Origin of the sequence: Kribbella soli, from assembly GCF_004331345.1 — a bacterium.
Classification (GTDB): domain Bacteria; phylum Actinomycetota; class Actinomycetes; order Propionibacteriales; family Kribbellaceae; genus Kribbella; species Kribbella soli.
Window position 1 is genome coordinate 1,251,861 of record NZ_SJJZ01000002.1, and the last position, 230,686, is coordinate 1,482,546.

Sequence of the window (230,686 nt, forward strand, 5' to 3'; positions counted from 1 at the left end):
GGGGCCAGCTCGAACTCGCCGTTCAACCCGCGCTCGTCGGCCAGCGCCCGGTCCAGCAGGAGCGCGATGTCGTCGTCGGTCAGCGACTCGAGCGTCAGCAGCAGACTGCGGGACAGCAAGGGCGAGATGACCGAGAAGAACGGATTCTCGGTGGTCGCGGCGACCAGGGTCACCCAACGGTTCTCGACGCCCGGCAAGAGCGCGTCCTGCTGGGCTTTCGTGAAGCGGTGGACCTCGTCGATGAACAGTACGGTCTCGACCGTTCCGGTCGCGCGGGACAGGTCCCGGCGCGCGCCGTCGATCACTTGCCGTACGTCCTTCACACCGGCGGTGACCGCCGACAGCTCGACGAACTTCCGGTTGGTCTGGTGCGAGACGACGGCCGCGATCGTCGTCTTGCCCGTCCCTGGAGGGCCCCAGAGCAGCAGCGACATCGGCTGGTCGCCCTCCACAAGCCGGCGCAACGGCGAGCCGGGCGCCAGCAGATGCTGCTGGCCTACCAGCTCGTCCAAACTGCGCGGCCGCATCCGCACCGCCAGCGGAGCCGCGGTGTGGTCCGCGTCCGCCAGACTCCCACCACCACGGGCCGGCGCCAGCGCACCCGGAAGATCGAACAACCCATCACTCACCCCAGAAGCCTATCCACCCCCACCGACAGCCCGCCGAACACCGGACCGCTCGCACCACCGGGGAGCCACGCCACCGCCCAGCTCCCGTCTTTGAGCACCCACCAACCATTTCAGCGCTCGTCGAACGGTTGGTGGGTGCTCAAAGACGATGTGAGTAGGTCAGCGGCCGTGGTCGGGGCGGCGGGTGGTGGCATTTCGGATGGCGCGGGTGTCGCGGCGAGTGGCTGGGGTGGGGGTGTCGAGGGTGTTGGTGAGGTCGGTGCGGACGGAGCGGAGCTGGGCCTGGGCGGGGTCGAGGCCTGGCTCGGGAGGATTCTGCCTGGCATTCCAGCTCTTGACGGTTTGCGTTATGGCCACCGCGGCGGCGGGTGCCAGCATCGCCGCCTGAGCCAGGTCTGGCGCACCGCTCGCGGTCACGCCGGCGGCGTACACCAGGCTCCCCACGACGAGCCTGACCTGGTGCCGGTACGACGCGTCCTCGGCGGCGGACATCTGCTGCCGTACGGCGAGCTCATCCTGGCCGTCCATAAGCTTCTGCCCCTGCTGGACCAGCTCATCGGCCGCGTCGCGCAGCGGCCGACTCAACTCCGCCTTGGCGCCTCGTGTCACCACGTCCCGCAGCAAGGAAGCCCGGGCGAGTCGGGTCAGGGACTGCGCGAGCCACTCGTCGCCGCTGGCCGGTACGTCGGCTGTCCCGCCGTACGCCGTGCCGAACTCGCGACGGAAGTCGGCGATGTCCTTCATCGCCGTGGGGCGCCCGCGGAAGTCAGCCATCATCTTCGCCTGCGCGGCCGCGTCTTCGACGCGCAACCCCTCGTGATTGTGGGGATCGAGCGCCAGGTCGGCCGCCTTCGCCAGGATCTGCTCCGCGTCCGTCCCGCCGCCACCGCGCAACGCATCGTCCATCTTCAGCTGCTTCCACCAGTGCGCGAGCCGGTCGGCCGTCTGCTGGCCCCGGTCCGTCGCATCGGCCGGCAACGACCGCTCGTACTTGTCGAGCGCGAGCAACGCCTCGGTGGCGAACATCTCCACGACCTGCCGTGTCGCCGCGATGGGCCGACCGCGGTCTTCCCCGGCAGTCACCGGCGACCGTCCAGCTCGGCCTGTACGTCCTCGATCGCCTGCGCCCGGACGCGCAACCGATCGAACTCCTCGGACAGTTCCGGACCCGCCGGCTGGTAGTCGGCATCGTCCGCGGCCTCGTCCGGGATGTACCACCAGCGGTCGGCGTACCAGGTCGGACCGACCTCCATCCCGGCGAGCAAGGGCGTCGCCTCTCCGGAGTCCAGCAACTCACGCACGCGCTCTTGTGACAGCTTGTCGTCCGTCATTCACCTGACTGTAGGCCGCCGAGGGGCGAACACGAGGTGCCATGTGCCGCTGCGCCGGAGCAGCACGATCGTCGGGACCTGCAGTACGACGATCGTGGCGACAGTGATCACCGGGTCGGTAGCCGGTACGACGGAGATCGGCAAGGTGTACGCCACAACGATCCGCACGATCCCGTCGATGATCGTCGCGATCCCCCAGAACACCGTGATCCACTTCCACGCGTCCCGGAACCGCGCGTTCGTCTCCCACAGCTGCTCCATCGCGCGCGCCCGCCGCGGCATCAACGCGAGCGTGACGATGTAGGTCAGCGGCTGCGGATGCCGCAGCGACCACAACGTGATGCCGGCGAACGGCAGACTGATCCACGCGTTGCGGACGAGCAGCAGCCGAGCGTCCCCACCCAGCACGGCGACCACCGAACTCGCCACCATACTCAGCACGACAGCCATCCCGACCAGGTCGGTACGGCGGGTGCGCACGAGCGACACCGCCGAACTGATCAGCCCCGGGACCACACCGACGAGCAGCGCGGTCAGGTCACTCGCACCGAGCGCCCGCAGACCGTAGAAGAGTCCGAGCGGGAGTGCGATGTCGACGACGAGGAGCCAGGGACCTCTGTGCGTGCTGGGCATGCCGAGAGCGTCGCCCACCGAGCCGCCGGCCGGCATCGAGCCGACGGCTGTCCGCACCTAGACCAAAGTCTCAGTCCTTCTTCTTCTCGACCCCGTCGTCAGCTTCGTCTTCGTCGTCGGCGTCGGCGTCGCGGAGCTCTTCGGGCAGGTCGTCCTCGTCGAACTCCTCCGGGAGGATTTCCTCGGACTCGGCGGACGACTCGGGCTTGATCGCGTTCCGGAGGCGGCCGAGGATCCGGTCCGCCTCGGTGCCGAACGGGTTGTCGTTGACCAGGTACGTCCAGGTCGCGGTCGGCCGCGGGATGCCGCTGGTCTCCTCGTTCAGGCCCTCGGAGGTGATCTCCGCGTCCGTGAACGTCTCGGCCGTGTCCTTCCAGGCGTCCTCGATCAGCGTGTCGAACGACGCGATCGCCGACTTGTTGAACTCGTCGATCGGCTTCATGTGCACGATCCCGCCGGCCAGCGAGCGCAGGTGGATGCCCTCGCGCAGATCCGCCAGATACGCCAGGTGGTCGGTCCAGCGCCGGTCCAGATGCCGCAGCGCGATCCGCCGCGCCGCAGCCTTCACCACGTCCTCGCCGACCTCGTCGACCAGTTCGTCGTACCGCTCCTTGGCGCGCTCGGCGAGCTCGTCCGCGGCCAGATCCTCGGTCAGCACCTTCTCGCGGGTCTCGAGCAGGATCGCCCGCTGCTGCCCCGTGAGTCGGTTGTACTGCCACGTCGTACGGTGCAGTTCCGCGTTCGCGCCGTCCGCGACCCGCTGGGCGTGCTCGAGCATGCCGACCGACTTGCGGTCCGTGAGACGGCCGGTGTCGTCCGGGTGCGGGCGGAGGCCCGACGAAACGGAGTACCGCGTGACGAGCTCGTCGGCGAGGCTGGCGAAGAACAGCGACCCGCCCGGGTCACCCTGCCGCCCCGCGCGACCGCGCAGCTGGTCGTCCAGCCGGCGCGACGCGTGCAGACCGGTGCCGACGACGTAGAGGCCGCCGAGCTCGAGGGCCTTGTCCTTGTCGTGCGTCTCGTCCTTGCCGCCCAGCCGGATGTCGGTACCGCGGCCGGCCATCTGCGTCGACACGGTGACCGTCCCCGGCACACCGGCCTCCGCGATGATCGCCGCTTCCTCGGCATCGTTCTTCGCGTTCAGGACGACGTGCTCGATCTCGGCCGCCTCGAGCTTGTCGCTGAGCTGCTCGGACTCCTCGACGCTGTGCGTCCCGATCAGGATCGGCCGCCCGGTCTCGTGCACCTCACCGATGTGCTTGACCAGTGCCTCGTTCTTCTGGTCGACGGTCAGGTACAGCCGGTCCTGGTCGTCCTTGCGGACGTTCGGCTTGTTCGGCGGTACGACGGCGACCTCGACGTCGTAGAACTCCTGGAGCGACTCCCCCACGACGACCGCCGTACCGGTCATGCCACACAGCGACTTGTACCGCTTGATCAGCGCCTGCACGGTGATGCTGTCGAGCACCTCACCGGAGTCGCTGACCGGCACGGCCTCCTTCGCCTCGACCGCCGCCTGCAGACCGTCCGGCCAGCGCTGCAGCTTGGCGATCCGGCCGCGGTTGTTGTTGATCAGGCTGACCTTGCCGTCGCGGACCAGGTAGTCGACGTCCTTGCGCAGCAGCACCTCGGCGTGCAGCGCGACGTTGATCTGGGTCAAGCGGTCCAGGTTTTCGTCGTCGTACAGGTTGAACCCCGGACGCTCAGGCTCGGCCGCGGCCCCGTCGTCAGCGTCAGCGTCAGCGTCTGAAGTGGCGTCGGAATCGGTCCCGACGCTGTCGTCGGCGCCCGTCTCGGAGTCGACCTCGCCGACGTCACCTGCGTCGCCGTCAGCCGCGTCGCCGACCTCGGCCGCTGCCTCCTCGGCCGCGCGTTCGCCGAGCGCCTTCTCGACCTTGTCGGTGCCTCGGTCCGTCAGCGCGACCGTCCGGCCGTCGCCGTCGATCTCGTAGTCGACCCCCGCGCGCAGCGTCCGGACGAGCTGTACGACGTCGTCGTCGAGCGCCTCGTTCCGGGTCGCGCCGGCCAGCACCATCGGGACCCGGGCCTCGTCGATCAGCACCGAGTCGGCCTCGTCCACCAGCGCCACGTCGGCCTCGACGGTGACCCGGTCCGCGACGTCGGTGACGAGGCGGTCCCGGAGTACGTCGAAGCCGATCTCGCTGACCGGGACGTAGCAGACCTCCGCCTGGTACGCCTCGCGGCGCTCCTCCGGCGTGGACGCCTGGCCGACATGCGACACGGTGACGCCGAGCAGCTCGTACACCGGGCCCATCCACTCGGCGTCGCGCTTGGCGAGGTAGTCGTTGACCGCCAGCACGTGCACCTTGCGGCCACCCACGGCGTACCCGGCGGCGGCGATCGCGCCGGCCAGCGTCTTGCCCTCACCGGTCGCCATCTCGACGACCCGGCCCTGCAGCATCGCCAGCGCGCCGACGACCTGGCCGTCGAACGCGCGCTCGCCGATCGCCCGGTTCCCCGCGTCCCGGGCCAGCGCGAGGAACTCGATCTGCTCGTCCTCGTGCAGCCCGCCGGTGGTGCGCAGTTCCGCGACCGCCTCGGTGAGCTCTTCGTCGGTCAGGGAGAGGACCGATTCCTCCGCCTCGCCGACCAGCTGGGTGAGCCGTTCGTACGGGCCGAGATCGATCGAGCCGGGGCGCTGCAGCAGCCGGCGGAAGCGAGAAGCGATTTTCAGGGCCATGATGCAGGCAACGTACAGCCTCGGTGTGTCGTTCCGCAGGTCAGGTCAGGGTGTCCATTCGTACGGCGTTGTCACAGTTACGCCGTACAGGCCGAGTTTCTGCAGGATGGGGCGGGAGTCCTCGGACGCGTCGACGCGGAGGAACTCGTAGCCGCGCTCCTTCGCGAGGCGGGCGCGATGAGCGAGCAGTGCGCTGTAGATGCCCTGCCTGCGCCACTCCGGTAGCGTGCCGCCGCCCCAAAGGCTGGCGAACCCGGTGCCCGGATGGAACCGGATCCAGGCGGCCGACACGGCGGGTCCGTCCGGGCCCTTCAGCGCGTCCTCGACCAGGAACACCGACAACCGGTCCGGGAACATCCGCGCCTCCCCCGCGAGCCGCTCGACGATCCGTTCAAGACCGCTGTTCCACAGGGTGTCGGTGAGTACGCCGATCCGGTGGAAGTCGTCCGGCCCGTCGGCCTCCCGCAGCCGTACCTTCGACGGCAGCGCGGACGGCCGCTCCAGGATCCGGTCCACCTCGCCGAGGATCAGCGTCTCCGGCTCTTCCTGCGTGAACCCGGCCCGGACCAGCCGCTCACCAAGGTCGGCCGGTTCGTCGTACGCGTATGTCTTCCACTCGAACGGCAGGCCGCGCTCCCGGAAGAACGCCACCTCCTGGGCGATCACCGCGTCCGGGTCGTCGCCCAGCCCGCGCGGTGTCTCGACGAACCCGGCTCCCTCGGCGCCCTCGACGTACGAACGGTGCACGAGACCGTCGTGCTCCTGCTTCCAGCCGGGGATCGCGTCGGCGTCCGGCAACCGGATCCGCCGGTGGAAAACGTCGAGCAGCTCTTCAGGGGTCATCTGCACATCGTGCCCGATCGACTACCTGAAATCACCGGGCTCGAAAGTAAACCAGTTGGCCACTGGTGTCGTCCAAGTAAGTGTCCATACAAGGGGGAAAAGCATCATGAAGATCCAGCACAAAATACCCAAGACGATCGTCGCCGCACTCGCGGTGCTCGCCGTCCCCGCGGCCGCGTTCGCCGCGCCGGCACTGACCGGATCGTCCACCGCCCCCCGCACCGCATCGACAGTCTCGACCGCGTCCTGCCCGCGCGGCTGGGGATCGTTGCCCGAGGCAAACAGCAACGTTCGTGCTTCGACGCCCGCGACGACCTCTGTCACCAACGTGCGCACCGGACGGCACGCCTGCTACGACCGGTTCGTCGTCGACCTGACCGGCGGACCGACAGGGTACGACGTCCGCTACGTCCGCAACGTCTACCAGGACGGCTCGGGCTTCCTCGTCCCGCTGCGGGGCGGCGCGAAACTGCAGATCGTCGTGCGCGCGCCGTCGTACAACATCGACACCGGTAAGGCGACGTACAGCCCGAAGAACCCGAAGGCGCTGACCAACGTGGCCGGGTACAGCACGTTCCGGCAGCTCGCGTTCGCCGGGAGCTTCGAGGGTCAGACGACGATCGGTCTGGGCGTCCGCGCCCGGCTCCCGTTCCGCGTCTTCACGCTCGCGGGACCGGGCTCGAACTCCCGACTGGTGATCGACGTCGCTCACCACTGGTAAGCCCCCCACAAAAGCGGCCGCCCGTTCCCCGCGGGCGGCCGCGCCTTGTGTTCGCTACAGCACTCTGTTGAGCAGGTCGTAGAAGCTGTTCGCCAGGATCAGCTCGTACGGGTCGCCGAGTAGTGCTCCGAGTTCGGCCATGTCGGACGGCGTCCAGGACCAGGCACCGATCCCACCGGAGATGAACAGCGGGCTCGCACCGTCCCAGTTGGCGATCCGCTGGTCGAGCGCGGCCTTGAACTCGGCAGCCTTACCGGGTGCACCCCACTGTCCGGTGATCGGCAGACCGCCTTGGCGGACGGTGAGCGGGTCTCCGTCCCAGGTCTGCATGATGCCCTTCGTCGGCGTGTACTCGGCGTACCCTCCGGCGATCTCCGGCGACAGCAGGATCCACTTGTCGTCCTGGCGGCTGCTGTACGCGTACACGACGTCGAGCCCGGTACGGCGCATGAAGCCGCCGGTCATCTTCAGGTACTCGGTCAGCTCGGCGGGCTTCCACGAACCCGGGTACGTGTAACCGCCGCCGGACGGGCCGCAGACCAGGAGGTCGTTGGAGCTCGCGGTGCGCTGGAAGTAGCTGTAGATACCGGGGCCGGTTTCGGCGAGCAGCGGGCTGATGGTCCAGTTGGTCGGCACCTGCCCGCGTTTCGGGTCGTCCCAGATCTCGCGCAGCCGGCGCTGGCAGTACTGGATGTTGTCGCCTTCACCGAAGGTCAGGGTCAGGTAGACCTTGTTCTTCGGCTTGTCGATCCGGCGTACCGGCCGGGGCTTGTCGGAGATCGGTGCGGTGAAGCCGGCGTGCACGGTGCCGTTCATGTAGAAGTCGGCCGCGACCACGGGCGAACCGCCCTTGCTCGCGAGATCGACGCCGTCCCACTCACCGGAGACGTCGTTCGCGAACCAGCCCATGTACGGCGCCAGCGTCGGGTACTTCGCGTAGTGCTCGATGAGCAGGTCGCCCGTCGCGCCACCCGGTGGTAGCCAGCTCACCAGGGCCTTGGTGGCCACCACGTAGTCGCGGAAGTACGCGAACGGTTCGATGCGGGTCGGCGACGTGTCGGTCGCGGAGACCAGGTACTGGTTCCACATCTCCACGGTCACGACGAGGGACGTCGTACCGGCTGGTGGTTCGAAGCGGTAGATCCAGTAGTTGCCGCCGTCGGCGAAGCGGTTGTTCTCACCGCCGATCGAGGAGTGCGAGCCGTCGAACAGGTACGGCGCTTCCTCCGGTGTGTTGGGGAGGAAGTGGGCGATCTCGGTGCCGTTGGCCTTGACGGAGACCGACAGCACCGAAGCACCCCAGCCGTCGTCGGTGAACGAGTCCGCGAACCGGACGTACACGGCCTCCTTGCCGAGCTTCGGCGAGACGTCCAGGTCGTACGTACCGCGGTTCGACGAGTCGCGGATCTGCTGTGTTTCGCGGGCGATCTCCTGCCACTGGACGCCCTCGACGTCGACCACGCGGGTCGGCGGCAGGCCGGCGAGCAGCTTGTGGGTGACCTTGGGGAACAGGTTGTCCAGCTGCCACCGATACGTCTTCACGCGGTCGTCGTCGAACATCCCGCGCAGGTCCTTCACGATCTTCAGACCGTGTGCCTTGGCCTGATCCGCGTCGGCGACGACCGCGTTCTCGAGTCCGGCGAGCGTCGTCGCCACGTTCAGCGAGTCCGGTACGGCGGGGTCGTGCACGATCGCGCCGCGGATCCGGCCGCGGTACTTCGCGACCAGGTCCAGCGGGTTCTTGTACAGCTTGGTCGGCAGGTGCATGTCGGCCAGCCATTTGGCGTCCGGCACGCTCACCGTGCCGGTGTCGTACAGGAAGTACAACTCGGGCTCAGTACGGTTGACGATGCCTTGCAACGTTGTCAGCAGGGTCTGGTCTCCCCCGCTGAGCTTGCTCACATCGCCGTAATCCAGGTGTCTCGGGCGGTTGAACACCGGCAGCAGCCGAGCGGGGCTGCCGGACGTCGATGAAACCGCAGCCTGCGCTGTCGACAAGAAGCCCGGAACTACTCCGAGCCCACCCACCGTCACCGCACCGCTGCCCGCCAGGAACGCACGTCTCGAAACCATCGCGACCACTCCCTGAGGTTGACATCGATGTCAAATCAGCCCGGAATCTAGCAACGCCAAGAGAGCGTGTACATAGCTCGTTACAACGTTGGCCCGATTTCTTGGAATCGTTTCCGCAGGACGCGCTCGAGGACTCGAGACAGGCGACCGGGTCTGTGAACAGGCAATAGCGGCTCTTCTGTCCGATGTGTGGGTGAACTGCGAGGCCGTGAGACAGGTTCTGGTGGGCTCGTACCTGGTATTCCCTGTCCGCAGCACCCGAAAGGTGTCTCTTCCCCCGGCAACCGGCTGACCGCGCTCACGAGTAACCGCAGTCCGCCGGAGACGGCAAGTTGACCCAGGAGACCGACCGTCGGTCAGGGCGTGGGTGGCTTGGGACGGCGGAATCGTAAGCGGAAGTTGGCGTCGTACTCGAGTTTTGTGTAGCCGGCGGAGTGGACGCCGACGGCGAAGAAACCGACCAGGAGGAACGTGATGCCGGCGATCGTCGAGATGTGCCAGAAGGCCGCGGTGAGGCCGACGAACGCGGACCCTTCCGCGGCCGCCTTGGCCACGCTGACAAGGCGGGACCTGGTCGCCTGGCGGCGGAACGTCTCCTGCCGGTTCAGCACCAGGAGCGCCGCCAGCAGCGGGATCGAGACCGCGAACGCGACCACGCAGATCGTCGCGGTCAGATCCAGCGGCGACGTGGTCAGGAACGGTTGGACGACCACCAGTCCGGCGGCGGACAGTCCGCCGTAGATCAGGTTCGACTGCCGGATCTCCTCCTCCTGAACCGCCGGGTCAGCCTTCGCGTCCTCCGCCTCCGACTCGATCAGCTCAGCTTGCGCCACGGCTGCCTCGCGAGCCGCCTGCTCGACCAGGAGGTCCTCGTCCTCGTTCATGCGCACATCTTCCCGGAGCCGCGGGCCGTCACGACACCAAGGCTCTTTGGTAGCGGCGGCGATACCAGCGTTGGGCAACCAGAACTGCCGGAAAAGCCAACCGCCACGCACCCCGGCCCGGCCGTGTCATGGACCGTATCGTCAGCCACACCGCCCCGTCGGGTGAACGGTGCACGACGAACGCTTCCTCACCCGAGACGGGGTGACCTTGGCGCGTGCCGTAAGCAAAGCCACGTCGGTCAGGACGAGCGACCACAGCGACAACCCGAACCGGCTCTCTCAGCGTGCACGGTCCGAGCGCTGCGAGCAGCGTGTAGTCCTGGTCCTCCCGAACTGCCGGTTCGCCACCGATAGAGGGCTGGACGGAGAATCCGCTGCGAGTCTTGATGGTCCACCGCCCCATCGCGGCCGCCGCGACGTCCCAGCACTCCACGCCCTGTCCGATGCAGGTCGTCCGCTCAAAGCGTCGATACCCGACCGGCGCAGCTGTCCACACGCGGTCAGAAACGCACGTCGCCCCCACGGCCGAGTACGTCATGTCCGTCGTCACAACCCCATTGTGTGCAAATTCAGTGGTTGGCCGGAGTACGGCGGGACATAGTAAGCGGGTGCGGTACTACTACGCCGAGCACCAGGCGGCCTACGAGCGGCTCGAGCGGGAAGGGCTGACGCAGTGGAACGACCTGTTCGAGGACGATCGCACCGATGACTTCGACGCTTTCCCGAACCGATCTTTCCTCGAGCACGCACTCCCCCAACTCCCGGAGTCGGCCGACGTACTGGAATACGGCTGCGGCACCGGCGCCGCGGCGTGCTTCCTGGCCGCACGAGGGTTCCGCGTCGACGCGATCGACCTGATCCCGGAAGCGATCACCCTCGCCCGCCGGTTCGCGCGACAACGAGGCGTGACCGTCAACTTCAGCGTGCAGGACGTGTGCGCAATGCCTGCCGGGAGCAAGCAGTACGACGTGATTGTCGACAGCTACTGCCTCCAGTCGATCGTCACGGACCCGACCGCGCCAACGTCCTCGCCGCCGTACGCGACCGCCTGAAACCCAACGGCCACTACATCCTCTCGACAGCCATGTACGACCCGGACCGCGTCTACGACGACCACTTCCGGTACGACGCCACCACCGGCATCTGCTACGAGAGATCCACCGAAACAGCTCCCGACGCAGTCGAACTCGACAACACCTGGTACCTCCCCCACCGCCGCCACCTGCGTCCGGACGCGCTCCGTGCCGAGCTGGAGCGGGCCGGGCTGCGCGTCATCTCACAGGACGGCGGCAACGTCATCTCAGTCGGAGCGTTCCGACCAGGAGCGCACCAAGAGACCACGCGGTGAGTACAGGAAGACCTGCCGTCATCGGAGCAAGCTCTTCGACCACGTGGGGGTTTGCCACCAGTGGAGCGAGGATCGGCGGAAGATAGAGCAGGCCGAGCACGCTGCCGATGGCGACCGCGGAGTCGTGGACGACGGCGGACACTCCGACGCTGAGGACCGCGATGAGGACCAGGTACGCGACGGCGTGGCCCGCGGCACGTAGCTCGCTGCCCTCGGCAAGCGCCACCAGAGACATCGCAGTCCCGGTCACGGCAACCGCCACGGCGACTACCACTGCCTTTGCTGCCATCACGGTCGCCCGGCTGGGCACTGCAGCAAGCGTTGTGTGGATGAGGCCGGTGCTGTACTCGCCACTGACCACGAGCACGCCCAGTACTGCTACCGGCGCCTGTCCCGCGTACACACCGCTGAGCAGGACCTTGGTGCCACAGGTAGTGGCAGCCGCACACACCGCAGCGCCCAGGGCAAGAGTGACAATCACCGTGACCAGCAGCAGCCACGCGGCGTCAGGCGTCGTACGCAACTTGGTCCACTCGGCCCTCACACATCCCTCCGGCGCAGTAATACGGCGGCAACCGTCAGAGCGACCGCGGTGTATCCACACAGCACCGCCAGACCAGCCCACGGTGCTAGCGGGTAATAGCCATTCGCCGGCGTGTAGACGCTGTCGACCTGCGGGTAGCGAGTCAACGTCTGCTGTACGGCGAATGCAGCGGCCGGAGTCACCCGTGTCATCCACTGCGCCAGCGACGGCGGCAGGAACGGCGTGAGCGCCAGGAGGTACGGCAGAACGGTCACAACGACCACGGTGGTGACGGCTGTCGCACTGCGCCGCAGAATGACGCCAACGCTCAACGCCAGAACAGCCGTGCTGGCTAGTACTGCCGCCGTACCCACCTCAGCCCGGAGCAGTACCAGCGGACCAGCTGGAAACACGTAAGCACCGAGGCTGCGAACTACCCGCAACCACAGCGGTACTGCGAGCGCAGTGGCTATGAGAGCAGCTGCGAACGTCGCACCGGCAAGCACCACGGCCTTCGCCAGCAGCATGCGGACCCGGCCGGTGCCGGCGCTCAAGCTGAGCCTTATCACCCCGTACCGGTACTCCGTGGTGACCATCAGGGTGCCCACGACAACGATCACGATCAGCGCCGGGAAGGTACCGAAGAGCAGGTCGCCGGCGGCAGCTCCCACTGGTACGTCGCTGCGGGTCGCCGGCCCGAGATCGCCGCGACCCGTCATGGTGAAGCCTGCACCTGAAGAGACCACGCTCCCGGCCCACTCAGCGACCGGCCAAGCGCCAGCCAGCTCCGGGCTGCTGAACACCGCGGTCGCAGTGTCGTCGGCGATGCCGATCCCCCTGATCCGAGACGGGCAGGCAACGAACAGCCCTGCCTGCACGGGGCCGCTCAATTGCACCTTGTCGACCACGGTCCACCGAGCGCCGTCCGCCGACGCCTCACCGGTCACTGTGTCTCCGGAGCGCGTAAGCCGCAACCAACGCGCCGCCGGACCAGCCTTGTCGTACAGGTAGTCGTGCTGCATCCGTACGCCGTGCCCGCCGGTGACCATGATCGCCGCGTACCGCGACCCTGCCCTCATCAGCAGCCCGGCCTTCGCCCACGGCCCGCCCTGCTCGGAGGACAGCTTGCTGACGGCAACGGTGATCTGACCGTCCCCTGCCAACGGCCGGTGCACGAAGGAGTAGGAGTTGTTGACCGGCTGGCCGTCCGGCCCTGTCACAGAAGACGTCTTGTCACCCGGCCCGCCGCCGAGACCAGTCAGAGGGAACAGCAGGATCAGCAGCGCCGCCCCGACAACGCCCCGCACCCAGCCAGGCACGGACCGGAACTTGGTGAACTCCGCCCGCAACAGGTTCACGCCGGCGCTCCCCGGTACTCGACTGCCTCGCCGGTCAGGTCCAGGTACGCCTCTTCCAGCGTCGCCCGGTGTGGCGTGAGCTCGGAGAAGGGTAGGCCGTTGGCCGTCAGCACAGCCACGATCTGCTCGGCCGCAAGACGCCGTACGACGAGTCCGTCGGCCTCCACCACTTGGCCGCCTGCAGCTGTGAGTGCTGCGGCGACCGGCTCAGGTGTGCTGGTACGCAGCCGCACCCGATCACCCGAGACCGCCGCGATCAGCTCGGCGACACTGCTGTCAGCAATCACCCGGCCGCGACCTACAACAACCACGTGCTGGGCCATGTCCTGTAGCTCGCTCATCAGGTGGCTGGACACCAGTACGGCCCGCCCCTGCTCGGCCAGAGAGCGCAGGAAGCGACGCAGCCACACGATGCCTTCGGGGTCCATGCCGTTGAACGGCTCGTCCAGCATGATCGTGGGTGGATCACCCAGCAACGCAGCCGCGATACCGAGCCGTTGCCGCATGCCCAGCGAGTAGCCGCCGGCGGTACGGCGACTTGCGGACGCCAGCCCCACCTGCTCGATCACCTCGTCGACGCGACGCGTGCCAAGGCCCTGTGTCTGTGCCAGCCACAGGAGGTGGTTGCGGCCGCTTCGGGCCGGGTGCAGAGCCGATGCATCCAGCAACGAGCCAAGCGAACGCAGTGGGTGCCTCAGCGACCGGTATGGCCGGCCACAGACCAGTGCGTGTCCCGCATCGGCAGTCTGCAGCCCCAGGATGATCCGCATGGTCGTGGACTTCCCGGCGCCGTTCGGCCCGACGAACCCGGTCACCCGCCCGGGCCGTGCCGTGAACGTCATCCCGTCCAGCGCCGTCGTCCCGCCGTACAACTTCCGCAACTCCGCGACCTCGATCGATGTCATGGCATGGTTTGTACGCGGACCGCGGTGACGCCTCGGTGCGCTCGGCTGTCACCTGGTTGTCACCAGCCGCCTGGCATCGTGGACCGCCGTACCTCGAGAGGAGCTGGGCAGATGAGAGTGCTGGTGGTTGAGGATCACCAGACGCTGAACCGGCTGATCGCCACCGGCCTGCGCCGCGAGGCGATGGCTGTCGACACGGCTCTCGACGGCCGGGACGCGCTGGAGCGGCTGGCCGTCACGCGGTACGACGTCGTAGTCCTGGATCGCGATCTGCCCGAGGTGCACGGCGACGAGGTCTGCCGGCGGATCGTGGCAGGCGGAGCGGCCGAGCGGGTGCTGATGCTGACCGCGGCCGGGACGGTGCGCGATCGGGTCGAGGGGCTCGGCCTGGGCGCCGACGACTACCTGCCGAAGCCGTTCGATCTCGCGGAGCTGGTGGCCCGCGTACGGGCTCTGGGACGGCGGTCCGCGCCGGCACTGCCGCCCGTCCTGGACAACGGCGATCTGAGTCTGGATCCGAACCGCCGGGTCGCGTTCCGGGCCGGACGGCGGCTGGAGCTCAGCCCGAAGGAGTTCGCGGTCCTCGAACACCTGCTCGCCGCCGGCGGTCGCGCCGTACCGGCCGAAGAGCTGCTCGAACGCGTCTGGGACGAGGCGGCCGATCCGTTCACGACAACGGTGAAGACCACGATCGGGCGGCTGCGCAGCAAACTCGGCGACCCGCCGGCCATCCACACCGTCCGCGAGGGCGGCTACCGGATCGACGCCCCATGACAGCCCTCCCCCGACTCCGCACCCGACTCGCGCTGCTCCACACCGCGCTCGCCTTCGTCTGCAGCGTGGTGGTGCTGGGAGTCGTGGCGCTGGGGATGTTCAACGGCAGCCTCACGACGAGCGGGTCGACGAACAACCTCACCGCCGTACTGCGCTATGCCGCCGTCGCGCTCGTACCACTGGCAGTAGCCTCGATCGCCCTCGGCTGGATGATCGCCGGCCGGGCGCTTCGTCCGCTCGACACGATCACCCGCGCCGCGCGCAGTATGTCCGCTCAGGACCTGGAGACCCGGCTCCGCGTACCGCCGGGGTACAGCGAGTTCACCGAGCTTGCCGGCACGTTGGACGGGCTGCTGCGACGGCTGCACGAATCGTTCGCCGCACAACGGCAATTCGTCGCCAACGCGTCGCACGAGCTGCGTACGCCGCTCACCGTGCAGCGGACGCTCCTCCAACTCACGCTGGCCGACCCTGATGCGTCTGCCGACACTCTCCGATCGGCGTGCGAAGAACTGCTGGATCTCGGCCGGCAGCAAGAGCAGCTGATCGACGCGCTCCTCACCTTGGCGACCGGCTACGACGGAATCGACCAGCGGGAACGCTTCGACCTCGCCGACCTGACGTCGCAGATCGTCCTGGAACACCAGCCGGAAGCCGAGGCCCGCGGCATCCAGCTCTGCACCGCGTTGACCCCGGCCACGATCACAGGCGACGTACCGCTGACGGCCAGCCTGGTCACGAACCTGCTCGCCAACGCCATCCGCCACAACGTCCCCGGTGGCACCGTCGACATAGCCACCGCGGACGGCCGACTCACCGTAACCAACACCGGCCGCACGATCCCACCCGACGAGATCAGCCGGCTGACCGAGCCGTTCCAGCGGGCACAGTCTCAAGGGCACGGCCTCGGCCTGGCCATCATCACCGCCGTCGCGCGAGCCCACGGGGCCCAGCTGACCATCGAGCCCAACCCGGCCGGCGGCCTCCACGTCACCTACCAAGCGCGCTGAAGGATCTCCGTGGCTTCCGCGAACGACATACCGGCCTCACGAGCAGCCTGGGCGAGCTTCACGGCCGCGGTGTGGGTTGCTGCGTCGTCGATCTGGCTGCGGGAAGCCAGGACGAAGGTGCCGTTGCGGCCGCGGGTCTCGACGAGGTGGTCGGCTTCCAGTTCCTTGTAGGCACGCGCGACGGTGTTCACGGCCAGCCCGAGGTCCAGCGACAGCTGGCGCACCGTCGGAAGCCGGGTACCGCGCGCCAGCTCGCCGCCCCGGATCAACGCCTCGATCTGCGAGCGGACCTGCTCGTACGGCGGCGTCAGCCCGACCGGATCGACTGTGATGTCCATTCGGTCAGCATCTCAGGTGAAGTCCTCCGCGGTGTACGGCCGCTGCTCTACCAGGACCAGCCAGTTGCCCGAGTTGTCGCGCAGTACCGCTTCCACGCCGTACGGGCGGTTCGATGGTTCCTGGATGTACTCGACGCCTTTGGCGGTGAGTTCGGCGAAGGTCTTGCGGCAGTCGTCGGTGGCGAGGCCGACGCCGTGCATCGAGCCCTTCGCCATGATGCGCTGGATCCAGCCGGCCGATTCCTCGTCCATCGGCGGCCCCGGCAGCATCAGCGCCAGCTCCAGCTCCGGGTGGTCCGCCTGGTGCACGGTGCACCACCGGAAGTCCTCGCTGAGCGTGATGTCGTCGCCCAGCTCGAATCCGAGCTTCTCGGTGTAGAACGCCTTTGACTCGTCGATGTCGTTCACGTAGACCGTCACCAGGCTGACGTTGGTGATCACAAGTTCCTCCTCAAATCCGACGTGGGTACGACGCTAGGCCCCGGACTCCCCTGCCGGCTTCTCCGGAATTGCTGAGTTCAGTCCCAGCATGAACACGAAACACCCCGGGATCCGCGCCCCGGTCTGCGTCCGCTGGTACTGCGTCGGCGTCATTCCGACCAGCTCGGTGAACCGCTGCGAGAACGACCCGAGGCTGCTGTACCCGACCAGCCCGCAGACCTCGGTGACGGTCAGGTTCGTCGCCCGCAGCAGATCCGTCGCGCGCTCGATCCGCCGGCGGGTCACGTACTGCATCGGCGTCTCGCCGTACGCCGCCGCGAAACACCGCAGGAAGTGGTACTTCGACACACCCGCCGCGGCCGCCAGCGCGGCCAGGTCGAGCGGCTCGGCATAGTTGCGATCGGCAACGTCCCGCGCCCGCCGCAGATGCGGCAACAGCTCCACCGGTACGACGCTCACCTCAACGAGCCTAGGTACTTTCGGCCGGTGCCGAAAGAGTGGCGGCCGGACCCCCAGGGCGCGGGGTCCGGCCGCAGGGGTCAGCCGAGGCCGGAGCCCTGCTTGGCGAGGGTCTCGAACTGGGTGCGGGTCAGCTTGCTCGTGTCGCCGTTCAGGGCGGACGGGCGGGTGCAGATGACGCCGGACGGGACGGAACCGGTCAGGTAGTTCACCGCGGCCTTGAAGGAGTCGCAGCGGCGCTGGTCCTCGGTGCCGGCCGGGTAGCCGATCGCTGCGTTGACGCGGCCCATATCGAGGTTGTCGGCGTACGGATTGATGTCGCGGGCAACGGTCCAGTACCAGCGGGCGATCGGCGCGCTCCACTGCAGCGACATCGCCAGGTCCGGGTTGCCGAGCAGGTCGATGCCGAAGTACTGGCCGGCCGGGCCGTAGTTGAAGTCACCGGTGAGCTGGATGTACCCGCGCCCGCCGTACGGGCGGGTGTCGCCGATCTCGCGGATGTTGTACTCCAGCCGCGACTCGTGCACCAGCGTCGCAAGGAACGCCGCCTTCCGGTACGGCGTGTTGATCTGAGCGTCCCGCATCGCCTGGTTCAGCGACGGCAGACCGGTCTCGACAAGCGACGGGTTGGCGATCCGGCTCCCGAACATCGCCTGTACGTCGGCCAGCGTGATGTCACCGGCAGGCGGCTCGGAGCCGCATTCGGGTACGCCGGGCAGCTTGTCCTCGGGAACCGCGACGTACACGACGGTCACGTAGCCGCCGAGCGCGGGCACATAGGCCCACCACGAGCTGGTCCCGTCCGAGTTGCTGACCAGATCGCCGCTCTTCTGGCAGTCCACGTCGATCGACGTGGGACCGCTCAACGTGCCGACGACGGCGGACGAGAGATAGGCGTCGGCGCGGACGTTGACGCCGCTGCCGTACGTCTGGAAAACGGCCGCGTACGCCGGTGAGGCGGCGACCAATGCGCCTGCCGTCAGACCGAGGCAGGCAAGAACAGCTAGGAGAAAACGACGCATTGAACAACTCCTGGGGCGGTAGGAGGGGGCGGTCGTTGTGAAAACCTAACCAAGCATTCTCACAACGCCGCCAGTTTCCTCCAGATCCCGGTCGCGCTCAAGCCTTTCGACCCCGGCGCAAGCTAATCCGCGTCAAGAACGTTGGGCTCGTCATGGCCACGGACACGGACTGCGCATACCGATTCAAGCTGTCCTGCTGTTTCCGTGGTCGGCCCGATCCGATTCCGTCTCGGCGTCTACCAGCCGCTTATCGCCGACCTTGTGCACCGCGTCCGTAGAGCTCGCGCGACGCCGTACGGATCTGATGCACAAAGTCAGCCGTCGTCGTTTCGCCGCCACCCAATTGGGCCGCGGACGACTCGACCTCACGGGGTGGGCCGGACCTGTAGCTCTGGCCAAGGGGGAGCCGGCACCCACCTCGGCGACCACCTTGTGCGCCGAACAACCGTCGGAGAACCCGGTTGGCGGTTGAACCGTGCACAAGGTCTCCCGGCAACCGCGAGAGTCACCACCACGCCGCGCACGGGCAGCGCAGCTCACAGGAACGGGAGCTGGTGGGTGAGCCCACCAGCTCCCGCGGCGCCCGGCTGTGCACTCCTGACGGAGGCCGCCGTTGGCGTTGGGATCAGCCGATCCGAAGATCTACCCCGCCGTTGCTCGACGCGGCACTAGTCGGCCTTCTTCTCCGGCTTGGCGTCCACGCCGGCTTCCTTGCGCTGCTCGGGCGTGATCGGCGCCGGCGCCGCGGTCAGCGGGTCGAACCCGCCGCCGGACTTCGGGAACGCGATCACGTCGCGGATCGACTCGGTGCCGGCCAGCAGCGCCGTGATCCGGTCCCAGCCGAACGCGATCCCGCCGTGCGGCGGCGCGCCGAACTTGAACGCCTCGAGCAGGAACCCGAACTTCTCCGAGGCCTCCTCGTCGGTCAGGCCCATCACCTTGAAGACCCGCTTCTGCACGTCCTCGCGGTGGATACGGATCGAGCCACCACCGATCTCGTTGCCGTTGCAGACGATGTCGTACGCGTACGCCAGCGCCGATCCCGGGTCGGTGTCGAACGTCTCCAGCGAGTCCGGCTTCGGCGACGTGAAGGCATGGTGTACGGCGGTCCACGCGCCGGACCCGACCGCGACATCGCCCGCGGCGGTCGCGTCGTCGGCCGGCTCGAACAGCGGCGCGTCGACGACCCACACGAACGACCACGCCGACTCGTCGATCAGACCGCCGCGACGGCCGATCTCCAACCGGGCCGCACCGAGCAGCGCCCGCGACGTCTTGATCGGACCCGCGGCGAAGAAGATGCAGTCACCCGGCTTCGCGCCGACGTGGTCGGCGATGCCCGCGCGCTCCTCCTCGGACAGGTTCTTCGCGACCGGCCCGGCGAGCTCGCCGTCCTGACCGACCAGCACGTAGGCCAGTCCGCGAGCGCCGCGCTGCTTGGCCCACTCCTGCCACGCGTCCAGCTGCTTGCGCGGCTGGTCCGCACCACCCGGCATCACGACGGCACCGACGTACGGCGCCTGGAACACCCGGAACGGCGTGTTCTTGAAGTACTCCGTGCACTCGACGAGCTCGAGACCCATCCGCAGATCCGGCTTGTCGGAGCCGAACCGCGCCATCGCCTCGCCGTACGTCATCCGCGGGATCGGCGTCTGCACGTCGTACCCGACGAGCTTCCAGAGCGCGGTGAGGACCTCCTCGGACAGCGCGATGATGTCGTCCTGGTCGACGAAGCTCATCTCGATGTCCAGCTGGGTGAACTCCGGCTGCCGGTCGGCGCGGAAGTCCTCGTCGCGGTAGCAGCGGGCGATCTGGTAGTACCGCTCCATACCGGCCACCATCAGCAGCTGCTTGAACAGCTGCGGCGACTGCGGCAGCGCGTACCAGCTGCCCGGCTGCAGGCGGGCCGGGACCAGGAAGTCGCGGGCGCCTTCCGGCGTGGACCGGGTCAGCGTCGGCGTCTCGAGCTCGACGAAGTCGTGCTTCGACAGCACCTCGCGGGCGGCCTTGTTCACCTCGCTGCGCAGACGCAGCGCCGACCCCGGGCCCTGGCGGCGCAGGTCGAGGTACCGGTACTTGAGCCGGATCTCCTCGTTCACCGGCGTCGCGTGGTGCTCCTCGACCGGGAACGGCAGCGGAGCCGCCTCGTTCAGCACCTCGACCTCTTGTGCGATCACCTCGATCTCGCCGGTCGGCAGGTTCGGGTTCGCATTGCCCTCCGGACGCGGCGAGACCTCGCCGACGATCTTCAGGCAGTACTCCGAACGCAGGCCGTGCGCGGCCTCCTCGTCGCGGATCACGACCTGGACGGTGCCGGTCGAGTCGCGCAGGTCGATGAACGCCACGCCGCCGTGATCGCGTCGCCGCGCCACCCAGCCCGCCAGAATCACCGTCTGCCCGGCGTGCTCGGCACGCAACGAGCCTGCGGAATGGGTACGGATCACGAGTTCTCCTCTTGCGTGTTGATGCTTGGACGTAGGTCTTGAGCCGGCGGGGTCCAGGTAGCTGCATCCGCGGGCAGCTGCTCACCGCTGCGGATGTCCTTCACCTCGGGCCCGTTCTCGGTGCTGAACCAGACGAACGGAATCCCGCGGCGATCGGCGAACTTGATCTGCTTCCCGAACTTGGCGGCAGCCGGCGCCACCTCTACCGCAATCCCCCGGCCGCGCAACTGGATCGCCGTCCGCATCGCCTCGGCCCGGTCGTCTTCGGAGTTCAGCGCGATCAGCACAGCCGTCGGCGTACGGCGGCTCGCGGTCAGCAACCCTTTGCTGATCAAGCGGTGCACCAGCCGCGACACACCGATCGAGATCCCCACACCGGGGTACGTCGTCTTGCCGTCGGACGCCAGCGAGTCGTACCGCCCACCGGAGCAGATCGACCCGTAGCCCTCGTCGCCGACCAGCTGGGTCTCGTAGACCGTGCCGGTGTAGTAGTCGAGACCGCGGGCGATCTTCAGGTCGGCGACCAGCAGACCGGGCGCGTGCTCGTTCGCCGCCGTCATGATCTGCGACAGCCGCTCCAAGCCTTCGTCGAGGATCTCGTGCTGCACGCCGAGCGCCCGGACCTGATCCGCGAACGACGCGTCCGTCGACGAGATCTCCGCCAGCCGCAGCACCTGCTTCGCGGTCTCCGCGGACAGACCGGCCGCGGTCAGCAGGTCGGTCACCTTGTCCGGGCCGATCTTGTCCAGCTTGTCGACGATCCGGAGCGTTCCGGTGATGTCCTCGATGCCGAGGCCGCGATAGAAGCCCTCCGGGATCTGCCGGGTGTTCACCTGGATCCGGAACGGCGGGATCGGCAGCTTCCGGAACGCGTCCGCGATCACCAGCGGCAGCTCGACCTCGTAGTGGAACGGCAGCTCGCCGCTGTCGATGATGTCGATGTCCGCCTGGGTGAACTCGCGGTACCGGCCCTCCTGCGGGCGCTCACCGCGCCACACCTTCTGGATCTGGTAGCGCCGGAACGGGAACACCAGCTTGCCGCTGTGCTCCAGCACGTAGCGGGCGAACGGCACGGTCAGGTCGAAGTGCAGTCCGAGGGCCGCGTCCTCGTCCGCGCCGGCCGCGAGCCGACGTACGCCGTAGATCTCCTTGTCGGCGTCCTCGCCCTGGTTGGACAGCCGCTCGACCGGCTCGACCGCACGGGTCTCGATCGACGCGAAACCGTGCAGCTCGAACGTCTCCCGGATCACGTCGAGGAACTGCAGCTCGACGATCCGGTCATTGGGCAGAAACTCCGGGAACCCGCTGAGCGGGGTCACCTTACTCATTTCGGTTGAATCTCCAGGTCCTGCAAGTAGGGGTTGGTCGCCTTCTCCCGGCCGATCGTGGTCTGGCCACCATGACCCGGCAGGACGACGATCTCGTCGCGCATCGGCAGGATCTTGGTGGCCAACGTATGCAGCATCGCCGGATGGTCGCCGCCAGGCAGATCCGTCCGGCCGATCGACCCGGCGAACAACACGTCACCGGAGAACAGCACCGCGGGCACCTCTTCCGGCCCGTCGTACGGCGTGGTGAAGGTGACCGACCCGCGGGTGTGGCCCGGGGTGTGGTCGACCGTGAACTGCAGCCCCGCGAGCTCCAGGGACTGCCCGTCCTTCAGCTCGGCGACGTCGTCCGGCTCGGCGAAGGTGTGATCGCCGCCGAGCAGCATCCGCGCCGTCTCCGGGCTGATCCCGGCCATCGGGTCGGCGAGCAGGTGCCGGTCGTCCGGGTGGATCCAGGCGGTCGCGTCGTACGTCCCGCAGACCGGGAGCACCGAGAACATGTGGTCGATGTGACCGTGCGTGAGCAGCACCGCGACGGGCTTCAGCTTGTTCTCCCGGACCACCTGCTCCACGCCGTCGGTCGCGTCCTGACCGGGGTCGACGACGATGCACTCCGCGCCCTGGCCGGTGGCGACGACGTAGCAGTTCGTACCCCACGACCCCGCGGGGAACCCGGCGATGAGCACGGCAGACCTTCCTGGAACGGGGTTCGGGACCCACCAAGGTTACCCGGGTCGTTCGCCGTACTTCGAACCGGATTGTGATGCAACCCCGTTGCGCCTGAGCTGGGAGTTTGTGATTGTTCAGGGATAAGCCTTCGCTTGTCGAGGACTTGAGCGTCGGGAAGGCAGCTCGACGCGCCCAGGCGGGCCCTGTCCGCGCGGTTGGACCGGGGACTGACCAGAATGGGCACGAGCGCAGTGCATACCGCCGGAAGGGGCGAGTTGTGGCCGGAGAGAACTGGGGCCGGGTAGCCGAGGACGGAACGGTCTTCGTACGGACGAAGGACGGTGAACGGGCGGTCGGCCAGTGGCCGGACGCGAACCCCGAGGAAGCGCTCGCCTTCTACACCCGCCGGTACGACGCGCTCGCCTTCGAGGTCGAGCTGCTGGAACAGCGGGTCCAGGCCGGCACGGTGTCCCCGGACGACGCCCGCGCCGCGGTCAAGAAGGTCACCGGCTCGATCGAGGACGCCCAGGCCGTCGGCGACCTGGACGGCCTGCTGACCCGCCTCGAGGCCCTCACACCCCTGGTCGCGCAGCAGCGTGAACGGCGCAAGGCCGAGCGGGCCGCCAAGGTCGAGGAGGCGCGCTCGGCCAAGACCAAGATCGCCACCGAGGCCGAGACCATCGCGGCCGGCACCGACTGGCGGCACGGCGTGACCCGGCTGCGTGAACTGCTCGACGAATGGAAGGCACTCCCCCGGCTCGACAAGTCCAGCGACGACGAGCTCTGGCACCGGTTCTCCTCCGCGCGTACGACGTACACGCGGCATCGCAAGCAGCACTTCGCGGAGCTCTCCTCCAAGCGTGAAGAGGCCGCCGTGGTGAAGGAGCGACTCGCGGCCGAGGCGGAGACGCTCGCCTCGTCGAACGAATGGGGCCCGACATCCGGGCGCTTCCGGGACCTGATGCGGCAGTGGAAGGCCGCCGGGCCGGCACCGCGCGAGGTGGACGACAAGCTGTGGGCGCGGTTCCGGGCCGCGCAGGACCTGTTCTTCGGCGCGCGAGACGCCGTACAGGCCGAGGAGAACGCCGAGCAGGTGGAGAACCTGCAGGCCAAGGAAGCGCTGCTGACCGAGATCGAGACCATCCTGCCGGTCGAGGACGCCCGTACCGCCCGCGAGCAGCTCCGGGTCTACCTGGACCGCTGGGACCAGATCGGCAAGGTCCCGCGCGACTCGATGCGCACCATCGACGGGAGGCTGCGCGCCGTCGAGCAGGCCGTGAAGGCGGCCGAGGACGAGGTCTGGAACCGCAGCAACCCCGAGGCCCGCGCCCGCGCCGAAGCGACCGTCAAGCAGCTCCAGTCCCTGATCTCGGACCTGGAGAAGCAGGCCGCCAAGTTCGAGGCCCAGGGCAACACCCGCAAGGCCACCGAAGCCCGCGAAGCCATCGCCGCCCGCCGCGAATGGCTGACCCAAGCCCAAAACGCCCTCACCGACTTCAGCTAATTCCCTCACGCGGTGCTCCACCCTGCCGCCCGGTGGTGCGAGTTCGTGGTGGGTCAGACTGACTGCGGTGGGTCGACCCCAACGCGGTGCTACGCGCGGCTCCTTCGTCGCCGTGCTACGCGCCGCTCCCACCCACCCATGCGACCGCCACGTAGTCCTGCAGACCCCGTAGTGAGTAGAGCTGATTGCGGTGGGTCATCGCCACGCGAGGCTGCGCGCTCCCTGTCCAAACGGGCGACCGCCTCGTGGCGCAACCCACCTGCTGTCAGTGAGCGGACTTGTAGTGCAGGCTCATGCGGTGTTGCTCGCGGCAACCATCCCGAAGCGACTGGCCTCCTGGTGCGATTGACAGGATCGCTCGACAGGAACTACCAGTTCAACCAACTGCCCGTGAGGATGTTGAGTGTCAGACTCTCGATGAAGACCACAGTCTCCTCGCGCCCTGGGGTGTAACCCGTCGGATGCCCGCATCTGTTACGCAGATTCAACCGCTCCGCAAGTACTTGCCGAGCATTTCGGTTGAACATGCCGGCGTCCTCGCCCAGCTGCAAGAACTCTGACTCGCTCAAGTAGAGGAGATCGTCGACTTTCTTGACCTCACGGTACTTCCTGGAGGTGCCGTACCGTGCCCGGTTGGCAGCCTCTACAGCCTGGACACCGCCACCCCGCCGTTTTACAACTCCGTACAAGTGTTCGACTGTCGCTGCCCAGACCATAAGGATTGCCGCTCGGTACAACCCTGCTTCATACGCTGCTACCGCTTCACGCAGGTAGTCAGCGTATTCGACCGGCGCCGTAGCCCGCGCATCGACCAGCGATTGCAGAGCCTGTGCCGGTGACTCAATCGCTGCGTCAGTGACCGGGATCGGGTGAGCAGCCTGAAACAACGCCAGGCTTGCGATCCACCGCGCCTCACCAGGATCAGGCGTCGCGGTCATGGGGGTCATTCAGCACGTACTTGCGCATGTTCTTGAATATCTCGGCGACCGTCTCCGCTGTCGCGTTAGCCGCGATGTGAATCTCGATGTTTACGTGCACCGCAGGGCTGGCAGAGACGTCTATCGAAGGGCGAGGCGGATCAGAAGCCGTCGCCGGCACGGCGTTCTGCGGCGTTGGTGTTTCTGTGCCCGCTTCCGACTTCGTGTGCTGGGCAGTAGCCGTTCCGGGACTGGTGTTGACGAAGTCCGCGATCGCTGCCGCGTCTGTCTTCAGATAAGAGTCAGGACTCCCCTTGGTTCCTCGCGTGAACTTGCCCAAACCGGCCTCGCCTGCGATGCGCATAAAGAAGATGACCGCGTCAGTAAGCGCCGCGCCTTGCGCTCCCTCCAACTGGTCTTGATGCTTATCGTGCCAGTAGTTACCCACCTCCGCCTTGGTCGGATTCGCGACCTTGCTGTGGTGCATCCATTCGATGGTCTCGGCATAAAGTGAAACGGAACGAATCGCTTTGCGCATGATCGCTGCGCGCTGCGCCGCGTCGCCAGTCGCAAACGACCTTCCATCCTCTGTCAGACGGACGTTGACGCCATCACGATCGAGGAGGCCGATGCGCCGGGTGGCTTCCAGCTTCCGGTTATCGACCAGCTTGTTATCGATCGCCTTCTTAGCTTTGTCGAGCGGCACCCACCCCACCTGCCCCTTGAGGTAGGTGGCGAGCCCGTCGATATCCTCGATCACGGTCTTCAGTGGCAGCACTTGATGTCTCCGTTTCATGAAGCTCTTGGACGGCGCCCAATCAAGGGAGAGCGACACCTTTTGAAAGGTGCGCCTTCCTGGCTTACCAACATCAATAGCGATCAGGCTTGTGCGTTGCCTCCCCCGCCGATGAGAGTGTGTCCGCCAACTCCGCGGCCGCAGACACGACTGACGCCAGCAGTTCAAAGGCCGACGCGGGCAGAGGGGCGCTCGAATGAACCGAGAACACAACTTCTCCAGCATCGGTCGGCCAGACCTGATGGATGACGGCCGGCGGAGAGCCAGCTGCGCTATAGCTGCTCGGAGCCGGTGATATCCGTTGCGCCGGATCGGCCTGCGCGACGGACTCGACGAGGTTCTCATCCAGAGTCCGCGCGGGTTCCATAGCCTGCTGCCCAATCTCCACGGACGCCATGAATGTCACCGCGCCATCTCCGTCTTCCTTGAGCAAGCCCGCAGCAGCGCCGCTCTGCACGAAGGACGCGACGAAGCGGTCACGCGCCTTCGCTGAGACGCCGAACTCGAACAGGGCACGCTTTCCAAGCTGGTCGAGCTTTATCGGCACACCCTTCGCGCTGTCGTCGTACACGCGCTGGAAGATCGCGCAGCTCCGAAACGCCTTTCGTAGAAGTTCCTGATCCTCTGTCGGCCTGTCCGCGAGGGCGATCTCCTGACCGAGCGGCGTCAGGCTCGCGCGCCCGCCCTTCGAGTCGACCATCGCCCAGTCCTTGAACGACGCCATCTTGGATCGGAACGGACCACTCTTATCCGTGGTGTGACCGCAGTACGTCGCGAAGGCGGGGAGGGAGAAGTCCTTGCCGTGCTGACCGGCGGCATGAATGATCCGCACCGCCTCGGTCAGGGCCAGCGACGGGAAACTCACCGAGCGCCGCTCCCGGTCATCGCTGTCCTCGCGGTTCGCACTCAGCGACGGGAGATCCACTGACCGACTCATTCCTGCGCTCCTCTACTCAATGAACTCCACCGTAACCCCCAACCTCGAATCTTGGCAATAGCACTCAGGATTACAGTTTTTGCCTGATCCATGCCATCCCCCAACTCTCTGCAGTACTTGGTCGATCATTCTTGCAGGTCAGAGACATCTGAAACTGGTCTCATTTCGGGTCCTAGATGGCAATTTGTCAGTTCAACTGAACTCTTCAGAGTCCTAGCGACTGCTGGACAGCTACCTGAGGCATGTCTAGAGCATCTCAGAGACCTCAGCTGCGCACCTGATGAACTGCAGATGACAGCATAAAACTCACCATACGGCTTCTGTCTTCGATAGACAGGACATGAACGGATCGAGCCACGCACGGAGCAGCCCATCAACACGGATCCCGGCCCAATAATCGGAGGCCGTCAGCGTGCGGTCACCGCAGACCATGATGCGCCGAGCCTCGATGAGGCTGGTACGGAACGAATTGAACTCGAGACTTCTCCGCTCTGCCCATCTGATCGCAAGGTGAGCCTCGCGGGATCAGCCTGGGTACTCCTGAGGCTCTCAACCAAGTCGAAGGACGGGTCACGAACGGACCGAGCCAGGCACGGAGCAGCCCATCAACACGGAGGCTCCCCGGCATGCCCGGGGGTGCTCCGCTGCCCTCAGGGTGTGATCCCGCAGGTCGATCAGTCCCTCGAAGCGGTACGCGCTTCCGTGACTCGTAGTCTGGTGCGGCGCTGGTTGCGCCGGCGATCTGGTTCTCCCTGGGGGTAGGGAGGGGATGACGACGAGGCGGTGTCAGTGAACGATCCCAACTGTGTTCCCGACATAGTCCGGGAGCCTGACGTGGACGGCATCGGTCTGATCGAACACCAGGTACAGCGTCGCTTCATCCGGCTCCAGCATCGTCGGACACACGGCCACCGATGGGATATCTGGCGGGCGCGACACCGGCGGCCGGACACCAGGGCCGATCTGCCCGATGCACCCCGCCCTCCCAGCACGCCAACCCTCAGCTCCCGCGCTCCTGGTCCAAGACTTCGCTGCAACCCGTCCGGTCTGCGTGGCGCTGTCAGTGGTCGAGCACTGGCTCGTCGGTGAATACGCGGGTTAGGCGGGCTCGGTCTGGGCCTGTGGACAACTTTCCGCAGGAATCGCCGAATTCAGCGATGCTGTGCGGATGTTTCCTGCTGACCTGCCGCTGTACTTCTGCGGCATCCCGTTTCGCGCGCATCAGGTCGGGCGCAAGCTCCAGTGGCTACTCGAACGGGGTGAGATCAAGCAGTTGATCGGCGGCGTGTACGTCGACGTGCGGGTGCCGGAGACCATCTCGCTGAGGGCCGACGCGCTGCATCTCGTCGTACCGCCTGGGGCGACGGTGTGCGGTCGGGCGGCCGCCTGGTTGCACGGCATCGACTCCACCGCGCTTGCCCCGGAGCCCTTTCGTCCCGAATGGACGTTCGCCGAGCGCCCGTCCGCGGAGATCCAAGGGCTGAGGGTCACCACGCCGGCTGCTACGGCGATCGAGCTGGCCACACACCTTCCACGACCCTTCGCGTTGTCGGCCGTGGACGGGCTGCTCCACGCCGGCATGCCGATGACCGACCTCATGACCGCAGCAGCCGCCTACTTCGCGGAACACAGCACCTCACAAGCCGCCCAACTCCTGCGGATCGCCGACGGACGTGCTGAGTCACCAGGCGAATCCTGGCTCCGGCTGCGCCTCTTCGACGCCCGCTTCCCCCGCCCCGAACTCCAGGTCCCCATCGAAGGCAACGGCCGGATGTATCGGTTGGACCTGGGATATCCGAATCTGCCGGTCGACGGCCGGCGGCTCGGCTTGGAGTACGACAGCGACCAATGGCACTCCTCAACCAAACAACAACTAAAAGACGAAACGCGCCGCACCGAACTGGACGCCCTCGGCTGGCACATCATCTCCATACGCCGAACAGACCTCTGGGGCTCCTACCCAGCCCGAGAGCTGGCGGTAGGCGGCTTCCTATGCCAGGAACCGCGCTTGCCGCGGCGGTGGTGATTGGCATGAACTGGCGACCGGCAACTGCAGAGGACGCGGTCCTGCTGGCTGAGCTGGCTAGTCGGACGTCTGACTCGGAGTTCAGCGCGGAGCAGGTGTTGGCCTTCCTCGACTCCTGGTATGTCGAGATTGCTGACCACGGGCTTGCCACCGAAGCCGCAGTAGCTGTTCTTCCGCCTGCGAAGGGCCGGAGCAGAGGGTACGGCGCCTGGTGGACCCGCCGCGACGCGGACTCCGACCGGTTCGGCACGATCGGCGGTCGCGTCGTACAACTGGCCGAATCGACGCCCGGCCTGCGCGTGCTGCAGATCTCCGTACCTGCCGAGCGCACCATCGACGCGGATCAGCTCCGCGCTCTCCGGTTCGAGCCCGCCTACCCGCTGTGGACCATGGTCCACGACAACAAGACCTGGCCGGACCGGCAGCTGGACCTACCGGTGCCTCTGCGTTTCGCCCGTTGGCTCGACGTCACGCCCGACGAGTTTCAGGCAGCCTATGAACACGCCTACATCGATCAGCGCCCTGTCGAGCCACATACCCCCGAAACGTGGGATCTCCTGGCCGGCAGCGACAACTTCGCGACCGATCTCGCCACCTTGGCAGTAACCCCCGACGGCCAAGTCGCGGGATTCGTTCTCGGCTTCCACCAGAGCGCTGGCGGAATCGAGCTAGGGCCGATCGGCACCCTCCCGTCGTGGCGTCGGCGCGGCGTCTGCTCTGCGCTGTTGTCAGCGGTGTTGCTGCGCTGTCGAGAGTCCCGATCACACCCGATCAGCCTCACGGTCGACGGCGAGAGTCCTACCCGGGCCGAGCACCTCTATCTGCGACACGGTTTCCAGGTGACCCAGCGCCTCGTCACGTACCAAGTCCAGTTGTAGGTATCAGGCGACCGTCCAGGCGGTTTGGGTTGCCCAGCGTTTGGCGGCGGTCATGAGGAGGTTGGTGGCGGGGGCTTTGATTTGGCCGTAGTCGGCCAGGTCGGGGACTGACTGGGCCAGGCGTTGTTTGAAGGCGCCCCAGGCCTGGCGGGCGTCTCGGTCGGCGCGGAGGTAGTCGCGGAACAGGAGGGCGTAGCGCGTGTTCGGGCCGGTGGTGACGCGGACGTGGACGTTGGTGGCGCGTTCTCCGACGGGTGGGGCGAAGACGAGTTTCTCGCACGGCTGTCCGTACGACGTCTCGGTGCGATTCCACGGTTCGGGGCGGCAGCGGAAACCGGCGGACTCCAAGAGGATGACCAGGTCCGGGGCGAGAGCGGGTACGCGGATCTGGGCGTCGATACAGTTCTTCGCAGCGAGACCGGGGACCGACGTGGAGCCGATGTGGTCGATCGCGACGGCCCGATCGCCTACCGCGGCACGCAATCGGCCGGCGAGATGCTTGAACTCGGACGGCCAGTCCGGGTCGTAGTCGACGACAGCTACCGCGGGACCGAGCTCATCCGGGAATGGCATTCGCCCATGCTCCCAACCACCCGGTCCGCCGCACCAATGGATTAGTACGGCGAACCGGGCGGAACGGACCCCGCACGCCCCGGCGGGGACATGGCGCCCGGGTGGCAACCAGTCCGGTACGGCGGGATCATCCCCGGCGCCGACGACCGACGGCCGGAGGGGCCATTCGTTGCTGCTCAGTCGTTGTAGCGGACCTTGTAGCGGCGAGCGAGCACCAGAAGTGCCAGCACGAGCAGGCCACCGGAAGCCGTGATCAGCAGGAGGTGGGAGTTGGCAGGCGCGACCTCAGCGGCGGCCGTAGCCGAGCTGCTGGGGCCGTAGCCGCCGGCCATGCCGACGTCGTTGTACTGCGTGCCAGGGAGTTTGTCGGAGTACCGGTCGAAGACGAGGTCCTGGTAGGCGGTGACGGTGATCGGTCGGGCGCCGATCGACTTGACGGCCGACTGGTTGAGCGGTCGCACCTGCGTGCCGGACAGGGCGTACCAGGCACCGACCTGAGGCTCGGTGAAGACAACTGCTCCCGCAGCAGCCGACACCATCCGCGCCTCGGTGTTACCGGAGGCCACGTTGACGGCATGCCAAGCGCCCTTCGCGTCCGGGGTGGTGAAGACGGTCAAGGTCCGGCCGCCTTGCGCTGCAGTGGTTGCGGCGTACCAGAAGGTCGCGACCGGCGCCGACGCATCACGGACGAACGCAGGGTTGAGCGCGTAGATCGGCTGCGTGTCCTGCGCGACGCTCGCCGCGGCCTTCGCCGTACCTCCGGCCTTGCCCAGCAGGCTCAGCGCCTCGGACGAACGCGCGGCATTCGTTGCCTTGGACAACTCCGCCGGTGCGACCGGCTGCGGACCCGCGGCACCGGCCAGACCGGCGGCAGCGAAGGTGAAACCCAGACCGGCAGCGAGTACGGCGGCGCAGCGCAACAGGACGTTCTTCGGGCGGCGCATGTCAGGCTCCGATCCGGTACAGGGAATGCGTCCAGGTGAACTGCGAGTTGGACCGGTACCAGTTGTAGGTCGAGTAGTTGTAGCGCGGGTCGTCCGGCCACGGGTTGTAGTACTCGATGGTCGAGTCGGACGCGTCGTACCCGATGATGTCCATCATGTGACCGCCGCCCGAGGTCCAGCCGATCCGCGTCATCACCGGGCGGCCGGCGGCGATCTCGGTGACGAGCGTGCTGAAGCTGAGCGTGGACGAGACGTAACTGCCGGCGCTGATCCCGATCGCCCGGAAGGCGTTCTGGTCGTTGCCGAGCGTGGCCTGGTTGTTCGGGCAGGTGCCGTTCATCGAGTAGCCGAAGGCAAGGTTGCAGAACTGGTTCTGCGAGTACGAGCGGCCGTAGAACGCGGCGATGCTGTTGCCGCTCGCGGCCCAGCACCAGTTCGACTTCTGCTGGGCCTGGCCGGTGACGTTCAGGTAGTAACTGCTGGGTGCGGCCGCGGCCTGCGGGGCGAGCGGTGCCAGCGTCACCAGACCGAGGATCGTGGCCAGGAGCAACGACCAGCTACGACGAGGCCGAGAGCGGAGCCTGCGCATGAGTCCTCCTTCAAGAGGTACTGCGGGGTGGGCGGAGTCCATCGTCGGGACGGGACCACGGCGCGGCAAGAACCCGGATCCGGGGTGTGAACGGCAACGGCGCGTGAACGATGCGTGACAAGGCAGTGTCAGCGGGTGCTGTGAATGTTTACACTGCTGCCCTGAAGGAGCGTGGGCCCCATGATCAAGCCGGTCGAACTCCGTGCGGTGACCCCGGAAGCGTCGTTCGCGGACGCGCTGCGGCAGGCGATCGCGCGCCGCGGGCTGGCCCTCAACCGGATCCGGACCCATCTGGCCGACCGCGGGCTGCACGTCGGGGTCGCGACGCTCAGCACCTGGCAGAGCGGACGCCGGGTGCCCTGCGAGGATTCGCTGGCGATCGTTGCGGCGCTCGAGGAACTCCTGCAGGTGCCGCCCGGCTGGCTGACCGGACGGATCCCTCCGGCGCGCACCGAGCCGGAGACATCACCGCAGCCGTACGCCGTTGTCGACTACGCCGAGGCGCTCACCCGGCTGCTCGACCGGCTCCGCCGCGACGCCCACGGCCGGCTGCGCAACGTGACCGTTCTCGAAGAGGTCCGAATGGGCGCGGATCGGAGCGCGCACTGCCGGCGGGTGATCCAGAGCGTGGTCGCCGTACAGCCTGTGGATCGGCTGATCATCGCGCACCAGGGCGAGCCGGGCTGCGACGCCGAGAAGCTCGCCTTGCGGGCACTGAGTGGTTGCCGGACCGGCCGGATCGCCCGCTCCCCCGAGGCCGGCGCGATGCTCGGCGAACTGCTGCTCGACCGGGTCCTCGCGGTCGGCGAGACGGCCGTCGTGCGCTACGAGATCGAGGACCGCACCGGGCTGCCGGCGACGGAGTACCAGCGGTTCAGCGAGTGGGGCGGGATGCACTGCGTGCTGGAGGTTCAGTTCGACCGGGCCGCGCTCCCGGTCCGCGTCCACGAGATCCGCCGCCGCCACACCTCCGGCCCGAACCTGGTACACCGCGAACTGATGCTCACCCCCGACGGCCGCGTCCACGTCATCGAAGCATCCGCAGACCCCGGCACAGTAGGAATCACCTGGGAATGGGACTAGCCCGCTCCCCCTCCCGCTCCCGGCCGTCCGCAATTTCGTGGGCTGACCCACCAATTTGGTGGGTAGACCCATGACCTGCTGGGTTCGTGACCGTGGTTCAGGGTGCAGAACCCCCGACCTGATGGGTCTACCCACCAAATTCGCACTCAGCGGCGGGCGCCGGGCGCGTGGATGAGCGGGCACGGCGGACGGGCGCGCGGCGGGTGCGGCGCGGGCGGGTGCGGTGCGGGTGAGTGCGGTGCGGGTGAGTGCGGTGCGGGTCAGCGGGTCGACGCGGGTCCGGTGCGGGCGAGTGCGGTGGGGGTGAGTGCGGTGGGGGTGAGTGCGGTGGGGTTAGGTGCGGAAGCCGGCGTGGATGTGGTCGTGGTGGGTTTGGTCGGAGAAGTACGCCGTACCGGAGAGTTGGTAGGGGCCGCCTACGTTGTAGGAACCCAGGGACTCGGTGGCGCGCATGTACGACGTGATGAGCGCGCGGGACGTTGACGGCGATACGACCGGGTGGCCGTCGATCTGCCAGGTGTCGAACGCCCGGCCGCGGGGGTGGTCGCTCGGGCGGTCGGTGCCGAAGACGTTGGTCGGGTGGCCGGAGCGGATCACGCTGACCCCGATCCGATACGTCTTTGCGAGCTCGAGCATCGTGGTGAGCACGTTGTTATGCACCTGCCCCGAGCGGATGTCCGCGGCGGATGCGGGCGGCAACAGGATCTGCTCGCTGGCCAGCACCTGCCGCGCGGCGGCCGACAGGCTCGCAACCGGCGCTCCGGGTTGAGCGGGGTGCGTCGCGGTCACCCGCCAGGTCCCCTGCGACGACTTGCTCAGTCGTACGTCGACCGTCGTACCGCCGCTGATCAAGCGGTTCTGTCTGATCGAGTACACGCGGCATGGCACCAGAACGCTTGCCGAGTCGCTCAAAATACCGCCGTACTGCGCGTCAATCACCTCGATCACAGCCGGCGTTTCCGTCGGCTGCAGCAGCTTGACGACCGCCGCCACCGCGAGCCGCTTCACCTGCGGCTGAATCTCACCCGGCCCCGGCACCCAGCTCTGCACTGACGGCAACACAACCGTGGGCTTCGTCGTAGCCGGCGGAGCAGAAGTCGACGGAGGTGCAGTCGTCGGAGTCGGAGTCGGAGTCGGTGTCGGAGTCGGTGTCGGAGTCGGTGGGGTCGAGCTCGGCTGATTCTGAGCTGACGAATCACTGCACCCAGCCAGCAACCCAACACCCGCGACCAGAAACGCGCGACGCCCGACACGGCTCATATCTGCAGTGTCCCCACCCTCACAAACAGAGCCTGCAGTCCGTGTAGTCGCCGAGATACAACCCATGCTTCGGGCAACGGACGAACGCAGCCTCCACCGGCTCCAGATCCCAGAGCCGCGGCAACTCAACCGCCTCGGCCGACGGCCTGAAGTCCAGGACCAGCCGCTCGTACTCCGCCAGATATCCCTCGGCGTACGGCGGCTCATAGCTCAGCAACTCCCACCGGTACCGCGTCGCCGCCAGCCGAACCACGCGCAGCAGGTAGTCCCGCTCGGCCTCCCACTCGGCAGCCGGCCAGGGCAGCTCGTCCAGGTCGAACCCGTCGTTCCCCAGCCCGATCCGGGAGTTGCACAGCAGCAACGCAAACCCACGCTCGAACGCCGTCTCCGCCAGCTCACACGCAGGCAGCGCAAGCACGTCCAAGAAGACCGCGGTCGCTCCGTTGGACAGCTTCAGGCCCGGACCGTCGGCCGAACCGCGGAACCAGTCGCCCACCGGAGCTACTGCGTGACGCGGTAGACGTCGAAGACGCCCTCGACCGAGCGGACCGCCTTCAGCACGTGCCCAAGGTGCGTGGGATCGCCCATTTCGAAGGTGAAGCGGGACTTCGCGATCCGGTCGCGGGTCGTGGTGAGGGCCGCGGACAGGATGTTCACGTGGTAGTCCGACAGCACCCGGGTGATGTCCGACAGCAGGCGAGCCCGGTCCAGCGCCTCGACCTGGATCGCGACCAGGAAGACGGACTGCGCCGTCGGCGCCCACTCGACCTCGACGATGCGCTCGGGCTGGGTCTTCAGGTTCTCCACGTTCGCGCAGTCGGCCCGGTGCACCGAGACCCCCGCGCCGCGGGTGATCCAGCCGATGATCTCGTCACCCGGCACCGGCGTGCAACACCGGGCCAGCTTCGACAGCACGTCGGTCGCGCCCTTGACGATGACACCGGCGTCGCCGCGGGCGGTCCGCTTCCGCCGCTCCTTGGTGGCCGGCAACCGCATGCCCTCGGCGAGATCCTCGGCCGCGCCCTCCTCGCCACCGTACGTCTCGATGAGTCGCCGTACGACGGCCTGCGCGCTCACGTGCTGCTCGCCGACCGCGGCGTACAGACCGGTGACGTCCGGATAGCGCAGGGAATTCGCGACTGCGGTCAGGGTCTCGTGCGACAGCAGGCGCTGCAGCGGCAGGCCCTCCTTGCGGAGCTGCTTCGCGATCGCGTCCTTGCCGTGCTCGATCGCCTCGTCGCGGCGCTCCTTGGAGAACCAGTGCTTGATCTTGTTCCGCGCACGCGGGCTCTTGACGAACGTGAGCCAGTCCCGCGACGGACCCGCGCCCTGCGCCTTCGAGGTGAAGACCTCGACGACGTCACCGTTCTCGAGGGTGCTCTCCAGCGGCACCAACCGCCCGTTGACGCGGGCACCGATACAGCGGTGGCCGACCTCGGTGTGCACGGCGTACGCGAAGTCGACCGGCGACGACCCGGTCGGCAGCGACATCACGTCGCCGCGCGGGGTGAAGACGTAGACCTCGGCGTTGTTGATCTCGAACCGCAGCGAGTCGAGGAACTCCGACGGGTCGGAGGTCTCCCGCTGCCAGTCGACGAGCTGCCGGACCCAGGGCATGTCGTTCGGCCCGCCGATTTCGGTGCTCGGCGCGGCCGGCGCGACCGACGACGGGTCCTCCTTGTACTTCCAGTGCGCGGCGATGCCGTACTCCGCACGGCGGTGCATGGAGAACGACCGGATCTGCAGCTCCACCGGCTTGCCCTGCGGCCCGATCACCGTGGTGTGCAGCGACTGGTACATGTTGAACTTCGGCATCGCGATGTAGTCCTTGAACCGGCCAGGGACCGGGTTCCACCGCGCGTGCATGATGCCGAGCGCCGCGTAGCAGTCGCGGACCGACTCGACCAGGACCCGGATGCCGACCAGGTCGTAGATGTCGCCGAACTCGCGGCCGCGGACGATCATCTTCTGGTAGATCGAGTAGTAGTGCTTCGGCCGGCCGGTGACCGTCGCCTTCACCTTGGCGAGACGTAGGTCCTCGTGCACCTGGTCGATCACGGTCGCCAGGTACTCGTCGCGGGACGGTGCGCGCTCGGCGACCAGCCGGACGATCTCGTCGTACACCTTCGGGTGCAGGGTCGAGAACGCCAGGTCCTCGAGCTCCCACTTGATCGTGTTCATACCCAGCCGGTGCGCCAGCGGGGCGTAGATCTCCAGCGTCTCGCGGGCGATCCGCTCCTGCTTCTCCTGGCGCAGCGAGCCGAGTGTGCGCATGTTGTGCAGCCGGTCGGACAGCTTGATGACCAGCACCCGGATGTCCTTCGACATCGCGACGACCATCTTGCGGATCGTCTCGGCCTGCGCTGACTCGCCGTACCGCACCTTGTCGAGCTTGGTGACGCCATCGACCAGCATGGCGATCTCTTCGCCGAAGTCGCGGGTCAGATCGTCCACCGTGTACGGCGTGTCCTCGACGGTGTCGTGGAGCAACGCAGCGCAGAGCGTGGTCGCGGTCATACCGAGCTCGGCGAGGATGGTGGCGACCGCGAGCGGATGCGTGATGTACGCGTCGCCGCTCTTGCGCATCTGGCCGGTGTGGTACTTCTCCGCGGTCCGGTAGGCGCGCTCGATCATGCCGAGATCGGCCTTCGGGTGGGTCGCGCGGACCACTCGGAACAGCGGTTCGAGCATCGGCGCCCGGTTCGGGTGCCGGGTGCCGCCGAGGCGGGCCAGCCGGGCACGGACCCGGGCCGGCGCGATCCGCGGCGGTTGGGTCGCAGGCGGCGGCGACACGGGAGCCGGGCGCACCGGTGACGGCGCGCGCGGCGGCTCCTGCGGTACGGCATCCGGCACCGCAGATGTCATCGCCGGGTCTTCGCCCACGTTGTGTCCCTCCGCCGACAGGGCACCAGTCTAGAGGCCAGCGTCCAACGAGGCAGAACCGCCTGTGGACAACACGCCGGGTAAGCCGGCGGCGACGGAGAGTTTGCCCGAATTCAGACGCGATTTCAGACTGTGAGGAGGGCGGTGACTGCTTCGCCCTCGAGGCGCTTCCGACCCGGGAGGAACGACAGTTCCAGCAGCACCGCCGTACCCAGGACCTCGGCGCCGCAGCGGCGGATGAGCCGCAGACAGGCCTCGACCGTGCCGCCGGTGGCCAGGACGTCGTCGATGACGAGGACGCGGTCACCAGGAGCGAACGCGTCCTGGTGCACCTCGATCGTCGCCTCGCCGTACTCCAGCGCGTACGACTCCTCGTACGTCGCCGCCGGCAACTTCCCCTTCTTACGCACCGGCACGAACCCGGCGCCGAGCGCGAGCGCGACCGGGGCCGCCAGGATGAACCCGCGCGCCTCGATCCCGACCACCTTGTCGACGACCGGCCTGCCGTCGTCGTCCTTCCCGACCGCCGCCAGCGCCTCCACGACCTGGCCGAAGCCGGTGTGATCGGCCAGCAGCGGGGTGATGTCCTTGAACACCACCCCCGCCTGCGGGTAGTCCGGAATGTCGCGGATACCGTCCGCGAGGACCTGCTCGAGCGACCGCATCACTTACCGCGCTTCGACCGCGGCTTGCGCGTCGGCTGCGGACGCCCTGCGGCCGCCGCCTTCATCGGCCGCGACGACGGCGCCGGAGCCGCCCCGGTCGCCCGGTCGGCCTTCCGCGGCGTGTCCTGTACGTCGGAACGCGCCGCGGCACCCGCCGGGGCACCGACCGTCGCGACGCCCACCGGAGCGGCCGCAGCGGCAGCGAGCTGCGCCTTCTTCGCGGTCACGCGCTTGTTCAGCGCCTGCATGCCCGGCTCGCGCTCCTTGAAGACCGCGAGCAGCGACGGCGCGATGAAGATCGACGAGTACGCACCGACGGCGATACCGACGAACAGCGCCAGCGACAGGTCCTTGAGCGGGCCGGTGCCGAGGACGACCGTGCCGACGACCAGGATCGCGCCCACCGGCAGCAGCGCGGTGACCGTGGTGTTGATCGACCGGACCACGGTCTGGTTGACGGCGAGGTTGGTCGCGTCCGAGTAGGTGTAGCGGTTCGACCCGGTGATGCCGCGGGTGTTCTCCCGGACCTTGTCGAACACGACCACGGTGTCGTACAGCGAGTAACCGAGGATCGTCAGTACGCCGATCACCGTCGCCGGCGTGACGTCGAAGCCGATCAGCGCGTACACACCGACCGTGATCGTGACGTCGTGGACCAGTGCGATGATCGCGGCCATCGAGGCCTTGGCTTCTCGGAAGTAGACCCAGATCACCCCGAACACCAGGACCAGGAACACGATCAGCGCCAGGATCGCCTTGTCGGCGATCTGCTGGCCCCAGGACGCGCCGATCTGCTGCGAGGTGACCTGCTCGGCCGGAATACCGGCCTCCTTGGCGATCGCCGCGCGCACCGTGCCGATGTCGGCCTGGGCCAGCGGCTTGGTCTGCACGCGGACCTTCTCGTCGTTGATCGTCGTGACGACCGGGTCGCCGAGGTCCTTGGCGTTGGTCGCCTTCACGGCGTCGCCGAAGTCCTGCACGGTGCTGTCAGTGACCTTGACCTTGGCCTCGTACTCGACGCCGCCCTTGAACTCGATACCGAGCGCCAGGCCGCGCGCGAACAGTCCGCCCAGCGAAATCACGACCAGGGCGATCGAGATGCCGAACCAGAGCTTGCGGTGGCCGATGAAGTCGTAGGAGACCTCACCGCGGTGCAGCTTGGCACCGATCTGTCCGAGCTTCGACATCAGACCTCCCCTCCGACCGGCTTGCGCGTCGACGGCGTCTTCCGCGGCCGGGCCGACGGTTTCGTCTGTCCGGGCAGTCGTTCGACGCCCAGATGCTCCGGATCCAGTCCGGACAGCTTGTGCCCGTGGCCGAAGAAGTCGGTCCGGGCCAGCAGCGTGACCAACGGCTTGGTGAACAGGAACACCACGACCAGGTCGATCAGCGTGGTCAGGCCGAGCGTGAACGCGAAGCCCTTGACGCTGCCGATCGCCAGCACGTACAGCACCAGCGCGGCGAGCAGCGAGATCGAGTCGGCGGCGATGATCGTGTGCTTGGCGCGGGCCCAGCCGGTCTCCACCGAGGAGCGCAGGCTGCGGCCCTCACGGACCTCGTCGCGCAGTCGTTCGAAGTAGATGATGAACGAGTCCGCGGTGATACCGACGGCCACGATCAGACCGGCGATACCGGCCAGCGACAGCGTGAACCCGATCGCCTTGCCGAGCAGGATCACCAGCGATCCGGTGAGGATGCCGGCGACCGCGAGCGACAGCACCACGACCACGCCGAGACCGCGGTAGTACAGGAAGCAGAACACGACGACCAGCGCCAGACCGGCGAGACCGGCCCAGATACCGGCGGAGAGCTGGTCGCCACCGAGCTGCGGCGACACGGTCTCGACCGACGAGATGTCGAACTTGACCGGCAGCGCGCCGTACTTCAGCACGTTCGCCAGGTCGCGGGCCTCGGCCTCGGTGAAGGTACCGGTGATCTGCGCCTGGCCGCCCGGGATCGGGCTGTCCACACTCGGCGTCGAGATGGTCTCGCCGTCGAGCACGATCGCGAACAGGTTCTGGCCCTGGCCGCGCTTCGAGATCGCCGTCGTCGCCTTGAAGAACTTGTCGCCGCCCTCGCCGGTGAACTTCAGGTTCACCTGCCACTGCAGGCCGTTCTGCGGGATGCCCGCGGAGGCGTCCGAGAGGTCGGTGCCGTTCAGGATCGCCGGGCCGAGCAGGTACTTGTAGGTGCCTTGGCGGTCACAGGAGAAGATCGGCCGGTCCGGGTAGTCGAGCTGCTTGTCGCCGCACTTGAACGCCGCGAACGCCGCCTGCGTGGCCGCGTCCGGCGTGTAGTTCAACGGGTCGCCCCCGGTGGCCGGCGTCGACGGCGTGGCGCTCGGCGTCGTACTGGCCTTCGGGGTCGTGCTGGCCTTCGGGGTCGGCGTCGGCGTCGCGCCACCGAGCGCGCTCGACCAGGCCCGGCCCTTCGGCGTGGTGCTCGGCTTGATCGTGGCGCTCGGTGTCACCTTCGTGCTCGGCGTCGGCGTCGCGCTGGGCTTCGGCGTGGTGCCCGGCTTCGGCGTCGTCGTCGGCGTCGGAGTGGGCTGCGGTGCGGCGGCGTCCGAGCTGTACACCACCCGGAAGTAGAGCAGCGCGGTCTGACCGACCTGCGACACCAGGGATTCCTTCGTGGCACCCGGGACGGCCACGTTGATGTGGTTCGCCCCGGAGGTGGTGATGTCGGACTCGGCGACACCCGCGCCGTTGACCCGCTGGCCGATGATGTTCTTGGCCTCGTTCAGCTGGTCGGCGGTGACCTTGCCGCTGCCGTCGATCGTGCTGGCGGTCAGCGTGATGGTCGTGCCGCCCCGCAGGTCCAGCCCGAGCTTGGGCTTCCAGGTCTGGGTCAGCGCCATGATCCCGAACAGCAGAACCACGACCACCAGCAAGCCGATCAGGCTCCGCCCGGGGCGGGATGTCGAAGTCGTTGCCACGTCAGTTTCAACCTTTGTACTTCTGGGCGCGCCGCACCGTCAGGTGGACGCCGAACGCCGCGCCGCAGGCCGTTGGGACGGAAAAATCAGTTCTCGGTGTGCGTCGGCGGCAGCTTCGGCGTGTCCTGCACCTTGCCGTCGGCCTTGTCACCGGCCTTACCCGCATCCGGTACGTCGACCTTGGCCGCGTCGTCGTCCGCCGCTTCATCGGTGTCGGCGTCGGCGGTTTCCTCAGCGGCGGTGGCCTCGGTGGAGGTCTCGGCCTCGTCGGCGGAGGTGTCTTCTTCCGGGACCACCCGGCCGACCGCGGCCTTGACGACCTGGACCAGTACGCCCTCGGAGATCTCCAGCGTCACGTACTCGTCGTCGGTCTCTTCGACGATGCCGACCAGTCCGCTGGTGGTGATCACCTTCGTGCCCGGCATCAGCGAGGCTACGGTCTGTGCCTGCCGCTCGCGCTGCTTACGCTGGGAGCGGCTCATGAACCAGATCATTCCGACGATCAGGATCAGCGGCAGCAGCAGCGTGATGCCGCCACCCCCGGAGGAGGCCATCGGTACGGCGAGGAGTTGCATCGGGTCTCAGAATCCTTCGTCGGCTCGGTTATAAGGCGTGCACCGCGCGAATGCGCAGGTCGCGGCGGAAGACCTGGAGGTCAGGCCACCGGGGAGTCTAACGCCGTGCGTCAACAACTACCGCATGACGCCGGGTCACGTTTGCGTTACTCACACTGGTCGCTACGCAGTGTCTACGTTCCGGCACCGGCGGAGGTTCCCCGGCGATCGTCGTGTTCAGTTGAGGTTGAACTCCTTCAGTCCTCATCGGCGTCGAAGAGCGTGTCCGCGAACGTCGCGCCCTTCGGGACCTTGAGCCCGATGTGCCGCCAGGCCGCGGGCGTGGCGACACGACCACGCGGCGTACGGGCCAGGTAGCCCGACCGGACCAGGAACGGTTCGGCCACTTCCTCCACAGTCTCACGTTCCTCGCCGACCGCAACCGCCAACGTGGAAAGACCGACCGGTCCGCCCCCGAATCGGCGGCACAGCGCGTCCAGCACCGACCGGTCCAGCCGGTCGAGGCCCATCTTGTCCACCTCGTACAGGTCCAGGGCCGCCTTCGACAGCGCGAGCGTGATGATGCCGTCGGCGCGTACCTCTGCGTAGTCGCGGACCCGGCGGAGCAGCCGGTTCGCGATCCGCGGCGTACCGCGGGACCGGGACGCGATCTCGATGGCGGCCTCGGGGGTGATGTCGACCTCGAGCAGCGCGGCCGACCGGTTCACGATCTTCTCGAGTTCGGCGGCTTCGTAGAACTCCAGGTGACCGGTGAACCCGAACCGGTCCCGCAGCGGCCCGGGCAGCAGACCGGCCCGCGTGGTCGCGCCGACCAGGGTGAACGGCGGGATCTCGAGCGGGATCGCGGTGGCGCCCGGTCCCTTGCCGACGATCACGTCGACCCGGAAGTCCTCCATCGCCATGTAGAGCAGCTCTTCCGCGGGCCGCGACATCCGGTGGATCTCGTCCAGGAACAGGACTTCGCCCTCGCTCAGCCCGGACAGGATCGCGGCCAGGTCGCCGGCGTGCTGGATCGCCGGCCCGCTGGTCACCCGCAGCGGAGTGGCCATCTCGCTGGCGATGATCATCGCCAGCGTGGTCTTGCCGAGCCCCGGCGGTCCGGACAGCAGCACGTGATCAGGCGTGCGGTTGCGGCCACGAGCCGCGTGCAGCACCAGCTCGAGCTGCTCGCTGACCCGGCGCTGACCGCCGAACTCGGCCAGGGTGCGCGGCCGGAGCGCGGACTCGATCTTGCGTTCCTCGAGGTCCACCGCGTCGGCGGAGACCAGTGGGCGCACGTTGTCTTCCATCGCTTACGCCCCCTTTACGCCTTGGAGAGCACGCGCAGCGCGGCCCGCAGCAGGTCGGGAACCGACGGATTCGGGTTGTCGGCGGCGAGCGGCGACACGGCGGTGACCGCGTCCTCGGCGTCGCGGGCCGACCAGCCCAGACCGACCAGACCGGCCTGCACCTGGTCGCGCCACGCCTCCTGCGCCTGCAGCGGCCGGCCAGTCACCGTCCTCGACGGCGCACCGATCTTGTCCTTCAGCTCGAGCACGATCCGCTGCGCACCCTTCTTACCGATGCCCGGAACCTTCACCAGTACGGCGAGATCCTCGGTCGCGACCGCCTGGCGCAACTGGTCCGGGCTCAGCACCGCGAGCGCGGCCTGGGCGAGCTTCGGCCCGACACCGGAGGCGGTCTGCAACAGCTCGAACAGGTTCTTCGCGTCGTCGTCGGCGAACCCGTACAGCGTCAGCGAGTCCTCACGGACCACCATCGACGTGGCGATCCGCGCCTCCTGCCCCGGGCGCAAACCGGCCAGCGTGCCCGGGTCGCAGTACACCTGCAGACCGATCCCGCCGACCTCGACCACGGCACTGTCCAGCCCGATGGCCGCCACCGGTCCACGTACAAAGGCGATCATCGCCACCCTCCAAGCCCGCTCGTTTCCGTGCTCACCGCTTGCCCTGCTGCGCCGCCACCGCGGCCCGCAGCCTCGCCACCTGCAGCCGTGACTGCGCTTGCGCCGCCGCCTCGAGATTGGCCCGGCTGCTGGCCGCTTCCTGCAGCTTGCTCGCCACCCCACCGCGCCAGACCTGACAGATCGCCAGCGCCAGCGCGTCCGCGGCGTCCGCGGGCGTCGGACGCTCGCTCAGCTTGAGGATCCGGGTGACCATCGTGGTCACCTGTTCCTTGTCCGCGCGGCCTGATCCGGTGACCGCGGCCTTCACCTCACTGGGCGTGTGCAGGGCGACCGGCAGTCCGCGACGGGCAGCGACCACCATCGCGACCCCCGAGGCCTGCGCCGTACCCATCACCGTCCGGACGTTGTGCTGCGCGAACACCCGCTCGACGGCGACCGCGTCCGGCTGGTGCCGGGCGATCCACGCGTCGAGTTCCTCCTCGATCAGCACGAGCCGCTTGGAGACGTCCAGGTCGGCAGGCGTCCGGATCACCCCGACGGCGACCAGCGCCGGCGGCTTCCCCGGTGTCCCCTCGACGACGCCGAGGCCGCACCGGGTCAGTCCCGGGTCGACGCCGAGCACCCGCATGAATACCTCCGAACGTTTGTTCGACAACCCTAGTCGGAGGCGTCGGGAGTTCAGAAATCGACGCGCCGACTCAGAAGTCGTCGAGCATGTACGCCGCAGGTCCGCCGAATACCGCGTTGAGCGCCGAGTCAGCGGTGGCCGCTCCCCCGGTGGCCAGTCCGGCCCCACGGAGGGTGGCCAGCGGCATACCGGCGTACAGCGCCGCCAGCCCACGCGGGCCGAGGCGGAGAGCGTCGGCCGACGGCTCGGCCGTGGTGAGGGTGGCGGATCCGTTGCTGACCGAGAGGTGCCAGTCGCCGGTGTTCGCCGGCAGTTCGGGGTCGTCGATCCGCAGGTCCGCCTCGAGTACGACGCCGTCCGGGAAACCACGTCCCGCAAAGGCTGCCGGAACGTCGACGAGCCGGAGCATCCACCGGTTCTGCCACGACTGGCCACGCGCCTCGTGCTCCACCATCAGGTGGATCGGATCGAAGGGCGCGCAGCATGCCTCCACGGTCTTCGCGATCGACGCACCCGAGCCGACGGTCGCCCACAGCGCGCGGGCCGTCTCCTCCGAACCGGCGATGAGCTCCTCGACCGCGAGGTTGCGGTCGTCCCACTTGTAGACGACGAAGCCGTCGTCGGCGACGTACGCGAAGTTGTCCTCGTCCTCGAGCCAGGACTCGACCTCGGTGCGCGGCCAGATCAACGGGCCGTTCGAGCGTCGCGCCTCGTGCGCCTTCGCCGCCAACTCGAGGAACAGGTCCGCGTCGTCGCGGCCCGCCTTGCGCACCGCCGTACCGCTGCCGCCCAGGGTCCGCAGATCGGCGGCCTCGAACGTGTACAGGTGCCTGCTTCCGGCGAACTCGTACCCGAGGTGCCGGTAGAGCACGGTCGTCGCCGGATAGAGCGCCGTCAGCGGATAGCCCTTCGCCGCACACAGATTGAGTACGGCGCGCATCAACAGGCTGCCGACCCCCCGACCGCGGTACTCCGGTGCGACGACAACGCCGGCCACACCACCCATGGGCACGCGGCGCCCGCCCCACCACTGCTCGTGCGGCCAGATCCGCGCCGCCGCGACCAGTTCGTCACCGTCGAGGACACCGAGGTACCGCCCGTCGACCATGAACGACCGCGCGGTCTTCTTCCACTCGTCGCGGTCACCACCCATCCCGAACGACCGCGTCCGCACCTGCCACACCGAGTCCAAGTGCTCCTCGGTAACCTCCACCACCCGCAGTTCAGTCACGCCGAGACAATACGTCGTACGGCGTGTTCACTTCTTGTCAGTTACCCACAGGTGAATCGTCCCCTCGACGACCACCGTGCCGTCGTCGCGGGTCGCCTTCACCCGCACCGGGACGTCGGGGCCCGTGGTCCAGGTGTCCGGATCGGTCTCCGCCGAACACGTCAGGTCCGTCGTCGACTTGGCGAGGTACGCGACCTCCATCCCCTTCGGCAGCCACCGCTTCCCGGCCGGCACCGTCGCCTCCGCCAACGCCCCCATCGCCGCCTCGAGACCGTTGCACACGGCAATCGCATGCACGGTCCCGATGTGGTTCAGCACCGCCCGCCGCTTGGGCAACGTCAGCGCCGCGTAGTTGGGGCTCACCTGCACGAACCGCGGCCGCACCGACCGAAAGTACGGCGCCTTCCAGGTGAACCCCCACGAGAACACCCGCTCCCCACCCGGCACCGCACGCAACCGCTCCCACAACCCCAGCACCTGACTCATGCCGACATGTTACTCACGAGTCACATCCGGTGTGAAGGTCACGGCAGTGGTGCCCGTTGAATTCAGGAGGGACGGCCGGGCGGTCAGTACGACGCGGGTGACCTGGTTGCCCCAGATGTCGGAGAGTTTGGGGTCCGTGAGTGGGAGTGGCTCGAGTACGGCGGCCAGGTTGTCGGCGTCGTACGAGATGGCCAGCCCTTCGACCCGGATCGTGCCGTTCTCCTGGCTTGCCGGGCCGTTGAGGATCAGGTGCCAGACGAGTTCGGTTGGTGCGTCCTCCAGGTCCCAGGTGTCGGTCAGTTCGACCGCTTGGTCCAGAGTGATGGTGCGGCGCCAGGAGTGGATGCCGGCTTCGGCCGGATAGGCCTGAGCGAGGTCGAGCTCGCAGGTGGTGCGGTCGCCGAGCTCCGCGGACATGCCGGTCGCGTGGAACTCGCGGCCCGGCTGCTGCGAGAAGCCGTTGATCCGCGGCAGGTTGTGGTAGTCGCTCTGCATCGTGAAGATCTGGTAGCGATCGGCCGAGAACGTCTGCCGGGTGTACGTGCCGACACCGAGATCGATCACCCGCGGTACGCCGTCGACGGCGACGATCAGCGAGCCGACGTCGTTGTGGTTGTGCGACTCATCGTTGTGCCCGCCCTTCAACGCGACGAGCAGATTCTTCGAGCGAGCCACGAGTACTTCGGTGTCCGGCAGGTAGACGTCCTGGCTGCCGACCATCTCCTCCTCGGTGCGCAGTCCGGGCTCCAGCAGCGTTCCGACGACCCGGAGCATGGACGGAATCCGCGATACGAGCGGATCGTCGCGATGCCGGATCACGTGCGCGTGCTGCCGTGCGGCCGGCTCGTCGGTGTGCACGCTGAGCCGGTACAGCGGGTACGCCACCGACAGATCCGTGAGCTGCGCCGGACAGTCCGCGAAGTTCACGTACCACCGGTCGTCGATGTACATGGCCGGCAGGTACGACGTGATCGGCCGCAGCTTGGGATGACCGAACCCGTCCAGTTGCCCCGCCGTTGCGTCGTACAACAGAACCAGACTGTCCGCGACGGAGCCGCCCGCTCGTGTCCAGTACGACGCTCCTTCGTCACAGCCGCCGTCGTCCGGGTACGAATCGAGGAAGACGTCGAGCCCGTCCACCACGAGCTCCACGATCTTCGCGCGACGTCCCGGGTCGGGTTCGAGCAGCAGAGCGCACGCGGTCAGATTCGAGTGGATCCACGGGTTCCAGTTGTTCGTGAACTCCTTCAGCCACCGCCAGTCGCGGATCTCGAGGAACGGCGCCAGCACCCGCTGGTCGACCTCGGTCGCGATCCGCAGCCGAGTCGCCGCGTCCAGCACGGGCCCCAGCAAGTGATCCACCCAGGCCAGCAGGCCGCCGGTCTCGGCACAGAACAGGTCCAGATCCCGATCCCCCGGCCGCGGCAACGGCTCGTCACGCGCGGCCGCCGAGCTCGCATGTGCCGGAAGAGTCCACGTCGCCTCGTCGCACACCAGCCAGACGCCGTCCACGACGTCCGCGACCCACCGCTCCGCACCGGTCAGCAGAGCCGCCAGTGTGCTCGTGACGATCCGTCGGCGCCGCTCGAAGTACGGCGTCTCGTACCGGTCGCGATCGCCCTCACGCTGGAACCGCGCGAAGTCACTCGCCAGCAGTACCGGCCACTCCCCCGCAGCCTGCTCCTCGGCGTCCGTCAGCAGCGCCGCACGATCTCCCGCCGGCACACCGTTCCACACGTCTCGCGCATCGAATCCCGGCGCCAGCCGCACCAACCCGGCACCACCCAGGACCCGGTTCAGCAGTTCCCCGGGCAACAGTCCACGCATTGTCTGAGCCACCACGCGACCCTATCGGCCCGCAGACCGATCGAGTCAGGCGATTTAGACGATTCAACTGGGGTCTGGATAGACTGCGGGTGACCGAAATGGCTGCTGGACGGGGGACGATGGCGACGCCCAGCATCAAGGAGGTTGCGCAGCGGGCCGGCGTTTCGGTGGGGACTGTGAGCAACTTCCTCAATCGGCCGGGGATCGTGGCGCCGGAGACCCGCCAGCGGGTGCAGGACAGCATCAAGGCGCTCGGGTTCGTGCGCAACGAGGCGGCGCGACATCTGCGGGCGGGGCGTAGCAGGACCGTCGGGCTCGTAGTGCTCGACGTGACCAACCCGTTCTTCACCGATCTGGCCGAAGGCGCCGAGGCGCTGGCGTACGAGCACGACACCGTGGTGATGCTGTGCAACAGCAAGACCGACCCGGTGCGCGAGGGACATCACCTCGACCAGCTCGAGCAGCAGCGCGTGATGGGCATCCTGATCACGCCGTTCGACAGCACCGATCCGCGGCTCACCGCGCTGGTCGATCGCGGCACGCCGGTGGTGCTCGTCGACCGTACGGCGGACCGCGGACTGTGCTCGGTGTCGGTCGACGACCAGCTCGGCGGACGCCTCGCCGGGAAGCACCTGATCGAGTCCGGCCATCGCCGGATCGCCTTTATCGGCGGGCCGTTCACGATGCAGCAGGTCGCAGATCGCAAGGCGGGCATCACCGCGATCGTCGAGGAGACAGGCGACGTCGACCTGCAGCACTACGAGGTCGACGTGATGGGTGTGGTCGAAGGTCGCGCGATCGGCGAACAGCTCGCCGCGCTGCCGGCGCGCTCGCGTCCGACCGCGGCCTTCCTCGCCAACGACCTGCTCGCGCTCGGATTCCTGCAGGGTATGGCGGTTGCCGGCCTGCGGGTCCCGCGGGACATGGCGATCGTCGGGTACGACGACATAGATTTCGCCCGCGCCGCCGCCGTACCGCTGTCGTCGGTGCGGCAGCCGGCCGAGTTGCTCGGGCGGTCCGCGATGGAGCTGCTGCAGGAAGAGGTCGAGTCGGCCGAGCGGCACCGGCATCGCCAGGTGATCTTCCAGCCGGACCTGATCGTCCGCGACTCCAGTGACTTCAAGCGCCGGCGTTGATGACCGTCCTGTACGAGAACCCGCTCGCGTCGCCGGCCGATCTCGACGGCTTCCGGCTCGAGGGCGACGGCGCGACGTCGTTCCCGCTCGGCCGGCTGCGCCTGGAGAGTGTGCGACCGGCGGCGGACGGGCAGGACGCGAACGTCGTGCTGTGGTGCCCGGAGGACTTCCCGCCGGACGTGACTGTCGAGTGGGACTTCTGGCCGATCCGTGAACCCGGCCTGTGCATCCTGTTCTTCCACGCCAAGGGCCGCCGCGGCGAGGATCTGTTCGACCTGCAGCCGCGCACCGGGCCGTACGAGCAGTACCACCACGGCGACCTCGACACCTACCACGTCTCGTACTTCCGCAGACGCTGGCCGGCCGAGCGTGCCTTCCACACCTGCAACCTGCGCAAGAGCTACGGGTTCCACCTGGTCGCGCAGGGCGCCGATCCGATCCCGGACGTCGCCGACGCCGACGGACCGTACCGCCTGCGGCTCACCGTCCGGCACGGCGAGATCACCTTCGCGGTCAACGACCTGGTCAGCTTCGGCTGGCACGACCAGCAACCTCTGACCGGCGGCCGGATCGGCTTGCGGCAGATGGCGCCGTTGATCGGCGAGTACGCGAACCTGCGCGTCTCCCAAGCCTGACCCGCGCGTTCGCGCACCCCTGTGACCACTCCCTGACAAACGCTTTCCCAAGCCTTGACATTGAGACGATTCAACCATACGGTCACATCACTTTTCGCCCCGAAACAAGGCAGGAACCGGCATGAACACAGGCTGGGCCATCAAGCTGTACGACGCTGCAGACGAGGTCCTTTGGGTGATCAAGCTGAACGCCCTGTGGTTCCTGTTCACGCTGCTCGGCGGTATTGCTCTGGGTATCGGCCCGGCCACACTCGCGGCATATTCGCTGGCCAGACGCAGGTCATCCGATGAATCGTTTCACGCCTTCCCTGCTTTCCTTACTGCGTTCCGCCAGGAGTTCCGCCGCGGCTCGCTCGTCGTTCTCCCCCTGGTCGCGGTCGCCGTCGTTCTCGTCGGCAACTACCTGTACTTCGCCGCGCTCGGGGCCGCACTCCCCCGCCTGGCCAGCCTCACGGCGCTCGTCGCGCTCGGGCTGATCGCGGCGTACGCGCTTCCGATGGCCGTGCACTACGACCTCGGGATCCGCCTGTTGTTGCCCAAGGCATCGCTGGTCGCGCTCGCGCGGCCCGCGTCGTCCCTGGTCCTGCTGTTCGTCGCGGTGTCCATCGCCTTCGGGTCAGTGAAGTTCCCGGTGTTCGGGTTCGTCCTGGCCGGCGGCGCCTGGATCCAGCTCGACACCTGGCTCTGCTTGCGCTTCTTCGCCGAGAACGACGCGCGCCTGCATCTGAAAGGGAACCAATGACCATCTTCTCCACACGGCGCCTCGCCGTAGCTGCCGCCCTGTCGACAGCGCTGCTCGCCGCATCCGCCTGTTCGGGCGGCGGCGAGAACAAGGGCGGCGAGACCGCCAGCAACGAACTGACGGTGATGGCGCCGCTGTTCGGCACCGCACCGGATCCGAACGGCGAACTGCAGCAGGCGGTCGAGAAACTGATCGGCAAGAAGCTCCAGATCACCTGGGTGCCGAACGCGCAGTACGGCGACAAGTCGAACGTCACGCTCGCGTCGGACAAGATCCCGGACCTGATGGTCGCGAACGAGAAGAGCCCGTCGTTCGTGAAGGCGGCCGAGGCCGGCGCGTTCTGGGACCTGACCGGCAAGCTCGACAAGTACCAGAACCTGAAGCCGGCCAACGAGCAGACCGCGAAGAACACGCAGACCAACGGCAAGACGTACGGCATCTACCGGGTCCGGCCGCTGCTGCGCTCCGGCATCGTGATCCGCAAGGACTGGCTGGCCAAGCTCGGCCTGAAGGAACCGCAGAGCGTCGAGGACCTCTACACGATCGCGAAGGCGTTCGCCGAGAAGGACCCGGACGGCAACGGCAAGAAGGACACCTACGGCCTGATCATCCCGAAGTGGCCGGGGAACTACGCCAGCGCCAGCCCGTACGACGTGATCGAGACCTGGTTCGGCGCGCCGAACGGCTGGGGTGAGCGGGACGGCAAGCTGGTTCCGGGCTTCGACACCCCGGAGTTCCTGGCCGCGAACCAGTGGCTGCGCAAGTGGGTCTCCGAGGGCCTGGTGAACCCGGACTTCGCCACGCTGGACAGCGCGAACTGGAACGACCCGTTCGTGCAGGGCAAGGGCGGCATGATCATCGACGTGAACGTGCGGGCGACCCAGTTGCTCGACCTGTTCAAGGAGAAGAACCCGAAGGACTTCGACAAGGTCACGCTGGTCGGCAACCTGAAGGGGCCTGACGGCGAGAAGCACTCGTACCCGTTCACCGGCTACAACATGGTGATCGCGATCTCCAAGCAGCACGTGCGCACCGAGGAGCAGCTCGACCAGGTGCTGCAGACGCTGGACAAGCTCGAGTCCAAGGAGGGCTCGATCCTGCTCACCAACGGCATCGAGGGCCGCAACTTCAAGGCCGACGGCAAGTACGCCGTACCGATCAACCAGGACGACGCCAAGGTGAAGGCGATCCAGAACGACGTGGACAAGGCGTTCATCCAGCTCGGCACCCGGGCGTCGGTCGGGCTGGGTACGTACGCGCTGCGGCCGAACGACGAGGCCAGCCGGAAGATGCGGGAGAAGTTCGACGTCCTGATGAACGAGGACCTGAAGACCGCGGTGTTCAACCCGGCGCTCAGCATCATCGCGCCGACCTCGGTGGCGAAGGGCCAGACGCTCGACACGATCATCCCGGACGCGCGGATCAAGTACCTGTCCGGCGCGATCACCGAGGACCAGCTGAAGGCGCAGATCAAGCGCTGGTACGACAGCGGCGGCACGGACATCGCCAAGGAGGTCAACGACCTGGCTGCCAAGGCCGGCGGCTGATCGATGGCCACCGACCTCGTGCCCGAGGTGGTGCAGCCGGCTGCGGATTCCTCGCAGCCGGCATCCGCCCCGCGGCGCAAACGCCGTACGAAAACCCTGGGCCGCGATCTGTGGCGCTACCGCTGGCTGTACCTCTTGCTGCTGCCCGGCCTGGTGTACTTCGCGCTGTTCAAGTATCTGCCGATGTACGGCCTGACCATCGCGTTCAAGGACTACGTGCCGTTCCTCGGCTACTCGGGGAGCGAATGGGTCGGACTGAAGCACTTCCAGGAACTGTTCACCGGACCGGACTTCGGCCGGCTGATGTTCAACACACTGCTGCTCGCTGTGCTGACGGTCGTCTTCGTGTTCCCGGCACCGATCGTGGTCGCGCTGCTGCTGAACGAGCTGCGGGTCAACGTGCTGAAGCGGTCTGTGCAGTCGCTGGTCTACATTCCGCACTTCCTGTCCTGGACAATCGTCGCCTCGCTGACTTACCTGCTGTTCTCGGTGGACTTCGGCGTGATCGCGAACTGGATCCACGGCCTGGTCGGCGGGCAGAAGACTGACTACGTCGCGCAGGCCGACTGGTTCCGGCCGCTGATCGTGCTGCAGTTGCTGTGGAAACAGACCGGCTGGGGCACGATCATCTACCTGGCGGCGCTGGCGGGGGTGGACTCGCAGCTGTACGAGGCCGCTCGAGTGGACGGCGCCGGGCGGTGGCGGCAGTTCTGGCACATCACGTTGCCGGCGATCCGGCCGACGATCGTGGTGATGGCGATCCTGACGTCCGGGCACCTGATGGACTCCGGGTTCGAGCAGATCTGGCTGATGACGACGTCGCTGAACCGTGACGTCGCGGACGTGTTCGACACGTTCGTGTACTACATCGGCATCACCCAGGGCTCGTTCAGCTACGCGACCGCCGTCGGCCTGTTCAAGGGCGTGATCGGCGTCGTGCTGATCTTCGGCTCCAACCTGCTGGCCAAGCGCATGGGCCAGCGCGGTCTGTTCTGAGAGGAGGACCACGATGAAACAACGAGTCCGGTACTACGACTCGGTCGGCAGTCGCGTGTTCGACGTACTGAATGTCGTGGTGCTGACCGCACTGGCCGTGGTGACGGTGCTTCCGCTGCTCTACGTGCTCGCCGGATCGTTCGCGACCGAGTCCGAGATCAGCTCGCGGCCGTTCTTCCTGTGGCCACACAAGTTCGTCACCGACACGTACCACTACATCTTCTCCACCGACACGTTCGTGCGCGCGTTGCTGACCACGGTCGGGGTGACCGCGGTCGGCACGGTGATCCAGCTACTGCTGACGCTGACGATGGCCTATCCCCTGGCGAAGAAGTTCCTGCCGGGGCGGGCGCTGGTGCTGAACCTGGTGATCTTCACGCTCGTGTTCAGCGGCGGGATGATCCCGACGTACCTCGTCGTACGGGATCTGGGGTTGCTGGACAGCTACTGGGCGCTGATGCTGCCGCTGGCGATCAACCCGTTCTACCTGATCGTGGTGAAGAGCTTCTTCCAGGAGTTGCCGGAGGCGCTCGAGGAAGCGGCCCGGATCGACGGCTGCAACGAGCTGAACGTGTTCCTGCGGATCGTGCTGCCGTTGTCGAAGCCGATCATCGCGACGTTCTCGCTGTTCTACGCGGTCGGGATCTGGAACGACTACATGTCGCCTTTGCTCTACATCGACGACAGCAAGAAGTGGACGCTGCAGATGATCGTCCGCCAGCTGACCGCGGCGAACGCGGACTCGGCGAACGTGCTGCAGCAACTGGAGACGGTGACGTTCCCCGAGCAGGGCCTGAAGTTCGCGGTCGTCGTGGTCGCGACGCTGCCGATCCTGTTCTTCTACCCCTTCCTGCAGAAACACTTCGCGAAGGGCGTGCTGATCGGGTCGGTGAAAGAATGACGACATTGCAATGGCTGGAAACACCATGTCGACAAGGCGTTTCCTGGGGCGTTCCGTGGGCCCGAGGCACGGTTGCCGAGGGCACCGAGTTCGCGTTGACCGACGGTACGCCGGTGCAGAGCTGGACGACTGCGACGTGGCCGGACGGCTCGGTGAAGTGGTCCGCGCACGCGATCGGGCCGTCCGAGCAGCCCGAGCCGTCGTACGAGGTGGTCGTCGGTGAACCCGCGACGCCGGCTCAGCCGGTTCAGGTGGAACGGGACGACGGCGAGGTGCGGGTTACGACTGGGCCTGTCGCGTGGGTGCTCCGGCAACCGGGGCTGATTTCGTCGATCAGCTACGACGGTCAGGAAGTCGTGCGGGACGTTCGGCTGGTGAGCCTGCGGCAGAACGCTCCCGACGACGACCTGGGCGGATCACGGGAGCAGACGACGGCAACGGTGGATCGCATCACCGTCGAGCAGGACGGTCCGGTGCGGGCCGTTGTCAGGCTCGAGGGCAAGCACGGCAACTGGCTGCCGTTCTCGGTGCGGCTGTACTTCTACGCGGGCGCTGCCGACGTACGGATCGTGCACAGCTTCGTCTGGGACGGCGATCCGGATCGGGACTTCCTGGCCGGTCTGGGGCTCAGTGCGGACGTGGTGATGCGCGACGAGCCGCACAACCGCCACATCCGGCTCGCCGGTCCATCCGGGTTCCTGACCGAGGCAGTGCGCGGTCTGACCGGTCTGCGCCGCGATCCGGGCGAGGAGGTACGACGTACCCAGGTCGCCGGCGGTGCTGTCGAGGCGATCCCGAACCCGGAGGTGGCCGACCGCCTGCACCTCATCCCGCAGTGGAACGACTACACGCTCGACCAGACCAGCGCGGACGGCTTCACGCTGCGCAAACGAACCGGCGCGGGACAGGGGTGGATCACCATTCCCTCCGGCACCAGAGCACCCGGCTACGGGTACGTCGGCGGTGTCAGCGGCGGACTGGGCTTCGGGCTCCGCGACTTCTGGAAACTGCACCCGACCCGGCTGGACATCCGCAACGCGGCCACCGACGTCGCCACGGCCACAGTGTGGATGTGGTCGCCGAGCGCACCGGCCATGGACGTGCGCTACTGGCACGACGGCATGGACCAGGACACGTACGCCGAACAGCTCGAAGGACTCGAGATCACCTACGAGGACTACGAACCGGGCTTCGGCAACGCACACGGTGTCGCCCGTACCCACGAGCTGAGCCTGCGGGTCCACAACACCACACCGTCAGCTGAGGAGCTGTCGGAACACGTAGCACTGCTCAACTCACCTGGGCTGCTCACGGTCTCTCCTGCGCGTTTGCTGGAGTCAGGTGTGTTCGGCACCTGGAGTCTGCCCACTGCAGACCACCAGGACATCGAGGCCCGGCTGAACTTCCTCTTCCAGTACTACGTCGGTCAGCGCGAGCAACGCCGCTGGTACGGGTTCTGGGACTACGGCGACGTCATGCACACCTACGACCGCGACCGGCACACGTGGCGGTACGACGTGGGCGGGTTCGCGTGGGACAACTCAGAGCTCTCCCCCGACCTGTGGCTCTGGTACCAGTACCTGCGGACCGGGCGGGCCGACGTGTTCCGCTTCGCCGAGTCGATGACACGGCACACCGGTGAGGTCGACGTACATCACCTAGGGCGCTGGAAGGGCCTGGGGTCGCGGCACAACGTGCAGCACTGGGGCTGCAGCTGCAAGCAGGTGCGGATCTCCAGTGCGATCTACCGGCGCTTCTACTACTACCTGACCGCGGACGAGCGGACAGGTGACCTGATGGACGAGCTGGCGACCATCGAGGAGGCATTCCTCGTCGTCGACCCGCAGCGCAAGGTACGACCGGACGTCTACTCCCCCGACCCGCGCGCGCTGTCCATCGAGCTTGGCGTGGACTGGGGCGCACTGGCCGCTGCGTGGCTCACGCGATGGGAACGACACGGCGACGAGCGTGCCCGTGCACGGCTCGTGGGAACGATGTCCGACATCGCTGCGCTGCACTACGGCTTCCTGACCGGTAGTGCGCGGCTGGACCTGTCCACCGGGCGCTTCGACACCAGCCGGGACACCATCGCGGTGTCCCACCTGTCCTCGCTCTTCGGGCTGCCCGAGATCTGTTCCGAGCTCATCGACCTGGACCTCGACGTACCGGGGTTCGAGAAGGCATGGCTCGACTACTGCCGGCTGTACCTGCTCTCGCCCGAGGAGCAGGCCGCAGAGCTCGGTCAACCCTTGCAAGGCATCTCGCAGGAGCAGGCCCACAGCCGACTGGCTGCGTACGCCGCTGCGCGCACCGGTGACCCGGAGCTGGCGCGGCTGGCCTGGCGCAAGTTCTCAGTGGACACAGCCGAGTGGAAGACCACTCCCGTCGACGGCGCCCTGATGCCGGTCGACGAGGCCGCGTTCATCAGCACCAACGGCGCGTCGCAGTACGCGCTGGCAGCGATCCAGAACCTGTCCCTGATCCCCGAACACCGGAATGACAGAGGTGGAACGGCATGGAGGTCTCCCGACGTACCGTCCTAGCAGGTATGGCCGCCGTACCTGCGGTGTCCCTGCTCGACAACATCCAACCGGCCGCGGCTGCTGAAGCTCCTGACGTCAAACTCAGCTGGCTCGAAGGCAGGCCCACCACAGCGGCTGTCACCACCTGGGGTACGCCCTGGCCGAAGGGCGCCGTACCAGCGAACCAGTCGTTCGCACTCAAGTCCGCTGACGGCGTCGACGTACCGGTGCAGAGCTGGCCGACCGCGTACTGGCCGGACGGTTCCCTCAAGTGGAGTGCGCACGCGATCGCAGTGGACGCACCTGCTGAGTCGTACACGCTCGGCCCGGGTACGGCGACCGCGCCGGCGCATCCCGTCACGGTCAAGAACGAGAAGCTGTACGTCGACGTCGACACCGGCGTGATCAAGGCGCGGATCCGGAAGAGCGGGACCGAACTGATCAGCCACATCTGGCGTGGTGATGTGCTGATCGCGCGCAAGGGTCAGCTGATCAACCTGAAGCAGGACAAGATCGCCGACGACGAGGACGGCGGTGCTGTCCGGGACCGGTACGACAGCGACATCACCCGGGTCACCGTGGAGCAGTCCGGCCCGGTGCGCGCCGTCGTACGGATCGAAGGCCGGCACAAGTCGCGCAAGGGCCTGACCTGGTTGCCGTTCTCGGTCCGGCTGTACTTCGTGGCCGGCGCGGAGAACGTGCGGATGGTGCACACGTTCGTCTACGACCGCGACGGGCAGAAGGACTACATCGCCGGGCTCGGTGTGCGCTTCTCGGTGCCGCTGCGCGACGCGGCGTACGACCGGCATGTGCGGTTCGTCGGCGAGGGGCACGGGATGGTGTCCGAGGCGGTGAAGGGCATCACCGGTCTGCGGCGGGATCCGGGGGCCGTCGTACGGGCCGCGCAGATCGCCGGGACCAAGCTGCCGGATCCGGCGACGTGGGACCAGCGAGTGACGACGCGGCTGCAGTACATCCCCGAGTGGGGTGACTACTCGCTGAGCCAGTTGACCGCGGACGGGTTCACGGTGAAGAAGCGGACCGCGAAGGGGTACGGCTGGGTCTCGGTCGACCAGGGCAAACGCGCCTCCGGACTCGGGTACGTCGGCGGCGTGAGCGGCGGATTCGCCTTCGGGCTCAGGGATTTCTGGCAGCGGCACCCGACGCAGCTGGACATCCGGAAGGCGGCGACCGAGGAAGCCGAGGTGACCGTGTGGCTGTGGTCGCCGGCGGCCGGTGCGATGGACACGCGGTTCTACCACGACGGCATGGGCCAGGACACCTACCCGGAGCAGCTCGAGGGCCTCAACATCACCTATGAGGACTACGAGCCCGCGTTCGGTACGCCGTACGGGATCGCCCGGACGTCTGAGCTGACGTTCTGGGCGCTGGAGGCGACGCCGTCGGCTGCACGGCTGGGTGACCTGGCCGACCAGGTGCGGACGCCACCGCAGCTCATCAACCCGGTGGACCAGCTGGTGAGCTCCCGGGTGTTCGGTGGGCTGTTCAGTCCGGTGGACCGGTCCGTGCCGGCGAAGAAGGCGATCGAGGACCACCTGGACTTCCTGTTCGACTACTACCGCGGACAGGTCGAGTCGCGGCACTGGTACGGGTTCTGGGACTACGGCGACATCATGCACACGTTCGACGAGGACCGGCTGGTGTGGCGGTACGACGTGGGCGGGTACGCGTGGGACAACTCGGAGCTGTCACCGGACCTATGGCTCTGGTACGCGTTCCTGCGGTCTGGGCGCGCGGACATCTTCCGGTTCGCGGAGGCGATGACGCGACACACTGGTGAGGTCGACGTCTACCACCTGGGTCAGTGGGCCGGCCTGGGTACGCGGCACGGCGTACAGCACTGGGCGGACAGCGCGAAGCAGCAGCGGATCAGTACGGCGGCGTACAGGCGGTTCTACTACTACCTGACGGCTGACGAGCGCACTGGCGACCTGCTGTCGGAGCTGGTGGAGTCGGAGACGACGTTCCTGGTGCTGGACCCGCTGCGGAAGATCAGGACCGAGCCGTACACACCTGACCCGCATGCACTGTCCATCGGTCTCGGCACGGACTGGAGCGGTCTGGCTGCTGCCTGGCTGACCGAGTGGGAGCGGCAAGGCCCCAAGGCCGCTGCGGCGAAGGCCAAGCTGCTCGGGACGATGGAGACGATCGGGGCGATGCCGAACGGGTTCGTCACCGGCAGCGGGCTCTACGACCTCGACACGGGTCGCTTCGCACCTGTGGCCGAGAAGATCGTCAGCGTGTCTCATCTGAGCGCCATGTTCGGCCAGGTGGAGATCTGCGCCGAGCTGATCGACCTGGTGGAGATGCCCGCGTTCGAGGCCGCGTGGCTGCAGTACTGCCGGCTCTTCAACGCCACCCGGGCCGAGCAGACGGAAGAGTGCGGTGCGTACTTCGGCAACCTCATCCTCCGCCAGGGCCATGCGCGACTCACGGCGTACGCCTCGGTCCGGCTGAACCGCGACGACCTGGCCGCCCGCGCCTGGTCGGAGTTCTACACGGGTGACGGCTACGCGCCGACACTCCCCTGGACCGCTGAAGATGTCACCACCACCCTCAACCCCACCCAGGCCGCCAAGTGGGTCTCCACCAACACCACAGCCCTGTACGGCCTCGCCGCCATCCAAACCCTCGCCCTGGCCGGCGACCAGATCGTGAACCCGTGAGGTGGCCGCCATGCTGCGTTTGCTCACCGCTGGGGTCGTGCTGGCCCTCGGCGCCCAACCAATGACGGCCACGGCAGGAGTTCCGTCGGAGTGCACCGGCGAGGCACCGGTCACCTGCACGTACGACGTCCCGCCGGGCGACTACAACGTGACGGTGGTCCTGGGACGTGAGCGGGAACCTGTGGAGGTACTCGCGGAGGCGCGGCGGTTGATGGTGTCAGGGAGCTCGTCGCCCGTACTGCACGTCACGGTCAATGTGCGGGATCCGGAGGGGCAGCAGAACGGGTTCGGTGGACCAGGTACGCCGGGCCTCACGCTGCGGTTCTCCGGGGCGGCTCCGTTGAACGTCGTCGTGACCCGGGCGCCGGTGAGCACGCGGCGGCTGTTCCTGGCCGGCGACTCGACGGTCACCGACCAGGAGACAGCGCCGTACACGGGCTGGGGCCAACGACTGCCCAGCCGGTTCGGTCAGGGGTTGTCGGTGACGAACCATTCGGGATCTGGTGAGAGCACGGTGTCGTTCCTGGCCGAGCCGGCGATGTGGGCGGCGCTGCGACCGCAACTCCGGCCGCGCGACGTCGTACTCGTACAGTTCGGCCACAACGACAAGCAGACGACGGCTACGCAGTACCGGGCCAATCTCACCGAGATCGTCGCCGGCATCCGCTCCACCGGTGCGACACCGGTCCTGGTCACGCCGATCGTGCGGAGATGGTTCACCGGGACGAAGCTCAACTCGACCGGTCTGATCGTCAACGGCCTGGGGGTCGACCTCCCCGCAGAGATGCGCTCGGTCGCCGCGGCCGAGCACGTCGCCCTCATCGATCTCACGGCCCGTACGCAGGCGGTTGTCGAGGCCCTCGGACCGGAGGCCGCGAAGGCGCTGTACCTGACCCGGGAGAAGCGCGACGACACCCACACCTCCGAGTACGGCGCGACCGTCTACGCCGATCTGGTCGCGACCGACCTCGCCGCGCTGAACCTGATCGACGAGCGCTACTGGAACTGATCGCAACTTTTCGGGTGCTTCCTGCATCTCTCAGATATCTGCACTGGGGAGTGCGGGAGGGGGAGCAAGATGCTGAAACGTCGTACGGCGGCCGGCGCGATGGTGGGTGTGCTGGCTGTACTCGTCGCTGGTTGCGGGGGATCCGACCCCGCAACCAGCGACTCGTTGGGGACCACGCCGACACCCACCCCGACGGCAACGTCCGTCACGCCGTCTCCGGTGGTAACGGTGCCGAAACCGCCGGCCAGTACGCCGGCGAGCAGTATCGCCGGGCTGTCCGCGACGAAGATCCTGGCCAAGACCCAGGCCGCCGCGAAGGCCGCGACCAGTGTCCGGATGAAGGGCTCGATGTCCGACGACGGCGACCGGATCGTGCTGGACATCCGGCTCGGCAAGGCCGGCGGTCAGGGCACGATGAGCATCAACGGCGCCGCGTTCTCGCTGATCGTCCTGGACCGGACCGCGTACCTGAAGATCAGTGACAAGTTCTGGCGGGCCCAGATCAAGGACAAGGCCGACGCGGACGCCGTGATCGCGCTGGTCGGGGGCCGCTGGATCAAGACGCCGCTGACCGACAAGGACCTCGGCGAGCTCGCGGCGTTCGCCAGCAAGCCAAAGTTCTTCGACACGCTGTTCGAGCCGACCGGCACGCTCCGCAAGACCGCGCCGCGGACCGTCGACGGTGTCAGCGCGATCGGTCTCCGGGACAGCGACGGCACCCTATGGGTCGACACCGCCACCGCGCGCCCGGTCCGCCTCGAGTCGTCCGGCACCGACGCGCTGACCTTCACCGAGTACAACCAGGTCACCGCGCCGAAGGCCCCGCCAGCTGCCCAGGTGATCGACGGGAAAGCCCTCGGAATGTAGCTAGATCTTCAGGAGGGCTTCGGCCAGTTCGACCGGACGGGTGAAGCAGGCTTCGTGGCTGCCGGGGGTCGGGACGGGAGCGACACCGAGCCGCTCGGCGAATCGGTTCCAACCGTATTCGCCGGGCGGTAGGGCGACGTCGTCCTCGCCGAGCAGGTAGCCGACCGGTACGCCGAGGGTGTCGAGATCCAGCGGTGCGACGGTCTCGGTGAAGTACTGCATGGGCTGCGGCACGAGCAGGCTGTGGACGACGCGCTGCACGTCCTCGGACGCGTCCGGCATGAACGCCATCTGCCACACCTCGAACGGCATCGCGACCGAGTTGTTCCCGGACGCCTGCGCCTGTCCGTCGAACAAGGCCTGATAGTTCGGCGGCACCTCGTCGTACAGGCTGCGGCCCTCGGCCGGGACGAACGCGCTCCAGAACACGAGCTTGCGCAACCGCGGTGCCAGCCTGGGGGCCGCGCCCGCGATCACGTAACCGCCCCAGCTGTGCCCGACCAGCGTGACGTCCCGCAGGTCCTCGCTCTCGACCAACTCGACGACCGAGTCGACGACATCAGTCAGCGTGTGCGGCGTCGGGTCCGCACCGTCCTGCAGTCCGGGCAGGGTCGGAGTCAGCACCTGATGACCCGCGGACCGCAGCTGCTCGGCGACCGGCCGCCAGGCCCACCCGCCATGCCAGGCACCAGTGATCAACACGAACGTTCCAGCCATGGCGCACTCCTTCAAGGCTCAAGGTGCCTCGAATCGTGCCATTCCACCTGACGCCCGTCAATAATCTGACACACTTCAGTCCGAGCGAAGGGGCCGCGGTCACCGCGGCCCCCAGCTTCAGCCGACCTCGGCCATGATTTCGTCGCTGACGTCGAAGTTGGCGTAGACGTTCTGGACGTCGTCGCTGTCCTCGAGGGCGTCGATCAGGCGGAAGATCTTGCCGGCGCCGTCGGCGTCCAGCTCGACCGTCATCGACGGGACGAACTGGACATCCGCGGAGTCGTAGTCGATGCCGGCGTCCTGCAGGGCGGTGCGGGCCGCGACCATGTCGGTGGCCTCGGTGACGACCTCCCAGGACTCGCCGAGGTCGTTGACCTCGTCGGCGCCGGCCTCGAGCACGGCCTCCATCACGTCGTCCTCGGACAGCGACTTGCCGTCCTGGTCCTTGGCGACGACGATCACGCCCTTGCGGTTGAACATGTACGCGACCGAGTTCGGGTCGGCGAGCGATCCGCCGTTCCGCGTCATCGCCGTACGGACGTCCGCGGCGGCCCGGTTCCGGTTGTCGGTGAGGCACTCGACCAGCATCGCCACGCCGTTCGGGCCGTAGCCCTCGTACATGATCGTCTGGTACTCCGCGCCGCCCGCCTCGGCACCGGACCCGCGCTTGACCGCGCGGTCGATGTTGTCGTTCGGGACCGAGGACTTCTTCGCCTTCTGGATGGCGTCGTACAGGGTCGGGTTCCCGCCAGGGTCGCCACCGCCCATCCGGGCGGCCACCTCGATGTTCTTGATCAGCTTCGCGAAGAGCTTGCCGCGCTTCGCGTCGATGACGGCCTTCTTGTGCTTCGTGGTGGCCCATTTGGAGTGGCCTGACATGGCGAACCCAACCCTTCTACCGCTTGCAACGTCTCAGAGGCCGCGGACCAACTCGGCGAAGTAGCCGTGCAGCCTGGCGTCCCCGGTCATCTCCGGATGGAACGACGTGGCCAGCAGCCGATCGTGGCGAACCGCGACGATCCTACCCGCGGCGGGGCCCGACCTCACCGTCGACAGTACCTCGACGTCCCTCCCGACGCGCTCCACCCACGGTGCCCTGATGAACACGGCGTGGTACGGCGTGTCGAAGGCGGCGAACTCCAGGTCCGCCTCGAACGAGTCGACCTGCCGCCCGAACGCGTTCCGCCGGACCGTCACGTCGAGCCCGCCGAGCGTCTCCTGGTCCGCGGTCCCGCCGGTGATCTCGTTCGCCAGCATGATCATCCCGGCGCAGGTGCCGAACGCCGGCATCCCGTCCGCGATCCGCTTCTGCAGCGGCTCGAACAGGTCGAAGGCCCGGGCCAGCTTGTCCATCGTGGTCGACTCACCACCCGGCAGCACCATCGCGTCGACCTCCGCCAGCTCGGACGGACGCCGTACGGCGCGACCCTCGACACCCACCTCGGCCAGCATGGCGAGGTGCTCGCGCACGTTCCCCTGCAACGCGAAAACGCCGATGACGGTCATAAAGTCACCCTCCGTTGCCAGTCGAGGGTGACCTCGATGCGGCCTTCGTCGAACACCGCGGGCAGGTCGTTCTGGCGCAGCAGCGCGAGCACGTCCTCCAGCAGCGGCTCGCCGGGAGCCACGTTGGCGGTGTCGGGGTGCCAGAGCTTGAGCTCCAGCATCCCGAAGTCGACCGCGTGCCAGACGTCGGTGTCGGTGAAGAACACCAGCCCCTGCGGACTCTCCGCGGCCTCCAGCGCCTGCCGAGCCGCGTGGTGATCCGATGTGTAGCGGACCACCACCAGCCCGAGACGCTCGAACTCCGCGAGTACGGCGTCCAACCGGTCTGGATCCGTCGACTCGGGCCAGGCGGAGGCGTCCTCGTTGAGGTCCATGACCGCCTCGCCGATCAGCAGCGGTACCAGAGCGGCCGCGTCCATCGACGGCGCGTCCTCCGAGACGGCCTCGGTCAGCGCAGCAGTGATCGCCGCGTGGTCGGCGTACCCGGACCGCACCAGGACGCGGGCCAGGCCCCGCAGCTCCCGGGCGGTCCGCTCGTCCACCGACGGCAGGCTGTTCGAGGAGGTCACCAGCCGCGCTCGGCAAGCCGGTGCGGCTGCGGGATCTCGTCGACGTTGATCCCGACCATCGCCTCGCCCAGACCGCGGGAGACCTTGGCGATCACGTCGGGGTCGTCGTGGAACGTGGTGGCCTTGACGATCGCCTCCGCGCGCTGCGCCGGGTTGCCCGACTTGAAGATGCCGGAGCCGACGAACACGCCCTCGGCGCCGAGCTGCATCATCATCGCGGCGTCGGCCGGGGTGGCGATCCCGCCGGCGGTGAACAGCACCACCGGCAGCTTGCCGAGCGCGGCGACCTCCTTGACCAGCTCGTACGGCGCCTGCAGCTCCTTCGCCGCGACGTACAGCTCGTCCTCCGGGAGGTTCTGCAGCTTGCGGAGCTCCTGGCGGATCTGGCGCATGTGGGTGGTCGCGTTGGACACGTCACCGGTGCCGGCCTCGCCCTTGGAGCGGATCATCGCCGCGCCCTCGGTGATCCGGCGCAGCGCCTCGCCCAGGTTGGTCGCGCCGCAGACGAACGGCACGGTGAACTGCCACTTGTCGATGTGGTTCGCGTAGTCGGCCGGGGTGAGCACCTCGGACTCGTCGATGTAGTCCACACCGAGGCTCTGCAGCACCTGTGCCTCGACGAAGTGACCGATCCGGGCCTTGGCCATCACCGGGATCGACACCGCGTTGATGATCGAGTCGATCATGTCCGGGTCGCTCATCCGGGAGACGCCGCCCTGGGCGCGGATGTCGGCCGGGACCCGCTCCAGCGCCATCACCGCGACCGCGCCGGCGTCCTCGGCGATCTTGGCCTGCTCGGCGGTGACGACGTCCATGATCACGCCGCCCTTGAGCATCTCCGCCATGCCGCGCTTCACCTTGGCGGTGCCGGTCTGGGGGGTCTGGTTCTCCGTCACTGCTTCCTCCTGGTCGTGGGGCCTCACTGTCCAGATTAGGAGGTGGCGAGCATCTAACCTCAGTCCACCCTGAATCAAGTGGACTGAAGGACCTCGTCCAGCCGCGCCACCACGAGCCGCAGCGTGGCCGGCGGGGCCGTGAACGGGATCCGGATGTGGCGGCGGTCGGTCGCGTCCGGAGTGAACAGGTCACCGGCGCCCAGCAGCAGGCCCTGCTCCCGGGCCGCCTCCAGGACGCGGCGGGCCCTGGTCTCGGTCAGCTCGAGCCAGAGCGTCATACCGCCGGTCGGCGTGGGCCACGCCACACCGTCGAGCGTCCGGAGTCCGGCCTCCAGAGCGTTCAGGTTGGCGCGCAGCCGGGTCCTGCGGCGGCCGATCACCTTGTCGAGCTTCGGCACGATCGCCCGGGCCAGGAGGTCGTCCAGCGCACTCGGCGACGCCACACTGAGCTGTGCCGCGGTGTTGATCCGCCTGCGGAGCTGCTTGCCGGTACGCACCCAGCCGACGCGCAGCCCGCCCCACACGGTCTTCGACAGCGAACCAACGCTCACTGTGCGCGGGTAGCGGCTCAGTGGTTCGGCCTGGTCCCCACTCGCCAACCACAGTGGTCGCATCGTCTCGTCACTGATCAGAGCAGCGCCGTACCTGCGTGCTATCTCGACGACTGCCTGACGCCGGTCAGCGGGCAGGCTGAGGCCGGTCGGGTTGTGGTTGTCGGCCTGCAGGTAGATGACCTTCGGGCGGTGGCGCCGGCAGAGGTGAGCGAGCTGGTCGGTGTCCCAGACGCCGGCGGGCCAGCCTGCTACGTCCAGACGGTGTTTGCGGAGTAGGTCGAAGGCAGCCGGGTACGTCGGGGTCTCGGTGATCGCTACGCCCGGTCCGAGGTCCAGACCGGCCAGTGCGGCGTTCAGACCGGCTGCTGCGCCGACAGTGAGCGTCAGCTGCTCCGGCTCGGTCGGCACGCCCTCTGCGGTGAGGCGCTCGGCCAGCGCCGCTCTGAGCTCCTGTGATCCACCAGGTGGCGGTCCGTCACCTCCCATGGCCTGTGGCAGCCCGTCCTGCACGATCTGCGCCGCCGCCTCAGCCACGTCATGCGGCGCGGCCGTCGTGGCGAACCGCAGGTCGAGCACCGGCCGGTCCCCCGCCGTCACCGTCGACGCCGGCGCCACTGGGTCCAGCAGCCGGTCCAGCGGCCGCACCACGGTCCCGGAGCCACGCTTGGTCTCCAGTACGCCGTCACGCCGCAGGTTCTCCAGGGCGCGTACGACGGTCACGCGGCTCACCTCGAGCCGCTCCGCCAGCACCCGCTCCGACGGCAACCGCGACCCGATCGACAGGTCGCCCCGCTCGATCCGCCGCAGCACGAGTCCCTCGACCTGCTCGGTCTTGGTCCCGTCCGCCGCCTCCAGATCCCCCGCCCGCCACATAAGTCCAGTCTCCCACAACTGGCCTGATCCCCGGTCTTTGAGCACCCACCAACCATTTTCGGGCCGGCGAAACGGTTGGTGGGTGCTCAAAGTGGGGGTGATCAGAGTGTCGGCGGCGGATGTGAAGATCTGTGCATGGACGAACGGTGGCTGATCGCTGCGGAGGAGGGCGGCGGGGCGATGCTCGTTGCCCTGCATCCGGACGGGCAGCCGGCCGGGGAGATTCTGCGCGAGCCGGATCTGGTCACCTCCGTCGCGTCACGGCCGCAGGTCACGCGGTGGGTGTGGCGTTCGTCGAGCGAGATCTATCCGCGGTTGCTGGCCGCCGGCGTACGGGTCGAGCGGTGCTACGACATCGAGAACACCGAGGGGCTGCTCCTCGGTCATGAGGGCCGCCTCGGCGAGCCACGGTCCGCGGCCGCCGCGTGGGCGCGTTTGAGCGGTCGTCCGGTCCCACCCGATCCGCCCCTGCGCGCCGTCGTACCGGGTGAGCAGTCGTCGTTGTTCGAGATCTCCGTCGAGCCGGTCCCGTTCGAGGCGTTGCTCCGGGTGTACGCCGACCAGATCCGACGGCACGATCTGGCCGAGTACCCGGACCGGATGCGGTTGCTCACGGCATCGGAATCGTCCGCGATGCTCGTCGCTGCGGAGATGGATCTGGCTGGGTTGCCGTGGAGCGCGGACGCGCATCGGCAGTTGTTGAGCGAGCTGCTCGGTGAAAGGTTCCCCGGTTCGGGCGAGCCGCGCCGGCTGACCGAGCTCGCGGACGAGATCTCCGCGGCGTTCGGGCATCGCGTGCGGCCCGAGCTGCCGGCCGACGTACTGAAGGCGTTCAAGCAGGCCGGGCACCAGGTGAAGTCGACCCGGAAGTGGGAGCTCGAGCACGTCGATCATCCGGCGGTTGCACCGCTGCTCGAGTACAAGAAGCTCTACCGGATCTACACCGCGAACGGCTGGAGCTGGCTGAACGACTGGGTCCACGACGGGCGTTTCCGGCCCGGTTTCGTTCCTGGCGGCACCGTGTCCGGGCGCTGGATCACCAACGGTGGCGGCGGTCTGCAGATCCCGAAGGTGATCCGACGCGCGGTGGTCGCGGACCCCGGCTGGCGGCTCGTCGTCGCCGACGCATCGCAGCTCGAGCCGCGGGTGCTCGCCGCGATCTCCCGCGACCGCGCGCTGATGGAGGTCGCCAGCGATCCCGGTGATCTCTACAAAGCCGTTTCAGACCAAGCGTTCTCCGGCGACCGGGCGCAGGCGAAGATCGCCGTACTGGGTGCGATCTACGGGCAGACGTCCGGTGACGGCCTGAAGAACCTCGCCATGCTGCGCAAACGATTCCCGCAAGCCGTCGCGTACGTCGACGACGCGGCCCGAGCCGGCGAGGAAGGCCGACTGGTCCGCACGTACCTCGGCCGCACCTGCCCACCCAGCGGCCACCCCCTCGACGAAGCCCTCCTCGAAGGCCCGCCCGCCGACATCCCCACCACAGACCCCCGCCACGCCCGGGCCCGCGGCCGCTTCACCAGAAACTTCGTAGTACAAGGCAGCGCCGCCGACTGGGCCTTACTGCTCCTGGCCGCCCTCCGTCAGTCCCTGACGCCCCTCAAGGCCGAACTCGTCTTCCACCAGCACGACGAGGTCATAGTCCACTGCCCCACCGAAGAAGCCGACCAGGTAACCGAAGCCATCCAACAAGCCAGCAACCTCGCCGGCACCCTGACCTTCGGCCCCACCCCCACCAACTTCACCTTCACCACCGCCACAGTCGAGGTCTACGCGGACGCGAAGTAGCTCAGACCGTCTCGGGCAGGTTGTACAGCTGGTGGTTTGTGGTTTCGTAGGCGGTTATTTCGGAGATGCGGTTTTGTTCTATGCGGAAGATGTCTAGAGCGAAGAGGTGGTGGGTGGGGGCCGCTGGGGGTTTGAGGTAGGCGGCCAGGGTGGGTTGGCGGTTGATGGTGGTGGGGATGAACTGCCAGTGGCCGCGGTAGGTCGGGCTGAGGTTGGGGGTTAGCGAGCGAATTGCGTCTTCGATGCCGGAGAACCAGAACGGGTACGGCGGCATGGTGATGCGGATGTCTTCGTGCATGAGGGCGGCCAGGGCGGTGGGGTCGGCGTTGTCCCAGGCGGTGAGGTAGCGCTGGAGGAGTTTGCGTTCGTCATCGGAGGTGTCGCGCGCCGACCACTCGGAACGGTGTGGTGGCAGGTGCTCGCGGAGGACCGGACGCGCGCGTTGGAGGGCGGAGTTGACGGCCGCCACCGACAGATCGACCGCGGCTGCGGTCTCGCGGGCGGACCAGCCGAGGACGTCGCGGAAGATCAGTACGGCGCGCTGCCGCGCGGGCAGGTGCTGAATGGCGATCAGGAACGCCAACTCGATCGTCTCGCGCCGGATCGCGGCCGCGTCCGGCTCCTCGGCCCGATCCAGCAGTACATCAGGAAACGGCTGCAACCACGGCACATCCTCCCGCGCCGGCAAGGCCGTAGCGGGAAACGAGGCCGGCTCCAGGTGGTACGGCAGCACCCGACGAGGACGCCGTACGTCGATGCACGCGTTCGTCGCGATCCGGTACAACCAGGCCCGCACCGACGACCGCCCCTCGAACTCCCCGATCGCCCGCCACGCACGAAGAAACGTCTCCTGCACGAGATCCTCAGCCTCGTCGTACGACCCGAGCATCCGGTAACAATGCACCCGCAACTCATGCCGATACCGCTCAACATCCTCCTCGAAGGTGCTCATCGTCCGTCCTCGAGTTCGATGGTGGTGGGCATGGGAGCGCGGCCGGCCAGGCGGAACCAGGTGACCAGGCGGCGGTGGCGGAGGTCGCGGGTGGAGACCACTACGTCGTTGTGGAAGCGGCGGGCCAGTTGGACGCGGCGCATCGCGAGGCCGAGCTCGCCGGCCCACGGTTCGATGTCGGTGCCGGTGGCATGGATTGCGCGGGTGAGGGCGGACTCGGCCTGTTCGCGGAGTTCGAGCGCGTCGAGTGAGGCCGCGCGGGCGCGATGGGCCGCGTCGAGGAGCAGGAGCGCGGAGGCCGGGTCGAGAATGTCGCTGCCGGCCAGTTCCGCGACCAGGGCGGAACGTCGCGCCAGCTCGGTCTCCAGGGACGCGCGGGCGAGCTCCACACGATGGTGCAGCCGGTCGAGCCGGCCGGCGGTCCAGCTCGCGTAGGCGCCGAACAGCAGCAGCACCGCGCCCACCGCGAGCAGCACCCAGGAGATCTCCACACCCCCATTCGATCACCCGCCAAACCCCAGGCCGCATCCACCAACCCATCGCTGCAGCCCCACTTTGAGCACCCACCAACCATTTCAAGCCCCGGAAGATGGTTGGTGGGTGCTCAAAGAGCGCTCAGTGGTTGGTGGGTGCTCAAAGAGCGGTGAGTGGAGGGTGGGCGCTTACGGAGCGGTGACGGTGGGGCGGATGGGGTGATCCAGGTGTCGGGGCGGCATTAGCGTCGGGCGTATGGCGGATATTGGTGTGATCGGCGGGTCCGGGTTCTACTCGTTTCTGTCCGGTGCGGAGACCATCGAGATCGACACCCCGTTCGGCGCGCCCAGCGAGGCTCCGGTCGTTGGTGACCTCGACGGGCGGGAGGTCGCGTTCATTCCGCGGCACGGTGCCGACCATCGGTTCCCGCCGCACCGGGTGAACTATCGCGCGAACCTGTGGGCGCTGCGCGAGCTCGGCGTCCGCCAGGTCCTCGGCCCCTGCGCGGTCGGATCGCTCAAGCCCGAGCTGACGCCCGGCACGTTCGTGGTTCCCGACCAGTACGTCGATCGCACGTGGGGCCGGCCGCACACGGTGTACGACGAGGCGCCGGTGGTCCACACCTCCGCCGCGGACCCGTACTGCCCCGTCGGCCGCGCAACGGTGATTGCCACCGGCAACGTCGTACCCGAGGGCACGATGGTGGTGATCAACGGACCGAGGTTCTCGACCCGCGCCGAGTCGCGGTGGCACGCGGCCCAGGGCTGGTCGGTCGTCGGCATGACCGGCGCACCGGAGGCAGCCATCGCCCGCGAACTCGCGCTCTGCTACACGTCGATCGCCGTCGTCACCGACCACGATGCGGGCGTCGAGAGCGGCGCCGGGGTCACCCAGGCCGAGGTGTTCGAGGCCTTCAAGCACAGCATCGAACGCCTGCAGGACCTTCTCAAGAACGTGATCGCGCAACTCCCGAAGCCCGACACCGACTGCAGCTGCCACCACTCCCTCGACGGAACGGAGGCGGCGCGATGAGAGTCCTGCTGACGGGCGGGGCCGGCTTCATCGGTACCCACGTCCACGACCAATTACTTGCCGAGGGCCACGAAGTCACCGTTCTCGACTCGTTCCGCCCGGACGTGCACGCCGCACGCCCCGCGCGCAGCCCCGGCCTGGTCGTCGGCGACATTCGCAGGGCGGACGCGGTGACCAGGGCGCTGGACGGCGTCGACACCGTCATTCACCTGGCCGCGAAGGTCGGCCTCGGGGTCCATCTCGACGACATCGACGACTACGTCTCCTCGAACAGCCTCGGTACGGCGGTCCTCCTGAAGTCCCTCGGCAACATCCGCAACCTCGTCTACGCCAGCTCGATGGTCGTGTACGGCGAGGGGCGCTACGACTGCGACGACCACGGACAGGTCGCCCCTGGCCCCCGCCGTACCGAAGACCTCGAACAAGGCCGCTTCGAGCCGCCCTGCCCGCACTGCGGCGCCCCACTGAGGCCCGGCCTCGTCACCGAGGACGCCGCACTGGATCCACGGAACGCCTACGCGGCCAGCAAGCTCAACGGTGAGCATCTCGCCGCCGCGTGGGCCCGCGAGACGGGCGGCCGCGTCACCGCACTCCGCTTCCACAACGTGTACGGCCCCGGCATGCCGCGCAATACGCCGTACGCCGGAGTCGCCGCGATCTTCCGGTCCGCCCTCGAACGTGGCGAGATACCGCGCGTCTTCGAGGACGGTCGCCAACGCCGCGACTTCGTGCATGTCCGCGACGTCGCAGCCGCGGTCACACTGTCGGCAGCCGCGCTCCCCCGCCAGCCACCGTTCACGGCGTACAACGTCGGCAGCGGCACGGTCACCACGATCGGTGAGGTCGCCGCCGAGTTGGCCCGCGCGTACGGCGGCCCGCGGCCCGTCGTCACCGGCGAGTACCGCCTCGGCGACGTCCGGCACATCACGGCCGCGTCCGATCGCCTGAAGAACGAGCTGGGCTGGAAACCGGCGTACGACCTGCAAACCGGTCTCGAGGACCTACTCCACTCGGCTGGCTAGTACGGGCGGGAGGTCGATCTCGAACGCGCAGCCGCCGTCGACGTTGCTGACGGCAATCTTCCCGTCGTGGGACTCGACCACACCGCGCGCGATCGCCAGCCCCAGACCGCCGCCGCCCGCATCGGGCGTGCGCTGCTCGTCGCCGCGCCAGCCGACATCGAAGACCCGTTCGAGATCGTCCGCCGGAATGCCGCCGCACCCGTCGGTCACCGCGAGCCGGACCCGCCCGTCGGTCTCGCGATCGACCGTCAGCGTCACCGTCCCACCCGCCGACGTGTGGCGGATCGCGTTCCCGACCAGGTTGGTGACCGCACGCGTCAACTCGTCCGGATCCCCTTGTACGGCGAGCCGATCGTCGTCACCCGGCGTCGAAACGGCCAGCTGAACGCCTTCCGCCCGCGCATGCTCGTTGTTCTCCCCCGCGACGTCCTCGGCCAGCTCCCGCAGGCTCACCGCCGACCGTCGGCGCGGCGGCGGCGCCGTCGACAAGCGCGACAGCTCGAACAGGTCGTCCACCAGCCCCGTCATCCGGTCGACCGTCGACCGCATCTGCCGCAAAGCGCCCGGTACGTCGTCGATCACGCCGTCCTCGAGCCCTTCGGACACCGCCCGCAATCCGGCCAGCGGCGTCCGCAGATCATGTGACATGAACGCGACCAGCTCCCGCCGGCTAGTCTCCAGAGCCCGCTCCCGCTGATGCGACGCGGCGAGCTTCTTCCGCGTCATCTCCAACTCGTTCGTCAACGCGGCCAGCTCCGCGGGAACCACTACGCCCGCAGCCTCTGTCGGCTCGTACGACGTACCGAGGTGACGTAGCCGCCGTCCGACATCGCGCGACCCGACGCTGATCCAGTGCCCGAGCAGCACCGACATCGCCAGCCCGAGCAGCGCCGCGAACGCCAGCGTCCACAGCACCACCCACGAGTCGTGTTCGGAGATGAACATCGCTCGGACGCTCTGCAGCACCGCCGCCAGCGCACCGGCCATCGGCGCCAGCGCCGCCACGATCATCGTGATCCGCAACGACCGCCGCCGGAACCGCCACAGCACGACCGCCCCGACCGCCGCCACCACGAGCGTCCACAGCGTGGTGAGCGCCAGGATCGTCGCCATGTCTCTGTTCATCAGGCGTCACCGGCGAACAGGTACCCGGTCCGCGGAACGGTCAGCACGAGCTTCGGATCGGACGGATCCGCCTCGATCTTCTCCCGCAACCGCCGTACGTGCACGGTGACGGTCGACGAGTCGCCGAAGTCCCAGCCCCACACGCGGCGGAGCAACTCGGCCTTCGTGTACGCCTTGCCGGCATGCGACACCAGGTACGCCAGCAGGTCGAACTCGCGATGCGTCAGCGACAGCTCATCCTCGCCGAGGTACGCGCGCCGCGCCGCCGTGTCGACGACGACCGGCCCGGCGCTCAGCTTGCTCGGCGTCAGATCGAGCCCGGCCAGACGCTCCTCCCGCCGGACCATCGCCTGCACCCGCAGCGTCAGCTCCCGCGGGCTGAACGGCTTGACCACGTAGTCGTCCGCGCCGACCTCGAGCCCGACGAGCCGGTCCTCCTCCTCGCCGCGCGCGGACAGCATGATCACCGCGGCACCGTCGTCGGCCGCGCGCATCCGGCGCAGCACCTCGAGTCCGGACAGTCCGGGCAGCATCACGTCCAGTACGACGACCGACGGCTTCCACTGCTGCCACACCTCGACCGCGGAGGCACCGTCCGCGACCACGCGGGCGTCGTACCCGGCCTTGGTCAGGTACGCCGAGACGACGTTCGACACGGTCGGGTCGTCGTCCACCACAAGAACACGAGTAGCCACGCTCTGAGCGTAGATCCTCAGTCCGTCCCGCAGCCGCACCAGCGCCGGAACGCAGTACGCCGTAAGCGACCCGTAGTCGTGTTCGGGCCCTGGCGACGCGGGTTCGTCCTTACCGTCGAAGAATGTCCGTCGATCTCGTCCTGCCGTGCCTGAACGAGGCGGCCGCCCTGCCCTGGATCCTCGAACGGCTCCCGCCCGGCGTCCGCGCCATCGTCGTCGACAACGGCTCCACCGACGACTCGGCCGCCGTCGCCGCACGACTGGGCGCGACGGTCGTGCAGTGCGAGATCAAGGGGTACGGCGCCGCGTGTCACGCCGGTCTGGAGGCCGCCGACGCCGAAATCGTGGCAGTGATGGACGCGGACGCCTCGCTCGATCCGCGGCAACTGGTCCGGGTGACCGCGCCGGTCGTTGCCGGCCGCGCGGATCTGATCGTCGGCCGCCGGCGTCCGGTGTCACGGCAGGTCTGGCCGTGGCATCTCCGGCTCGCCAACGCGGAGCTCTCTCGGCGGATCAGGCGCCGTACGGGCGTCGCCTTGCACGATCTCGGTCCGCTGCGTGCTGCCCGGCGTACCGCCTTGCTCGGACTCGGGCTGACGGATCGACGGTCCGGATACCCGTTGGAGACGGTGGTCCGCGCCGCCGACGCCGGCTGGCGGATCGCGGAGGTCGACGTCGACTACCTCCCGCGCTCGGGGCGCTCGAAGGTCACCGGTACGCCGCTCGGTGCCGCGCGCGCCGTACTCGACATGTCCAAAGTTTTGGCCAGATGAAGCGCGGCACGGTGATCGTGATCGCGAAGGCGCCGGTGCCGGGGCGGGTGAAGACGCGGCTGCAGAGCGAGTTCACGGCACGCGAGGCGGCGGCACTGGCACGGGCGTCGCTCGTCGACACGCTCAGCGCGGTCCAGTTCGCGCCCGCGACGCGGCGGGTGATCGTGCTCGAGGGTGAACCGGGGCCTTGGCTGCCGCCCGGTTTCGAGGTCGTGGCGCAGCGCGGGGGCGGGCTCGACGAGCGGCTCGTGGCGGCGTTCGAGGACGCGTACGACGGTACGCCGATGCTCCTCGTCGGAATGGACACGCCACAGTTGCGGCCGGAACAGCTCGGGTTCGAATGGGCAGCGCACGATTTTGGTGGGTACGACGCGGTGCTCGGGCTGACCGAGGACGGCGGGTACTGGTGCCTCGGGCTCCGTACGCCGGATCCGCGCGCGCTGGTCGGCGTACCGATGTCGACAGACCACACCGGGCGGGATCAGCTCCGTCGGCTGCTGGCCTTGGGGTTGCGGGTGCGGATCCTGCCGACGCTGCGGGACATGGACACGCCGCGAGATGCGGCGTACCTCGCTGACGAGTTCCCGTCGCTGCGGGTGTCGCGGCTGTACCGGCGGCTGCAGCACGCGGCGCATCCGGGACTGCTGTTCGAGCAGGCGCTCGGCGGTACGGCGCGAGTTGTTGCCACCGGCATCGATGGACGGACGGTGCCGTCGCTGTCCGACGTGGATCGCTGGACGGCGCCGGCGGACGACGTGGATCGGCTCGCGCTGAGTCGATGCGAGGGGCCCGTGCTGGACATCGGGTGCGGTCCGGGGCGGATCGTGACTGCGCTCGCCGAACGTGGCATCCCCGCGCTCGGGGTCGATGTGTCGCCGCGGGCGGTCTCACTCACCACGTCGCGGGGCGCGTCCGCGCTGCATCGTCCGGTGCAGGACCGGCTGCCGGGCGAGGGGCGCTGGGGCAGCGTGCTGCTGATGGACGGGAACATCGGGATCGGTGGTGATCCGGCCGATCTGCTGCGTCGCTGCGCCGAGCTCGTCCGCCCCGACGGTCTCGTGCTGGTCGAGGTCGACCCGGACGACGATCTCGACGAGAGATCGCCGATCGTCCTCCGCAGCTCCACCGGCCGCCACTCGACCCCGTTGCCGTGGGCAAGAGTAGGCACCCGCGCCCTGATCCGCCACGCCCGCGCAACCCACCTCCACCCCACCGAAGACTGGCGCACACCGCACCGAGCCTTCCTGACCCTCCGCCGAACCGCATGACGCGCGACGACCAGGCCGACCCGACCCCGCCCCCCGCCTCGAGCCGCCTCCCCTCCCCCCACCTCCCGCTCCCGCGCGGCTCCGGCCCACTCCGCCACTTTGTGCACCGGATCCGCACGACTTCGCGGTCCGAAGACGGATCCGGTGCACAAAGTCGCCAGCGCATCCGGGTCGGGGGTGCCGCGGTGGCTCTGGCGGCGGTGGCTTCGGCGGCGGTGGTGGTTGGGGCGGCGGCGCGGCAGTGGTGGCCGGATGTGGTGTTGGTTGTGGGGTCCGTCGTGGTCGGGCTCTTGGTGTGGCGGTTCGGGCGCGGGTTGGGTGTTGGGATTGTGGTGGTCGTGGCGGGGTTGTGTCAGGTGCCGGGGCTGACGCAGGCGCCGATCACCAGTACGGACGCCTACCGGTACGTGTGGGACGGGCGCGTGCAGTTGTCCGGGCATTCGCCGTACGGATATGTGCCGCTGGACGACTCGTTGGCGCGACTGCGGGATCCGGTGCTGTTCCCGGGGTTGGCGCCGGATCAGCGCTCCGGGGTGACAGGCATTCCCGACGACCCGGCGCAGCTCCCGGTCGACGACGTCAGGACGCGGATCAACCGCCCCGGCGTGCCGACCATCTATCCGCCGGTCGCCGAGGCCTACTTCACCGTGGTCGCCCTGTTCACGCCGTGGTCGGCAGGCACCCTCGGACTGCAGATAGCGGCCGGACTGATCGCGATCGCACTCACCTGGCTACTCGCCGTACAGAACCCGCGCTGGGCCGCGCTGTGGGGTTGGTCACCGATCGTCGCTCTCGAGGCGAGCAACGCCGCCCACGTCGACGTCCTCGCCGCGCTCTTCATCACGGCCGCCGTCGTCACCACCGCCCGCCGACCGAAACTCGCCGCCGTCCTCCTCGGAGCGGCCGGCGGCGTCAAGCTCCTCCCGCTCCTGTTGCTCCCCGCGTTCCGCCACCGGCGCCCAGTCGTTGCCCTGGGCACCTTCATCGCCTCGTACCTCCCGCACGTCCTTGCCGTCGGCACCTTGGTGCTCGGCTTCCTCCCCGGCTATCTCAACCAGGAAGGCTTCGAGGACGGCAGCTCCCGATCGGCGATTCTCGCGCTCCTACTGCCTCCTGAGGCCCGCCAGCTCGTCGCCGCGATCCTCGCGCTCGCCCTCGCCGCCCTAGCCTTCCACCGGGCCCGACGCGACCCGATCGCCCTGACCTGCTGCTGGCTGTACGGCGCGGCGCTCCTGATCGCCACCCCGACATACCCGTGGTACGGCCTCCCGCTGATCGCCCTCGCCGCGCTGGCGAGCCGCCCCGAGTGGATCGCCGTACCGCTCGCGTCGTACCTCGCCTACGCGAGCTTCGGCCACGACACCCGCCAGGGCCTCATCCACCTGACCGCCGCGCTCACCGTCGCCGGCGCCCTCACGATCCGTCACCAACTCGTTGCGAAATCAGGTTTGACCGCACCGCCCCTCCCCGCCAACACTGGCGAGCGTGACGAAACGCATCGCCCTAGCAACCTCGGCCGACTACGCTGAGTTGCACCCTGACGAACGCCCGCTCCTGGACGCACTCCGCGCCGCAGGTCTCGACCCGGTGGTCGAGGTCTGGACCGACCCGTCGGTCGACTGGTCCGCGTACGACGCCGTCCTGCTGCGGACCGTCTGGGACTACTTCTGGCTGTACGCCGAATTCACCGAGTGGCTCGCCCAGCTCGACAAGGCCGGCGTACCGGTCCTGAACTCCACGGACCAGGTCCGCTGGAACAGCGACAAGCAGTACCTGCTCGAACTGCGCGAGCGCGGCGTCGCGATCGTTCCGTCCCAGGTCGCGGCGGGCGCGTGCCTGCGCGAGGTCGTGGCCGGACTGGCCGGTCAGCAGATCGTCGTGAAGCCGACCGTGGGCGGCAACGCTCTGCACACGGTGCGCGGCGTCGCGGGCTCCCCCGAGCTCGAGCAGGCGCTGAGCGATCTGCCCGACGTGGTGTACCTCGTGCAGCCGTTCGTGCCTGAGATCCAGTCCGACGGCGAGTGGTCGCTACTTTTCTTCAACGGCGAGTTCAGCCACGCGGTGGTCAAGCGTCCCGCGTCCGGCGATTACCGGGTCCAGGAGTCGTACGGCGGCCAGACGACGCCGACGGACCCGCCGCCCGCCGTACTCGAAAGCGCCCAGGCCGCCATGGCTGCCTCCGGCCCGACACCCACCTACGCCCGGGTCGACGGCGTCGTCGTCAACGACCGGTTCCTGCTGATGGAGATCGAGCTCATCGAGCCGTACCTCTTCCTGCCGCAGTCCCCCGACGCCGCCGGCAAGCTCGCAGCCGCGGTCGCCGCGCGCGTCTAACTGGCGGCCGACTCCGGGTGGCCCCGGCGACGCCCGTACAGCAGGGTCTCGCCGGCGGCCGTCCCGGTGTACTTGGTCCGCCGCGCCCACTCCCGGCACTCGGCGAGCACCGGGCACGAGGTCAGGCACAGCTCACGGGCCTTGCGCTGCTCCCAGCGGGACGCGTCCTCGTCGTACGTCGGCGCCTGGCCGATACACGCGGCCCGGCTCATCCAGCGGTCGGCGGGATCCACGATCACGGTCAACGTCGGCCTCATGACACCGACGGTAGATCGCCGGCGACCCCTCGCAGTCTTTGTCTCGAAATATGATCAACCTACTAGACTTTTATCCTCGCCTGTATGCCGACGCTCGAAGACATCCGCCAGGCCGCCACGGAGCTTGAGGGACGGATCCAACGCACCCCGATGCTGACCTCGTCCGCCCTGAACGAACGGTTCGCGGCCGACCTCGTGCTCAAGGCCGAGTTGTTCCAGAAGACCGGGAGCTTCAAGGTCCGCGGACTGCTGACGAAGCTCTTGCGGTTGACGACCGAGGAGCGCGAGCGCGGTGTCATCACGGTGTCGGCGGGCAACGCGGCGGGCGCGCTGGCCTGGGCGGCACGAAACGCCGGGGTGCCGGCGACGGTGGTGATGGCGGCGACCGCCGTACCGGCGAAGATCGACGCGGCCCGCGGCTACGGCGCGACCGTCGAGCTCGTCGGGGGTGACCTGATGGCGCAGTACGAGCGGATCCGGGACGAGCGGCAGCTGGCCGGCGTGCACCCGTTCGACGACGAGGACGTCATCCTGGGGCACGCCGGCCTCGGCCTGGAGCTGTTGGCGGACCGCCCGGACATCGACACCGTCCTGGTTCCGGTGGGCGGCGGCGGACTGATCTCGGGGGTCGCGACGGCGGTGAAACTGATGAAGCCGGCGATCCGCGTGATCGGGATCGAGCCGGAGCAGGCCGACGTGGTCAGCCGCAGCCTCGCGGCCGGCGTACCGCAGAAGCTCCTGACCGCTCGATCGATCGCCGACGGCCTCGCCGCACCCGTCTGCGGCACCCGCAACCTCCCGCTCATCCAGCAGTACGTCGATGACGTCGTCCGCGTGTCCGAAGACGCACTGCTCGAGGCGACGCGCCTGGTCATGTCACGGACCAAGCTCGCCCTCGAACCGGCTGCCGCGGCACCCTTCGCGGCGCTGCTCGAAGGCCTCCGACCCGAAGGAGTCACGGCCGCCGTGGTGAGCGGCGGCAACCTGGACGTCGCGAAGCTGAGGTTCTAGGCGGTTGCGAGGTCGGCTCTGGCGCGGGATCTGACGCCGTCGCTGGGATCGTCGACCACGTCACCGTGGCGTACCGGATCGTTCTCCGGGAGGAGGATGTCGCGGGCGACCACCAGCATCAGCCAGAGGGTGCCGGCCATCCGCAGGATCACCGAGAGCCAGTAGATCCGGTCCGGGACCTGCGGATCACCAGGCGCCAGGAACTGCGCCAGATGCATCCACACCAGCATCCAGTAGAAGCATTCGCAGGCCTGCCAGATCAGCCAATCACGCAGCCGCGGCCGAGCCAGTGCCACGAGCGGCAGCAGCCACAGCACGTACTGCGGTGAGTAGACCTTGTTGATCAGCAGGAACGCCGCCACGACCAGGAACGCGAGCTGCGCGAATCTGGGCGGCCGGGGCGCCATCAGGCCGAGGATCGCGATCGACAGGCACAACCCGGCGAAGATCACGATGTTCAGCTGATTGACGTCCGCGACCTCGTGCTTGGCCAGCTTGAGGACGTACCAGATCGAGCCGTAGTCGCTCTCCCGCTCGTCGTTGAACTGCCAGAACGACAACCACTCGTTCTTCGCGAGCAGGTAGATCGGCGCGTTCACGAGGCCCCACGCGACCGCTGCCGCCACCGTCGCCTGGATCCACGGCCACAGCTTCCGGCCACGGATGCAGACGATCAGCAACGGGCCGAGCAGCAGGAACGGGTAGAACTTCGCCGCCGTCCCCAGCCCGAGCAGTACGCCGAACCAGATGGGTTTCCCGCGCGACCACGCGAACATCGCCCCGGCGGTCAACGCGACCGCGAACAGGTCCCAGTTGATCGTCGAAGTCAGTGCGAGCGCCGGGGCCGCGGCGACGTACAGGGCGTCCAAAGGCTGCCCACGAGCCGCGCCCGGGCGTTTTTCGACTCCGCGCGCGGTCGCGACCGTGAGGCCGACGATCAGCAGCGCACAGAGGAACAGCAGCACGGTGTTGACCAGGAAGAACACCCCGGCCGTGTCGCGCTTCTGCTCGACGGTCAGGTCCTTCTTCGGGTCGCCGGTGATCACCCAGGTGAGCTGCGCCGCGACCTCCATGAAGCCGCCGGTCAGCACCGGGTACTCCAGCACCGGGTAGTTGCCGGTGTCGAGGAACGGCCGGTTACCCTCCGCGAAGCCGCGCTCCTGGTACAGGAACCCGATGTCGGAGTAGCAGAGCGCCTTGAACGGCCGCCAGCTCTGGCGGTCCCAGCCGGCCTCCATGCAGGGCGCCTTCTGCAGCACACCGAGCCCGAAGGTGATCGTGCACACGGCAAGCGCGATCCGCAGCGGCGTCCACCACGACGAGCTGAGCCGGGCGAACCGCCCTGACGGTCCACCGAGCCCGACGGTCAGGCCGGCGACGGCCGGATCAGCCTCCGACGGCGTCTGCGCGGGCTCGCGTTGTGGTCCGGTCACGGTGGGCATCATCTCCTATCGGCCACCTGGCGACCAGGAGAGGTTACCCACCTGTCACCAGCGGACCCCGCAACCGTCCTCGTGCGCGTGTCAGTCGGGCGGTTCCAGGCGGGCGAGCCAGGTGGTGAGGAGCTTCTCCAGCTGAGCGGTCTCGTCCGGTGTGAGCGCCTCCAGGAGGCGTTGCTCGTTGGCCATGTGGGCGGTGAAGGCCTTGTCGATCAGCCGCCGGCCGCCCGGGGTCAGGCGGACCACCCGGCCGCGGCCGTCGGCGTCACTGCGGCGGCGATGGACCAGGCCGGCTTCCTCGAGCCGGTCGACCCGCTTGGTGACCGCACCTGTGGTCACCATCGTGTGCAGCGCAATCTCCCCCGGCGCCCGCTCGTACGGCGCTCCCGCACGCCGTAGCGCCGCGAGGACGTCGAACTCCCCCTCGGTCAGTCCGTACTTCGCGTAGAGCAGCGTCAGCTCGCCGGTGAGCTGGTTCGCGATCCGGTGCAGCCGCCCGATCACACCCTGCGGGGCGGTGTCGACATCCGGTCGCTCGACCTGCCACTCCGCCTGGATTCTCGCTACGTGGTCCACGGGTTCCACTATATCTTCCCGGGAAGATATAGTGTTTTCCATGGAAGATACCTTCCGCTGGAGCCTCGTCACCGCGATCGCGCCGATCGCCTGGGGCACGAACTACTTCGTCACCCACGAGTACCTGCCGGCCGGACATCCCTTGTACGGCGCGGTGTTCCGCGCACTGCCCGCGGGCCTCCTCCTGCTCGCGCTCGCCCGCCGCCTCCCCCGCGGCGTCTGGTGGTGGCGATCGCTGTTGCTCGGGATCTGCAACATGGGCGCGTTCTTCGCGCTGATCTACCTCGCGTCCCAGCTGCTCCCGGTCAGCCTCGCGTCGACGATCATGTCCGCGGCGCCGTTCACCATGGCGCTCTTCGCCTGGGGCCTGCTCGCGGAACGCCCGACCGCTCAAATCCTGATCGGCGCAACCGCCGGGATCGCGGGCGTCCTACTGCTGCTCGGCGCCGGATCGACCGCGGTCGACCTGCGCGGTGTGGCGGCGTCGGCAGCCGCACTGACGATGTCCTCGTGCGGCTACGTCCTGGCCAAGAAGTGGGGCCGAGCCAGTGCGGGTCCGCTCGCGACGACCTCGTGGCAGCTGATCGCCGGCGGTGTCGTCCTGATCCCGTTCGCGATCGTCGTCGAAGGCGCCCCACCACAACTCGACGGACCGGCCGTCGCCGGTTTCGCGTACGTCGGACTCGTCGCGACCGCACTCGCGTTCACGGCCTGGTTCGCGGGCCTCAGCAGGCTCCCCGCGGCCACCGTCGGACTGATCGGGCTCCTCAACCCGGTGACCGGCGTACTACTCGGTGTGCTGGTCTCCGGGGACGTACTGAACCTGCGACAGGTCGGCGGGCTCGCCCTGGTGCTGCTCGGCATCACACTCAGCCAAGTCAGGGTGAACCCGCCGACCCCCTTCGGTCGGGTGCGTCAGCTGGACGTGACGGAGTAGGAGTTGGTGGTGAAGTTGAGGCCGCCGGACGACGACGTGATCTCGAAGCCGAACTGGACTTCGCCGACGGTCGCATCACCCATCCAGCCCTGGCTGCGGATCCAGTTCAGGACGGCCTTGATGTCGACGGAGCCGGAGTTGGTGTTGGAGGTGCGGAGGAACGAGAAGACCGCGTTGGCGCCGTTGCTGCCGCGATAGACGTCCCAGGTGTGGCCGCCGACGCTGAGCGTGGTCTGCTTGCTGCCGATCGGGCCGACCGCGCCCTGCTTGTTCATCCACAGCATGATCTCGTAGGCGTTGTTCCCGGCCCAGATGTCGTAGGTCGACGAGTACGAGCCACTGCCTGGCCGGGACACGTTGAAGCTGCTGGTGAGCGTGCCGAGGGCACTGACCGGCTTGCCGATGTTGCGGGCGGAGTGCGGGTACGACTTCACGCCGCCGGTGTTCGGGTGGTCGGCCCAGACTCCCCAGTTGCTGTAGGAGTTGGCCCAGATGGTCTGCGGTCCGGCGCCACCGCCCCAGACATCATTGCGGACGGTGTAACCGCCGTTGGACCAGCTACCGAACTTGTCCGACGACGACCACGCGGCCGCATGGGCCGGTGCCGCGGTCACCAGGCCGGCGGCCAGTACTGTCAGTACCGCGATTGCTGCTTTCCACCATCTCTGCATTTCCATTCCTCTCGTCGAGTCCGGCCGGCGGCCGGACCTTGGGCGAACGCAGGGGAACAAATGGGGTGTCGAAGCGCTTCGACTGGGGTAGAACTGGGACAGGCTCAGGAAAGGGGACGACGTGGTCACGATCGCCGACGTCGCGCGGCACGCCGGGGTTGCGGCCAGCACGGTCTCGTACGTGCTCAGTGGCAAGCGGACGATCTCGACCGACACCCGGGAGCGCGTGCAGCGCAGCGTCCGCGCACTCGGCTACCGCCCGAACGCGAGCGCCCGCGCCCTGGCCAGCCAACGGTCCAACGTGCTCGCGCTGGTGATCCCGCTCCGCACCGGCATGCACGTCCCGGTGATGATGCAGTTCGCCGCCGCGGTCGTGACCACGGCCCGCCGGTACGACCACGACGTACTGCTGCTGACCGCCGACGAAGGGCCGGAAGGTCTCGAGCGGGTCGCGCAGAGCTCGCTCGTGGACGCACTCGTGGTCATGGACATCGAGCTCGCCGACGAACGGGTCCCGGTCCTCCGGGAGCTGCCGATGCCCTCGGTGCTGATCGGTTACCCGGACGACGCCGACGGACTCACCTGTATCGACCTGGACTTCGTGGCGGCCGGCGCGCACTGTGTCGACCACCTGGCCGACCTCGGCCACCGCTCGCTGGCCCTGCTCGGGACGCCGTCCGCGGTGTACGAACGGCAGACGGGCTTCGCGCAACGGACGCTGACCGGTTTCGCGGACGCCGCCGAACGACGCGGCGTGGTCGGCGTCGAGACGCCCTGTGAGCACACGTTCGACGCCATCCTGCACACGGTGCGTGAGCTGCTCGACGAGCACCCGGACATCACCGGCCTGGTGGTGCAGAACGAGCCGATCATCGGACCGCTCCTGGACGTCCTGCGCCGGCTCGGCCGCCGGGTCCCCGACGACATGTCGCTGGTGGCGATCTGCGCGGACGACGTCGCCGAGCGGCAGGTTCCGCAGTTGTCGTCGGTCTCGATCCCGGCGGAGCGCATCGGCGACCAGGCGGTCGAGTCGCTGATCACGAAGCTCGAGGGCGGCGACGTACCGGCGTTGACCCTGCTGCCACCGGCGCTGACGGCCCGCGAGAGCAGCTGCCAGGCGCCTCACCGCGATCTCACCACCGCGTAGCCACCAGGCGGCAACGGCAGCTCGCCGACGACCAGCTCGCTCCCATCGGCCGGTACGGCGACCTGCGTGTCACCGTGGTTGATCAGGAACGTCCACGTGGTGTCGCCGGCCCGGCGCCGTACCGTCTCGATCGGCGACGTCGACCGGCCCAGCAACCTCGCGGCGGTCTCGTCGTCCACCTCGGTCGACACGTACCAGGCGACACCCGCGCCGAACTCGTGACGCGTGATCGCGGGCTTGCCGTCCAGCACGCCACCGGCGTACCGATCGATCACCTCCGCGGACACGGCCTGGACGTCCTCGCTCCACACCCGCCCGCACCCACCGGACGACAAGGCGATCTCGCCGTCGATCGGCAGCGGGTGGAACCCCTCCACCCGGACGCCGAGAAGGTCCGTGAACGCCCCCGGATACCCTCCGAGCCGAACCCGCAGCTCGGGATCCACGATCCCGCTGAAGTACCCGACCACCAGGTGTCCGCCACCTTCGACATACGCGGTGAGCGCTGCTGCGGATTCGTCGCTGACCAGATACAGGCTGGGGACGACAACTGTCGTGTACGACGAGAGATCCGCGGTGGGCGACGCGAAGTCGACCGTCACGCCGGCACGCCAGAAGTGCCGGTGCGCGGATCGTGCCGCGGTCAGGTAGTCCAACGCCGACGACGGCAGGTGGGTACCCTGCATCGCCCACCAGCACTCGACGTCCCAAAGGATCGCGACCTCGGCCTCGACGGTGCTCTCGGCAACTTCAGCCAACTGCGGCAGCACCGCGCCGAGCTCCGCGACTTCGGTGAAGATCCGGCTGTCCGGCCCGGCATGCGGGACCATCGCCGAGTGGTACATCTCGGACCCGCCGCGCGACGCCCGCCACTGGAAGAACAACGCACCCTGCGAGCCTCGCGCGATGTGCGACAAACTGTGCCGTGCCATCCGGCCCGGCTCTTTCGCCTGCAACCGGCGTCCGTCGTTGAGCGTTCCGGCCGCCTGCTCCATCAGCAGCCACGGCCTGCCCCCGGCCCACGACCGGGCCAGGTCCGCGGCGAAAGCCGTCTGCTCCTCCGCACCGGTCCCGGTCTGATCCGGATAGTTGTCGATGGCCACGATATCGACCGCCTCGGCCCACTGGGCGTGATTCACCGGCACCCAACCGCCGAAGACGAAGTTCGTCGTGATCGGCAGCTCCGATAACGTCCGCAGTTCGGCCTTCTGCTCGAGGAACGCCGCCAGCAACTCGTCCGACCAGAACCGCCGGTAGTCCAGGAACTGGGTCGGATTCACCAGATACTGCGTTTTCCGCGGTGGCTCGATGTCCGTCCAGTCGGCGTACCCCTGGCTCCAGAAGGCGGTCGTCCACGCGGCGTTGAGCCGGTCCAGGTCGCCGTACCGCTCCCGGAGCCACCCGCGAAAACGTTCCGCTGCGAGCGAGCAGTGACACGTGGACCCGTACTCGTTGTGCACGTGCCACATCGCGAGGGCCGGGTGATCGTGATACCGCTCGGCCAGCATCCGCGCGATCCCCCGTGCGGCGTCCCGGTACGCCGGCGCGCACGCGCAGTACGTGTCCCGGCTGCCGTGGGTCAGGCGTACGCCGTCCGCTGTGACCGGCATCGCCTCCGGGTGCAACCGACTGAACCACGGCGGCGGTGATGCGGTCGGGGTGGCCAGGTCGACGCTGACGCCACCGTCGTGCAGCAGGTCGAGCACCTGGTCGAGCCAGCCGAACTCGTACTGCCCCGGCGTGGGCTCCAGCGACGACCACGAGAACACCCCGACGGTCACCAGGTTCACGCCGGCCTGCCGCATGAGGGCGACGTCTTCCTTCCACACCCCCGGATCCCACTGCTCGGGGTTGTAGTCGCCGCCGTACCAGAGTCGTCTCATACCGGCTCACCGTAGGGGATCCCGAATCCGTTCGTGGACAGGTACACCCGCCCGTAGACCCGCGGATCACCAGCGATCGCGTCACCGGTGGAGGCGTACTGGTGCCGGTCGTCGTTCACGCGCACCCAGGAGGCGCCACTGTCGTCCGACCGGTAGATCCCGCGGACGCCGTCGACCTTCCCGGACGTGTACGCGGCCATCTCCCGGCGTCGCGGCGCGGCCTTGCCGAAGCCGATGGTGTACGCCTCCTCGATCGTTGTCACGGGTAAGTACGTCGACCCGCGATCGACCGATCGGTACAGCCCACCGGCGCCGGCCGCGAGCCAGCAGTGTCCGGCCTGATCCAGCACGGTCTCGAGCTTTCCGGCGCCCGTCGGCAGACCGGTTGCCGTCGCCGTGAAGGCGGCGCCTCCGTTCGTGCTCACGTACGCCGTACCGGTCGCCGGATCGAACCCGTAGAAGACGCTCCCGTCGACCCGATCGCCGACGATCACCGATCCGGCAGGCAGACCGGCGACGGCGATCCAGGTCGCTCCGCGGTCACGTGAGTAGTGCGCGAGGACATCACCCGGTGCCCAGACGATCGTTCGTGCGTCGGCGCCGACCGCGACGCGACCCGGCTGCGTCATACCGGGCGGCTCGCCAGCGAACGGCTGCCAACTGCTCCCGGCATCGGTCGAGTACGCGCCCCGCTCGCCGGCGTTCGCGTTCGCCAGCCGGACGACGAATCCGGGCGCGAATGCCGCGTAGTCCAGACTCGGCGACGTCCCACTGACCGGATTCGCCGCCTGCCCATCCGGAGGTACGACGTCCAACCGGTCGTGCCGGTAGACCCCGATGTCCCCGAGCGCGCTGATCAACGGCGGACCCCACGGCGGACTGATCAGATCGAGGACGGCCGTCTCCTCGAGTCCCTGCGCGCGGACCGACCAGTGCGTACTGCGGCCCGCCTCCGCCCCGGTCACGTCGTCGGTGCCGAAGATCGTCGCACCGGTCACGTACAGGACCTTGTCCGAGTCGAACGGATCGATCGAGATGTCACCGATCATCCAGCCGAGCTTCGCGGTGCCGTGGAAGTCCAGGTACGGCGCTCCGGACGTGTCGAGCACGATCCGCTCGCCGATGGAATGCCAGGTCCGGCCGCCGTCGACGGACCGGAAGATGTCGTCCACCGGACCCCACCGGCTCATCGTCGACACCATCACCGTGCCGGGCTTGCGCGGGTCGGTGGCGAGACCGCCGTACCCGAATCCGGCTTCGCCACCCGTGTTCGGTCGCAGCGGAGTGATGTCGGTCCATTCGCCGGTCGCGGTGTTCAGCTTGTGGACGGCGCCGTCGTACATCTCGTACGGCCCGGGGAGATCGCCGTACGTGACGTAGAGGTTGCCGTCGGCCCCCAATTCGCCGTGATGGGGCAACAGCCCGGTCGGCTGCCCGGGGACCGTCGCCCAGGTGCGGCCCGCATCGGTGCTGCGGTAGAGCGGGTTCACCGGATCCGCGACGCCGGCGTAGATCGTGCCGTCGCGCCGGTCGAAGAAGACGAAACCGATGCCGATGCCGGGGTTCCCGGTCACCGGGAAACCGTCCACCCGGGACCAGGTCACGCCGCGATCGCCGCTACGCCACAGCCCCTGATTGCGGGTACCGAACAGCAGCACGCGGCCGTCGCGGGGGTCGACGACGAGTCGCTCGCCCATCGAGCGGCCGGGCTCGTTGCCGCCGAGCTTGAACGGCAGGTCGGTGCGCTCGAAGGTCCGTCCCTGATCGCACGACCGCAGGATCGCACCGTTGATCGGCGACCACTCGTTGGTGTAGGTGCCGACCGCGAGATACAGCCGTTGCGGATCCTCCGGATCGAGCGCGAGACTCTCGACCCCGGTCCAGTTCCACTCGTCCCAGCCGATCCAGTGCAGCAACTGCACCCAGCGCCCGGTGCGGTTGTCGAACCGCACGGCTCCGCCGATGTCGGTCCGCGCGTACACCAGACCGCGCTTCCCCGGATGGTGGACGATCCCGGTGACGAAGCCGCCCCCGACGATCTCCACGTTCCGCCACCGGTAGCGGCCCGCCGCGGCTGCGCCCGCTGCCGATGCGGTCGTCGTCGACGCCGCGGCCAGAGCCGTACCGGTGCCGAGGGCAAGGAAATGCCGTCGTGCCAGGTTCATCGTGACCTCATCCCTTCACCGCGCCGATGATGACGCCCTTCTGGAAGTGCCGCTGGATGAACGGGTAGACCAGCAGGACCGGCACGATCGCGATCACCACGATCGCCATCTTGATCGCCAGACCGGGCGCCGGTGACAGGCCCGCGATGCCGGTCGCCACTCCGCCTGCACCCGTCGGCAGCGGCTGCTGCTGCACGATGTAGGTCCGCAACACCATCTGCAGCGGCCACTTGCTGTTGTCGTTGATGTACAGCAACGCGTTGAAGAACGCGTTCCAGTAGCCGACCGCGTAGAACAGCCCGACCACGGCGACCACGGCCTTCGACAACGGCAGCACGATCCGCCGCAGGATCGCGAACTCGCCGGCCCCGTCGATCCGGGCACTGTCGATCAGCTCACTCGGGATGCCCATGAAGAACGACCGCATCACGATCAGGTTGAACGCCGAGATCGCGGCCGGCAGGATCAGCGACGCGTAGTGGTCGATCAGCCCGAGCGCGTTGACCACGAGATAGCTCGGGATGATGCCCGGCCCGAACAGGAACGTGAGCAGCACGATGAACAGCAGCGGCCGGTGGAACAACGATCCCGGCCGCGACAGCCCGTACGCCGCGAGCACGGTGATCCCGAGGCTGAACGCCGTACCGATCACGGTGATCCCGACGCTGATCAGCAGCGCCTTCGTCACCACTCCGCCGGACAGCAACTGCACGTACGCCGCCAGGGTCAGCTCCCGTGGTACGACGACCAGTCCACCGGCCCGGGTCACCGCCTCGGTCGTGGACAGGCTCGTCACCACCACGACGTACAACGGGAACGCGACTGCCAACGCGATCAACGCCAGCACCACCGGCTTCCCGAACCGCCCGACCGGAGTCGGTTCTTCCTCCCAGACAGCTCGTGCACTCATGACTTGGAATACACCCCCTGCTCGCCCACCATGTGGGCGAATCGGTTGGCCACCAGGACGAGGACGAGGCCTACGACGCCCTTGAAGAGGCCGGCCGCGGCGCCGTAGCCGAAGTCGCCAACGAGCAGGCCCTGGTAGTAGACGTACGTGTCGAGTACCTCCGCGGCGCCGCCGCCGACAGCGCTGCGCTGCAGGATGAACTGCTCGAACCCGACCGTCAGCGCGTCACCCAGTCGCAGGATCAGCAGCAGGACGATCACCGGGCGCAGACCCGGCAGCGTGATGTGCCAAAGCCGGCGCCAGCGGTTCGCGCCGTCGGCCGCGGCGGACTCGTAGAGCTCCGGACTGATCGTCGACAGCGCCGCGAGGAACACGATCATCCCCCAGCCCGCGTCCTTCCAGACGGCTTGCGCGGTGACGAGCAGGATGAACGTGTCCGGTTTCGTCATCAGGTCGATCGCCTGGTGCCCGTGGTCGCGCAAGGTCTGGGCGAGCAGGCCGGCGCCGCCGATCATCTGCTGGAACAGCGACACGACCAGCACCCACGAGAAGAAGTGCGGCAGGTAGACGACGCCCTGGATGAGGTTGCGGAGCTTCGACGACAGGACGCTGTTCAGCAGCAGCGCCAGGGCGATCGGGATCGGGAAGAAGAACGCGAGCTGGACCGCGGTGATCGAGACGGTGTTCGCGACCGCCTTCCAGAACGCGGGTTCGGCGAACATCCGCTGGAAGTTCCCGAACCCGATGAACTCGCTGCCGCGAATCCCGGCGTACGGCGAGTAGTCCTGGAAGGCGATCACGTTCCCGAGCGTCGGGAAGTAGTGGAAAACGCCCAGCAGAACCACCACCGGCAGAACCATCACCAGCAACGGCCAGTCCCGCCGCAGCCGGTGCCGGAAAGTCATCCCGCCGGCCCGGGCCGTTCGCGCCCTGGCACCACGCACCCGCACCCTACCGACCGTTGTCACTGAGGACCTTCGCGTAGAAGTCGCGGCCTTCGTTGCCGCCGTTGTCCTGCCACTGCTTGACGGCGGTCTTCAACTCGCTGACCGGCTTGCGACCGCGGTAGATGTCCTGCAGGGCGTCGTCGAACGGCTGGTTCAGCGCCGCCATCTTGGCCGGCTGCTCGACCCGGATCCCGTCGAACAGGTTCTTCTCACGCACCTTGGCCGCGGTGTTCTGCCAGGCGCTCATCGACTCGACGTACCCCGGGTACTCGCTCTCGGTGATCGCCGTCGGACGGCCGCCCAGGAAGATGTAGGTCTGCGAGACCTCCTTCTGTCCCAGGGCGGTGAGCTTCGGGGCACCGGACGGCTGCTTCGTGTAGTGCTTGCCCTCGACACCGTAGTTGTAGAGCACGTACTCCTCGGTCCCGAACGGCGCCGCCGTGTAGTTCAGCACGCCGAGCAACTCCTTGACGCGCTCCTCGCCGAGCCCCTTCTTCACGAAGGTGAAGATGCCGGCGGGATCGCCGGCCCACGTGATCGGCGTACCTCCGTCGTGCGCGAACGGCATCACCGGCTGCGGGTTGAACTTCGGGTTGACCGTCTGCTGCCGCTGCAGCGACTCGTGCCAGCCACCCGTCCCGTTCTGCCGGATCAGGAACTTGCCGCCCTCGAACAGCGCGTTCTCGTCCGCTCCGGCGTTCGCGACCACTTCCGGGTGCACGTATCCCGACTGGAACAGCCTCCGGATGAACGCCACCGCCTCCTCGAACTGCGGTGTCTCGATCTTGTTGACCAGCTTGCCGCTGGGGTCCTTGATCCAGCCGCCCGGCGCGCCGAACGCCCGGTGGACCTCGTCGGCGACCGAGCCGAACGCCCACCGGCCCGCCTTCGCGTCGGTCAGTTGCTTGCCCAGCGCGAGCAGGTCGTCGGCGCTCTTCGGCGGCTCCGCGCCGAGCTGGTCGAGGATGTCCTTGCGGTACATCATCATCCAGGGGAACCCCTCGGACGGGAACGGCACCGCCTTCAGCTGCGAGTTCCAGACGCCGTACGCCCAGGCCCGGGTCGGCAGGTTCGCCAGCATCGGGTACGCCGACACCTTGTCGCCGGCCAGGTGCGGTGTGAGGTCCTCGAACAGCTTGTCCGCGGCCTGGCCGAACCGGGTCAGGCTGGAGATGTTCCAGCCCGGGATGCAGAGCAGCTCCGGAATGTTGCCGGCTGCAAGGATCGGTCCGAGCTTGTCCCCGTAGTCGTTGCCGTTCAGGATGTTGAACTTGACCGGCGCGCCGATCCGTTCGTTGTTCGCCTCGAAGTACGAATTGCCGGCCAGCGGCGGGATCGGGCTCCACAGCGGCGTCATCGCCGTTACTTCCTTGCCGCTCGGCACCATCTTGTCCGGCACCGCCCGGCGCAGCTCGCTCGGATAGTGCGAGAAGCCCGGCGAGGCGCCGTTCTCGCCCGGCAGGTCCGGCTTGACCGATTCGTACGGGGTGTACTTCGGCAGCAGACCGGACAGCTTGTCCTCGGTCTCGGCGCGGCCCGTCGTACTGGACCCGGAACCGCCGTTCGAGCATCCGGTCAGCGTCGCCCCGCCCGCGGCCGCCGCCGCGCCGACGCCGAGCAGGGAGATGAAGGTGCGGCGGCTGGTGCCGCCGATCACTGGTCCGGTCACGTCGCATCCCCTAGACTTAGTTGGGCTAGTAGCCAAACAAATTAACGCAGAGCCGACAGCGCGACAAGGTGTAGAACTAACCCAGACCCAAATCTCGGAAGCACAGCTCGGACGGGACGGACCTTGAGCACACAGACCGCGGACCACACCGACATCCGCGCCACCAACCTGGCGGCGGTGCTCGGCCACCTGCGCCGGGAAGCCCCGTGCTCGCGGGCCGCGATCGCGGCCGGGACCGGGCTGAACAAGGCGACCGTGACGAGCATTGTCGGCGACCTGCTGGAGCGCCGGCTGGTCCGCGAGACGCAGCAGACCCAGAACCACGTCGGCCGCCCGGCGACGCTGCTCGTGCTCGACGGTTCGGCGTACGCGACGATCGGGCTCGAGGTCGGCGCACGCGGTCTGACCGCGCTCGGCTGCGACGCTGCCGGCGAGCAGATCCTGCGCTGGCATCGCGCCGGACCAGGCGTCGACGCAGGCCCGGCCAAGACCATCGCCGCCGTGGTCGCGCTGGCCCGCCGGGCGATCACGACCGTGCAGTCCTCCGGCCGTCAGGTCCTCGGCATCACGGTCGGCGTACCCGGCCTGGTCAATCGCGACGGCGCCGTCGTGCTCGCCGCCGGACTCGGCTGGACCGACGTACCGCTGCGGGCCGAGCTCGCGGCGGCGCTCGGGCGACCCGACATCCCGGTGACGGTCGACAACGACGCGTCGCTGGGCGTGCTGGCCGAGCATCTCTACGGCCCGTACGCCGGTACGGCGAACCTCGTCCAGCTCACCGGCGACACGGGGGTCGGCGCGGGCATCATCGCCGACGGCCGCCCGCTCGCCGGGCATCTCGGGTACGTCGGCGAGATCGGGCACCTGCGCCTGGTCCCGGACGGACCGGCGTGTGGTTGCGGACGCCGCGGATGTCTCGAGGCGCTCGCCAGCCTGCCGGCGATCCTGGAGCAGGTCGACGGCAGTATCGACGACGACCCGCAGCACCAGCTCGAGACGCTGATCCGGCGCGCCGACGCCGACGACGCCGCTGTCGCGAAGGTGCTCGCCGAGGCGGGGACCCACCTCGGCCACGGGATCGCGGCGCTGGTCAACATCCTCAATCCCGAGGTCGTACTGCTCGGCGGTGCCTACGCACTGCTCGCCGGCCACCTGGCGCCGGCCATCGACAAGGCTCTCCGTGAAGCCAGCATCGCGCCCGACGCCGGGGGCTGCACCGTCACCGCGTCGACCTTCCCGCACACCGCCACTCCCCTGGGCGCCACCGCCCACGCCCTCACCCCGCTGACCCGGGGTCGCCTCCCAGCGAGGTCTTGACCGTCAGCGCCCGGGATGCAACCCTCTGTTCACGCCCGTCTGTCGAAGCGCTTCGACCAGCTTCCGCCGCCCGGTTGAATCGAAGCGCTTCGACACCAGCCCGTGGAGTCGACCGCCGATGAGTACTCCAGCCCCTCCCCCGTTCCGCGACCCGGCCCGGCCGCTCGACGAGCGGATCGACGATCTGCTCGCCCAGCTCACCCCGGACGAGAAGGTCGCGTTCCTGCACCAGCACCAGCCTCCCGTCGCGCGCCTCGGTCTGGAGGCGTTCCGTACCGGCACCGAGGCCCTGCACGGTGTCGCCTGGCACGGTCCGGCGACCGTCTTCCCGCAGGCGATCGGCCTGGCCACGAGCTGGAGTCCCGACCTCGTGCGCGCAGTCGGTGCGGCCGTCGGCGACGAGGTCCGCGTGTTCCACTGGAAGGACCCGGCCGGCGTCGGCCTCAACGTCTGGGCGCCGGTGGTCAACCCGTTGCGCGACCCGCGCTGGGGCCGCAACGAGGAGGGGTACGCCGAGGATCCCTGGCTGATCGGAGTGATCGCGACCGCGTACGGACACGGTCTGGCCGGCGACGACCCGACGTACCTGAAGACCGCTCCGACCCTGAAGCATTTCCTTGCCTACAACAACGAGACCGACCGCTGCACGACCTCGAGCAACCTGCCGCCGCGGGTCCTGCACGACTACGAACTGCCGGCGTTCCGCGCGCCGATCGAAGCGGGCGCAGCGGTCGCGGTGATGCCGTCGTACAACCTGGTGAACGGACGGCCCGCCCATCTCAGCCCGCTGATCAACGACGTACTCCGCACGTGGACCACCGACGAGGTGCTGGTCGTCAGCGACGCCTACGCACCGGCCAATCTGTTCGGCCTGCAGCAGTACCTGCCCGACGGGCCGACCGGGTACGCCGCCGCGCTGAAGGCGGGTGTGGACAGCTTCACGCAGGACGGCACGGACCCCACCGCGACCGTGGAGCGGTTGACGACGGCGCTGGACCGCGGGCTGATCACGGTCGCGGATCTCGACACCGCCGTACGGCGAGCGCTCGCGATCCGGTTCCGGCTGGGCGAATTCGACCCGCCCGAGCTCGATCCGTACCGCGCGCTCGAACCCGAACTGGTCAACTGCCCGACCCACCGCCGACTCGCCCAGGACGCGGCCCGCCAGGCGATCGTGCTGCTCAAGCACGATGACCACGTCCTGCCGCTGAACGCATCGACTCGCGTCGCCGTGGTCGGCCCACTCGCCGGCACGCTCTCTGAGGACTGGTACGCCGGAACCCTGCCTTACCAGGTGACCGCGCTGGACGGCATCAAGGAACGACTCGGCCAGGTCGAGTACTGCGAGGGCGTCGATCGGATCACGCTCCGAATCGCGGGCTCGGCGTCGTACCTCATTGTCGGCGACGACGCGGTGCTGCGGACCAGCACCGACGCCGGCGAGTTCGATCTCTTCGACTGGGGTGGCGACGCCTGGGCGTTGCGCTCGGTGCGGAACGGCCGGCATCTGACCGCGACCGACGACGGCGAACTGGTCGCGGACCAGCCCGGCCCGAACGGCTGGGAGGTCAAGCAGACCTTCAGGCTCGTGCAGTCGTCGAACGCCCTCCTCGTGCAGCACCTGCACAGCGGCCGGTACCTCCAAGTCGACTCGGACGGGACGGTCGGCCTTGCCGATCATGGGACCGCGTTCGAGCTCGAGGTGGTGGTCGACGGCGCGGAGAAGGCTGCGGAGCTGGCTGCGCGCGCCGACGTGACGATCGTTGTCGCGGGCAACCACCCGTTGGTGAACGGTCGCGAGACCGAGGACCGGCAGACCCTGGACCTGCCGCCCGCTCAGGACCGGCTGATCCGGCAGGTGCACGCGGCGAATCCGCGGACTGTGCTCGTGCTGAGCAGCAGCTACCCGTACGCGATCGGCTGGGCGCAGCAGCACCTCCCGGCGATCCTGTGGTCCGCGCACGGCGGGCAGGAGTACGGCCGCGCGCTCGCCGACGTACTCTTCGGCGACCACGACCCGGCGGGCCGGCTGACCCAGACCTGGTACCACTCGGCCGCGGACCTGCCCGGACTGCTCGACTACGACATCATCGCGACGGACGCGACGTACCTGTACTACCGGGGCACGCCGCTCTACCCGTTCGGCCACGGTCTCAGCTACACCAGCTTCGCGTACGGCGATCTGCAGCTGAGCACACCGTCCGTCCCGGCGGACGGCGAGGTCCGTGTCAGGTTCACGATCACCAATACCGGTGATCGCCCGGGGACGGAGACCGCTCAGCTGTACACCCGTCAACAGCGCTCGCGGGTCAAGCAACCGCTGCGGCAGCTACGTGGCTTCCGCCGAGTGGCGCTGGAGCCGGGCGAGAACGTGGAGGTCGAGCTGACCGTTGCCGCAGCGGACCTCGGTTTCTGGGACGTGACGCGCGACCGGCGCTGCGTCGAGACGGCGCGCCACAGCATCATGGTCGGCCGGTCCAGCACCGACCTGCGCCTGACGGCGACCCTCGATGTGCGCGGCGAGCAGATCCCGCCCCGAACGCTCACCCGCCTCGCCGCAACCAGCTTCGACGACTACTGCGCTGTCACGCTGACGACCGCATCACGCGACCATGGCGACGCGGCCCGCTCGCTGGAACCCCAAGCCTGGTTGGCCTTCGACGACATCATGCTCGAAGCGACGACGTACCAGGCCCGGGTTGCCAACCGCGGCGACCGACCCGCCACCGTCGAGCTCCGTGTGGACGATCCGCTGCACGGTGAGCTCCTGAGCACCGTGCAGGTGTCACCGACGGACGAGCTCGTCGCGATCGCGGGTGAGCTCGCCCCGGTGACCGGAGTACACACCCTCTACGCGGTGTTCTCCGCTACCGACGTCGTACTCGAGAGCTTCACCGTGTAGCGCTCGCAGGTCCCTTCGACCACGCGGGACTCCACCTGCCCGGCCCGGAACACCAGCTCGATCACCACATCTCCGAGCGCAACCGTCGTGACCTGTCCCTCGGACGGCTCGAACCAGCGCAGTTCGACGCCGTCTGCCCAGTCGTACTCGGCGCGGTCGTCGACGGCGCCGATCGGGATCACCGCGCCCTCCCGCACGAACAGCGGCAACGAGTCGAACCCGTGCGCCTGCTGCACCCACGCCGGGCCGCTCAGCACCTCACCGGTCAGCAGCGACGTCCAGCGCCCCTGCGGCAGGTAGAACGAGACCTCACCGTCGAAGCTCATCACCGGTGCGACGAGCAGGTCCGGTCCCAGCAGGTACTGGCGGTCCAGATAGGCCACCGCAGGATCGTCCGGGAACTCCAGCACCATCGGCCGCATCATCGGCACTCCGTCACGGTGCGCCTCTTCAGCAGCGGCGGCCAGGTACGGCATCAACGACAGCTTCAGCTTGGTGAACTTCCGCAGTACGTCGACCGCTTCCTCGTCGAACGCCCACGGCACCCGGTACGACGACGAGCCGTGCAGCCGGGAATGCGACGAGAGCAACCCGAACGCCACCCACCGCTTGAAGATCGCCGGATCCGGCTTGCCCTCGAACCCGCCGATGTCGTGACTCCAGTAGCCGAACCCGGACGAGGCCAGCGACAACCCGCCGCGCAGCGATTCCGCCATCGCCTCGAACGTCGACTCGCAGTCGCCGCCCCAGTGCACCGGGAACTGCTGACCGCCGGCTGTCGCGGAGCGGGCGAACAGGACCGCCTCGCCGGCGCCGCGGTTCTCCTCCAGCAGTCCGAACACAGCCGCGTTGTAGAGCTGCGCGTAGTAGTTGTGCATCCGCTCCGGGTCGGAACCGTCGTACCAGGCGACGTCGGTAGGGATACGTTCGCCGAAGTCGGTCTTGAAGCAGTCGACGCCGATGTCGATCAGGGCCTGCAGCTTCGAGCGGAACCACGCGGTCGCGTCCGGGTTGGTGAAGTCGACGATCGCCATCCCGGCCTGCCACATGTCCCACTGCCAGACCGAACCGTCCGGGCGCTTCAGCAGGTACCCGAGCCGGCGGCCCTCCTCGAACAGCACCGAGCGCTGTGCGATGTACGGGTTGATCCAGAGGCTGACCCGCAGACCCCGCTCCTTGAGGCGGCGGACCATCCCGGCCGGATCCGGGAACGCGATCGGGTCCCAGACGAAGTCGCACCAGTGGAACTGCCGCATCCAGAAACAGTCGAAATGGAAGACGCTCAGCGGCAGGTCCCGCGACGCCATCCCGTCGACGAACGCGCTCGTCGTCTCCTCGGTGTAGTCCGTCGTGAACGAGGTCGACAACCACAACCCCATCGACCAGGCGGGAACGCGGGCAGGTCGTCCGGTGAGGGCGGTGTAGCGGCGCAGGACGTCCTTCGGCGTCGGGCCGGCGAAAACGTAGTACCCGAGCTCTTCGCCTTCGACGCTGAACTGGTTGCGGGAGGTGACCTCCGAGCCGACCTCGAACGACACGCGGGCGGGGCTGTCGACCAGTACGCCGTACCCCTTGCTGCTCAGATAGAACGGGACGTTCTTGTACGCCTGCTCGCTCGACGTACCGCCGTCGGCGTTCCAACTGTCGACCACCTGACCGTTCTTGACGAACGCACCGAACCGTTCGCCGAGCCCGTAGATCGCCTCGCCGATCCCCAGCGCCAACTGCTCGTGCACGTAACGCTTGCCGTCGGTATCGGTGATCAGACCGACGCTGCGCGCCCCCGAGTTCGTCAGCGGCTTCCCGTCCTGCTCGAACCGCACGTCCCACGGCCCCTCGAGCGCGATCACCACGCTCAGCTCCCCCGAGGTCAGCCGTGCCTCGGTGGCACCGACCTCGACCTTCACCGGATGCTCGTCGTCGGTGTTCAGCCGGTACGACGGCCGCGCGGGCAATCCGCCGAGGTGGTGCGCGATCCGGACGCCGATCACGCCGCGAGCCGGCGAGGAGAACGTCACCGTGAACATCGGCTGGTTGAGGGTGTCACCGCGCCGCTCGATCCGCTTGACCGGCGCGAACACCGTCAGGTCCCGGTCCCCCGCTTGCACACTCTCGACCTCGGCCGGCCGTAACCGGGTGAGTCCCGCCCGCAACTGCCAGTACCCATCGGTGAACTTCATCGTGGACAGCCTCTCTCGGGCGGGGGTTGTCGAAGCGCTTCGACAACCGTAGGTACGCCAACTTCACGGCGTCAAGTTGTGGGCCACTCAGCGGATTCTCAGCGGTCTGCGGTGAGACTGTGAGGATGCGAGTGCTGATGGTCGAGGACGAACTGCGGCTGGCCGACACGGTGCACCGTGGGCTGACCGACGCCGGTTTCGTGGTGGAGCTGGTGCACGACGGCGAGAACGCGGTGTGGGCCGCGACCGAGCACAGCTACGACGTGATCGTGCTCGACATCATGCTGCCGAAGCTGAACGGGTACCGCGTGCTCGAACTGCTCCGGGCGCGCGGGATCTGGACGCCGGTGCTGATGCTGACCGCGAAGGACGGCGAGTACGACCAGACCGACGCGTTCGATCTCGGCGCGGACGACTACCTGACCAAGCCGTTCAGCTTCCTGGTCCTGGTCGCCCGGCTGCGGGCACTGATCCGGCGCGGCGGCCCGGAGCGTCCTGTCGTGCTGACGGCCGGCGACCTGACCCTCGACGTGGCCCGGCGGCGGGTGGAACGCGACGGGCGGGAGATCACCCTCACGCCCCGCGAGTTCGGGCTCCTGGAGTTCCTGATGCGGCACCGCGGGGACACCGTGAGCAAGACCGAGATCCTCGCCGGGGTCTGGGATCCGGCCTTCGACGGCGACCCGAACGTCGTCGAGGTCTACGTCCGCTACCTGCGGAAGAAGATCGACACCCCGTTCGCCCGGCACGCGATCGAGACCATCCGCGGGATGGGCTACCGGCTGAACCCCGAGGGCGGCTGAGCCAGACTAGGTGTGTGAGCACGGTGGTGCGACGTCGCGTCGACGGGTGGTACCGGACCGCCGGAGGTCTGCGGCAGGCCAGCGTGCGCAGCCGCTCGACCGCGGCCGCGGTGATCGTGGTCGCTGTCGCGATGATGCTCGGCGCGGCCGCGCTGCTGCTGCTCCTGCAGCGCGCCCTGATCACCGAAGTCTCCGACGCCGCCGAAGGTCGCGTCGGCGACATCGCCAGGCAGGTCAGCGCGAAGGGTACGGCGGGACTCACGAACGACCTCGCCGAGACCACGCGCGCCGGCCAACTGATCCAGGTGCTCGACCCGTCCGGCCGGGTCGTCGCGGCCTCGTCGACCCGGGTCGACACCACTCCGCTCACCGATCTCCGCCCACCGGCCGACGCACTGCTCCGGGCGCAGGTCGGCGACATGCCACTGATCGACGACGACCACTCGTTCCTGATCGTCGCGCAGGGAGCGGCGTACGACGGCCGCACGTACACCGTCGTGGTCGCGTCGTCCGTGGAGACCCAGCGGCAGACGGTCGCGACCGTGGCGAAGTACCTGGCGATCGGATTCCCGGCGTTGCTGATCGTGGTCGGTGTCGCCGGCTGGCTGATGGTCGGGCAGGCACTGCGACCGGTGGAACGGATCCGCGGCCGCGTGCAGCGCATCGGCACCAGGGACCTGACCGAGCGGGTCCCGGTGCCGCAGACGCGGGACGAGATCGCGCGGCTCGCGGTGACGATGAACGAGATGCTCGACCGGCTGGAGGCCGGACAGGCGACGCAGCGGGCGTTCGTGGCGGACGCCAGCCACGAGTTGCGGTCGCCGCTGGCCACGCTGACGGCGGCACTGGAGGTGATCGAGGCGGACACCACCGGTGAGGCGTGGCACGAGCTACGTCAGGTGATGGCGACCGAGACCGACCGGATGCGGCAACTGGTCGAGGACCTGCTGCTGCTCGCGAAGGCCGACGACACCGGGATCCGGATGCGGCAGGTCGACGTGGATCTCGACGACCTGGTGGCGGCCGAGCTCCAGCGGCTGCGGAGTTCGGCGCCCGACCTCACAGTGACCGGCGACGTACATCCGGTACGGGTCGTCGGCGATCCCGGCCGGTTGAGCCAGGTACTGCGGAATCTCGTCGACAACGCCGCCCGCGCCGCACACACCACGGTCCACCTGGCCACGGCCGAGCAGAACGGGTCCGCGATCATCACGGTGTCGGACGACGGCGACGGGATCCCCGAGCAGGACCGGCAGCGCGTCTTCGAACGCTTCGTCCGCCTGGACACCAGCCGCTCCCGCGCCAGCGGCGGCTCCGGCCTAGGCCTGTCGATCGCCCGCGAAATCACCCACGCCCACAACGGCACCGTCACCCTGACCTCCTCGGCCACCGGCGGCACCACAGCCACCGTCACCCTCCCGAACTGACCACAGACCGAAATCCTGGGCGACCCGGCGGCACCCGTGGGTCAGGATGGAACGCATGGACGTTTCGGTGGTGCTCGGGTTCCTGGTCGCGGTCTTCCTGGTCAGCGTCGTACCGGGACCGGACATGCTGTTCATCGTCGCGAACGCGGCGGCCGGCGGGCGACGTACCGGGGTCGTGGCCGCGGCCGGGATGTCGACGGGTCTGGCCGTGCACAGCGTTGCGGCGGCACTCGGGCTGGGTGCATTGATCCAGGCGGCGCCGCAGGTTCTGAACGGCGTGCGGATCGCGGGAGCGGCGTTCCTGCTCTATCTGGCCTATCTGACCTGGCGTGCGAGCCGGCAGGATTTCGGGGCGCCCGAGGACGCGCCGCAGCTGCCTCGGCGGACGCTGCGCCGGACGTACCTGATGGCGACCCTCACCAATCTGGCGAATCCGAAGGTGATCCTGTTCTACCTGGCGTTCGTTCCGCAGTTCATCACGACCGGGAGCGGCAGCTGGCCGGCGACGGTGCAGTTCCTGGTGCTCGGGGTGGTGTTCATTCTGGTCGGCTTCCCGGTCGACGCGGGCGCGGCGCTGGTGGCCGGCACGCTCACCGAGAAGTTCTTCCGTACCGGGAGCAGGATCCGGCGGCGGCTCGAGCGGGTCACGGCGGCGATCTTCGCGGGACTTGCCGCTCGGCTCGCCATCGACATCCACTGAGGAGTGGACCAAGCTGGGGTGGAGGAGGTGGGTGTGGTGAAAGCTGTAGCAGGCGACCATGTCGTGGTGGAGAGCAGCCACCTGTCGGCACACCGGCGCGAAGGACAGATCGTCGAGGTACACGATCCGAACGGCGCACCGCCGTACCTCGTGCACTGGACCGACACCGACACCGAGTCACTGTTCTTCCCAGGTCCTGACGCCCACATCGTGCACGCCAGTAGCTAGGAGACGCGGCTGCGGCTCGGCGGCCGCAGTCGTCTGACCGCGTCATTGATCCGGCGCGGCCGGGATCATCAACGCCAACTGAGGTCGCGAGCTCCACCGCAGGTCACACCGGGCCGCGTTGGCGGTCTCCCGATCCGGGAAACAATGGTTGCTCCTAGCATCTGTTTCGCCTGTGGACAAGTTGACAGGAAGTTGCCAATAGCGGGAGCCCTTGCACATAAGGGATGCGCGGGTCGAAAACTGTCCGTGGGTGTGTCTAGGGTCTTGGGTATGGCGATCCTGGATGAGCGACCGGTCTGGTCGATGAGCAGCGGCGAGAAGCTGTCGGCTCTCGACGCGGCGCACGCCGAGATCGCCCGTCTCCAGGTGCGCTGCCTGCACCTGTCAGCCGGCCTCGATGCCGACGGCTATGCCCAGGAGATCGGCGCCCGCGACACGGTGCAACTGCTCTCGGTCCGCTACCGCCTGGATCCCGCCGACGTACGCCGAGACCTCCGCCTGGCTCGCGCCTTGCACAAGTACCCGGCCGTGACCGCGGCTCTCGGAGTCGGCCGGCCGGCCGACTCCGAGAGCGCCCGGACGACGGTGAACCTGGGACAGGCCGACGCGATCGTGTCCGCACTCGAGAAGGTGCCGGCTTCGGCCGGCGTGCCGGTCGAGGACCTGCGTGTCGCCGAGGAGGCCATGGTCGAGGCAGCCGGCCTGCTCCCGCCGGCCGACCTGCGCGCTCTCGGCAAGGAGATGCGCGAACGGCTCGACACCAACGGTCCCGAACCCCATCGCGACGAGGACGAAGTGTCCTCCCGCGAGGCACTGTGGATCAAGCCGGCCGATCGCGGCGTCAGCTTCGGCGGCTACCTCGCCGACGAGAACGCCGAACTCTTCCAGACCCTGATCTTCGCCGGCGCCAAACCGCACAAGACCCCCGACGGCGAGCGCGACCCGCGTCCGCGCAGCAAGCGGCAGGCCGACGCCCTCACGGCGATCCTCACGACCGCTGCCGGCGCCGGATCCGCCGTGCCCGGCCACGGCGAGATCAAGCCGCACATCACCGTCACCATCGACCTGGAGGACCTCAAGGCCGGTACCCGCGCCCGCGGCGACCTGGTCCACGGCGACACGCTCTCTGCCGCGGCTGTACGACGACTCGCGTGCGACGCCGGCATCATCCCCTTGGTCCTCGGCTCCAACTCCGAACCCCTCGACGTCGGGGCCGAACACCGCTTCGTCACCCGCGCCATCCGCCAAGCCCTCAACGCCCGCGACAAAGGCTGCATCGCCTGCGGCGCACCGCCAAGCATGTCTGAGGCCCACCACATCACCCACTGGGCCGACGGCGGCCCGACCTCCCTCGAGAACCTCGCCCTCCTCTGCAAACGCGACCACATCAACGTCCACCGAGGCCACCTCACCGTCCACCTCACCAACGGCCACCCGGTCATCAACCGCCCCACCTGGTCCGACCCCGACCCACCCCCAGCCCTGGCCCACCCGGCCTGACCCTCGCCCCCACAACCCGACCCCGCAGGCGCCGGGACACCCCGCCACGCCTGCCAGGCGCCGGTGGCTCCGTCACGCCCGCCGGCGGTGTCGGCACCAAACCGTCCGCCGGCGGCTCTGGCTAGTTCCAGGTCAGTGGGAGGCAGGCGAGGCGGGCGCCGGCGGTGCCGTGGTGGTCGGTCGCGTGCTCGTGAATGACGATGGAGCGGTCGCCTGGTTTCGGCGCGAAGGGTACGGCGGTCGACGCCTTCGCTGCGCCGCTCGGGCTGACGGTGAAGTCGAGCCAGATCTCGCGCTCGCGGTCGACGCGTACCGGCTTGCGGCCGTTGAACACGTCAGTGTTGTAGTGCGGTCCGGCGGCGGCGCCGTCGCCTGCCACGCACGGGCCGGTGTGCAGGTGGGCGCCGAACGTGCGGCCGGCCGCCGTACGCCCGACTCCGGTCACTTTCAGGCGAACGGTGGTTCGTGCGCCCTGCGACACCATCACGACTACCGCCCGTCCACGCTCGAACGGCCCGTGCGGCGCCAGCGCGCGCAGCGGGCCGTTGCTCGTCGCCACGTCGGACTCCCCTGCCACCGGGATCGCGACTTCACCCCGCGGCACGCCGGGCGGCTGCTTCGGTCCCGCGTTCTGGGCTGCCGCCACCGGCCCGGCGATCACGCCGATGACTCCCAGCACGCCGACCGCGGCAAGGACGCCACGCACAGTTCCTGTCATGTCTCCCTCTCCGGACCCGAACCACTGCCCCGGGCGGGGTGACAGCGAACTCCGGCGAGGCTATCAAGCGCTCGGCTTCCGCACCGTCGCCGACGCGGCCTGAAGGTTGGCGAGTGTCGTGCGCACCGCGCGCCGAGCAGTCCGCTCCGGCCGATACAGCGCGTCGATGTGCCGCCGCGTGTGCACGCCCCGCATCGGAAGGAGCACGACGCCCGGATGCGAACGGGCCGTCCATCGCGGAATCAGTGCCAACCCGGCGCCGGCGGCAACCAGCTCGGCGACCACGGTGAACTCGTTCACACGGTGGACCAGTTCGAGCCGATGGTTGGCCGCCGCCCCGATCGCCTCGATCGTCGCCATCAACGGAAACCCGTCGTGCACCGTGATCCACGGCTCGCCCGCCACGTCCCGCGGCGACAGCGAGCGCTTCGACGCCAACGGATGCTCGACAGGTACGGCGACGTCCAACGGCTCATGCAGCAACGGCGTGACCGCGACGGTCCGCGGCCAGGCGGCGGCATGATCCAGCCGATGCGCCAGCACCACGTCGTACTCCCGGGTCAACGGTGGGAACTCGTCCTGCGGCACATCCTCGTCATGCAGGCTGACCCGCGGCCCGTCCCCCGCCCGCAACAGCGACGGGAAGAACGCCGCGGCCGCGCTGTGGAACGCGGCGACCGACACAACCGCATCCGGCTGCTCGGCAAACTCATCGACCACCTGCCGGGCTCGCGCCAGCGCAGACTCCACGTCCGCAGCCGCCCCGGCCAAGGCGCGCCCAGCCGCTGTGAGCACGACCCGCCGGCCGTCGCGTTCGGTCAACGGCACCGGCATCGACCGCTGCAGCAACCGCAGCTGCTGTGAGATCGCCGACGGCGTCACGAGCAGCGCCTCCGCGGCCGCGGTGACGCTTCCCAACTCACCGACTTCCCGGAGCACCCGCAGTTGCCGTTCATCCATCCAGATACTTTAGCCGTCCTACAGCGTCGCTGAAGACGTTGGTACTTGGCTTCAACGTCATGACCCCTCACCGTTGAACCCGTGCCCGGATCCCGCCGTACCGATCTCGTCCTGCTCCTGGTCGCCGTCGTCTGGGGCTCGAGCTATCTCGCAGCCAAGACCGCGACCAGCAGCGCGCCGGTGCTGACCGTGCTGTTCCTCCGCTACGGCATCTCCGCGATCGCCCTGATCCCGTTGGTTCGCGGCATCAGCCGGAAGGAGTTGCAGGCCGGGTTGATCCTCGGCCTCACGCAGGCGTCGGTCCTGGTGCTGGAGACGTACGGCGTGACGCACACCAGCGCCGCGAACGCCGGACTGATCATCAGCCTCACCCTGGTCCTCACGCCGCTGCTCGATGGTCGCGGCCTACCGCCGCGGTTCTATCTCGCGGCCGCGATCTGCATGGTCGCCGTCGGCCTGCTGATGTCCGCCGACGGCCTGCACTCCCCCGGCGTCGGCGACCTGCTCATGCTGGCCGCCGCCGTCGTCCGGGCAGGTCACGTCACACTCGTCGGACGGCTCTCCGTCGGCGTGCGCCCGTTGCAGTTGACAACAGTCCAGACTCTCGTCGGTACGGCGTTGTTCGTGGTGCCCGCCGTACCGCACCTGCCGACGCACGCCGGTGTCGGCACCTGGCTGCAGATGGTCTATCTCGCCTTGTTCTGCAGCGTTTTCGCCTTCCTCGCCCAGACCTGGGCGGTCCAGCGCACGTCCGCCAGCCGCGCCAGCCTCCTGCTCGGCACCGAGCCGATCTGGGCCGTTGCCATCGGCATCAGCCTCGGCAACGAACACCTCACCGTCCCGGCCGTCGTCGGCGCGATCCTCATGCTGCTCGGCACAACCTGGGGCCAGTCCATCGAACGCACCCACCGCGAATCAGCACCTGAGCGCATCCACAGGTCGGACGCAGCAGCGGCGGGATGATCCGGTGATACCCGATGATAGGGGTTCGTCGGGGAGGTGGGCATGCACTTCGAGGTGCTGGGGCCGGTACGGGTGATGCGGGACGGCGAAGTCGTCGGGCCGATTTCGGAGCTACGCCGCCGATTGCTCGCGGTGCTCCTGGTCCGGGCCGGGCGTGCGGTGCCGACCGATGTGCTGAGCGAGGCGCTCTGGGGCGCCGATGTCCCGCTCCGGCCGGCGAACAGCATTCAGGTGCACGTCCACCGGCTGCGCCAGGTGCTGGACAAACCGGACCGGCTGGCCAGCGTGCCGAACGGTTATCTGCTGACGGTCGGCGAGGACGAACTTGACGCACTGATCTTCGACCGAATGCACACCGAGGGACGTGCTGCTGTGGCGGCCGGCGATCTCGAGGAGGCCACCGATCGGTTCCGCGCGGCGCTGGCGCTCTGGCGGGACACGCCGTACGCCGATGTCGACGAGGCCGAGGTGGTCGGGCCGGAGGCGCAGCGGCTGGCCGAGGTCCGGCTGATCGCTCACGAAGAACTCTTCGATGCCGAGCTGGCTCGCGGGCGCGCTCGCGAGATCGTCCCGGAGCTGACCGAGCTCGTCGCGGAGTACCCGTTGCGGGAGCGGATCGTCGGTCAGCACATGCTCGCGTTGTACAGGTCCGGCCGTCGAACCAGGGCCGAGGTCGCGTATCGGGCGGCGCGGCAACGACTCGCGAAGGAGCTACGCACCGAGCCCGGCCGCGACCTCCGTCGGCTCGGCGAAGCGATCCGCGCCGAGGACCCGACCCTCGATCACCAGCCGGCAGCACGCGCCAGGCTCTCGGTCACCAGGTCCGCGGCAGCTGCCACCGCCGTGCGGCCGGGGCAGTTGCCGCCGGTGCCCGGGACGTTCGTCGGGAGGGATCCGGAACTCGAGCAGCTCGAGCGGCTCGCCGCGACAGATGGTGACGGCAACCTGATCGTGCTGACCGGCATGGCCGGGATCGGGAAGACCGGCCTGGCCTTGCGCTACGCCCACCAGGTCGCGGACCGGTACGGCGACGGCCAGCTCTACATCGATCTCGGGGGCCACGCCTCCGGCCCGGCCCTCGACCCGATGGTCGCGCTGGCGCAACTGCTCCGCGGTCTCGGCGCGGATCCAGCGCGCGGCTGGGAGTCCGTGGCAGACGCGACCGCCGAGTACCGCTCCGTGCTGAGCGGTCGCAAACTGCTCGTGCTGCTCGACAACGCGGCGAGCGCGGAGCAGGTTCGTCCGTTGCAAGCAGCAACGGACGGCTGTCTGACCCTGGTCACCAGCCGGAACAACCTCTCCGGCTTGATCGCCCGCGAGGGCGCGCAACGCGTCCACGTGGGTGAACTCCCGACCGACGCCGCGCACGCTCTCCTGCTTCGTTTGGCCGGCCCGGACCGTTTCGACCGCGAACCAGACTCCGCGGCCGCCCTGGTCGAAGCCTGCGCCGGCCTCCCGCTGGCCCTCCGGATCGCGGCCGCACAGCTCGCCGACGAGCCGCAGCGCCCGCTCTCCGACTACCTCGCCGAACTGACCGAACACGGCCCGGTCACCCTCGCACTCGACGACGACGAACACTCCGCCGTGACCGCCGCGTTCGACCTGTCGTACGCGCGTCTCGCTCCGGCCACCCGCCAACTGTGCCGGCGCCTCGGTCTCGTGCCCGGCTTCGACTTCACCGTCGACGCGGTCGCGGCCCTGAGCGGTACGACGCCATCCGCGGCCCGCAAGTCCATCCGCGAACTGACCAGCGCCCATCTCCTCGAACAACACGCCCCCGGCCGCTACCGCTTCCACGACCTGCTCCGCGACGACGCCCGCCGCCGTACCGAGACCGAAGACACCGCGCAGGCCCGAGCCGACGCCCTGCAGCGCCTCTTCGCCTGGTACTACCGCGGGAAGATCGCCGTGGTGAACCTGCGGGCCTCGATCCGCCACCATCCGCCGCCGCCCGACCTGCCGCCGGGAACGGCCGACATCACGTTCGCCGACCTCTCGGACGCCATGACGTGGGCAGGCGCCGAGTTCGTCAACCTCGCTGCCGCGGTCGAGGCCGCCGCAGGCCACCGGCAGCACGCCCACTGGACGTGGCAGCTCGCGATCGGCCTGATGCTCCCGATGGCCGAAGGGGGATACCAGACCTCGGCTCAGGCGATGGCGGCCACCGGTATCGCCGCGGCCAGGGCGGCGGGTGACCGACACGCGCTGGCAAACATGCTGGCCGAAAGCGCGGCGACGCAGCACCGAGTCGAGCTGCCGCTGGACCCCAACGTCCTCACGGAGGCGCTGCAACTCGCCGAGCAGATCGGCGACCATCCGCTGCTCGGGTACTGCCTCAACGTTTCCGCGGTCGTATCCATGGCCTCCGGCGAGCTGGAGGTCGCCGAGCGCAATCTCGTCCGCTCGCTCGAGCTCCACCGCGAGGATCACGACAGCGCAGCCCAGACTCGCGCCCTGCTCAATCTCGGCGTGATCGCCTACCAGCGGGGCGAACTCGACAAGTACGCACAGAGCTCCGAAGATGTGCTCCAGCTCCCCGGCGCGAACCGCGACCGCGTCGCTGCGCTGGCGTTGCCCGAGCTGGTTCGGGCCCGCGCGATGCTGGGCCGCCTGGACGGCATCGACGACTTGATCGCGCAGGCCGAGGACGCGCTCACGCGGTTCGACAGCCGGATCAAAAGACACCTGCTGCGCCTCTATCGCGCCATCTGGTATCGCGACGCCGGACGCCACGCGGAATCGTTCGAGCAAGCGACGGCGGCGGAGAGATCGGCAGGACAGCTGGACCATCCGCAGGCCTACAGCGACGCCAACTACCAACTGGGTCTGTGTCACCTCGTGCACGGTGAGCTCGACACCGCCCGCACCAGGTTCGAGTCAGCCACCCAGTGGGCCGTCGCGCGCCCTCAAGCCCGGGACACCGCAACCTGGCATGCTCCGGCACTGCGAGGGTTGGCCGAGACAGAACTCGCGGCGGGCAATCTCACCAAGGCACGATCCCACGCGGCCGACGCTGTCGCGGTGGCCCGGACCGCAGACCGGGACCCGGTCCAACTGGCCGGTGCGATCGTCACGCTCGGCCGGGTCGAGCTCGCGAACGACCGATCGCCGGATGCGATCGGCCATGGCGAGGAAGCCCTCGCGATCCATCAGCGGACCGGTCACTTTCTGGGGCAGGCTCGGGCGCATCGGCTGCTGGGCGAGGCTCACCGAGTGTTCGAGGCTCGCCTGGGTGACGAGCGGTTGCGGGAAGCGCTGCGCATGTTCGAGGCCTACGGGTCGCCCGAGGCGCGCGAGGTACGGCGGTTGCTGGGCCGGTGAGGCACAAGAGCGCTCGTGTACACGCATCCCGCGCAGGTACACGAGCTCTCTTGGTCTGGATCAGGCTTTGAAATAGTAGGTTTGCGAGCAGATTCCGACCTCGTTGATGCAGACCTTGATCGCGACGGTCAAGCCCTCCGCGATGTCACCACTCCCGTCGGGCGTGCCCAGATCGAACACCTTGCCCGACTCGCTCGTGCCCACGTAGAAGGTGTCCGTGTCGAGCGAGGCACCGTTCTTCTGGACCGACACAACAACCTTGGCGGCGTGACCGTCACTCAGGTTGTCGCGGACCTTCAGCATCTCGCCGTTGTCGTAGAAGATCGCGACATAGTCCTGGATGCAAGCGACGTCGCAGTGCTTCAGACCGACCTCGCCACCGTTGCCGTCCGGGTCCTTGGCCTCCTCGGCACTCGACAAGTCTTCGGTGTACGACTTCCAGGTCATGGCCTGGGCAGGGGTCAGGTTGGAAAACAGGACGATGAGGCCGACGACGGCCGCGACCGAGAACAGGCGGATCGGGCGCAGTCGGCGCCACCTTTTCGTGTTCAAGAGACTCTTCCTTCCTCGTCTACGTGTGCAGGCTCCCCGGTCATGTCCCGCCGGATGCGAAGGAAGGTAGTGTGCAGCGCTTTCCGTCTGCTTACTGTGTGCTTGCAGGGGGTGCACCCGCGCTCAGGAGCGGGTCCATTTCTGGTCGGGGGAACCGTTGCAGGCGGCAACGGCGACGGCCGAACCGTTCTCGGTCCCGTTGGCTGTCAGGCAGCCTGCCGTCGAGGTGACCGTCTGGTCGGCGTTGAGCTGCCAGACCTGGTCGGCGGCGCCGGTGCAGGTCTCGATGGTCACGGCCGAGGGCCCTGCGGTCATGCACTTGTCGGCGTAGACCGTCAACTGGTTCGCAGCGGTGAGGTTCCACGACTGGTTGCCGCCGTTGTTGCAGTCCCACAGGTCGAGCGCCGTACCTGGGCTGGTCGAGAAGCCCGGTACGTCGACGCAGCGGTTGCTCGCGACACCTCGCAGGGGCTCACCAGGCGGGGCGGGCGGCTCACTGTTCGTCGGCTCGTCCCGCAGGAGGCCCCAGCCCCACCACAGTTGGTCGCGCCCGCTGATGCTGTTGACCTGGAGGTCAGCCGGCCCGACCTGCGTCGTCATCGAGTACGAGTCGCCGGTGCGCAGACCCGGCCAGTAGACGATTCCCATCTGCTGCTCGCGGGCGACCTGGGTGAGCGCGGCCAGGTACGAGGTGTAGACGTTCCCTTCGTGGTTGCCGTAGTTCAGGCCGATCGTCATCGGTGAGCCGGCCTCGTCGATGATCGTCCGCCAGCCGTACGAACCGATTCTCGGCCGCAGGTTCGCCAGCCAGGCGGCCTCGGTCGTGTCGGAGGCCCAGAAGCCGTAGAAGTGCAGCGACAGCAACGTCCCGTTCAGCTCCGGCGCCGCACCGACGCCGGTCACGTTGTCGTTGTAGCCCGTCCCGGAGATCACGATCCGTCCGCGCGGAACGTCGCTGTGCCGCGTGATCCACGACGACGTCAGCGACACCCACTCGTTCAGCGAGTACCCGAACGGTTCGTTCATCGGCTCGAAGTACACGTGCGGGTTCCGCCGGTACGTCTGCACCACCGTGTCCCACATGGCCGCGTACGCCGCCGGATCGTCGACCCGCCCGTCCTTGGCGTTGTCGGCCTCCCAGTAGCTGAGGATCACCTTGAAACCACTGGCCGCCGATGCGTCGATCGCCGCGCGGTAGGAGCGCCACCAGTCGGTGCCCACACTCGACGGGTTGATCGGGAGCCGGATCGTGTTCGCCTTCAGCTCCTTGCGGAACTCCCCCACGATCCCGAGCGCCTTGCGGTACGTCGTCGCGTAGTCGTCCGCCGTACTCAGGCCCGACGGGACGACCTCGTCGTCGGCGTAGTTGTCGCGCGGATCGGCCCAGTTGACGCCACGGAAGTCGTTCGTGCGCGGTGGACTCGCGGCGCCGGCGCCGGGCACGGCGGCGGTGAGCGCGAAGAAGCACAACAGGACGGCGAGGAGACTGCGGACGGTTGATCTCACCCCGAGATGTTTACGTGAACAGAGCCGCCGGTCAAGAGCTCAGGACGAGTTCCAGTCGCAGCCATTTCGCGAGATCGCGGATCTCGCGGTGGACGGCGGCGGACAGCGTCTTGGAGAACGGTTCGTCCTCGTGGATCGCGTGGACGCGGAAGATGCCGGCTTTGCGGTCCGACATCGCGTCGAGCTTCCCGACCAGACGGTCGTTGTGCAGGATCGGCAGCGCGAAGTACCCCCATTTGCGCTTCGCGACCGGTTTGTACATCTCCAACTGGTAGTCGAAGTCGAAGATCTCGAGCAGCCGCTTCCGGTCGTACACCAAGCGGTCCAGCGGCGACACGATCGCCGTACGTCCGGTGAACGGCCGGTCGAGCAGCTCCGGATCGATCCGCCACTCGCCGCGGACGCCGTCCACGACGGCCCGCTCCCCCGCCTCGCCGGCGTCGAGCGGCTCGCCCGGGCAGGCCGGTCCCTTCGCCCGCAGCAGGCCCATGGAACGCAGCCGCTGCTCGTCCCGCATCCGGGCCGCCTTCGCGATCGGCACCGCCGGATCGTCCGGGTAGACGCGGGACGCGAGGTCCCACAGACGGTCCCGGCCGTCGCGGCCCGCGATCGCGACCTCGCCGCGCTGCATCATGAACTCCAGCAGCTGCGACACGTTCCGGTTGTTGGTCCAGCCACTCGACCTCCACGGCTGCACGCAGGTGTCCGGCAGCTCGCGCATCACGAGCGGACCGTCCTGCCGTAACCGCTCGAGGATGTCGACGCGACAGCCCTCGTTCGCCCGCACCCAGTCCCGCCGGTACTCCTGCCAGTCGAGCGGCTCACCGTCGCTCGGCCACGCCTCCATCTCGGCTCGGAACAGAGCCAGCGTCTCGGGCAGGCGCACGAACCCGCGCAGCTCCAGGAGCTCCAGCGACGCCAGCGCGTCGGCCAGCTCGGTCGGGTCGTACGACGAGCCGAGCCGGCTCCACGTCACCAGGTCGGCATTCGGCGCGACGTACGCCGTTTGGTCGAGCTGCAGCACGTTCAGACCGCTGACAACCTCGAACAGATCCGCCGGTCGCTCGCTGGTGAGCAGCTGCGCGCGCACGGCCAGCCGCCTGGCATCTCGCTTCGACAGTCGATGAACGGTCACGATTCGAGGCTAGGGCATGGCGCGGACAGTACCCTGGGAGTGATTCTGTGGTTGTAGCCGAGTGGGTGGGGACCTGATGCTCGGAGTTCAGGGGGTAATGGTGGCACTACGTGGTCGGGCGCTCATGCCCTGTGCTGTGGTGCTGGCGTCGTTGGCCGTCGCCGGCTGTTCAGTCGCCGAAGGGTCGGGTCTGCCGCCCATGGCGCCGCCGACGCCGACGACCGTCGTACCGAAGACGCAGAAGTCTCTCAAACCGGCGGCTGACTGCGCCAAGTCGACCGTGCCACTCCCGACGGAGGCGGAGACCGACGGCGTCCAGTTGACGCTCAGCACCGATTCAAGCGGTACGTCGTTGCTCATCAAGAACACCGGCAACCTGTCGGTCGTGGTGATCCCGGACGCGAACTTCAGCACCAGCCTGGAGGCCGCGCCGTATGCCAACCCGCAGGATCACGCGTCGCGGGCAGCGCTGATCGCCGTCAACAACAGCGGCGCGAAGCTGACAGGCATTCCCAAGTACGTCCCCTTGAATCAAGTGGTCAACTTGCCGCCGCGATGGGCGCTCTGCGCGCTCACCGACGACGTCAAGCAGACGGCGAGCGTGCGCTACCTCTACGACAGGTCGTCCACCGCGGAGTACTTCGTCACGAAAGCTCTGGCCGACCAACTGATCGTCCGGAACGGCTCGAGCTCGGACCAGGCCCGCCCGGCGCTGATCCGCTGCGCGAAGGCCACCCTGAGCGTGCTCAAGAAATACCCGAAGCTGTCGGACATCCAGGTGTACGTCGAGATCCTAGGGCCTCGCTACCCGTGCCGGGCCGGCTACAAGGCCCTGCTGAACGGTGACGCGGTAGCGACCGAGCAACTCGAGGCCGCGGTCATCGGGCAGCTCGGCGGCGCTCCCCGCCTGCTCGCCAACAGCCAGCTGTTCACCCTCACCGCGCGACCCTGACCGGCCGAGATCGCCCAGGGTCGGCTCCGGGTCCGGTCAGGGGGAACTCCACTGCCGCAGGCCCGGTCGCGACGGCAGACTGGTGTCCTACCGTTCGACCCTCGGAGGACATCAGCCATGATCGGCTTCATCATCGCCGGACTCATCATCGGAGCGCTGGCCCGGCTCTTCACGCCCGGCAGGCAGAAGCTCGGCCTGCTCGCCACGCTGCTGCTCGGACTGGCCGGCTCGGTGATCGGCGGGACCATCGCGAGCTTCCTCGGCACCGGCGGCATCTTCGAGCTGAACGTGCTCGGCTTCATCGTCGCGGTGATCTCGTCGGTGATGCTCGTCGGCACCGCCGAGTCGCTGGCCGCGCGCAAGAAGAACTGACCAACCATCCCCTGACTCCTGGCGAAGCGTCGGCCCTCAGCCGTCCTCGTTGATCGCCATCGCCGACCGCGGCTCGCGGCCCGGCGGCTGTGGCGGCCGAGGCAGCAACGGCCGGCGCTTCTCCAGTGTCCGGATCACCGGTTGCTTCGCGGAGACCGTGAGCTCCTCGCCGGCGTGCCGGATCGTCATCGACGCGTCCGGCCCGTCGTGCACCGAGTACTTCACCGCCACCGGATCGATCTCCACCTTCAGCCGGACGCCGCGCCACCGGATCGTGAAGCTCAGCCCGGCCAGGCCGATCGGCAGCGCCGGATCGAACGACAGGCCGCCGTCGCGCTCGCGCAATCCGCCGAAGCCGGCCACCAGCGCGCTCCACGCGCCACCGAGCGACGCCATGTGCAGGCCGTCGCCGGTGTTGTGGTGCAGGTTGCGCATGTCGATCAGCGCGGCCTCGTACGCGTAGTCGTAGGCCAGATCCAGATGCCCGACCTCGGCCGCCATCACGGCCTGCACGCACGCCGACAACGACGAGTCCCGCACCGTGAGCCGCTCGTAGTAGTCGAAGTTCCGCGCCTTCTCCTCGGCGGTGAAGGCGTCGCCACACCAGTACGTCGCCAGCATCAGGTCGGCCTGTTTCACCACCTGGGTCCGGTACAGCTGGAAGTACGGCGCGTGCAGCAGCAGCGGATACCTGCCCTTGTAGGCCTCGAAGTCCCAGACCGCATATCCGGTGAAGCCTTCGGACTGCGGGTGTACGCCGAGGTCCGCGTCGTACGGCACGTACACGGCCGCCGCCGCGTCCCGCCAGGCGGCCTCTTCCTCGCTGTCGACGCCGAACTCCCGCGCCTTGGCCGGCAGTTTCGCCGCGACCTCGGCCGCGGACCGCAGGTTGCGCGCCGCCATCAGGTTGGTGAAAACGTTGTCGTCGGCAACAGCGCTGTACTCGTCCGGGCCGGTCACCCCGGGCAGGTGCCAACGGCCTGCGCGGTCGTGGTGGCCGAGCGAGATCCACAACCGGGCGGTCTCGACCAGCAACTCGAGCCCGACCTCGTCGAGGAAGGCCTCGTCGCCGGTGGCCCGGTAGTACCGCATGACGGCTTCGGCGATGTCGGCGTTGATGTGGAACGCCGCCGTACCCGCGGGCCAGTAGCCGGAGCACTCCTGGCCGCGGATCGTCCGCCACGGGAACGAGGCGCCCTTGAACCCGAGCTCCTCGGCTCGTTGCCTGGCCATCCGCAGCGTCGAATGTCGCCAGCGCAGCGCGTCGGCGGCCGCATCCGGCATCGTGTAGGTCAGCACCGGCAGCACGAAGCCCTCGGTGTCCCAGAACGTGTGCCCGTCGTACCCGGCTCCGGTCAGCCCCTTCGACGGGATCGCGCGCCGCTCGGCGCGCGCACCGGCCTGCAGGATGTGGAACAGCGCGAATCGCACCGCCTGCTGCAGCTCCGGGTGTCCCTGCACCTCCACGTCGGCGCCGTCCCAGAAGTCGTCCAGGAACTCGACCTGCTGCTTGGTCAACCCGTCCCAGCCGGAGAAGCGGGCACTCGCGAGCGCGGCCGCGACCTGGTCCCGGATCGCGGTCTCCGACCGCAGGCTGGACCAGCCGTACGTCAGGTACTTCACCACGCGCAGGCTCTCGCCCGGCTGCAGCTGGCAGATCACCGTGGTCCGCGCCCAGTCCTCGCGGACGTCCTGGTCCATCGCGAAGCGGGCCGTAGTGTCCACCTCGTGCGACATCGCCGCGGCCATCAACTGCTGGCTGCGCGTCGTCCGGTGGATGAGGACGATCCCGTGCTCGCCGCCGTCATGGCTGACCGGCTTCAACGGGTTGTCCAGTACGGCGGCCACGCGCGGATCGTCGGACAGCTTCGGCTGCGCCTCGTTCGCGACCAGCTCGGACTGGATCACGAACCGGGCCGGCTGGTCGACGGGCTCCACGACGTACTCGATCGCGGCCACCGCGCGCTGGGTGAGCGATACCAGGCGGCGGCTGCGGACCTTGATCCGCTTGCCGCCGGGTGACGTCCAGTCCACGTCGCGTTCGAGGATGCCGGTCCGGAAGTCCAATGAGCGCTCGTGTTTGGACAGGTAGCCGTAGCGGACGTCGAACGGCGAGTCGTCTACGAGTAGCCGGATCAGCTTGCCGTTGGTGACGTCGACCAAGGTCTGCCCGGACTCCGGGTAGCCGTAGCCGGCCTCGGCGTACGGCAATGGACGCTGCTCGTAGAACGAGTTCAGGTACGTGCCGGGAATCGCGTACGGCTCGCCCTCGTCGAGGTTGCCGCGCAGGCCGATGTGACCGTTCGACAGCGCGAACAGCGACTCCGCCTGCGCCAGCTTGTCCATGGCGAGCCGGGTCTCCCGCAGCCGCCACGGCTCGATCGGGTGGTGGCCTCGGTCGATCATTGGTTCTCCATCAGCTCAGCGAGGTCCTGTACCACCACGTCGGCGCCGTGGGACTTCAGGTCGGCAGCCTGGCCGACGCGGTCCACTCCGATCACATACCCGAAGTGGCCCGCACGGCCGGCTGACACGCCGGCGAGTGCGTCTTCGTAGACCGCTGCCTGCGACGGCTCGAGGCCGAAGCCCTTGGCCGCGGCGAGGAACGTGTCCGGCGCGGGCTTTCCCTTCAGGCCCTCGGTCCGGATCGTCACGCCGTCGACGATCTGCTCGACGTACTGCGCGAGGCCGGTGACGTCGAGGACCTCGCGGGTGTTCGCGCTCGACGACACCACGGCCCGGCGGAGCCCGGCCTTCTCGGCGGCCTGCAGGTACCGCCGGGAGCCCTCGAACACGTGCACGCCCTCGGTCCGGATCCGCCGTTGCACGGCCTCGTTCTTCCGGTTGCCGAGGCCGTTCACGGTCAGCGCGGACGGTGGATCGTCGGCGGTGCCTTCCGGCAGCGTGATGCCGCGCGCGGTGAGGAAGTCCCGGACGCCGTTGGCCCGCGGCTTGCCGTCGACGTACGCGTCGTACTCCGCCCGCGCGTCGAACGCCTGGAAAGCGATCCCGTGCTGCGCCGCGTAGTCGCGGAGGAATTCGTCGAACATCTCTTTCCACGCGGCAGCATGAACGGCCGCGGTATCGGTGAGTACACCGTCCAGGTCGAACAAGCAGGCCTGGATCCCCGTAGGTAGTCCCAGCATGCTCTCCACACTAGCGGCCGCTAGGGGGTCAACCGATCCGGGAGGCCGAAGGCAGGAAAACGGGAATAGCCGAAAGTCATGATCTCGGCGATCTTCCCGTCGTGCACCCGCAGCACATCCAGCTTGAACGCCCGCCACACGGTGTCCCCCGGGCGCAGCAGGTACGACGCTGCCGCGGGCAACCTGTTCGCCGACGTCGGCACCAGCCGCCACTCGCCGTCGCGGTTCGGCCCGAGCCCTCGTTCGAACAGCGGAAGGCACGCGGTGAGGCCGTCGAACGACAACCGGTCGGGCGGCATCGAGATCCGCAGATCCTCGGCCGCGATCGCGATCGCTGCAGCGGCGTCACACCGCTGGTGCGCGTCGATGAAGCGCGCCAGCACCTCTCGCTCCTCTGCCGTCGACTGCGGCGCATTCCAGTCGCTCCGACGTGCCGGCAGGCGCTGCTGCATCGTCACCCGGGCTCGCTGGAGTGCACTGTTCGCAGCGGCGACGCTGGTGTCGAGCAACCCGGCAGTCTCCGCAGCCGACCAGCCGAGTACGTCGCGGGCGATCAGAGCGGCCCGCTGTCGAGCAGGCAACGACTGGAGCGCGATCAGGAACGTCAGCTCGATCGTCTCGCGGTCCACGGCGACCACGTCGGGCCGATCGTGAGACGGAGCGATCTCGTCGAGCAAACGGTCCGGGTACGGCTGCAACCACACCAGGTCTCTCGCGGTCGGCCGCCGTACGACGTCCAGGCAGATGTTCGTCGCGATCTTGTAGAGCCAGGCCCGGAAGTACGTGCGGCCGTCGTACGAGTCACGGGCACGCCATGCGCGCAAGAACGTGTCCTGCACCGCGTCCTCGGCCTCGTCGTACGACCCGAGCATCCGGTAGCAGTGCACGTGAAGCTCCCGCCGGTACTGCCCGGCCAGGGCGGCGAACGCGGTCTCGTCACCCGCGAACGCCGCCTCTTCCAAAGTCGTCACGGCCGGTGTCCTACCTCCTGGACCGTCCAGCCGTTGCCGTCCGGGTCCTCGAAGGACAGGAAGGTGCTGTAGTCGGAACGGTCCGGGTGCAGGCCGTCCTGCTTGCCCTGGGCGCCGAAGTGGAACGGTTCGCTGACCTCCACGCCACGCTCGACCAGCTCGGCCCGCGCCGCGTCGATGTCGGTGACCACCAGGTGCGTGCCCTGATAGGTGCCGGGTGTCGCCGAGGTCAGCCCGGTGCCGATGGTGATCGAGCACGCCGACCCGGGCGGGGTGAGCTGCACGACCCGGAACGAGTCGCCCGCCCGATGGTCGACGTCCTCGGCGAAGCCGAGCTGGTCGGTGTAGAACTTCTTCGCCCGATCCACGTCCGACACCGGTACGATCACGAGCTCGAGTTTCCAGTCCATGTGCGGCCTCCCGCGGTCACCGTCGGTCCAGTCTGACCGACATCCATGACCGTGTAACGCCGTACGAACCGAAAACTCATCGGCCGATCGATGACTACTTTCCGGCAGCCTCGAAGATCCCGGCGAACCAGTCGAGCTGCGCCAGCTGCTGGTACGTCTGCCCGCCTTCGTGATTGTTGTAGTGGTAGACCTCGATGTCCTTCTGCTCGCTCCCGTAGTGGTTGAACGCGGCGAACACCGTCGACGGCGGGCAGGTGGCGTCCATCAGCGCGACCGAGAACAGCGCGGGCGCCGTGGCCAGCCGGCCGAGGTTGACGCCGTCGAAGTAGCTGAGTGTGTTCAGCGCCGCGTCGACGTCGTGCCGGAAACCCTTCAGGTAGCGCGTGATCTCGCCGTACGGGTCCTTGTCGGTGATCTGCAGCGCCCGCTGGAAGTGGCACAGGAACGGTACGTCGGGAGCGCAGCCGAGCAGCTCGATCCCCGCGAGCGGTGCGAGGCCGGCCGCGGCGATCGAGATGCCGCCGCCCTGGCTGCCGCCGCTGACGATCAGCTTGTCCGGATCCACGAACGGCGACGTCCGCGCCGCCTCGATGGCCCGCACCGCGTCGATGTACACGCGGCGGTAGTAGTACGTGTCCGGGTCGGTGATGCCCGCGGTCATGAAGCCGGGCGTGTGGTTCAGACCGGCGTACGGCGTGTCGTCCGGCGTACCGTCGGGGCCGCCGGAGCTGTAGCCCTGGCCGCGGGTGTCCATCACGAAGTGGGCGTAACCGGCCTGGGCCCACAGCGTGGTCGCGTGCGGGAAGCCGCGGCCACCGGAGTACCCGTGGTACTGCACCACGGTCGGCAGCGGGCCGTCCGTGCCCGCCGGAACGTGCAGCCAGCCCTTCACGGGCGAGCCGCCGAAGCCGGCGTACGTGACGTCGTAGGTGTCGATCACCGCGAGCTTGTTGTCGATCGGGGTGAACGTGGCGGACAGGTCGTCGGTGCGCGCCTTCTCGATGGACCGGCGCCAGAAGTCGACCAGGTCGGCGGGAGCGGCCACCTCGGGCCGGTACTCGCGGAGCTTGTCGAGGGAAAGGTCGAACATGGCCATAAGGGAGAAACCTACGCCCACGAAGCACCCGGCGGAGAGCGGTGTCCACATCCGGTCGAGGCGCCGAACCCTTGACGGGGTATTCCACTTGTGGTGTCCTCTCGGGTATTCCACTTGTGTCATACCAGTTGGAGGCGATCATGAAGCTCGAGCACATTCTTCTGGGCGTGCTGCTGATGCGCCCCAGCACCGGCTACGACCTCAAGCGCTACATGGACGCCCGCGGGACGTTCCTGCGCCCCAACACCCAGATGAGCCAGGTCTACCGCTGCCTGTCGTCGATGGAGGAGCGCGGCTGGGTCTGGCACACCGTCGAGCCCCGGCCGGGTGCCCAGGACGCCAAGACCTACCGGGTCACCGACGAAGGGATCACGGTGTTCATGGACTGGCTCACGGCGCCGTACTCCCCGACCACGATCTACACCCGGGATCCCGGGTTCTACGGGCGGCTCGCGTTCTGCGGGTTCCTCCAGCCCGACCAGGTGATCGAGCTGCTCGATCGGGAGATCCTCGCCCGGCAGCTGCAGATCAAGCGCTTCCGCGACCGCGACCGCTCCGTTCCCGAGGAGCCGGAGCTGCCGTACGACGCGGAGCTCCAGGCCCTGGTCGAGGAGCGGACGCACGAGCTCGGTTCGCTCTACATGGACCAGCACGTCGCCTGGTGCATCGAGCTCCGCGAAGAGCTGCAGAGCCGCAGCTCCCAGCGGCGCATCCGCGCGGTCGACTGACCGCAGGACCACGGTAGTTGCCCCCTCAGGAGCACAGCTATGCCTACTTCCAGGCCGAACATCCTGTGGATCAGCACGCACGACATCAACCCGCATCTCGGGTGCTACACCGGGATCTGGCCGGGTGCCGAGCAGGCGTCCACGCCGCGCCTCGACGCGCTCGCCGCCGACGGGCTGCTGTTCGAGCAGGCCTTCGCCGCCGCCCCGGTGTGCGGGCCGTCCAGGAGCGCGATCATCACCGGCTGCTTCCCGCCGGCGATCGGCACCATGCACATGCGAACGCGCGCCACTCCCCCGCCGGAGGTCCGGCTGCTGCCCGAGTACTTCCGGGCCGCGGGCTACTGGACCGGCAACACCGCGTTCACCGACTTCCAGGTCGACGTCCCCGAGCCGATGTACGACGAACTCGGCGACCACACGCACTGGCGGCTGCGGGACGATCCGGAGCAGCCGTTCTTCATGGCGTTCCACAGCCTGATCACGCACGAGTCGCAGATCTACTTGAGCGACGAGGAGTTCGCCGCACGGACGCCCGACGCGCAGCGGGTGCAGAAGGCCGACGTTCCGCCGTACCACCCGGACACCGAGGTGTACCGGACGTCGTGGCGCCGCTATCTCGAGCTGATCAGCCAGATGGACCACTGGGTCGGCACCATCCTCGACCAGCTCGAGGAGGACGGGCTCGCCGACAACACGATCGTCGTGTTCTGGAGCGACCACGGGCTCGGGATGCCGCGCGGCAAGCGATGGGCGACCGAGCTCGGGTTCCGCGAGCCGTTGATCGTCCGCTGGCCGGAGCGGATCGCGCCCGGATCGACGTACGCCGAACCGGTCGCGCTGATGGATCTGGCGCCGACGATGCTCGCGATGTGCGGCCTCGACGTGCCGGGACACATGCACGGCGAGGTGATCCTCGGGCCCGACGGCCGGGTCCAGGGCCGCAGCGAGTACGTCGTGAGCGCCCGGGACCGGATGGGCGAGGCCGAGGACACCTCCCGCTCGATCCGTGACCGCCGGTTCCGCTACACGCGCCATCTGCATCCGGACCGGTCGCCGATGGGCCACACCGAGTACCCGGACAACCTGTGGACCTGGAAGGAACTCCGCCGGCTGTTCGCCCAGGAAGCCCAGCAACAGCTGGCGTTCGGCGAACCGCCCTCGATCCTCACCGACCTGCAACGCTCGATCGTTGCCGCAAGCAAGCGTGCGCCGGAGGAGCTGTACGACGTCCGGAACGACCCGCACGAGGAGCACAACCTCGCCGGGTTGCCCGGGTACGCCGACGTACAGGAGCGGCTCGACTCCGCGCTCGACACGTGGCTGGCCGAGGTCGGCGATCTCGGGACCAGACCGGAGCGCGATCTGCTCGCTCGCTGGCGTCCCGACGGGCGACGTCCACGAGCCGCGGAGCCTGAAGTCGACAACCGAGACGGCCTGGTGGCGCTCACGGGGACGACGGACGGCTCCACGATCGGCTGGACAACCGACCCTCCCACGGCGGACCGCCGTCGGTGGCAGCTCTACACCGCCCCCTTCACCCCATCCGCACCGATCTGGGTCAAGACCTGGCGGCTCGGCCACGAGCCCAGCGCAGACGTCCCGATCGCAGCACCCGCACGTTAAGGAGCCGATCATGCTCATCCGCCGCTGCAGCGCGCTACTCGCCGCTGCCGCCCTCGTCGTCGGCGCCGGTGCCTGTTCCGGCGCTGGTGCGAGTTCGTCCGCCGCCAGGACGCTGACGATCGCGAACGTCCTCGACAACAACTCCTTCGACCCCACCCAGCTGAACATCGGCAACCAGATGCAGTACTGGTCGCCGGTCTTCGACACCCTGCTGACGCGCGACAAGGACAACAAACTGAAGCCCTGGCTCGCGACGTCCTGGACGTACGACGCCAAGCGCACCACGCTCAACGTGAAGCTGAAGACCGGCGTGAAGTTCACCGACGGTACGCCGTTCGACGCGACCGTGGTGAAGGACAACCTGACCAACCTGGCCGCCGGGACCGGGCAGAACGCGTACATGAGCCGGTCGATCGCGACGTACCAGATTGTCAGCCCGACCGAGCTGAACCTGAAGCTGAAGGCGCCGGACCCTGGGCTGATCGACTACCTGGCCAGCGTCGGCGGCGTGATGGCGAGCCCGAAGTCGCTGAAAGCCAAGGATGTCGCGACCGTGCCGGTGGGCAGCGGGCCGTACGTGCTGGACAAGACCGGGACGGTTGCCGGTAGCACCTATACGTACAAGCGGAACCCAGACTATTGGAACGCGTCCGCCTTCCCGTACGACAAGATCGTCATCAAGCCGATGACGGATGTGACCGCACGGCTGAACGCACTCAAGTCCGGGCAGCTGAACGCGACGCTGACCGACACCAACTCGCTCGCGGACGCCAAGCGAACCGGGCTGACGGCCAACACGACGCCGGTCAACTGGAACGGTCTGCTGCTGCTGGACCGCGAAGGCAAGCTGGTGCCGGCGCTCAAGGACCTGCGGGTGCGGAAGGCGATCAACTTCGCGTTCGACCGGGAGGCGATCCTCAAGAACGTCTCGCACAGCGAAGGCGCGCTGACCACCCAGATCTTCAACGCCGCCGGCGACGGCTACGACAAGTCGCTCGACAGCATCTACAACTACGACCCGGCGAAGGCCAAGCAGCTCCTCGCCGAAGCCGGCTACGGATCAGGTTTCTCGATCACGATACCGGAGTCGCCCGGGTTCGCGCAGTACAACGCGATCATCGAGCAGCAACTGGCCGCGATCGGCATCAAGGTCAAATGGGTCAAGGTTCCGTCCAACGCGGTCATTCCGGAAATCCTGTCCGGCAAGTACCCGGTGGTGTTCATGACGCTGGGCAGCCAGTCCGCGTGGCAGGACATCCAGAAGGCCGTCACCCGCAAGTCGCCGTGGAACCCGCTGAAGGCCGGAGACCCGCAGCTGGACAAGCTGCTCGCCGCGGCCCAGAACGCATCGGAGGCGCAGCTGCCGGCCGCGATGAAGGCGGTCAGCAAGTGGCTCGTCGACAACGCCTGGTTCGATCCGTGGTACCGCGAGAACAGCGTCTACCTGAGCGATGCGAAGACCGCGGTCGCCATGCAGGCCTACAACGTGGCGCCCGCGATCAGCTCGTTCTCCCCGAAGGAGTGATGGCATGTTCGGATTCATCGGACGCCGCCTGGTCGCGTGCCTGGTACTGGTCGCGGTGATCGCCGGCATCACCTTCCTGCTCGCCTTCTCCGGCACGAGCAACGTCGCTCGCAACCTGCTCGGTGAGAGCGCCACCCCGGACCAACTGGCTGCGAAGAACGCCGAGCTCGGTCTGGACCAGCCTCTACTCGCGCAGCTCGGCACCTGGGCTGGACACGCGGTCCGCGGCGACTTGGGCATCTCCTGGTTCACCAACGAGCCAGTGGCACAGGCGATCGCCAACCGGCTGCCGGTCACCTTGTCCATGGTCGTCCTGGCCGTTTCCCTGACCGCACTGATCAGTGTCGGGCTCGGTGTGGCGGCGGCAGTGCGTGGTGGCTGGCTGGATCGGGTCATCCAGGTGCTGAGCGTCGCAGGGTTCGCACTGCCGAACTTCTGGGTCGCACTGGTCCTCGTGGTGTTCTTCTCGGTCACCCTCGGAGTCCTCCCGGCGACCGGCTACGTGCGGCTCTCGGAGTCACCCGGCAGTTGGGCAGCGGCCCTCGTGTTGCCGGTGGTGTCCCTGGTGATCGGGAGTACGGCGTCAGCCGCACAGCAGGTCCGTGGCGCGGTCATCGACGTACTGCGTCAGGACTTCGTCCGCACGTTGCGGGCCCGGGGCATCAGTCCGCGGTCCGTACTGTTCCGGCACGCACTGCGGAACGCGGCGATTCCCGCGCTGACCGTGCTGTCGCTGCAGTTCATCGCACTGCTCGGCGGTGCCGTGGTGATCGAGAAGGTGTTCGCGATCCCCGGTCTCGGCACGCTCACCGTCAACGCCGCGCTCCAGGGCGACGTACCGGTGCTGATGGGCGTCGTGGTCACGCTGGTCGTCCTGGTCGTCATCGTCAACCTGGTCATCGACGTCGTCAGCGGCTGGGTCAACCCGAAGGTGCGTGTCCAGTGACAGCTCGCAAAGTGTTCCGCAACCCGCTGGCGGTCGCGGCGTTGGTGATTCTGCTGGTCATCGTGCTCGCGAGCATCTTCGCACCGCTGGTCGCGCCGCACAGCCCGACCGCGCTCCGGCTCGACAAGATCAACGCAGGTCCGGGCAGTGGCTATCTGCTCGGCGGTGACGGCGCCGGCCGGGACATCTTCAGCCGCCTGCTGTACGCCGGCCGCAACACCCTGACCGGCGCGGTGATCGCTCTCTCGGTCGCACTGGTGCTCGGCGTGGTGTCCGGTCTGCTCAGCGGGTACTACGGCGGTCTGCTCGACGGCGTCCTCGGCTGGGGCGCGAACCTGCTGATGGCGCTGCCGACGATGATCGTGCTGCTCGCGCTGTTCCAGGCGCTCGGCTCGTCGATCTACCTGGCCATGGTCGCGTTCGGCGTGATGCTGTCGCCCGGTTTCCACCGCCTGGTGCGAAGCCAGGTGATGGCGGTCAAACACGAGTTGTACGTCGACGCGGCCCGGGTCTCGGGGCTGAGTGATCCCCGGATCATCGGCCGCCACGTGCTGCTGGTGGTCCGCGCGCCGATCGTCATCCAGGCCGCTGTCGTGGCCGGTATCGCGATCGTCGTCCAGTCCGGGCTCGAGTTCCTCGGCCTCGGCGATCCGGGGACGCCGACCTGGGGCGGCATGCTGCAGGACGCGTTCACGAACATCTACACGTCACGGGTCGCGATCTGGTGGCCCGGTCTGACGATCGCGCTCACCGTCGCCTCGCTGGTCCTGCTGGGCAACGCGATCCGCGACGTCATCCAGCGCACCGAGCGGCCCCGCAAGCCACCGAAACCGCCGGAGCTCGTCCCCGCGACCCCGGACGCCGATGAGCTGCCGCTGCTCCGCATCACCAACCTGACCGTCGGGTACCCGAGCAGCGACGGCTACCGCGAGGTCGTGCACGGCGTCGATCTCGACGTACGGCACGGAGAGGTGATGGGCTTGGTCGGCGAGTCCGGTTCGGGCAAGACCCAGACCGCGTTCTCGGTTCTCGGTCTGTTGTCACCGGGCGGCACGTTGCTGGGTCGCAGCAGCATCGCCTTCGACGGCACCGAGCTGGCCCGGCTGCCCGAGTCCGAGCGGCGCTCGCTGCGCGGCCGGCGGATCGGGTACATCCCGCAGGAGCCGATGTCGAACCTCGACCCGTGCTTCCGGGTCGGCGAGCAGTTGGTCGAGCCGTTGCGCGCGGTCAGCGGCCTGTCCAAGCAGGCGGCCGTCGCCGAAGCACTGCACCTGCTGGAGCGCGTCGGCATCCCGGATCCCCGTCGTACGTTCGCCGCCTATCCGCACGAGATCTCCGGCGGTATGGCGCAGCGCGTGCTGATCGCGGGCGCGGTGTCGGGCAAGCCGGATCTGCTGATCGCGGACGAGCCGACGACGGCGCTGGACGTGACGGTGCAGGCCGACGTACTCGAACTGCTGCGCGGGCTGCAGACCGAGTTCGGGATGGCGATGTTGCTGGTCACGCACAACTTCGGGGTGGTCGCGGACATCTGCGACCGGGTGGCCGTGATGCAGGACGGACGGATCGTCGAGGTCAACGACGTCCGGCCGTTGTTCGCGAGTCCGCAGCACCCGTACACACAGACGTTGCTCGGCTCGACGCTCGAGGACAGCACGCCGCGCACCCGCCTGGAGGTGAATCATGCTTGAGGCACGCAACGTCGTCGTGGAGTACGCCGGCCGCGGCTGGCGATCGAACGGCTTCCGGGCACTGCACGACGTGTCCTTCGACATCAAGCCGCACGAGACGCTTGGTCTGGTCGGTGAGTCCGGCTCCGGTAAGACCACGATCGGGCGGGCGATCCTCGGCCTCGTCCCGGTCGGTTCCGGGTCGATCCGGTTCGACGGACGGGAGCTGATCGGGATGCCGCGCCGGGAGCGCCGGCGATTGAGTGACGACATCCAGGTGGTCTTCCAGGACCCGTACAGCTCGCTCAATCCGTCGATGACCGTCGAGGACATCCTGGTCGAGCCGCTGGTCGCCCGCCGTACGGTCGATCGTCGTCAGGCAAGTGTTCGGGTGCGCACGCTGCTCGACCAGGTCGGTCTGCCGCACGACGCCGTACACCGGCTGCCGCGGGAGTTCTCCGGCGGCCAGCGGCAGCGGATCGCGATCGCCCGGGCGCTCGCGCTGCGACCGAAGCTGATCGTCTGTGACGAGCCGGTGTCCGCGCTGGACCTGTCCACGCAGGCGCGCGTGCTCGACCTGTTCATCTCGATCCAGGAGGAGACCGGCGTGGCCTATCTCTTCATCTCGCACGACCTCGCGGTCGTCCGGCACATCAGCCATCGCGTCGCGGTGCTGTACCGCGGCGACATCGTCGAGTACGGCGACGCTCTCGACGTCACCGAGCGGCCCGACCACCCGTACACGAAACGTCTGCTGATGGCAGCACCCATTCCCGACCCGGACCGCCAGGCAGCGCGCCGTCAGGAACGCCGCGACCTGCTGGCGAGTGAGGCGATTGCATGAAACGCGCTGTGATGGTCATGTACGACTCGCTGAATCGGCGGATGCTGCCGCCGTACGGCGCGGAGAACGTGCATGCACCGAACTTCAGCCGGCTGGCCGAGCAGACCGCGCTGTTCGAGAATTGCTACGCGGGGAGCATGCCGTGCATGCCGGCGCGGCGTGAGCTGCACACCGGCCGGTACAACTTCCTGCACCGCTCGTGGGGTCCACTGGAGCCGTTCGACGACTCGATGCCGGAGCTGTTGCAACAGAGCGGCGTACACACGCATCTGGCGACCGATCACCAGCACTACTGGGAGGACGGCGGGTCGACGTACCACAACCGCTACTCGACGTACGAGTTCTTCCGGGGTCAGGAGGGTGACCGGTGGAAGGGGCACGTCCGTGATCCCGAGGTGCCGGAGACGCTGAACGCGACGACGTTCCTGAGCCGGCAGGACTGGGTGAACCGGCAGTACCTGCAGGACGAGGCGCGGCATCCGCAGACGCTGACGTTCGACGCGGGGATCGAGTTCATCGAGACGAACGTTGCCGAGGACAAGTGGTTCGTGCAGATCGAGACGTTCGACCCGCACGAGCCGTTCTTCAGCTACGACGAGTACCGGCGGTTGCTCGGGGTCGACACCGAGGCGCCGGTGTTCGACTGGCCGTCGTACCGGCGGGTGGTCGAGTCGCCGGAGGAGGTCGAACGGGCGCGCGGTGAATACCTGTCGCTGCTGGCGATGTGCGACCGCTCGCTCGGCCGGGTGCTCGATCTCTTTGATCAGCACGGGTTGTGGGAGGACACGATGCTGATCGTGTGCACCGACCACGGGTTCCTGCTCGGTGAGCGGGGGTGGTGGGGCAAGAGCGTGCAGCCATGGTTCGACGAGACGATCCACACGCCGTTGTTCGTGTGGGATCCGCGGGATCGGGCGGCAGGGGTACGTCGGGACGACCTGGTGCAGACGGTCGACATCGCGCCGACGTTGCTCGACTACTTTGCTGTCGACGCTCCAGCCGATATGCAGGGCCTGCCGCTGACAGGTGATCAGACACGTGCGGGCGCGTTGTTCGGCTCACACGGCGGCCATGTCAACGTCACGGACGGCCGCTACGTCTACATGCGTGCCTGCGCCGAGCCGTCCAACGGTCCGCTCTACAACTACACGCTGATGCCCACGCACATGCGCGCCCGCTTCCGGCCCGGAGAGCTCCAGGACGCGACGCTGACCGACGGCTTCACCTTCACCAAGGGCGTCCCACTGCTGAAAGTCGCGGGCCCACCGGTCGGGAACCCCTGGTGGCATGGTTCGCTGCTCTTCGACCTACAGAACGACCCGCAGCAGCAGCACCCGTTGCGAGACGACGAACTGGAGCTGCAGCTGTGCGGTCTGATGGTCGACTTGATGCGCGCCAACGACGCACCTGCCGAGCAGTACGAACGCCTCGGTCTGCCGGCCGCAGGGCCTGTGCTGACCGAGCATCTGCTGATCGAACGCCAGTGGGAGCAGGCACAACGGGCCCTCCAGCCGTCGGTACGCCGGAGCGAGGTCGCAGAGGACTCTCCGCTGCGAACATTGACGTTGACCGACGTACTGGAGGGCCACCCGGACGTGCTGCCAAGTCATCTGACGGCAGGGCTCACCGGGATGCGTCGACTCATTCCCACCGCTCCCCTGCTCGAGGTGTTCGCTGCGCATCCTGGCGTGACCGCTGAGATGATGCTGGAGCTCGACACCGCGTTGTCCGCACACGTCATCCGAAAGGTGAGTTGATGCGCCCGAACATCGTCTTCGTCATGTCCGACGACCATGCCGCGCACGCGATCTCGGCGTACGGGAGCAAGGTCAACAGCACACCGCACCTGGACCGGCTGGCCCAGGACGGGGTGCGGATGGACGCGACGTACTGCACCAACTCGATCTGTTCGCCGTCCCGGGCGTCCATCCTGACCGGGACGTACAGCCACGTGAACGGGGTCGCGTCGATCTTCACCGAGATCGACTACCGCGTGCCGACGTTCGCGGAAGTGCTGAAGGACGCCGGGTACCAGACCGCGCTGTTCGGCAAGTGGCACCTGGGCGAGCGACCGGAGTCCGCGCCGCGGCACTTCGACGCGTGGCGGGTGTTCCCCGGGCAGGGTGAGTACGTCGACCCGCTGATGCTCGGACCGGACGGCGCCGAGACCGTGCCCGGGTACGCGACGGACATCGTCACCGATCAGAGCATCGACTGGATCCGGCAGCGGGACCCGGAGCGGCCGTTCCTGCTGCTGGTGCACCACAAGGCACCACACCGGCCGTGGGTCCCGGACGAGAAGCACAAACACCTCTACCCGGTCGGTTCGATCCCGGAGCCGAGCACGCTGTTCGACGACCACAGCAACCGGAGCCAGGCGGTCCGTGGCGTCCGCATGTCCGTTGCGGACGACCTGGGTGCGGACGAGCTCGGTGAGGAGCTGCCGGACGAGCTTCGCGGCCCGGAGAACCGGGAGGCGCGGATGCGGTGGAAGTACCAGCGCTACCTGCGCGACTACCTGCAGTGCGTCCAGAGCATCGACGACAACGTCGGGCGGCTCCTCGACGTACTGGACGAGGAGGGGGTCAGCGACAACACGGTCGTCGTCTACACGTCCGACCAGGGGTTCTTCCTCGGCGATCACGGATGGTTCGACAAGCGGCTCATGTTCGACGAGTCGCTGCAGATGCCGATGATGATCCGCTGGCCGTCGGTGATCCCGGCCGGCAGTACCTGCGACGCGATGGTCACCAACGTGGACTTCGCGGCGACGTTCCTCGACATGGCCGGCGCGCCGGTGCTACCTACCTCGCAGGGGCGGAGCTTCCTCCCGGTACTGAGTGGTGAGGAGGTCCCGGACTGGCCGGACGCCGTGTACTACCGGTACTGGGAGCACGACGACCCGATCCACCACGCTCCGGCGCACTACGGCATACGGACGAAGGAGTTCAAGCTCATCCACTACTACGGCGCCGGCCTCGGCGTACCGGGGTCGTCGGAGCGGCTCTTCGAGTCCGAGTGGGAGCTGTACGACCTCCGTAAGGACCCGGAGGAGCTCGTCAACGTAGCCGACGACCCGACGTACGCCGAGACCCGCGCAGCGCTGACCACCCAGCTGGCCCAGCTACAAGCGCACTACGCGGATCTTCCGTATGAAGGCCCATCGACAGAGGCGCCGACGTGGTCGTGGGCAGACGAGAAGTCCCTGCGACAGGTAGCGGAGTACACCGAGCGTCTGAAGGAGCGGACCGACACGTGAACCTCACTGCTGCTGAGGTGAGCACCGCACTCGGTACGCCTGTGCACGGTGTCGAGGTCGTCGAGACCTTCGCAGCGTCCGCTGCCGACGTCGCGCGCCTGCTGATACGTCGCGCAGACGGTAGCGGCTTCACCGTCATCGCCAAGCTCGCGAGTGGAGCCGGACGCGCTGCGGCTCGTCGGGAAGTGCAGTTCTTCGAACAGCTCGCGCCGAAGTGGGATCATCCGGCCCCGCAGCTCGTCGGAGCAAGTGACACCGGTGACCGCGTACTGCTGCTGACCGAGGACCTGGGCGCAGCCGGCTATTGCGTGGTCGGAACCGATGTGACGGACCGACAGCTCCATGGGGCCATCGACGTCCTGGCCGGCTTCCATTCGCGTTTCTGGAACGACTTGACCGCCGCTCCAGATCTCGAGCCGTCGGTGACGAACTCTGCGCAAGCCTGGCCGCCTGAGGTAATCACTCGCCACGCCGCAGCGGTACGGAGCGAGGCAGACAGCTTCTTTGCCGAGGCGACTGAGCTGACGCCGACGGAGCGTGCGGCCCTGGACGAGGTGATCACCGGATGGGAGCGGCAGTTCCAGAACCGTGTCGCCTGCGGCCGGGCACTGACACTGATCCACGGCGACTTCCACTTTCTCGGGAACATCTTCTTCGCCGACGGCGATCCGCGGCCGAAGATCATCGACTGGTCCGAGCTGAAGCCCGGCCTCGGACCACATGACCTGGCCTACTCACTCAGTGCCGTCCCGGCCAGGCAACCTGCCGCCCAGGATCTGCTTCGGTACTACTGGGAGGCGCTGGACCGGCCGGACTACAGCTGGGAGCTCTGCCGCTGGGACTTCCGGTTCTCCGTGATCAGCAACCTGTTCCAGTCCGTCTTCCAGCGCAGCGTGAAGTGGTACCGGGCCTCGCTCACTGCAATGGACACTCTCGACAGTCGTGCCACCCTGACAGAACCACCGCCGACCTGAACCAGGGCTCAGCGCGGCAGGACCTGGTCGAGCTGGCTGCGGGACCATGAAGGACGGGACCATGAAGGAGCTGTCCGGATGAGTGAAGCGACTGTGTTGTCGGTGAACGTCGGTCTGCCGAAGAACGTCGAGTGGAACGGGAAGACCGTGTACACCGGCGTCTGGAAGCAGCCTGTCGACGGGCCGGTGCTGGTCCGTCGGCTGAACCTGGCGGGCGATGGCCAGGGCGACACAGCCGGCCACGGTGGTGAGCAGCGCGCGGTGCTCGTGTACCAGCTCGAGTCCTATCGCTACTGGGAGAAGCACTTCGGACGGGACGACTTCGGCTACGGACAGTTCGGCGAGAATCTGACTGTCGACGGGCTGCCTGACGACGAGGTCTGCATCGGCGACCGGTACCGGATCGGCGGCGCGGAACTGGAGGTCACCCAGCCGCGGGTCACCTGCTACCGGGTCGGTCTGCGGATGGGTGAGCCAGAGCTGCCCGCGCTGCTCGTCAGCCACCATCGGCCGGGCTTCTACTGCCGGGTGATCACGGAAGGCGAGATCGCGGCCGGTGACTCGATCGTCAAGACAGCGACCGGCCCTGGCGCATTGAGTGTGTCCGACACGGACGCGCTGCTCTATCTGCCCGAGCGGGACATGGGGAAGCTGCGGCTCGCCGTACAGATCCCGGCGATGAGTCCTGGCTGGCAGGGTTCGTTCCACGATCTCCTGGAGCAGGCTGCCGCGCCGAAGCCGGCCTGGGACGGCTTTCGGCCGCTGCGGGTGACTGATGTTGTTGCCGAGACCAGCGACGTGTTCTCCGTGTACCTCGCAGCAGCTGACAGTGGTGAGCTGCCAGCGACTCGGGCTGGTCAGTACCTGACGTTTCGGTTGCCTGGTGCGGTGCGCAGCTACTCACTCTCCACCTCGCGCGGCTACCGAGTCAGCGTGAAGCGCGAACCGCACGGTGTCGGGAGTCAATACATCACCCAACTGACGCCGAGCAGCGTGCTGGACGTCGCGGCACCACGTGGTGAGTTCGCCCTCGACGACGGGACCGAGCCGGTGCTGCTCATCTCAGCGGGCATCGGCGTGACGCCTGTGCTCGCGATGCTCCACAGCCTTGCCGGTAGTTCTCGCGAGGTGTGGTGGATCCACGCGGCCCGCGGGCCGACCGAGCATGCGTTCGCGGCAGAGGCACATGAGATGCTCGCACAGCTTCCTCGAGCTCACGAGCACGTGTACTACAGCTCGGTCGACGGCCGGCTGACCAAGGACAAGCTGGCCGGCCTGGCATTGCCGACCGACGCGACGGCGTACGTCTGCGGGCCGGAGTCGTTCATGGCGGACATGCAGGAGGCCCTGAAAGCACTAGGTGTGACGCGGATCCGCACGGAGCTGTTCGGAGCGTTGGCATCGCTGAACCCAGGTGTGGTCGGCCAACCGAGCAGACCGCCGCACCAACCAGATGTGCCCGGCACAGGACCGCTGGTCACGTTCGCCCGCAGCGGTATCTCCACACCCATGCACGAAGGCAGTCTGCTCGAGCTGGCCGAGGCGTGCGACGTGCCAGCCCGCTGGAGCTGCCGCACCGGCGTCTGCCACAACTGCATCACCCCACTGCTCTCAGGCAACCTCACCTACTCCCCCACTCCACTAGAACCACCACCAGACGGCCAGGCCCTCATCTGCTGCTCCCGCCCAACAACCGACCTCGTCTTGGACATGTGATCCGTCGAGCTACGGCAGGGTGAGGCCGAAGCCGGGGTCTTCGGACAGTACGACGTGACCGTCCTCCAGGACGTAGTAGCCGGGGCCGGGAACGCCTTCGATGATGGGGGTGTTGCCGAGGCCGGCTGCCAGGTGGGCGGCGTACAGGGTCTTGAGGGGCTGGCCCCAGGCGTGGGGTGAGGCTTCGGCCTTCAGGAGTGGCATGGTGCGGCGCCAGGCGGTGAGGCCGTGGCCGGTGACGTCCATTAGCGCCACGTCGACGAGGCCTTCGCGGGCCAGCTCCAAGACGTGGGCCTCGTTCGGGTCGTACTCGCCATCGGCGACCTTCGGGCGGGACGGCATCGTTCCCAGGTGTTCGTGCAGGGCCTCCAGGTCCGGGCGGCGTTCGGCGAACGGTTCCTCGATCCAGTACAGGTCGCAGTCCGCGACACCGTCCAGGTACTCGAAGAGGCCGTTGACGGTGAAGCCGTCGTTGCCGTCGACAAGGATCCCGGCGTCCGGGTACAGCTCGCGGGTCAGTCGCGTCACCTCGATGTCGCGCTGCAGTCCGGCGCGGGTGTCCATCCACCGGTGGCCGCGGCCGATCTTCAGTTTGAAGTCGCGGAACCCGAACGCGTGGTCCTGCGCGAGATTCGCCCGGATCGCGTCCATCCCGCCGTCGAGGTCGTCGAAGTAGATGCCGCCGGTGTAGCAGCGCACCCGCGGCGACCCGGCGCCGCCGAGCATCGCGTACACCGGCACATCAAGGATCCGCGCCGCCAGATCGTGCAGCGGGTAGTCGAGGAACTCCGCCGCCGGGTCGATCACGCCCTGCTCCGGATCGATCAGCTCCGCCACCGATCGCCCGATCAGCAGCCCGGGATCCGCGTCGTACAACGGCAGCCCCCAGCCGATCGCGCCGCGGTCGGTCTCCACGACGTACGCCGTGGAGCTGCCGCCGTTCCCGTGGCTCCCGAGGAACGCGTTGTGGCCGATCGTCCGCAGGTACTCGTAGTGGATCTCGGTGGTCGTGACGGAGCTGATGACGTGCCTGGCGAGGGTCATCGGTCAACGATAGACAGAGATCAGCTTCCGGAACGCGACCGGATTGCTGAGCACGTCGGTGTTGTCCGCGAACTGGTCGATCGAGCCGATCAGCCCGTGCCGGGATACGGCTTCGTCAGTCACCGTTGCCAGGCACGCCTCGGTGAACCGCCCGGCCTGGAGCACCTGCGCCGGCCGGTCGTAGTACGGCCGCGGCGCCGGGTCGAGCTCGTCGGTGATCCCGAGCGCGTTGTGGCGACGGGCGACCAGCTCGTACGCCGTGACGAGCGCCTGCTCGCGATCGGCGTACGACTCGGCTGCCACCGCAGCGGCCAGCGCCACGTCGAGCCCGTCCGGGTGACCGAGGCGAGCGAACGCCGTACCGAGCCACTTGCTGTACGGCGCATAGGTCCGTGCCTGCAGCAACGCCAGCCGCATGAGGTCCCGCACCAGCCGAGCAGCCACGACACGTGACCCGAGCTTGTCACCCACCTCGTGCGTGCGCTGAACGAACGCCTCTTCCTGGGCGATCCGCGACCACTGGCAGGCAAGCGTCCACCGCCAGATCTGGTCCGGGTACCAGGCCAGTGCGTCACGAACCCGTGCCAGCCGGCCGTCGTCGGCGTACACCCGGCCCGCCACCACGCCGAGGAGCTGCTGCTGCGGCGTGACCAGCCAGTCCTCGACCGCGATCCCCTTCGACGCGTCGAACCCGAGCAGCTCCCGCAACCAGTCCCCCACGGTCGTGACCGTCACGTGGTGCCGCGGCTCGTGGCTGTCCCAGCCGAAGCGGACGGGGTACCCGTCGTACTCGTCCGGCAGCCCGTCGTCGACGGCCTTACGCACCCGCTCGACCTCGTCCGCGTCGACCAGTACGACGAGCCGCGGCCCCCACCCGTGGTCCGTCGAGCGCGCGGTGTCGTACCCGAGGACGTCGGAGCCCCACCCCAACAGCCCGGCCGCGTAGTCGACGTCCCCCACCAGAGGCGCGATCACCTCGGCATGGAACCCGTCTGCGACATCGGCCGCCTGGCGGAACTCGATCACTGCTTTACCTTCCGATCGTTAGAGTTGCCCGGTGAAACATGTGGTGTGGGACTGGAACGGGACGCTCCTCAATGACAATCACGCCGTACTGGCTGCCGTCAACGAAGTTTGTGCGGGGTTCGGGCGGGTCGAGCTGAGTTGGGGCGAGTGGCAGGCGGCGTACGCGCGGCCGATGCGGCTCTCGTACGAGCAGATCCTGCAGCGCACGCTCGACGAGGAGGAGTGGGCGCAGGTCGACAAGCTCTACCACGACCGGTACGACGCGCTCCTGCCCACCTGTGAGCTCGCTGACGGGGCTCACAACGTACTGCGGGCCTGCACCGCGGGCGGGCGGACTCAGTCGTTGCTGTCGATGTGGTTCCACTCGCGCCTCACGCCGACGGTCGAGCACTACGGCCTCACGCAGTACTTCACCCGGGTCGACGGACTGCCCGGCGAGGTGGGCGGCGGCTCGAAGGCCGACAGCCTGATCCGCCACCTGCAGGCGCAGCAGCTCGACCCGTCCGACGTAGTACTGATCGGAGACGTCGTCGACGACGCTGACGCCGCCCAAGCAGCCGGCGCCCGCTGCGTACTCGTCACCACCGGGGCCATGACCCTGGAAGCCCTGCAAACCACAGGCGCACCAGTCACCACCTCGATCACCCAGGCGCTCCAACTGCTCGACGCCTGACCAGTGCACACAAGCCGGCCCGGCTAGGCTGACCGGCGTGGGGATGGCAGATCGAGGGCTCCGGGGCCGGCGGCGGGAGACCGGTGTACTGGACCGGCTGGTCAGCGAGGCGAAGGCTGGCCGGAGCCAGGTGCTGTTGCTCACCGGAGAGGCCGGAGTCGGCAAGTCGGCCTTGCTGGACGCACTGGTCGCCGGGGCCGATGGTTGCCGGATCACCCGGACCGCTGGGATCGAGTCCGAGATGGAGCTCGCGTACGCCGGTCTCCACCAGCTGTGTCAGCCGTTCCTGGATCACCTCGACCGACTGCCTGCGCCGCAGCGAGACGCGCTCGGTACGGCCTTCGGCCTCGTGAGCGGCCCGGCCCCGGACAAGTTCCTGATCGGTCTGGCTGTCCTCAACCTGCTTGCCGACGCGGCCGACGAGCGGCCTCTGCTGTGCGTGGTCGACGATGCGCAGTGGCTGGACCTGATGTCGGCGCGGATCCTCGCGTTCGTCGCCCGCAGACTCGCCGCCGAGTCGGTGGTCATGGTCTTCGCGGTCCGCGACGGCATCGAGCACGCGTTCACCGGTCTGACCGAACTCGAGATCCGCGGTCTCGACGACGCCGACGCCCGCGCCCTGCTGGACTCCGTACTCCCCGGACCGATCGACCCTCGGGTTCGCGACCGGATCGTGGCCGAAACCCGCGGCAACCCACTCGCCCTGCTGGAGCTCCCCCGCGCGTGGACCGCAGCCGAGCTGGCCGACGGCCTCACCGCAGGCACCCTGACAAGCAGGCTCGAAGACGGTTTCGTACGGCGACTCGAAGCGCTGCAGCCCGACACCCGGCTGCTCCTGCTGACCGCGGCCGCCGAACCGCTCGGCGACCCGACGCTCTTGTGGCGGGCAGCCGAACAACTCGGGCTCGCCGCTGACCCGGCCGCGGGCGCGATCGAGTCCGGGCTGATCACGTTCGGCCAGCACATCCGGTTCCGGCACCCGCTGGTGCGCTCCGCGGCGTACCGGACGGCCACGCCGCAGCAACGACTGGCCGTGCACAGGGTCCTCGCGGACGTCACTGATCCCGAGACCGACCCCGATCGCCGGGCCTGGCATCGCGCGCAGGCGACCATGACCCCCGACGAGAACGTCGCCGCCGAACTCGAACGATCCGCGCAGCGCGCCCAAGCACGTGGCGGGTTCTTCGCGGCGGGCACGTTCCTCGAACGTTCGGCCGCGCTGACGATCGACCCGGGTCTCCGAGCCGACCGCGTACTCGCCGCCGCCACGGCGAAGCGCAGCGCCGGTGCGCTCGATGCTGCGCTGGACCTGCTCGGCGCCGCGTCCGCCGGTCCCGCGAACGCCGTACGGGAGGCGGAGGTCATGCGCCTGCGCGGCGAGATCGCCTTCGACCGCGGACATGCCACCGAGGCAGCCCGAACGCTGGTCGTCGCCGCGAAGCAGTTGGATCCGCTCGACCACGACCAGGCGCGCGTCGCGTACCTGGAGGCGATGTCGGCCGCGATCTGGGCGAGCGGCCCGGAGACCCCGGGGATCCTCGGAGAGGCCGCGTCCGCCGCACCCGCACCGGCGCCGTCGGACCCGCCGGGCGACCTGCTCCTGCAGGCGCTCGCGCTCCGCTTCACCCGCGGGTACGCCGCGGCCGCAACGCAGCTCGTCAAAGCCCTCGACCAGGCGCGGCAGAGCGAGAGCGAGGCCGAGGACGTCCGCGGCTGGCTGTGGCTCGCCGGCAACCGGGCCAGCGGCATCGTCGCGATCGACGTGTGGGACCTCGACGCGGCACTCGAACTTGCTGCCCGCCATGACCGGATCGCCCGCGACAGCGGTGCGCTCGTCCAGCTCCAGTGGGCGCTGAACTTCCGCGCCAACGTGGTGTCGATGACCGGCGATCTCGCGGCCGCCGCGGCGTACGTCGAGGACGAGCGGCAGATCGCGGCCGCGACCGGGAACCGGGTGCTCGGGATCGGCCGCATGCAGCTGGCCGCACTCCGCGGGAACGAGGCCGAGGCGACACCGCTGATCGACGCGATGATCCGCGAAGCACGCGCTCAGGGCCAGGGCCGGATGACCGCGATCGCGACGTACACGAACTCGCTGCTGAACAACGGCCTCGGCCGCTACGAGACGGCCCGGGACGCGGCGCTGCAGGTGTTCGAGCAGGACGTCGTCGCGTACGGCGTACTCGTGATCGGCGAACTGGCCGAGGCCGCCTCGCGGACCGGCGACACCAAGCTGGTCGAGACCGCGCTGGCCTGGCTGAACGAGCGCGTCACCGCCACCCCGTCGGACTGGGGGCGCGGGATGGAGGCCCGTGCGCGAGCGCTGCTCAGCAACGACGAGGACGCGTACCGCGCGTCGATCGACCACCTGAGCCGGACCGGTCTCCGCATCGAGTCGGCCCGCGCCGAACTGCTGTACGGCGAATGGCTGCGCCGCGAAGGCCGCCGCCAGGACGCCCGCGCGCACCTCCGCACCGCCCACGAGCAACTGGCCGCGATAGGTGCTGAAGCCTTCGCCGAACGCGCCCGTCACGAGCTGCTCGCCACCGGCGAGACGGTCCGCAAACGCACGCCCGAGACCACCAACGATCTGACCGCGCAGGAGTCCCAGATCGCCGGCCTGGCCCGCGACGGCCTGACCAACCCGGAGATCGCCGCTCAGCTCTTCATCAGCCCCCGAACCGTCGAGTGGCACCTCCGCAAAACCTTCTCCAAACTCGGCATCACCTCCCGCCGCCAACTCCGAACCTTGAAGCCCTAGGAGGCCAGTGTCATGAGCGACGTGCTGGAAGGTCGCACGGCCGGTGGGCGCGGAGTGCGGGTGCGGTTCTCCGCCGACGGCATCGAGGAGATCACCGACCACCCGTCCGCACCGGACCTGCTACTGATCCCTGGTCTCGTCGACATCCAGCTCAACGGGTACGGCGGCTTGGACGTCAACGACCCGTCCCGCCCGGCGAGCGAGCTGCCCGACCTCGTCCGCGCGTTGTGGGGCCAAGGGGTGACCACGGTCTACCCGACGATCATCTCCGCCGACGACGCGACCACGACCACGCTCGTCAAGCGGGCCGCCTCCGCGCGAGCCACCGATCCCGATGTGGCGTACGGCGTACCGGGCCTGCACCTGGAGGGTCCGTACATCTCGTCCGCGGAGGGCGCCCGCGGTGCGCACGACCCGGCCGTGATCCGGGACCCGGACGCCGACGAGTTCGACCGCTGGCAGGCTGCGGCCGACGGCGCGATCGCGATCATGACCGTCGCGCCGGAACGCGCGGGCGCCCTCGAGTTCACCCGGCACCTCGCGACGAACGGCGTACTCCCGTCGGTCGGGCATTCGCTGGCGACCGCCGCCGACGTCCACGCCTTCGCGGCCGCCGGCGGACTGCTCTCGACCCACCTCGGTAATGGACTGCCCGCTCAGATCGACCGACACCACAACCCGATCTGGCCCCAGCTCACGGAGGACGCGCTCACCGCGGGGCTGATTGCCGACGGCCATCATCTCCCCGCCGACACCTTCGCCGCCCTGGTCCGCGCCAAGGGCCCGACGCGCTGCGTCCTCACCAGCGACGCCGCAGCCTTGGCCGGATGCGCTCCCGGCGATTACCGGACCGCGGTCGGCGGCGCAGTCACCGTCGCCTCCGACGGAAGTCTCCGCCTGCAAGGCACGCCGTACCTGGCCGGTAGTGGCGCTTCGCTCCTCGACTGCCTCCGCTGGGCCACCGGCCCTGGTGGGCTTCCGCTGGAAACCGCTGCCACCATGGCCACCACGACCCCTGCCAACCTCCTCGGCCTGCACGACCGCGGCCGCCTGGAAGTCGGCGCCCGCGCCGACCTGGTCCAGTTGACCAGCACCCCGGACGGCGCCGTCGGCGACGTCGCAACCGTCGTTGTCAACGGCAGATTGATTGCCTGCAGCAACAGTTGAGTTTTGGATCGTCGGTCTGCAATCAGTTCGCAAAGTGCCCAGTGCTTGCCGGTGAACCGGAACTTCCCGTATAAGGCGTACATGACGGCGATCCGGCTCGACGCGGTGTCCAAGGTGTTCGAGGGTGAACACCTGGCCGTGGACGAGCTGTCGCTGGAGGTCGATGACGGCGAGTTCATGGTGCTGCTCGGTCCGTCCGGGTGCGGGAAGACGACGCTGCTGCGGATGATCGCCGGCCTCGAACGGGTGACCGCAGGCGAGGTCTGGTTCGGGCGGACCCTCGGGACCCGGCTCGCTCCCCGCGAGCGCGGCGTGGCGATGGTCTTCCAGACCGGTGCCCTGTACCCGAACCGGACGGTGCAGGAGAACATCATGTTCCCGCTGCAGATCGCCGGGCAGGACGACGTCCAGGCCGGGTCCACCGCGGCTGGGCTCGCGCAGATCCTCAGCATCGAGTCCGTGCTCGACCGGATGCCGCGCACCTTGTCGGGCGGTCAGCGGCAGCGAGTCGCGATCGGCCGGGCACTGGTACGGCGGCCGCAGGTGTTCCTGCTCGACGAACCGCTGTCGAACCTCGACGCCACGATGCGCACCGAGCTCCGCCAGGAGATCGGCGCGATGACCAGGGACCTGAACGTGACCACGCTCTACGTGACGCACGACCAGGTCGAGGCGCTGACGCTGGCCGACCGGATCGCGGTGATGCGGGACGGCCGGATCGAGGACGTCGGTACGCCGACGCAGGTCTACAACGATCCCGCTACCGCCTTCGTGGCCGGCTTTCTCGGCACGCCGCGGATCAACCTGATGGCCGCGACCGTGCGCGTCACCGCCCACCACCGGGTCGCCCTCGACCTCGGCAGCCAGTCGGTCGGCCTCGACCCCACCGATCGCCGGTCGCTGATCCTGCGGCACCACGACGGCGCCGAGGTCATCGTCGGCGCCCGCTCGAGCGCGTTCAGTCTGATCACGACCGAGGACGCGCCGAACCAGCTGAGCGGAACGATCCGCGCCTTCGAGTTCCACGGCCAGCAGTCGATCGCGTTCGTCCAGTGCGGGATCGAAGTCGTCGATCCCGACAAGATCGGCCGCGTGGCACCGGCGCACGCGTCTCCCGCGGCCGATCCGGAGCCGTCGTTCCTGAGCAGGCTTCGCTCACGGCTCGGGTTCGGGACGCCGGCCCCTCCCCCGCCGGAGATCCACGGCGCCGCCCACCGCCGCGCCGACCTGGTCGTCGAACTCCCGGTCGACACCGAACTGGCACGCGGGACGCGCATTCACCTCGCCCTCGACACCTCCCAGATCCACCTCTTCGACCGCACCGGCCGCCGCGTCGACCGCGTCACCCGCTGACCCCCAGCCGCCGCGGCCCTGACGGTCGAGGGCCTGCGTTGCGGTGGCCGTGAACAAGTTATTACCTGTCCACAGGCACCGCGCGGGGTGCACTGCCCCAGAGATGTCAGCCGTTTGCGATGTTCACCATGTCCTCGCGCGGGACGACCTTGATGCGTTCGCGGCCGGCTGCTTCGCCGAGGGCGATCTCATGGGCGTCGAGGCGGGCCCAGCCGTCGGAGTCGATCACGGTCGCGCCGCGGCCCGCGAGATGCTCCAGGATCCCTTGTGGATCAGGGATCTCGGGCGGCGGCAGCGAGTCGATGTCGGCGAGCAGGCTCGCGATCGTCTCCGCCGCGTCGGACTTGGTGTGGCCGATCAGTCCGATCGGGCCGCGCTTGACCCAGCCCGTGACGTACAGGCCCGGCAGCGGTACGCCGTCGAGGTCGAGGACCCTGCCCCGGTCGTTGGTGATCACGCCCGCCTGGTGGTCGAACGGGATCTCCGGCAGATGGGACGAGAGGTAACCGACGGCGCGGTACACGGCCTGCACGGGCGTATCGACGTACTCTCCCGTGCCCTTGGCCGTGCCGTCTCCCTGCAACTGGGTGATCTCGGTCCGCAGTCCCTCGACCCGATCGCTCCCGAGGATCTCGACGGGCGCGTGGCAGAGGTGGATGTGGATCCGGTGCGGTGCGCCGGTCGGCTCGGCCTCGACGTACTTGAGCAGCGTGTCGACGACCAGCCGGGTGCCCTTGCTGGCGTTGATCGCGGCCTGGCTCGCCTCGTCGATCTCGAACCCTTCGGGGTGCACGATCACGTCCACCGACGGCGAGTGCGACAGCTCCCGCAACTCCATCGGCGTGAACTTGATCTGCGCCGGACCTCGCCGGGCAAACACGTGTACGTCGGTCGCGTGGTTGAGCTTCAGCCCCTGATAGACGTTGCCCGCGATCTCGGTGCTCAGCTGCTCGTCGGCCGGCTTCGCGAGCATCCGGGCGATGTCGAGCGCGACGTTGCCGGCCCCGATCACCGCGACCTCACGGGCCTCGAGCGGCCAGTCCCGCGGTACGTCGGGATGCCCGGCGTACCAGCTCACGAAGTCCGCGGCGCCGTAGCTGCCCGGCAGGTCGATCCCCGGGATGTCGAGCGGGCGGTCGGCCATCGCGCCGGTCGCGAACACGACCGCGTCGTAGTACCGGCGCAGGTCGTCGAGCTTCAGGTCGACGCCGTACGAGACGTTGCCGACGAACCTGATCCGGTCCCGGCGGACGACCCGCTGCAGCGCCTTGACGATCTCTTTGATCCGGGGATGGTCCGGCGCAACGCCGTACCGCACCAACCCGAACGGCGCGGGCAGGCGCTCGATCAGATCCACGTGCGCACCCGGGTGTTCCTGCGTCACTATGTCGGCCGCATAGATGCCGGCCGGTCCCGCACCGACCACAGCAAGGCGGAGATCCCTCATCATCACTCCAATAAGTTAGGCAAGCCTAACCTACCCGAAGTGTGGTGAGCAGCTCCCCAGCGGTCTCACGTTGTGGCGTTTGGTCAGGCCGTCGGCCCACTGGCGCAGTGCCCGATCGGGCCTTTGTTGAGGTTTTGTTGCAGTCGGCCCCGACGCCGTGCCGTGGATCAACCGAATTGGTGTGCCGAGGCGTCTCAGCCTGCATTACCGGGGGTGGTACCGAAATTCGGGGGGAATTCATGAGTGCGGTTCGTTGTGATCCGATGCTGACGGACGTCTTGTTGCCGGCACCGGTGACTTCATCGACAATCCGCCGCCGCACGTGTGGGTCCGGGGTGTCGCGACAGCAGGTATGGCGAACTACGGGACAGTCTTCCGCCGAGTCGTCTACCTGGTGACCGGCAGCGGGATCGGACCGGTGCTCGCGCACGTTCTGGCCGCTCGCGTGCCGCACAAACTGGTGTGGGTGACACGCGATCCGGTGAAGACGTACGGACAGGAACTGGTCGACGAGATCCTGTCCGCGCAGCCGGACGCGCTGATCTGGGACACCGACGCGTACGGCAAACCGGACATGGTGAAGCTCGCCTACTCGGCGTACGAGGACTCCGGGGCGGAGGCCGTGATCTGCGTGTCGAACCGGAAGCTGACCTGGTCCGTGGTGCACGGCCTGGAGCGCCTCGGTATTCCGACGCTCGGCCCGATCTGGGACTCCTGAAGCTAGCGGAGCATCAGCACCGCGGCGGTGACACCGGCGACCACGATCAAGGCGCGGAGCAGTCCGCCCGGGAGCCGGCGGCCGATGTGCGAACCGACGTACCCACCGGCGACGGACCCGATCGCGAGCAGCACGATCGCGGTCGGGTTCAGGTCGGCGATGAACAGGAAGATGACGCTCGCGACGAGGTTCGCGGCCAGTAGGGACAGGGTTTTGAGGGCGTTGACGACGCGCAGCTCGAGGTCCAGGCCGAGACCGAGCACCGCCATCATCATCACGCCCGCGCCGGCGCCGAAGTACCCGCCGTACACGCCCGTCAGAGCCGCGAAGAACGTTGTCGTCGGGGTCATCGTCGTGCGCGTCTCCTGCGGTTCCGCGTGCCGGGAGCGCAGCCAGCGGGAGATCCACGGCTGGACGCCGACGATCAGGCAGGTGAACAGGATCAGCCACGGTGCCGCCGTGGCGAACACTCCTGGCGGCAAGGCAAGCAGCAGTACGGCGCCACCGATCGCGCCGATCGCACACGTCAGCACGACCGCGATCGTCGTGGGGCGAGAGACCTCGCGCAGCTCGCGGCGGTACCCGAACGAGCCGCTGAGCGCGCCGGGCAGGAGGCCGATCGTGTTCGAGGCGTTCGCCACGACCGGCGGAATCCCCAACGCGATCAACGCCGGGAAGCTGATCAGCGACGCGACCCCGACGGTGGACGTGAGCACACCGGCTCCGAGTCCGGCCGCGACGATCGCCAGATGCTCGACACCGGTCACGGCCTGTCCCGCAGCAACGCCACGTCGGAGACCAGCATCACGTGCTCGTGCATGGCCTGGGCAGCAGCGTCCGGAGCGCCGGCGGCGATCGCGTCCGCGACCTTCCGGTGACCGGCGAGCGACTCGCGGGGCCGGCCGGGCTGGGACAACGACTCCAGCCTGGTCTCCCGGATCAGGTCGTGGATCGCGATCATCATCTGCGCCAGCAGCTCCGATCGCGCGGCCGCGGTCACCGCTCCATGGAACGCCTCGTCACCCTCGACGCCCCGGCCGCCTGCCTCGACGTCGCGCTCCATCATGTCCAGCGCCGACCGGATCGCCGCCAGGTCGGCCTCGGTACGACGGGATGCCGCCAGCGCGGCCAGCTTCGACTCGAGCGCGTCACGGGCCTCGATGATCTCGGGCAGCCGGTCGGCGTGCGCACGGATCGCCTCGATCACCGGCGCCGTCCTGGCCCGCTCGGTCAGCACCGTGCCGTCGCCGTGCCGAACCACCACCGCACCGATCACCTCGAGCGCCACCAACGCCTGGCTCAGCGTCGCGCGGCTCACGCCGAGCCGCTGAGCCAACTCGCGCTCGGGTGGCAGCCGGTCGCCGGGAAGCAGGCCGTTCTCGATGATCCAGGTGCTGATCTGGTCGGCGACCTGCTCGTACAGGCGGGACCGCGGTACCGGTCGGGGTGGTGCGGGACGAGCTGGCGGCGACTCCATACAAGACACCTTATTGACAAGTGGCCCATTGGGCTATTGGCTAGGCCACTGAGCCACCACTGTGATCTGTGCCTCAACCAACACAGTCCCCCGCCCCCGGAAGAAGGACTCGTCATGGGACCAGAGTGGGTTGCGATCCTGGCGCTCGTCGCGCTGTTCGTCGTCGGTACGGTTCTGCCGATCAACATGGGCGCGCTCGCGTACGTCGCGGCGTGGCTGGTCGGCCTGTTCTCGTTGCACCTGCGTGAGAAGGAGATCCTGGCCGGCGTCAGCGGCGACCTGATCCTCACGCTGATCGGCGTCACCTATCTGTTCGCGATCGCGAAGAACAACGGCACCGTCGACCTGATAGTCGCCAGCGCGGTCCGGGCCGTCGGCGGCCGGGTCGCGCTGATCCCGTGGGTGATGTTCGCCGTCACCGCCGTACTGACCGCGATCGGCGCCGCCAGCCCGGCCGCGTGCGCGATCATCGGGCCGATCGCGCTCGGCTTCGCCGCGCGGTACAAGATCAACCCGCTGATGATGGGCATGTTCGTCGTGCACGGCGCCCAGGGCGGCGGGTTCTCGCCGATCAGCATCTACGGCACGATCACCAACTCGGTGATGGAGGACGCCAAGCTGCCGTCCAGTGAGCTGACCATCTTCTTGTCCAGCCTCGTCGTCAACCTGGTGATGGCGACGATCCTGTTCATCCTGTTCGGCGGCCGGAAGCTGATGAACCAGCGCGTCGACCCGAACGGCCTGGACGACTCCGGCGGCCTGACCGAAGACCTGCATCACGGCGGCGCCACCGTCACCGCGCGCGGCACCGGCGCCTCGGCCCCGACCGGGACGCTGGCTCGCGGGGTACGACGGGACCAACTGCTGACGCTGATCGCCTTCGTCGGCGTGGCCGTGGTGGCACTCGCGTTCGACAAGAACATCGGGTTCGTCGCGATCACCGCCGCCGTACTGCTCGCGATCCTGTCGCCGACCGAGCACAAGGACGCGATCAAGCAGGTTGCCTGGCCGACGGTCCTGCTGGTCGCGGGTGTCAGCACGTACGCCGCGATTCTCACCGAATCCGGAGCGCCGCAGTTCGTCGGCAACTGGGCCGCCGGGCTGGGCGCGGCCGTGATCGGCGCGCTCGTCCTGTGCTACGTCGGTGGTGTCGTGTCGGCGTTCGCGTCGTCGACCGCGCTGCTGCCTGTGATCATCCCGATCGCCGTACCGCTGATCGGTCACGGTGGGATCAGTGCCGGCCTGTTCGTCGCGGCGCTCGCGATCGCGTCGACGATCGTCGACGTCAGTCCGTTCTCCACCAACGGTGCACTGATGCTCGCGAACCGGCCGGACACGATCGCAGAACCCGTGTACTACCAGCAGATTCTCACCTACAGCGTGATCGTGGTCGCCGCCGGTCCGTTGCTCGTCTGGGCCGCATTAGTGCTGCCGGGCTGGTGACGCGGATGGGTCAGCTCGCCCTGACTCGACTCGACGGCAGGCCGTGCGTACTGGTCGGGCAGGACCGTACCCAGACCAAGCCGATGGGACCGGCCGCCTTGCGCCAGGCCCGTCGCGGCATGAACCTCGCTCAGACCGTCGGCCTCCCACTCGTGACGGTCATCGACACCGCCGGTGCCGAACTCTCCCGCGCCGCGGAGGAAGGCGGCCTGGCCGGCGAGATCGCGCTGTACATCTCGACGATGACAACACTGACCGTGCCGACCTTGTCGATCCTTCTCGGACAAGGCACCGGTGGCGGAGCACTTGCGTTGCTCCCGGCAACCACTGTCGTCGCGGCGGAGCACGCATGGCTCGCACCACTGCCGCCGGAGGGAGCGAGCGCGATCGTGTACCGCGACACCGCCCACGCCCCCGAGCTCGCCGCCGCCCAGCACATCACCGCCCCCGACCTGCACGCCTCCGGCACCATCCACCACCTGGTCCCCGAGCACGGCACCGACACCGCGGAGACCCTCGCGCTAGCAATAGCCGCCGAGTGCGCCGCTCAACTCACGGCGAACCACAGCACTCCCCCGAGGACGACCTCGACACAGAAGTAGAACCAGGACGGGTAGAACGCCCGGGGGCGATCGCGCAACGCACCGATCAATCGCCCCGCAGCCATTCCGCCCAGCGCGACCGCAACCGCGATCACCGCCCCGCGCCGGATCCCGTCGTCGAGCGCAGCCGCGACGAGCAAACCGGCAATCGCGAGCCCGAACCCGCCGTACACGGCTCGAACCTCGTTGCGCGCGTCCGGCCCTGACGCCACGATCCCGAAGGGCCGCACCAGCGCTGCGGGCAGGACGAGCCCATAGATCCCCATGCCGGCGAAGAACACCGCCGCGACAACTATTGCAATCATTGCAACAGACTAGGGCACAGCTCCGGGCACCTGAGCTGTTTACGCAAACAGACAGATCGCCCCGATCATGGCGCTGGTACGGCGTGGACGTCAAGAGGGCAGCGTCGCCAGATCTGGATCGGTTGCTTCGCTCCCCCGCTACAACGTAGGAATGCCTACAAAACAAGGGATGTGGGCACTTAACCGGATCAGTAGAAGTTCCCGGAGATGCGCTCTTGACGCCGGTTCGGTGTGGCGCTCTAATCAGGGCACGCAATCTGTTCACGTAAACATTTTTGGCCATCCGGAGGTAACAATGACCCCGCCCGCCAATGTCTCCCGCCGCGCAGTCCTCGGCGGCGCGCTTGGTCTGGCCGCTGCCGGAGTGCTCGACGCCTGCGGCTCCAACAAGGGAACCGGAGCCGCCGCCAGTGGCGGCGGGAGCAAGGTCTCGCTCAGCCAGTGGTACCACCAGTACGGCGAGAAGGGGACGCAGGAGGCGGCGAAGAAGTACGCCGCCGAGTACACCGGCGCCTCCGTCCAGATCCAGTGGATCCCCGGCGACTACCCCGCGAAACTGTCCAGCGGTCTGCCGTCGGGCAACGGACCGGACGCGTTCGAGAGTCACCTCGAGCGCTCGCTGGTCAGCTCGGGACAGGTCGTGCCGCTCGACGACCTGATCGCCGACGTGAAGGACGACTTCGCCGAGGGCGATCTCGCCGCCAACTCGATCGACGGGAAGCTGTACTCGATCCCGATGATCAACGACCCGCAGATGCTCTACTACCGCAAGAGCCTGTTCGAGGCGAAAGGCATCAAGCCGCCGGAGACCGTCGACGACTTCGTGTCCGCGGCGAAGGAGCTCACCGGCAAGACGACCAAGGGTCTGTTCGCCGGCAACGACGCGAACATCACCGGCGGCGGCCTCTACCCGGCGGCGATCTTCTCGACCGGCGGCCGCCTGCTGACCGACGACCACAAGGTCGGCTTCGAGCCGGCGAAGGTCGCCGAGGTGCTCGTCAAGCTCCGCAAGCTCTCCGCGGACAAGAGCCTCCTGCTCGGCGCGCCGACGGACTGGTGGGATCCCTCGGCGATCAACCAGAACCTGGCCGCGATGCAATGGCTCGGCATGTGGGCCGTGCCCGGTATGTCGACGGCGCTCGGCGAGGACGAGATCGGCGCGTTCCCGTTCCCGGCCGCGACCGGCGGCAAGCCGGCGGTGATCTCGGGCGGCTGGTCGGCGTTCGTCAGCGCGAAGTCCAAGAACATCGACGCCGCGAAGGCTCTCACCAAGTGGCTCTGGGTGGACAAGGCCGATCTCCAGGAGGACTGGTGCCTCAGCTACGGCTTCCACATCCCGCCGCGGAAGAGCCTCGCGGCGAAGGCGTCCAAGCTCCAGTCCGGTCCGGCCGCCGAGTCCGTGTCGCTCAACACGCAGTACGGCGTACCCGGTAACCCGAACTGGACGCCCGCCATGGACACCGCGCTCAAGGACGCGGTGACCAGGATCATCGGCAAGGGCGCGGATCCCGAGGCCGAGCTGGCCGGCGCGGTGAAGAAGATCAACACCGAGCTCGACAAGATCTTCGGGTGATGTCGGAGCAGACAACCGCTGCCCCCGGAGTGCGCCCGGCCACCGGGCGCCTCCGGAGCGCCAACAGCACGCGCGCGATCCATGGGCAGCGGCGCGCGTTCTGGCTCTTCATCGCACCGTTCCTGATCGGGCTCGTCGTCTTCGTCTACTTCCCGATCGCGTGGAGCGCCTTCCTGAGCTTCTTCGACGCACAGGGCACGGTGACCCCGACGAAGTTCGTCGGCCTGGGCAACTACACGACGATGCTCACCGACAAGGCGTTCGTCTCGTCGCTCGTCACGTTCAGCGCGTTCGCCCTGCTGATCGTGCCGACCACGTTCGTGATGTCGCTGTTCCTGGCGATGCTCGTGAACCGGGTCCGGGTGGCGCGGGCGTTCTTCCGCTCGGTGTTCTTCCTGCCGACCGCGTGCTCGTACGTCGTCGCGTCGCTGATCTGGAAACTGTCGATCTTCAACGGCGTCCGGTTCGGGATGGCGAACACGTTGCTCGGCTGGATCGGCGTGGAACCGATCAGCTGGCTGGCCTCGCTCGACCCGCCCTGGTACTGGCTCGTGATCGTGACCGCGCGGTTGTGGTTGCAGGCCGGCTTCTACATGATCCTGTTCCTGGCCGCGTTGCAGAACATCAATCCGGAGCTCTACGAGGCCGCGTACGTCGACGGCGCCAAACCCGGATGGCAGGTCTTCCGGCACATCACGCTCCCCCTCCTCCGGCCGACCTCGATCTCGGTGCTCCTGCTCTGCCTGATCGCGGCGTACCAGGCCTTCGACGAGTTCTACAACCTGCTGGGCGCGGTCGAGTACGCGCGCCCGCCGCTGGTGTACCTCTACCACCTGGCGCTCGGCAGTCAGCAGAACTTCGGCCTCGGCAGTGCGGGATCGCTGATCCTGGCCGCGATCATCGCCGTCGTCACCGTGCTGCAGGGCAAGATCCTCGGCTTCGGCAAACCGGGCGACTGACCGAGACCTTAGGAGAGACTTCCATGGATGCCCATCAGCCGACGGCCGTCGGTTACCGGCGGTCGGTCACCGACCGGATCGCCAACGGCGCCGGCCTGGCCGTGCTGCTCGTGATGACGTTGCTCTTCCTGATCCCGTTCTACCTGTTGATCCGGAACGGTCTGGCCAGCACCAAGGACATCACCGCGCCGGGCTGGACGTTGTTCCCGCGGGACGTGCAGTGGCACAACCTCGTGGACCTGTTCAACGATCCCGAGGTGCCGATGCTCAGTTCGCTGCGGAACTCCGCGATCGTCGCCGTCCTGACCACGGCCGGCACGCTGCTCGTCTGCTCGCTGGCCGGGTACGCGCTGGCCCGGATCAACCACCCGCACAGCAACAAGATCTTCTACGCGGTGCTCGCCACCTTGATGATCCCGGGCGCGGTGACGTTCGTCCCGAGCTTCGTGATCGTGTCCTGGCTCGGGTGGGTCTCGGACTACCGCGGCCTGATCATCCCGGCGCTGTTCAGCGGCTTCACCGTCTTCCTGTTCCGCCAGTACTTCCTCTCGTTCCCGAAGGAGCTCGAGGAGGCGGCCCGGATCGACGGTCTCGGGTACGGCGGTACGTTCTGGCGGATCGTCGTACCGAACTCCGGGAACTTCATCGCGGCGATCGCCGTGATCACGTTCATCCAGAGCTGGAACGCGTTCCTCTGGCCGCTCGTGGTGGCCCAGGACGAGAGCGCCTGGACCGTGCAGGTCACGCTCTCGACGTTCATCACGGCGCAGACGATCAACATCCCGCAACTGTTCATGGCGGCAGCCGTCTCGATCCTGCCGCTGGTCCTGGTCTTCGTCTTCCTGCAGCGTTATCTCGTGCAGGGCGTCGCGCAAACCGGTCTGAAAGGTTGAAACCCTATGAAGCGAAGAGATATTCGGGCCGTGGTGGGCGTCCTGCTCGCCGCGGTCGGGCTCAGTCTGCTGTCGTCACCGGCCAACTCCGCGGAGCCCTCGGCGAACACCTCCTTCCGCCCGGGCGAGCCGTGGCTGGACACGAGCGGCAAGGTCATTCAGGCCCACGGCGGCCAGGTCGTGCCGTCGAAGGACGACGACGGTCGGCGCATCTACTACTGGTACGGCGAGGATCGCAGCAACGGCTACTACGACAGCCCGGGTGTGCATCTGTACTCGTCGTACGACCTCTACAACTGGAAGGACCAGGGACTCGCACTCCGAGCGATGAACTCCCCCGACCAGTTCGTGAACGACCCGTACTTCGCCAAGCTCTACAAGAAGTACACGCCGGCGCAGAAGGATGTCGTCTGGCGCGACCTGTCGACCAACAGCGTCCGCACCGACGGCTGGGCGCGACCGTCGATCCTCGAACGCCCCAAGGTGATCTACAACAAGAGCACCGGCAAGTGGGTCATGTGGGTGCACTCCGACGGCCCGTCGTCGCCGACCAGTACGTCGACGTACGCCCGCGCCGAGGCCGGGGTGGCGATCGCCGACTCGCCGAAGGGCCCGTTCCGCTGGATCGACTCGTACCGGCTGAACCGGGTGCCGAGCGATTCGGTTCCGTGGTGCGGTACGGGGTCCGCGTTCGACCCGGCCGGCGGGATGGCGCGGGACATGAACCTGTTCGTGGACGACGACGGCACGGCGTACATCATCTACTCCTCCGAGGAGAACCGGACGATGTACATCTCCAAGCTGAACAAGTCGTACACGTACCTGTCCGCGGCGCCGGAAAACGCTGTACAAGGCAAGGATTTCGTCCGCACGCTCGCCTGCAACCAGCGTGAGGCGCCGGCGATGTTCAAGTCGGACGGCACCTACTACCTGGTGACGTCGGGAGCCACCGGCTGGGACCCGAACCCGGCGCACTACGCGACCTCGCAGAACGTCCTCGGTCAGTTCACCGACCGCGGGGTCCCGATCACCGGCGACGGCGCGGCGACCACGTACCGGTCGCAGAGCACCAACGTGATCCCGGTCGACCAGAAGAACAACAAGTTCGTCTTCATGGGTGACCGGTGGACGCCGGACGATCTGGCGAACGCGCCGTACGTCTGGATGCCGATGAGCTTCGGCGAAGGCGGCGCACTCACCATCGGCCCGGACACCGAGTGGACGTTGGGCGACCTGGCGCCGTACACCCGCTGGACCGTCACGAGCACGATCCCGGACAACGTCTGGCTCAACGACACGAGCACGCTGCCGACCACGGTCACCGTGACGACCGCGCGCGGATCGCAGCAGGTCGCCGTCACCTGGGATCCGTCGAGCATCGCGCAAGCGGGGCCTGCGACCCTGCGTGGCACGTTGGCGGACGGCAGGACGTTCACTCGCTCTGTCGTGGTGGTGCCACACGGTCTGCGGTACGCCGTGAACGCCGGCGGGACCGCTACGCCCGACTGGACACGCCTGACGCAGGTCGCGTCGACCGAACAGCCACTGCTCAACTCGGCACCGGAACAGGCGCTGGGGACAGATCCCGTCACGGGCACGCAGTGGGGATACACGGGTTCGAGCGCGCCGGCCGGTACTGGCGACCTCTACACTACGCTGCGGTACGCCAAGGACCACGAGCCGCTGGTCTACACGTTCGAGAACCTCGAGCCGGGCACGTACACGGTCCACGCGGGCTACTACGACCCGTGGCCGTGGGCCAACCGCGCGGCCGAGGTGACCGTCAACGGGTCCGTCGTCGACCAGCAACGCCTGTTCACCGCGACCGGCGTCGCGGCGTCGTACGGCGGAGTCACAGTCGGGGCAGACGGCAAGATCGTCGTGTCGATCGCACCCACCCGGTCCCCCGACATCCAGGTCAGCTGGCTGATGATCGCCCGCAGTAACTAGCGCCCACCTATGCTGATGCCATGTCGAGCGAGGTCAGGGGTGCGCGCCGCGGGGTCAAGGGACACCCGAAGTCGGGACCGTCCATCGGCGACGTGGCGCGGTTGGCCGGTGTGTCGTCGCAGACCGTGTCACGCGTGTCCACGGGCTCGGAGCCGGTCAAGGCCGAGACCCGGGAGCGGGTGCTCGACGCGATGCGGCAACTGGGGTACGCCCCGAACCTCGCCGCCCGGGCGCTGCGCCAAGGCAACTTCCGGTCGATCGGTCTGATCGCTCACCAGGTCATCCGGACCGGTGAGTCGAAGACCATCGAGGCGGTCATTGAGGCCGCCCGGCTGGAGGGGTACTCGGTGAGCCTCGTCGACGTCGAGACCCCGTCGTCGAGCGACGTCAGCGAGGCCGTGCAGCACCTCAGTCACCAGGCGATCGACGGCTTGATCATCATCCGGGCCGAGACCGCGACCCCGGCGGCGCTGGCGCTGCCGCCGACCATGCCGGTCGCGGTGTCCGACTCGCGGTTCATCGGGCACCATCCGGCGGTCGGCGCCGATCAGATCGGTGGCAGTCGCGCCGCGGTCCAGCATCTGCTGGATCTCGGGCACGCGACCGTCCACCACATCGCGGGCCCGGCGGACTCCGGCCCTGCGGACCTGCGGGCGACCGCCTGGAGACAAACGCTGACCAGCGCCGGACGTGAGGTTCAGGAGCCGTTCGGCGGCGACTGGTCCGCGGAGGCGGGCTACACGATCGGGAGCGAGATCGCGCAGCGGGACGACGTGACGGCGGTGTTCGCGGCGAACGACGAGATGGCAGCCGGCCTGATCCACGCACTGCACGAGGCCGGCCGCCGGGTGCCTGACGACGTGAGCGTCGTCGGGTTCGACGACATCGACCTCGCCGCCCACCTCTGGCCGCCGCTGACGACGGTCCGGCAGGAGTTCCACCAGATCGGTCACGACCTCGTCGAGGTCATCATGCGGCAGCTCGGCGGGCGGGAGCAGTTGACCGGATACCACGGCACGGTGCCCGCGCCGCTGATCGTCCGGCAGAGCACAGCAGCACCCCGCAAGCGCCGGCGTACCCGCCGCTGATTTCGGGTGGACAGTCACCAGCAGGTCCAGTTACCGTCATTGATGTTTACGTAAACAAGGCCGTACGTAAACAAGGCCGCCCTACAAGAGATGAGAGCCCATGCCCGACTTCGCCATCGGTGAGTCCGACTTCGTCCTGGACGGCCGTCCGTTGCAGATCATCTCCGGCGCCCTGCACTACTTCCGGATGCACCCGGACTGCTGGGCGGACCGGATCGAGAAGGCGCGGCTGATGGGGCTCAACACCATCGAGACCTACGTCCCGTGGAACGCGCACAGCCCGCGCCCCGGCGTCTTCAACACCTCCGGGATGCTCGACCTCGGGCGGTTCCTCCGCGAGGTCGCGGCCGCCGGGCTGTACGCGATCGTGCGACCCGGGCCTTACATCTGTGCGGAGCTGGACAACGGCGGACTCCCGGCGTGGCTCTTCCGCGACGACAGTGCCGGGGTACGCCGCCACGAGCCGACGTTCATGTCCGCAGTCACGCAGTACCTGCAGGACGTGCTGGAGATCGTCCGGCCGCTGCAGATCGACCAGGGCGGACCGGTGCTGCTCGTGCAGGTCGAGAACGAGTACGGCGCGTTCGGGGACGACCAGACCTACTTGAAGGCGCTGGCCGAGGTCATTCGAAGCGCCGGCACCACCGTTCCGCTCGTCACGGTGGATCAGCCGACGGACTCGATGCTCGCCGCCGGCGGACTGGACGGCGTACTGCGCACCGCGTCGTTCGGGTCCCGTGTCACGTCGCGGCTCGAAACGCTGCGCAAGCACCAGCCGACCGGGCCCCTGATGTGCATGGAGTTCTGGGACGGGTGGTTCGACTACTGGGGTGGACGCCACCACACGACGAGCGCGGCCGATGCCGCCGCGGAGCTCGACACGCTGCTCGCGGCCGGGGCGTCGGTCAACATCTACATGTTCCACGGCGGTACGAACTTCGGACTGTCGAGCGGGGCCAACGACAAGGGCGTGTACCGCGCGACCGTGACGTCGTACGACTACGACGCACCGCTCGACGAGGCGGGGAATCCGACGGAGAAGTTCCACGCGTTCCGTGAGGTGATCTCGCGGTACGCGCCGGTGCCGGACACCGTGCCGACCTCGCAGCCGGCCGCGCCGGAGTTCACCGTCGCGCTGTCCGATCCGGTCGGGCTCCTCCCAGGCTTTGGTGGATCCTGGTCGGAACATCAGGAACTTCCGACGCTCGACGATCTGGACGCGCGGCTTGCGATCTTCCGGACCGAGCTGCGTCAGGGTGGGCCGGCGTTGCTGACGTTCGCCGAGGTCCGTGACCGCGTGCAGGTGTTCCTGGACGGTGCACCGGTCGGCATTCTCGAACGCGAACGGCACGAGCGCGCGATCATGCTCCCCCACACGCGTGGACGGCTCGAGCTCGTCGTCGAGGACCAAGGTCGGGTCAACTACGGGCCCCGCATCGGTGAGCCCAAGGGCCTCATCGGGCCGATCCGCGTCGGCACCGAGGAACTCACCGGCTGGACGGCCTGCGGGATCGACCTCGACAGGGTCCCGCAGCTGTGGCACTCCGCGGGCCCGACGCCGTCCGCGCTCGGCATCGGTCCGACCGCGTGGCGCGGGACGTTCGAGGCCGACGGCGAGTCCGACCTGTTCCTGCGAACCGATGCCTGGGGCAAGGGTTTCGCCTGGATCAACGGCTTCTGCCTCGGCCGCTACTGGCGCCGCGGCCCCCAGGAGACCCTCTACGTGCCCGCGCCCCTGCTGGAGCAGGGCACCAACAACCTCGTCGTACTCGAACTAGAAGTCCTCGAAACCCCCACAGCAACCTTCACCGGCTCGCCGCGATTGGGCTACACCGACCTCTAACGCCGTCGCCAGAAGGTGCGGTATTCGCGGCGCCGGCCTGGTGTGATCTGCAGCTCGACAGGATGTGTCAGGTGGCCGGGTAGTGCACCTGAGCGTGAACGCGTTCGTGCGTACAGCGTCTCGCCGGTGCACTACCTGTAGAGCTGCAGATCGCACGGCCGCGAGCCGAGTCGTGGCGTTTGGTTGCCCCTCGAAACCGCGAGTCGTGGATCGAGGCTGCAGATGACCGCCAAAACCCACGACTCGACGCCCACCGATGCCGGTGTCGGGATAAGGGGGCGGATCGGGGGGGAACGCCACGGGTGGTCCGGTTGAGCGCGGCCCTCCCATTTGGCTGGTCAGCCAGCGAAGTGTGGGGTTTGTGACCCAAATCCAGGGTCACAAACCCCGCACTGGGTGGGTCAGCCAGGCAAATTGGTGGGTCAGCCAGGCAAATGGGATTGGGCGCCACGCCCTAGGCCGCCAGCAGGCCCTTGGTCGCCGTGACGATGCCGCCGGCAACTGCCAGGGACAGGACCATCAGCCGGGCTGCCCGGTCCGGGATTCGCCCGGCCAGCAGTGCGCCCAGGCCTGCGCCGAGGAGCAGTCCGGCAGCCGCCACGAGCCATTCGTCGCCCGCAAGTGGAGGTACGCCGCGGGTGATGAGGGAGAAGATGTTGACGAGGGTGCCGTAGAAGAGCGCGTTCGGCACGAATTCGCGGATCGTCCAGTTCGCGTTGACGGCGTACAGCGACACCGGAGGTCCGCCCAGGCCGGCGGCTGTGTTCATGAAACCGCCGGCCGCGCCTGCTGTCAGCGCACCGGCGAGTCCCTTCAGCGCTCGCACGCGCAGACCGCTCATCAGCAGGGCCGCGGTCACTGTCACCAGGCCGCCCATCACCACGAGGAGCACCGGCTCGGGGAGGACGCTGGAGAACCAGGCGCCGAGCGGCGCCGTACACGCGGCCGCGATCACCAGCGGGACCATCGCCCGCAAGCGCACCTGGCGCCACCCGCGGGACAGGCCCAGGACGCACACGACTCCGGCCGCGCAGTTCGCGAACGAGACACCGTCCGCCGGCCCGAGCACCATCACGAGCGCGGGCACCGCCACCAGCGCGAACCCCATCCCCGTGAGCCACTGGACGAAGGCACCGAGCAGGACAACCCCGCCAAGCAGCAGACCCGCAGTACCGCTCACTGCGGATACCTCCTGTTAGGCGACGTTCAGAAGTTTCGCATACAGGTCGAAGACTCCGAACGCGAGCGGTACGAAGGCGACCATCGCGGCGACCTCGATCGCGTCGAGGATCTGTGAGGCGCGGGCCTGGAGGTGTTGGGGTGACTCAGGGCGCATCCCGAAGGCAGCGACCATACCGACCACGACGAGGAGGCCGACGGCGATCAGCGCGCCCCCGGCTTCCTTGGTGGACAGGACGAACGTGAGCACCAGCATGATGCTCAGCGCTGCCGCGCACAGGACCGCGACCTCGGTCAGCAGCGGGTACAGCCGCGCTCGGGACGCGAGCAGGAACGCCAGCACCACCGCGGCACTGATCGACCAGCCGTTCCAGGTCCGCAGCATCACAACGGCCGACGCGACCGACGACATCGCGACCGGAACAGTGGCCAGCGCGATCCCGAGGTGCGCCGCGTTGATCGCCGAATGTACGTCGATGCGCTGGACCTCAGCGCCCTGGGCCCGTCGGTCGTCGAGCGCGGTCAAGCCCGACATCGCCAGCCCGATCCTCGGCAGCAACCCGAGCATCAGCACGGACAACGCCCCGGCCACGACGCCGACCCGATCCGCATCGATGCCGAGCCGCACACCGCCGATCCAGCACACCGCGAACGCCACGGTGACGGAGCCGCCGAGCACGCCGCCCCGGGCCAATCCGGCCCCGGCGAACAGTACGGCGCCACTTCCCACACCGGCCGTACCGGCCGCGAACGCCATCGGCACCGACCAGCCGCCTGTGATCGCCCAGACCACCAGCCCGATCGAGAGGCATCCGGTGGCGATCGACAACAGCGGGATACCGACCACCGGTCGCTGATAGCGGCCGAGCACAACGCCGCTGAACCGGCGGGCGGCGTCCGACTGACCCTCGGCGCTGCCCATGTTCTGCTTGGCCGTGGTCACCTGCTCGTTCTGCGCGGTGTTCATCGCGGTCCCGACGCCGTGCTGGCCGACGGCGAGGTGCGCCATGCCCGCGTTCAGGCTCGCGGCGATGCTGTCGACGTTCTGTTTGAAGGCGTCGAACTGCTTCTTGCCCTCACCGCCGAACTTCCCCTCCAGCGGCGCGGCGGCGTCGACGAGCTGCTTGACCAGTCCGCCCAGGTCCTGCGCCCGGCCGGCGGTGCCCTTCGCCGCCTGGTCGAACGCGCCCTGACTCATGTCCCATCGCTGACCAGCCATCTCTCGGTTCCTCCTGAGCCCGTTCGGCGTTCACAGTCGACTCAGGGTTCCCGACGCCGCTTTCAAATCGCTTTCATCGGGTCAGTGCGGCTCGGTAGTGGGTCGGGCGCATCGCCTTCAGCTCGCGGAAGCGGCGGTTGAAGTTGGCGAGGTTCCGGTAGCCGCTGCGCGCGGCGACCTCGGTCACCGGGAGCGAGGTCGTCGTGAGCAGACGGCAGGCTGTCTCCACTCGCAGCTGGTTGACGTAGTCGGTGAGCGTGCAGCCGATGGCGCGGCGGAAGAAGCGGCTGAACGACGTCGGCGACATGTGCACGAGCGCGGCGACCTCGTCCAGGAGCACCGGCTCGGTATGAGCTTTCTGCAGATACCGGACCACCACATCGATCCGGTCGCGTACGGCGGTGCTCGGCGCCGCGGCGTACCCGGCGCCGGTGACAGGGGTCGCCGTCGTGTCGGCGGCAAGTCGATGCAGTACGTCGAGAAGCCGCGTCGTCTGGACCGCCGGCGTGAGATGCGGAAGACCGGCGATGTCCGCCTGCAGTTCCGGTGCCACGTCGCTGAAGTACAGCCCGCGGGCCGCGCCGCCCAGGAGGTCGCGGACGGCACCGAACTGCGGGAGCTCGAAGAAGCCCGCGCCGAGGAAGTCGTGCCGGAACTGGGTGACCGCGGCCTCCGACGGCTGATCGGACGGCTCGGACGCGTAGGTGTGCGGCAGATCGGGGCCGAGCAGCACCAAGTCACCAGGGAGGTACCGCTCGACGGTGGTACCCACATACCTCGTGCCCGATCCGGCAGAGATCAGGGTGAGCTCGTACTCCCGATGGAAATGCCACGCGAAGTCGAAGCACCGTTCGCGCCTCGTGAAGCACGTGAACGTCGTACCGCTGGGTACTCCCGGCCGTTCGTAGCGCGGCTTCATCCACACATTCTAAGCGGGCAACTGAGTACCAGAACTGGGCAGCAGCGGCGTAGCACCCGAGGTCTGCGCTTGGAATCGTGGAAGCCATGACGACCACGAACATCTCCGTCGACGAGCTCGAGACGCCGTACGACGGTCTGCCCCCGACCGCCACCGCCGACTTCAACCGCGACGGGTTCGTGCACCTGTCCGGCGTACTCAGCCCCGAGACAATCGCCGAATACGAGCCGACGATCACCTCCGAGGTGATCCGGCTGAACACCCAGGACCTGCCGCTGGCCGAGCGCGACACGTACGGCAAGGCGTTCCTGCAGGTGACCAACCTGTGGCGGCAGAACGAGAAGGTCAAGGAGCTCGTGTTCGCACGCCGCCTGGCCGGCATCGCGGCGCAGCTCCTCGGTGTTCACGCCGTACGTCTGTACCACGACCAGGCGCTCTACAAGGAGCCGAGCGGCGGCATCACCCCGTGGCACGCCGACCAGTACTACTGGCCGCTGTCCTCCGACCGGTGCGTGACGCTCTGGCTGCCCTTGCAGGAAACCCCGCTGGAGATGGGCCCGCTCGCCTTCGCCCGCGGCAGCCACAACTTCGCCTTCGGCCGCGACCTCCCGATCTCCGACGAGTCCGAGGAGCAACTCAAGAACGCCGTGGCCGAGCAGTACTTCGAGGACGTCGTGGAACCGTTCGCACTCGGCGATGCCTCTTTCCACCGCGGCTGGACCTTCCACCACGCCGGCCCGAACCGCGGCACCCAACCACGCCGCGTCATGACCGTCATCTACCTCGACGCCGACATCCGCGCCGCCGAACCGACCAACCAATTCCAGACCTCGGACCTCGGCAGCTGGATGCCAGGAACAGAGGTCGGCCAGGTCCCCCAGTCACCCCTGAACCCGATCCTGTACGCCGACGCCGGCTGATCACGGCAGGTCGGAGAGCTGGTCACCTAGTGGGGTGCGTTCGTAGATGACGGCTCGGCCGCTGCGGCGTGTCCGGACCAGGCCCTGTGCAGCCATTGCGCGGAGGGCCTGGTTCGCGGCCGATGGTGACACGCCGAACCTGTCCGCCAGTGCGGTCGTCGACTGGCCGGAACCGATGGCTCGGAGATAGCGAAGGCGGTGCGGGCTGAGCAAGCCCGCGCCGCCCGGGACGTCGGTCGCGTCGGACCACATCGCTCGCTGGTTCGTCGCGCGGTAGATCACCATCGGGTCCGAGTCGGTCAGCGGCGTCGAGCTGCTCAGGGTGAACAGTGACGGTACGACGAACAACGGCCGCCCACGCGTATGGAGGGTGAGATCGTCGTGACCGTTGAGGATCTGAGCCGTGATGGACGTCGGATCGGCCCGAACGCCTGGCCCGCAACGGTTCAGGGTGGCGATCACCCCCTCCGCCGCCAGCGATCTGGCACGGACCGCGACATCGGTGTCGAGGATCGCGCGCATCCGCGGCCAATGCGGCTGAAACGCCAGTCGCCAGTACGCCGCCAGCGCATCCGCCAACCGATCGCCGAAGGATCGCCCACTGGATCCCAGTCGACGCGGTACGCCGCCGACCGCGAACTCGATGTCCGCGCCGAGCGTGCGCAGGTCCTGGTCCCGCAGGTAGGCGAGCTGGGCGTCGATGGTCAGCGGTACGCCTACCCGCGGATTGAACAGGTCGGGTGTGTCGAAGTTCGGGCCGATCAGTCCGCTCAGCACATCGAGCGGAAGTTGGTCGCGGACCTGGCAGGCGGCGGCGTACCAGGGAGCCTGGAGCGGGTAGCTGGTGGGCGACCGCAGCGCGCGCAGCGAGTTGCCGAGCTCAGTGAGTGGCGAGACCGCGAAGCGCACCAGTCCGTAGTCGCCGGGCTCCAGCTGATAGCGCGCCACGGCCGATTGTAAGCATGGGGTCAGCTGGTGCGGTTGTAGATCGCGTTGCCCGGGCAGGCGGTGACGCCGAGGCGGGTCGCGCAGCCGGTGTACTGGCTCGAGCCGTTCCACCAGGTCCAGCCGCCGATGGTGCGGCCGTGCAGCCAGGTGTACGTGCCGTTGTAGTTGGCGTCGTACGTCCGCAGACTCCAGTGGACGTGGTCGCCCGTCGCGGAGCCACCGGCGCAGACGTCTCGGCCGATGTTGCCCAGCAACGCGCTCGTCCCCACCGGGGTCGCGTTGTAGTAGGTGGCGTTGTACATGTGGTAGTAGTCCGTCGAGAAGCCGTTCGGGTGGATCACTCGCGTCCAGCCGCCACCAGCGCCGCACATCGACGTGGCCGTACCGTCGCGCGAGGAGCGGACGCGCCCGCTGGCGTTGCCGCCGGCAAGGTCCAAGCTGCTCCAGTAGCCGTTCACGCCATCACTGGCGTGCGGGCCACCAGTGACGGTCATGTAGTAGTCCGGCATCCACGGCAGCAACAACCCACCGGTGTTGGCCGTGGTAGCCATGGTCGTCGCGGTCTGGTGCGTCGCGTACGCCGTCATGGTCCGACGCTCTGCGGCGCCGACGAGCGGGGACTTCGCGAAATAGTCAGCGAACTCGCTGTCACCCTCGACTCCGCTGACCCAGTGACCGTCGAGGTAGCGAGCGATGTACAGCCAGCCCTCCGGATGAGCGCCTTCGGTGGCGGGAGCCTCGACGTACGCGACACCCCGCGCCCAGCCCGGCGTGGCCGACCGGACGTCGACGACGACCTTCCGTCCCTGGTCGGCAAGCTTGCCGAGGGCAACGGATGGGGCGAGACCCCGGCCGTCCTGGGACCGGCCCAACGCGTCGGCGGCGACCGCGTCGACCAGACTCCGGCCGGAGGCGCCGAGGACGCCCGCAACCTCAGCAGGCAACTTCACCTCGGCCGCTGCCGGACTCGGGTTCGCATCGGCGTAGCGGGGTGCCGCCGACGCCGTGGGCGCAACGGCGAAGACGGTTGCCGCGGCCAACGCAGCGGCGGACATTCTCACGGACAGTTTCGAGGGCATGGGCGGAACCCTTCTGTTCGATCTGACGAATGCCGCGAGTGTGACAGAGCCCTCCGCCCGCCAGCAGAAGATGAAGCGAAAGCCTTAATCAGCCAACGAACTCTCTGTACGGCGGGGGTCGTGCGGCCGGTCCGGCATGCCGCCAGCGCCGCCAGGTTTCGCACGGCGCACGCCACTCCCCTTCCCGTTTGGGCCTGCACAGTACGACGACCACAGGGTCCCGCCTCCGGGACAGTGGTAGGTGCTTGGCATTAGGAAGTCTTGTGGCGGGCGCCGCCCTCGAGGTGGATTGTTTCGCCGGAGATGAAGCCTGCGCGGAGTAGCCACATCACCGTGTCGACGACGTCGTCGGACTCGCCGTACCGTCCGACCAGCGTTCCCGCGGCGCTCTTGCTCAGCAAGCCGGCCTTGCCGTCGCCCAACCGGTCCCAAGCACCCGAGTCGACGACGCCGGGCGAGATGGCGTTGACCCGCACCGGGGCGAGGTCCGCTGCGAGATGGCGAGCGACGTACTCGACCGCACCGTTGGTCACCCCCTTGACCAGCGAGCCTGGTCCCGGCCGCCAACCGACAACCCCGGAGAACAACACGATCGACCCGTTCGGTCGCAGTACCGGCGCGAAGTGCTTGGCGACCAGCATCGGTCCGATCACCTTCGCCGTGAACGCGGCGATCAGCTTGTCGTGATCCAGTGCGGCAGCCCGAACGTCGTGCGGCGCCGAACCGGTCGTCACGATGTGGTCGATCCCCTCCGCGAGCTGTGTCGCCGCGGCCGCCATCGTCGTCTCGTCCTGCAGATCGATGCGCACCGCGGTCGCGCCGATCTCGGCCGCCAGCGCCTCGGCGGCAGCCAGATCACGTGCACCGATCACAACGTCGTACCCGTCCTTCACCGCACGCCGCGCGACTGCCGCCCCCAGCGCCCGTGCACCGCCGATGACCAGGATCCGCTCCATTTTCGTACTCCTTCTCGTAGGATCGGATCTCACGGTATGGATTTGATACCGGTATCTTCAACGGAACTGGGAGCGCTCATGGGCAAGGCGTACAACGTGATGGCGGCGACCTGCCCGAGCCGAACCGTGCTCCACCGCATCGGCGCCCGCTGGACCGTGTTCGTCGTCAACGCCCTCGACGACGGCCCCCGCCGCTTCACCGACCTCAAAGCACACATCCAAGGCATCACCCCGAAGGTCCTGACCGAGACGCTGCGCTCCCTCGAGGTCGACGGCCTGATCAGCCGGCACGAGTACGCCGAGAACCCGCCACATGTCGAATACGCCCTCACACCACTAGGACGCTCCCTCCTCGTCCCCCTCCGCGCCGTACGACTCTGGGCCGAACAACACGTCCCCGAAATACAAGCCGCCCGAGCCCACCACGAGAACCAGCCATACGCCGACCCAGCATGAGGGCCTCCCACCACCAGCTTTCGCGCGCTCCGCGGCCGTGGGATCTGCAGCTCGACAGGTAGTACACCGGCGAGACGCTGTACGCACGGACACGTTCACGCTCAGGTGCACTACCCGGCCATCCGACACCTCCTGTCCAACTGCATGCTCAGTCGAGGAGGGTTTTGACGATGGTGGTCATTCGGTCTACGGGGATGGCGAAGCCGATGCCTATGTTGCCGGAGCGGGTGGTGCCCAGGGTGGCTATGGCGGTGTTGACGCCGACTACCTGACCGGCGGCGTTGACGAGGGGGCCGCCGGAGTTGCCGGGGTTGATGGCGGCGTCGGTCTGGATGGCCGACTGGCGGGTGCTGTTGTCGCCGAAGCGGGCCTGTCGGTTGACGGCGCTGACGATGCCGGCGGTCACCGTTCCTTCCAGGCCGAGTGGGGATCCGACGGCCAGCACCGGGTCGCCGACCCGGAGTTGCGCGGACCGGCCGAGCGTGAGCGCGCGCAGTCCCGCGGCGTCGGAGGTCGAGACCTGGAGTACGGCGAGGTCGTTGTCCTCGTCGGCGCCGACGACGCGGGCATCGACCGTACGGCCGTTCGACAGGACCAGTGAGACATCGCTCGCTCCTTCCACGACGTGGGCGTTGGTCACCACATGCCCTTGCTGGTCGATCGCGAAGCCCGAGCCGGTTGCGCGTCCTGCGCGTACTGAGACGACTCCTGGCAAGACGTTCGCGGCGGCTGCGGTGATGGATCCAGGGGCAGCTGCTGCTGGCGGGGCTGCTTGCTGGAGGTCCACAGCCGGGTCGCGCGCACCTGTGACGGCACCTGCTACTCCCCCGGCAGCGATCGAGAGTGCGAGCGTGCCGACCACGAACGCGGCGCGTCGACGAACCGGAGTGCGTGTGACCGTCACCCCGGCCTGAGGTGCCGCGGCGGGAGAGGTGGGAACAAATGAGGGGGTCCTCTCCCGAGCGATGGCCGGGGTGACGGAGCCGGGGGTGACGGGTGGTGGGCCGGGGATGTAGTCGGGGCCGCGGAATGGGTGGCCTAGGTGTGGAGGCATGTCAGCTCCTGATCACGGGAGGCGGGAGAACCAGAGCAGCGAGGCCAGCGCGGCCAGGAGCGCCGCGGCCAGGGCGATGCCCGCGACCAGGTTGGTGATCTCGCGGGGTTCGGTGGTCCAGCCGATGGAGGACTGCAGGTCGGAGTACACGTCACGCAACTGCTCGTCGTTCTCGGCCTCGTAGAAGGACCCGCTGGTCGCGTCCGCGAGACCCTTCAACGCCTCGGTGTCGGCGGGGACCGGGATGTCGCGCCCCTCCAGGTTCACGGTGCCCTCGGGTGTGCCGTACGCGATCGTCGACACGGGTACGCCGGCCTGCGTGGCCGCCTCGGCGGCGTCGTCGACCGGACTGCCCGCGGTGTTGCCGCCGTCGGACAACAGCACGATTCGGCTCGGCGGCGGATCGTCGGGATCGATTGTCCGGATCGCCTGCAGGCTTGTGAGTACGGCGTCCCCGATCGCCGTCGAGTCGCGCAACTGCAGACTGTTGATCGCGTCCACCGTCGCCTGATGATTCGTACTCGGCGCCGACACCACGGTCGCCGTCCGCGCGAAGGACACCAGCCCGACGTTGAACTTCTCCGGCAGGTCCCGCACGAACTCGACCGCCGCCTGTTTGGCGGTCTCGAACCGGTTCGGCGCGACATCGGTCGCCGCCATCGAGTTCGAGATGTCCATCGCGACCAGCACGGTGGCGCGCTCCCGCGGGACCCGGATGTCAGCGACCGGCCGGGCGATCGCGATCGTCAGCACGGTCAGCGCGGCGAGGAAGGCCGCGGCCGGCGCGTGCCGGCGCCAGCCGGGCCGTACAGGGGCGACCTTCTCCAGCATCGGAAGGGTCGCGAAGCGGACGGCGTACTTCGTCCTGCGTCGCTGGGCGATCAGGTACGCCGCCACGAGCGCGGCGACCAGCACCAACAGCCACAGCCACAGGGGTTGCTCGAATCTCATCTGGTCCTCACAGCAGTCGGGTTCCGCCGTACGCCGGCCCGTCGGCGGGCGGTCGTGAACGCCGCGACGTCACGGACCCAGTCGGTATCGGTGCGCAGCAGGAGATGTGCCGCACCGGCGGACCGGATCGCCTGGGTGGTCTGTTCACGGTGCGCGGCCATCGCGTCGGCGTACCGGCGACGGAGTTTGCGGCTGGCGGTCTGGATCTCCCGGCGGCGGCCGGTCTCCGGATCAACGAGCGTGAGCAGCCCGACCTCGGGGAGTTCGAGCTCGCGTGGGTCGAGGACCTCGACGGCGATCACCTCGTGGCGCGCGGCCAGGCGGCGGAGCGGGTCTGCCCAGCCGTCCTCGTGGAAGTCCGAGACGACCATGCGCAGGCCTGGACGTGCGTGTTCGCGGTCAAGTCGACTGATCGCTTTGCCGAGATCTGTCGTCGGAACAGCACCTGGTGTTGCTCGGGGCAACGACAGGAGAGTGCGAAGCGTGCGGCGGAGCTGGACTGCGCCGGCAGCGGCCGGAAGACGGCGCAGGTCGTTGCCCAGGGCAATGCGTACGCCGAGCCGGTTGCCGGGGCGGTCGGAGAGGAGACCGACCGCCCCCACGACAGCGATGGCCAGGTCGCGCTTCTCGCTCAGCGCGGTCCCGAAGTCCATGCTCGCCGACGCGTCCAGCAATGCCCACGTCTCCAGTTCCCGCTCGGCGAGCGGTGCTCGCACGTGCGGTTCCAGCGAGCGAGCGGTGACGTTCCAGTCCATCCGTCGTACGTCGTCCTGGCCCGCCTGGTACGGACGCGCCTCGTTGGGTTCGCTGCCGGGACCGCTGCGCAGACCGGTGATCTCGCCGTGCAGGAACCCTTCCAGCTTGCGCTTCACCGTCAGTTCGAGGGCGCGCAGTGCCCGCTCCCGGCCGGCCAGCAGGTCATTCATGCCGCAGACCCTTGAGCGTCGTCGGCGGGCACCACGTGCGGCTGTTCGATGGTCTGCAGGATCCGCGCGACGACCGACCGCGGATCGACCCCGTCGGCCAGCGCGTCGAACGTGAGTACCAGCCGATGCGACATCACGTCGAGCGCAACGTCGTACACGTCGGCCGGCAACACGTAGTCCCGCCCGCGCAACAACGCCAACGCGCGGCCCGCCGCGACCAGCCCCAGCGTGGCACGAGGGCTCGCACCGAACTCCAGTACGCCGGCCAGGTCCTGGATCCCGTACTGCGTCGGCACCCGGGTCGCGTGCACCAGGCGTACGACGTACTCCGCGACCGCGTTGTGGACGAACACGTCGTCCGTTGCCTCCTGCAACTGTGCGACCTGCTCCGGTGTGAGTACGGCGTTCGCGTGCGGCCGGTGCGCGCTCATCCGCTGCAGGATCGTCAGCTCTTCCAACGGCGTCGGGTAGTCGACCGTGATCTTCAGCAGGAACCGGTCCCGCTGCGCTTCGGGCAACGCGTACACCCCGTCGGACTCGATCGGGTTCTGGGTCGCGAGCACCAGGAACGGTTCCGGCAGCGGGTACGACGTACCGCCGATGCTGACCTGGTGTTCCGCCATCGCCTCGAGCAACGCGGACTGCACCTTGGCCGGTGCACGGTTGATCTCGTCCGCGAGCACCAGATTGGCGAACACCGGACCGAGCTCGGTGTCGAACCCTTCCGTGGACGGCCGCCAGATCCGGGTGCCCGTGATATCGCCGGGCACCAGGTCCGGAGTGAACTGCAGTCGCGAGAACTGCCCGCCGATCACCTCCGCCAGCGTGCGGACCGCGAGCGTCTTGGCGACTCCCGGCACGCCTTCCAGCAGACAGTGGCCGCGGGCCAGCAACCCGACGAGCATCCGCTCGACCAGGTGGTCCTGCCCGACGACCACCCGCTTCACCTCGAACAAGGCGTGTTCGAGCGTTGCGGCATTCATGCGTTTCCAGCGGGGTTCTGCTCGGCGCTCTCACCGTTCTTCTCCGGGCAGTCATGCGACGGGGACGGCGACGGCGTGGTCGGGCCGTCCTCGACCGTCGCATAGCCCTGCTCCGGAACGGCGGGGTCGTTTCCGGCGGCGTACGCGATCCCGCCGACACCGAGCGCCGCGACCGCCACCGCACTGCCGAGGATCAGTCGTTTTACTGGAAGTTTCATCAGGATCTCCTTCGACTCGATTGGCCACAGCTCATCAAGACGCCGCGAAAACGACCGGAAAGCCGACCGAAAGCCCGGCGAAAGAGCAGACCGGCCGCGCTCGGGTCCACCGCTACCTTGGTTGCGTGCGACTACTTGTGGTGGAGGACGAGGAAGGCCTGGTCAGCGCGCTGCGCTCGGGACTCGGCCGGGCCGGGTACGCCGTCGACGCGGCCACCACCGGCGCCGAGGCGGTCGAGAAGCTCGCGACCACGCCGTACGACCTGGCGATCCTGGACATCACGCTGCCGGACACCAGCGGTCTCGACCTGTGCCGCGCGGTCCGCCGCGGCGAGATCGAGGTGGCGTCCGGACGAGAGCTGCGCGTGCTGATGCTGACCGCGCGCGCCTCGCTGGCGGACCGCGTCCGCGGGCTCGACGAAGGCGCAGACGACTACCTGACCAAGCCGTTCGCACTCGTCGAACTGCTCGCCCGGATCCGCGCCCTGCTCCGCCGCGACGTCACCAACGGCACGACCCAGCTGCACGTCGGCGACCTCGTCCTGGACTCGTCCCGCCATCTCGCCACCCGGGCCGGACGGGAGCTTCCGCTGACGCTGAAGGAGTTCGGCATCCTGCGGTACCTGATGTCGCGCCCCGGGCACGTCATCTCGGCCGAGGAACTCCTCGAGCACGTCTGGGACGAGAACGCGGACCCGTTCACCCAGACCGTCCGCGTGACCGTCGGCACCCTGCGCCGCAAACTCGCGCACGAGGGCGAAGATCCCATCCTGGAGACCGTGATCGGTCGCGGCTACCGCCTCAGAGGTGACACTTGACGTCCTCCTCCGCTCGAACGCGGAGGATTCCAACTACGCGACCGTTGGAGGTTCGTGTTGAGGTTCACGCTTCTCAGAGACCAGTACGACAGTCTCTCCGCGTGCGATCACGGCCCCAGGTTCCACACGTACCGCGAGTGCTCCAGCAACTCAGCAATCTGAGCCGGAGTGGGTGCGAGGCGGTAGCGGGACACGACAGGCATGCAATCAGGCGGCGCCGACAGTTTTCACCTGAAGGGAGGCAGTTGCGGTTCCTCCCCCACCTGAAGGCGGGCCTTCCGCAACCAGTCCGATGAATCTCAAACGACCGCCGTGGGCTCAGACGATCCGATTCCGACTCACCGTCGGTTACTCCGCCGCACTGATCGCGCTGTCCGCGCTCCTGCTCGGCGGCGTGTACGTCGCGCTGTCACAGATCCTCGAGCCGAAACCGCTGGACCAGATCGAGGTCCAGAAGTACTGGAAGGACGCCCACGGGGAGTTCCACCTCAAGCCGGGCCAGGTGATCCAGGCCGCCGAGCTCTCGAGTGTGCAGTCCGCGGTGAACTACCAGACGCTGCAAACGCTGCGGAACTACTCCGTGGCCGGCATGGGTGTTTTGTTCCTGGTCAGCCTCGGTACCGGCTGGTGGTTGTCGGGTCGCGTGCTGCGTCCGGTACGGCGGATCACGGCGACCGCGCAGGAGATCTCCGCGACCGACCTGTCCCGCCGGATCGCCCTCGAAGGGCCGCGCGACGAACTGCGCAACCTGGCCGACACCGTCGACGGCATGCTCGGCCGGCTCGAGACGGCGTTCCTGACTCAGCGCCAACTCGTCGACGACGCATCCCACGAACTGCGCAACCCGCTCGCCGTGATCCAGGCGAACGTCGACGCCGTCCTCGCGCACGACGACACGCCACCGGACGACCGCGCCCAGGCCACCGCGATCGTCGGCCGCGCGATCCAGCGGATGACCCGCCTCGTCGAGGACCTCCTCGCGTCCGCCCGCCGGTCGTCACCCGCCTTCGTCGACGCCGACGTCGACCTCGCCACGATCGCGGGCGAAGCGGCCGAGGAGTACGAACTGCTCGCAGCCGATCGCGAGCTGCACGTCGTACGACGCCTCTCGCCCGGCCCCATCGCCGCCGGAGACGCGTCCGCGCTGCGGCGCGCGGTCGACAACCTGCTCTCGAATGCGGTCCGCCTCGCCCGCGGCGGCAGCGAACTCGTCCTCGCGGTCGGCAGCCGCAACGGCTGGGCCTGGATCGCGGTCCGCGACGAAGGCCCCGGCATCGCGCCCGACGACGCCGACCGCGTCTTCGACCGCTTCTACCGCGCCGGCCAGCAACAACCCCCGGCCACTGTCGCGTCCACCGGCCAGCGCCGAGCCGGCCTGGGCCTCGCCATCGTCCGCCAGATCGCCGAATCCCACGGCGGCACCGTCACCCTCCACTCCGAACTGGGCATCGGCACCACCTTCGTCATCTGGCTCCCCGAACGCTCCCTCACCAGCACCACCCGCCGCTCCCCCACCCCACCCGAAGAAGACCCCCTGGGCCCCCGTCACTGAACCGCCTAGCATCGGTCGCGTGCCCCGCCACTTTCCGCCACCCAAGGCCGACGAACGCGACATGCTCTCGGGCTGGTTGGACCGCCAGCGCGCCACGGTCAGGTGGAAGTGCACAGGCCTGTCAGAAGAGCAGGCCGAACTGGCCGTCTTGCCGGCATCTCCACGGATGAGCGTGAAAACACTCGTGGGGCACCTCAGACATGTCGAACTGGGGTGGTTCGAGACCAGCTTCCTTGGTGTCCCACAGGTAGGCGCCAAAGACCCTTTCAAGCTTTCACAGCCGCCTGAGGCCTCTCTCGATCACCTACTGGACGAGTACGACCAGCAATGTGAGCGGTCCCGCCAGATCGTTGCCGACCACCAGCTCGACGATCTGGAGGCATGGGCTCCTGAGGGCATTGAGCTTGTGTCTCTGCGCTGGATCGTCACTCACCTCATTGAGGAGACAGCCCGCCACCTCGGGCACCTTGACGTCATGCGTGAACTGATTGACGGCACCACCGGCTACTGAATCAGTCAGCGGGGATGGCGGAGGTGCGGTGCTGGTAGAGGTGGAAAGGGAGCGTGGGGCGCGAGTTGGTACCAGTACGCCGTGGTGGCGATGTCGTCCTGGCGTTCGAAGAGGAAGGCCCACGCGCCGCCCGCGTAGTCCTCCAGGCCGGTGCTGCACAACGTCGGGAACTCGTCATCGTCGTCGACGAAGAACTTCACCTCGCCCTCACCCCACCAGTACCGGTGCAGCGAGGTCAGCGCGAGGTACGTCCCGACGTACGTGCCCCGCCCCGAGACCCCGTCGAGGATCACATGATCGGTCCCCAACGCCGCCGTACCGTCGGAGTGCCGCCACTGGGCGTGGAAGTACGGCGTACTCGCCTCAAGCTCGTCGCCCAGCGTGTAGTCGACCTGGAAGTACACCGACGGCACGTCGCCCACGTGCTGATTCTCCAGCGTCAACCGGGCGCCGGACCCTGATCGGTGCGATCGGCAACAGTCAGCCAAATGTGCCGGATCACGCCCGGCCCCTCGATCTCGGCCAGGGTGAGCGTCTCCCCCGCGGGCAGCTGCAGAGCGGGCGAGCCCAGGCCCAAGCGCCGACGCGGCCCGCGCAGCCGCGCCGGGCGCTCCGGTCGGGCTCTCGGCATTGATCGACCGACTCACCACACCATCGGGCAGAACCGGGACGTTGAACGTCGAGAACACGAGAGAATCCTCTCAGGGGCGGAACGACTCGCTGAGTTCGGTTTTCGGGGTGTCTCCGTGGAGGGCTCGGTAGAACGGGTGGTCCGGCGTCAGGTCGGTACGGCGTACTGGCCGGCCAGTGATCGCCGAGGCGTAGAGCGCGGTGACGAACTCCATCGTCGGCCGAGTGCTGGCCAGGGTGGTGTCGTGGGTCCGGCCGGCCAGCAGGTCGTCGATCAGGCGGTTGATCTGCGCCTCGTGATTGCTCGGCACATCGTCACCGGCCGACGCGGTCCACGGATCATCCTCCACACCGGTCTCGGCCGCGTCTGCTTTCCGTACGCCGGGATCGATACCGAGCGTCGCGGCCTTCGCCGCGTCAGGTGCCGAGTGGAACGTCCAGTCCTGGTCGGCGTACCCGTAGACGTGGTTCACCTCGAGCGTCCCGCCGGCCGTGTCGATCCGGATCCTGCTCAGCTCCCGTGGCGACAGCAGGCTGTTGATCACGGTCCCGACCGCGTCGCTCTCGAAGATCACCGACGCAATCGACACGTCCTCGAACTCGACCGGGCGATCCAGCCGTACGGCGGTGGCGTTGATCGTCCGCCACGGCCCGAGCAGATGCAGCAGCAGGTCGATCTGGTGGATGCCGTGGCCGAGGGTCGGCCCGCCACCCTCACCGACCCAGGTGCCGCGCCAGTCCGGGTCGAAGTAGCTGAGCGGCCGGAACCACAACGTCTCGCAGACCGCCACCAGCGGACGTCCGAGCGCGCCGCGGCCGAGGAGGTCCGCCGCTCGCAGTGCGCCGGATCCGTGCCGGTGCTGGAAGACCACCCAGACCGAGCCGTCGCTCGCCTGCTCGGCCTCCGCCACCGCGTCCATCTCGGCCAGACTCAGCACCGGCGGCTTCTCCAGGAGCACCGACTTGCCGGCGGCAAGGATCTCGATCGCGATCTCGGCATGACTACCGGGCGGCGTCGTCACCGAAACCAGATCGGGGTCCTCCGCCGCCAGCAGCTCGGTCACACTCGCGTACGCCGTCGCGCCGTACTTCCCCGCCAGCGTCCGGGCCTTCGCCTCGACGATGTCCGCGACACCGACGAGGCTGGTTCGGCCGGTGTTCGCGTAGGCCTCCGCGTGCCGGTGACTGATGTTGCCGCAGCCGACGATCGCGACCCTCACTGTCATTCGGCGGCTCCGCGGACGGCCGCGTTCTGCTGGGCGGTCAGCGCCAGCCGCATGGTCTCGAACGTGTGCTCCTGCGGCGCGGCCGTGGTGGTCCGGTCCCGGACGTCGCGCAGCACGTCCGAGTAGTAGGTCAGCTCGACGTCCGAGCAGTCGATGTAGTGCGTGCCGTCCTTGTCCACCAGGAACAGGTGATTGCCGCCGTCGCGGCCCGCAATGTCGACGTACTTGCGCATCTCGATGTAGCCCTCCGTGCCGAGCACGGTCAGCCGGCCGTCACCCCACGTCGGCAACCCGTCCGGGGTGTACCAGTCGACCCGGATGTAGCCCTGGGCGTTGCCGCTGCGCAGGAGCAGCTCGCCGAAGTCCTGCAGGCCCGGCTCGTCGGGGTTGGCGAAGTTCCCGACCGCGCTGGTCACCACCTCCGCGGTGCGCGCACCGGTGAACCAGAGGAACTGGTCGATCTGGTGCGAGGCGATGTCGGTCAGGATGCCGCCGTACCGCGCCTTGTCGTAGAACCAGTCCGGGCGGCCGCCGCCACCGGCGAGATGCCCGCGATCCCCGATCCGGTGCGGCCCGACCCCGAGCGTCTGCACGACCGTGCCGATCCGGCCCTCGCGGACCAGCTCACCGGCCTTGACCACGCACTTGACCTCGAACCGCTCGGAGAACGTCACCGACCAGAACCGGCCGCTCTGGCTGACCGCCTTCTCGACCTCCTCCAGCTGGTCGAGGGTGACGCACCCGGGCTTGTCGGCCATCACGTCCTTGCCGGCCCGCAACGCCGCGACCGCGATCGGCCCGCGCCGGTCCGGTACGGCGGCGGTCACGATCAGGTCGATCCCGTCCTGCGCGATCAGCTCGTCGGGATCCTCGATCACGGGTACGTCGGGGTACCGCTCCCGGACCGTGACCGCGACCGCTGCCGACGGATCGTCGGTGGCCATCCCGGCGAACGTCGCGCCGGCCTCGATCAGGCCGGCGACCTGACCGAAGATGTGCGCGTGATCGAGCCCGACGACGGCGAATCTGATGGGTTGGCTGGAATTCAAGGGTGTTCCTTCCGGTGTGATCTGATGACGGGCGAACTCAGCGCGACGACTTCAGCGCCTGCGCGAGTTCCTCGGCGATCTTGTCGCCGCCGTCGCTCTTCCACTTCTTCACCGCTACGGCCCAGGCCGAAACGGGCTTCCGGCCTTGAACGATGTCGTCGGCGACCTGGTTGACAGCATCGCCGATCTGTCCGCCCTTGCGGGTGTTCGTCTCGGAGTACAGACCGGCGGCCGGGTTCGCGAGGGCGGTCGGGCACACCGACTTCATCGCGTTGAACTGGGTCTCGGCGCTCCCTTCCCGCTCGGGCAGGAAGATCGTCCACGGCCCGTCCGCCTGGTAGTTCAGGCCCAGCTGGGTCTCGCTGAAACCCTTCGCGTTGAGCACCGGATTGCCCTCGACCAGCCGGTGATGGACGCCGGCCAGCCCGAACTTGCGGAACAGGTACTCCTGCGTGCCGAACGGCGTCGCCAGGTAGTTCAGGTACGCGAGCAGCGTCTCGACCCGCCCCTCGGCCTTCTTGCTGACCGCGGTGACGCCGATCGCGGGCGATCCCAGCCAGGTCTTGCCCTGCCCCGAGCCGTCGTGCTTCGGCGGCGCGATGATCGCGATCTCGGCGTTCTTGTCGGTCATGGTCTGCAGGTACGTCGGCCAGCCGCTGAACGTGTCGAGGACGAGCGGGCTCGATCCGTTCGCGAACCGGGTCTTCATGTCCAGGTTCTGCCCGGCGTACGCGTCCGGATGGATGTAACCGGACTTCCAGAGCTTCTGCAGGATCCCGAAGACCTCCTCGTGGGCCTCGTGCTCCAGGTAGCTGACCAGGGCGTCGCCGTTCTTGCTCCACTGGTTGGGTATGTCGAACATGTTCCGCACGTACTGTGTCGGCGCGGTGGCCAGCGCGAAACGGTTCAGCTTCCGGTCGGTCAACCCTTTGCACAGCTCGACGAAGTCGTCGGCGCTCTTCACCTCGGCCTTCAGTCCCTGCGCCTCGAGGATGTCGGCGCGGCTGTAGAGCACCGAGGAACTGATCGCGCCGCGCGGCACCGGGACCCCGTAGATCTTGCCGTCGAAGATGCCCGAGTTCCAGCAGACCTCGGGCAGGTTCGCCAGGTACGGGTACTTCTTGATGTTGTCGCCGGACAGGTGCGGCGTCAGGTCGACAGCCTTCGCGGTCAGCATCTGCGGGACCTGCGGAACCGCGCCGACCATGAACAGATCGCCCAGCTGGTTGCCCGCGACCACGGTGGCGAACTTCTTGTTGTAGTCCACCGACGGCGTCAGATTCACCTGCAGCGGCGACCCGACCCGCTTGTTGAACTCCTGCCAGAACGTGTTCAGCTCCAGCTTCGGAGGGATCGGCGTGTTCGTGTACGTCGTCACCGTGATCGGCTTGCCGTCACCCGGAGGCTGCGTGATCGCCTGCACCGGGTCGGCCGGGTAGCGACGGAACGCGTCCGGGATGTTGTACTCGGCACCGGCCAGGTCGGGCTTCACCCCGGTGTACCGCTCGTACGCCGGCCGGATCTTCGACCGGGACGCCTCGTCGTTCGCCACGCCCGAACCGCCGCGGCCGTCGTTCGAGCAACCGACTGCGCCGGCCAGTCCCAGCGCCGCCCCACCGGCGAGGACCGCCCGGCGGCCCAGCGGCCGTGCATCGTAGACACTCATGGATTTGCCTCTTTTCAGGTCTTTGGGTCAGCCCTTGACGGCGCCGGTGAGCACGCCCTTGGCGAAGTGGCGCTGGATGAACGGGTAGACGCAGAGGACCGGAACGATCGAGATCATCAGGATCGCCATCTGGATGGACGTCTGCGGGGGCACCGCCTCGCTGCCCAGCCCGAGGTCCTGGCCGCCGAGCTCGACGCCGTTCACGACGTACGTCCGCAGCACCAGCTGCAACGGCCATTTGCTGCTGTCGTTGAGATACAGGAGCGCGTTGAAGAAGCTGTTCCAGTAGCCGACGCCGTAGAACAGCCCGATGACGGCGATCACCGCCTTGGACAAGGGCAGGCCGATGTGCCGGAACAGCTTCCATTCGGACGCGCCGTCGATCCGTGCGGCGTCGATGATCTCGGCGGGCAGGCCGACGAAGTAGGCGCGGACGACGATGACGTTGAACGCGCTGACGCTGACCGGCACGATCACCGCCCACAGACTGTCCAGCAGACCGAACTGCTGAACGACGAGATACGACGGGATCAGGCCCGGGTTGAACAGCAGACTGATGAGCACGAGCAGCAGCAGCGGCCGGTTGCCGATGGTGCCACGCCGGCTCAGTGCCCACCCGAGCGTGCAGGTGAGCACCAACGCGATCGCGGTACCGACGACGGTGACGAAGCCGCTGATCAGCAGGGCCTGCGTGACGGTCCCACCGGACAGGATCGAGCGGTACGCCGTGAAGTCGATCCCATGCGTCGGGAACAGGACGAATCCGCCGGCCTTGGTCACCTCCTCGGCCGGAGCGAGGCTGGTGGAGATCACGCCGATGAACGGGAACACGACCGCCGCGCAGATGATCGTCAGGAAGACCGCCTTGACGACGCGTTCGGTCAGACCGGGCATCGGCATACCGCCGACCATCGTGCGGTGCGATTTGGCGGAAGTCATCCGCGATACACCCCTTCCTCGCCGAAGCGGTGCGCGAGCTTGTTGGCGGACAGCACGAGGGCGAGTGCGACGGCGCTCTTCACCAGGCCGACCGCTGCCGCCACCCCCCAGTCGCCGCCGAGGACGCCGTTGTTGTAGACGTACGTGTCGAGAACCTCACTGGCGTCGACGCCGACCGCCTGCTGCTGCAGGATGATCTGCTCGAAACCGACCGTCAGCGAGTCCCCGAGCTTGAGGATCAGCAGCAGGATGATGATCGGCTTCATACCGGGCAGCGTCACGTGCCAGGTCTGCCGCCAGCGCCCCGCGCCGTCCACCGCCGACGCCTCGTAGAGCGAACGATCGATCTGCGACAGCACGGCCAGGAAGAGAATCGTCGCCCAGCCGGTGTCCTTCCACAGGACCTGCGACGTGAGCAGCGCGCGGAAGGCCTCGACGTTGCCGATGATGTGCATCGGGTCGTAACCGTGACCGCGCAGCCAGTTGTTGATCATCCCGGTCCCGCCCAGCACCTGCTGGAAGACCGCGACCACGATCACCCAGGACATGAAGTGCGGCAGATAGATGATCGTCTGCACGAACTGCCGGAGCTTGTTCGAGAGCAGGCTGTGCAGCACGAGCGCCACCACGATCGGCGCCGGAAACACGATGACGGCCTGGATCAGGGTCAGAATCAATGTGTTCTGGACGGCGTTGAGGAATTCCGGGTCACCACTGAAAATGACGGAGAAATTCTCGAATCCGGACCAGAGACTCTTCCCGATTCCCAAATAGGGCTGATAATCCTGGAAGGCGATGATGTTGCCCCAGAGCGGGTAGTACTGGAACGCCAGCAGGACCAGCAGTCCCGGTATCGCCAGTAAAAGCACGGGATAGTCACGTCTGAGCCGCGCTAACAGGGACCGCTTGCGGCCCTTCGCGAGACTCGCGGCATCCGGATTTCCGTGCGTTGAACGCACACGAGAAGCAGTGTCGGCTTCAGCCACAGGCACCTCCCTGGTCACTCGAATAAAAAGTGATCGATCCACTTCTGAGCCGGTAGCTAACCGCAGCCGCGTTTTGGTGTCAAGACCTCGGTCCAGCATTGATCGAGGTCCGGGAAGGGCCGGGCCGGAGCCGGTTACGACGGTCCGCGGTGATAAACTGCCCCGCCTCAGACGGCCTGGCGCGAGGAGGGGAACGTGGCAGACCCGGCAGCCAAACGGCCGGCGACCATCCACCAAGTGGCCAGCCTGGCCGGCGTATCGCACACGACCGTGTCCCGGTATCTGCAGGACAAGGACAGCCTGAAGCCGAAGACCAGGATCAAGGTCGAGTACGCGGTCAAGGCCCTCGACTACCGCCCCAACCTGGTCGCTCGATCCATGCGGACGCGGCACACGAACCGGCTCGCGATCGTGCTCGCCTCGGGAGCGCACTTCCCCGGGCGGCTGCTCGCCGCGGCATCCCGAACGGCGCACGACGCCGGGTACCAGGTCGAGATCGTCAGCGTCGAGGGCGGGGCCCGCGAGCGTTCGGACCGGATCGACGAGCTGGCCAGATCCGGCCAGGTCGAAGGCATCCTGGCCCTCTCGCCGATCGGCCTCAAGGGCAAGAACGCACATCGGGTGCCGATCGTCGAGAACGGCACCTACGACGACAAGCTGCACGGCCTGGCGGAGCTCGCCGACGCCACCGAGATCCGCGAGATCATCGAGTACCTGGTCTCCTTGGGCCACCGGACGTTCCTGCACGTCGCCGGCGCCCAGAACTTCGCCTCGGCACGCAACCGGAAGAGCGTCTACCTCGAGACGATCGAACGCCTCGGACTGCACTCGGTCGGAGCCGTTGACGGCGACTGGTCGGCCCAGTCCGGTTTCGACGCGATCACCGCCCTGCCGCCCGACTGCGGTGTCACCGCAGTCGTGGCGGCCAACGACGTCGTCGCCATGGGCGTGATCCGTGGCGCACTCTCCCGTGGCTGGACCGTGCCCGACGATCTGAGCGTCTTCGGCTGGGACGACGAGGAGATCGGCCGGTTCGCCACCCCGTCACTCTCCACCGTGGCAGTCGACCGCGAGGCCCAGGGCCGCGCCGCCATCCACCAACTCCTCGCCGAGATCCGCGGCGAACCGATCCCGCAGCCGACCCCGCAAACCATCAACCACCTGATCTACCGAGAATCAACCGCCCCACCACCCCGCCGTACGCCGACCGCCTGAGCCGCTGCTCAGGTGAGGCCCCAGAAGCGGGTGATGTAGACAGCGGCGCACAGGTTGACGTCGAGGATGTACGGCGCAGCGGCGCCACACTGATCTGGTCCGGTGCCTGGGTCGATGGGTTGGCCGTGGCCCATGCCAGGGATCGACCAGGTCTCGACGACCGTCGCACCGGACGCGTCGGCGTACGACTTGTGCGTGGCACCGTTGACGGTCTCGGTGGAGTCCGCGATCTGGTCCGCGGAGTTCACGTCGGTCCACTGCTCCATCGACTCGTTGAGGTTGCGGTAGGCAACGGTGTAGTCCGACGTACCGTGCCAGATCGACACCTTGGGCCGGTGGGTCGCCGTCGCCGCCGCGCGCACCTTGTCGCCCCACTGCTGCGGCGACAGATCGACCCCGGGGTTCTGGCAACTGAAAGCCTGGACGAGCGACGTCGCGCACCGATACGGCAGCCCTGCCACGACCGCCCCACCGGCGAACACCTCCGGGTACGTCGCCAGCATGACAGCCGTCATCGCACCACCGGCCGACAGACCGGTGACGAACACCCGCCCCGCATCCGAACCAAGATCGCCGACGGTGCGATCCACCATCTGCTTGATCGACAGAGCCTCACCCGAGCCGCGCGCGGTGTCCCCCGCCTCGAACCAGTTGAAGCACGCACTCGCGTTGTTGGCCGACTGCTGCTGCGGCAGCACCAGCGCGAAGCCGGCCCGCTGCGCCATCGCGACCCAGCCGGGCTCGTCGTCGTACGCCGAAGCCGACTGAGTACACCCGTGCAACGCCACCACCACCGGCCGACCGGCACCAAGCCCGGGCGGCACGTAACGGAACATCCGCAGATTCCCTGGATTCGAACCGAATCCGGTCACTTCCTCCAGGCTCGCAGCCTCAGCCCGCGACACCGGACTGGTCAACACAGCTGCCAGCAAGACGATCACCGAAACAACAGGACGGAGAGTCATTCCACACCTCCAGGACGGGTCCTTCCATCGACCGTCCCATCAACCAACCACCCCAGCCATGTCCTCCCACCCCACAATCCGAGCCGCAGCTGTGTTCTCACAGTGTCGGCGGATCGAGGCATCACGGAAGAGCGAAATTTTCGTGGCAAGCGGTTGCTATTGATCGGCCCAGGTTCTCTGGACAAGGTTTCAGAGCCTTCCGCCGGAGATGCCAAGGAGCCTGAAGATGACCGCAGACCTCACGCGACGCCGCCTGCTCCAAGCAGCCGGCGCAACCGTTGCCGCCGGCTACGTCACGTCCGCGGCCGGGATCGCGACAGCCACCCCCGCGCCCGTTCCACCGCTGGTCAGCTACCCGATTCCTGCCGGGATCGCGCAGGCGTCCACCTTCGAGGTCAAGGTCCGTACGGCGGCCGGTCCCTGGACCACGGTGCCGACGTACTCGGTGAACCTCAAGCAGATCAACGCAACGACCGGCGCCGGCCAGGTACTGAAGTCGTCGATGGCGTACTTCGACTTCGCCCATTCGGTCGAGGTCTGGGTCAGGTACACGAAGGGCACCATCGACACCGCCCGGATCCGCCCGCTGTCGCTGGGGATCGAGCCGACCATCGACGACGAGAGCACGTTGCTCTTCACCCTCACCGAACCGAGCAAGATCGTGGTCGAGGTGAACGGCGAGATCTTCGACTGCCTGCACCTGCTCGCCCGCCCGATCGAGACCGACGCCCCCTCCCCCGACGACCCGGACGTCATCTACTACGGCCCCGGCGTGCACACGACCGCGACCGGACAGCTGGAGGTTCCGAGCGGGAAGACGGTCTATCTGGCCGGTGGCGCCGTACTGAAGGCTTCGGTGATCTTCAAGAACGTCACGAACGCCGGCCTGACGGGACGCGGTCTCATCTACGGCACCAACGGCGGCGGCTGCACCATCGTCGGCTCGAAGAACGTCCGCGTCGACGGCATCTCGATGCTCGATCTGACGACTGGCTACGCGATCACCGCGGGGATGTCCGAACAGGTCACGATCACCGACTTCGGCTACTTCAGCGCGGGCCAGTGGGGCGACGGGATCGACATCTTCTCCAGTGCCGACGTGTTGATCGACAACTGCTTCCTGCGCTGTTCCGACGACTGCATCGCGCTCTACACGCACCGCTGGGACTACTACGGCGATACCCGGAATATCACCGTCTCCAACTCGAGCCTCTGGGCGGATGTCGCGCACCCGATCAACATCGGGACCCACGGCAACACCGCCGATCCCGAGGTGCTGGAGAACATCACGATCAGCAACGTCGACATCCTCGACCATCGCGAACCGCAGAAGTGGTACCAGGGAGCCATCGCGCTCAATCCCGGCGACAGCAATCTCGTCCGGAACGTGCGGATCGAGAACGTGCGGGTCGAGGACTTCCGCTGGGGGCAGTTCATCCATCTGCGCGTGGCCTACAACAAGTCCTACAACACCTCGGCCGGCCGCGGCATCGAGGGCGTCTACGTCAAGAACCTGACCTACACGGGCAAGAACGCCGAGACCGCGATGATGCTCGGGTACGACGAGACGCGCGGCATCAAGGACGTGACGTTCCAGAACCTCGTGGTGAACGGCACCGTGATGGCCTCGACCATGCGCAAGCCCGGGTGGTTCACGGTCGCCGACATGGTCGACATGCACGTCAACGAGCACGTGACCAACCTGCGCTGGCTGGACGCGGCCACGGCCCCGACGACAACGCCTCCGACGATCACGACTGCCGACACCGGCAACCTCACCGCGGGCGTACCGGTGGTCCTCACGATCAGTGCGACCGGCTTCCCCACCGGCTTCGACGTCCAGAACCTGCCGGCCGGACTCACCGTCGACAAGACCACCGGCGTCATCACCGGCGCCCCGACCAGCCCGGGCACGTACAACGCGAACCTGAGCGTCACCAACGTCGCCGGGACCACCACCAAGAGCCTCATCCTGACCGTGCGCTGAACACTTGCGTACACCCACCACCGCCCCGAAGGAGAAGGACATGCACGAGAGGGAGATCGATCGACGTACTCTTCTGAAAGCCGCCGGAGGTGTGGCCGCCGCGGGAGTAGCGGCCATGGCCGGCGTCACCGCACTCGATCGGCGCGCGGACGCCGCACCGACCACTTTTACCCACCCCGGAGGGCTGCACAACTGGGGCGACCTCAACCGGGCCAAGGTCCGGGTTGCGGCGGGCGACGACCCGTGGCTGTCCGGCTGGAACCGCCTGACCGCCAACTCGCATGCGCAGTCCACTTGGACACCGAGGCCGCAGGCAACGATCATCCGCGGCGGCACCGGCGAGAACTACACCCTCCTCTACAACGACATCCACGCCGCCTACCAGAACGCCCTCCGCTGGTGGGTCCAGGGCTCGACCGCGCACGGCGACTGCGCGCGCAACATCCTCAACGCCTGGTCGGCCACCCTGACCTCGATCAGTGGCAACGCAGACCGGTTCCTGGCGGCCGGCATCTACGGGTACCAGTTCGCGGCCGTCGCCGAGCTGATGCGCGGCTACTCGGGCTTCGACCTGGCGCGGTTCAAGACGATGATGCTCAACGTCTTCTACCCGATGAACAACTCGTTCCTGACCAACCACAACGATGCCTGCATCACGAACTACTGGGCCAACTGGGATCTGTGCACGATGAACTCGATCCTTGCCATCGGCATCCTCTGCGACGACGCGGCGAAGTACGACCAGGCGGTCAACTACTTCAAGAACGGCGCCGGCAACGGCTCGATCAAGCACGCCGTGCCGTTCGTGTACGACGACCAGGGTCTCGCGCAGTGGCAGGAGTCGGGACGCGATCAGGGCCACACCATGATGGGGATGGGCCAGATGGGAGCGTTCTGTGAGATGGCCTGGAACCAGGGCGACGACCTGTACGGCTACGACAACAACCGCTTCCTGAAGGCAGCGCAGTACGTCGCGAAGTACAACCTCGGCCAGGACGTTCCGTTCACGAAGTACACCTGGGGCACCGGCCAGAACTGTGCCTATCAGGAACACACGGTCATCTCCAGCGCGAGCCGCGGCCAGATCCGGCCGGTGTGGGAGATCCTGCACTTCCACTACACCAGGCGTAAGAACCTCTCGGTGCCGTACATCTCGGCCATGGCCGCTCAGGTCCGCCCCGAGGGCGGAGGCGGCGACTACGGCTCGACGAGCGGCGGCTTCGACCAGACCGGTTTCGGCACTCTGGCCTACGCCAAGTAGTCCGCACAGTGGCCCGGCCCCCTCGAGGGCCGGGCCACTGTCCGTTTCAGGTCAGTGCTACGTGGTCGAAGACGGCGGTGTTCAGGGAGAAGGGGTCGCCCGAGACAACGGCCAGCCCCACGTAGAAGGGCGCGGAACCGAACGTCTCGATCTGACCCGGTACGCCGACCGCGACCCAGCTCTCGCCGTCGGTGGAAACCTCCGCGGAGAAGGTGTTTCCGGTACGCCGGATGCGCAACCAGCCGGGCGCACCGGTACCGGTCGTGGTCACGAGGCCGGTCGCCACGCGCAGCCGCTGAACGAACTGCGGCTTGCCGCCGTCGAGCACCACCCCCGACAGTTGGTCGAACGGTGACAGCGACTTGGTCATCAGCACGCCCACCCGACCGGCATCGCCCCGACTCACGACGCGCGCCGTGAACGTCGCGTCACCCGTCACCGGCAGATAGGCGAACTGGACCGTCATGCCCTGTCCGATCACGTTCAGGTCCGAGCCGGCGCCCCGAACTGTGAACCGGCCCAACGTGTCGCTGTAGCTGGTGATCCCCGGTGTCCTGATCGCGACGGCGCTGAAGCTCCCGAGTTGCCGCTCGTCCAGCACGTAGTCACCGATATCGGCGTACTGCCACGGCGCCGGCGGGGGTGCTCCAACGGTGAGCGTGACCTCCGCGGAGCCGGCACCGGCGGCATTGCGCGCGGAGACGCCCAGCTTGGCCGTGCCGGCCCTGAGCGGCCTGCCGCTGATGACACCGGTCTTCCGGTCCAGGGACAGACCGTCCGGCAGGCTGGTCACCGCGAAGCTGATCGGATCGTTGCTGGCGGCAACCCGGAAGCGGAACTCAGTTCCGGTGTTCGCGAACGCGGATCCGGCGCTCGTGATCGACGGCACGGCCGGCGTCGGCATTGTCATCGTCAGGTTCGACGAGTCGGGCCCGGTCCCGGCGGCATTCGTCTTCGCCACCACGTAGTCGTAGCTCTCGCCCGGCACCGCCGTGACGTCCCGGTAGCGGGTCTCCACGCCGAACCCGATCGGCGCCACGCCCGAGGCGATCGCCCGGTACGGTCCACCGGCGTGCCGGCGTTTGACGGTGTACGTCGCCGACACGTCCGGGTCGGACCACGCCAGCTCGATCGCACTGCCGGCGCTGCCGGCCCGCAGTTCACCCAGCGGTGCGGACGGGATCTCGCCCGACCAGTCCTGAACGGTCACGTTGTCGAAGGTTGCTGTGGTCGACTCGGCGTACGGCTGGTCGACGCCGATCCCCGCGCAGACCGCAAGGCCCGCGTAGACGTCGCGGCCGAGGTTGATCCGGGACGTGCCGACCTCGGTCCAGGTGCTGCCGTTCGGCGAGATGAGCCCGGTCAGGACGTCTCCCCTGCGGACGAGCCTGACCCAGTACGGGCGCCGCAGCCGGTAGCCGTCGCTCGCCGCTTCGACGTACGGCGGCGGCAACGGGGTCGCGGACGTCGGGAGGGTTCCGAGATCGGAGATCGGAAAGCCCGCGTTGACGGTGATGCACTGCTGTTGGGTCGGCGGTACGACGGTGCTGCCGGTCGCGACCGTGGAGCCCCCGCCGACGGGCCGGACCGTCCACACACCGCTCCAGGTGTGGAGCGGCAGCCCCTTGATCAGCATCGAGGCATGCGCCGAGGACGCCGACAGACTCTGCCGCAGCATCACGCCGATGGTCGCGTACTGCGAACTCACCGGGTGCACCACCCGCGCCGTGAGCACCCCGTCACCACGCAACGGCAGGTAGACGAGCCGGAAACTGTCCTGCTCCCCACCGATGTCCGCACCGCCGGCCTCGACGGTGAACGTCTCCCCGTCGAAGCCGGTACCGCCCGGGACCACCACCTGGCCGATTTCCTCGCTCACCCAAGGACCCAGGCGGGCGGTCGTCACGGGCAGCGACTCACTGCTCGAGCCGGCTTGGTTCTCTGCCCGAACCTTGTAGGAGTACGTCGCCCGTCCGCGGGCGGAGGCATCGCTCCAGGTCGTCGACCGGATGCCTTCGGCCACGACCGCGTAGTCACCCGAACGGCCGGTCGCCCTGCTGATCGTGTAGCTGCTCGCGGCCACGCCGCTGCGCGGTTCGACCGACTCCGCCCAGGTCAGCATGACGCCGGCGTTGGAACTCTGCGCCGTCAGTCCGCTCGGAGCGCCGGGCGCGGCCTCAGGAGCAGATCTGGAGACGACCGGACGGGCCTGGGTGAAGGTGCCCCACGCGGGGTGGTCGTCGCTGTTCCCCTCGACGAAGCGCGTGCCGCCGGTGCCACGGAACACCACGCGTTCGACGTTCGGCGCGGACAATCCGCGCCGACCGACGTAGTGGGCGTAGGCAAGTTCGTAGATCGGCTGGAAAGCACCACGATTGACCGTCGAGATCGCCGTCTTGATGTACTTCCCGGTCCGGTCGAGGTCAGCGGCGAACGGCACGGAATCGTCGCCCAGGTTGTAGCGAGCGGTGTACTCGAAGCCGTGGAGGATCCTGTTGTCCTGATGACCGAACAGGTCGATGCCCTGGTTCCAGGCGACCGCGGCACAGTTGGCGAGCAGGCCGAGCGCCAACTGTGCGTAGGACTGCGACCGGCCGCTCTCTTGTCCCTGGCCGGTCGCCGACACGACGATGTGTTCGATCCGGCCGTTGCCCGCGCCGGCCACGGCGTACCGTACTGCGTTCTCGAGCATCACCCGGTCGTCGCAGAACACGGCGATCGCCAGGATCGCCTGCAGAGCGGCGAGATCCCAGTTGCCGTTGGCAAACAGCGCATTGCCGGACACGGCCGGGTACCAGACCTTGCGGAACGACTCCGCACACCGACTCACGGCAGCGGGCGACCATCCGTCGTACCCGCTGTGCCGCAGGATCTCGGCGGCGTTCGCGAACTTGAAGACCTGCAGGCCGACACCGAGCTGGCCGTCCGCACCGGTGATCGCCGTCAGACTGTTCGACCAGGCGTCAAGGATGTCGCGCGCCTTGTCGGCGTACCGCACATCACCAGTGGCCGACCACATCAACGCGTTCTGGTAAGCAGCGCCCGAATCGTTCACCGCCTCACTCATGAAGTTCGCCGGCCCACGCCCCCAAGAGGTGATCTGCCCGACGTTCCGAACGACATAGTCGTACGACGACCTGTTGTTCGCGGCCATCGCCAAGAACCCGTCGTACGCCGGACTCACACGATCCGCGACACACCGCCGCATCCGCTCCAAGTCATCCGCATCGTGCAGCAACCCCGGATGCCTGAACGCTGCCGGCACCCCAGAACCGGTCGGTGCCGCGGTCGACGTGGCGGCGGATCCGAGCTGAGCCGCTAGCACCGAACCGCCGGAGGCGACCAGTAACGTACGGCGGCTCATGGTCGACAACGAGGTGACATCGGGCTCCGGCATCTGCGCTCCTTCTCGAAAACCGCTGGTCGAGCGGCCAAGCTAATGAGCGGCAGGCACAACCGGTCAACGGTTCGCGGGCGTCCTGCCCGGACTGAAACTTTCGCCACCCCCTCAGACGGACCTCAAGGAAGGGCTGGGTCTCGGAGTTGATGCTCCATCTGGAGGATCGACGCTTGGGTCACTGGCGGTTGACCCAGGCGAGGACATCGTCGAGGGCCCCGATTACGGTCAGCTTCTTCAGCGGAAAGGCTGCGATGAGGTCGCCGACATGCGTGGCTTGCTCGCAAGCGCGGACGAACGGGTCGGTACGGGGCTGGTCCGGATCTCGCGGCCCTCGTCTTCGACCTCGTACCAGAAGCACCCGTGCTGCGCAGCACCCAAAGTCGCTCGGAGGGTAAGCCATGATCGGTGTGCTACCGCGGCCGGATCACCGTTGTGCACCGCTTCATCTATCGCATGCCATCCATCGGCGTTCACCAGCGCTGCCGTGCTGGTCCAGTCATGCCATGCAGTGAGTCGATCAACGTCCGCAAGTTCGACGACACGCTCGACCCAGAAGGCTTGCAGGTCAAAGAAGGCTTTCTTGAAGTGCAGCGCCCGTGTGGTCACTCTGATGAGCGTCCTGCGGACCGCGCCACCACGCAAGCAGTTTTGGCGCCGCCAACTCCAACTCGGCTCGGTGATGCTGGTGACGTGGCGGTCGACCTTCGACGCACCGGCCATCACACACATCCCGATTTCAGATTTGCACTTAAGGGAACATTTGTTCTAATATGAGGCATGGCGGTGATCGTTGAACCTCTGCACCCTGGCGACGCTGATCTCGCCGGGTTCGCCGCCACGCCACGCTGGATCACGGCTTGGTTGGAGAAAGAGGAAACGCCTTCGCTCGATGCGGCGCCGGCGGCTTGGTTGGACGCGGTAGGTCCGCCCGATGATCTGTATGACCCCGAGGACCCTCATCCTCCTCGGTTCCTGGGCGAGGAGGATCTGTACGACGACCTGCCGCCGATGTCGCGGGTCGACCGCCTGGACTGGGAGTTGTGGGCCGGGGTAGATCAGGACGAGGCCGAACGCGAGATGCTGCGCCTGAAGGCGCCGGCGTGGGTGTTCCTGCCACCCGGCGCCGAGCTGGCCGCCGCGCTGGAGCCGGTGCGACCACAGTGCGAATCGCCCACAGCGCTGATCGAACTGATGAAGGCCGCGTCCCGGATGGTGTCGTGGGCGGAGTCGATCAAGGCCGACGCGATGGCGTCGTTCGTCCGCCAACGCAAGGCTCAGGCAACAGAGATTCCCCGACCGACCCAGATCGACTCCTCGGGCCGCCCCATCGATCCCGAGCGCTCCTGGGCCGCCGAGATCGGTGCCGCTTTGCACCTGTCCAAGGACACCGCCGCTCGCCACATCGACACCGCCCTGCATCTGACCGGACCACTCGCAGCCACTCACACCGCACTGCGCTGCGGTGCCCTGACCTGGTCCAAGGCCCTCTCGATCTCCGGGGCCACCCGGCACCTGCCCGACGACGCGGCCCAAGCCGTCGAATCCCATGTCCTGCGCCGTGCCGCTTCCCAGACCCACGCCAACCTGTGCAAGTCTCTCCGCCGACAGGTCGCCAAACACTGCGCCGCGGACGAGGCCAACCGGCACCGTGAGGCGGTTCGAGACCGCACCTGCAAAATCGTGCCGCTGGCCGACGGCATGGCCGGTCTCTGGGTCGTCCACACCGCCGACAAGATCCAGCAGATGTGGATCGTCGTCCAAGCCATGGCCGACCTCGCCAAACGAGGCACGTCTTCCGTGCCGACCGCCAGTGACGCCGGTGCAGCAGCAACCGATGCCGCCGGCAACTGTGCGGCCGATCGCTCGCCAGAGGCAACGACTGGTGCGGTTCGTGATGCTGCAGGCGGGCAACCGATACGAGACGATCGCACCGCCGATCAGCGGCGTGCCGATGCCATCGTCGACGTCTTCGAACACATGCTGCACAACGGCCTCGACTGGCTCGGCAGACGCCTACCCGACCACCACCGCCGACGACCCCACATCGAGATCTTCGTCCCCATCACCACCCTGCTCGGGCTGGACGACAACCCCTGCGAACTCACCGGCTACGGACCCATCCCCGCCGACATGGCCCGCCGCATCGCCACCGACGGCACCTGGCGACGCCTGCTCACCGACCCCACCAACGGCGCCGTCCTCGAGGCCTCCACCACCCGCCACGACCCCGGCATCGCCGTCACCGAAACCCTGCTTGCCCGCCACCCCGTCTGCGCCTGGCCCGGCTGCAACCGCACCTCCCGCGACTGCGACCGGGACCACACAACACCCTTCGCACAAACCGGCCGAACGACCCTCACCGGGCTCGTGCCCTACTGCGAGTACCACCACGTCGTGAAGGACACGCCGGCGTGGGGATGGACCAGCACCGCCCACCCCGACGGCTCCGTCACCCTCACCGCACCCACCGGCCACCGCTATACAACAGTCCCGCCAGCCCGCGGCCCCATCTCAGAGGAGCCAGACACCCCCGACCCTCCACCTTTCTGATGCGAGCAATGGGTCGGAGCCAGTGAGGTCAGCCAACTCTCGATCAGGTTGACGAACTGCGCCGGGCGCTCGTGGTGCAGGAAGTGGCCGCAGCCGTTCCACAGGACGACCCGTGAGCCGTAGGGCAGCGACAGGCCGATGTCCCACGCGGCCATCTCGGGCGTCGGGCGAATGCACAGCAGCGGTTGGGTCAAGCCGGCGAGTCGCGTGACTGCGGCCGGACGCGCGCCGAACGCGTCGGGGTCCGTGTACATACCCGCGTAGCTTTCGGCGAGCACGTGCCCCGGTGTCGCGAGCAACTGGTCGCGGATCGCGCCGGCAGACAGTCCGAGTTGGCGGACTGCCGCTTCAGGTCCGTCGTTCCGCAGGGCGGTCAGACGCTGTTCGAAGGTGGCTGCCTCGGCCTCGTCCGCGCCGTACGCCGGATCGATGGCCACGACCGCCGCGACCAGGTCAGGACGTTGCAGTGCGAGCTCCGCGACGATCTGTCCGCCCATCGAGTGCCCGACCGCGACGACCGGCCCGAGGTTCATCCGGTCGACGAGCATCGCGAGATCTGCCGCGTAGTCCGCCGGCCGATACCCGTGCCGGAGTACCGGCGAACGCCCGTGACCGCGCAGGTCGACCGTGATGACGCGATGGCCCTCGAACCTCAGGCCGCTCCACGCGCGGCTGTCACCACCCCAGCCATGGACGAGCAGCAGCGGATCACCCGTACCGGTGTCACTCAGCCAGATCGGAACCCCGCGGGCTTCGACATTCGCCGCCATGGATGGCAGCATAGTTAACGTTTTCTACACCGAGTCAGGGCAAGACCCGGACAGAAATTTTCGACCGGACAGAGAGGTTGGCGCGTGGCGCGAGTGAGCCTCGGGAGCCGTCCGACGGTGAAGGATGTCGCCGCGGCCGCGGGCGTGAGCGCCACGACGGTTTCGCGGGTGCTCGCCGGGAACTACCCGGTCAGCGCCTCGACCCGGAAGCGAGTACTCCGGGCCGTGCAGGACCTCGACTACGTGATCAACGCGCAGGCCCGCGCCCTGGTCGGCGGCACGACGCGGACCGTCGCGTTCATCATCCGCGACCTCGTCGGTCCGCTGTTCGCCTACATCGGGCAAGGCGTCGAGCAGCAGGCCACCGCCGAGGGCCGCGTGTGTCTGGTCTGCACCCATCACGGCGACGCCGATCGCGAGCTCGAACTCATCGAGCTGATGCGTGAGCAGCAGGCCGAGGCGGTGGTGCTCGTCGGCGGCGGCCTGCGTACGCCGGAACACCTCGAGCGGATGGCACAGATCGCCCGGTCCCTCGAGCGAGTCGGCTCGCGTCTGGTGCTCTGCGGCCGCCCGCCGATCGGACCGGACGCACCCGCGACGGTCGTCGAGTACGACAACGAGGGCGGCGCGTTCGCGGTGACGAACTACCTGCTCTCGCTCGGCCATCGCCGGATCGCGTTCGTCGGCGCCGCCGAGCCGGAGCACACCACGACCAGCGCACGCTTCGACGGCTTCACCCGCGCTCACGCGGCGCACGGCCTGACGGTCGATCCAGGCCTCGTTGCCGGCGGCACCTTCGATCGCGAGTCCGGCTACCGGGAGACCAAGGCTTTGCTGAGCCGCGACACCGGCATGACCGCCGTCGTCGGCATCACGGACATCGTCGCGAGCGGAGTCCTCGCCGCGATCCACGACGCCGGGCTCCGGGTGCCTGAGGACATCTCGGTCGCCGGGTACGACGACATTCCGCTGAGCGCCGATCTCAATCCCCCGCTGACCACGGTCCACATCCCGCACGAGGAACTCGGGCGTTCCGCCGTACGGCTCGCACTCCATCGGGACGACTACGCGCAGGATCAGCACCTGATGCTCGGGACGCACGTGGTGATCAGGAAGTCGACCGCTCCGCCCAAGGAGCGCTAGGAGAACCATGGCCAACAGCAGTACGCCGGGGTCCGGGCGGCGCAAGTCCTCGAGCTCACCGACGCTGGCCGACGTCGCCGCGCACGCCGGGGTGTCGCCCGCGACGGTCTCCCGCGTCCTGGCCGGCAACTACCCGGTCTCCCGATCGGCGAACCAGCGCGTCCTGCGATCGATCCGCGAGCTCAACTACTCCGCGAACACTCATGCCAGGGCCTTGGCCGGAGTGCAGACGAAGACGATCGCCTTCATCCTCGCCGACGTCCGCGGCCAGTCGTTCGCGGACGCGGCGCACGGCGTCGAGCAGGAGGCGTCGCGCCGTGGATGGCTCAGCCTGATCGGCACCACCCAGGGCGACTCGGAGCGGGAGCTCGCCCTGGTGCAACTGATGCGCGAGCAGCGCGCCGGCGCCGTGATCCTGATCGGTGGTGTCACCACCGAAGCGGCCGACTACCGCGTGAAGATGACCGAGCTGGCCCGCTCACTTCACTCCGCCGGCTCCCTGCTGGTGTTGTGTGGACGACCTCCGCTGGGCGACGACGTACCCACCGCCGTGATCGAGTACGACAACGAGCAAGGCGCCTACGCGATGACCAGCCATCTGCTGTCCCAGGGCCATCGCCGGATCCTCTTCCTCGCCGGCCCCGAGCGTCAGAGCACCAGTATGCAGCGGTTGGCTGGACATCGACGGGCCCTGCACGACTACGGCGTACCGGATGGGGCCGAGCTGGTCGAGCATGGTGTCTTCACCCGAGCCTCCGGCTACCAACTGACGAAGAACCGACTGGCCGCCGGGCAGGACTTCACCGCGGTCTTCGCGGCCACCGACGTCGTGGCCGCGGGCGTGTACGCCGCGGCCGCCGAGTTCGACCTGAGAGTCCCCGAGGACCTCTCAGTGGTCGGCTACGACGACGTCGAGCTGGCCCAGGACCTCCGTCCCCGACTCACGTCGGTCCACGTCCCCTACGAGGAACTCGGCCGCGCGGCGGCGAAGATCGCGCTGGACTCCCAGCACCAGCAGCCCGGCTGGACCGGAGACCACCGCCTCTTCACAACCCACGTCGTCGTCCGCAACTCGGTCAGCCGACACGCCTGACCACCACATTTCAAGCCCCAACGCGCGGGTAACCGGCTCTTGTGACTGAGTCAGCCGGCGGCCATGGAGTGGGGGTACGGCGGCGTACCGTCGAGGATGGTGGTCAGCACTTCTGAGACCGGTGTGCTGGAGTCAGCGGGGAGCAAGACGGACGGGATGTTGTAGGCGGCAAGGTACGCCACCTGGGTGTCGGTGAACTCCACGTCGAGGCCGATCACGCCGCGTGTGCCGCGAGCAAAGAGCCGTTCCAGCCAGAGCCGGGGTACTGGCTCTCCCCCGTTCACTGTCGTGACGACGAGAGCCAGCCCCGGCTTACGGGCGGCGTCAGCAAGGCCGGCCAGTACGTCACCGGCCCAGCCGCTGCTCTGACTGGCGACCACCACGTCGACCAGCTCGGACTCCTCGCGACGGTTGCCTGCGGCATCGGAATCCAAGGGATACCCGGCGCGACGCAGTACCTCACGTACCCGTGTCCTGGTGGCCGGGGCGACATCCGGGTAGGCGCGCAAGACCTTCGAGACGGTCGAGATCGACACACCGGCCTCGCGCGCGACCACCGCGAGCTTCCTCCGTGGGGCGGACATCGAGGAGGGCCTCACTGGCCCTTGAGATACGTGTTCGCCTGCTTCTCCATCTCCGCCTGCAGCTCGGCGAGGCCGGCCTTGTCCACCGCCTTCTTGAGGTTGTCGAGACCCTTGTCGACGTCGACCGCCCCGATCCACAACGGATTGCCGTACTGCGTCATCGCCGCGTTGACCTGGCTGTCCTGACGTTTCACCGGCGTCACGTCCGGCACGAACGACGCGTACGGGTCCAGGGTGAAGTTGTCGTACTTCTGCGCCCAGTCGAACCACGCCTCCTCGGTCGGCGTGATGTCCTTGATCTTGAGCTCGAGCTTTTGCCGCCAGCACAACGCGAACCCGGGGAAGCTGTACTGCGACAACTGCTGGAACTTGTCCGTGCCCACCGGCTTCCAGTCCGTGCCCTCGACCCCGTAGCTGAGGAGGTCGTGGTTCTCCTTGATCGAGACCCAGTCCTCCAGCTGCATCGCCCGCTCGTTGCTCCGGCCCTTGACGTTGAGTACGACGAAGTTGTCGGCCTGGAACGTCTGGTTCGGCTTGGCGTCCTTACCGCCCCGCAGCGGTACGACGTTGGCGATCTGCGCGGTCGGAACGGCCTTGCGCAGCGGCGTGAGCGACTGCGACGACAGCCCGTCCGTCATCGCCCACCGGGTTGCGATGCGGCCGGACTCGAACTGGGACTTGATCGTGCTCGAGTCCACGTTCAGCGCGTCCTTGTTGATGATGCCGTCCAGGTAGTACTTGCGGACCTTGCGCAGCGCGTCGACGACGCCCGGGGCCTCCCAGAACGGGATCGGCTTCGCGGATCCGGTGCTCTTCCCGTCCTGCGCCAGGTAGAACGGGAGCGAACCGCCGCTGAAGGTCTGCACGCTGACGTGCGGGTTCTCCCAGTCGTGCTGGTTCAGCCAGCCGACCGGTGCGAAGGCCACCAGGAGATCCGGCATGTTGGACGAGATACCGATCGGCGTGAGCTTCTCCTTCTGCTTGACGTCGTACCAGAACTTCTCCAACTGGTCGAACGTCGAGAGCTCGCCGGCACCGAGCTTGTCGGCCAGGTCCTGGCGGACGGTGAAGTGATGGAACCGTGCGGCCGAGTTCACCTGCGGGATCCCGTACAGCTTGCCGGACCACTTGTTCTGCTCGAGCAGCTGCGGGTCCAGGGTCTTGCTCAGGTTCGGGTACTTGCTGATCAGATCGTCGACGGGAACCAGCGACTTGCTGGCGACGAGCTGGATCATGTTCAGCCAGCGAGCTTGCAGCGCGGTGTCGAAGTTCTCGCCGGCCGTGAACTTGAGCAGCGACTGCTGCTGGTAGTTCGACCAGGCGACGAACTGGGGAGCGATGGCGAAGCCCAGGTCCTTCTTGAGCTTCTCGTTGACCTTGGCAAGGATCGCCTCCCAGCCGGTCGGTGCGTCGCCGGGCAGCAGCAGGGCGAGGGTGTCTGCGGCCTTCCCGGAGCTCGGTGACGACGAGTCTCCGCAGCCGCTCAGTCCGAGCATGGCTGCGAGTGACAGGCCGCCGCCGGCGGCCAAGAAGCCGCGCCTGCTGAGGCCGGCGGGAGATGTGGCGGGCACAGTGCCTCCAGAAGTTGTGGGGGGAGACCGTCAGCCTTTGGTGGCTCCCAAGGTGATGCCTTTGACGAAGTAGCGCTGCGCGAACGGGTACGCGAGCAGGATCGGGCCGATGGTGACGACCGTGAGGGCGAGCCGGAGCTGGTAGACCGGCGTCGACTGTTCCGCGGCTGTCGGCAGCATCTGCGAGAACGTGACGTTCGAGATCAGGTTCTGCAACAGCAGCGGTAGCGGGTACTTGTGGATGTCCGAGATGAACAGCAGTGCGGTGAACCACTCGTTCCAGTAGTGGACCGCGTAGAACAGACCGACGACGGCCAGGATCGGCTTGGACAGCGGCAGTCCGATCCGGAAGAAGATCTGCATCTCCCCCGCACCGTCGACCCGGGCCGAGTCGAGGATCTCCTCCGGCAACTGGCGGAACGCCGAGACCTGGATGAAGACCAGGAAAGGTGCCACCAGCAACGGCAGGATCACCGCGAGGTAGCTGTTCTGCAGCTTGAGGTACTGGGTGACCAGCAGATACAGCGGGACGAGGCCGCCGGCGAACAGCATCGGGATGTAGGCGAAGATCGCCAACGGCCGGCTGACGTAGGGCAGTCGCCGCGCGATCACCCAGCTCAGCCCGGACGTGATGCTCAGCGCCAACACCGTGCCGACAACAGTGATGAAGATGCTGGCGACGTACGCGCTGACGAGGGTCGGCCCGGTGAAGATCAGTTTGTACGCCGCCGTTGAGAACGGTTGCGGGATGAGGCTGTATCCCTTGCCTGCCAGGGTCTGCTCGTCGGTGAACGAGCCGGACAGGATCACCCAGAAAGGAATCAGGCAGACCAGCATGAACAGCGCGACGCCGATGACGCTGACGACGGTGAACGGTTCCCAGCCACCAGAGCGGCGCTTGGCTGCTGTCCGGCCGGCGGCCTTGGCCAGGCTCGAGGTCATGGTGGTCACAGCAGACTCGTCTCCTTCGAGTACCGGCGCTGGATCAGCACCGCGGTCGACACCAGAACGAAGCCGACCACCGACTGGAACAGGCCGATCGCCGCGGTGGTGCCGAAGTCACCGATCTGGCGCAGGGACCGGAACACGTAGGTGTCGATCACGTCGGTCGTCGGGAAGAGCGTGCCGTTGTCGCCGACGATCGCGTAGATCGTCCCGAAGTCTCCGTAGAAGATGCGGCCGACACCGAGCACCAGCAGGACCGCGGCCGTCGGCTTCAGCAGCGGCAGGGTGATCCGGAGCGCCATCTGTGCCCGGCTCGCGCCGTCGATCTGGCCCGCCTCGTAGACGTCCTCAGGAATCGAGGTGATCGCGGCCAGGAAGATGACGCTCATGTAGCCGCCCAGCTGCCAGATCTTGACGAAGGTGAGGATCCACGGCCACGGTCCCGGTTCCGTGTACCAGCTGACCGTCGGCAGCCCGAAGCCGGCGAGCGCGTCGTTGACGACGCCTCCGGATCCTGACGGCCCGGACAGCAGGACCTGCAGCATGATCGCGATGACGACCGGCGAGACGAAGTACGGGAAGAAGATCGTCGACTGGGCCGCTCGCTTGAAGAAGCGGCCGCGGATCTCGTTCAGCATGATCGCCAGCGTCACGCCGGCGGCGAGCGTCGCGGCGAGGAACAGCACGTTCAGCACGATGGTGTTGACCAGGATCCGCTGCGCGTCACCGGAGGCGAAGAAGTAGCGGAAGTTGTCCAGGCCGTTCCACGGGCTGCCGAAGAGGCCCTTGCTGATGTCGAACTCCTTGAACGCCACCACCAGGCCGGCCATCGGCGCGTAGCTGAACACCAGGAAGAACGCGACAGCGGGGACCGCCAGCAGTCCCAGCCACAGGCTGGAGCGCACGGGGGTTCGAGTACTCATGGGAGCTCCTTCAGCACCAGATCTAGAAAGCGCTTTCCATCTGCCGAGAAGGTAGCGCTGGGTTTCAGACGTGTCAAGGCGTGGCAATCGTTGCCTTTTGCGATCAGGCGGCGCGATCGAGGTCGGCGACACCGATCCCGAAATGCAGCGGCTCGCCGGCGACGAGGCGCCCCAGTTCGTCCGCGACGCACAGACCGAGACGTGCGAGTTCGTTGCCGTGCGAGCCGGCGATATGCGGCGTGATGAACGCGTTCGGCAGCCGGAACAGCGGCGATCCGGACGGCAGTGGTTCAGGCTCGGTGACGTCGAGCACCGCCGTGATCCGCCCGGAGACCAGCTCCGCGGTCAACGCGCCGGTGTCGATCAGTTGCCCGCGCGCCGTGTTGATCAGCGTCGCGCCGTCCCGCAGTAGGGCAAGCTCCGATCGCCCCAGCAAATGATGGGTCTCCGCGGTCAACGGGGCGTGCACACTGACGATGTCGCTCGTCCTCAGCAGCGTCCCGAGATCGACCGTCGGTACGTCGAGAGTCCCGGCGTACGGGTCGTACACCTGGACCCGGAACCCGAACGGCCGCAGCAGATCCAGCACCTGCCGGCCGATCCGCGAAGCGCCGATCAGTCCGACCGTACGACCGTTGTTCCCGACGTCCGGGTGGATGTAGCCGAGCTCGAAGGTCCGCTCGCGGCGATAGCGCTCCCGCAGGTCGAAGGCGCCTTTGCCGGCCAGCAGGATCGTGCCGAGCGTGAACTCCGCGACCGGTACGCCGTTCGCCGCTGCCGCTGACGACACCGCGATGCCGCGCTCCCAGACTTCGCGGCTCAGGTGACCCTTCACGCTCCCGGCGGCGTGCAGCACGGCGCGCAACTTCGGGGCCGCCTCCAGGAGCTGGCGGTCGACGACCGGGCATCCCCACCCGGTGATCAGAACTTCCACCTCGGCCAGGCGATCCACGACTCGCGGGTCGTCGAACCGGTCGACGGGATCGGCCGGATCGACGAGGGCGAACTGCTCCAGACGCCGGCGGACGTCTGCCGGGAACAGCCGCGGCCAGTGCTCGGCGGACATGACGACGAGCGCAGGCAGCTTTTCGGGTACGAGAGGCATGCCGTCAGGCTGGCATAGAAAACGTTAACTATCAGGGGATCAAAAATTTCGGAGGCGACCACACGCTGGCGGCCGCCGCGGTGCGATGCGAGGCTCCGACCGCTCCCTTCCGAGCCGTCACAACGCTGGAGTGTCCCGATGGCTGTTCTGAAACTGTCCGCACTGGCCACTGCTCTGGCTGCGCTCCTCGCAGTCGTCGGAGTCGCACCGGTCGCCGCTACGCCGGCCTCGACCACCGCGGACCCGTTGCCACAGCTGACCCCGGTCACGTCGAGCGCCGGCTTCGTCCATCCAGGACTGGCCGTGAGCGCGTCGTCCCTGGAACTCGCTCGCAAGCAGGTCCGCGCGGGCGTCGAGCCGTGGGCGTCGTACTACGCCGCGATGAGCGCGACGACGTACGCCTCCCGGACCTTCAGCTCCAAGAACCAAGGCACCGTCGTCGACCGGCCGTCGAGCAGCGCCTTCAACTCCCAGGGCATCCAGGCGCGGTTCATCGACGACGCGTTCCGGGCCTACACCCAGTCGATCCTGTACTTCATCACCGGGGACCCGGTCTACCGCGAGAACAGCCTCAAGCTGATCCGGATCTGGGCACACATGGATCCCGGCGGCTACGTCTACTACCCCGACGCGCACATCCACAGCGGCGCACCGCTGATGCGGATGCTCGCGGCCGCCGAGATCGTGCGCTACTCGACCGTCACCGCACCGGCCGACGACGGCTACGACCTCGGCTGGAACGACAGGGACACCGCGGAGCTCACCAGCAACCTGATCGTGCCGCTCACGCAGACGTTCCTGTACCGCAACCGCAACTTCATGAATCAGCACAGCTACTCGCTCATCGGTGCGATCGCGGGCTACATCTTCACCGACAACCTCCCGCGCTACCGCGAGGCGGTCGAGTGGTTCTCGGTGAACTCCAGCAACCCTGACGACGACACCAACGGCGCGCTCAGCAAGGTCATGCCGGTGATCGCGAAGAACGACCCGCGGAACCCGTACCACCAGACGTTCGTCCAGTTGCAGGAGATGGGACGCGACCAGGCCCACGCCTGGGACGACGTCACGATGCTGACCCAGCTCGCCCGCGTCATCGACATCCAGGGAACCAAGCTGGACCCGGTCCGCGGCACCGTGTCGACGCGGCGGGACGCGGTCTCGGTCTATGCCTTCGGCGGCGACCGACTGCTGCGCGGCTCCGAACAGTTCTTCGCGTTCATGATGGGCAAGACGATCCCGTGGATCGACACCACCCAGCGCGGCGGCGTGCTGTCCCAGGCGTACCGCGGCCGGATCTTCGACCCGACCAACGAGCTCTACACCATCTACAAACAGAAGCTCGGCCCCGCCATCGCCGGGATCGCCCCGAGCATCACCAAGTTGGCCACGACCCAGGACGCCGGCGCGCAGTTCTACTGGGGAACGTCGTCGTACAACTTCTGGAACAGCAACCCGGACTTCAACCCGGATTCCTGGCTGTCGTTTCCCGCCTCCGTCGCCGGATCGGCACCTCCGGTCCAACGCGACGCCCTCGTGCAGGCGGAGACGAGAACCACTCCCCTCACTGCCGGTACGTCGGTAGGCGCCGGGTTCGTCCGCATGCAGGCTCGCCCCGCTGGTACGACGCTCGCCGTACGGACGTTGCTGTACGACAACCGGAACGGCTACAGCCCGGTCGGCGTGCTGATCCGCACGAACGGCACGGCGACGCTGCAGATCAGGAAGGAACAAGGGCTCGCGCCGTACTACACGCTGACGCTTCCGAACACGCACGGCGCCTGGCGGTACGTCACGTACGACATGGATACGAGCAAGCTCCGCGGCAGTGCCGGCGGCGAGTCCCTCGCCTACTACACGGTCGTCGGATCGCCCGACGTCACGGTCGACGTCGACGCGATCAACCTGCAGGCGAAGACCCAGCTCACGCCTCCACAGTTCGCGCAGGGCTCGGACGTGAGGCTGCTCGCGATCGCCGGCGAACCGTTGTCCACAACGCTCTCGGCCGCCGACTCCGACCAACTCTCCTACGCTCCCGGAGCCAACTTTCCCGCAGACGCATCGCTCGACCAGGCATCGGGCGCGCTGACTTGGCAGCCCACCGCAAGCCAGGTCGGTGATCACAACACCTTCGTCGTCGCATCCGACGCGGCCACAGACGCCGTACTCCGTGTGCGGTTGACCGTCAGCGCGACCCGTCAGGACGCCGTGACCGCGGCGCTCGCGGGCTACGACGCCGGTACGACGTACGTCCGAGCCACCCGCTCCGCCGTCGACACGGCGAAGGCGGCCGCTGAAGCAGACCTCGCAACCTCGGACCCGGCGACCTTCGCCGCGGATCTCGTCGCGTTGCAGGCCGCGGTCGCCCGGCTCGAGAAGCTGACACCGACGATGCCCGACGACGGCTCGTTCGACTACTGGGGTCGCGCGACCTCGGCGTCACTGTCTCAGGTTGCCCTGGGCAACATGCTCGACGGAGACTTCAACACCTTCTCCGGCGATCTGACCGCGCCGGCGGTCATCGACGTCGGCGCCGGCTTCCGGGTCACGGCCGACGCCTTCGGGCTCCAGGCGCGGTACAACTTCGCCAATCGCACCCAGGGCGCGAATGTGTACGGCTCGAACGACGGCCGGGCGTGGACCCTGCTCACGTCGCGCGAGACCACGGACACCTCCGATCAAGGCTTCACACTTGAGCGGATCCCGGTCCGCGACGACGTCCTTGACCACAGCTTCCGGTTCCTCAAGATCCAGGTCGACCATCCCGGCGTCCCCACGGATCCGGCGTACCCGGGGCTGTCGAGCTTCAGCGAGTTCCGCATCTACGGACAGCGGCTGGAGATGAGTACGGCGATCAACTCGGTGTCGATCGCCTCCAACGGCAGCGACCCGAAGCGCGCGCAGAACGGCGACACCGTCACGCTGACGATGACGGCCACCGAACCGCTGAGCCAGGTCGACGCCTCGATCGAAGGGCGCGAAGCTCAGGTCACGAGCCAGGACGGCGAGCGCTGGACCGCGACGGTCACGCTGCCCGACGACGTCGGCTACGGTCGCCCGCTGCGCTTCACCGTCGACTACACGACCGCGAGCGGCCAGACCGGGGCGACGATCGTCGATACGACGGACGGCACAGCGCTCGAACTCTGGAACACCCGCGTCCGAACCGTGGAAGTCCAGCAAGGCTGGGTAGTCGCCTCCAGTCCGGCCTTCCCCGGCGTCGGCACCCCCGAGGCCAACGGCTGGCGGATGTTCGACGGGGACCTCAACACCTTCACCGACACCACCTCCGGGAACGGATGGGTCAGCGTCACTCCCCCGGCCGGCACGAACCTCACGTTCGACACGGTCCGGGTCCATCCGCGCAGCAACTTCCCTGCACGAGCCAACGGCGACCTCGTCCAGGGCTCGAGCGACGGCGGTGCCACCTGGACCACGCTCACCACGATCAACGGCATCACCGACGGCAACCAGTGGTACGCGTTCCCGCTGGCGGCGCGGGCGTCGTACCCGATGATCCGGATCGCCGATTCGCACGGCGGCTTCACCAACCTCGCGGAGGTCCAGTTCCTGGTGAGCTGACCGAGCTCTTGACAGAGTTGCGCAACTTGCCGCAATCTTGGCGAAACCTTGCCGCAACCTCTGGAGCGAGCCGTGAATCCCACCCTGACCGACGTCGCGCAGCGCGCGGGTGTGTCGTTGTCGACCGCGTCCCGGGCGTTCAGCGACCCGGACCGGATCGGCCGCGACACCCTGCGCCGGATCATCGACGCCGCGGAGGAGATCGGGTACGTCGCCTCGGCCGGCCGCCGCTCCCGGTCGGGGCTGCCGACCCGCTCGGCCACGGTCGCGATGATCGTCCCGGACATCGGCAACCCGGTGTGGGCGAGCTTCGTCAAGGCTGCCCAGGCGCACGGCTGGAACCGTCGCCAGACCGTCGTCCTGACCGACACCGACGGCAGCCCGGACCGCGAGCGGGAGATCATCGGCGAACTGCACGAGCGGGTCGACGGGTTCGTCGTCTGCTCGCCCCGGCTGCCCGCACACGACATCGTCGAGCTGTGCGGTGACACCCCGCTGGTCCTGGTGAACCGCACGAGCGACGAGACGAGCAGCGTCGTACCGGACGCCGCCGACGGGCTGCGTCAGGCCTTGGAGTACCTGCGCGTCCTCGGTCACGAGCATGTCGCCTACGCCCAGGGGTCGCCGCTGTCCTGGTCGAACCAAACCCGAGTGGAAGCGATCCGGCAGCTGGCCGACCAGGCCGACATCGAGCTGGAAGTACTCGGCTGGCAGGCGGAGACGGTGGCCGGCGGTCAGGCCGCAGCGGCCAGCGTCGTCGCCTCCGGCGCCACCGCGGTGATCGCCCACAACGACCTGATGGCACTGGGCATCATCGCCGGAGCAGTCGCGCTCGGAGTCGAGGTCCCCAGCGAGCTGAGCGTCATCGGCATCGACGACACCCCGCTCGCGGAGGTCGGCCGACCGACGCTGACCAGCATCCAGGTCCCGATGTCCCGAGCCGGCGTGATGAGCATCGACATGCTCCATCAGCAGCTGACCGCAGAGCCCGGCCAGGCGCCCGCCGAGCCGCGCGCCGTCACACTGCCGACGCAGCTGGTCGTGCGCCAGAGCACCGGCCCGGTGGCCGGATGGACACCCGCGCGCCGCGATCGGAGCGACGCATGAGAGTCGTCGTCACCGACCCCAACCTGCTGCCCTTGCGCGGCGAGCTCGAGGTCCTGCTGCCTCATGACGAACTGATCTGGCTTCCGGACGACCTCCTCGACGCATTGAAGACCGCCGAGGTCCTGGTCGGCCCGGCGTTCACCCAGGAGATGGCGGATGCCGCGCCAGGCCTCCGGCTCGTGCAGGTCGCCGGTGCCGGCACCGACCGCGTCCAGGCAACCGGCGTACCGGTCGCGAACACCTATCACCACGAGGACTCGATCGCCGAGTACGTCGTCTGGGCTCTGATCGCACTGCGCCGCGAGCTTCCCCAAGCCGACGCCGCCCTCCGCCAGAACCGCTGGCGCTCGCCCGTCTACGACCCAGCACTCCCCCAACCCCAGACGCTGTCGAGCGCGAAGGTCGGCTTCCTCGGCTTCGGCCACATCGGTCAAGCCACCTGGCGAGTTCTGCAGCCTTTCGGCGCGCAAGCCCAAGCCGTGACCGCCAGTGGAAAAGCCGACGGCCTGAGCTGGGCCGGTGACACCTCCCAACTCCCACGCCTGCTCGAAGAGTCGAACGTCCTCGTCGTCTCCGCGCCGCTGACCGAAGCCACCCGCGGCATCATCGGCGCCGCCGAGCTGAGCAAACTCGGCGCGGACGGCGTGCTCGTCAACGTTGCCCGCGGCCCGCTCGTCCAGGAACACGCCTTGTACGACGCTCTGCGCAACCACACGATCCGCGGCGCCGCCCTCGACGTCTGGTACTCGTACCCGTCCGGCGGCGACCGGGCCCAACCGGCCGAAGCCCCGTTCGGGGAGCTGGACAACGTCCTGCTCACACCGCACCTGTCCGGAATCACCCGGCAGACGTTCCGCGGCCGCATCCAAGACATCGCCGCCAACATAACCGCCCTTGCTGAGGGCAACGAACTGCGCAACCTCGTCCGACTCTGAGAGCACTCTTATGACCGATCGCATCATCGCCGCCGAGGTCATTCTCACCAGCCCCGGCCGCAACTACGTCACCCTCAAACTGCAGACCGCCGACGGCCTCGTCGGGTACGGCGACGCCACCGTCAACGGCCGTGAGCTCGCCGTGGCGAGCTACCTGCGCGACCACGTCGTACCGTTGCTGACCGGCCTCGATCCGGCGCGGATCGAGGACACCTGGCAGTACCTGTATCGCGGGGCGTACTGGCGCCGCGGGCCGATCACGATGGCCGCGATCAGTGCGGTCGACCTCGCCCTGTGGGACATCAAGGGCAAGGCTGCCGGGATGCCGGTCTACCAGCTGCTCGGCGGCGCGGTCCGCGACCGCGTCCTCGCCTACACGCACGCCTCGGCCTGGGAGCTTCCCGAACTGCTCGACGAGGTCGATGCGCGCCGTGAGGAAGGATTCCGGGCTGTCCGCGCGCAGTCCGGCGTACCCGGTCTGGAGACCGTGTACGGCGTACATCGCGAGGCCGCCGGCTACGAGCCGGCGAAGCGTGGAGCCGCGCCGGTGGTCGAGTCGTGGGACACGGACTCCTACCTGCGGCACGTTCCGTCCGTCCTCGCCGCGGTTCGTGAGCACGTCGGTCCCGAGTTGGCGTTGTTGCACGACGCCCATCACCGACTCACGCCGCAGCAGGCCGCGCGACTCGGCAAGGCGCTCGAACCCGCGGACCTGTTCTGGCTCGAGGACGTCACCCCGGCGGAGAACCAGGACGCGCTGCGTCTGGTCCGGCAGCACACGACCACCCCGCTCGCGATCGGCGAGGTCTTCAACTCGATCTACGACTGCAAGGACCTGATCACCGGGCAGCTGATCGACTACATCCGGGTCGCGGTCGCGCATGCCGGCGGGATCAGCCACCTACGCTCGATCTTCGCGCTCGCCGCCGTGTACCAGGTGAAGGCGGCGCCGCACGGGCCGTCCGACGTCTCGCCGGTCTCGTTCGGCGCGAGCGTCCACCTCGGGTTGTCGACGCACAACTTCGGCATCCAGGAGTACATGGGGTACGACGCCCTCGCGCACGAGGTGTTTCCGCACGCCTGGTCGTTCAGCGACGGCTACCTGCACCCGGGCGAAGCACCCGGTCTCGGTGTCGAGGTCGACGAGGCGCTGGCCGCGAAGTTCCCGTACGAACCCGCCTACCTGCCCGTAGCGCGCCGCCTCGACGGCTCAGTGACCGACTGGTGAGCGACTTGAACCGCGCTTCGGTTTCCAGGCAGCTGCTGACCGCCCGGCCACCGGCCGGCACCGGCATCGTGCATCTCGGCCTCGGCAACTTCCATCGGGCCCACCAAGCCGTCTACACCGCGCAGGCCGGCGACGGCTGGGGCATCCTCGGCGTCGCGAGCCGCTCGGCGACGGTCGCCGACGCGATGAACAGCCAGGACGGTCTCTACTCGGTGCTCGAGCTGTCGCCCGGAGGTTCGTCGATCAGCGTGCCGGGTGTCCACACGGGCGCGATCGTTGCCGCTGGCAACCCCGCTGCGGTGGTCGACGCCATCGCGGCCGAGGACACTCGCATCGTCTCGATGACAGTCACCGAACACGGTTACTGCATGGACCCGAGTACGCACCGGCTCGCGCTGGATCACCCGGGCATCGTGGCGGACCTCTCCGGCGCAACTCCACGCACTGTCATCGGGCAGATCGCGCGGGCCCTGGAACGCCGGGCGGAGATGCACGGTGCTCCGATCACCGTCCTGAACTGCGACAACATGCAGTCGAACGGGACACAGACCCGTCGGTTGGTGCTCGAGTTCCTGCAAGGCACCAGACAGGGCAGCAAGGCCGAGAGCTGGGTCGCGGAGAACGTCGCCTTCCCGAACTCGATGGTCGACCGCATCGTCCCGGCGACGACGGACGCCGACCGCGCGGCGGCGTACGAACTGCTGGGCGTGCACGACCTCAGCCCGGTGCCGGCCGAGCCGTTCACGATGTGGGTGATGGAGGACCGCTTCGCCGCCGGGCGACCGTCCTGGGAACGGGGCGGCGCGGTGTTCTCCGACGAGGTCGAGGCCTACGAGCTGCTGAAGCTCCGGCTGCTGAACGGCACACACTCGCTGATCGCGTACCTCGGTGCGCTCGATGGGCACGCGACGATCCCCGAGGCGCGCGCCACCGGCTTCATCGAGTCCGCGGCCCGGGCCGTCCTCGAAGACGAGTACCTGCCGACTATCACGCTGCCACGTGACTTCGACGTCGACGCTTACATCGCCTCGCTGTTCGAACGGTGGTCCAACGACGCGCTCGGCCACCGGACCCAGCAGGTCGGCAGCGACGGATCCGTCAAGCTGCCGCAGCGCATCCCTGCGCCAGCACTTCAGCTGCTGCGTCAGGGCGTGATGCCGGAGCATCTCGCGCTCACATGCGCCGCGTGGCTGTGTTGCGTCGTACCCCTGTCCGGGTTCGATCCGGGTCCGCATGCGCGGGCCATGGTCGACCCGGCCCGCGAGCGGCTCGGGGCGCTCGCGGCGCAATCCCGCAGTACCGAGGACCTGGTCCGGTCGGCGATCGGCCAGGTGTTCGCCACGGAACTTGCCGAGAGCAATGACTTTGCCCGGCGCGTCAGCGACTACGTCGCCGTCATCACCCGTGACGGCGTCCGCGCCGCGGCCCGTGAGGCCGCGCGCTCCCGATCGTCCCGGCCGCACGCCTCCCCCGCGGCCTGAGACCCCGAAGGAATCCGCCATGGAACCGAACCCCTCGTCCCCCGAACCGTCCCGGCAGGAGGTCCGCCGGGCCGCGCTCGCGGGCCTGATCGGCACCGCGCTCGAGCAGTACGACTTCGTCATCTACGGGACCGCGTCGGCGCTGGTCTTCAGCCATCTGTTCTTCCCCAACATCTCCGCGACGGCCGGCCTGCTCGCCAGCTTCAGCGCCTACGCGGTCGGCTTCTGCGCCCGTCCGCTCGGCGGCTTCTTCTTCTCGCGGTACGGCGACCGCCTCGGGCGCAAGTGGATCCTGGTGGCCACCTTGACCCTGATGGGCGTCGCGACGATGGCGATCGGCGTGCTGCCGACGTACGAGTCGGTGGGCGTCTGGGCACCGATCCTGCTCGTGCTGAGCCGGTTCCTGCAGGGCTTCGGCGCCGGCGCCGAGCAGTCCGGTGGCGCGACCCTGCTCACCGAGACGGCTGTGCGCGGGAAGCGCGGACGGCTGGCGGCGTTGATCATGACCGGCGCCGCGGCCGGTACGGCGCTCGGCGCCGGGGCGTGGGCGTTGGTCCAACTGCTCCCGGACGACCAGTTGATGTCCTGGGGCTGGCGGGTGGTGTTCCTGAGCAGTGCGTTCGTCACGATCGCGGCGTACATCCTGCGCCGGAAGCTCAAGGAGACGCCGGTGTTCGCGGAGATCAAGGCCGAGCGCACCGCCGCTGCCGCGCCGGTCCGTGAGGTGTTCCGGAACGGCAAGAAGGCCGTCGCCCTGGTCACCTTGATGACCGTCGGGTTGAGCGTGCAGTCGTACACCTACCAGGTGTTCATGGCCTCCTATCTCAAGGGAACCGTGAAGATCGACGCGCAGACCGTGCCGGAGATCCTGCTGGTGGGAGCGATCTTCGGAGGAATCGGCGCGGTCGTGCTCGGCTACCTGTCCGACCTGTTCGGGCGGCGGTCGGTGTTCCTCGGCATCGCCGGGCTGCTGCTGCTCCTGCCGTTCCCGACCTTCGTTGCCTTGAGCACCGGGAATCTCACGGTCATCTACCTGGCCATGATCGTCGGTTTCGTGTTCGCCTGCCAGGGCGGGGTGGCGGTGACGATGAGCTACTTCCCGGAGATGTTCGGCAGCCGCTACCGGTACGCCGGTGTCACCCTCGGCCGCGAGTTCGCCGCCGTACTCGGTGGCGGCTTCGCACCGCTCATCGCGGTCGCGCTGATGAACGCGTTCGACTCCTGGGTGCCGGTCGCGATCTACATGACCGTCGCGATGGCGATCACCTTCGGCGCCGCACTGTTCGCGCCCGAGACCCGGGACCGCGACCTGCTCGCGCCCGAGAACGCCACCGACCGCACACCGGCGTTGGAACCCGCGACGTCGCCCGCTACCGCCACGGCCTGAAGGAGAACCATGAAGGCGATCGTCATCCGGAGCAAGCTCGACCTCGTCGAGACCGAGCTGCCCACCCCGGAGCCGCAGGCCGGCCAGGTTCGCCTCCGGATGGCGTACGGCGGGATCTGCGGATCCGACCTGCACTATTACCACGAGGGCGCGAACGGCTCGTACGTCGTCCGCGAGCCGCTGGTGCCCGGTCACGAACTGTCGGGCACCGTCGACCTCGACCCGTCCGGAGACCTGGCACCCGGTACGCCGGTCACCATCCACCCGGCCACCTTCGGGACCCCGGAGCCGGGCATCGAGGACCGCCCGCACCTGTGGCCGAACGGCGCCTACCTCGGCAGCGCCTCCACCTGGCCGCACACCCAGGGCGGCATGAGCGAATTCGTTGTCGTCAGCAATCACATGGTGCGGACCCTGCCTGCGTCGCTGCCGCTTCGCCGTGCCGCCCTGGCCGAGCCGTTGGCCGTCGCCCTGCATGCCATCGCCATCGCCGACGGCGTCAAGGACAAGCGGGTGCTGGTCTCCGGCTCGGGCGCGATCGGCTTGCTCACCGCGTCGGCCGCGCTGTCCGCGGGTGCGGCCGAGGTGGTGACGACCGACGTACTCCCGGGCCCATTGCAGCGGGCCCGGGACCTCGGGGTGCACGGCACGGTCCAGGTCGGCACGGACGAGATCCCGGCGGGGTACTTCGACGTCGTCCTCGAGTGCACCGCCGTACCGGCCGCGATCAGTGCCGCGCTCACCGCGACCCGCCGGGCGGGCACCGTCGTACTCGTCGGCATCCCCGCCGACGAGCCGCGCGGTGTGAACCTCGCTCCTCTGGTGTCCCGCGAACTCCAACTCCGCGGCACGCTGCGCTTCAACGACGAGATCGACCAGGCGATCCAACTCCTCGCTACGAACCCCGGCCTCGACCAAGTCATCACCCACGAGTACCCGGCGGATCAAGCCGTCGACGCCTTCACCACCGCCGCCAACTCCAACCTCTCAGGCAAGGTCCTCCTAACCCTCTGGCCCTGACAAGACGGGCCACTTCGCGTGGGTGACTGCCCCACCAGTGACTTCGACGGTCAGCTGCACCTGTCCCGACGGGCGCACGTACAGCTCGTAGCTGCCCTGAGGGATTTCGAAGAACACCGCCGAATGGATGATCTGCCCGTCCGGCGCCGGCCGCGGGACCACGGCGACATGCGGCAACCCGCGGCCATGTCCATGACCATGACCGACATCGTGGTGCATTCCGCGCAGCTCGATCTCCTGCCCCTCAAGCACGGCAGGCATCTCCACGACGAGCGCCCCGACGTCGCCGCCGATGTCCAGCAGCACCGACGATCCCTTGCCGGCATGCGGATTCTCCCTCTGGTTCGTACTCATGCGGCCGGCCTTCCGGGCTTTGACTGGTACCCGCCGGCCGGCGTGCCCAGGTACGGGAACCAGGTCAGGTAGTCGGCGTTCGTGTTCGACGTACCGTCCTTGATCGCGGCCGTCGCGCCGTCGGGCGTGAACGACGGGTCCACCAGCGGGATCGTGAGCCCGGCGATCGCCCGCAGCTCGACGGTGACCACGTCGTCGAAGACCCGCCGGCCGTTCGGGAACCCGGCCGCGTCGCCGGCCACCAGTCCCAGCGGGTTCGGCGACTTCGACGGCGGTACGGCGACATTGAGCCGCAACAGGTCCGCCTGGACCGGGCCGGTGTAGTTCTGGAACCCGGGGACGACACCCTTCGGGATCCCGGTCAGCAGGATCGCCGCCAAGTCGGCCCGCGGTTTCTTGTACGCCGCGAGATTCGGGAACACGCCCGGGTACAGGACCGGCAGCAACCCGGCCAGCTCGGGCTTCGTCACGTACGCGGCGAACCGCTTGTCCCCGTGCGGGGGCAGCACGTTCCATCTGTCCTTGTCGGCCATCGGCACGATGACCTCGTTGAACAAGGGGTTACCCAGCCGCGACACCTGTTTGTGCGGGCCGTGCCAGACCGGGATCCCGAGCGCGTCGTCGAGGATCTTGGACGACTGACGGCTCGCCGAAGCGTAGACGCCGATGACCGACTTCGGGTCCATCACGTCGGTCGGCTTCTTCCCGTCGCGGGTGAGGTCGCTGATCGGGACCTGCAGCGCGATCGTGTGCACGTTGGAGCCCTGCAGGCCGTTGACGCCCATCGCCCCGGCGGACGGGATCAGGTGCGCCATCTGGAACGGACGCAGCGTACCGAGATCGAAGATGCTGCCGAGGTCGGCGAAGAACCCGTCCGCGCGCTGGCCGGCGAACACCTTGCGGTTCGTGCCGATGGTGTGGATCGCCTGCCTGGCGAGCTTGGCGTAGTTCGGCGTACTGCGGACCCCGACATTGACCGGTGGTGCGGCCAGGTTGCGGGCCAGCACCCGGGACCGGCCGTGCTCCACCCGAGTGACCGAGTAGTACTGCGGCCGGTTCCACGCCGGGTCCTTGATCGAGGTGATCGGCCCGGTGTTGTACAGGAAGGTCTTCTTGTTGCGGATCTCGGCCCGGAACCGGAACTGGTACGAGATATCGGCCTTGCCGGTCCCGCTGTTCGAGATGTGGATCTGGTAGAGCACGTCGTCGCCGAACTCGTAGAAGTTCGGGCCGCCGAACGGGTTCTGGAACGGGATGAAGTTGGCGATCAAGGTGACGGTGTCCGGCTTGTCAGGACTGACGAAAGCATAGACATCGGTGTTGTCGGCGACCGGGTCCTTCGAGATCTCGGGCGCCTCGCGGTGCGAAGACATGACGGGTTTCCTCCACTGAGAAGTTCGAACTCGTGCGGGGGCCGCGGACTGCGGCAGTGGCGGTCAGGGGCAGTCAGGGCGTGGTGGTCACACCGGCGATCCGTGCGGCGAGCTCACGATCGGTCACCAGGACCTCACGGTCGCCGACCAGGATCGCCATCCGGCCCGTACGTACGTCCTTGACGTGCACGACGTACGACTCCGCGTTCCCCAGGTCCGCCGCCGTCAGCGGCTGGTGCGGGGCCTCCGTCGACCGGTCGCCGAAGACCTTCGGCACCGCGACCGCGCCGATCGCGGCCGCCGTACCCGCGCCCGCTACCACCAGGAAGCCCCGGCGTGTTGCGTCACTCATGACTGTTCCTCCCTCTGCTGGTGGGCACATCGAATGCCCGTGGGCATTCGGAGCGGCCGCACCAGCGGATGGGCGGCGGCACCAGCAGATGGAGCGGCGGCCTGTTCTCAGGTCCGGACGCCGCGGCGGGCCAGCCAGGAATCGGTCAGGATCTCGGTCAGTTCGTCCTCGTCCAGCTGGTCGAGCCAGGCCCAGATCGACACCTTGACCTTGAACGTGTGCACGACGAAGAAGACGTCGCGGCGGTCGGCGAGAGCGTCTCCGGAATCGAGGTCGAGGCTCCAGTACTGCAAGATCTCGCGCCCCGCGTCGTCCCACCGCAACCTGGCGAACGGATGACGCCCGATGTCGACCGTCGGTGAACCTTCATGCGCACGGCCGGGTCGCGCGCCGGCCAGAGAACCAGCGATCCGTTCGACATCCCGCCATGTCGCCACCCACCGAGTCTCCCACGGCCAGTCGGCCTGCCGGCCGCGCCACTCAAACCCCCGTACAGCGAGTTCCCGAACGCTCTCCGGCTTGGCCGGATCAGGGGCCGGTGCCGAGATTGCCGGCGAGGCGTTCGTGGCGTTGGGCGCTGGAGGGGTTGAGTCCGGTGATGCGGACGGTCTTGCCGTAGCGGGCGTACTTGGTGGTGATCGCGTCGAGGGTGGCGACGGTGGAGGCGTCCCAGATGTGGGAATCGGTCAGGTCGATGACGATGTTGGCGGGGTCGCCGCGGTAGTCGAACTGGTAGACGAGGTCGTTGCTGGAGGCGAAGAACAGCTCCCCGGTCACGGCGTACACCTTGGTGTCCTCGTCGGGGTGGTCGACATCCTTGACGGTGGTGAAGTGGGCGACGCGGCGGGCGAACAGGATCATGGCGACGATGACACCGACCACCACGCCGATGGCGAGGTTGTGGGTGATGACGACGACCACGACCGTCGCCAGCATGACGACGGTTTCGCTGCGCGGCATCCGGCGCAGTGTCCTGGGCCGGATGCTGTGCCAGTCGAAGGTTCCGACCGAGACCATGACCATCACCGCGACCAGAGCGGCCATCGGGATGTCGCCGACCAGGTCACCGAGACCGACCACGAGGATCAGCAGAAACGTTCCGGCCAGAAAGGTGGAGATCCGGGTCCGGGCGCCGGAGGCCTTCACATTGATCATCGTCTGGCCGATCATCGCGCAGCCGCCCATCCCGCCGAAGAACCCGGTGATGACGTTGGCGACACCTTGCCCCCAGGCCTCGCGGGTCTTGACGGAATGGGTGTCGGTGACGTCGTCGACGAGCTTGGCGGTCATCAGGGACTCCAGCAGCCCGACCAGCGCCATCGCCACGGCGTACGGCGCAATGATCCGCAGCGTGTCCAGGTTCCACGGGACGTCGGGCCAGAACAGCGACGGCAGACTGTCCGGCAGTTTGCCCTCATCACCGACTGTCGGCACCGTCACCGAGGTCAGCGCTACGAAGACCGTGACCGTGAGGATCGCGACCAGCGGCGCCGGGACGGCCTTGGTGAACCTGGGCAGGAACACCATGACCACGATTCCGGCCGCGACCAGCGGATAGACCGGCCACGGGACGTGGGTCAGGTGCGGCAGCTGCGCGAGGAAGATGAGGATCGCGAGGGCGTTGACGAAACCGACCATGACCGAGCGCGGGATGAACCGCATCAGGCGGGCGACGCCGAGCAGGCCGAGGACCACCTGAAGGATCCCGGCCAGGATCACCGTGGCGACCAGGTAGTCGATGCCGTGATCGCGCATCACCGGCGCGATCACCAGCGCCACCGCGCCGGTAGCGGCGGAGATCATCGCCGGACGGCCACCCAGGAAGGCGATCGACACCGCCATCGTGACCGAGGCGAACAGCCCGACCCGTGGATCGACGCCGGCGATGATCGAGAAGCTGATCGCCTCCGGGATCAGCGCGAGCGCGACCACCAGCCCGGCCAGGACCTCGACGCGCAACCGGCGCGGGGAACGGAGCGCGGCGCGGACCGACGTGATGTCGGCCTCCTCCACCACAGGCAACTTGGCGGGATCGGGCGTGGCTGACTCAGGCGTCAGCGAGGTCATGCGGTCTCCAGACAGGCGACGCGAGCGGCATGCCTCGGCGCAGACAAGCGCGACGCGTCATTGCGCCGGCGGCAGCACGAGCTTCAGCCACAACTAGGGAAGGGCGGGTGAGGAGCACCAGAGCGCCTCACGCACCAATTCTACTGCCAGCCGCGGCGCCCGCAGAGGGGGCTTGGTCAGAGCCAGGGTGGGAGTGGTTGGGCGGTAGCGCCGTCGAGGGTGTGGACCTCGGTGTACTGGCGGCCGGCCAGGTAGGCGGTCGTCTCCGGGAGGGGGCCACGCACTTCTGGCGTATCTCCGCGTTTGTTCCGGATGTCTCCGGACAGCGTCTCAAGGAAGTCGGTGGGCAGGTCAGCGAAGGTCACGCCGGTGCCCAGGTCCACGGCGTGGATCATCACCTCGCGGCTCCGCAGCCAGACGATTTCGGTGGCGGGGACCTGGCGACCCTGGGCGGTACGGACCGGGGTTTGCCATTGCTCGGCGGTCAGCTCGTCCATCGCGGCGGACAGTTTCCGCGCGGACTCGTCGAACCAAGCGCGCAGGTCGTCCGGCGAACGGAGAGCACCTGCCTCGATGTCGGTGGTGCGCTGGTCGGGTGCCGAGTACATCGGGCGTTCCTCGCCGGTTCGCGCCCAGTGCGTCAGGTTGCCGAGGGCCTCGGCGTTGAGGGACAGGTGGGCGGCGACGTGTCGTCGGGTCCAGCCGGGGAGCAGGGACGGGCCGTCGAGGTCGACGAGCGCACGGCGGCAGAGCGCCGTACCCTCGGTGACCCATTCGCGAGCGCGCATCAGCCGGCTGTCACGTGGTTCTCGAGGCGGCCGATGCCTTCGATCTGGGTGACGACGATCTCGCCGCCGCGCAGGAACACCTGAGGTTTGCGGGCGTGGCCGACGCCGCCGGGGGTGCCCGTGGCGATCAGGTCGCCGGGGTTGAGGCGGATCATCGTGGACACGTAGCGGACCAGGTCGACCGGGTCGAAGAGCAGATCGCCGGTGTTGTCCTTCTGCATGATCTGATCGTTCACCGAGCACTGGATGTCCAGGGCCGGTCGCGGTCCGCCGACCTCGTCCGGCGTGACCAGCCACGGGCCGACGGGCGTGGTGGAGTCCCAGTTCTTGCCCTGCAGCCACTCCCGGGTCCGGAACTGCCAGTCCCGGCACGTGACGTCGTTCAGCACGGTGAACCCCGCGATCGCCGCGATCGCGGTCTCCTCGTCGGCTCGCCGTACCTGCTGTCCGATCACCACTGCGAGTTCGGCTTCCCAGTCGAACTCCGAAGTCTCGGCCGGCCGCACGATGTCGTCGTACGCACCGATCAGGGTGTCGGCGAACTTGCTGAACAGCGTCGGGTACTCGGGCAGGTCGCGGCCCATCTCCTGGATGTGGTTGCGGTAGTTCAGCCCGACGCACACGACCTTGCTCGGCTGCGGGACCAGCGGCGCGAAGTCGGCGCCGGCCAGGGCATACTCCTTGCCGTCGGCAACTTCAGCTCCGGCCAGTACGGCGCCGACGTCGGGCACCCCGAGATCGATCAGTACGTCGCCCTCGACCCGCACGGCCGTCGTTCGCCCGTCGACGCGGACCGTTGCCAGCTTCACCGGCCGACCTCCTCGCGGAACAGATTCAGCTTGCTGAAGATCGGCGCGTCGCTGAACTGGAACAGATCGAGCGCACCCGAGTCCGAGTCCGACCCGGACGCCTCCGACACCACTGAGAACGGCATCCAGGACGGTACGACGAACAGGTCGCCGCGCTGCACCGACCAGGAGAACTCGCCGACCGTCACCCGCCCCGAACCGTCGAACACCTGGTACACCGACGAACCCGTCTCGCGCCGCGGCGCGGTCTCGACACCCGCCGCGATCCGGTGGAACTGCACCCGGATCGTCGGCAACACATCCCCCGCCGTGGTCGGGTTCGTGTACCGCACAACCGCGTGCCCCGGCTCGACAGTGCCCGGGTGACCCGCCCGTTCCAGCTCCAGCTGATCCGCGAGGGCAGCATCGGTATCCGCCCACCGGTAGCACAGCAACGGACTGCCCGCGGACGCCTTGAACTGCGAGACCGGGACCAGCCCGGGATGACCCCACAGCTGCTCCGACCGGGAGCGTTCCGGCGTCGCGTGCTCTTCCTCCGACAGGTGCTCGCGGCCGAAGTCGAAGAACTGCGACTCGACGTCGTACTGGAACGGAATGTCCAAGCCGTCGATCCACGCCATCGGCTGCTCGGCCGAGTTGTGGTGCGCGTGCCAGTTCATCCCCGCCTGCGGCAGGAAGTCGCCGCGACGCATCGGCACCGGGTCACCTTCGACAACTGTCCACACTCCAGAGCCCTCGACGACGAACCGGAACGCGTTCTGCGTATGCCGATGCTCCGGCGCATCCTCACCGGGCATCAGGTACTGGATCGCCGCCCACAACGTCGGCGTCGCGTACGGGCGTCCGCCGAGACTCGGGTTCGCCAGCGCGATCGCCCGCCGCTCCCCGCCCCGGCCGACCGGGACCAGGTCGCCGGAACGGGCCGCCAACTCGACCAGGTGCTTCCACTCCCACCGATGCGGTTGCGCCTTCGACACCGGCTGCTGCGGCATCAGGTCACCGATCCGGGTCCACAACGGGACCAGCAACTCCTTCTCGAAGCCGCGGTACAGATCCTCGAGCTCAGGTGTGGCCGGCGGCTGGTCAGGGCCGTTCTCCGCGGTCAGTTTCACTGGTGAGTCGCTCATATGGACTACGGTGACTCCCGCGGCCATTCTGGAACAGAAGATTCTGCACAGCAGAACGGAGCGAGACGATGAAAAACCCCCCGGCGTACGGCGTGACGAGTGTCGACCACGCCCTGCGACTGGCCGTCATCCTCCAGGTCGAGGGACCGCTCACCGTCTCGACCGCCGCCGAGCGTCTCGGCGTCGCCAAATCCACCGCACACCGGCTCCTGACCACGCTCGTCTACCGTGACTTCGCCGTACAGGACGACGACCGCAGCTACCACGCCGGTCCGGTCCTCGAACTCGCCGCCACCGCACACTCCAGGACCGGCACGATCCGCGCCGCCGCCCTCGGCCCCATGCAGGCACTGGTCGACACGGTCGACGAAACCGTCAACCTCAGCATCCGCACCGGCCGCACGATCCGCTTCATCGCCTCGGTCGAATCCCGCCAGACCCTGCGCGTCAGCAGCCGCGAAGGCATGGTCCTCCCCGCCCACCAGTCCACCGGCGGCCTCGTCATGCTCGCGGCACTCTCCGACGAGCAGATCACCACGCTGTACGACGCCGCGCCGCCGGGCGAGCGCATCGACCTCAGCAAACTCCGCACCGAACTGACAGCGGTACGACGCAGCGGCATCGCGATCAACCTCGAACGCACCGAACGCGGCCTGAACGCGATGGGCCACGGCATCACCGACGCCACCGGCGCCACAGTCGCCGCAATCTCGGTGTCGATGCCCAGCGTCCGCTACTCCCCCACTCGCGTCCGCCGCATCACCCCCGCCCTCACCACCGCGGCGAACGCCATCTCGACCGCACTCTCCTAGACTCCGGCCTCCAGGCGGGTGGCGATGTCGGCGCGGAGGGCGACCTTGTCGATCTTGCCGACCTTCGTGGTGGGGAGTTCGGGGATCAGGACCAGGCGTTCGGGGAACTTGTACGGCGCCACGCCCAGGTCAGCCATCGCGTGCCGGACGTCGTCGAGCGTGATGTCGGTGTTGCCGCGCGGGACGACGTACACGCAGACGCGTTCACCGAGGCTCGGATCGGGCATCGCGACCGCGGCGACCTGCTGCACACCGGGGAGGGTGTAGGTCAGGTTCTCGACCTCCTCGGCGGAGATCTTCTCGCCACCGCGGTTGATCATGTCCTTGTCCCGGCCCTCGACCACCAGGTTGCCTCCAGCAACGATGCGGCAGACGTCGCCGCTGCGGTACCAGCCGTCCGGCGTGAAGGCGCGGGCGTTCTGCTGCTCGGCCTTGTAGTAACCGCGGGGCGTGTACGGTCCACGAGTCAGCAGCGAACCCGGTTCGCCGAGCGGAACCGGACGATCGAACGGATCGACCACCAGGAGTTCGTCGTCGGGGCACATCGGGCGGCCTTGCGTCGTACAGATGACGTCTTCCGGGTCGTCCAGGCGGGTGTAGTTGAGCAGGCCCTCGGCCATCCCGAACACCTGCTGCAGCGTGCAGCCCAGCACCGGTTTGATCTTGCGCGCCACCTCGTCGGCCAGTCGCGCACCGCCGACCTGCAAGACACGCAGCGAGGACAGGTCGTTCGAGTCGGAGTACTCGTCCAGCCAGCGCTGCGCCACCGCCGGCACCACCGCGGTGTGCGTGACACCTTCCGCAGCGATCGTCGCGAACGTGCGGATCGGCTCCGGGCTCGGCAGCATCACGACCGTCCCGCCGACGAGCAATGCGCCCAGAAGACCTGGGCAGGCGAGCGGAAAATTGTGTCCAGCCGGCAGCGCGACCAGGTAGACCGTGGAGGCGTCCATCCCGGACACCGTGCCACTGCGCTTGGCGTTGTAGGTGTAGTCGTCGTGCGTGCGGGCGATCAGCTTCGGAAGTCCCGTCGTACCGCCGGACAGCAGGAAGACCGCCACACTGCGGCTGTCCGGCTCGGCGCCTTGCCATGCATCGGTGCCTGAGCACAGGGCGCGCAGATCGACGCTGCCCTCGGACAGATCCGCACCTACGACCAGGACGTGATCGAGCGACTCGACTTCGTCCTTCAAACGATGTGCCAGCGCCTGATGGTCGAAGCCGCGCAGGACATCGGGTACGGCGATCGCTGCGGCCTCGGCATGAGCTGCCAGGTAGGACAGCTCGTGGTACCGGTGCCCCGGCAGCGCCATCACGGGGACGATCCCGGCACGGAGGCAAGCGAGGGTCAGTACGACGAACTCCCACCCGTTGGGCAGTTGTACGACGATCCGGTCGTCGGACCGCAGCCCGAGGTCGGTCAACGCCGTCGCGGCGGAGTCCGCGCGGGCGGTGAGCTCGGCGTACGTGAGCCTGAGGTCGCCGTCAACCAGCGCGACCTTGTCCGGAGTGCGCTCGGCCTGCTCCCAGATGTGAGACGGCAGGCTTCGCCCCTCCCAGTAGCCGGCCGCGACGTAGCGTTGCACCTCCTCGGCCGGCCAGGGAACCACACCATCGGCGATCGGACTGACCATCACTGCTCCTTGCCCGTGATCACGGCGTCCAGCGCGACCAGACCGTCACGCGTCAGCCGGAGGGGATTGATCTCGATCTCGTCCACCTGCGGTGCGTCCAGCAGGACCTGCCCCAACGCCCGCACAACGCGAGCCAGGTCCCTCCGGTCCAGCACAGGTCCACCGCGCCAGCCGTCCAGCAGGGCACGCCCGAGCAGTTCGTCCGTCATCGAGGCCGCCTCGGCCGCGGACAGCGGCGCCGCCCGTACGGCGACATCCGCAAGAGCCTCCGCCGTCGTACCACCCAACCCGACCAGCACCACCGGCCCGAACACCGGATCCCGCCGCGCGCCGACAATCAGATCCACACCCGCAGGAGCCATCCGCTCCACCAGCACCCGTTGCACCCCGAGGGCATCCAATGCCTCCGAGAGCTCCGCATGGGTGCGGATTCCTAGGTGTACTCCGCCGATCTCGGTCTTGTGGAGAATCGTCGCGTCGAGGATCTTGAGTGCGACCGGGCCACCCAGCGTGTCCAGGGCGGCGTGGGCTTCCTCGGGGGTGTTGCAGGCAGCGCGGGATGGGGTACGAACGCCGAGGGTGTCCAGGACGGTCTTGGCTTGGTGTTCGTCCCAGGGGCCTTGGGGCACAGCAACCGGTGGGATCGGCTCGTCCACGGATCGCCGGTTGTTGAGGCAGGCGTCCTCCACCAGCGCTCGGATCGCATGGGTGAGGGCGGCCGGGCTGGTGGCTACCGGGTAGCCGCGCTCGTGCAGGCCCGACCGGACTGCGCTGACGTCCGCCGTGGAACCGCCCACGGCGACCACAGTAGGCGTCGAAGCGGTCTGCGGGGAGAGTTCGGACACCAGGTCGACGCTGTCCGGCTCGGTCAACGCGTAGACCGCGACCAGGTCGACCTCAGGGTCGTCGCCAGCCGTCCGAACCACCTCACCAAAACCAGGTCCCGGCCGACCGGTGTCCACCGGATTGGCCTGGTAGGTCATCGGCGGTAACAGCTCACCAAGCCTCCGCTGCGTCTCATCCGCAAGCACGGGCACTCGGATCCCGGCGCCACGCAGTCCGTCGAGGAGCAACAACCCGGGACCGGCTTGCGCTGTCACCACACCCACACCAGGCGAAAGAGCCGGCGCCAATCGAATCATCGACAACGTGCCGACAGCATCGACCAGCTGACGTTCGTCGTCGACGAGGACGGCACCCGACTGCCGCAGTACGCCCCGAGTAGTCCGCCACGACGTCGCCAGTGCGCCCGTGTGCGATTTCGCGAACGCGCCAACATCGTTGCGCCCGACAACCAACGCCACCACCGGCTTTCGTGCTGAGAGCCGGGCGACGGCACCGGCGAGCCGCGACCCGTCAGCCACCGATTCGATGTGCAGAGCAACGGCCTTGGTCGCCGGATCCGCCAGGAGATGGTCCAGTACGTCGGCTGCGTCGATATCGGCGGCGTTGCCCAGTCCGACCGCGAGGCTCACGCCGTACCCGGCCTCTGCCAGGAGGAACGACAGCGCATGGTTCACGCCACCGCTGGCCGCGACGACGGCGACTCCGCCGGCCGGTACCGATCCGACGCTCGGCACGAAGCTGGCCGTCAGCCCGCGGCCCGGCACCAGGAAGCCGGAGGTGTTGGGTCCCAGCAGCCGAATGCCATGGCGATCAACGACGTCCAGCAACGCACGCTGGAACTCCGGATGGCCGGCCTCGGCGAAACCTCCGGCACACACGAGAGCCGCCGAGGCGCCCGCCTTCGCGGCCTCAGCCACCGCATCAGCTGCCGCGGCTGCCGGAACACAGACCACAGCGAGGTCGATCGGCGCGCCGAGCGAGTCCACTGCCTCGGCGACAGAGCCATGCAACTCGGGGTCGCGCGGATTGACCAGCGCGAGTGGCGCGTCATAGGTGGAGAGGGAGCGCGCCATTACCGCGCCCAGCTTGGCCGGGTTGCGCGAGGCGCCGATCACCGCGACCCCGCGAGGGGCAAACAACCCGTCCAAGCCCTTCACACGCTCCCTCCCACACTACGGCTGACCCCGGCGAGCGGGTTCCTGTCCGGACTGCCGCTGGTCCGGCCCACCAGGTCGGCGCGGCCGGACAGGAGGAGGGTCTCCGCGTCGTCCGGGGTCAGCTCGTCATCAACTACCATCGCGGGGACGCCGGCCACCAGCCGCGCCTCCTCCGCCAGCAACGTCCGCGTCAACCGCGATCCGCCGTACACCGCGACCACTGCGGGCCCGGTAAGCGCACCTGAGTGCAGCGAGGCCAACGCGGACGGCAACTCGTACTCCGAATCCGGTGCCGCCAGCCACAATCCCCGGTCGCGAACGTCGTCCACGTCCACAACCCGACCCGGCAGGCTGAGCCCACCCGACCGGAACGGCGTCTCCAGCGGAGCCGGCCCGTGCGCGGCGTGCCACTCCGTGCGTGTCGCGGCGACGAAGGCCGGGTCGCGGCGGGCGAGCTTGCCGCCGCTGATGCTGCGGGTGAGGAAGTGGAAGGCGAACTGCCACGGCTCCAACGTGTCGTGGTACCGCCCGAAGTGCTCCCACCACGACAACGAGGGCCGTGCCGAACCTTGGATCTTCTCGACCGACAGTCGCGCGGACTCCTCGTACGCCGCGAGCGCCGCCGGGACCTCGTCGTGCGCAGCGAGCGCCGCGGCCAGTGCGACCGCGTCCTCCATCGCCATCTTGGTACCGGACCCGACCGAGAAGTGCGCGGTGTGCGCAGCGTCGCCGAGCAGCACGACGTTGCCGTGCGACCAGCGCCCGGTCCGCCGGGTCCGGAAGCTCCCCCAGCGTGAGTTGTTCACCAGCAGCGGATGCCCCTCGATCTGTTCGGCGAAGAGTTTCTCCAGGTACTGCTTGGTCTTCAGATCGCTCGGCCCGGGCGGCTGCGACACGTCGAACTCGTCCAGTCCGGCCCGCAGCCACGACTCCCGATCGGTCTCCACGATGAACGTGCTGACGTCCGGGGCGATCGGATAGCCGTGGACGGCGAACACCCCGTCGGCACTGCGCTCGTGGACGAAGGTGAGTCCGTCGAAGTGGTACGTCGTACCGAACCAGATGAACTTGGCCGCGGCCGTCTCGACCATCGGCTCGAGGACGGCTGCCAGCCGCTCCCGGATCCGCGAGTTGGCGCCGTCGGCCGCGACGACCAGGTCGAAGCCGGTGAGGTCCTCGAGTTCGACCTCGGTCTGGAACCGCAGGGTCGCCCCGACCGCCTCAGCGCGTTCCTGCAGTACGGCGAGCAACGTCTTGCGGGCGATCGCCGCCATTCCCATCCCACCGCAGCGGAACCGTTCCCCCTTGAGGCGGACCTCGATCGCGTCCCAGTGCACGCCGTACTCCGTCAGCGCGTCGCGGACCACGGGGTCGGCCGCGTGGATGCCGGCCAGGGTGGCGTCGGAGAACACCACTCCGAAGCCGAACGTGTCGTCCGCACGGTTGCGTTCGAACACGGTCACCTCGGCGTCCGGGTCACTCGCCTTCACCAGAGTGGCGAGGAACAGCCCACCGGGCCCGCCGCCGACAATCGCGATCCGCATCGTCATTCCTTTCAGGCCTGGGACGTCTGGGGCGCCGTACTGAGAACCGGTTCCGGCCGGGGCTCCCGGTCGCCCCGGGGTACGGCGGCGATCACGAGCGCACCGAGCACCGCCGGGACCGCGAACCCGTAGAAGTTCCAGTCCAGGCTCAGGCCGGAGTCCAGTACCCATCCGCCGAAGAGCGGACCGACGATCGCGCCGAGCCGGCCGACACCGAGAGACCAGCCGAGCGCGGTCGCGCGGATCCCGGCCGGGTAGTACGTCGCGACGTACCCGTTGACCAGGATCTGCGTCCCGACCGTGCCGACACCGGCGATCGCGATCAGCAGGTAGAGCACGAACGCGGCCGGGTCCGTACTGAGTGCGTAGATCGACACGGCGGCGAGGGCGAAGGCCACCGTCGTGACCACCTTGGAGCCGAGTCGGTCGGCCAGGGCCGAGGCGACCAGGGCACCGACGACCGCGCCGACGTTCATCACCAGGAGGAACCGCAGCGAGGAGCCGAGCGGGTAGCCGGACTGGCGCATGATCTGCGGGAGCCAGGTGTTCAGCCCGTACACCAGGAGCAGGCCGAAGAAGCTGGCAAGTCCGAAAAGGATCGTCGCGGCCAGGTGCTTGCGCCCGAACAGCACCGCGAGCGGGGTCCGCTTCTGCTCAGCGGGTTCCGGTTGTACGCCGTACTTGGCCGCGAGAGCAGCCGCTTCGTCGTACCGGCCGCGGGCCTGCAGGAAGCTGACCGACTCGGGCAGGAACCGCCACGCCAGCGGCAGCACCAGGACCAGCGGAGCCATGCCGATCGCGAACATGATGCGGAATCCGTGCACGGGGACGAGGTTGATCGCCAGGACGGCGGCCAGCACGCCGCCGAGTGAGAATCCGGAGAACATCAGCGCGTTGTTGAAGTTCCGGCGGTGCGGTGGGGCGTACTCGACGGTGAGGGCGATCGCGGTCGGGACCACACCGCCGAGCCCGAGACCGGTGACGAAGCGGAGGATTCCGAACACCTCGGCGTTCGGCGCCAGCGCGGTCGCGCCCATCGCGAGCGAGAACCAGGTGATGCTGGCGAACATGATCCGGCGGCGGCCGAGGATGTCGGTCAGGGCGCCCACACAGAGCGTCCCGATCACCATCCCGGTCAGCGCGTAGCTGCCGATCGCACCGGCCTGACCAGGCGTGAGCGGCCAGTCCGGGTTCTTCAGCAGGGACGGTACGACAGCGCCGTACACGATCAGGTCGTAACCGTCGAAGACGATCGTGACGAAGCAGATGGCGACCACCCAGAGGCCGGTCCTGGACCGGGTTGTGGTGGCGGGAGAACTGGTCATGGCGGCCTCGTTTCGTGCCGGGCTGACGGTGGATGTGATGAAAATAGGACGATCTAGGGACGACCGTCAAGACTTTGACACGCTTCTGATGGCATCATGAGAGGATGAGCGCTGCGAACCATTGGGAACGGCTCCGAGGAGACACGATGAAGCCTCGGTCGATCGTCTTCGACCTGTTCGGCGACTACATCCGCTATCACGGCGGCGAGGTCCGGCTGCGCACCCTCACCGCGCTGCTGGAGTGCTTCGACGTGGGCGAGAGCACCGTGCGGGTGGTGATGGCGCGCCTGCGGCGCGAAGGCTGGTTCGACACCCGGCGGGACGGCCGCGAGACGGTGTACGCGCTCAACGACAAGAGCTGGCGACTGCTCGACGAGGGGCGGACCCGGATCTTCGAACGATCCCGTGAGCCATGGAACCGGCAGTGGTCGATGGTGATCTACTCGGTCCCGGAGAGCGAGCGAGCGCTCCGCGAGGAGTTGCGCAAGGAGCTCGCCTGGCTCGGGTTCGGGCCGCTGACGTCGTCGACCTGGGTGAGTCCGCACGACCGGCTGACCGAGATCCAGGAGCACTTCGCCGATCAGCCGTCGATCCAGCTCGACCTGCTGCAGTGCACCTCGTCCGGACTGTCCCGGGACCGCGAGATGGCGGCGCGATGCTGGGAGCTCGACTCCCTCGACGCCGACTACGCGACCCTGCTGCGCACCTACCGGCCGCGCATGCGGTCGTACCGGGCCGGCTCGCTGGCGCCGCGCGAGGCGCTCGTCGAGCGGATGAAACTCGTCCACGACTACCGGATGTTCCCGTTCCGCGATCCCAATCTCCCCGAAGAGCTGCTCCCCACCGGCTGGCACGGCCGCGAGGCGCACGACCTCTTCCTCCAGGCCCACGAGGCCCTGAAGGCGCCCGCCGACGGCTTCTTCGTCGAGGCAGCAGGTACCGACCGCGTCGCCTGACTCGTCAGGAAGAGTGACGCGGCAACGTTGTCATGTGTCAAATTCTTGACGAACGGCGTGAAGATGTACTTCAATCCAGACCCTCGAACAGGATCGCCGGCCCCGGTCCGCCGTCCCCCTCGCGTGCTCTGGAGGCACCGCCGATGAGACCGATCAAATCGACCCTTGCTGTGCTGGCCGCCGGCGGGCTACTCGCCTGGTGGGCGTATCCCGCCGCGGGCCAGCAAACCGCCGCCGCAACGCCACCGGCCCCGGGTCCCGCCGTACTCAACGCTCCCCCGCCCACTGCCGCACAGCTCGAGAACACCGGCATCTGGCAGGCCCAGCCGACGATGGTCTGCCACAGCAGCGCCTACCGCGACGGCGAGTTCCTCAACCAGGGCTGCGTGTACGACGACCAAGGGGCCCAGCTCGTCACCACCAACTGGCCCGAGCATTCGCTCACGTTCGCGTACAAGTACCCGACCAACCCGGCGTACCGCGGTAACGCCGCCGACCTCGTCGAGGTCCGCGTCAAGCCGCTCGCCGACGCGACCGCGTTCCGGATCACCTTCAACACGATGACCGACCCGGACCTGGTGGGTACGACGATCGCGCTCGGCAACTCGCTGCTCCCGAGGCAGGCACCGCACGGCGCGAACACGCTGATGCCGGCCGAGAAGTTCGTCACCGTGCACGGCGGGACCGGTGACATCGTCGACGCGGCCACCGGCCAGACGTCACCCGTCGCGCCGACCGTTTCGGTCGATGTCGCGCACCGGCAGGTCGAGGTCCGCGTCCCGCACGCCGCCTACGACCCCGGAACGCGGACTGTCCGGGTAGCCGCCGCAGCCGGTCTGTGGGACCGTGCCGGAGACAAGTTCCTGCTCCCGCAGGCGGTCGCCGACGCGACCCACCCAGGTGGCGCGCTCACGGCCGGCCTGCGGCCCTCGGCGTACTTCGATGTCGCGTTCCGGCAGGAGCCGTTCGACTCGCCGTGGCGCAACGACAACCAGAAGACAACGCTTGCCAGCGGCAACATCAGCAAGTTCTACGCCAACGTGGACTTCGCCAAACTGGCGCAACACACGACCGACAACAGCGCCGTCCCGACCTCGGGCTACATCGAGCGGCTGTACGCCTCGAACAGCGAGGTCGCGCAGGGTCGCCGGTTGCCGGGAGACACGGGCAAGCCCCCGCTCGGGTCCTTCACCCAGCAGAACGGCGCGACACTCGACGGTGAAGGTACGCCGAGCGTCCAGTTCGGCTGGATCTGCCGCGACGACTGCGTCTCCGACCTCCCCGGACGGCTGCAACGGTACGTCGCCTACGTCCCCGCCCTGCCGCGCCCGGCCAACGGGTACGCGAGCATGGTCTGGACCCCCGGCTACGCGCAGAGCGCGAACGACCAGGTCGGCGACCCGGGTACCGGAGCCCTCCTGCCGGCCGGCGATCGCGACCTGTTCCACCAGGTCGCGAACCGTCCGTCCGCCCCGACCGTGGTGATCTCGGTCGACGGCCGCGGCAACGACAACTGGTACTACGGACGCTCGGGTGCCTCCGTGTTCGAGGCGCTCGCCGATGCGCGGCGCGCGTTCGGGCTCGACCCCACGCGGACCGTCATGAGCGGCTTCTCCAGCGGCGCGTACGGCGCGAACAAACTCGCACTGCAGTTCCCCGACGTGTTCAGCAAAGCCTTCATCTGCGACGGCCTGAACATGGCGCCGTCCTTCCCGGGGATCAACGGCATCGCCGACACCCTGCCCGTCGACACCGCGACCCAGCACGAACCCGGCTCGGTCCTGACCCCGCTCCTGCCGTCGCGCCGCAACCAGCCGGTGATGGAATGGGCCGGCCTTCCGGACGACTACATCCCGTACAACATCCCCCGCGAGCGGGCCAACGCCTACATCGCCGGTGCGCAGTACGACTTCACCTTCGACAGCTGGCTCGGCGCATCCTCCGATCACGTGGTGATGTGCGCGAACGCGACGTGGAAGGTGCTGACCGACTGGCTCGGCGATATGCGCGGCACGCAGGATCCGTTCCACGTCACGTACGTACGCAACCCGACGATGGACGACCCGGACTCCGGACTGGTCGGCGACCACGCCTACTGGCTGAGCGCCATCCAGAGCCGGTCCGGTGACCTCGGCACCATCGACGTACGGTCACACGGATTCGGCCTCGCGGACGCACCAGCCGCTCCCGTCGTCACCGGCGCGGGCGTAGCGACCGGCTCGACAGTGCCTGTCAACGCCTACACCTCCGAACAGCGGACCAAGCCGGCCGCCGTCAGCGCACCAATCGCGAACCGGCTCGACATCACCGCAACGAACATCAGCACGGTGACGATCGACCCGAAGCAGGCGAAGGTCACCTGTGACGCCGACCTGAACGTCACAACCGACGGACCACTTACCGTCCGCATCCTCAACTGCCCCGACCGCACCTTCAACTGAACCGGCGCCCGCCGACTGTTCCAGCTCAGCTGAAGCAGTCGGCGGGCAGTTTCACACGGGTAGGCCGTGGTCGTCGGTGTTCAGGGACTGGGGTTTGAACTTGGTGAGGAAGGCGGTCAGTTCCCCGCCCGGTTGTTGAATGATGGTGCCGCCGTCTTGCCAGATCCCGTCCAGGTGCTGGAACTGGCCTGGCGGATCGCCTTGGTTGTAGTGGATGTCGTGCACGCCGTTCCCGGTGGAGTACGGAGCGCCGTACACGTACACGCGTTCGCAGCCGAGCAGCCGCTGTTCCAGCAGATCCAAGGCCTTGTCGGCCGTGCTGTCCACCCAGCCGAATCTCGGCGACCTCAGGATCGTGTTGACCAGTTCGACGAGCGGACTGTAGACAACGCTGACGCATCCGCCACGTCCTCGCAGCAACGGCGATCGGACATAGTCGAGAGCACCGGACGTAGGTGTGCTGGCCAACAGATGCCAGCCGTCGCTCTTGGCCGCGGTCGGTGCGAAGAGTTGCGGGTTGACGTTCCGCACCTCGCGGTACTGCACCGGCACTCCGCTCGGCGTCGACACGTCGATCGCACATTCGTACTCGCCCCCGGGAGCCGCGACGTACAACTTCCCGTGGTACCAGGACCCGAAGTCGTCCGGATCCTCCCGAGCAAACCGAATCAACCGCCCGACCAGCACTCCGTAGCTTGTCAGTGGCATGAGCCCCTCCCACTCCCCTCTCCATAGTCGCACCGATTGCCACTGGGTGTGACGGTTCAGGTGAGGACCAGTTCACGGTGGTCTTCTGCCGGGGTGGCGAGGGTGTGGCCTTCGGTGTCGAGGTGAGGGACGAGGCGGTCGAGCCAGGCGGGGAGCCACCAGGCGGCGCGGCCGAGGAGCGAGAGCGTGGCGGGCATGATGATCATCCGGACGACGAAGGCGTCGACGAGGACCCCGACGACAAGTCCGAGGGCGATCGACGCGGCCACGGCCATCGGGGACGAGGCGAAGCCGGCGAAGACGAAGGCCATGATGGCGGCGGCCGCGACCAGGACCGGGGCGGACTTGGAGAAGCCGCTGATCACCGCTTCCTTCGGGGACGCTCCCCGGCTGTGCATCTCCTGGATCCGTGAGACCAGGAAGACCTGGTAGTCCATCGCCAGCCCGAACAGTACGCCGACCAGGATGATCGGCAGCGTGCTCAGCATCGGATCGCCCTGCGGCGCCGGGATCACCGAGTCGAACCAGCCCCACTGGAACACCGTCACACTCGCGCCGAACGACGCTCCCACAGAGAGCAGGTAGCCCAGTGTCGCGACCAGCGGGATCAGCAGCGAACGGAACATCACGATCAGCAGCAGCATCGACAGCCCGACGATCAGGATCACGTACTCGATCAATGCCTTGTGCAACTTCGCGTCGCTGTCGATGCCGATCGCGGTCTCACCGGTGACCTGGAGGCTGACCGCACTGATCGTGCCGGCCTGAGCGCGGATGTCGGTGACGAGTTGCTTGGTCGCTTCGTCGATCGGGCCGCCGCGAGGGACGACGGTGACGAGCGCCGCGTCGTTCTGGGCTGTGACGGCACTGGTGACGACCAGCTGCACGTCGTTGAGCCCACGCAGCCGGTTCTCCACCGCCGGCAGCTTCCCGGACACGTCGTCGCCTTGCACGAGCACGACCAGAGGGCTCTGCACACCACCGAACTTCTCCACCGTCAGGTCGTAGGCGTGCCGCTGGGTCGAGACGGGATCGTTGCCGCCGGGGATGTTCGACGCGGTCTTCATGTCCAGCATCGGTACGGCGACGACGCCGACGACAACGATCGCGCCGAGGAACGACAGCACCGGCCGCCGGACGACGAACGAGGCCCAGCGGTTCAGCACCGACACGCGGTTCCGGTCGGCGACGGCCGCGACCCGCTCACGCCTCGGGAGCGCACGCCGGCCCAGCGTCCGCAGCAGCACCGGCAGCAGCGTCAGCGCCATCAGCACAGCCATCAGTACGCCGAACGCCCCGGCCAGACCCATGTCACGCAGCACGCTGATGCCGACCACGCTCAGACCTGCCAGCGCGATGATCACGGTCAGCCCTGCGAACACCACCGCCGTACCCGCAGTCCCGACAGCATGGGCGACGGCGTCCTCGACGCTGCGGCCTCCCCGCAGCTCGGCCCGGAACCGGGTCAGGATGAAGAGGCTGTAGTCGATGCCGACGGCGAGACCGAGCATGGTTGCCAACGTCAACGTGGTGTCCTGCAACGGGTTGATGGTGCCGTAGGCAAGCACACCGAGAGTGCCGACACCGACGCCGGCGAAGGCCACCAGCATGTTCGCGCCGGCGGCCGCCAGCGAGCCGAAGGTCAGCAGCAGCACGAGGAACGCAACCGCGACACCGAGCAGCTCACCGGCCCCGAACGCGGGAACGTCGTCGGCGTACAACTCACCGCCTACCTCGGCGGTGAAGTCGGTCCGAGCAGACGCGGCCAGGTCGAGAACGGCGTTGTACACCTGTTCCTGGTTCGCCTCGGTCACTCCGTCGAAGGACAGTGTCGACACGACAGTCGTGCCATCCGCGGAGACGAACGGATGCTTCGGATCGAAGGGGTTGCTGACCGAGCTGACCTGTGACAGCGCCGCCGCCCGATCGAGGATCCGGGTGATCTCGGCCTTGGCCACGGGGTCGGTCACCTTCGTCGCACCGCGCGCCTCGAGCACCAGCGTCAGCGTCTTCTCGTTGCTCTGGGTCCCCGGAAACTTCTGCTGGACAACAGCCAGGGCCTTCGAGGCCTGGGTGCTCGGGATCGAGGTGGTGGCCGTGCTGCCGGACGCTCCCGCCGACGCGACGACGCCGGTGAGGATCGCGAAGCCGGCCAGCCAGATCGCGACCACGACGAGCCGGTGCCGCGCGCTGAAGCGGCCGATCCGGGCCAGTAACTGAGGCATTGCTGCTCCTGAGGACGAAGGATGTTGACGTGTTCATCCTCGGGATTCCGGCCGCCCGCCGAATCGTCCGCACGCAGCGCCCGATCTACTGCGATCGCAGTAGATCAGCGCGCGATCCCCGCCCGGTACGCGAAGGCGACCAGTTGGGCCCGGTCCTTCGCGCCGACCTTCGTCATCGCCCGATTCAGGTGCGTCTTCACCGTGTACGGCGACAGAAACATGCCGGCCGCGATCTGCGCGTTGTCCAGCCCGGAGGCGATCGCGACCACCACCTCCCGCTCCTTCGGCGTGAGCCCCGCGAACCGGCCGGCCATCTCGTCGTCGATGGTCACCGACGGTTGCTCGCTGACGTGCCCGATCAACGCGGCCGAGGCCGCAGCGGACAACGCGCCGCCACCGGCCGCGACCTCCTCGACCCCGGTGATCAGCTCGGTCGGCCCCACCGCTTTGCTCAGGAAACCGTTCGCCCCGGCCCGGAGCGCAGCGAGCACGAGTTCGTCGTGCTCGAAGGTGGTGAGGATGATGATCCGGGTTCGCTCCGCCGGGCACGTCTCCCGGATCCGCCGGGTCGCCTCGACCCCGTCCACGCCCGGCATCCGGATGTCCATCAGGACGACGTCCACCGGCTGCTCCTGCACGAAGCGCACCGCCTGCAGCCCGTCGCCGACGTCCCCGACCACCTCGAACGGCGGATGTGTCAGCAGGATCGAGCGGAGACCGACCCGGATCATTTCCTGGTCGTCGACGATGAGAATGCGCGTCATCCGACGGTGCTCCCGTCAATGGTCAGTACGACGGACAACCCGAACTTGCCGTCCTCGTCGCGCACGGTGAGCCGCCCGCCCGCCGACTCGGCCCGCTCCCGCACACCCACCAGCCCGTAGCCACCGCCGGCCGTGCCGCCTGCTCCGTGCGGATTCACCACCTCGATCAGCAGCTGCCCGTCCTCAGCCACGACCCTCAACGACGCCGTACCGTCTCCATGCCGATGAGCGTTGGTGAGCGCCTCCTGGATGATCCGGTACGCCGTCAAGCTCACCGCCGGATCGATCCCCGCCGGAACCTCGTCGATCGCCGTCTCGACCTGGAGCCCGATCTGCCGATAGGACTCCACGAGCTCGGGCAACCGGCCGAGCTCCGGTGCCGGCTGTGCCGCCGACTCATCCGTGTCGGTGCCGCGACGAAGCAGCTCGAGAATGCGCTGGGTCTCGACCAGCACCGACCGCACTGCGGTCCTGGCTGCGTCGAGCGCCGTACGCGTCGAATCGGCGCCAGACGGCAGGTTCACCTCGGCGACCCCGAGATGCATGCTCACGACCGCGACCTGATGACCGACCACATCGTGCAGGTCGCGGGCGATCCTGAGGCGCTCCTCGGCAACCCGGCGCGTCGCCTCGAGGTCACGGGTCGCCTCTGCCTCGGCCGCCCGTTGCTCGAGGCTGTGCCAGTACTCCTGGTGGATGCGGATCGCGTTACCGGTCGCACCGCCGGCAATCGCGGACACCACAGCCGGGAACGACTGCAGGCTGAGGAAGTTGTAGTCCTGCGCGACAGCGGTCACCAGATACAGCGCAGCGCCGACGAACGCCGTACCACGCACGGCCGGCATGCCCTGCAGCGTGAACGAGAACAACGCGAAGACCGTGATGCTCCACATCACGATCGGATCCCACCCGGCCAGCGCGGAGACCAAGCAGCCCGCCGCGGCGACGACCAGTCCAGGCCACGGTCGCCACCGCGCCAGCGCGGCACCGGCGACGGTGATCAGCAGCGCTCCGAACGGCAGCAGGCCGGCACTGTCCGCGATGATCCGAACGAACTCGACCGACGCCGAGACTGCGATGAGCACTGCGGACCCGGCGTGCAAGGTGCCCGGCCGCCGAAACCAGACCGGACTGGACGCCCACACCTCGACCTTCGACTGGTCCTGCATGCTGCCGATTGTCGTACACCCACCAACAATGTCGAGCACGGCGCGTCGACGGACGACAACACTGCCCGGCCGGGTGGGCAGGGTCAGCTGTGGCTTGGGCTGGGGGTGCTGACGGGCTGGCGTCTGGTTGCTGCGGCTCGGTTTGCGACGATTGCGGTTGCGGTGCCGGTGATCGCGAAGAGGGCACCGAGTGCGATCCAGCCCAGGGTGCCGTGGTCGATGGCGGTCGTGGTGACGACAGCGGGGCCGAGCATCAGGGCCAGCGCGAGGCCGGTCTGGCTGAGTCCCTGGTAGGCGCCGGCGCGCGCGGGGTCGGCGAGTTCGAACGCCATACCCCAACTGCCCGCTTCGCCGCGCGTCTCGGCTGCGGAGGAGGCGAGCGCGCCGAGCAGCAGGACGCCAGTCGCTGCAGCGGCGCCGAGGTGACCTGCGAAGGCGAAGAGCAGACAGGCCACGAGCAGAAGCAGGCCGGCTCGGCGTACCGATCGTCCGGCCGTGCGCAGGTCCTGGGTGCCACGGGACGCGCGGACCTGGAAGAGCGCGACGTACGCCGTGTTGACCACCAGGAGCACCGATACGACGACGGTCGGCGCCTCGGTGTGATCCGCCACCCATAGCGGGATGCCAATCGACGTCAGCGCGAAGTGGATCGCCAGCAGGGCGTTGAGAACCGTCGACACGACGTACGTGCGATCTTTGAGAGGCGAAGGTCCCCGCGGCGCTTCGGCGCTCGCAGAGGCATCCATGCTCTCCGCCAGCCCGGAGACTCTCCGGCGCAAACCGGCCAGTGGGATCGTGCCGAGGATGGTGATGGCACCGACGAGCACCACCGTCAGGCGGTACGCCGTTGCCGTGTCCACCAGCAGAGCCAATCCCGCAAGCAGGGTGCCGATCCCGATCCCGACGTTCATCACCACGCGCAACCGAGCGCGGACAGCAACCCGCTCCGGGCCGACGAACCATCGGGCGAGCAGCGTCATCTGGGCGGTGCTCTGCAGGCCGCGGGAGGCGGAGACGCACGCCGCCACCACGACGAAGCTGACGACATCGCGCGCAAACGCGTATCCCAGCAGTGCGATGCCGTTCGCGGCGAGAGCCCACTGCTGAAGGCGGTCGGCGCCGCACCGGTCGCTCAGCCATCCACCGGCGTACGACGCCAGCACGCCGACTCCCCCGGCGAGGGTGAGGCCGATCCCGACGGTGGTTGGGGACAGTCCTACCCCGCGGGTGAAGTACAGCGCGCTGACCGCGAAGAACATCCCACGGGACAGGGACAGCGCGGAAACAGCGGAGGCGAGCGCGCGCTCGACAGGATCGCGGAGGAGTTCGGGCACGGGTCAGTTGTCGCATCCTGTGTTCGGCGCCACCATCGATGTAGCGTATTGCTTCATGATCGAGTACGAGCTCGTCGGCAACGATCTCGGCGAGGTGCGCTTCGCGATCTCGCCGCTGAACGAGCTGGTCCTGTCGCTGCGGACGCTTCGCGATCCGGGCCGCTTCCCGCTGCAGCTGCCCTGGCTGCGCGCCACCGAGCCGGCGCGTGCCGGGCTCCCACTGGACCTGCTCCGCGCCTTGACGAACGAAGCGCTGTGGACGCCGGACTTCCTCACCCCGCGGCCGTACACCCCGCTCGGCAGGATCGATGACGAGCTCGCAGCCTTGACCGGCACACCGAACAGCGTCGTACGCGCGGACCTGGCAGAGATCCACGTCGCCGCGCTGCCGCCGGTCCTTCGAGGCCGACCGGACAGGGTGCTCACCCGCGTCCTGGCGGCGCTGCGGGACTACTGGGAGGCATGTTTCGAGCCGTACTGGCAACGCATGCGGACCGTACTCGAGGCCGACATCGTCCACCGCGGCCGGGTCACAGCGCGATCCGGGCTCGCGGTGATGTTCGCCGACCTCGACCAGAATGTTCGCCTCGAGGACAACGTCGTGTGCGTGCGCCTGCGCAGTGACCTCTCGTACCGCACCTCGACCGCCGGCCGCGGACTGACGCTCGCCCCGTCGCTGTTCAGCAGGCGCGCGACGGCGCCGATCTCCCCCGACGAACCACCGCACATCATGTACCCGGCGCGCGGCCTCGGAACGCTCTGGGAGACCGAGACGAGCACGCCGGCCCTTGCCCTGGTGGGCCTCATCGGCCGTGTCCGCGCCCGGCTGATGGGATTCCTCGAGACGCCGACATCGTCGACCGAGCTCGCGGTGCGCCTGGACGTCACACCGACCGCGGTCAACCAGCACCTGCGTGCACTACGCGCGGCCGGCCTGCTCATCTCCGCACGCCACGGCCGCTCGGTCCTCTACCGCCGCTCAGACCTCGGCGACCGCCTGGTCCGCGGCGCCTAGACCGCTCGTGGCTTCAGGCTTCGCCCGACTCGCAACAACACTGCGGTCAACGGAAACGCCGTACAGCTGTGGACGTGTGGCGGCGTACCAGGCCAGCAGTGGACGATGATGGCCGACGGCACCATCCGCTCGTTCGGCAAGTGCCTGGACAGCCCCGGAGGCGCCACCGCCGACGGCACAAAACTGCAGATCTACGACTGCAACGGCCAGGACCCACAGAAGTGGAAGGTCCCGCTCTAACGCCTTGGCTTGCGTCCTCAGGGAGGTGGGGTGTGGTCCGGGCAGCAGTGTGGGCTCGGCCAGGACAGGTCGGCAACGCCGTCACGGCGAGCCAGTTCGGTGATGTAGAGCTGGACGTCGACAAGATCTGTCGGTGCGTCCGCGCGGATCCGGCTGACTGTGGGAGCCACCTCCTCGAGCCACCACGCGCTGGCAAGACCATGCGCGTCCACGTCGGCACGGCCGCGGCGATCTCGCTGCTGGCGGAACTCCCAGGCCAGGGCCGAGTCGGCCAACCGGGCCCAGTCGGCCGGCCGATCGAGCCAGAGACCACGGCGTATATCTTCAGGCAACGGGACCTCTTCGAGAAACCGCCGCTCGGCAGCTTTGGCCGGCAGATCCGCAACCGTGATGCAGCTGCAGACGTAGGCCACGGAGCAGATCCGGCGTACGTGGGCCGCAATGTGGGTCCAGCCCTGCGCACGCGCGGCGGCCACTCGATGGTGCCCGTCCACCACGAAGTACATCTGCCCCAGCCGCACGAGGCTTACCGCCGGCGGGATGCTGCCCGACCGAAAACGATCGAGCACGGCCTGAAACCTGTCCGTCCGCCGGCGAGGCCGAAAGTCGTCGTCGAAGTCGTCGGAACGCGACACCGAGCCCATCACCTGCGAAAGGGGGACCTCGTCGTCGTAGGTTCCCATGGCGCCCTCATCGCCCACGGCTTCGAGCGCATCAGCGAAAGGGATCAGCCCGGACCGGCGCGGACGCCACCAGCTCAGCACGACCTCCACCCGCCTCCTTGCACGCGCACCATCGACTCCAGAATGCGGTTGAGTGTCCGGCACCCCATTCTGCTCATGGTCGGATTGCTCTCGACGTAGTACCAGACAACACCCATCGCCTGTTGGAACGCCCACGCCTTGCCGCGCTCCCACTCCAGATCGTCAGAGCCCAGTGTCCGCCGGAGTACTTCCCGCGGGCCTGGCTCCAACAGGTGCCAGGCACTGACCAGATCCAGCGCGGGGTCGGCCGGGCCGAAGCCGCCGGTGTCGAGTACGCCGCTGAGCCGGTCCCCCGCGACCAGTACGTTGCCGGGAATCAGGTCACCATGGCTCATCACGTCTGCACCCGTGCGTGGCAGCTCCC

Annotated in this window: 206 protein-coding genes and 1 pseudogene (2 of these 207 only partly in view); 86 read left to right on the top strand and 121 right to left on the bottom strand. The window is 68.1% G+C overall.

Translation table 11 applies throughout. The features are described 5' to 3' along the window. The 6 genes from E0H45_RS20070 to E0H45_RS20095 form a co-directional block, all read right to left on the bottom strand. A protein-coding gene (locus tag E0H45_RS20070) for a replication-associated recombination protein A (RefSeq protein ID WP_131339407.1) crosses the window boundary here: on the bottom strand, nt 1-629 show its start. The gene continues 760 nt to the left of window position 1, outside the view; 629 of the gene's 1,389 nt are visible here — the first part of the coding sequence; its start codon is at nt 627-629; its stop codon lies beyond the left edge, outside the window. Nucleotides 630-788: 159 nt separating this feature from the next. Continuing rightward, the gene (locus E0H45_RS20075) at nt 789-1,712 is read right to left on the bottom strand and encodes a hypothetical protein (protein ID WP_131339409.1); all 924 of its coding nucleotides are present in this window, start codon (nt 1,710-1,712) and stop codon (nt 789-791) included. After that, entirely contained in the window at nt 1,709-1,960 is a 252-nt protein-coding gene (locus E0H45_RS20080; protein ID WP_131339411.1) for a hypothetical protein, read from the bottom strand. The genes E0H45_RS20075 and E0H45_RS20080 overlap by 4 nt, the downstream gene beginning before the upstream one ends. Next, nucleotides 1,961-2,650 carry a VC0807 family protein gene (locus tag E0H45_RS20085; protein WP_131339413.1) on the bottom strand — a complete coding sequence of 230 codons (690 nt, stop codon included), beginning with the start codon at nt 2,648-2,650 and terminating at the stop codon, nt 1,961-1,963. Nucleotides 2,651-2,663: 13 nt separating this feature from the next. Next, complete coding sequence (locus E0H45_RS20090; RefSeq protein WP_131339415.1) at nt 2,664-5,294, bottom strand: preprotein translocase subunit SecA; 2,631 nt, start codon at nt 5,292-5,294, stop codon at nt 2,664-2,666. Between the two features lie 45 nt (nt 5,295-5,339). Continuing rightward, nucleotides 5,340-6,137, bottom strand: coding sequence for a GNAT family N-acetyltransferase (locus tag E0H45_RS20095; protein ID WP_131339417.1), 798 nt, complete (start codon nt 6,135-6,137; stop codon nt 5,340-5,342). Nucleotides 6,138-6,243: 106 nt separating this feature from the next. Here E0H45_RS20095 and E0H45_RS20100 point away from each other — a divergent pair, with 106 nt between their 5' ends. Then, nucleotides 6,244-6,858, top strand: a complete 615-nt coding sequence (locus E0H45_RS20100; RefSeq protein WP_202872408.1) for an AMIN-like domain-containing (lipo)protein — start codon at nt 6,244-6,246, stop codon at nt 6,856-6,858. Between the two features lie 54 nt (nt 6,859-6,912). On the opposite strand, the gene E0H45_RS20105 is transcribed toward E0H45_RS20100, so the two are convergent. The 3 genes from E0H45_RS20105 to E0H45_RS20115 form a co-directional block, all read right to left on the bottom strand. Beyond that, nucleotides 6,913-8,931 carry a GxGYxYP domain-containing protein gene (locus E0H45_RS20105; RefSeq protein WP_131339420.1) on the bottom strand — a complete coding sequence of 673 codons (2,019 nt, stop codon included), beginning with the start codon at nt 8,929-8,931 and terminating at the stop codon, nt 6,913-6,915. Between the two features lie 356 nt (nt 8,932-9,287). Next, nucleotides 9,288-9,815 carry a hypothetical protein gene (locus E0H45_RS20110; protein WP_131339422.1) on the bottom strand — a complete coding sequence of 176 codons (528 nt, stop codon included), beginning with the start codon at nt 9,813-9,815 and terminating at the stop codon, nt 9,288-9,290. A gap of 28 nt (nt 9,816-9,843) precedes the next feature. Continuing rightward, nucleotides 9,844-10,353, bottom strand: a complete 510-nt coding sequence (locus E0H45_RS20115) for a DUF1990 family protein (protein WP_131340637.1) — start codon at nt 10,351-10,353, stop codon at nt 9,844-9,846. Nucleotides 10,354-10,423: 70 nt separating this feature from the next. On the opposite strand from E0H45_RS20115, the gene E0H45_RS20120 reads away from it, so the two are divergent. Together E0H45_RS20120 and E0H45_RS20125 are read left to right on the top strand one after the other, a co-directional pair. Then, a complete protein-coding gene (locus E0H45_RS20120) occupies nt 10,424-10,867 on the top strand; it encodes a class I SAM-dependent methyltransferase (protein ID WP_202872410.1) in 444 nt (147 codons plus the stop codon). Between the two features lie 32 nt (nt 10,868-10,899). Next, nucleotides 10,900-11,163 carry a hypothetical protein gene (locus E0H45_RS20125; RefSeq protein WP_131339426.1) on the top strand — a complete coding sequence of 88 codons (264 nt, stop codon included), beginning with the start codon at nt 10,900-10,902 and terminating at the stop codon, nt 11,161-11,163. Here E0H45_RS20125 and E0H45_RS20130 read toward each other — a convergent pair. From E0H45_RS20130 to E0H45_RS20140, 3 genes are read right to left on the bottom strand one after another with little or no spacing between them, the layout of a single operon-like run. Next, nucleotides 11,111-11,707, bottom strand: a complete 597-nt coding sequence (locus tag E0H45_RS20130) for an ABC transporter permease (RefSeq protein WP_202872411.1) — start codon at nt 11,705-11,707, stop codon at nt 11,111-11,113. The two genes, E0H45_RS20125 and E0H45_RS20130, sit on opposite strands and share 53 nt — an antisense overlap. Then, on the bottom strand, nt 11,704-13,044 hold the full coding sequence (locus E0H45_RS20135; protein WP_131339428.1) for an ABC transporter permease subunit: 1,341 nt from the start codon (nt 13,042-13,044) through the stop codon (nt 11,704-11,706). Before E0H45_RS20135 ends, E0H45_RS20130 begins: the two co-directional genes overlap by 4 nt. Beyond that, entirely contained in the window at nt 13,041-13,949 is a 909-nt protein-coding gene (locus E0H45_RS20140) for an ATP-binding cassette domain-containing protein (protein ID WP_131339430.1), read from the bottom strand. Before E0H45_RS20140 ends, E0H45_RS20135 begins: the two co-directional genes overlap by 4 nt. A 111-nt stretch (nt 13,950-14,060) precedes the next feature. On the opposite strand from E0H45_RS20140, the gene E0H45_RS20145 reads away from it, so the two are divergent. After that, nucleotides 14,061-14,723, top strand: coding sequence for a response regulator transcription factor (locus E0H45_RS20145; RefSeq protein ID WP_131339432.1), 663 nt, complete (start codon nt 14,061-14,063; stop codon nt 14,721-14,723). Continuing rightward, a complete protein-coding gene (locus E0H45_RS20150) occupies nt 14,720-15,733 on the top strand; it encodes a sensor histidine kinase (protein ID WP_131339434.1) in 1,014 nt (337 codons plus the stop codon). Before E0H45_RS20145 ends, E0H45_RS20150 begins: the two co-directional genes overlap by 4 nt. Here the strand turns inward: E0H45_RS20150 and E0H45_RS20155 are convergent. The 7 genes from E0H45_RS20155 to E0H45_RS20185 all read right to left on the bottom strand — a co-directional run bounded on the left by E0H45_RS20155 (nt 15,718) and on the right by E0H45_RS20185 (nt 22,451). Continuing rightward, on the bottom strand, nt 15,718-16,071 hold the full coding sequence (locus tag E0H45_RS20155) for a GntR family transcriptional regulator (RefSeq protein WP_131339436.1): 354 nt from the start codon (nt 16,069-16,071) through the stop codon (nt 15,718-15,720). The two genes, E0H45_RS20150 and E0H45_RS20155, sit on opposite strands and share 16 nt — an antisense overlap. A gap of 12 nt (nt 16,072-16,083) precedes the next feature. Further along, the gene (locus tag E0H45_RS20160) at nt 16,084-16,512 is read right to left on the bottom strand and encodes a VOC family protein (RefSeq protein ID WP_131339438.1); all 429 of its coding nucleotides are present in this window, start codon (nt 16,510-16,512) and stop codon (nt 16,084-16,086) included. Between the two features lie 33 nt (nt 16,513-16,545). Beyond that, nucleotides 16,546-16,971, bottom strand: coding sequence for a helix-turn-helix transcriptional regulator (locus E0H45_RS20165; RefSeq protein ID WP_131339440.1), 426 nt, complete (start codon nt 16,969-16,971; stop codon nt 16,546-16,548). 80 nt (nt 16,972-17,051) lie between these two features. Further along, nucleotides 17,052-17,993 carry a glycoside hydrolase family 19 protein gene (locus E0H45_RS20170; RefSeq protein WP_131339442.1) on the bottom strand — a complete coding sequence of 314 codons (942 nt, stop codon included), beginning with the start codon at nt 17,991-17,993 and terminating at the stop codon, nt 17,052-17,054. A gap of 668 nt (nt 17,994-18,661) precedes the next feature. Next, nucleotides 18,662-20,437, bottom strand: coding sequence for an aspartate--tRNA ligase (aspS, locus tag E0H45_RS20175; RefSeq protein ID WP_131339444.1), 1,776 nt, complete (start codon nt 20,435-20,437; stop codon nt 18,662-18,664). Beyond that, entirely contained in the window at nt 20,434-21,765 is a 1,332-nt protein-coding gene (hisS, locus tag E0H45_RS20180) for a histidine--tRNA ligase (protein ID WP_131339446.1), read from the bottom strand. Before hisS ends, aspS begins: the two co-directional genes overlap by 4 nt. Then, nucleotides 21,762-22,451: an MBL fold metallo-hydrolase gene (locus tag E0H45_RS20185; RefSeq protein ID WP_131339448.1), complete on the bottom strand. Its 690-nt coding sequence runs from the start codon at nt 22,449-22,451 to the stop codon at nt 21,762-21,764. Before E0H45_RS20185 ends, hisS begins: the two co-directional genes overlap by 4 nt. Nucleotides 22,452-22,711: 260 nt before the next feature. Here E0H45_RS20185 and E0H45_RS20190 point away from each other — a divergent pair, with 260 nt between their 5' ends. Next, nucleotides 22,712-23,938 (top strand): DUF349 domain-containing protein, encoded by a 1,227-nt coding sequence (locus E0H45_RS20190; RefSeq protein WP_131339450.1) that lies wholly within the window; start codon nt 22,712-22,714, stop codon nt 23,936-23,938. A 368-nt stretch (nt 23,939-24,306) separates the two neighbouring features. Here E0H45_RS20190 and E0H45_RS20195 read toward each other — a convergent pair whose 3' ends face one another. From E0H45_RS20195 to E0H45_RS20205, 3 genes are all read right to left on the bottom strand, one after another. Beyond that, nucleotides 24,307-24,876, bottom strand: coding sequence for a hypothetical protein (locus E0H45_RS20195; protein ID WP_131339452.1), 570 nt, complete (start codon nt 24,874-24,876; stop codon nt 24,307-24,309). Continuing rightward, nucleotides 24,860-25,633: a hypothetical protein gene (locus E0H45_RS20200; protein WP_131339454.1), complete on the bottom strand. Its 774-nt coding sequence runs from the start codon at nt 25,631-25,633 to the stop codon at nt 24,860-24,862. The genes E0H45_RS20195 and E0H45_RS20200 overlap by 17 nt, the downstream gene beginning before the upstream one ends. 91 nt (nt 25,634-25,724) lie before the next feature. After that, nucleotides 25,725-26,588: a hypothetical protein gene (locus E0H45_RS20205; RefSeq protein WP_131339456.1), complete on the bottom strand. Its 864-nt coding sequence runs from the start codon at nt 26,586-26,588 to the stop codon at nt 25,725-25,727. 1,168 nt (nt 26,589-27,756) lie between these two features. On the opposite strand from E0H45_RS20205, the gene E0H45_RS20210 reads away from it, so the two are divergent. Beyond that, nucleotides 27,757-28,614 (top strand): hypothetical protein, encoded by an 858-nt coding sequence (locus E0H45_RS20210; RefSeq protein ID WP_131339458.1) that lies wholly within the window; start codon nt 27,757-27,759, stop codon nt 28,612-28,614. Between the two features lie 5 nt (nt 28,615-28,619). Beyond that, complete coding sequence (locus E0H45_RS20215) at nt 28,620-29,492, top strand: GNAT family N-acetyltransferase (protein WP_165546523.1); 873 nt, start codon at nt 28,620-28,622, stop codon at nt 29,490-29,492. 3 nt (nt 29,493-29,495) lie between these two features. Here E0H45_RS20215 and E0H45_RS20220 read toward each other — a convergent pair whose 3' ends face one another. The 3 genes from E0H45_RS20220 to E0H45_RS20230 form a co-directional block, all read right to left on the bottom strand. Next, nucleotides 29,496-30,065 (bottom strand): GrpB family protein, encoded by a 570-nt coding sequence (locus tag E0H45_RS20220; protein ID WP_131339462.1) that lies wholly within the window; start codon nt 30,063-30,065, stop codon nt 29,496-29,498. A gap of 176 nt (nt 30,066-30,241) precedes the next feature. Beyond that, on the bottom strand, nt 30,242-31,009 hold the full coding sequence (locus E0H45_RS20225) for a hypothetical protein (RefSeq protein WP_131339464.1): 768 nt from the start codon (nt 31,007-31,009) through the stop codon (nt 30,242-30,244). Between the two features lies 1 nt (nt 31,010). Then, nucleotides 31,011-31,598: a papain-like cysteine protease family protein gene (locus tag E0H45_RS20230; RefSeq protein ID WP_131339466.1), complete on the bottom strand. Its 588-nt coding sequence runs from the start codon at nt 31,596-31,598 to the stop codon at nt 31,011-31,013. A gap of 180 nt (nt 31,599-31,778) precedes the next feature. Between E0H45_RS20230 and E0H45_RS20235 the strand changes: the two genes are divergently transcribed. Then, nucleotides 31,779-32,681, top strand: a complete 903-nt coding sequence (locus tag E0H45_RS20235; RefSeq protein WP_131339468.1) for a hypothetical protein — start codon at nt 31,779-31,781, stop codon at nt 32,679-32,681. 333 nt (nt 32,682-33,014) lie between these two features. Here E0H45_RS20235 and E0H45_RS20250 read toward each other — a convergent pair whose 3' ends face one another. The 13 genes from E0H45_RS20250 to E0H45_RS20310 form a co-directional block, all read right to left on the bottom strand. Then, entirely contained in the window at nt 33,015-33,731 is a 717-nt protein-coding gene (locus E0H45_RS20250) for a hypothetical protein (protein ID WP_238155108.1), read from the bottom strand. 229 nt (nt 33,732-33,960) lie between these two features. Beyond that, nucleotides 33,961-34,437 (bottom strand): hypothetical protein, encoded by a 477-nt coding sequence (locus tag E0H45_RS20255; protein WP_131339470.1) that lies wholly within the window; start codon nt 34,435-34,437, stop codon nt 33,961-33,963. A gap of 5 nt (nt 34,438-34,442) precedes the next feature. Then, on the bottom strand, nt 34,443-36,806 hold the full coding sequence (locus tag E0H45_RS20260; protein ID WP_238155109.1) for a RelA/SpoT family protein: 2,364 nt from the start codon (nt 36,804-36,806) through the stop codon (nt 34,443-34,445). Nucleotides 36,807-36,949: 143 nt separating this feature from the next. After that, complete coding sequence (locus tag E0H45_RS20265) at nt 36,950-37,489, bottom strand: adenine phosphoribosyltransferase (protein ID WP_131339474.1); 540 nt, start codon at nt 37,487-37,489, stop codon at nt 36,950-36,952. After that, nucleotides 37,489-38,676 carry a protein translocase subunit SecF gene (gene secF / locus E0H45_RS20270; protein ID WP_131339476.1) on the bottom strand — a complete coding sequence of 396 codons (1,188 nt, stop codon included), beginning with the start codon at nt 38,674-38,676 and terminating at the stop codon, nt 37,489-37,491. The genes E0H45_RS20265 and secF overlap by 1 nt, the downstream gene beginning before the upstream one ends. Next, nucleotides 38,676-40,427, bottom strand: a complete 1,752-nt coding sequence (gene secD / locus E0H45_RS20275; protein WP_238155110.1) for a protein translocase subunit SecD — start codon at nt 40,425-40,427, stop codon at nt 38,676-38,678. Before secD ends, secF begins: the two co-directional genes overlap by 1 nt. An 86-nt stretch (nt 40,428-40,513) precedes the next feature. After that, on the bottom strand, nt 40,514-41,002 hold the full coding sequence (gene yajC / locus E0H45_RS20280; RefSeq protein ID WP_131339478.1) for a preprotein translocase subunit YajC: 489 nt from the start codon (nt 41,000-41,002) through the stop codon (nt 40,514-40,516). A gap of 236 nt (nt 41,003-41,238) precedes the next feature. Next, the gene (ruvB, locus tag E0H45_RS20285; protein ID WP_131339479.1) at nt 41,239-42,291 is read right to left on the bottom strand and encodes a Holliday junction branch migration DNA helicase RuvB; all 1,053 of its coding nucleotides are present in this window, start codon (nt 42,289-42,291) and stop codon (nt 41,239-41,241) included. A 14-nt stretch (nt 42,292-42,305) separates the two neighbouring features. Further along, the gene (ruvA, locus tag E0H45_RS20290) at nt 42,306-42,908 is read right to left on the bottom strand and encodes a Holliday junction branch migration protein RuvA (RefSeq protein WP_131339481.1); all 603 of its coding nucleotides are present in this window, start codon (nt 42,906-42,908) and stop codon (nt 42,306-42,308) included. 31 nt (nt 42,909-42,939) lie between these two features. Next, complete coding sequence (gene ruvC / locus E0H45_RS20295) at nt 42,940-43,536, bottom strand: crossover junction endodeoxyribonuclease RuvC (RefSeq protein WP_131339483.1); 597 nt, start codon at nt 43,534-43,536, stop codon at nt 42,940-42,942. A gap of 70 nt (nt 43,537-43,606) precedes the next feature. Beyond that, nucleotides 43,607-44,767, bottom strand: a complete 1,161-nt coding sequence (locus E0H45_RS20300; protein ID WP_238155111.1) for a GNAT family N-acetyltransferase — start codon at nt 44,765-44,767, stop codon at nt 43,607-43,609. A gap of 27 nt (nt 44,768-44,794) precedes the next feature. Then, nucleotides 44,795-45,253 (bottom strand): hotdog fold domain-containing protein, encoded by a 459-nt coding sequence (locus E0H45_RS20305; protein ID WP_131339485.1) that lies wholly within the window; start codon nt 45,251-45,253, stop codon nt 44,795-44,797. Between the two features lie 9 nt (nt 45,254-45,262). Continuing rightward, nucleotides 45,263-47,092, bottom strand: coding sequence for a heparinase II/III family protein (locus E0H45_RS20310; RefSeq protein ID WP_131339487.1), 1,830 nt, complete (start codon nt 47,090-47,092; stop codon nt 45,263-45,265). An 86-nt stretch (nt 47,093-47,178) separates the two neighbouring features. Here E0H45_RS20310 and E0H45_RS20315 point away from each other — a divergent pair, with 86 nt between their 5' ends. The 10 genes from E0H45_RS20315 to E0H45_RS20360 all read left to right on the top strand — a co-directional run bounded on the left by E0H45_RS20315 (nt 47,179) and on the right by E0H45_RS20360 (nt 60,122). Then, complete coding sequence (locus tag E0H45_RS20315) at nt 47,179-48,216, top strand: LacI family DNA-binding transcriptional regulator (RefSeq protein WP_238155112.1); 1,038 nt, start codon at nt 47,179-47,181, stop codon at nt 48,214-48,216. Continuing rightward, complete coding sequence (locus tag E0H45_RS20320) at nt 48,216-48,851, top strand: DUF1961 family protein (protein ID WP_131339489.1); 636 nt, start codon at nt 48,216-48,218, stop codon at nt 48,849-48,851. The genes E0H45_RS20315 and E0H45_RS20320 overlap by 1 nt, the downstream gene beginning before the upstream one ends. Before the next feature lie 121 nt (nt 48,852-48,972). Beyond that, nucleotides 48,973-49,593, top strand: coding sequence for a YesL family protein (locus tag E0H45_RS20325; protein ID WP_131339491.1), 621 nt, complete (start codon nt 48,973-48,975; stop codon nt 49,591-49,593). Continuing rightward, a complete protein-coding gene (locus E0H45_RS20330) occupies nt 49,590-51,140 on the top strand; it encodes an extracellular solute-binding protein (protein ID WP_131339493.1) in 1,551 nt (516 codons plus the stop codon). Before E0H45_RS20325 ends, E0H45_RS20330 begins: the two co-directional genes overlap by 4 nt. A 3-nt stretch (nt 51,141-51,143) precedes the next feature. Continuing rightward, nucleotides 51,144-52,136 carry an ABC transporter permease gene (locus tag E0H45_RS20335; RefSeq protein ID WP_131339495.1) on the top strand — a complete coding sequence of 331 codons (993 nt, stop codon included), beginning with the start codon at nt 51,144-51,146 and terminating at the stop codon, nt 52,134-52,136. 13 nt (nt 52,137-52,149) lie between these two features. Continuing rightward, nucleotides 52,150-53,037, top strand: a complete 888-nt coding sequence (locus tag E0H45_RS20340) for a carbohydrate ABC transporter permease (protein WP_131339497.1) — start codon at nt 52,150-52,152, stop codon at nt 53,035-53,037. Next, nucleotides 53,034-55,580, top strand: coding sequence for an exo-rhamnogalacturonan lyase family protein (locus E0H45_RS20345; RefSeq protein WP_131339498.1), 2,547 nt, complete (start codon nt 53,034-53,036; stop codon nt 55,578-55,580). The genes E0H45_RS20340 and E0H45_RS20345 overlap by 4 nt, the downstream gene beginning before the upstream one ends. Next, entirely contained in the window at nt 55,553-58,246 is a 2,694-nt protein-coding gene (locus tag E0H45_RS20350; RefSeq protein ID WP_131339500.1) for an exo-rhamnogalacturonan lyase family protein, read from the top strand. The genes E0H45_RS20345 and E0H45_RS20350 overlap by 28 nt, the downstream gene beginning before the upstream one ends. Before the next feature lie 10 nt (nt 58,247-58,256). Further along, on the top strand, nt 58,257-59,255 hold the full coding sequence (locus E0H45_RS20355; RefSeq protein WP_131339502.1) for a rhamnogalacturonan acetylesterase: 999 nt from the start codon (nt 58,257-58,259) through the stop codon (nt 59,253-59,255). Nucleotides 59,256-59,324: 69 nt separating this feature from the next. Beyond that, a complete protein-coding gene (locus E0H45_RS20360) occupies nt 59,325-60,122 on the top strand; it encodes a hypothetical protein (RefSeq protein ID WP_131339504.1) in 798 nt (265 codons plus the stop codon). Here the strand turns inward: E0H45_RS20360 and E0H45_RS20365 are convergent, their stop codons facing one another. The 6 genes from E0H45_RS20365 to E0H45_RS20390 all read right to left on the bottom strand — a co-directional run bounded on the left by E0H45_RS20365 (nt 60,123) and on the right by E0H45_RS20390 (nt 65,237). Further along, nucleotides 60,123-60,839, bottom strand: a complete 717-nt coding sequence (locus tag E0H45_RS20365; protein WP_131339506.1) for an alpha/beta fold hydrolase — start codon at nt 60,837-60,839, stop codon at nt 60,123-60,125. Between the two features lie 117 nt (nt 60,840-60,956). Beyond that, the gene (locus tag E0H45_RS20370; protein ID WP_131339508.1) at nt 60,957-61,718 is read right to left on the bottom strand and encodes a YebC/PmpR family DNA-binding transcriptional regulator; all 762 of its coding nucleotides are present in this window, start codon (nt 61,716-61,718) and stop codon (nt 60,957-60,959) included. A gap of 33 nt (nt 61,719-61,751) precedes the next feature. Further along, nucleotides 61,752-62,345: a pyridoxal 5'-phosphate synthase glutaminase subunit PdxT gene (gene pdxT, locus E0H45_RS20375; protein WP_131339509.1), complete on the bottom strand. Its 594-nt coding sequence runs from the start codon at nt 62,343-62,345 to the stop codon at nt 61,752-61,754. After that, nucleotides 62,342-62,887 (bottom strand): DUF6891 domain-containing protein, encoded by a 546-nt coding sequence (locus E0H45_RS20380; protein WP_238155113.1) that lies wholly within the window; start codon nt 62,885-62,887, stop codon nt 62,342-62,344. Before E0H45_RS20380 ends, pdxT begins: the two co-directional genes overlap by 4 nt. A 23-nt stretch (nt 62,888-62,910) precedes the next feature. Beyond that, nucleotides 62,911-63,810: a pyridoxal 5'-phosphate synthase lyase subunit PdxS gene (pdxS, locus tag E0H45_RS20385; protein WP_131339511.1), complete on the bottom strand. Its 900-nt coding sequence runs from the start codon at nt 63,808-63,810 to the stop codon at nt 62,911-62,913. Nucleotides 63,811-63,884: 74 nt separating this feature from the next. Continuing rightward, nucleotides 63,885-65,237 carry an aminotransferase-like domain-containing protein gene (locus E0H45_RS20390; RefSeq protein WP_131339513.1) on the bottom strand — a complete coding sequence of 451 codons (1,353 nt, stop codon included), beginning with the start codon at nt 65,235-65,237 and terminating at the stop codon, nt 63,885-63,887. Nucleotides 65,238-65,372: 135 nt separating this feature from the next. On the opposite strand from E0H45_RS20390, the gene E0H45_RS20395 reads away from it, so the two are divergent. Next, the gene (locus E0H45_RS20395; RefSeq protein WP_131339515.1) at nt 65,373-67,028 is read left to right on the top strand and encodes a bifunctional 3'-5' exonuclease/DNA polymerase; all 1,656 of its coding nucleotides are present in this window, start codon (nt 65,373-65,375) and stop codon (nt 67,026-67,028) included. Between the two features lies 1 nt (nt 67,029). On the opposite strand, the gene E0H45_RS43280 is transcribed toward E0H45_RS20395, so the two are convergent. Both E0H45_RS43280 and E0H45_RS43285 read right to left on the bottom strand, forming a co-directional pair. Further along, complete coding sequence (locus E0H45_RS43280) at nt 67,030-67,980, bottom strand: RNA polymerase subunit sigma-70 (RefSeq protein ID WP_238155114.1); 951 nt, start codon at nt 67,978-67,980, stop codon at nt 67,030-67,032. Continuing rightward, nucleotides 67,977-68,471: a hypothetical protein gene (locus E0H45_RS43285; RefSeq protein ID WP_238155115.1), complete on the bottom strand. Its 495-nt coding sequence runs from the start codon at nt 68,469-68,471 to the stop codon at nt 67,977-67,979. Before E0H45_RS43285 ends, E0H45_RS43280 begins: the two co-directional genes overlap by 4 nt. Before the next feature lie 238 nt (nt 68,472-68,709). Between E0H45_RS43285 and E0H45_RS20405 the strand changes: the two genes are divergently transcribed. Both E0H45_RS20405 and E0H45_RS20410 read left to right on the top strand, forming a co-directional pair. Then, nucleotides 68,710-69,486, top strand: coding sequence for an S-methyl-5'-thioadenosine phosphorylase (locus E0H45_RS20405; protein ID WP_131339519.1), 777 nt, complete (start codon nt 68,710-68,712; stop codon nt 69,484-69,486). Beyond that, entirely contained in the window at nt 69,483-70,508 is a 1,026-nt protein-coding gene (locus tag E0H45_RS20410; protein ID WP_131339521.1) for an NAD-dependent epimerase/dehydratase family protein, read from the top strand. Before E0H45_RS20405 ends, E0H45_RS20410 begins: the two co-directional genes overlap by 4 nt. Here the strand turns inward: E0H45_RS20410 and E0H45_RS20415 are convergent. Further along, nucleotides 70,488-71,633: a sensor histidine kinase gene (locus tag E0H45_RS20415; protein ID WP_131339523.1), complete on the bottom strand. Its 1,146-nt coding sequence runs from the start codon at nt 71,631-71,633 to the stop codon at nt 70,488-70,490. The genes E0H45_RS20410 and E0H45_RS20415 overlap by 21 nt on opposite strands. Next, nucleotides 71,633-72,328, bottom strand: a complete 696-nt coding sequence (locus E0H45_RS20420; protein ID WP_131339525.1) for a response regulator transcription factor — start codon at nt 72,326-72,328, stop codon at nt 71,633-71,635. Before E0H45_RS20420 ends, E0H45_RS20415 begins: the two co-directional genes overlap by 1 nt. Nucleotides 72,329-72,450: 122 nt before the next feature. On the opposite strand from E0H45_RS20420, the gene E0H45_RS20425 reads away from it, so the two are divergent. From E0H45_RS20425 to E0H45_RS20440, 4 genes are all read left to right on the top strand, one after another. Beyond that, a complete protein-coding gene (locus E0H45_RS20425; RefSeq protein WP_131339527.1) occupies nt 72,451-73,101 on the top strand; it encodes a glycosyltransferase family 2 protein in 651 nt (216 codons plus the stop codon). Further along, nucleotides 73,098-74,369: a DUF2064 domain-containing protein gene (locus E0H45_RS42925; RefSeq protein WP_202872412.1), complete on the top strand. Its 1,272-nt coding sequence runs from the start codon at nt 73,098-73,100 to the stop codon at nt 74,367-74,369. Before E0H45_RS20425 ends, E0H45_RS42925 begins: the two co-directional genes overlap by 4 nt. Before the next feature lie 185 nt (nt 74,370-74,554). Beyond that, the gene (locus tag E0H45_RS20435; protein WP_131339529.1) at nt 74,555-75,898 is read left to right on the top strand and encodes a glycosyltransferase 87 family protein; all 1,344 of its coding nucleotides are present in this window, start codon (nt 74,555-74,557) and stop codon (nt 75,896-75,898) included. After that, on the top strand, nt 75,855-76,703 hold the full coding sequence (locus tag E0H45_RS20440; protein ID WP_131339531.1) for an ATP-grasp domain-containing protein: 849 nt from the start codon (nt 75,855-75,857) through the stop codon (nt 76,701-76,703). Before E0H45_RS20435 ends, E0H45_RS20440 begins: the two co-directional genes overlap by 44 nt. Here the strand turns inward: E0H45_RS20440 and E0H45_RS20445 are convergent. Beyond that, entirely contained in the window at nt 76,700-76,960 is a 261-nt protein-coding gene (locus E0H45_RS20445) for a WhiB family transcriptional regulator (protein WP_131339534.1), read from the bottom strand. The genes E0H45_RS20440 and E0H45_RS20445 overlap by 4 nt on opposite strands. 84 nt (nt 76,961-77,044) lie before the next feature. On the opposite strand from E0H45_RS20445, the gene E0H45_RS20450 reads away from it, so the two are divergent. Beyond that, nucleotides 77,045-77,971, top strand: coding sequence for a pyridoxal-phosphate dependent enzyme (locus E0H45_RS20450; protein ID WP_131339536.1), 927 nt, complete (start codon nt 77,045-77,047; stop codon nt 77,969-77,971). Here the strand turns inward: E0H45_RS20450 and E0H45_RS20455 are convergent. Beyond that, nucleotides 77,968-79,413: a glycosyltransferase family 87 protein gene (locus tag E0H45_RS20455; RefSeq protein WP_131340651.1), complete on the bottom strand. Its 1,446-nt coding sequence runs from the start codon at nt 79,411-79,413 to the stop codon at nt 77,968-77,970. The two genes, E0H45_RS20450 and E0H45_RS20455, sit on opposite strands and share 4 nt — an antisense overlap. An 81-nt stretch (nt 79,414-79,494) precedes the next feature. Beyond that, nucleotides 79,495-79,986 (bottom strand): MarR family winged helix-turn-helix transcriptional regulator, encoded by a 492-nt coding sequence (locus tag E0H45_RS20460; RefSeq protein WP_238155116.1) that lies wholly within the window; start codon nt 79,984-79,986, stop codon nt 79,495-79,497. A gap of 40 nt (nt 79,987-80,026) precedes the next feature. On the opposite strand from E0H45_RS20460, the gene E0H45_RS20465 reads away from it, so the two are divergent. Further along, nucleotides 80,027-80,923 (top strand): DMT family transporter, encoded by an 897-nt coding sequence (locus tag E0H45_RS20465; protein ID WP_131339541.1) that lies wholly within the window; start codon nt 80,027-80,029, stop codon nt 80,921-80,923. On the opposite strand, the gene E0H45_RS20470 is transcribed toward E0H45_RS20465, so the two are convergent. Further along, nucleotides 80,902-81,594 carry a glycoside hydrolase family 12 protein gene (locus E0H45_RS20470; protein ID WP_131339543.1) on the bottom strand — a complete coding sequence of 231 codons (693 nt, stop codon included), beginning with the start codon at nt 81,592-81,594 and terminating at the stop codon, nt 80,902-80,904. The two genes, E0H45_RS20465 and E0H45_RS20470, sit on opposite strands and share 22 nt — an antisense overlap. Nucleotides 81,595-81,715: 121 nt before the next feature. Between E0H45_RS20470 and E0H45_RS20475 the strand changes: the two genes are divergently transcribed. Then, entirely contained in the window at nt 81,716-82,741 is a 1,026-nt protein-coding gene (locus E0H45_RS20475) for a LacI family DNA-binding transcriptional regulator (protein WP_131339545.1), read from the top strand. Here the strand turns inward: E0H45_RS20475 and E0H45_RS20480 are convergent. Genes E0H45_RS20480 through E0H45_RS20500 form a run of 5 tightly spaced genes read right to left on the bottom strand, consistent with a single transcriptional unit; the run spans nt 82,717 to nt 90,315 of the window. Continuing rightward, nucleotides 82,717-84,624, bottom strand: a complete 1,908-nt coding sequence (locus E0H45_RS20480; RefSeq protein WP_131339547.1) for a beta-galactosidase — start codon at nt 84,622-84,624, stop codon at nt 82,717-82,719. The two genes, E0H45_RS20475 and E0H45_RS20480, sit on opposite strands and share 25 nt — an antisense overlap. Continuing rightward, nucleotides 84,621-86,789 (bottom strand): WD40/YVTN/BNR-like repeat-containing protein, encoded by a 2,169-nt coding sequence (locus tag E0H45_RS20485; RefSeq protein ID WP_131339549.1) that lies wholly within the window; start codon nt 86,787-86,789, stop codon nt 84,621-84,623. Before E0H45_RS20485 ends, E0H45_RS20480 begins: the two co-directional genes overlap by 4 nt. Before the next feature lie 7 nt (nt 86,790-86,796). Then, complete coding sequence (locus tag E0H45_RS20490) at nt 86,797-87,699, bottom strand: carbohydrate ABC transporter permease (RefSeq protein WP_131339551.1); 903 nt, start codon at nt 87,697-87,699, stop codon at nt 86,797-86,799. After that, a complete protein-coding gene (locus E0H45_RS20495) occupies nt 87,696-88,604 on the bottom strand; it encodes an ABC transporter permease (RefSeq protein ID WP_131339553.1) in 909 nt (302 codons plus the stop codon). The genes E0H45_RS20490 and E0H45_RS20495 overlap by 4 nt, the downstream gene beginning before the upstream one ends. Before the next feature lie 46 nt (nt 88,605-88,650). Beyond that, nucleotides 88,651-90,315 (bottom strand): type 2 periplasmic-binding domain-containing protein, encoded by a 1,665-nt coding sequence (locus E0H45_RS20500; protein ID WP_131339555.1) that lies wholly within the window; start codon nt 90,313-90,315, stop codon nt 88,651-88,653. Between the two features lie 123 nt (nt 90,316-90,438). On the opposite strand from E0H45_RS20500, the gene E0H45_RS20505 reads away from it, so the two are divergent. Then, the gene (locus tag E0H45_RS20505) at nt 90,439-91,632 is read left to right on the top strand and encodes an ROK family transcriptional regulator (protein WP_131339557.1); all 1,194 of its coding nucleotides are present in this window, start codon (nt 90,439-90,441) and stop codon (nt 91,630-91,632) included. Nucleotides 91,633-91,750: 118 nt separating this feature from the next. Then, nucleotides 91,751-94,534 carry a glycoside hydrolase family 3 C-terminal domain-containing protein gene (locus E0H45_RS20510; protein WP_131339559.1) on the top strand — a complete coding sequence of 928 codons (2,784 nt, stop codon included), beginning with the start codon at nt 91,751-91,753 and terminating at the stop codon, nt 94,532-94,534. Here E0H45_RS20510 and yicI read toward each other — a convergent pair. After that, the gene (yicI, locus tag E0H45_RS20515; RefSeq protein ID WP_131339561.1) at nt 94,483-96,714 is read right to left on the bottom strand and encodes an alpha-xylosidase; all 2,232 of its coding nucleotides are present in this window, start codon (nt 96,712-96,714) and stop codon (nt 94,483-94,485) included. The genes E0H45_RS20510 and yicI overlap by 52 nt on opposite strands. A 125-nt stretch (nt 96,715-96,839) precedes the next feature. Between yicI and E0H45_RS20520 the strand changes: the two genes are divergently transcribed. The 5 genes from E0H45_RS20520 to E0H45_RS20540 all read left to right on the top strand — a co-directional run bounded on the left by E0H45_RS20520 (nt 96,840) and on the right by E0H45_RS20540 (nt 101,372). Beyond that, nucleotides 96,840-97,517 (top strand): response regulator transcription factor, encoded by a 678-nt coding sequence (locus E0H45_RS20520; RefSeq protein WP_131339563.1) that lies wholly within the window; start codon nt 96,840-96,842, stop codon nt 97,515-97,517. A gap of 608 nt (nt 97,518-98,125) precedes the next feature. Beyond that, nucleotides 98,126-98,944, top strand: a complete 819-nt coding sequence (locus E0H45_RS43870; RefSeq protein WP_420323342.1) for a sensor histidine kinase — start codon at nt 98,126-98,128, stop codon at nt 98,942-98,944. 55 nt (nt 98,945-98,999) lie between these two features. Beyond that, nucleotides 99,000-99,644, top strand: a complete 645-nt coding sequence (locus E0H45_RS20530; RefSeq protein WP_131339567.1) for a LysE family translocator — start codon at nt 99,000-99,002, stop codon at nt 99,642-99,644. Between the two features lie 33 nt (nt 99,645-99,677). Continuing rightward, nucleotides 99,678-99,872, top strand: a complete 195-nt coding sequence (locus tag E0H45_RS20535; protein ID WP_238155117.1) for a DUF1918 domain-containing protein — start codon at nt 99,678-99,680, stop codon at nt 99,870-99,872. Between the two features lie 270 nt (nt 99,873-100,142). Next, complete coding sequence (locus E0H45_RS20540; RefSeq protein ID WP_165546524.1) at nt 100,143-101,372, top strand: HNH endonuclease signature motif containing protein; 1,230 nt, start codon at nt 100,143-100,145, stop codon at nt 101,370-101,372. 121 nt (nt 101,373-101,493) lie between these two features. Here the strand turns inward: E0H45_RS20540 and E0H45_RS20545 are convergent, their stop codons facing one another. Next, nucleotides 101,494-102,090, bottom strand: coding sequence for a superoxide dismutase family protein (locus E0H45_RS20545; protein WP_131339574.1), 597 nt, complete (start codon nt 102,088-102,090; stop codon nt 101,494-101,496). Nucleotides 102,091-102,153: 63 nt separating this feature from the next. Beyond that, nucleotides 102,154-103,050, bottom strand: coding sequence for a LysR family transcriptional regulator (locus tag E0H45_RS20550; RefSeq protein WP_131339576.1), 897 nt, complete (start codon nt 103,048-103,050; stop codon nt 102,154-102,156). A gap of 81 nt (nt 103,051-103,131) precedes the next feature. On the opposite strand from E0H45_RS20550, the gene E0H45_RS20555 reads away from it, so the two are divergent. Next, nucleotides 103,132-104,013: a DMT family transporter gene (locus E0H45_RS20555; protein WP_131339578.1), complete on the top strand. Its 882-nt coding sequence runs from the start codon at nt 103,132-103,134 to the stop codon at nt 104,011-104,013. Nucleotides 104,014-104,055: 42 nt separating this feature from the next. Continuing rightward, entirely contained in the window at nt 104,056-107,334 is a 3,279-nt protein-coding gene (locus E0H45_RS20560) for an AfsR/SARP family transcriptional regulator (RefSeq protein ID WP_165546525.1), read from the top strand. Between the two features lie 60 nt (nt 107,335-107,394). Here the strand turns inward: E0H45_RS20560 and E0H45_RS20565 are convergent, their stop codons facing one another. The 3 genes from E0H45_RS20565 to E0H45_RS20575 form a co-directional block, all read right to left on the bottom strand. Continuing rightward, a complete protein-coding gene (locus E0H45_RS20565) occupies nt 107,395-107,886 on the bottom strand; it encodes a hypothetical protein (protein WP_131339580.1) in 492 nt (163 codons plus the stop codon). 123 nt (nt 107,887-108,009) lie between these two features. Beyond that, nucleotides 108,010-109,392 (bottom strand): ricin-type beta-trefoil lectin domain protein, encoded by a 1,383-nt coding sequence (locus tag E0H45_RS20570; protein WP_131339582.1) that lies wholly within the window; start codon nt 109,390-109,392, stop codon nt 108,010-108,012. 31 nt (nt 109,393-109,423) lie between these two features. After that, nucleotides 109,424-110,527: a DNA glycosylase AlkZ-like family protein gene (locus E0H45_RS20575; RefSeq protein ID WP_131339584.1), complete on the bottom strand. Its 1,104-nt coding sequence runs from the start codon at nt 110,525-110,527 to the stop codon at nt 109,424-109,426. 124 nt (nt 110,528-110,651) lie between these two features. Here E0H45_RS20575 and E0H45_RS20580 point away from each other — a divergent pair, with 124 nt between their 5' ends. Both E0H45_RS20580 and E0H45_RS20585 read left to right on the top strand, forming a co-directional pair. After that, nucleotides 110,652-111,479 carry a hypothetical protein gene (locus E0H45_RS20580; RefSeq protein ID WP_131339585.1) on the top strand — a complete coding sequence of 276 codons (828 nt, stop codon included), beginning with the start codon at nt 110,652-110,654 and terminating at the stop codon, nt 111,477-111,479. 117 nt (nt 111,480-111,596) lie between these two features. Next, entirely contained in the window at nt 111,597-111,851 is a 255-nt protein-coding gene (locus tag E0H45_RS20585) for a GlsB/YeaQ/YmgE family stress response membrane protein (protein ID WP_131339587.1), read from the top strand. A 36-nt stretch (nt 111,852-111,887) separates the two neighbouring features. Here E0H45_RS20585 and E0H45_RS20590 read toward each other — a convergent pair whose 3' ends face one another. The 5 genes from E0H45_RS20590 to E0H45_RS20610 form a co-directional block, all read right to left on the bottom strand. Beyond that, on the bottom strand, nt 111,888-114,257 hold the full coding sequence (locus tag E0H45_RS20590; RefSeq protein WP_131339589.1) for a glycoside hydrolase family 65 protein: 2,370 nt from the start codon (nt 114,255-114,257) through the stop codon (nt 111,888-111,890). After that, the gene (locus E0H45_RS20595) at nt 114,254-114,997 is read right to left on the bottom strand and encodes a beta-phosphoglucomutase family hydrolase (RefSeq protein WP_131339591.1); all 744 of its coding nucleotides are present in this window, start codon (nt 114,995-114,997) and stop codon (nt 114,254-114,256) included. Before E0H45_RS20595 ends, E0H45_RS20590 begins: the two co-directional genes overlap by 4 nt. 20 nt (nt 114,998-115,017) lie before the next feature. After that, nucleotides 115,018-115,968: a sigma-70 family RNA polymerase sigma factor gene (locus tag E0H45_RS20600; protein ID WP_131339597.1), complete on the bottom strand. Its 951-nt coding sequence runs from the start codon at nt 115,966-115,968 to the stop codon at nt 115,018-115,020. Then, a complete protein-coding gene (locus tag E0H45_RS20605) occupies nt 115,965-116,378 on the bottom strand; it encodes a glyoxalase superfamily protein (protein WP_131339602.1) in 414 nt (137 codons plus the stop codon). Before E0H45_RS20605 ends, E0H45_RS20600 begins: the two co-directional genes overlap by 4 nt. A 94-nt stretch (nt 116,379-116,472) precedes the next feature. Beyond that, complete coding sequence (locus tag E0H45_RS20610) at nt 116,473-117,468, bottom strand: acetylxylan esterase (protein WP_238155118.1); 996 nt, start codon at nt 117,466-117,468, stop codon at nt 116,473-116,475. 146 nt (nt 117,469-117,614) lie between these two features. Here E0H45_RS20610 and E0H45_RS20615 point away from each other — a divergent pair, with 146 nt between their 5' ends. The 10 genes from E0H45_RS20615 (at nt 117,615) to E0H45_RS20660 (ending at nt 130,759) form a co-directional block, all read left to right on the top strand. Further along, nucleotides 117,615-118,202, top strand: a complete 588-nt coding sequence (locus tag E0H45_RS20615) for a PadR family transcriptional regulator (protein WP_131339606.1) — start codon at nt 117,615-117,617, stop codon at nt 118,200-118,202. Between the two features lie 39 nt (nt 118,203-118,241). Further along, a complete protein-coding gene (locus tag E0H45_RS20620) occupies nt 118,242-119,825 on the top strand; it encodes a sulfatase family protein (protein WP_131339608.1) in 1,584 nt (527 codons plus the stop codon). A gap of 10 nt (nt 119,826-119,835) precedes the next feature. Next, a complete protein-coding gene (locus E0H45_RS20625) occupies nt 119,836-121,350 on the top strand; it encodes an ABC transporter substrate-binding protein (protein WP_131339610.1) in 1,515 nt (504 codons plus the stop codon). A 4-nt stretch (nt 121,351-121,354) separates the two neighbouring features. After that, entirely contained in the window at nt 121,355-122,296 is a 942-nt protein-coding gene (locus tag E0H45_RS20630; RefSeq protein ID WP_131339612.1) for an ABC transporter permease, read from the top strand. Beyond that, complete coding sequence (locus E0H45_RS20635) at nt 122,293-123,987, top strand: dipeptide/oligopeptide/nickel ABC transporter permease/ATP-binding protein (RefSeq protein ID WP_131339613.1); 1,695 nt, start codon at nt 122,293-122,295, stop codon at nt 123,985-123,987. The genes E0H45_RS20630 and E0H45_RS20635 overlap by 4 nt, the downstream gene beginning before the upstream one ends. Continuing rightward, nucleotides 123,980-124,810 (top strand): ATP-binding cassette domain-containing protein, encoded by an 831-nt coding sequence (locus E0H45_RS20640; protein WP_131339616.1) that lies wholly within the window; start codon nt 123,980-123,982, stop codon nt 124,808-124,810. Before E0H45_RS20635 ends, E0H45_RS20640 begins: the two co-directional genes overlap by 8 nt. Continuing rightward, on the top strand, nt 124,807-126,567 hold the full coding sequence (locus E0H45_RS20645) for a sulfatase (protein ID WP_131339618.1): 1,761 nt from the start codon (nt 124,807-124,809) through the stop codon (nt 126,565-126,567). Before E0H45_RS20640 ends, E0H45_RS20645 begins: the two co-directional genes overlap by 4 nt. Further along, the gene (locus tag E0H45_RS20650; RefSeq protein WP_165546526.1) at nt 126,567-128,069 is read left to right on the top strand and encodes a sulfatase family protein; all 1,503 of its coding nucleotides are present in this window, start codon (nt 126,567-126,569) and stop codon (nt 128,067-128,069) included. Before E0H45_RS20645 ends, E0H45_RS20650 begins: the two co-directional genes overlap by 1 nt. Next, nucleotides 128,066-129,043: an aminoglycoside phosphotransferase family protein gene (locus tag E0H45_RS20655; protein ID WP_165546527.1), complete on the top strand. Its 978-nt coding sequence runs from the start codon at nt 128,066-128,068 to the stop codon at nt 129,041-129,043. Before E0H45_RS20650 ends, E0H45_RS20655 begins: the two co-directional genes overlap by 4 nt. A gap of 78 nt (nt 129,044-129,121) precedes the next feature. Then, nucleotides 129,122-130,759, top strand: a complete 1,638-nt coding sequence (locus tag E0H45_RS20660) for an MOSC and FAD-binding oxidoreductase domain-containing protein (protein WP_131339624.1) — start codon at nt 129,122-129,124, stop codon at nt 130,757-130,759. Nucleotides 130,760-130,768: 9 nt separating this feature from the next. Here the strand turns inward: E0H45_RS20660 and E0H45_RS20665 are convergent, their stop codons facing one another. Together E0H45_RS20665 and E0H45_RS20670 are read right to left on the bottom strand one after the other, a co-directional pair. After that, on the bottom strand, nt 130,769-131,803 hold the full coding sequence (locus E0H45_RS20665) for an enolase C-terminal domain-like protein (protein ID WP_131339626.1): 1,035 nt from the start codon (nt 131,801-131,803) through the stop codon (nt 130,769-130,771). A 3-nt stretch (nt 131,804-131,806) separates the two neighbouring features. Next, nucleotides 131,807-132,829 (bottom strand): DUF4037 domain-containing protein, encoded by a 1,023-nt coding sequence (locus E0H45_RS20670; protein ID WP_131339628.1) that lies wholly within the window; start codon nt 132,827-132,829, stop codon nt 131,807-131,809. 31 nt (nt 132,830-132,860) lie between these two features. Here E0H45_RS20670 and E0H45_RS20675 point away from each other — a divergent pair, with 31 nt between their 5' ends. The 4 genes from E0H45_RS20675 to E0H45_RS20690 all read left to right on the top strand — a co-directional run bounded on the left by E0H45_RS20675 (nt 132,861) and on the right by E0H45_RS20690 (nt 138,783). After that, complete coding sequence (locus E0H45_RS20675; protein ID WP_131339630.1) at nt 132,861-133,502, top strand: HAD family hydrolase; 642 nt, start codon at nt 132,861-132,863, stop codon at nt 133,500-133,502. Between the two features lie 43 nt (nt 133,503-133,545). Further along, nucleotides 133,546-136,263: an ATP-binding protein gene (locus tag E0H45_RS20680; RefSeq protein ID WP_131340656.1), complete on the top strand. Its 2,718-nt coding sequence runs from the start codon at nt 133,546-133,548 to the stop codon at nt 136,261-136,263. Nucleotides 136,264-136,275: 12 nt separating this feature from the next. Beyond that, the gene (locus E0H45_RS20685; protein WP_131339632.1) at nt 136,276-137,430 is read left to right on the top strand and encodes an N-acetylglucosamine-6-phosphate deacetylase; all 1,155 of its coding nucleotides are present in this window, start codon (nt 136,276-136,278) and stop codon (nt 137,428-137,430) included. A gap of 81 nt (nt 137,431-137,511) precedes the next feature. Beyond that, complete coding sequence (locus E0H45_RS20690) at nt 137,512-138,783, top strand: ABC transporter ATP-binding protein (RefSeq protein WP_131339634.1); 1,272 nt, start codon at nt 137,512-137,514, stop codon at nt 138,781-138,783. Nucleotides 138,784-138,889: 106 nt separating this feature from the next. Here the strand turns inward: E0H45_RS20690 and E0H45_RS20695 are convergent, their stop codons facing one another. Then, entirely contained in the window at nt 138,890-140,233 is a 1,344-nt protein-coding gene (locus E0H45_RS20695; RefSeq protein ID WP_202872413.1) for an FAD-dependent oxidoreductase, read from the bottom strand. 349 nt (nt 140,234-140,582) lie between these two features. Here E0H45_RS20695 and E0H45_RS20700 point away from each other — a divergent pair, with 349 nt between their 5' ends. Further along, nucleotides 140,583-140,948 carry a ferredoxin reductase domain-containing protein gene (locus tag E0H45_RS20700; RefSeq protein ID WP_202872414.1) on the top strand — a complete coding sequence of 122 codons (366 nt, stop codon included), beginning with the start codon at nt 140,583-140,585 and terminating at the stop codon, nt 140,946-140,948. Between the two features lie 2 nt (nt 140,949-140,950). On the opposite strand, the gene E0H45_RS20705 is transcribed toward E0H45_RS20700, so the two are convergent. Continuing rightward, on the bottom strand, nt 140,951-141,715 hold the full coding sequence (locus tag E0H45_RS20705; protein ID WP_131339636.1) for a sulfite exporter TauE/SafE family protein: 765 nt from the start codon (nt 141,713-141,715) through the stop codon (nt 140,951-140,953). After that, entirely contained in the window at nt 141,712-142,425 is a 714-nt protein-coding gene (locus E0H45_RS20710) for a FadR/GntR family transcriptional regulator (protein WP_131339638.1), read from the bottom strand. Before E0H45_RS20710 ends, E0H45_RS20705 begins: the two co-directional genes overlap by 4 nt. Before the next feature lie 114 nt (nt 142,426-142,539). Here E0H45_RS20710 and E0H45_RS20715 point away from each other — a divergent pair, with 114 nt between their 5' ends. Together E0H45_RS20715 and E0H45_RS20720 are read left to right on the top strand one after the other, a co-directional pair. Then, nucleotides 142,540-143,868, top strand: a complete 1,329-nt coding sequence (locus E0H45_RS20715) for an SLC13 family permease (RefSeq protein ID WP_131339640.1) — start codon at nt 142,540-142,542, stop codon at nt 143,866-143,868. A 5-nt stretch (nt 143,869-143,873) separates the two neighbouring features. Then, a complete protein-coding gene (locus E0H45_RS20720; protein ID WP_131339642.1) occupies nt 143,874-144,470 on the top strand; it encodes a carboxyl transferase domain-containing protein in 597 nt (198 codons plus the stop codon). Here the strand turns inward: E0H45_RS20720 and E0H45_RS20725 are convergent. Continuing rightward, on the bottom strand, nt 144,416-144,775 hold the full coding sequence (locus tag E0H45_RS20725) for a DUF4345 domain-containing protein (protein WP_131339644.1): 360 nt from the start codon (nt 144,773-144,775) through the stop codon (nt 144,416-144,418). The two genes, E0H45_RS20720 and E0H45_RS20725, sit on opposite strands and share 55 nt — an antisense overlap. A gap of 295 nt (nt 144,776-145,070) precedes the next feature. Here E0H45_RS20725 and E0H45_RS20730 point away from each other — a divergent pair, with 295 nt between their 5' ends. The 6 genes from E0H45_RS20730 to E0H45_RS20755 all read left to right on the top strand — a co-directional run bounded on the left by E0H45_RS20730 (nt 145,071) and on the right by E0H45_RS20755 (nt 153,081). After that, nucleotides 145,071-146,348 (top strand): ABC transporter substrate-binding protein, encoded by a 1,278-nt coding sequence (locus E0H45_RS20730; RefSeq protein ID WP_131339645.1) that lies wholly within the window; start codon nt 145,071-145,073, stop codon nt 146,346-146,348. After that, nucleotides 146,348-147,307 (top strand): carbohydrate ABC transporter permease, encoded by a 960-nt coding sequence (locus tag E0H45_RS20735; protein WP_131339647.1) that lies wholly within the window; start codon nt 146,348-146,350, stop codon nt 147,305-147,307. Before E0H45_RS20730 ends, E0H45_RS20735 begins: the two co-directional genes overlap by 1 nt. A gap of 23 nt (nt 147,308-147,330) precedes the next feature. Beyond that, nucleotides 147,331-148,200 (top strand): carbohydrate ABC transporter permease, encoded by an 870-nt coding sequence (locus tag E0H45_RS20740; RefSeq protein WP_131339649.1) that lies wholly within the window; start codon nt 147,331-147,333, stop codon nt 148,198-148,200. Nucleotides 148,201-148,206: 6 nt separating this feature from the next. Next, nucleotides 148,207-150,150, top strand: coding sequence for a glycoside hydrolase family 43 protein (locus tag E0H45_RS20745; protein WP_131339651.1), 1,944 nt, complete (start codon nt 148,207-148,209; stop codon nt 150,148-150,150). 20 nt (nt 150,151-150,170) lie between these two features. Next, nucleotides 150,171-151,238: a LacI family DNA-binding transcriptional regulator gene (locus E0H45_RS20750; protein ID WP_131339653.1), complete on the top strand. Its 1,068-nt coding sequence runs from the start codon at nt 150,171-150,173 to the stop codon at nt 151,236-151,238. A 100-nt stretch (nt 151,239-151,338) separates the two neighbouring features. Then, nucleotides 151,339-153,081 (top strand): glycoside hydrolase family 35 protein, encoded by a 1,743-nt coding sequence (locus tag E0H45_RS20755; protein WP_131339655.1) that lies wholly within the window; start codon nt 151,339-151,341, stop codon nt 153,079-153,081. A 454-nt stretch (nt 153,082-153,535) separates the two neighbouring features. Here the strand turns inward: E0H45_RS20755 and E0H45_RS20760 are convergent, their stop codons facing one another. The 3 genes from E0H45_RS20760 to E0H45_RS20770 form a co-directional block, all read right to left on the bottom strand. Continuing rightward, nucleotides 153,536-154,261: a sulfite exporter TauE/SafE family protein gene (locus tag E0H45_RS20760; protein ID WP_202872415.1), complete on the bottom strand. Its 726-nt coding sequence runs from the start codon at nt 154,259-154,261 to the stop codon at nt 153,536-153,538. Between the two features lie 15 nt (nt 154,262-154,276). Beyond that, nucleotides 154,277-155,479 carry a hypothetical protein gene (locus tag E0H45_RS42930; protein ID WP_202872416.1) on the bottom strand — a complete coding sequence of 401 codons (1,203 nt, stop codon included), beginning with the start codon at nt 155,477-155,479 and terminating at the stop codon, nt 154,277-154,279. A 73-nt stretch (nt 155,480-155,552) separates the two neighbouring features. Continuing rightward, nucleotides 155,553-156,398 (bottom strand): AraC family transcriptional regulator, encoded by an 846-nt coding sequence (locus tag E0H45_RS20770; protein WP_131339657.1) that lies wholly within the window; start codon nt 156,396-156,398, stop codon nt 155,553-155,555. 86 nt (nt 156,399-156,484) lie between these two features. Here E0H45_RS20770 and E0H45_RS20775 point away from each other — a divergent pair, with 86 nt between their 5' ends. After that, nucleotides 156,485-157,318, top strand: a complete 834-nt coding sequence (locus E0H45_RS20775; RefSeq protein WP_131339659.1) for a phytanoyl-CoA dioxygenase family protein — start codon at nt 156,485-156,487, stop codon at nt 157,316-157,318. Here E0H45_RS20775 and E0H45_RS20780 read toward each other — a convergent pair whose 3' ends face one another. The 3 genes from E0H45_RS20780 to E0H45_RS20790 form a co-directional block, all read right to left on the bottom strand. Next, entirely contained in the window at nt 157,319-158,266 is a 948-nt protein-coding gene (locus E0H45_RS20780; RefSeq protein ID WP_131339661.1) for an ArsR/SmtB family transcription factor, read from the bottom strand. Between the two features lie 20 nt (nt 158,267-158,286). After that, on the bottom strand, nt 158,287-159,321 hold the full coding sequence (locus tag E0H45_RS20785) for a M23 family metallopeptidase (RefSeq protein ID WP_238155119.1): 1,035 nt from the start codon (nt 159,319-159,321) through the stop codon (nt 158,287-158,289). Between the two features lie 275 nt (nt 159,322-159,596). Further along, nucleotides 159,597-160,301 (bottom strand): SDR family oxidoreductase, encoded by a 705-nt coding sequence (locus E0H45_RS20790; RefSeq protein WP_131339665.1) that lies wholly within the window; start codon nt 160,299-160,301, stop codon nt 159,597-159,599. A gap of 78 nt (nt 160,302-160,379) precedes the next feature. On the opposite strand from E0H45_RS20790, the gene E0H45_RS20795 reads away from it, so the two are divergent. Beyond that, the gene (locus E0H45_RS20795) at nt 160,380-160,757 is read left to right on the top strand and encodes a winged helix-turn-helix transcriptional regulator (protein ID WP_131339668.1); all 378 of its coding nucleotides are present in this window, start codon (nt 160,380-160,382) and stop codon (nt 160,755-160,757) included. A 148-nt stretch (nt 160,758-160,905) separates the two neighbouring features. Here the strand turns inward: E0H45_RS20795 and E0H45_RS20800 are convergent, their stop codons facing one another. The 5 genes from E0H45_RS20800 to E0H45_RS20820 form a co-directional block, all read right to left on the bottom strand. After that, nucleotides 160,906-161,661 (bottom strand): S1C family serine protease, encoded by a 756-nt coding sequence (locus tag E0H45_RS20800; protein ID WP_238155120.1) that lies wholly within the window; start codon nt 161,659-161,661, stop codon nt 160,906-160,908. 162 nt (nt 161,662-161,823) lie between these two features. Then, nucleotides 161,824-162,762 (bottom strand): VWA domain-containing protein, encoded by a 939-nt coding sequence (locus E0H45_RS20805; protein ID WP_131339672.1) that lies wholly within the window; start codon nt 162,760-162,762, stop codon nt 161,824-161,826. Then, nucleotides 162,759-163,688 (bottom strand): DUF58 domain-containing protein, encoded by a 930-nt coding sequence (locus E0H45_RS20810; RefSeq protein ID WP_131339673.1) that lies wholly within the window; start codon nt 163,686-163,688, stop codon nt 162,759-162,761. Before E0H45_RS20810 ends, E0H45_RS20805 begins: the two co-directional genes overlap by 4 nt. Further along, nucleotides 163,685-164,671, bottom strand: a complete 987-nt coding sequence (locus E0H45_RS20815) for an AAA family ATPase (RefSeq protein WP_131339674.1) — start codon at nt 164,669-164,671, stop codon at nt 163,685-163,687. The genes E0H45_RS20810 and E0H45_RS20815 overlap by 4 nt, the downstream gene beginning before the upstream one ends. Further along, the gene (locus tag E0H45_RS20820) at nt 164,668-164,889 is read right to left on the bottom strand and encodes a hypothetical protein (protein WP_131339675.1); all 222 of its coding nucleotides are present in this window, start codon (nt 164,887-164,889) and stop codon (nt 164,668-164,670) included. The genes E0H45_RS20815 and E0H45_RS20820 overlap by 4 nt, the downstream gene beginning before the upstream one ends. Nucleotides 164,890-165,014: 125 nt before the next feature. Here E0H45_RS20820 and E0H45_RS20825 point away from each other — a divergent pair, with 125 nt between their 5' ends. After that, entirely contained in the window at nt 165,015-165,707 is a 693-nt protein-coding gene (locus E0H45_RS20825) for a response regulator transcription factor (RefSeq protein WP_131339676.1), read from the top strand. Nucleotides 165,708-165,814: 107 nt separating this feature from the next. Here E0H45_RS20825 and E0H45_RS43875 read toward each other — a convergent pair whose 3' ends face one another. Beyond that, nucleotides 165,815-165,910, bottom strand: a complete 96-nt coding sequence (locus E0H45_RS43875; protein WP_420323336.1) for a helix-turn-helix domain-containing protein — start codon at nt 165,908-165,910, stop codon at nt 165,815-165,817. Nucleotides 165,911-165,999: 89 nt separating this feature from the next. Here E0H45_RS43875 and E0H45_RS20830 point away from each other — a divergent pair, with 89 nt between their 5' ends. Both E0H45_RS20830 and E0H45_RS20835 read left to right on the top strand, forming a co-directional pair. Next, nucleotides 166,000-167,259, top strand: a complete 1,260-nt coding sequence (locus E0H45_RS20830; RefSeq protein ID WP_131339677.1) for a sensor histidine kinase — start codon at nt 166,000-166,002, stop codon at nt 167,257-167,259. 19 nt (nt 167,260-167,278) lie between these two features. Next, nucleotides 167,279-167,770, top strand: coding sequence for a DinB family protein (locus E0H45_RS20835; protein ID WP_238155121.1), 492 nt, complete (start codon nt 167,279-167,281; stop codon nt 167,768-167,770). Nucleotides 167,771-167,775: 5 nt separating this feature from the next. Here the strand turns inward: E0H45_RS20835 and E0H45_RS43290 are convergent, their stop codons facing one another. From E0H45_RS43290 to E0H45_RS20865, 7 genes are all read right to left on the bottom strand, one after another. Next, nucleotides 167,776-168,192, bottom strand: coding sequence for a DUF2961 domain-containing protein (locus E0H45_RS43290; protein ID WP_238155122.1), 417 nt, complete (start codon nt 168,190-168,192; stop codon nt 167,776-167,778). A 17-nt stretch (nt 168,193-168,209) separates the two neighbouring features. Beyond that, nucleotides 168,210-168,401, bottom strand: coding sequence for a hypothetical protein (locus E0H45_RS43295; RefSeq protein WP_238155123.1), 192 nt, complete (start codon nt 168,399-168,401; stop codon nt 168,210-168,212). 70 nt (nt 168,402-168,471) lie between these two features. Further along, entirely contained in the window at nt 168,472-169,626 is a 1,155-nt protein-coding gene (locus E0H45_RS20845) for a Gfo/Idh/MocA family protein (protein WP_131339678.1), read from the bottom strand. Continuing rightward, nucleotides 169,623-170,675 carry a Gfo/Idh/MocA family protein gene (locus E0H45_RS20850; RefSeq protein WP_131339679.1) on the bottom strand — a complete coding sequence of 351 codons (1,053 nt, stop codon included), beginning with the start codon at nt 170,673-170,675 and terminating at the stop codon, nt 169,623-169,625. Before E0H45_RS20850 ends, E0H45_RS20845 begins: the two co-directional genes overlap by 4 nt. 37 nt (nt 170,676-170,712) lie before the next feature. Next, complete coding sequence (locus E0H45_RS20855; RefSeq protein ID WP_131339680.1) at nt 170,713-172,341, bottom strand: extracellular solute-binding protein; 1,629 nt, start codon at nt 172,339-172,341, stop codon at nt 170,713-170,715. Between the two features lie 27 nt (nt 172,342-172,368). Further along, nucleotides 172,369-173,280: a carbohydrate ABC transporter permease gene (locus tag E0H45_RS20860; RefSeq protein ID WP_238155124.1), complete on the bottom strand. Its 912-nt coding sequence runs from the start codon at nt 173,278-173,280 to the stop codon at nt 172,369-172,371. Beyond that, nucleotides 173,277-174,308 (bottom strand): ABC transporter permease, encoded by a 1,032-nt coding sequence (locus E0H45_RS20865; RefSeq protein ID WP_238155125.1) that lies wholly within the window; start codon nt 174,306-174,308, stop codon nt 173,277-173,279. Before E0H45_RS20865 ends, E0H45_RS20860 begins: the two co-directional genes overlap by 4 nt. Before the next feature lie 153 nt (nt 174,309-174,461). Between E0H45_RS20865 and E0H45_RS20870 the strand changes: the two genes are divergently transcribed. After that, a complete protein-coding gene (locus E0H45_RS20870) occupies nt 174,462-175,481 on the top strand; it encodes a LacI family DNA-binding transcriptional regulator (RefSeq protein WP_131339681.1) in 1,020 nt (339 codons plus the stop codon). Between the two features lie 8 nt (nt 175,482-175,489). Here the strand turns inward: E0H45_RS20870 and E0H45_RS20875 are convergent, their stop codons facing one another. Continuing rightward, on the bottom strand, nt 175,490-176,446 hold the full coding sequence (locus E0H45_RS20875; protein WP_131339683.1) for an extracellular catalytic domain type 1 short-chain-length polyhydroxyalkanoate depolymerase: 957 nt from the start codon (nt 176,444-176,446) through the stop codon (nt 175,490-175,492). 226 nt (nt 176,447-176,672) lie between these two features. Here E0H45_RS20875 and E0H45_RS20880 point away from each other — a divergent pair, with 226 nt between their 5' ends. Both E0H45_RS20880 and E0H45_RS20885 read left to right on the top strand, forming a co-directional pair. After that, the gene (locus tag E0H45_RS20880; RefSeq protein WP_131339685.1) at nt 176,673-178,433 is read left to right on the top strand and encodes a glycosyl hydrolase family 28 protein; all 1,761 of its coding nucleotides are present in this window, start codon (nt 176,673-176,675) and stop codon (nt 178,431-178,433) included. 40 nt (nt 178,434-178,473) lie between these two features. Then, nucleotides 178,474-179,694 carry an alginate lyase family protein gene (locus E0H45_RS20885; protein WP_131339687.1) on the top strand — a complete coding sequence of 407 codons (1,221 nt, stop codon included), beginning with the start codon at nt 178,474-178,476 and terminating at the stop codon, nt 179,692-179,694. A gap of 46 nt (nt 179,695-179,740) precedes the next feature. Here E0H45_RS20885 and E0H45_RS20890 read toward each other — a convergent pair whose 3' ends face one another. Further along, nucleotides 179,741-183,091 carry an alginate lyase family protein gene (locus E0H45_RS20890; RefSeq protein ID WP_202872418.1) on the bottom strand — a complete coding sequence of 1,117 codons (3,351 nt, stop codon included), beginning with the start codon at nt 183,089-183,091 and terminating at the stop codon, nt 179,741-179,743. A 237-nt stretch (nt 183,092-183,328) separates the two neighbouring features. Then, the gene (locus E0H45_RS20895; RefSeq protein WP_131339689.1) at nt 183,329-183,700 is read right to left on the bottom strand and encodes a hypothetical protein; all 372 of its coding nucleotides are present in this window, start codon (nt 183,698-183,700) and stop codon (nt 183,329-183,331) included. A gap of 171 nt (nt 183,701-183,871) precedes the next feature. Here E0H45_RS20895 and E0H45_RS20900 point away from each other — a divergent pair, with 171 nt between their 5' ends. Beyond that, nucleotides 183,872-185,644, top strand: a complete 1,773-nt coding sequence (locus E0H45_RS20900) for an HNH endonuclease signature motif containing protein (protein ID WP_131339691.1) — start codon at nt 183,872-183,874, stop codon at nt 185,642-185,644. Here the strand turns inward: E0H45_RS20900 and E0H45_RS20905 are convergent. Beyond that, nucleotides 185,572-186,414, bottom strand: a complete 843-nt coding sequence (locus tag E0H45_RS20905; RefSeq protein WP_165546528.1) for an alpha/beta fold hydrolase — start codon at nt 186,412-186,414, stop codon at nt 185,572-185,574. The genes E0H45_RS20900 and E0H45_RS20905 overlap by 73 nt on opposite strands. Nucleotides 186,415-186,498: 84 nt before the next feature. On the opposite strand from E0H45_RS20905, the gene E0H45_RS20910 reads away from it, so the two are divergent. Together E0H45_RS20910 and E0H45_RS20915 are read left to right on the top strand one after the other, a co-directional pair. After that, the gene (locus E0H45_RS20910) at nt 186,499-187,557 is read left to right on the top strand and encodes a LacI family DNA-binding transcriptional regulator (RefSeq protein WP_131339695.1); all 1,059 of its coding nucleotides are present in this window, start codon (nt 186,499-186,501) and stop codon (nt 187,555-187,557) included. A gap of 7 nt (nt 187,558-187,564) precedes the next feature. Then, a complete protein-coding gene (locus tag E0H45_RS20915) occupies nt 187,565-188,650 on the top strand; it encodes a LacI family DNA-binding transcriptional regulator (protein WP_131339697.1) in 1,086 nt (361 codons plus the stop codon). A gap of 50 nt (nt 188,651-188,700) precedes the next feature. Here the strand turns inward: E0H45_RS20915 and E0H45_RS20920 are convergent, their stop codons facing one another. The 5 genes from E0H45_RS20920 to E0H45_RS20940 all read right to left on the bottom strand — a co-directional run bounded on the left by E0H45_RS20920 (nt 188,701) and on the right by E0H45_RS20940 (nt 193,778). After that, a complete protein-coding gene (locus E0H45_RS20920; RefSeq protein ID WP_131339699.1) occupies nt 188,701-189,234 on the bottom strand; it encodes a LacI family DNA-binding transcriptional regulator in 534 nt (177 codons plus the stop codon). 11 nt (nt 189,235-189,245) lie between these two features. Beyond that, a complete protein-coding gene (locus E0H45_RS20925; protein WP_131339701.1) occupies nt 189,246-190,805 on the bottom strand; it encodes a DUF3502 domain-containing protein in 1,560 nt (519 codons plus the stop codon). A 30-nt stretch (nt 190,806-190,835) separates the two neighbouring features. Continuing rightward, the gene (locus E0H45_RS20930) at nt 190,836-191,756 is read right to left on the bottom strand and encodes a carbohydrate ABC transporter permease (protein ID WP_131339703.1); all 921 of its coding nucleotides are present in this window, start codon (nt 191,754-191,756) and stop codon (nt 190,836-190,838) included. Continuing rightward, nucleotides 191,753-192,673: an ABC transporter permease gene (locus E0H45_RS20935; RefSeq protein ID WP_131339706.1), complete on the bottom strand. Its 921-nt coding sequence runs from the start codon at nt 192,671-192,673 to the stop codon at nt 191,753-191,755. The genes E0H45_RS20930 and E0H45_RS20935 overlap by 4 nt, the downstream gene beginning before the upstream one ends. 103 nt (nt 192,674-192,776) lie before the next feature. Next, the gene (locus tag E0H45_RS20940; RefSeq protein WP_202872419.1) at nt 192,777-193,778 is read right to left on the bottom strand and encodes a hydroxyacid dehydrogenase; all 1,002 of its coding nucleotides are present in this window, start codon (nt 193,776-193,778) and stop codon (nt 192,777-192,779) included. A gap of 138 nt (nt 193,779-193,916) precedes the next feature. On the opposite strand from E0H45_RS20940, the gene E0H45_RS20945 reads away from it, so the two are divergent. The 7 genes from E0H45_RS20945 to E0H45_RS20975 all read left to right on the top strand — a co-directional run bounded on the left by E0H45_RS20945 (nt 193,917) and on the right by E0H45_RS20975 (nt 204,518). After that, nucleotides 193,917-197,360, top strand: a complete 3,444-nt coding sequence (locus tag E0H45_RS20945; protein WP_131339708.1) for a putative Ig domain-containing protein — start codon at nt 193,917-193,919, stop codon at nt 197,358-197,360. Nucleotides 197,361-197,432: 72 nt separating this feature from the next. Beyond that, nucleotides 197,433-198,467 carry a LacI family DNA-binding transcriptional regulator gene (locus E0H45_RS20950; protein ID WP_131339710.1) on the top strand — a complete coding sequence of 345 codons (1,035 nt, stop codon included), beginning with the start codon at nt 197,433-197,435 and terminating at the stop codon, nt 198,465-198,467. Beyond that, nucleotides 198,464-199,402, top strand: a complete 939-nt coding sequence (locus E0H45_RS20955; protein WP_131339712.1) for a 2-hydroxyacid dehydrogenase — start codon at nt 198,464-198,466, stop codon at nt 199,400-199,402. The genes E0H45_RS20950 and E0H45_RS20955 overlap by 4 nt, the downstream gene beginning before the upstream one ends. Nucleotides 199,403-199,412: 10 nt before the next feature. Further along, a complete protein-coding gene (gene manD / locus E0H45_RS20960) occupies nt 199,413-200,630 on the top strand; it encodes a D-mannonate dehydratase ManD (RefSeq protein WP_131339714.1) in 1,218 nt (405 codons plus the stop codon). After that, the gene (locus E0H45_RS20965) at nt 200,627-202,111 is read left to right on the top strand and encodes a mannitol dehydrogenase family protein (protein WP_131339716.1); all 1,485 of its coding nucleotides are present in this window, start codon (nt 200,627-200,629) and stop codon (nt 202,109-202,111) included. Before manD ends, E0H45_RS20965 begins: the two co-directional genes overlap by 4 nt. Before the next feature lie 19 nt (nt 202,112-202,130). Continuing rightward, entirely contained in the window at nt 202,131-203,498 is a 1,368-nt protein-coding gene (locus E0H45_RS20970) for an MFS transporter (RefSeq protein WP_131339718.1), read from the top strand. 9 nt (nt 203,499-203,507) lie between these two features. Beyond that, nucleotides 203,508-204,518, top strand: a complete 1,011-nt coding sequence (locus E0H45_RS20975; protein ID WP_131339720.1) for an L-idonate 5-dehydrogenase — start codon at nt 203,508-203,510, stop codon at nt 204,516-204,518. Here E0H45_RS20975 and E0H45_RS20980 read toward each other — a convergent pair. The 8 genes from E0H45_RS20980 to E0H45_RS21015 form a co-directional block, all read right to left on the bottom strand. Next, nucleotides 204,501-204,872 (bottom strand): hypothetical protein, encoded by a 372-nt coding sequence (locus tag E0H45_RS20980; protein ID WP_131339722.1) that lies wholly within the window; start codon nt 204,870-204,872, stop codon nt 204,501-204,503. The two genes, E0H45_RS20975 and E0H45_RS20980, sit on opposite strands and share 18 nt — an antisense overlap. Beyond that, nucleotides 204,869-206,245 carry a DUF4331 domain-containing protein gene (locus E0H45_RS20985; protein WP_131339724.1) on the bottom strand — a complete coding sequence of 459 codons (1,377 nt, stop codon included), beginning with the start codon at nt 206,243-206,245 and terminating at the stop codon, nt 204,869-204,871. Before E0H45_RS20985 ends, E0H45_RS20980 begins: the two co-directional genes overlap by 4 nt. A gap of 73 nt (nt 206,246-206,318) precedes the next feature. Next, the gene (locus E0H45_RS20990; RefSeq protein ID WP_131339726.1) at nt 206,319-206,597 is read right to left on the bottom strand and encodes a hypothetical protein; all 279 of its coding nucleotides are present in this window, start codon (nt 206,595-206,597) and stop codon (nt 206,319-206,321) included. Nucleotides 206,598-206,704: 107 nt separating this feature from the next. Next, nucleotides 206,705-207,034: a hypothetical protein gene (locus E0H45_RS20995; RefSeq protein ID WP_131339728.1), complete on the bottom strand. Its 330-nt coding sequence runs from the start codon at nt 207,032-207,034 to the stop codon at nt 206,705-206,707. 91 nt (nt 207,035-207,125) lie between these two features. After that, on the bottom strand, nt 207,126-208,664 hold the full coding sequence (locus E0H45_RS21000; protein WP_131339729.1) for a SulP family inorganic anion transporter: 1,539 nt from the start codon (nt 208,662-208,664) through the stop codon (nt 207,126-207,128). 176 nt (nt 208,665-208,840) lie between these two features. After that, nucleotides 208,841-209,452 (bottom strand): maleylpyruvate isomerase family mycothiol-dependent enzyme, encoded by a 612-nt coding sequence (locus tag E0H45_RS21005; protein WP_131339731.1) that lies wholly within the window; start codon nt 209,450-209,452, stop codon nt 208,841-208,843. Continuing rightward, nucleotides 209,452-210,261, bottom strand: coding sequence for a fumarylacetoacetate hydrolase family protein (locus E0H45_RS21010; protein WP_131339733.1), 810 nt, complete (start codon nt 210,259-210,261; stop codon nt 209,452-209,454). Before E0H45_RS21010 ends, E0H45_RS21005 begins: the two co-directional genes overlap by 1 nt. Continuing rightward, nucleotides 210,258-211,388, bottom strand: a complete 1,131-nt coding sequence (locus E0H45_RS21015) for a cupin domain-containing protein (protein WP_131339735.1) — start codon at nt 211,386-211,388, stop codon at nt 210,258-210,260. The genes E0H45_RS21010 and E0H45_RS21015 overlap by 4 nt, the downstream gene beginning before the upstream one ends. Nucleotides 211,389-211,456: 68 nt before the next feature. Here E0H45_RS21015 and E0H45_RS21020 point away from each other — a divergent pair, with 68 nt between their 5' ends. After that, entirely contained in the window at nt 211,457-212,200 is a 744-nt protein-coding gene (locus E0H45_RS21020) for an IclR family transcriptional regulator (protein WP_131339737.1), read from the top strand. Here the strand turns inward: E0H45_RS21020 and E0H45_RS21025 are convergent. From E0H45_RS21025 to E0H45_RS21040, 4 genes are read right to left on the bottom strand one after another with little or no spacing between them, the layout of a single operon-like run. After that, nucleotides 212,197-213,834 (bottom strand): (2,3-dihydroxybenzoyl)adenylate synthase, encoded by a 1,638-nt coding sequence (locus E0H45_RS21025; RefSeq protein WP_131339739.1) that lies wholly within the window; start codon nt 213,832-213,834, stop codon nt 212,197-212,199. The two genes, E0H45_RS21020 and E0H45_RS21025, sit on opposite strands and share 4 nt — an antisense overlap. Continuing rightward, complete coding sequence (locus E0H45_RS21030; RefSeq protein ID WP_131339741.1) at nt 213,834-215,837, bottom strand: acetate--CoA ligase family protein; 2,004 nt, start codon at nt 215,835-215,837, stop codon at nt 213,834-213,836. Before E0H45_RS21030 ends, E0H45_RS21025 begins: the two co-directional genes overlap by 1 nt. Continuing rightward, complete coding sequence (locus tag E0H45_RS21035) at nt 215,834-217,381, bottom strand: FAD-dependent monooxygenase (RefSeq protein WP_131339743.1); 1,548 nt, start codon at nt 217,379-217,381, stop codon at nt 215,834-215,836. The genes E0H45_RS21030 and E0H45_RS21035 overlap by 4 nt, the downstream gene beginning before the upstream one ends. A gap of 11 nt (nt 217,382-217,392) precedes the next feature. Further along, nucleotides 217,393-218,706 carry an MFS transporter gene (locus tag E0H45_RS21040; protein ID WP_131339745.1) on the bottom strand — a complete coding sequence of 438 codons (1,314 nt, stop codon included), beginning with the start codon at nt 218,704-218,706 and terminating at the stop codon, nt 217,393-217,395. Nucleotides 218,707-218,852: 146 nt separating this feature from the next. On the opposite strand from E0H45_RS21040, the gene E0H45_RS21045 reads away from it, so the two are divergent. Together E0H45_RS21045 and E0H45_RS21050 are read left to right on the top strand one after the other, a co-directional pair. Next, nucleotides 218,853-219,662 (top strand): PaaX family transcriptional regulator, encoded by an 810-nt coding sequence (locus tag E0H45_RS21045; protein WP_131339747.1) that lies wholly within the window; start codon nt 218,853-218,855, stop codon nt 219,660-219,662. A 143-nt stretch (nt 219,663-219,805) separates the two neighbouring features. Next, complete coding sequence (locus E0H45_RS21050) at nt 219,806-222,103, top strand: hypothetical protein (protein WP_131339749.1); 2,298 nt, start codon at nt 219,806-219,808, stop codon at nt 222,101-222,103. Nucleotides 222,104-222,154: 51 nt separating this feature from the next. Here E0H45_RS21050 and E0H45_RS21055 read toward each other — a convergent pair whose 3' ends face one another. From E0H45_RS21055 to E0H45_RS21075, 5 genes are all read right to left on the bottom strand, one after another. Continuing rightward, entirely contained in the window at nt 222,155-222,811 is a 657-nt protein-coding gene (locus E0H45_RS21055) for a DUF2278 family protein (protein WP_131339751.1), read from the bottom strand. Between the two features lie 56 nt (nt 222,812-222,867). After that, complete coding sequence (locus E0H45_RS21060; RefSeq protein ID WP_131339753.1) at nt 222,868-225,036, bottom strand: MMPL family transporter; 2,169 nt, start codon at nt 225,034-225,036, stop codon at nt 222,868-222,870. Nucleotides 225,037-225,140: 104 nt separating this feature from the next. Continuing rightward, entirely contained in the window at nt 225,141-225,800 is a 660-nt protein-coding gene (locus tag E0H45_RS21065) for a response regulator transcription factor (protein WP_131339755.1), read from the bottom strand. Then, nucleotides 225,797-226,969, bottom strand: a complete 1,173-nt coding sequence (locus tag E0H45_RS21070) for a sensor histidine kinase (RefSeq protein ID WP_131339756.1) — start codon at nt 226,967-226,969, stop codon at nt 225,797-225,799. Before E0H45_RS21070 ends, E0H45_RS21065 begins: the two co-directional genes overlap by 4 nt. A gap of 83 nt (nt 226,970-227,052) precedes the next feature. Next, nucleotides 227,053-228,303 carry an MFS transporter gene (locus E0H45_RS21075; RefSeq protein ID WP_131339758.1) on the bottom strand — a complete coding sequence of 417 codons (1,251 nt, stop codon included), beginning with the start codon at nt 228,301-228,303 and terminating at the stop codon, nt 227,053-227,055. Nucleotides 228,304-228,358: 55 nt separating this feature from the next. On the opposite strand from E0H45_RS21075, the gene E0H45_RS21080 reads away from it, so the two are divergent. Further along, nucleotides 228,359-229,318, top strand: coding sequence for an ArsR/SmtB family transcription factor (locus E0H45_RS21080; RefSeq protein ID WP_131339760.1), 960 nt, complete (start codon nt 228,359-228,361; stop codon nt 229,316-229,318). Between the two features lie 42 nt (nt 229,319-229,360). Continuing rightward, a pseudogene (locus E0H45_RS21085) lies at nt 229,361-229,558 on the top strand (ricin-type beta-trefoil lectin domain protein); the annotation flags it as partial. Nucleotides 229,559-229,575: 17 nt separating this feature from the next. Here the strand turns inward: E0H45_RS21085 and E0H45_RS21090 are convergent. Then, nucleotides 229,576-230,331: a ParB N-terminal domain-containing protein gene (locus E0H45_RS21090; RefSeq protein ID WP_131339762.1), complete on the bottom strand. Its 756-nt coding sequence runs from the start codon at nt 230,329-230,331 to the stop codon at nt 229,576-229,578. Continuing rightward, nucleotides 230,316-230,686, bottom strand: the 3' portion of a protein-coding gene (locus E0H45_RS21095) for an aminoglycoside phosphotransferase family protein (protein WP_131339764.1). Its footprint extends 550 nt past the window's final position; the window shows 371 of its 921 coding nt (coding positions 551-921); its start codon lies beyond the right edge, outside the window — the gene reads right to left on this strand; it ends in the stop codon at nt 230,316-230,318. The genes E0H45_RS21090 and E0H45_RS21095 overlap by 16 nt, the downstream gene beginning before the upstream one ends.

What these genes read in the sequence shown, in the direction of transcription:
- E0H45_RS20080 (WP_131339411.1), bottom strand. Translation starts at nt 1,960, where the DNA reads ATGACGGACGACAAGCTGTCACAAGAGCGCGTGCGTGAGTTGCTGGAC.
- E0H45_RS20090 (WP_131339415.1), bottom strand. Translation starts at nt 5,294, where the DNA reads ATGGCCCTGAAAATCGCTTCTCGCTTCCGCCGGCTGCTGCAGCGCCCC.
- E0H45_RS20095 (WP_131339417.1), bottom strand. Translation starts at nt 6,137, where the DNA reads ATGACCCCTGAAGAGCTGCTCGACGTTTTCCACCGGCGGATCCGGTTG.
- E0H45_RS20100 (WP_202872408.1), top strand. Translation starts at nt 6,244, where the DNA reads ATGAAGATCCAGCACAAAATACCCAAGACGATCGTCGCCGCACTCGCG.
- E0H45_RS20105 (WP_131339420.1), bottom strand. Translation starts at nt 8,931, where the DNA reads ATGGTTTCGAGACGTGCGTTCCTGGCGGGCAGCGGTGCGGTGACGGTG.
- E0H45_RS20110 (WP_131339422.1), bottom strand. Translation starts at nt 9,815, where the DNA reads ATGAACGAGGACGAGGACCTCCTGGTCGAGCAGGCGGCTCGCGAGGCA.
- E0H45_RS20115 (WP_131340637.1), bottom strand. Translation starts at nt 10,353, where the DNA reads ATGACGTACTCGGCCGTGGGGGCGACGTGCGTTTCTGACCGCGTGTGG.
- E0H45_RS20125 (WP_131339426.1), top strand. Translation starts at nt 10,900, where the DNA reads ATGTACGACCCGGACCGCGTCTACGACGACCACTTCCGGTACGACGCC.
- E0H45_RS20140 (WP_131339430.1), bottom strand. Translation starts at nt 13,949, where the DNA reads ATGACATCGATCGAGGTCGCGGAGTTGCGGAAGTTGTACGGCGGGACG.
- E0H45_RS20145 (WP_131339432.1), top strand. Translation starts at nt 14,061, where the DNA reads ATGAGAGTGCTGGTGGTTGAGGATCACCAGACGCTGAACCGGCTGATC.
- E0H45_RS20150 (WP_131339434.1), top strand. Translation starts at nt 14,720, where the DNA reads ATGACAGCCCTCCCCCGACTCCGCACCCGACTCGCGCTGCTCCACACC.
- E0H45_RS20155 (WP_131339436.1), bottom strand. Translation starts at nt 16,071, where the DNA reads ATGGACATCACAGTCGATCCGGTCGGGCTGACGCCGCCGTACGAGCAG.
- E0H45_RS20170 (WP_131339442.1), bottom strand. Translation starts at nt 17,993, where the DNA reads ATGCGTCGTTTTCTCCTAGCTGTTCTTGCCTGCCTCGGTCTGACGGCA.
- hisS (WP_131339446.1), bottom strand. Translation starts at nt 21,765, where the DNA reads ATGAGTAAGGTGACCCCGCTCAGCGGGTTCCCGGAGTTTCTGCCCAAT.
- E0H45_RS20195 (WP_131339452.1), bottom strand. Translation starts at nt 24,876, where the DNA reads ATGACCGCGACGCCTGATCCTGGTGAGGCGCGGTGGATCGCAAGCCTG.
- E0H45_RS20205 (WP_131339456.1), bottom strand. Translation starts at nt 26,588, where the DNA reads ATGAGTCGGTCAGTGGATCTCCCGTCGCTGAGTGCGAACCGCGAGGAC.
- E0H45_RS20210 (WP_131339458.1), top strand. Translation starts at nt 27,757, where the DNA reads ATGTTTCCTGCTGACCTGCCGCTGTACTTCTGCGGCATCCCGTTTCGC.
- E0H45_RS20215 (WP_165546523.1), top strand. Translation starts at nt 28,620, where the DNA reads ATGAACTGGCGACCGGCAACTGCAGAGGACGCGGTCCTGCTGGCTGAG.
- E0H45_RS20220 (WP_131339462.1), bottom strand. Translation starts at nt 30,065, where the DNA reads ATGCCATTCCCGGATGAGCTCGGTCCCGCGGTAGCTGTCGTCGACTAC.
- E0H45_RS20225 (WP_131339464.1), bottom strand. Translation starts at nt 31,009, where the DNA reads ATGCGCCGCCCGAAGAACGTCCTGTTGCGCTGCGCCGCCGTACTCGCT.
- E0H45_RS20230 (WP_131339466.1), bottom strand. Translation starts at nt 31,598, where the DNA reads ATGCGCAGGCTCCGCTCTCGGCCTCGTCGTAGCTGGTCGTTGCTCCTG.
- E0H45_RS20235 (WP_131339468.1), top strand. Translation starts at nt 31,779, where the DNA reads ATGATCAAGCCGGTCGAACTCCGTGCGGTGACCCCGGAAGCGTCGTTC.
- E0H45_RS20260 (WP_238155109.1), bottom strand. Translation starts at nt 36,806, where the DNA reads ATGACATCTGCGGTGCCGGATGCCGTACCGCAGGAGCCGCCGCGCGCG.
- E0H45_RS20265 (WP_131339474.1), bottom strand. Translation starts at nt 37,489, where the DNA reads ATGCGGTCGCTCGAGCAGGTCCTCGCGGACGGTATCCGCGACATTCCG.
- secF (WP_131339476.1), bottom strand. Translation starts at nt 38,676, where the DNA reads ATGTCGAAGCTCGGACAGATCGGTGCCAAGCTGCACCGCGGTGAGGTC.
- yajC (WP_131339478.1), bottom strand. Translation starts at nt 41,002, where the DNA reads ATGCAACTCCTCGCCGTACCGATGGCCTCCTCCGGGGGTGGCGGCATC.
- ruvB (WP_131339479.1), bottom strand. Translation starts at nt 42,291, where the DNA reads ATGGAAGACAACGTGCGCCCACTGGTCTCCGCCGACGCGGTGGACCTC.
- ruvA (WP_131339481.1), bottom strand. Translation starts at nt 42,908, where the DNA reads ATGATCGCCTTTGTACGTGGACCGGTGGCGGCCATCGGGCTGGACAGT.
- ruvC (WP_131339483.1), bottom strand. Translation starts at nt 43,536, where the DNA reads ATGCGGGTGCTCGGCGTCGACCCGGGACTGACCCGGTGCGGCCTCGGC.
- E0H45_RS20305 (WP_131339485.1), bottom strand. Translation starts at nt 45,253, where the DNA reads ATGAGTCAGGTGCTGGGGTTGTGGGAGCGGTTGCGTGCGGTGCCGGGT.
- E0H45_RS20315 (WP_238155112.1), top strand. Translation starts at nt 47,179, where the DNA reads ATGGCTGCTGGACGGGGGACGATGGCGACGCCCAGCATCAAGGAGGTT.
- E0H45_RS20320 (WP_131339489.1), top strand. Translation starts at nt 48,216, where the DNA reads ATGACCGTCCTGTACGAGAACCCGCTCGCGTCGCCGGCCGATCTCGAC.
- E0H45_RS20325 (WP_131339491.1), top strand. Translation starts at nt 48,973, where the DNA reads ATGAACACAGGCTGGGCCATCAAGCTGTACGACGCTGCAGACGAGGTC.
- E0H45_RS20330 (WP_131339493.1), top strand. Translation starts at nt 49,590, where the DNA reads ATGACCATCTTCTCCACACGGCGCCTCGCCGTAGCTGCCGCCCTGTCG.
- E0H45_RS20335 (WP_131339495.1), top strand. Translation starts at nt 51,144, where the DNA reads ATGGCCACCGACCTCGTGCCCGAGGTGGTGCAGCCGGCTGCGGATTCC.
- E0H45_RS20340 (WP_131339497.1), top strand. Translation starts at nt 52,150, where the DNA reads ATGAAACAACGAGTCCGGTACTACGACTCGGTCGGCAGTCGCGTGTTC.
- E0H45_RS20345 (WP_131339498.1), top strand. Translation starts at nt 53,034, where the DNA reads ATGACGACATTGCAATGGCTGGAAACACCATGTCGACAAGGCGTTTCC.
- E0H45_RS20350 (WP_131339500.1), top strand. Translation starts at nt 55,553, where the DNA reads ATGGAGGTCTCCCGACGTACCGTCCTAGCAGGTATGGCCGCCGTACCT.
- E0H45_RS20355 (WP_131339502.1), top strand. Translation starts at nt 58,257, where the DNA reads ATGCTGCGTTTGCTCACCGCTGGGGTCGTGCTGGCCCTCGGCGCCCAA.
- E0H45_RS20360 (WP_131339504.1), top strand. Translation starts at nt 59,325, where the DNA reads ATGCTGAAACGTCGTACGGCGGCCGGCGCGATGGTGGGTGTGCTGGCT.
- E0H45_RS20365 (WP_131339506.1), bottom strand. Translation starts at nt 60,839, where the DNA reads ATGGCTGGAACGTTCGTGTTGATCACTGGTGCCTGGCATGGCGGGTGG.
- E0H45_RS20370 (WP_131339508.1), bottom strand. Translation starts at nt 61,718, where the DNA reads ATGTCAGGCCACTCCAAATGGGCCACCACGAAGCACAAGAAGGCCGTC.
- pdxT (WP_131339509.1), bottom strand. Translation starts at nt 62,345, where the DNA reads ATGACCGTCATCGGCGTTTTCGCGTTGCAGGGGAACGTGCGCGAGCAC.
- E0H45_RS20390 (WP_131339513.1), bottom strand. Translation starts at nt 65,237, where the DNA reads ATGTGGCGGGCGGGGGATCTGGAGGCGGCGGACGGGACCAAGACCGAG.
- E0H45_RS20395 (WP_131339515.1), top strand. Translation starts at nt 65,373, where the DNA reads ATGGACGAACGGTGGCTGATCGCTGCGGAGGAGGGCGGCGGGGCGATG.
- E0H45_RS43280 (WP_238155114.1), bottom strand. Translation starts at nt 67,980, where the DNA reads ATGAGCACCTTCGAGGAGGATGTTGAGCGGTATCGGCATGAGTTGCGG.
- E0H45_RS20405 (WP_131339519.1), top strand. Translation starts at nt 68,710, where the DNA reads ATGGCGGATATTGGTGTGATCGGCGGGTCCGGGTTCTACTCGTTTCTG.
- E0H45_RS20410 (WP_131339521.1), top strand. Translation starts at nt 69,483, where the DNA reads ATGAGAGTCCTGCTGACGGGCGGGGCCGGCTTCATCGGTACCCACGTC.
- E0H45_RS20415 (WP_131339523.1), bottom strand. Translation starts at nt 71,633, where the DNA reads ATGAACAGAGACATGGCGACGATCCTGGCGCTCACCACGCTGTGGACG.
- E0H45_RS20425 (WP_131339527.1), top strand. Translation starts at nt 72,451, where the DNA reads ATGTCCGTCGATCTCGTCCTGCCGTGCCTGAACGAGGCGGCCGCCCTG.
- E0H45_RS42925 (WP_202872412.1), top strand. Translation starts at nt 73,098, where the DNA reads ATGAAGCGCGGCACGGTGATCGTGATCGCGAAGGCGCCGGTGCCGGGG.
- E0H45_RS20445 (WP_131339534.1), bottom strand. Translation starts at nt 76,960, where the DNA reads ATGAGGCCGACGTTGACCGTGATCGTGGATCCCGCCGACCGCTGGATG.
- E0H45_RS20450 (WP_131339536.1), top strand. Translation starts at nt 77,045, where the DNA reads ATGCCGACGCTCGAAGACATCCGCCAGGCCGCCACGGAGCTTGAGGGA.
- E0H45_RS20455 (WP_131340651.1), bottom strand. Translation starts at nt 79,413, where the DNA reads ATGCCCACCGTGACCGGACCACAACGCGAGCCCGCGCAGACGCCGTCG.
- E0H45_RS20465 (WP_131339541.1), top strand. Translation starts at nt 80,027, where the DNA reads ATGGAAGATACCTTCCGCTGGAGCCTCGTCACCGCGATCGCGCCGATC.
- E0H45_RS20470 (WP_131339543.1), bottom strand. Translation starts at nt 81,594, where the DNA reads ATGCAGAGATGGTGGAAAGCAGCAATCGCGGTACTGACAGTACTGGCC.
- E0H45_RS20480 (WP_131339547.1), bottom strand. Translation starts at nt 84,624, where the DNA reads ATGAGACGACTCTGGTACGGCGGCGACTACAACCCCGAGCAGTGGGAT.
- E0H45_RS20485 (WP_131339549.1), bottom strand. Translation starts at nt 86,789, where the DNA reads ATGAACCTGGCACGACGGCATTTCCTTGCCCTCGGCACCGGTACGGCT.
- E0H45_RS20490 (WP_131339551.1), bottom strand. Translation starts at nt 87,699, where the DNA reads ATGAGTGCACGAGCTGTCTGGGAGGAAGAACCGACTCCGGTCGGGCGG.
- E0H45_RS20495 (WP_131339553.1), bottom strand. Translation starts at nt 88,604, where the DNA reads ATGACTTTCCGGCACCGGCTGCGGCGGGACTGGCCGTTGCTGGTGATG.
- E0H45_RS20510 (WP_131339559.1), top strand. Translation starts at nt 91,751, where the DNA reads ATGAGTACTCCAGCCCCTCCCCCGTTCCGCGACCCGGCCCGGCCGCTC.
- yicI (WP_131339561.1), bottom strand. Translation starts at nt 96,714, where the DNA reads ATGAAGTTCACCGATGGGTACTGGCAGTTGCGGGCGGGACTCACCCGG.
- E0H45_RS20520 (WP_131339563.1), top strand. Translation starts at nt 96,840, where the DNA reads ATGCGAGTGCTGATGGTCGAGGACGAACTGCGGCTGGCCGACACGGTG.
- E0H45_RS43870 (WP_420323342.1), top strand. Translation starts at nt 98,126, where the DNA reads ATGGTCGGGCAGGCACTGCGACCGGTGGAACGGATCCGCGGCCGCGTG.
- E0H45_RS20530 (WP_131339567.1), top strand. Translation starts at nt 99,000, where the DNA reads ATGGACGTTTCGGTGGTGCTCGGGTTCCTGGTCGCGGTCTTCCTGGTC.
- E0H45_RS20540 (WP_165546524.1), top strand. Translation starts at nt 100,143, where the DNA reads ATGGCGATCCTGGATGAGCGACCGGTCTGGTCGATGAGCAGCGGCGAG.
- E0H45_RS20545 (WP_131339574.1), bottom strand. Translation starts at nt 102,090, where the DNA reads ATGACAGGAACTGTGCGTGGCGTCCTTGCCGCGGTCGGCGTGCTGGGA.
- E0H45_RS20550 (WP_131339576.1), bottom strand. Translation starts at nt 103,050, where the DNA reads ATGGATGAACGGCAACTGCGGGTGCTCCGGGAAGTCGGTGAGTTGGGA.
- E0H45_RS20560 (WP_165546525.1), top strand. Translation starts at nt 104,056, where the DNA reads ATGCACTTCGAGGTGCTGGGGCCGGTACGGGTGATGCGGGACGGCGAA.
- E0H45_RS20580 (WP_131339585.1), top strand. Translation starts at nt 110,652, where the DNA reads ATGCCCTGTGCTGTGGTGCTGGCGTCGTTGGCCGTCGCCGGCTGTTCA.
- E0H45_RS20585 (WP_131339587.1), top strand. Translation starts at nt 111,597, where the DNA reads ATGATCGGCTTCATCATCGCCGGACTCATCATCGGAGCGCTGGCCCGG.
- E0H45_RS20590 (WP_131339589.1), bottom strand. Translation starts at nt 114,257, where the DNA reads ATGATCGACCGAGGCCACCACCCGATCGAGCCGTGGCGGCTGCGGGAG.
- E0H45_RS20595 (WP_131339591.1), bottom strand. Translation starts at nt 114,997, where the DNA reads ATGCTGGGACTACCTACGGGGATCCAGGCCTGCTTGTTCGACCTGGAC.
- E0H45_RS20605 (WP_131339602.1), bottom strand. Translation starts at nt 116,378, where the DNA reads ATGGACTGGAAACTCGAGCTCGTGATCGTACCGGTGTCGGACGTGGAT.
- E0H45_RS20610 (WP_238155118.1), bottom strand. Translation starts at nt 117,468, where the DNA reads ATGTTCGACCTTTCCCTCGACAAGCTCCGCGAGTACCGGCCCGAGGTG.
- E0H45_RS20615 (WP_131339606.1), top strand. Translation starts at nt 117,615, where the DNA reads ATGAAGCTCGAGCACATTCTTCTGGGCGTGCTGCTGATGCGCCCCAGC.
- E0H45_RS20620 (WP_131339608.1), top strand. Translation starts at nt 118,242, where the DNA reads ATGCCTACTTCCAGGCCGAACATCCTGTGGATCAGCACGCACGACATC.
- E0H45_RS20625 (WP_131339610.1), top strand. Translation starts at nt 119,836, where the DNA reads ATGCTCATCCGCCGCTGCAGCGCGCTACTCGCCGCTGCCGCCCTCGTC.
- E0H45_RS20630 (WP_131339612.1), top strand. Translation starts at nt 121,355, where the DNA reads ATGTTCGGATTCATCGGACGCCGCCTGGTCGCGTGCCTGGTACTGGTC.
- E0H45_RS20640 (WP_131339616.1), top strand. Translation starts at nt 123,980, where the DNA reads ATGCTTGAGGCACGCAACGTCGTCGTGGAGTACGCCGGCCGCGGCTGG.
- E0H45_RS20645 (WP_131339618.1), top strand. Translation starts at nt 124,807, where the DNA reads ATGAAACGCGCTGTGATGGTCATGTACGACTCGCTGAATCGGCGGATG.
- E0H45_RS20650 (WP_165546526.1), top strand. Translation starts at nt 126,567, where the DNA reads ATGCGCCCGAACATCGTCTTCGTCATGTCCGACGACCATGCCGCGCAC.
- E0H45_RS20660 (WP_131339624.1), top strand. Translation starts at nt 129,122, where the DNA reads ATGAGTGAAGCGACTGTGTTGTCGGTGAACGTCGGTCTGCCGAAGAAC.
- E0H45_RS20665 (WP_131339626.1), bottom strand. Translation starts at nt 131,803, where the DNA reads ATGACCCTCGCCAGGCACGTCATCAGCTCCGTCACGACCACCGAGATC.
- E0H45_RS20680 (WP_131340656.1), top strand. Translation starts at nt 133,546, where the DNA reads ATGGCAGATCGAGGGCTCCGGGGCCGGCGGCGGGAGACCGGTGTACTG.
- E0H45_RS20685 (WP_131339632.1), top strand. Translation starts at nt 136,276, where the DNA reads ATGAGCGACGTGCTGGAAGGTCGCACGGCCGGTGGGCGCGGAGTGCGG.
- E0H45_RS20690 (WP_131339634.1), top strand. Translation starts at nt 137,512, where the DNA reads ATGACGGCGATCCGGCTCGACGCGGTGTCCAAGGTGTTCGAGGGTGAA.
- E0H45_RS20695 (WP_202872413.1), bottom strand. Translation starts at nt 140,233, where the DNA reads ATGATGAGGGATCTCCGCCTTGCTGTGGTCGGTGCGGGACCGGCCGGC.
- E0H45_RS20700 (WP_202872414.1), top strand. Translation starts at nt 140,583, where the DNA reads ATGGCGAACTACGGGACAGTCTTCCGCCGAGTCGTCTACCTGGTGACC.
- E0H45_RS20710 (WP_131339638.1), bottom strand. Translation starts at nt 142,425, where the DNA reads ATGGAGTCGCCGCCAGCTCGTCCCGCACCACCCCGACCGGTACCGCGG.
- E0H45_RS20715 (WP_131339640.1), top strand. Translation starts at nt 142,540, where the DNA reads ATGGGACCAGAGTGGGTTGCGATCCTGGCGCTCGTCGCGCTGTTCGTC.
- E0H45_RS20720 (WP_131339642.1), top strand. Translation starts at nt 143,874, where the DNA reads ATGGGTCAGCTCGCCCTGACTCGACTCGACGGCAGGCCGTGCGTACTG.
- E0H45_RS20725 (WP_131339644.1), bottom strand. Translation starts at nt 144,775, where the DNA reads ATGATTGCAATAGTTGTCGCGGCGGTGTTCTTCGCCGGCATGGGGATC.
- E0H45_RS20730 (WP_131339645.1), top strand. Translation starts at nt 145,071, where the DNA reads ATGACCCCGCCCGCCAATGTCTCCCGCCGCGCAGTCCTCGGCGGCGCG.
- E0H45_RS20735 (WP_131339647.1), top strand. Translation starts at nt 146,348, where the DNA reads ATGTCGGAGCAGACAACCGCTGCCCCCGGAGTGCGCCCGGCCACCGGG.
- E0H45_RS20740 (WP_131339649.1), top strand. Translation starts at nt 147,331, where the DNA reads ATGGATGCCCATCAGCCGACGGCCGTCGGTTACCGGCGGTCGGTCACC.
- E0H45_RS20745 (WP_131339651.1), top strand. Translation starts at nt 148,207, where the DNA reads ATGAAGCGAAGAGATATTCGGGCCGTGGTGGGCGTCCTGCTCGCCGCG.
- E0H45_RS20750 (WP_131339653.1), top strand. Translation starts at nt 150,171, where the DNA reads ATGTCGAGCGAGGTCAGGGGTGCGCGCCGCGGGGTCAAGGGACACCCG.
- E0H45_RS20755 (WP_131339655.1), top strand. Translation starts at nt 151,339, where the DNA reads ATGCCCGACTTCGCCATCGGTGAGTCCGACTTCGTCCTGGACGGCCGT.
- E0H45_RS42930 (WP_202872416.1), bottom strand. Translation starts at nt 155,479, where the DNA reads ATGGCTGGTCAGCGATGGGACATGAGTCAGGGCGCGTTCGACCAGGCG.
- E0H45_RS20770 (WP_131339657.1), bottom strand. Translation starts at nt 156,398, where the DNA reads ATGAAGCCGCGCTACGAACGGCCGGGAGTACCCAGCGGTACGACGTTC.
- E0H45_RS20775 (WP_131339659.1), top strand. Translation starts at nt 156,485, where the DNA reads ATGACGACCACGAACATCTCCGTCGACGAGCTCGAGACGCCGTACGAC.
- E0H45_RS20785 (WP_238155119.1), bottom strand. Translation starts at nt 159,321, where the DNA reads ATGTCCGCCGCTGCGTTGGCCGCGGCAACCGTCTTCGCCGTTGCGCCC.
- E0H45_RS20790 (WP_131339665.1), bottom strand. Translation starts at nt 160,301, where the DNA reads ATGGAGCGGATCCTGGTCATCGGCGGTGCACGGGCGCTGGGGGCGGCA.
- E0H45_RS20795 (WP_131339668.1), top strand. Translation starts at nt 160,380, where the DNA reads ATGGGCAAGGCGTACAACGTGATGGCGGCGACCTGCCCGAGCCGAACC.
- E0H45_RS20805 (WP_131339672.1), bottom strand. Translation starts at nt 162,762, where the DNA reads ATGAGATTCGAGCAACCCCTGTGGCTGTGGCTGTTGGTGCTGGTCGCC.
- E0H45_RS20810 (WP_131339673.1), bottom strand. Translation starts at nt 163,688, where the DNA reads ATGAATGACCTGCTGGCCGGCCGGGAGCGGGCACTGCGCGCCCTCGAA.
- E0H45_RS20815 (WP_131339674.1), bottom strand. Translation starts at nt 164,671, where the DNA reads ATGAATGCCGCAACGCTCGAACACGCCTTGTTCGAGGTGAAGCGGGTG.
- E0H45_RS20820 (WP_131339675.1), bottom strand. Translation starts at nt 164,889, where the DNA reads ATGAAACTTCCAGTAAAACGACTGATCCTCGGCAGTGCGGTGGCGGTC.
- E0H45_RS43875 (WP_420323336.1), bottom strand. Translation starts at nt 165,910, where the DNA reads ATGCCTGTCGTGTCCCGCTACCGCCTCGCACCCACTCCGGCTCAGATT.
- E0H45_RS20830 (WP_131339677.1), top strand. Translation starts at nt 166,000, where the DNA reads ATGAATCTCAAACGACCGCCGTGGGCTCAGACGATCCGATTCCGACTC.
- E0H45_RS43295 (WP_238155123.1), bottom strand. Translation starts at nt 168,401, where the DNA reads ATGCCGAGAGCCCGACCGGAGCGCCCGGCGCGGCTGCGCGGGCCGCGT.
- E0H45_RS20845 (WP_131339678.1), bottom strand. Translation starts at nt 169,626, where the DNA reads ATGACAGTGAGGGTCGCGATCGTCGGCTGCGGCAACATCAGTCACCGG.
- E0H45_RS20855 (WP_131339680.1), bottom strand. Translation starts at nt 172,341, where the DNA reads ATGAGTGTCTACGATGCACGGCCGCTGGGCCGCCGGGCGGTCCTCGCC.
- E0H45_RS20860 (WP_238155124.1), bottom strand. Translation starts at nt 173,280, where the DNA reads ATGACTTCCGCCAAATCGCACCGCACGATGGTCGGCGGTATGCCGATG.
- E0H45_RS20875 (WP_131339683.1), bottom strand. Translation starts at nt 176,446, where the DNA reads ATGACTCTCCGTCCTGTTGTTTCGGTGATCGTCTTGCTGGCAGCTGTG.
- E0H45_RS20880 (WP_131339685.1), top strand. Translation starts at nt 176,673, where the DNA reads ATGACCGCAGACCTCACGCGACGCCGCCTGCTCCAAGCAGCCGGCGCA.
- E0H45_RS20885 (WP_131339687.1), top strand. Translation starts at nt 178,474, where the DNA reads ATGCACGAGAGGGAGATCGATCGACGTACTCTTCTGAAAGCCGCCGGA.
- E0H45_RS20890 (WP_202872418.1), bottom strand. Translation starts at nt 183,091, where the DNA reads ATGCCGGAGCCCGATGTCACCTCGTTGTCGACCATGAGCCGCCGTACG.
- E0H45_RS20900 (WP_131339691.1), top strand. Translation starts at nt 183,872, where the DNA reads ATGGCGGTGATCGTTGAACCTCTGCACCCTGGCGACGCTGATCTCGCC.
- E0H45_RS20905 (WP_165546528.1), bottom strand. Translation starts at nt 186,414, where the DNA reads ATGGCGGCGAATGTCGAAGCCCGCGGGGTTCCGATCTGGCTGAGTGAC.
- E0H45_RS20915 (WP_131339697.1), top strand. Translation starts at nt 187,565, where the DNA reads ATGGCCAACAGCAGTACGCCGGGGTCCGGGCGGCGCAAGTCCTCGAGC.
- E0H45_RS20920 (WP_131339699.1), bottom strand. Translation starts at nt 189,234, where the DNA reads ATGTCCGCCCCACGGAGGAAGCTCGCGGTGGTCGCGCGCGAGGCCGGT.
- E0H45_RS20935 (WP_131339706.1), bottom strand. Translation starts at nt 192,673, where the DNA reads ATGAGTACTCGAACCCCCGTGCGCTCCAGCCTGTGGCTGGGACTGCTG.
- E0H45_RS20940 (WP_202872419.1), bottom strand. Translation starts at nt 193,778, where the DNA reads ATGCCTCTCGTACCCGAAAAGCTGCCTGCGCTCGTCGTCATGTCCGCC.
- E0H45_RS20945 (WP_131339708.1), top strand. Translation starts at nt 193,917, where the DNA reads ATGGCTGTTCTGAAACTGTCCGCACTGGCCACTGCTCTGGCTGCGCTC.
- E0H45_RS20955 (WP_131339712.1), top strand. Translation starts at nt 198,464, where the DNA reads ATGAGAGTCGTCGTCACCGACCCCAACCTGCTGCCCTTGCGCGGCGAG.
- manD (WP_131339714.1), top strand. Translation starts at nt 199,413, where the DNA reads ATGACCGATCGCATCATCGCCGCCGAGGTCATTCTCACCAGCCCCGGC.
- E0H45_RS20970 (WP_131339718.1), top strand. Translation starts at nt 202,131, where the DNA reads ATGGAACCGAACCCCTCGTCCCCCGAACCGTCCCGGCAGGAGGTCCGC.
- E0H45_RS20975 (WP_131339720.1), top strand. Translation starts at nt 203,508, where the DNA reads ATGAAGGCGATCGTCATCCGGAGCAAGCTCGACCTCGTCGAGACCGAG.
- E0H45_RS20980 (WP_131339722.1), bottom strand. Translation starts at nt 204,872, where the DNA reads ATGAGTACGAACCAGAGGGAGAATCCGCATGCCGGCAAGGGATCGTCG.
- E0H45_RS20985 (WP_131339724.1), bottom strand. Translation starts at nt 206,245, where the DNA reads ATGTCTTCGCACCGCGAGGCGCCCGAGATCTCGAAGGACCCGGTCGCC.
- E0H45_RS20990 (WP_131339726.1), bottom strand. Translation starts at nt 206,597, where the DNA reads ATGAGTGACGCAACACGCCGGGGCTTCCTGGTGGTAGCGGGCGCGGGT.
- E0H45_RS21000 (WP_131339729.1), bottom strand. Translation starts at nt 208,664, where the DNA reads ATGACCTCGCTGACGCCTGAGTCAGCCACGCCCGATCCCGCCAAGTTG.
- E0H45_RS21005 (WP_131339731.1), bottom strand. Translation starts at nt 209,452, where the DNA reads ATGCGCGCTCGCGAATGGGTCACCGAGGGTACGGCGCTCTGCCGCCGT.
- E0H45_RS21015 (WP_131339735.1), bottom strand. Translation starts at nt 211,388, where the DNA reads ATGAGCGACTCACCAGTGAAACTGACCGCGGAGAACGGCCCTGACCAG.
- E0H45_RS21020 (WP_131339737.1), top strand. Translation starts at nt 211,457, where the DNA reads ATGAAAAACCCCCCGGCGTACGGCGTGACGAGTGTCGACCACGCCCTG.
- E0H45_RS21025 (WP_131339739.1), bottom strand. Translation starts at nt 213,834, where the DNA reads ATGGTCAGTCCGATCGCCGATGGTGTGGTTCCCTGGCCGGCCGAGGAG.
- E0H45_RS21035 (WP_131339743.1), bottom strand. Translation starts at nt 217,381, where the DNA reads ATGCGGATCGCGATTGTCGGCGGCGGGCCCGGTGGGCTGTTCCTCGCC.
- E0H45_RS21040 (WP_131339745.1), bottom strand. Translation starts at nt 218,706, where the DNA reads ATGACCAGTTCTCCCGCCACCACAACCCGGTCCAGGACCGGCCTCTGG.
- E0H45_RS21045 (WP_131339747.1), top strand. Translation starts at nt 218,853, where the DNA reads ATGAAGCCTCGGTCGATCGTCTTCGACCTGTTCGGCGACTACATCCGC.
- E0H45_RS21050 (WP_131339749.1), top strand. Translation starts at nt 219,806, where the DNA reads ATGAGACCGATCAAATCGACCCTTGCTGTGCTGGCCGCCGGCGGGCTA.
- E0H45_RS21055 (WP_131339751.1), bottom strand. Translation starts at nt 222,811, where the DNA reads ATGCCACTGACAAGCTACGGAGTGCTGGTCGGGCGGTTGATTCGGTTT.
- E0H45_RS21060 (WP_131339753.1), bottom strand. Translation starts at nt 225,036, where the DNA reads ATGCCTCAGTTACTGGCCCGGATCGGCCGCTTCAGCGCGCGGCACCGG.
- E0H45_RS21065 (WP_131339755.1), bottom strand. Translation starts at nt 225,800, where the DNA reads ATGACGCGCATTCTCATCGTCGACGACCAGGAAATGATCCGGGTCGGT.
- E0H45_RS21070 (WP_131339756.1), bottom strand. Translation starts at nt 226,969, where the DNA reads ATGCAGGACCAGTCGAAGGTCGAGGTGTGGGCGTCCAGTCCGGTCTGG.
- E0H45_RS21080 (WP_131339760.1), top strand. Translation starts at nt 228,359, where the DNA reads ATGATCGAGTACGAGCTCGTCGGCAACGATCTCGGCGAGGTGCGCTTC.